The sequence below is a fragment of the Streptomyces scabiei 87.22 genome, assembly GCF_000091305.1.
GTDB lineage: Bacteria > Actinomycetota > Actinomycetes > Streptomycetales > Streptomycetaceae > Streptomyces > Streptomyces scabiei.
This window is the reverse complement of sequence record NC_013929.1, coordinates 8,701,947-8,932,632: the sequence shown is the minus strand read 5'-3', so window position 1 is coordinate 8,932,632 and position 230,686 is coordinate 8,701,947. Positions and strand designations below refer to the sequence as shown.

The window sequence follows — 230,686 nt, the reverse complement described above, 5'->3', positions numbered from 1 at the left end:
TGAGGTCCACCGATGCGCGCGGCCGCTGGTCGACGTAGACGTCCACGCGGTCGACGTTCGTCGCCTTCACCTTGAGTTGCAGAGAGCCGTTGACGGAGACGGCGTCCGTGATGGACACGGCGTGCGACTCCCGGTCCTTGAGGATCCGACCCGCCCGGTCGAAAAGATCGGCGTTGTCCTCCAGGAGGTCCCGGCGGGTCGTCCGGTGCGGCTGGTCGGGGACGACGCCCAGATCCTCCACCGGGGTGCCGGACAGTGCGCCGACCCGGAGAGTGCGGCGGATGGACACCCGCATGCCGCTTCCCTTCGGCAGCGGTACGTACGGCGTGGCCCGGTCGCCTTCGAGGAGGTCGGAGAGCAGCTGGTGGGTCCAGACGTTGGCCCCGCCGGCTCCGGTGTTCTCGTCGGTGCCGAGCACGGGACCGATCGCGTGGTCCTGGAAACCGGCGGCGAAGATGTCGGTGGCCGAGTAGCAGCGGGCGTTGGTGATGAGGACCACGGGTCCGAAGTACTGCTGCCCGATCACGTTGGCACCCTCCACGGGGGTGATGGGGAAGGCGCTGGAGAAGGTGGCGCCGATCTCGACGGCCTGCTCCATGGAAGGGACCCAGGCGCCGAGGTCGATGCCCGAGGAACCGTCCTGGTGCCTACGGCAGATACGCAGGTTGAGCAGGGTGTTGAGGAACTGCACCGGTTCGGGGATGATCCGGCGGGGGGTGAGGGCCTGCAGGGCGAACTCGGCGGCGTGGATGTGGCCGCCGCCGTTGTCCCGGACGTCCACGACGAGGCCGTTCTGCGGGAGCTGTCCGATGAGGCGGACGAACTCCCGGACGAAGGCCATCGGGTTCTCCACGCTGAACGTGAAGATGCGGATGTGACCGAACGTCCCGGACGACGTCGTCACCTGCTGGGCCTTGAACACCTGGGGCATCGTCGTGGCGACCTCGCCCCGGCGCAGTTCGGGCACGGCTTCGTCGGCCTGGACGGCTTGCTCCTGGGCGACGACCCGAGGGGCGAACAGCAGTACCTTGGCCCGGCCTGCCTCGTCCGCGTCGAGGTCCAGCCCTTGGGCCAGGGCGGCGGTGCTGATCGCGTCCGTGTCCACCATGGGAGGCAGGTTCTGCACGATCCGCCAGTTCTCGCGCAGCTCACGCTGCGTGCCGCTCTCGTCGATGTAGCTGACGGTCACCCACTCCTCGAAGGGAGGCAGGTGGATGCGCAGCGGCCGCACGGTCAGCGACTGGACGCCTCGGCTGCGCCGGGCAGCGGCGTTGCTGCCGGCGAACCGGGCCGCGTTCAGGTCGACGGCCGACGCAATGGGGATGCCGCTCCAGTGGGTGATCTCGACGCCGGGCCTGAAGCCGGGTGCGGAGAAGCCCTCGGCCATGTGTGTGACCAGGAAGTGAGGGCCCTGTTCATCCGTGTACTGCTCGATGAGGAACGGCAGGAAGGCGATCTTGCCGTTGAAGGGGTCGGGAAGCAGATAGTTGGTGTGCAGGTCCCGGACGGAGTGGAAGATCTCCGACACCTCGGCGTGGAAGATCCACTCCCGAGGCATGGTCTGCTCCGTCTGCCGTTCCAGACGCCGCCGCATCACTCGCAGCCGCTGGACCGGATTCACGGCGTGCATCGCGGCCTTGAGCGGCAGGTGGACGTAGTTCTGCTCCAGCAGGACGAGTGCCTGATCGACGATGAGGCGGCGCTCCTCCAGCGTCAGGGTGCCGGCGCCTTCGAGGAAGCTGCTCAAGGGGGTCGAGGTGGCCAGATGGGCGCGGACCGGTGGCGCGGCCCGCTGGATGAACGAGGGTGTCGTGTCGTCAGCCGCGTACGTCATGGTGACCTTCAAGGGAGTTGGGAGTCTCGACGCCGGGCCGCCGACGGCGTGCATGAGGGGCGTACCCGACGTGCGCATCTGAGGGGGAGGGAAGGACGCGGTGACCGCGCCGGAAGCGCGCGTGCGGAGCGGGTCCTGGCGCCGCCCCGCGCCCTTGTCGCGGCAAGTCCTTATACGGTGAAGGGCCGTTGCCGCAGGAACGAGTCGTCGGCCTTGCCGGTGACGAACAGGCCGGGGCTCTGGTTGGGCGGCATCCTGCGGAGGATTTCGCGGTGGAACGACTTGTGTCCGCCGGTGAACTTCCCCTCGGCCCATACTTCGCGGAGCGTGCCGGTGAAGAGGCCGTTCTCCCAGCCGTCGGCGGCCAGTTGGTTGTCGGCGCAGGCGGAGAGGAGCAGGACGCTGGCCGGCAGGTCGAGGGTGTCCTTCGGCTGCAGGTCGCGCTGGATCGTGTCGTAGAGGGTCCTGTCCCTCTCGTACGCCTCGTGCTGTGTGTCCGGCGGCATGACCCGGGAGGTGACCTCGATGTGGTCCGGGTCGCGGGTCTGGTACTGCTCCTCCATGGCGTCCGAGGTGAGGAGATTGCGCACCGCTCTGACGGCGGTCTCGCTGTGGCAGCAGTCGAAGCAGGCGGAGATGCGGACCCCTTCGGCGAACGCTTCGAATTCCTTGTACAGCTCGTCGTCGATGAACTCGCGGTCGTAGAGGACCAGGGTCTCGTCGAGGCGGTCGGGCTCGTCCTCGGGCCCGTTCCTGTCGGGCACCTGGCCGCCGTGGCCCGAGTAGGTGAGGAGCAGGATGTCGCCGGGGGTCAGGATCCTGGCCGCCTTGCGCAGCTCGGCGGTCACGTTGTCGACCGTCGCCTCTGCCGAGAGCAGCATCGTGCGATCGTCGAAGCCGGCGTTCCTGGCGATCTCCTCCATGTCGCGGGCGTCGTTCTCGCAGGCGTTGAGCTTGCCGTCCCACCCGCCGTACCCGGCGGGGTCGACCCGGTTGAGTCCGATGTGGAGTGACACGCCGAGGGCCATGGGATGGTCTCCTTCCAAGCGGAGCGGATCCCCGAGCCTGAACCAATCACCCATTTCACCTAATAGTATCCAGAAATGCCCCACATGGCGTCTCCTCGCGCCGTCACTGTGCGCCCGGCTGCGCGGCATGGATCATGCCCGGCCGTCCCGCCTCTCCCTGCCGGGAGCTTCCCTCACCTTCGGCCGTACAAGCCGCACACCGCTGGACGGCTGAAGGCGGATCAGGTCTTCCGTGCGAAGTCCCTGCCGGCGGCCACGCTCGGACTCCACCCTGCCCGTCCCGGTCGACCCGGCGCCGCCGACCTCGACAGCGGAGTGCGCGGCCCACCACGCCGTCCGTGACTCCCTACGCCGGTTCGGTGAACTGGTCGAACACCATCACCGCGGACCGGGTCGCGAGGGACCAGTGGTCCTGCCCTTCAGGGTCCTCCAGGTGGGGAAGCCCGGCCATCCAGCGCATGTGGAAGCCGTCGAGCAGGGCGGCGATGGTGGTGGCGAGGTGTTCGATCCTGTAGGGCGCGCGCAGGCGCAGCCCATAGGCGTCCAGCAGCGCCTGGTACGCCTCGCAGGCGACCTCGGTGAACGACTCGCCGTAGTGTCCCAGGGCATCGCGGACGCGCGGGTTGGCGGCACTGGCGTAGAAGCCGAGCAGTACACGATAGACCGGGTCCACGCGATGGTTCTCGTGGTTGTCCGTCAGGACGTCGTTGAGGGCCTCCTGCCAGGTCGTACCGCTGTCGACCGCCTCCTTGAAACGGCGGATGCTCTCCGGCAGCCCCGGGACCAGTTCGGCCTGCCGGCTGGTGAGGTGGAAGAGGAGATCCGCCTGGAAGTCGGCCTGGGCGGGCCAGATCTGGTAGATGGATCCGGTCGTGATCGCCGGTGCCGTGTCGTCGCCCAGCCTCTCCCGCATGATGCGGGTGGCTTCCTCGGTGACCCGCTTGACGCGGATGTGAGCAAGGGCCGCGGAGACGGCCTCCTCGCTGGTGTCGGAGGTGCCGGCGCAGACGAGCCGGGTGGCCGCTTCCAGCATGAGGGCCCGGGTCTCTTCGGGTGAGCGCCGGGGGAGTCTGCGTCTCACGGCGGGCTCCGTCATGTCCGTCCCTCCCATTGCATGATCGTTAATTCGGTGTGAACCGGGGCGTTGACAGGGCGCCAGCGTACACCTAGATTCCCGATCCGTAAGAAAGTTACGGAACTCGGAAGCGCCGGTCACCTGGCCTTTCGAAGGTCCTCGGGCTGGTCCGAGGCACCGGTCACCCCGGTGCGCCCGCCTGCCTTCCTCGCTCTCCCTGCCTTCCTCGCTCTCCCTGCCTTCCTCGCTTTCCCTGCCTTCCTCGCTTTCCCTGCCTTCCTCGGTCTCCCTGCCTTCCTCGCTTTCCCTGCCTTCCTCGGTCTCCCTGCTTTCCCTGCCTTCCCTGCCTTCCCTGCTCCCACTGCCTTCCGTGCTCTCCCGCATGCCGCGCCGGGCACCGCCCTGCCGTTTTCCGATCCTGGAGGATCCCGCATGCCCTCGATCTCACGCCCCGTAAGACTCGGCCTCGTCTCCGCCGCTCTGGCGCCCCTGCTGGGGGTCGCCGCATGCAGCGGATCGGGCACCGGCACGTCCTCGTCGTCCGGCGCCTCCGCCGGCGATTCCTCCGCGACCGCCGACTCCCGCTCGGCGAGTGACGTCGTGACCGACTACCTCGCCTACGTCGGCGGAAGGGCGGGCAAGGCCGACGCCGCCCTCGACCCGGTCACCCTGGGCTGGGTGAACGTCGAAGGCGGCCCCGGCGGCAACCCCGAAGCCACCCTCGGTGCCCGTGCCGCGGTGCGTTACGTCAACGACAAGCTGGGCGGCATCGGCGGGCACCCGTTGAAGCTGAACGTCTGCACGGTGGTGTCCGCCGAGGAGGAGGGACAGAAGTGCGGCCAGCAACTGCTGGGCGACAAGGAGGTCTCCGCCATCGGCGTCGGCAATCTCTACCTCGGTGACGCCTCCTTCAACTCGGTGATCGCGGGGAAGAAGCCCGTACTGGTCGGCGTGGCAACGGGCCCGACCATGCCCACCGCGAAGAACACCTTCAGCACGTTCGGCGACCTGCCGCACATCTTCGGCACCTGGGGCACCTACGCCCGTGACGTGCTGAAAGCGAAGACCGCGGCGGTGATCCACACGAACACACCCGGCGACAAGATCGCCTCCGGGGCGGCGGTGAAGGGCCTGAAAGCCGCCGGACTGAAGGTGAAGTCCGTCGGGTTCGACGCGCAGTCCACCGATCTGATCGGCCCGGTCACCGCGGCCGGGACGAACACCGCGGACGTCGTGGTCCCCATCTCCATCGGTGGCGGATGCGTCGGGATCGCCAAAGCACTGAAGCAGCTCAATGTCACCAAGCCGGTGGTCTCCACGCCGCTGTGCATGTCCCCCGATGTCGCCCAGGGGCTCGGAGGGGACCTGCCCACCTGGACGTACGGCGTCGCCCAGACGCTGCCGATGGACTCCTCGGCCGCCGACTCCAAGGCGTTCCTGACGGCCTCGGCACAGGCCGGGCTGGGCAAGGAGGACCAGTCCAAGGTCTTCGCGCCGCTGGGCTGGAGCACGATCCTGACGTACGCGAAGGTGCTCGATGCCATCGGCCCGGACAAGATCACGCCCGCGTCCGTGAGCGAGCGGCTCAAGAAGTTCCCCGGGCCGGTCGTCATGGGCGCCGCCGAGGTCGAGTGCGGCAAGTACCCGGACGCCCCCGCCGTCTGCAACGACCAGGCCAGGTTCTACCAGTACGAGGGCAAGGGCCGCTTCAAGCCCCTGACCGACTGGATCCGCCCGCCCCAGTGAGCCCTCGCCCGACCCGCGGCCGCTGAGGTCGCCGCCCTCACAGGACGCGGCCTCAGCAGCGCGGACCCGCGCATGTGCGGGCTCATGACAGGAGTCATGCATTGGAACAGATCCTGCTCTTCGCCTTGCTCGGCCTCGGCCAGGGGGCACTGATCGCCGGCATCGCGCTCGGCGTGGTGACCACCTACCGGGGCTCGGGCATCATCAATCTGTCCACCGGCGCGGTCGCCATGGTCTCGGCCTATGCCTTCTGGGCCCTGACCACCGGTTTCTTCGGGCTGACGCTGCCCATGGGGGCCGCCCTCGCCGGTGCCCTCACCGTCGCGCTCGCCGTCGGAGTGCTGACAGAGGTGGCGGTCTTCAAGCCGCTGCGCACCGTCTCACCCCTGGCCAAACTCGCGGCCTCCCTCGGCGTCCTGCTCACCCTGCAGGCCACCGTGCTCCTGGTCTTCGGGGTGCAGCCGCAGCAGGCACCGAGCATCCTTCCGGCCGGGACCGTCACTCTGCTGGGCATCACCACACCCTCCGACCGCTTCGTCCTGGCCGGACTGGTCGTCGTGATCGCCCTGACCCTCGGGGCCCTGTACCGGTGGAGCCGCTTCGGCCTGGCCACCCGCGCGGCCTCGGAGAACGAACAGGCCGCTCTGCTGGCAGGACTGTCCCCCAACAGCGTCTCGATGGCCAACACCCTCCTGGCCGCCCTGGTCGCCGGGCTCCTCGGTGTCCTGGCCGCGCCCATCGTCCAGGTCGACTCCATGACGCTCCCGCTGCAGGTGGTCCCGGCCCTGGCCGCCGCCCTCTTCGCCGGGTTCACCTCGCTGTGGATCGCCTGCACCGCGGGCATCCTCATCGGAGTGCTCCAGTCGGTCGTCTACTACCTGTCCACGCAGAGCTGGTTCCCGACCGACAACGGCAACGCCATGCCCGGTCTCCAGCAGCTCCTCGTCTTCGCCCTGATGGTCGTCGCCCTGTACGTGCGGGGTGCCGGTCTGCCGCGCCGCGGTGAACTCGTCGAACAGCGACTGCCCGCGGTGCCCTTGCCGGAGCGGCTGCTGCGTCCCGCTCTGATCTCCGCCACGGTCGCCGCCGCCGCACTGATCGTGCTCCCGTTCGACTTCCGCCAGGCACTCACGAACTCGTTGATCGGCATGGTCATCGTGCTGTCCTACGTCGTCATCACCGGCTACGTCGGACAGATCTCCGTGATGCAGCTCGCGCTCTCCGGAACCGCGGGATTCGTCCTCTCCCACCTCTCGGTCGGGTGGGGAATCCCGTTCCCGTTCTCCGCCCTCGGCGCGATGGTGCTGGCCACCCTGCTGGGAGTGGCCGCGGGCGTCTCCGCCCTGCGGGTGCGGGGAGTGAGCCTGGCCGTCGTCACCCTGGCCGCGGCCCTGGCCATGGAACAGGCCCTGTTCAACAACACCTCGTTCGGCGGAACAGCCGGGGTGTCCGTACCCCCGCCGCGCCTGTTCGGAATCGACCTCGGACCGAAAGCGGACTTCCGCGGCCTGGACGGCAACGAACCCAGCCCCATGTTCGGCTTCCTCGTCCTGGCCGTCACCGTGGCCCTCGGGCTGTACGTCGCCCATCTCAGGCGCACCGGACTCGGCCGACGGATGCTCGCCGTCCGCTCCAACGAGCGCGCCGCCGCGGCAGCCGGTGTCGACGTCCGGGCCGTGAAGATCGCCGCGTTCACCATCAGCTCCTTCATCGCCAGCGCCGCCGGCACCCTCTACGGCTACAACTTCGGCTCGGTCAGCGCCGCCCGGTTCACCGCCCTGGCCGCCCTCGGCCTGATCGGATTCGCCTACATCGGCGGCATCACCATGGTCTCCGGAGCCGTGATCGCGGGGCTGATGTCCACCGAGGCGCTGCTGCCGCACGCGCTGGACAAGTGGTTCGGAATCAAGGGAACTTGGGCCCTGCTCTTCGGCGGCGTCTCCCTGATCGTGACGCTGATCGCCAACCCCGACGGCATCGCGGGCGCCGCCCACCGCCGGAGGACGGCGAAGAGGATGAGACGCGCGGCAGCCACGACCGGACCACCGACGGACCACGCATCCGCCGTCGGCTCCCCGGAGATCCACCTCGGTCGCACCGCCGCCGAAGCCAAGGAGGTCGCACCGTGAACGTGCTCTCTGTCCAGCAGTTGGGCGTCAGCTACGGCGGCGTCCACGCCCTCAGCGATGTCTCCCTGGAGGTCGGCGAGGGCCAACTCGTCGGCCTCATCGGCCCCAACGGGGCCGGCAAGACCACCTTCGTGGACGCGGTCACCGGTCTCGTCGCCGCCCGGGGACGGGTGGAACTGGACGGCAAGGACCTGACCGGACGGCCGCCCCATGTACGGGCCCGCCGAGGACTCGCCCGCACCTTCCAGAGCAGCGAACTCTTCGAAGACCTCACGGTCGCGGAGAACCTCCAGGTCACGGCGGACCCTTCGACGTGGTGGACCACACTCGGCGAGACCTTCGGGCGCCGCCCGGCCGCGAACCCCGCTGTCCCCCGGGCCCTCGCGGCCCTGGGGCTCGAGGACCTGGGCGACGCCTCGGCGCACGAGCTGTCCCAGGGCAGACGCAAACTCGTCGGTGTGGCACGGGCCTTGGCAGCCCGCCCCCGCATCATCTGTCTCGACGAACCCGCGGCCGGCCTGGACACGACGGAGAGCGCCGAACTCGGACGCAGACTGCGCGCGGTCGCCGAGGCCGGCACCGCGCTGCTCCTCATCGACCACGACATGAGCCTCGTGATGGGCATCTGCGACCACGTCGTCGTCCTGGAGTTCGGCAAGGTGATCGCATCCGGGACGCCGGCACAGATCCGGACCGACCCGGCCGTCATCGCCGCCTACCTCGGGGCTTCCGCCGCCCAGCCAGCCACCGCGTCCGCCACTTCGGGCGACGGCTCCGCCAAGGCCCTCACCAGCACACCGGAGACACCATGAGCACCCCAGTCCTGAAGGTGGCCGGGCTCACCGCCGGATACGACGGAGCCGCCGTCATCCGCGGGATCGACCTCGAGGTGGGCGCGGGAGAGGTCGTCGCCCTCCTCGGGGCCAACGGAGCGGGGAAGACCACCACGCTCAAGACCGTCTCCGCGCTGCTGCGCCCCCTCGCCGGCACGATCACCTTCAACGGGACGGACCTCGCCAGGATCCCGGCAGCGACCCGCGCCCGCCTCGGCATCGCCCACGTTCCGGAAGGACGAGGCATCTTCTCCGGCCTCACGGTGGCGGAGCACCTGCGCCTCGGCCACCGGGGCGAGCGCCTCGACCAGGCGGCCGCCCAGCGTTACTTCCCCGCCCTGGCCCGCCTCCAGGACCGCAAGGCAGGGCTGCTCTCCGGCGGCGAGCAACAGATGCTCGCCATGGGAAGAGCCCTGGCCCGCAGCCCCAAGCTGCTCCTGCTCGACGAGCTCAGCCTCGGCCTGGCACCCATCATCGTCGAGGAACTGCTGCCCATCGTCAGGCGCTATGCCGACGACACCGGCTGCGGGGTGCTGCTCGTCGAACAGCACGTCGGCCTCGCCCTCGACATCGCCGACCGCGGCTACGTCCTCTCCCACGGCGAGATCACCACGCACGCCGCGGCCCGGGAACTCCGGGCCGACCAGACCCGGATCATCGCCGGCTACCTCGGCGAGCAGTACGCCTGACCCGGCCGGCGGTCACCACCGCCGTACCCCACGACCGCCGTGAGCCTGCACCGCTCGGGCCGGCCCACCCCCTGCGACTCGGCCGGGCCAGCAGGGCTGCCCGCGTACCCAAGACAAGGAACCCGATGTTCACCTTCGAGAGCGAAGACGGCGTCCAGATCCACGTGCACGAATGGAAGCCGGAGACGCCCCCGCGAGCCGTCGTCCAGATCGCCCACGGCATGGGCGAGCACGCCGGCCGTTACGCCCCACTCGCGGCAGCGCTGACTGCTCAGGGCTACGCCGTCTATGCCAACGATCACCGCGGACACGGGCTGAGCAGGCACGCCGAGCCCGGTCATCTCGGGGACGACGGCTGGAACCGACTCGTCGGTGACATGGTCACCCTGTCGGAGAAAGTCCGCGAACAGCACCCCGGCCTGCCCCTGGTCCTGCTCGGACACAGCCTCGGTTCCTTCGCCACGCAGCAGTACGTCCTGGAACACGCCCACCTGCTCGACGCCGTCGCCCTCGCCGGTACCACTGCGGTCGACGTGATGCTCGCGGCACAGGCACAGGCACAGGAGGCAGCCGAGGGAGGAGACCCGTTGCTCGCGCTCAACAGGGCGTTCCAACCCGGCCGCACGCCGTTCGACTGGCTCAGCCGGGACGAGCCGGCCGTCGACGCCTACCTCGCCGACCCCCTGTGCGGCTTCAGCCTCGACGCCCAGGGCATGGCCGACATCGCCGTCGCCTCGGCGTCACTGGCCCGGCCCAAGGGCATCCCGGCGGATCTGCCCCTCTGCGTCCTGGTCGGGGACCACGACCCGCTGAACGCCGCTCTCTCACTCAGCAACCTGCTGGTCGAACGCTACGGCGAGGCCGGCCTCGTCGACGTGACCTACCTCCGTTATCCCGAGGCCCGGCACGAACTGTTCCACGAGACCAACAGACAGGAGATCGTCAACGACCTGCTGACCTGGCTGAACCGCGCCCTCACCCGCTGACCCCGGCGCCGGACGACAGCGGCCCGCTCTCTGTCCCTTCGTTCTGCCGGTCTTTCCCGCTGCGGTCCCGCCAGCACACTCAACCGAGGAAGCTCGACCGGACCTGACGGTTCGGGTTGTCGCGGTCGGTGTCCGCCAACCTCCGCAAAGACAACCCGCAGCATGGCCAGGGGTCTCCAGGTCCAGCCCTGGCCGACGGCTCAGCGCACCAGGACGCGGGAGCCTGTGGGCGCCGACGAGTGCTCGACCTGTGGCGGATCGGTTCGGATCGCGTTCCCGCCGCGATTCACGCCCTCCTCGTGTTCGCACAGGAGCGATCTTCACTCGCGAGAGGGCAGGTCGGAGACACTCGGCACAAGGGCCGCGGTGAGGATCTGCGGTGGCTTCGTGGACGTGAACGGCTGCCTGTCGAGCAGTGCGAGACGCTTTCGGAGCCGTACATCGAGCGCGGCAGCCTTGCGGTGGAGGCTCGCGGAGGACTCCTTGGGCTTCTCACCTCTCTGTTCCTTCTCGCAGGCCGCCGCAGCGTCGAGTAGCGGCTACCAACCTGGTGGGGCACCAGCAAGTCGATCTCCCATCGCCGCCTCGGACGTAGTTGCGCAGGGCGTCCAGATCGGCGGCGGGAAGCTGGGGCCGGTACTGGACGATGACGTATCCGTCGCCGATGACATGGCCGAACCCGGACTCCGGAGCGCGCTCGCCGGGTTCGGTGAAGCCCTTGGGGTGTCCGGTATTGCCGGTGATCGTCTCGATGCGGTCGCGGACCTGGCAGCTGCCCTGAGCCTGCGCCGTCTCGGACTGGTCGCCGAGGACGACCAGCGTTGCGGCGGCCACCACGCCGCATGCCACGAGAGCGGCCTCGCGACCCGGATCACGCACCCTTCAGGGCGCGATTGCGGTGGGAGCCTGTGAATGCCGGCGGTGACGGCGACGGCGGCGATGTGCCCGATCTCCACGCCGACGTTGAACGCCAGCACCCGTGCGGGCTTCCCGTCGTCGGCCAGGTTGAGGTCCTGCGGCGGGTGGCCAGACCCAGGCCGTGGACGAGGCCGAAGCAGGCGACAGCGGGCGCGTCAGCGGCGCTCGCCCACGCCGAGCAGTCCGACGGCGCCGACGAAGACGAGGCTCAGCGCGACGACGTCCACGGCCACCGGGTTCACGCGCCGGCCCGCGAGGGCCGCGATCAGCAGTGTGGTGCTGTGGCCCAGGGCGAAGAGGCTGCTCTGACCAGCAGCACGGCGGGCGGAGCCCGCCAGGTGGCGGACGGCGGCGGCGAAAAGCAGGTGGTCCCAGCCCAGGAGCATGTGCTCGACGCCGGGCCACAGGCAATCCGGTGCGCTCTCGCCGGCCGCTGGGCCGGTGCCGTGTGCGGAGGCCTACGATGCGCCCGCCACCACAAGCAACGCGGTAGGGCCTATGAGAGCGGCACCTTGGCGTCGCAGGTCGAGCATGCGTGAGCCTTTCGAACAGGAGGGGATGCGCTCGCCGACCGCGACCGCGGCACCCGCCGCAACCCTGTTCCCATGAGGCTACGGCGATCGGACATGTGCGCCGAGAAACTACCTGGGACTGCGGTCGCGCCGCTGAAGAGCGGTGAAGTCGGCCCGGGCCGGTGGTACGCCTGCCGCTCGTGGTGCTCAGCGAGCGCCCGGCAGGTGCTCGCCAGGCTCGAGTTGTGGCCCTCGCGTTTGCCGGTGGGGATGATCAGGTCGGGCTGGATCTGATCGGCCGTCTCGCCGTTCGCCCGGCGGCGCAGAAAGGTGTGGAACTCGTGGTCGGTGACAACCGGCGGCCCACCACCGTGCTTGCCCTCGCGGGCTACGGTATCGAGCCCTTACAGCGGCGACTCCCAAATGTTCTCTCGTCAGTCAGGCATGTCCACCGGAACAGCAGGCGACGCCACCGGTCGCAGACGGACCTGACTGCCGGTGGCAGAGAACAAGCCGACTACCGGGCACGCCCAGCCGACCGGGAGTGATGCGGCATGCCCCCGGCCGGCTCTCGACGTCACCGCGCCCGTCGAAGGGACGCCGGCCCTCTCGTCGCCCGTGCGGTGCGTTCTTCCGAAAACGCCCTCAGGAGCGCTCACCTGCGTAAATGATCAAAGGAGTGCGGCCGCTGGGCCTGGCCGGATGACCCATCTGTCCGTATGCGTGTTGCAGCCCTGACGGTCTGTCGGTTTCCTCATGAGCGGAGCACAACAAGGCGCCGCGCACTCCGGCCGGCCACTGCTTCTCGGAGGAACTTCATGCGTATCAAGTGGGCAGGCGCCGGCATCGGCATCGGTTTCCTTATCGGTGCCGTCGGCCTCTCGAGCCCGGCCGCCGCAGCCGCGGACGGCCCCACCGGTGATCCAGGCATGCACATCAGCCCGCGCCATGCCGCCCCAGGTTCCACCGTCACGGTCAGCACCAGGGCCTGTGGCTCGGAGGTCTACGGGAAGGGCGAGTCCGAGGCAGGAGGCAAGTTCCATCTCCTGCCAGGCGACAGGGAGGGTGTACTGACCGGCGAATTCAAGGTGCCGGGCGACACCGCGGCCGGCGGTTACACCATCACTCTGAAGTGCCCGCCACGAGTCAAGGTCACGGGCACATACTGGGTCGGCACCGGCAACCCCAGCGGCGCGATCGACGCTGGTTTCGGGGCAGCGAACGACAAGGGCACGCAACTTTCCGTCGGGGCGGTGCTGCTCGCCGGAGCCGCCGCCGGCGGCGCGATCAAGATGCGCCGCCCCAGGGCCGGTGCCCGCCTTTGACGCTCTGCCCTGCCGGCCCAGCCCCCAGGCCCGTGTCCGGGGGCTGGGGGATCATCGCGAAGCGGAGGCTCCACAGCGATGGAACCGAGGTACGAGCCCTGCGGCCCTTCGCCCCCGTCCACCCCGTCCACCCCGTCCACCCCGTCCACCAAATATCTCGCCTACGCTCTACTGGCGGGCATGGTGCTGGTGATCACGGCGCTCCGGGGCGAAGGGCCTCCGCAACCTTCGACCGCGCAGTCCTTCTCCCCCGTGGCACCCGGGCCCAGCAGCACCGCCTCGACCCGGTATCCCTTTGTGTCGCCCCTGCCCGCGTCGGCTCCGGTCCGGCTGCGAATCCCCGCCATCGGCGTGAATGCCCCCATGACGAAACTGGGCCTCGACGACACAGGAGCACTGCGCCCGCCATCGTTCAATATGCCCCATTTTGCCGGGTGGTATGGCGCCGGTACACCTCCTGGCTCGGTCGGCACAGCCGTCGCTACGGGGCATGTCGACACGCCGCAAGGCCCCGGAGTCTTCCACCGCCTCGGAGCACTGGCCAAGGGCGACACCATCGAGATCATCAGGTCAGACCGGCGGACAGCCGTCTTCACGGTCGACGCTGTGGAACTCTACGACAAGAAGGCGTTTCCGGATGAGAAGGTCTACGGCAGCTCCCACCGGCCCGAACTACGCGTGATCACCTGTGGGGGCCCCTACGCCGAAGAAACCGGCTACCAGGGAAATGTCGTGGTCTTTGCGACGCTGACCGCGGCGTAGAACGATGGCAGTGCCGCCGAGCAGGCCGACGTTCGTCCTCGCCCCGCCTCCGGCTCCGGGAACACCTGCGCGTCGAGCTCACGCATCGCGCGGATCTGCCGCCGCACCGCTTGGGCGTCCTCGGTATCGCACGGGTGCAGGATGCGCACGTCAGCGGTCATCATGCGGCCGTCCGCCGGGCGGGTGCAGTCGTCGACGACCGTCGTGCCCGAAGGCGAGGGCGGGCACACTCTGTTCTGGACCCGACGCCACTGATGTCCCTTCCCGGCCGCGGTCGAAGACGACTGGCCGACAACATCAAGTGCGACAACTCCGTGGAAGTGCGGCTGGCAGACAACACCAGTTGAGACTCCGCCGAGGATCCGTCTCACCTGTCTTTACATCACCCCTGGTCACAGCCCCGGCCGCGGGCAAGATCAAACGAGCCGGGACAGAAGCGCAAGGTGTCCGGTCTCTGTGATGTCCCTGAGGTTTCGGAGATCTCCGGGCAAGTGGGCTGATGTCTCTGTCATGTCCGGGCAGTGCTCCAAGAGGAGATAGGCAAGTACGTCTTGACAATTTGAAATTGTCAAGACGTACTTGCCTCATGGCTTTACCAGACCTGGACGATCTCATCGCGGAAGTTGACCAGCGCTGCGACACCGCACACCGCAGCTCCGGCGGACAAGAACAGCCCGACTGGCTCGCCCTGCTCACCGTCGCCGCCGAAATCGCAGGCCAGATGCAGGCGCTGGCGGACGATCTGGTCGAGGACTACGTCGAGCACTGTCGGATGCACGGCTCCTCATGGACCGACATCGGCACCGCCTTGGGCGTGACCCGACAGGCGGTCCAGCAACGCTTCCATGCGCCGCACAAGCGCTACAGCCCCGACACAATGACCGACGACCTCCGACAGGCGATGGGCCACGTCAAGCAAGCAGCGGTGCAGCACCGCAACAACTACATCGGCACCGAGCACCTGCTCTGGGGACTGACCACTGAGGACAACAGCGCCACCCGGCTTCTGCAGGCCGCCGGGATCTTGCCGGAGACGGTCCACCGATCCGTCGGCACCAGGCTGAGCATGGGAGCCTCCCAGGCGGCCGAGCGCATCGCCTGGACGCCCTACTCCCGCAAGGCCATCGCCATCGCCGAGGCACACTCCCTGCAGAACGGCTCCGACCACATTGACTGCGACGACCTGCTGATCGGCCTCGCCGAGGTCGGCCGCGGAGTCGCCGCAGATGTCCTGACCACGGCCGGCTTCGACCTGGCCGCTCTCGAAGCCTGAGCCCACCGCAGCCCCGGCGAGCGCAACCCGCCGGACTGTGAGCGGAACGGGTCACCGCGCTCGGCGGCCGTCTCCAGGCCCGGCCGCGCGAGCACGGTCTTGGCTGCGGTTCTCTGCCCGGACTCATTCGAGCGAGGACATGAGGCATGTTGACCGAACTAACTCAAGACGGGCGGCGGGCCAGCAAGTGAGTGTCGAGGAAGCCCCGCTCGGACGCTGGGTCGTGGAGCAACCGAGCCACCGTGACGAGCCCGGCCCCGGCCAGCAATTCGGCGAACTGCTCCGCCGGCCAGCTGTAGGCGGGCGCCACCTTGTGATCGAAGCGGACCGGCGCCGGCCCCTCGGTTCCGAAGAAGGACACCAGGAGCAGACCCCCTGGTGCCAGAACACGCACCTGCTCAGCGAGTAGCGCGGGCAGTTCTTCAGGTGGGGTATGGATCATCGAGTAGTGGGCCAGCACTCCACCCAGCGCTCCGTCCTCGACCGGCAGGGCCTCCATTCGCGCTTCGTCGAACCACAGCGCCGGCTGGGCGCGCCGAGCGTGATCGACCATGGCCGTGGAGAGGTCGATCCCGAAGGCGTCCAGCCCCAAGTCGTGCAACATGGCCGTCAGATGACCGGGTCCGCACCCGACGTCGGCCACCCGCAAGTTCCCCGTGTCACGCACGAGCTCGGCGAAGGTGCCGATCATGTTCCGGGCGAACGGCCGCGTCTCCAACCCGTCAGCGAACATCGACGCATAAAGCTCGACGACCCCGTCGTAGGCCGCCCTGGTCTCATCCTGGTGTTCTAACACGGGCAGGAAGCTAACACCCCGGCCGTTCACCGCCACGACCCATACCCGGCCCTTCCCCTCGGGACTGATCGTCCCGTCACCTGAATCCTCGTTTATCCGGGGCGGTGAGGTCCTGGAAGTCGTGGAACTCGGTCATCGTGTCTCCGTGACGGGTCGGGCGGCGGTGTCCGCCGGGGTGCGAGGGCGGGGCATGGTGACGGCCGACGCCAGGTCGAGCCGCTTGTTCATGTCCAGCCCGCCGTGGATCTCGCGGCGCAGATCGGGGCTGGCGAGGTAGTCGCACGCGAAGATCGTGCGCACGGCGCGGCCCAGTTCTTCGAGGGCCTGGTAAGTGGGGTGCTTGGGGCCGCCGCGGGTGAAGCGCCGCAGCACCTGTTCCGCCTCGGCCGTCCCCAGCCGGAGCGCGGTGGCGTACTTGACCATCTGGTCGCACTGCTGCTCGATCAGGTCCCAGCGGATCGGCCGGGTCAGCGAGCCGCCGAGCGCCGGCCGGCGGGGCGGGGCATCGTCCAGCCGGTACAGGCGGATGCTGCCGATGTTCTTCGACCGGGGCAGCAGCCGGAAGTTGAGCAGCTCGGTGAAGGCGAACCCGACCACGCTCGCGCCGTGGGTGTCGATGTAGTTGGACTCGATCTCGGCGTCCGTGCAGTGCGCCGGTAGGCCCTCGATCATCGCCGCGACCTCGGACGACGAACGGCTCTTGAACTGGGAGTAGATGCAGACGTTCTTCTTCTCGACGTGCCAGTAGATCATCACGCCGTTGCCGCCGTAGCGGGCGTGGTACTCGGTCATGAAGTTCGAGAACCAGGACCCGAACTTCTACGAGTCCGACGCGCACGCGTTGCCCTGCCCCCGCCACGCGATGTCGCGGGCGGCGAAGGATGCGTTGACCAGCTTCGTCACGGTGGCCCGGGGCTTGTCGACGGTGATGAAGTGCCGTCGCACGTGCCGCAGGGCGGCCTCGCTCTCGCCGTGCTCGCCGTACTCGCCGGTCGCCACGATGGCACGGATGCCCGTGTTGGTGCCCAGGGCGAACAGCACCAGCAGCAGTTATCGTTGGAGAGTGACGCGGTCGATACGGTCGTACGCGGCGATGGAGGAGACCTCGTCGGTGAAGCGGTCAGTAAGACCGTGTCCTATGTGGTGAGGCGGACGAGTCGCTTGTAGCAGCAGAGGGCGGCGGCGAGTCCGAGAAAGACCAGGTAGTTACGGGGATCGCGCTCGTAGCGGGGGCTGAGTCTGTGGTAGCCGGACAGCCAGGACATCGTCCGCTCGATCACCCACCTCCTGCGGCCCGATCGTTCGCTGGACTCGATGCCTTTGCGTGCGATCCGTACTCCGATGCGTTTGCCGCGTAACCATTTCCGCAGGTCGGTGCGGTCGTAGGCTTTGTCCGCGTGGAGACGCTGGGGTTTGAAGTGGCGGCCGCGGTGGGGGTCGTGTCTCGTTTGGTGACCCTCGACCATGGGCTTCAGCCCTTCGCTGTCGTGGGTGTTGCGTTCGACGCCGCCGGCCTGCTCGACCACGTCCGCCGCGCCCGCGCCGACAGCAACTCGGAGCGGCTGCGCGAGCAGGCCCTCCGCTTCGTTGTTCCGACTCCATCGGTCGAGGGGCAGTCCGCACAATCCCTGGAACAGCGGCCGCTGGGGCTGTACGTTCCCTCTGCCGAGGGCCCTGCCATCAAAGCGGCCGCCCCACTTCGGCGCGCAAGGAACCGCACGGCGGACCCACCATCCACCGGCCCGAAGAGGATGGATGACGCCACTGTGACAGCGATGACCTGCCGCATCCAGGCAGGAAGAGGCGAGCGAGCCCAGCCAGGGGGCACAAACTCAATGCCGAGGGGCTGTGACTCATGTGAGGTCCCGGCCGGGGCAGTCGCCCATAGGCTCGCCGTGGCGCGGACCGGCCACCCCCGCGGGAGTGCTGTTCACGAGTTCAGGGGCGGCAGGTCCGCGTGGAAGCGGCGTTCACCCATCAAGTAGGCCGCGTGCGGGGCCAGATACGCGTGGCGTCGGCGGCCGTGCACGATGTCGTCCGCGGTAGCGACCAGCACACCGTGGTCCGCGGAGTCGGCGGCCAGCGCCGTCAAAGCGTCCCGCAGCCGCACGGCTTCGGCGGTGTCGAGGCTCAGGTCCCAGACATCGAAGAGGCGGACTACGCGGTAGGGCCGTCCGGGCACCTTCAACGGACCGTCCACAACGTGCCGCACATGGGTGAAGTGGAGGCGGTCGATGCCGGCGGCCAGCTCTTGATGGCCGATCTCGGCGAGTTCCTCGGCAAGTTCGCGGCGCACGCACTCGATCGCCGACTCTCGGTCCTCCTGACGGTCGAGCCAGCGGACGAAGCCGGGCAGCGCACGACCCGGCAGGAAACCGCGCAGATCGCTGCGCATGCGCTGGTCCACCCGCAGTTCCTCGCGGAACCCGAGCCGGTCCAGGGCCGGGCGCGCCGCCGGGTGGTACTTGACCACGCCGCCGGGCGGACCGTAGGAGTCGGGCCGGTAGGGCGAGTGCACCAGGAGGTACCGGTCGTCGTCCTGGACACGCAGCAACGACGCGACGGAGACCCGCACTTCGCCGAAGAGACGCCAGGAGGCCACCAGTACGGGCAGTCTGCGGCGGTTGTTCCACAGCACCGATGCGATCCAGCACAGCAGCGCGACCAGTAGGCCGGTCCAGATGGCTTCCAGCACTCGCGTCCCCGTCCCCCCGTGCCCGCCCGGATGCCAAACTACAGTGAACCGACTGGGATGGGGGCGGACAAGGTGGAAGTGCGATTCCCGCCCGGTTGCCAGATCCCGGACGAGGAGCGGCCGGAGATCGATTGGGTACTGCACGGCATCAGCGAGGGCGAGGGTGACGGCCGCCTGCCGGGGCCGGTGCACGGTATGGAGGTAGTCCGGCAGATCTCCGGTGGGCTCAGCGGGGCACAGGTTCTGGAGATCAAGGCCCTCTGCGGCTCTCCGGGATCCGAGGTCTGGTACGTGGTGAAGCTCCAGGACGCCGAGACCTCCCGGACCGAGTGGCAGGCCTTCCGCGACCACATGTCCGAGCTGAAAGCCGCCTACCTCACGGCGATCGCCGCGGTGAGCGAGTCCCTGCTGGAGCCCGGCGGACCCCCGGCCGGGGAGCGTGCGGCGGTCGTGTATGTGCACGTCAGCGAGCGGATGGGGGAACCGGGGTTTCCGGTGGTCACCCTGGAGCAGCTAGCGCAGTCGGCCATGGAGGGTTCCGAGGAGGCTGCACGCCGCGCGGTGCTGCTCGTGGACCGGCTGGTACGGCGACTGCGGGCAACGCTGTCCCGCGCGGCACGCCCCCACCCCACCAGCGAACGGCTTCAGCGGCTCAACCCACGGCTCGGCGCCGACCTGGTCGTGGAGCTGGACGACGACGCACAGCCCGGTGACGCGGTGCGACACGTGTATCCGGCGGACCTGTTCGCGGCCTCGTGCTCAACCGGTACGGGCGACGGCGATCCCCGCTTCGCCGTCGGGTCCTGGATCTCCGTACCGGTGCAGAAGGGACGGCTGAAGAGCGGGGTGCTGACGGTCCACCCGTCGGACGACACTCGGATCGAGGTGCGGCCGGCAAAGGAGGCCACCAGACAGCTGAAGGTCTCCGACGTGCGGGCCGACGGCACCTGCACGGTGCAAGGGCCCTTGCGGGCCCGGGTGGTGAGCACCCGCGTCCTCGGCTACTGGAGTCTCGTACACGAACTGCTGGGCGAAGAAGCGGTACTGGAGACTCACGGGCTGCGCATCGGCGAGCACCTCGTGGGTCATCCGTTTGCCCGGCTGCGGTCCATCCTCTGCGGTGTCACGGACGGCTGGGTGACCGCCACCGTCCACGACGACCTCAATCCACGCAATGTGCTCACCGCCGACTACCGGTACACCCCCCGCAAGGTGCTTCAGGTCGACGATCAGCCGTACCTCATCGACCACGCGCGGGTCGACGAGGATCTTCCCCTGCTGGGCGATCCCGCCTGGCTGGAGATCAATCTCCTGCGGAACGTGGTGGCGCCGGCGCTGAGCCGACCGGAACTAATCCGGCTGAACCGCCGCCTCGCCGTCGCCTGCCGCCACGGCGCCGACGGCGAGGAGGACGGCGGCCGGGAGGCAGACAGCGGCGGTGCCGAGTCTCCGGGGTGGGCCATCGCCGGGGAGTCACAGGCCTTCCGCGTGGCGTTTCGCCTTCTCTGGCACGTGCGCGCCGCTGCCCGCGACGGCTATCCGGCCGAGGGTAGGCAGCCGTGGTGGCGTGAGTACCTGGCGCAGCTCACGCTCGCGGCCTGCCGGACCCTGAAATGGCCCCGCCAGGCGCAGAAACCCCACACCGTCGCGGCGGCGCTCATCGCCGCCGGTGTGGCGGGCGAGTTCCTGGAGGGCGAGGAGGCCGGCGTGCCGGGTTGCTTCGCCTACTGGCCGTCGACGGAACTGCACGAGCTGGCCGCCAGGGTGCTCCCGGGGCTGGATCTGGGACACGACGACGAACTGCGGCTGCTTCTGGAGCTCGTCTCCGAACTGGACCGGCGGCCGGGCGGTCGCGCACACCCCCCGGTGCGGGAGGCGGTGCGGGCGGCCTGCGACCGGGCCGTGCGTGTGATGTGCGCCGACGCCGCGGAGCAGCGGCTGAACAAACTGCTGCGCGCCGGGACGAGGTTCATCTCCCTGCGCGGATCCCTGTCCGGCGAGGCGCTCGCGCCGTCCTCCGGCGCACCGGGCGGGACGCCCCCCGAACGGCCCCAGGATGCCCTGCGCCTCGCAGCCGGCTACGGGTCGGTGACCCTCGTCGGCCAGGCGGGCGCCGGGAAGTCGACGCTTCTCGAAGTACTGGAGCGTCTGTATGCCTCGGCCGTGACCGGGGAAGCCACGGACCCCGCGCTGCCCCCGCGGATGCCGCTGTCCATGCACGCCGCGGACCTCGCGACGGCACTGACGCCACCCGGTGACCACGGCGAGGTCCTGGCCCGTGCCTGCACCGCCGGTGCCCTGCTCGGTGGCGCCGCCTGCGACCGGCTCCTGACGCTGCGGGGGCTGCAGCTGCTGGTCGACGGCCTGGACGAAGTGCCCCCGCCCCAGCGCGCCGATGTGCTGAGGTGGTTGCGGGACCTGCGCGCGCGGCACCGGGACACGCCGGTGGTCCTGTGTCAGCGCACATCGGCCTACCCCACGGCTCCGGCGGCCGAACCGCTCAACGCGCCGGTGATCACCCTGCACCCCGTCACGACGGAACAGGCCCGTCGCTATGCGGCCGAACTCCTCTCCGACCGGAGCAGCACGCCATGGTTCACGCCGCTCTTCGGTGAAGGGCTCCCGCCGTCCGGGCGCCGGGAGAGCGAGCCGGGTGAGGGGCTGGTCTCCGCCGGGCTGCTGGAGCTGTTGCACACGCCGCTGTTTCTGTGGATGGCTGTCGAGTCCCACGGCTCCACCGCGACGCCGCCGCGCACGGCCGGTGAGCTGTTCGCCGTGTTCTCCACGTGGTATCTGACCGAGCGGCACCACCGGCACCGGGCGGACGGGCATCCGGAGCTGCGGTTCGCTCCTGAGGAGAAGCTCGATGTGCTGGAATCGGTTGCCGAACTGCTCGTCGAGCACGGCCCGATGCCGCTGAAGCGGATGGAGCCCCGGCTGGCCGAAGTACGCGAGGACTGGCGGGCCGTGGTGGACGAGGTCATCGCCTCCCAGTTCCTCGATGTGGCGCACGGACTGGTGCGGTTCCGGCACGAGCTGTTCCAGGCCTACTGCGCCGGGCGTCTCCTGGCCCGGCTGGCGACGCAGGACGAGGCGGAACTGCTGCGGCGCGTCCTGCGGTTCGAGTGGCAGGAGCCGGCCCGCATGCTCGTAGGGCTTCCGGGCGTCGACCGGGCGGTCCTGGAACGGGTGTGGCAGCGCGCCGCCGACGCCGACGCCCGGTACGCGGCGTGGTTGATGCGTGAAGCGCCCTGGGTGCCGGCCGAATTGACGCGGACGTTCGTCGAGCGGCAGCAGCGCGTCCTGGCGTCGGGTCCGGCGGCGGGGCGGGACTGGAACCGCGCGGCCGTAGCCCTCACCCTGCTGCGTGCCGAAACCGCCTGGTCGGCGCTCGAAGACGTGGTGTCATCCGACGACGCTCCCGCCGAAGCCGTGGTGGCCTGCCTGCGGGCCATGGGCGCCACCGTACCCGGCGCCGGCGCCACGGGTGAGGACGCAGCGCGGAGGTCGCTGCGGTGCGCGGTCGTCTCCGTGTTGCGCCGTACGGTGTCCGTCGAGGTGGAGGCCGCCGCCCTGCGGGCCATAGGCCAGGGGCAGTTGCTCACCCTGTCCAGCTATGCGGCCGAACGCTGCCTCGACGCCGGGCGGCCCTGGCCGATCGTCCGGGAGGCCGCCGCCGCGCTCACCGCGCTCCATGTGGAACTCACTCCCGACGCCTGGAAGGCGCGGAACACGGCATGCCGCCGACGGCTCGCCGCCGCGGACCGGGAAGCCCAGGAAGCCGCGCGCCTGGCCGACAGCGCCGCCCTGGCGCGGGAACGCGGCGAGCTGCTGTCCGTCGTGGCGCAGTCGCAGGACCCGGACTCCCTGGAAGTGCTGCTGGACCATCGCTTCGATCCCGGGTTGAGCGAGCTGCCGGACTGGTCGGAGCTGCTGTCCACCGCGGCCCGGCACCGCCGCGCCGCCTCCCCCGGCGATCCGCTCGCGGGCCTGCTGCTGACCGACGCCGGAGGCGACGGCCGCCGACAGGCTATGGATGCCTTCGCCGAGGGGTCCGACCGGGAGGCGGTCGCCGCCGCCCACCGGTTGCTGTCCGACGGTGAGGTTCCGCCCCGGCAGTTGCTCGACCTGGTCACCCCCGGATCCTCCGGGCCGCGGTTGCTCGCCGCCTCCTCCGTGGTGGAGAGTCTCGCCCTCGCGGAAATGCCCCTGGCCGAGCGGCTGGTCAGAGATCTGATCGCGCGCCCCCGGGCCGAGGATCCGCTGTGGCTGAACGGGCTGGCCGCCCTGATCGGGGCGGTGGGGCAGCAGTCGCGCGTGCTGCACGTCCAACTGCTGCACGAGGCCTCCCCCGTAGTGCGGGCCCTGGACGCGCAGCACGCGATGAGAGGGACATGGGCCCAGACGTACTACGCCGCGGACATCGGTCACGAGGTGCTCGCCGCCCTCCTGGAGCGCGACGACGAGGAGAGCCATCGGCTCGCGATGGACCACATGAGCGGCATGGACTTCCTGCTCACAGCGGTCGGCCGTCCGGAACGCCTGATGCTGTCGCAGGAGGCCCTCGCCCGTGTCCTCGCACACGGCCCGGTGGACTGGGACAGTTCGGCGGCCACCGGAGGCGCCGCGTCCAACTCCCCGGCCGAAGTGCTGCGGTTCGTCCAGGCCGTCGCCTATGCGGGGGTCGTGGAGGCGGGGCCGTTCGTCGAGACTGTGGCCCGCTCCAAGTCGGCCGCCCGGACCATGGTGACGTTCGGCCACTCGCACCACGGGATCGTCGAGCTGGCCCTGGCCGCCCATGCCGTCACCGCCGTGGGCTGGTTCGGGCGGCTGGCCGGCGAGCGGCAGCAGCTGAAAGCCATGCGGAAAGCACGCTCCTGGCTGCAACAGCTGGATACCCGGGGCGACCACCCCAGCCTGGAGCGGGCACGGCTGGTGGGGCTGGGACTGCTGGGCGACTGGCTGCCGATCCTGCACGGCCTGACACCCGCGGACCCGATCCTGCACGAAGCCGCCACGGAGGTGGTGCTGCACTGGCTGCCCGTCCCCTGGGACACCAGCCCACCGGGCGACGCACGGACCACCGCGGCCTGGATCACCGACCGCCTCGCCTCCGGTGAGGTGACCAGCACCGAAGTCAGGGATGTCCTGACGGGTATGGCCACGGCGCTCAGCCGGCGACTGGGCCGGTACATCGAGGCTCCGTCGGGGCACAGGCCGGCGACGGACGGTGGTCGTGATGCGTGACCACACGGACGTGCGGGCGGACGGCCCCGAGCCGGGGCAGGCCGCCAACCGTGCGCGGCTGCGGGTGGCATCCGACGTGGTCGACGTGCTGCTGAGTGATCCCGTGCTGTTCGACGCGGGGCTCGCGCGCTTCGACGAACTGAGCCGTCACCTCGGACAGCACCCGGCCGTGGACGCCCGCCAGCCGGCCACGGGCGCCCGCAATCGCGTCACAGCGCTCGTCAGGGCCTGCATGAGGGAGCCGTTCGGACTCGCTGGCCTCGCGGGAACGCTGCATCTCATGGGCGCCCTGCCCGAGACGACGAAGACCGTGGAGCAGCTCGCCGAGGAGTGGCAGGCCCTGTCGTTCCACCCCGACACCGACTGGGACGCTCTGCGGGCTCTCCTCTCGGTTCTGGCGCCGGCCGACCTGCCGCGACTGGTGAACCGGGCGACGGAGGGCAGGCTCCCACCGGGTGAGGGCCCCGCCGGCGGCACGGCCTGGCTCGCCCTGGTGCATCTGACGACGTGGAACGCACCGCCGTCCGGTCTGCCACCGGCTCTGGCCTTCCTGCTCCTGCTGGTCCACTCCCCCGAGGTCCGATCGGAGCTGGGTCAGGAGCGCCACCGGCAACTGGAGACCCGAGCCCGCGCCTGGGCCCGGCACAGCGCGCTGGAGGACGAGTACGACCGTCAAGCGGAGGAATGCCGCTCCGAGTTCGCCGGGCAGTCGGCCGGTCCGCTAACCCGGTCGGTGGTCGTGCAGGTCGTCCCCGACACCCTGGACCCCGATCGCTACCACCTCACCTGCTGGGCACAGACCGACCCGGACCGCTGGTCACCCCACCGTCTGGCGGAGAGCGTGGCGACCCGTGCCGACCTGGAGCAGGCAGTGGTCCGGACCCTGACGGACGCGGAGGAAAGGACACATTGGCAGCAAGTGTCGGGCCTCGCGGTGGAGTTCATCCTGCCATTAGAGCTGCTCAACTCGCCGGTGCAACGATGGGGCGTTCCGGAGACGTTCGAGCCGCGGGGACCGGTCCCCGGCACCCCGGTGCCGAGCCGCCCGGTCGTCGTCCGCAGTCTGGACAGGATGCGGGCCCGTGACACGCACCGCCACTGGCACACCCGATGGCAGCGTCTGCTGCACAGCGAGGGCCGCGTCCTGTGGAGTTCGTCGAACGGGCGGGGAGCCGTCGAGCGGATGTCCGACGCGCTCGACGACGACCCGGGCCTGGTCGCGTGCGTCCTGAGCAGACCACCGGGCTCCTACGACGGCGACGGATACGCCGAAGTCCGCGCGGCCCTCTGGCACGGACTGCCGATCGTGGTGTGGGACCGTCTCGACTGTCAGCGGCCCGGGTTCCGCGCGGCCGCCGAGGAACTGTTGTCGGGCGGGCGGCTGGCCGAACTGCCGCAGCGCCTCGGGCGGTTGCGGCGGGACGGACAGCTGGACCGGCATGTCGTCGTGCTGTGGGACGACCCGACGCAACAGCCCGACGCAGGTGGAGCCCTCGGTACGCCCTGGAGCAGTTCGTGAACACGCAGTCGGCTCAGCCCGAGGGCCCGGGAGGCGCCCGGGAAGCCGCCGGCCAGTGGGTGATGGGCCGGTCGCTGCGCCGCCCGGCCTGGGTCGCACCGAACACGTCGCCGGCGGCGGCACTGCTCGTGGAGCGCCGGATCGCCCCGGCACTCCAGCCGCTGCTGCCCACACCGTCCGCCGCCGGCGCGGCACTGCGCGACCTCGCCTGGCCACCCGCACCGGGCCCGGCCTGGCAGTCGGAGGGACCCCATCCCGCGGACGCGGCCGGCTGGGAGATCACCGTGGTGGCCGACGGAAGCCTGGCGATGGAGTTCTGGCGTCCCGTCGTGGAAGAACTCGTCGCGCTGCTGGTCCGCATGGGGCTGTGCCGCCAGGAGTCCCTGGTCACGCTCGACACGGAGGCGGTGCCGGGGCCCCTCGACATCCCAACACCGGACGGCGCGGACCCGCCCGGTGCGGGACGGACGGCGCGCCCCGTGCTCCTGCTCACCGACGGGCTGGCCATGGCCTGGCGTACGAGTGCGGTCGTCCCCCGACTCCACTCCTGGGCTCTGCGGTCCCCGGTCGCCGTCGTTCATCTGCTGCCGGAGACGCTGTGGCCCAGCACCGCGATCACGCCCCAGCCCCGAGCGGTGCGCTCACCGTTGCGGGGAGCGCCCGCAGCCCAGGTCGACTGCGAGGGCGCGGCTCCGGGGACGATCGCAGTGCCGGTGCTGGCAATGCACGAGCACCACCTGCACCGCTGGGCGAAGTTCCTCGCCCGGGGCCCCGAGGGCTGGAGCAATCTGCCGACCATCCTGGTGTCGGCGGATGCCCCCGGGCCCGCCGCAGCCGCACCCGCGCCGCAGCCATCCGGCCGCACGGTCACCGCCACGGCACAGGACCTGCTGCGGGACTTCGGTGCGGCCTCGAAGGACGCCAAAAAGCTGGCCACCCGATTGTCCGGAGTACCGCTCAACCTGCCGGTGATGCACCGTGTGCAGTCCCGGCTGCTGCCGGGGACGGCTCCGGACCTGCTGTCGGAGATCTTCATCGCGGGCCTCCTGGTACCCGTCGTGGACCGCGCCGAGATACGCAGTCACGACCGCGTGACGTTCGAGTTCCGCAGCGGTGTACGGGAGTTACTGCTCGCGTCCTTGCACAAGTCGACGACCGCCGACGCATTCCAGGACGCCGCCCACTTCCTTGAGCACGAGCTGGGGGTCTCGGAGGTCCAGGGCTGGGACCGGCTTCTGAGGAACCCCCAGGAACCGGTCACCAGCGTGGTCACGAGGCGCTCCGAGCCGTTCCTGCGCGTGCAGCTCGCCGTGCTCAAAGCGCTTTCCGGCCCCTACAACGCGCACGCCCGCCGCCTGGAAGAGGAGTTGGCGCATTTCGCCCGTACCGAAGGGGCCGAACGGCCCGAACAGACGCAATCCTCCGGCATCGGTGGTCCATGACCGGTCTGTTCGGGAAGGATGAAGGTCCGTGAACCTCCGCCGGGACGGCGGAAGCGGACGCGCCACCATGCCACCGGCAGGGGGAGGAACCCGTGAGCGTGCCCACCTCAGACAGCAGCGCCACCCGTGAGTGGCGTGTCTTCCGCGGCGACGGCGTCCCCCGCCCGGACGGAGCGGCAGAGCTGCCCCCCGCGCCGCCGTGGCGCACCTTCCACGGCGGGCCGCCGCTGCCGCCGCCGTTCCAGGAGGGGCGCGAGACGGACCGCAGGCTGGGCGCGTTCGCCCACACCGCGCCCCTGGGCGAAGCGGCGCTGAACGTGGTCAACGCGGCGCTGTGTCTGCGTCGGCCTCTCCTGGTCACGGGTCCGCCCGGCTCCGGCAAGTCGACCCTGGCCTACCACATCGCCCATGAACTGCAGCTCGGCCCCGTGCTGTACTGGCCGGTCAGCAGCCGCACCACTCTCCAGCAGGGCCTGTACGCCTACGACGCCATCGGCCGCGTACAGGACACCGCCGTACTGCGGGAGTCCACGAGGTCGGCCACCGCAGCGGCGCCGGCCGCTGATCCCCGTCACCTCGCCGGGCCCCACTCCATCGGCGACTACCTCGTCCTCGGCCCCTTGGGCACCGCGCTCCTGCCTCATACGCGGCCCCGTGTCCTCCTCGTCGACGAGTTGGACAAGAGCGACATGGACCTGCCCAACGACCTGCTGAGCGTGTTCGAGGAGGGCGCGTACGTCGTCCCCGAGCTGGTCCGGTCACGCGAGAGGGAGGTGTCGGTGCTGACCGAGGACGCCCTTGGCAGGGCACCGATCACGGAAGGCAGGGTGCAGTGCCGGGAGTTCCCCGTCGTGGTCGTCACCAGCAACGGCGAGCGGGAGTTCCCCCCGGCGTTCCTGCGGCGCTGTCTGCGGCTGGAGCTGCCCATCCCTGGTCTCGACGCGCTCGCCACTATGGTGGCGGCCCACTTCTCCACCCGGGTCGCCGAGGAGGCCCGGGACGTCATCGCGGCCTTCCATGAGCGCAGCGTCGCCCACGGGAGTCTGGCCATCGACCAGTTGCTCAACGCCGTCCATCTCCTGACTCAGGGGAGTCCGCCCCCGCGGGACGGTCGCTGGGACGAGTTGATGGCCTCGGTCTGGCGGCGGCTGAACGACTACTGACCGATACCGTCCGCGCCGGCGCCGACCGCCCGGCAGTCGCGGAGCGCCCTTGATCAACGGATCCATGCAGCCCGGGAGGCACACGGTGGACGAACAGCAATCCGTGCACCCGGACGGTCTGACGGCCACGGAGATCGCCGACCTCCTGTGGCTGGCCTCGCTGGCGGGACCCCGGGGAGGCGCGGCACCCGACGGTTCGGAGGCGGACACCCCCGTTCTCCCCGACACCGAACGACCGCCGCCGGCCGAACCCACGGCGCAGGAGCACCTCCGGGACGGCGTACCCGAGCCTCCGCTCCCCGGGCGGGACGACCAGGCATGGAGGTCTTCCGCCGCCGCCCCTCAACCGGCGCCCCAGAGCGGCACACCCGCTGACCGGGCCGAGGTCCGGCACCGACAGCAGCTCGCCGGGCCGCTCCCACTGCCACCGCAGCGGGCTCTCGCCGACCCTCTCCTAGTGGAGCGCGCGTTGCGCCCTCTGCGCAGGCGGGGCATCTCCGCCGCGACGACGGAGATGCTGGACGAGGAGGCAACCGCCGAGCGCGCCGTCGAGGGGGGCCTGTGGCTGCCGGTGTTCCGTCCCGCGTACGACCGCGCTTGGACCGAGGTGGTGCTGCTCGTGGACGACAGCCCGACCATGGTCCTGTGGCGGGACAAGGTCCGGGAGTTCACCGAACTACTCTCCCGCGTCGGCGCCTTCCGGTCCGTGCGCACCGTTCAGCTGATCACCGGCCCCGGCGACGGATCCGGCCCGGACGGCGCGCCCGCCGTGCCCATGCTTCGCTCACGCTCCCGTGATGTGGACCCCCGTGCCCTCGGTTTCCCGGCCAGCAGCAGGCTCATGCTGGTTCTGACCGACGGGCTCGGTCCCGCCTGGCTCAGGGGCACCGTGACGCCCTTGCTGCACCACCTCGGCCGGCGGCAGGCGCTGGCCGTCCTGCAGGTGATGCCGTCCAAGCTCTGGCCTCTCACCGGGGTGTCCACCGCTCTGGTGCACCTGCGCGCCCCTGCCGCACTTACGAGCAACGCCGCCCTGTACTGGTCCGATGACGGGCGGCGACTCCCCGACCTGCGGGAGCCCGGTGAACGGGAGGCCATCCCGGTGCCGGTGCTGGAGATCGACGGCGGCGGGCTGCACAGCTGGGCCCGGCTGATGGCGGGCATGAATGTCAGTGCCACGGAGCTGCTGCCGGTGATGGCGGCCACCCGTGAGGCGCCCCTGGACCCGCCCGCGGCGCCCGCCCTTCTCGAGGTCACGGGCGCTGACATCGTGCGGCGCGCCCGGGCCGCCCTGTCACCGACCGCGTTCCGGCTGGCTGTCCGTCTCGCCCCGGTGCCGCTGACCCTCCATACCGTGCGGCGGGTACTGCCGGGCTCCGGGCCGGAGGAGCTGGGCGAACTTCTCGCCTGTGGCCTGCTGCGGTACGTACCGGAGCCGGTCGAGCGTACGGCTGAAGCAGACACCGCCCACTTCCCGTTCGACTTCAAGCCGGGTGTACGGGAGGAACTGCTCGCCCACGGCACCCTCCGGGACACCACTCAAGTCGTGCGCGAGGTGAGCCGCTCGATGCCCGTCGAGCTGTGGAGCGACGGGCAGCGCTTCCTGATCGACACGCTCGACGGACGACAGCCGCCGGTGCCCGAGATCACCGACGGCAACCGGGAGTCGGTCACACTCGCGGCAACAGTGCTGACGGCACTGTCGGGCCCGTATGGCGCCACCGTACGGCGCACCCGGGCGGCGCTTCAGAGGGAGCAGGGCTCCGCTGTCCCCGACGGGGGGCCACAGACGACGATCTCCCGACCGGGCCGCCCAGCCGCGGAATCGGTCACCCCCAGCCTGGACGCGCCGGAGCCGTCACCCGCGTCCCTCCCCCGGCCCGAGCACCGTCTCGCGTCCACGATCTGGGGTGAAGTGCCTCCCCGCAACGTGCATTTCACCGGCAGGCAGGACCTGCTGGACACCTTGCACGGCCTGCTGGCCCCCGGCCGGTCGATGGAGGCGGCCCATGTGCTGACGGGCCTGGGCGGCGTGGGCAAGACCCAGCTCGCCGTCGAATACGTCTACCGGCACAGCTCCGAATACGACCTCGTCTGGTGGATCCGCGCCGATCGGCCCTCGACGATTCCCTCAGGCTTCCACGACCTGGCCAGGGCGCTGGGCCTGCCGCTCACCCCCGAGACCGCCCGCCACGAAGCAGTGTCCGTCGTACGGGAAGCGCTGCGCGCCGGTGACCTGCGGCGGAGGTGGCTGTTGGTGTTCGACAACGCCGATTCCGTCGAGGAGGTCAGGCCCTTCCTCCCTCTAGGCGGCCCGGGGGCCGTGCTGGTCACCGCGCGTTCGCCGCAGTGGGCGCATGTCGCCCGGACGCTGGAGGTCGACGTGTTCAGCCGAGACGAGAGCACGACATTGGTACGCCGCCGCAATCCCCGCCTCGACGAGCACGAGGCCGACGCGCTGGCCGAGACGTTGGGCGACCTCCCTCTCGCCCTGGCGCTGGCAGTGGCCTGGTTGCTGGACACCGGGATGCCGGTGAGCGAATATCTCGCGCTGTTCCAACGGCAGCTCGCGGCGCTCCTCGACGAGACACCTCCGTACGACTACCAGCACAGCGTCAGCGCGGCATGGAACCTCTCCCTGGACCGGCTGCGGGAGGAGAACCTCACAGCCGTAGAACTGCTCCACGCCCTCGCTTGGCTGGCTCCCGAGCCCGTGCCGACGTCGGTGTTCCGCCACCTCGACGGCGACCACGCGCCGGCGGGCGGTTTCCTTGCGGTCTCCCGGGCCGTACGCGAGATCAACCGCCATTCCCTGGCCCGTATCGACCACCGCACCGGAACCATGCAACTGCACCGTCTGCTGCGTATGGTGTTGCGCTCGTCCATGTCGGACGGCGAGCGCGAAACCTCGCTGCGGACGGCCCGCTCACTCGCTGCATCGCTCCCGCCCAGCCCGTCCCGCACCGCCCATCTGTTCGCCTGCCGGGCCTTGGAGTCCCAGGACTCCAAGGTGCGGTCCGCGCTCCTGGATCAGTTGCGGTGGCTGGCGGCGGAGGGCCTGACGCGTGACGAGCACCGCTTGGCCGACGCGGTGCACGAGGAATGGTCGCGCACGGACACGACGACTCCAGCCGAACTGACCGAGCTGGCACGCCACCTTCCATTCCCACCGTGACCGACAACTGGCCCACGACGGGGCGTCCAGTCGCCCGCCCCACATGTGCCCGCACTCATCCTACTGATCTTTTCGTAAGTTCGATGGGTGTGCCGACCTTGCGAGTGGGAGGCTTTCGGGGTGGCTTATCAACCCTCGCCTTCGGCTGCCGGCTCGTCTCTTCCTCCCTTGTCGCGGCCTCAGTTGACAGAGGCACGGCGCGTTCGGGCGGTCGAGTTGTTCGAGGAGGGCGCCTCGAATGCGGCGATCGCGCGGGCGGTGGCTGTGTGTGCCGAGAGTGTGCGACGGTGGCGTCGAGTATGGGAGGAGGGCGGCGTTTCGGCCCTGCGGCGGCGTGCGGCCACCGGTCGCCCGCCCAAACTGGACGACGCCCAGGTCGAGACGGTCCGGGCCGCGTTGGCGCGAGGAGCTCAGGCTCATGGTTTCGAGGCCGACCTGTGGACCCTGGAGCGAGTCGGCCTGGTCGTCGAGCGGGTGACGGGGGTGTCGTTGTCGAGGGCGTCGGTGTGGCGTCTGCTGACCGGTCGGCTGGGGTGGAGTCCGCAACGTCCCGAGCGGAGGGCGGTCGAGCGGGACGAGTCCGAGATTGCCCGCTGGATCGCGCACGAGTGGCCGCGCGTCAAAAGGGGGCGATGAACACACGTGCCTGGATCGTGTTCCTCGACGTATCGGGCGTTTCCTTGCTCCCCCAGATCCGCCGAACCTACGCACCCCGCGGCCGGACCCCACTGCTGCGGCACCGCCTGAACTGGAAGCGGGCGTCGATGGCCGGGGCCCTGGGCTACCACTCCACCGACCCGAACGCGGGGCCCGCCTGTGCTTCCACCTCAGGCCCGGCAGCTACGACACGCCCTCATCGAAGCCCTCGAGCAGATGAAGGCGTTCTACCGGGGCGAGCAAGTGGTGCTGGTCTGGGACGGCCTGTCCGCCCACTGGAGCCGGGCGATGCGCGCCTGGGTCGCCGAGCAGGACTGGCTCACTCTGGAGCGATTACCCGCCTACGCCCCCGAGCTGAACCCGGTGGAACTGCTGTGGTCCTCGCTCAAGTAACGCGAACTCGCCAACGTCGCCGACGCCACCGAGCAAGGCATCCACCGCATCAACCACAACCCACAACTGCCATGGTCCTTCCTCGCTCACATCGGCCTGACCATCCATCCAGCACACCCACCGAACTTACGAAAAGATCAGTAAGACGCCGGAAAGCGAGCGGCGGCCGCATCGAGAACGTCGATGCGGCCGCCGCTGCCGTGGCGAGGTTCCGTCGCCCGACTGTGATGCCGGGATGACGAGGATCAGACGCCGTAGGGGTTGTCGATGATGTAAACCCAGTCCCCCTCGCTCGTCCTCCTCATCACCTCGACCGCCTTTCCTTCCACGGTGCCGCTCTCGCTCGTGATCCGCCAGGACGGCTGGACCATCGCCAGGTCGCCGTTCTGATGGACCGACGTGGCCACCACCTGCATGGTGCTGGGCGAGGCGAGGTAGACCTTGAGCGCTTCCTTGATGCTTTCCCTGCCATAGACCGGCTGCTGTCCCGGTCCAGGTACGAACATGGCGTCTTCGTCGAACAGGGAACCCAGTCCGTCGAGGTCCCGGTCCTTGAGGTACTGGGCGAAGCGCTCGTGCACGACTTCCGGCTTCATGTTCTTTCCTTTCTTTCCTTCGTTGCGGACGGGCGGTCCGGCTACAGGCCGATCCAGGTAAGCCATTGACCCGTGGTTTGCGACGTCAGCCCCAGAAGCTGCCGGGCGCTGTGGTGCGAGCTGATGGCGTCGTCCGGCACGGTGGCGAGGCCCTCGTGCAGTGCGGTGATCGCAACGCCCCCGCGTCTCCGGCGGCGCAGAAGGGGCGGGCCGGTGTGCCCGCGGCGGCCCTGGGTGAGGTGTCAGAGGGTGCGCGGGTACGGCAGGGTGATGGGCTCGCCCGGGGTGGGCCAGTTCAGCGGGACGCCGACGGCGTCGAAGGTCTGCTGGACGTGGCCGCGGTCTTCGGTGTAGTGCGCCCAGCCCTCGGCGTGCACAGCCACCACGAGGGGGTCGCCGAGCAGGCGGCGGGCCTCGACGGCCTGGACCGCGGTCAACGACAGCCGTACGTCACCGAATGCCTCGAAGCCGGCCGCGCCCAGGTGCAGCAGCGCCACGTCGATGCGGTACCGGTCGGCCAGGGCTCTCATCGCGTCCAGGTCGACGGTGTCACCGGAGACGTACACGCTCGGTGTGGAGCCGTCGTCGGTGTGCAGGAGGAAGCCGGTGACCGGACCGGTGAGTTCCTCGGTGCCGACGGGACCGTGGCGGGCGGGGACCGCGGTGATGTTCAGCGGCGTGCGGCCCGGCATCGACAGAGTCCGGGTCTGCCAGGTCTCCAGGCCGACGGCCGCACCCCCGAGATCGGTGGCGCCGGCGACGGTGGTGAACACCTGCGAGGCGCCGGAGGCCACCGCACGCCCGGCGGTGTCGAGGTTGTCCAGATGCCCGGTGTGGCTGACCACGACGGCGTCGAGAGCGGGCAGTTCCCCGGGCTTCAGTGCCGGGTCGGCGGTCTTGCGCACCGGGACCGGGCCGTCCTGGTACTCGGTGCCGGCGGCGTCGAAGGTCGGGTCTGTCAGCAGCGTCCAGCCGGCCAGGCGGATCAGCGCGGTGGGGCCGCCGAGCACCGTCACGGTGTTCGCGTCACGGGTCACGGCGTCGTCGGTTGCCACGGGTTACTCCTTGACGATCAGGGGTTGGTCCTCTCACTCTGACCGAGTTACTTTCTCCTGGGAAGTACATACCTTTAGGTGAGGTGAGCACGTGCAGGAAAGCACGCGAGGCAACGTCCGTAATCCCGCCTGCCCCGGCAGGGAGCTGTTCGACCTGGTCACCGCCCGGTGGGCCGCCCTGGTCCTGGTCGACCTCATGGACGGCCCGCAACGCTGGTCCGAGCTGCGCCGGAGTGCCGGCGGCGTCAGCGACAAAATGCTCGCGCAGACCCTGCGCGACCTCGAAGCCGGTGGCCTGATCACCCGCACCGTGCACACCAGCCGCCCACCGACGGTGCAATACGCCCTGACCGACCTCGCCCGCGACGCCACCCCCGCACTGCAACACCTGCAGAACTGGGCCGAAGAACACACCCACGACTACGACCACCACCGACGCACCCACACCACCCACCCGAAGCCCTGAAAAGGCAGGCCCGGTGTGCGCACGTCACCGTGCTTCCACCGTAGGAGCGAGAGCCCCGACCGGTATGAACGGCATGCACAGCTCAGGGCGCGACTCGCCGTCGCTGACGGTAGATGCGCAACGGCTTCCGAGTTGGTTCTTCAACGTCTGAGTGGGTTTCGTTCGATGATGCTCCCGGGTCGTTTCACGGTCTTGCCCATGTCGTAACGGGTGGCGGGCCGCCGGTTCTTCGAGCAGTGGGCTTCCTGGTCCGGGTGTTGAGGATTTCGGTGCACGGGCCGGACGAGTGAAGTGCGGGCGGAGTTCTCTGAACCCCCGGCGCACTCGGGCCGGGTGAGCCCGCCGGGCTCGGCGGGCTTCTCCCACGGCCGTCGCAAGTCGGCGGCGGCCCTCCGTAGGAGCCGGATCCGGGTGTGCGCGGCGATGATCAGCCGGGTCCAGCGTTCGCCGACCTCGGGGGTCCGCAGCCTCGGTTGGGTCCACCCGGTCTGTTTGATCTGTCTGAGGTGCTCGAAGCGAATCACCTCAGGAACGCCTGCCAGCGCACGTCGGCGCCCTCGCCAATCAGGCCAGTGGCGGACGACCACAGCCGGAGCGGGAAATGAACTGCGAACGGCCCATCCGGTATGCGTACGCAGCTCTGAGAGTAGCCATGGCGCTGACCCGGGACTTCGAAAGCTGGGTGATCCCGAGGGACTCGGCGAGTTTCTCGAGCCTGCGGTTGCTGACGCCCAGCAGGTAGGCGGTCGCCACCACCGAGATCAGGGCCTGCTCCGCCCGCCGCCTGCGTTCGAGAAGCCAGTGCGGGAAGTAACTGCCCTGGCGCAACTTGGGGACGGCGAGTTCGACCGTTCCCGCCCGGGTGTCCCACTCGCGCGGGCGGTAGCCGTTGCGGTGGTGACGCGGTCGTTGCTGACCTGCCCGTGTTCCGCGTTGCAGAGGGCGTCGGCATCCGCGGACATGAGCGCGTCGGCGAACGTTATGACCACCGCGCGCAGCAGATCGGACTCGCCGCGGCGAGGTCGTCCTCGACGAGGGCGTGCAGGGGCAGACTGTCTGGTGCGGTCATCGTGCTGATCTCCTTCGAACTTCGACATCTCGAAGGAGATCAGCCGGTGGCCGTTCTCATATCCGCCAGGCCGAACACCCGGATCAGGTGGGAGCCCCTGCACCACTTCCCGGAGGGCAACCGAACGTGTCGTCGTGTCCCGCGTCGTGGCGTAGCCGATCTCGGTCCGTTGCCTCCGCTTCGGAGCTGTCCGGTACATCCCGCCGCGGTCCGGCGTGCGATTGCTGCTGATCCCGGCTCGGCGAGCCCCAACAGGGCCTCCGACGAGGGCGATTCGTGTCGCGACCTGCGGATTCCGTCAACATGATCGGCTACTCCACTCGGCAGGACGCCATCGTTTCGAACCGCAGGTCACGAAGATTCAGCGTCCCGCCCAGCGCGTTTCTGCTCAGCCCAAGAAGCTCAGCCGAACCTGACGGTCGGGATTGTCCTTGTTGGTGTGCACCAAACTCCGTTAGGGCAACCGCAAAGTAGCGAACAAGTCGCCGCGGCGCGGCTTTGCCCTTGTCTGTGTGCAGAGATGGTGCGGGGAGAAGCGTTGGTCTGGGGCGGGTTGAGGTCGGGCTTCTCCCTGCTGCGCAGAGCGGTACCCCTGTCCGTCTCCCACGGGGGCAGGGGCCACAGTCCGGCGGTAACACCACCGTAGGTGATGCAGGGAACCCCGGAGGTACACGCGGCTGTCGAACCGATCCCACGCCCGAAAGGTCCCGTGAACACGACTTGCACCATCGATGCTGCCGCAGTCGCCCTACAGTGCGGCGTCTTTGACGGTGGTCTCCCGATCTCGTCCTCGTCGGGGTCACTCACGATCACGCGCCCTTCGGCCACTAGTCGTTCGACGAGTTCAGTCGCCTTCGCGCGTCGCGCACGCGCGAAGGGGCGCTCGCTGTACGAAGTCGGCCCAGTCGATGGCTTGCCGCCTGTCGCGTCCGCAGCCGCACGCTTTGCGTGGACGCGATGCTCGGGGTGGTGGCCGTTCCGCAGATAGAATGTCCCTGCCTCGGCGACCTGAAGCTTCCCCTTGATGTTGGACACCTGGAGACTGGGACATGAGGTTCCAGAGGAAGTAGTGCCAGGTGGGAAGTAAGAGCAACCGCAGCAGGCGGTACTCGGAGGAGTTCAAGCGCGACGCGGTCGCGCTGGTCCGGTCCTCCGGCAAGACCGTCACCGAGGTGGCTCGGGAGATCGGGGTCAGCTCCGAGGGGCTGCGGAACTGGGTCAAGCAGGACACGATCGACCGCGGGCAGGGGTCGCCGGGTGAGCTGACGAGCGCGGAGCGGGAAGAGCTGCGTCGGCTGCGGAGGCAGAACCGTGAGCAGGCCGAGACGATCGAGGTGCTGCGAAAAGCGGCGGTCTTCTTCGCGAAGGAGAGCGATCGATGAGCGAGGTGTACGCGTTCATCGAGGCGGAGAAGACCACCCACAACGTTGCTCTGCTGTGCCGGCTGCTGAAGGTGGCCCGGTCCTCCTTCTACGCCTGGCTGGCCGGCGAGCCGGCCCGCGCCGCCCGCCGGGCCGCCGACGACGCCCTGGCCCACGAGATCACCGTGTTGCACATAGCCTCCCGGTGCACCTACGGAGTGCCGCGTATCCATGCCGAGTTGCGCAGGATGGACCGGCGGGTCAACCGCAAGCGAGTGGAGCGGATCATGCGTGAGTGCGACATCACCGGGGTCACCCGGCGCAAGCGCCGGTCGCTGACCCGTCCAGCGAGGAAGGCGGTGCCCGCTCACGACCTGATCGGCCGTGACTTCACGGCCGCCGACCCGGGGCGGAAACTGGTCGGTGACATCACCTACATCCCCACCGACGAGGGCTGGCTCTATCTCGCGACCTGGCTGGACCTGGCCACCCGCGAGATCGTCGGCTACTCGATGGCCGACCACCACCGCGCCTCTCTGGTGGTCGACGCACTGACGATGGCCGCCGGACGTGGTCGGCTACAGACCGGCTGCATCGTGCACTCGGACCGCGGAGCCGAGTACACCTCTGACGAACTCCGCCGGGAAATAAGCAGGTTGGGCCTGCGGCAGAGCATGGGCCGAACCGGCTCGTGCTACGACAATGCCGCCGCCGAGAGCTTCTTCGCGCTGCTGAAAGCGGAGATCGGCACCCGCCGCTGGCCCGACCGGACCACTGCCCGCGCTGAGATCTTCGCCTTCATCGAGACCTTCTACAACCGCAAGCGGCTGCGAAGGCATCCAGTCTGGGGCTACCTCACCCCGCTGGAGACCCGTCAGCGACACGAGCAAGAGCATGCCCTCGCAGCGTAAGCCTCGAGTGTCCAGCATCACGGGGAAACTTCAACCTGTAAATGCGCTCCGTCTTCGCCACGCTGGATCGCCAACAACCCTCGATCACGCAGCCCATAGGCCGACCGCCACTCACCCGGCTCCCAGTCTCCGAAGTCCCCTCCGTCGGCAAGTCGACGAAGATGTGCGTGCTGCCGTTCGTTCAAGGGGGACCAGCGGCTCCGCCAGAGAGACCTGTCGGCTATTCCGCGACATCGACACCGTAGCCGCGAGCGAGGTCCGCGAGGCCGTGGTCGTACCCCTGTCCGATGGCACGCAGCCGCCAGCCCTCTCCTCGCCGGTAAAGCTCGGCGAGGATCATGGTGCGCTCCGTGGTGGCGGCATCCAGGGTGGCCCGCGCGGTCGGGGCCGCGCCGATCCCGCGGGCGGCGGTGATCTCTACGGCCCCGACATCGGCGAAGGTCGCGGCGCCGTCGATCGCGGCGGCGATAACAACCCGGTGGACCTCCAAGGCCAGCCGCTCCAGGTCGGCGGTGACGGCCTGCTCCGTCGGACCGTCTGTGGCGAGCCGTACGGTGCCATCGGGATGCTCGGGCGCGCCGTAGAAGACGAAGTCCTCGTCTCCAGCCACCTGTTCGCCCGCGTCGACCGCGAAGGCGACGACATCCACGTCACACGAGGTCTGCTGACGCCACGCGGCGGACACCGTCCAGGCCGTGCCGGTGTCAGGCAGATCGAGGACGGCGCCTCGCACGAGGACCGCCGCCGTGTCCGGCCGGTTTCCTGCCGCGTCCCGGGCGGGCGAGGGAATCGCCGTGGTGGTGGGCGCGAACAGCCAGTCGGCGTCGTACACGCGCAGGCCGAGAGCGGCGATACGACTCATGCGCCGGTCCGCCTCCCCGCCGGGCAGCACGACGACGTCGGACACGCTGGCGGAGAGGTTGACCGCCACGGAAGCTCCCAGGGCGACAGCACGCGCGCGTGCCTTCGCGGCCTCATCGTGCGTGCCGCCCAGGACCAGGACCCTGCGGCCCGTGAGCGGCTGATCCGCAGTGATCGCGGATTCGGTCGGTGCGGCAGTCCGCTGGACCGGGACAGCAGGCGTCGGCGCGGGCGGTGCGGTGGGCGCGCCCGCGGACGTCTGCGCAGCGGAGCGCTGCCGGGCAACGCTTTTGGCCTGGCCGGGCTGCAGGATCTTCAGCAGCCGCAGATAAGTCGGCTCGTCCACGAGGGGGACCCCCTCGTCCGCGGCTCGCTTCAGCTTGGCAGATCCAGTGCCGGGGGCGTTGGTCACGACGACGCTGGTCTGGCCGCTGACCGAGGTCATCATGTTGAGCCCGGCCGCCACCGAGCGGGCGACGAGTTCCTCACGCGAGACCCTGGTGTCGCCGGTGATGGCGACCTTCATGCCCTGCACCAGCGGCCCGCCAGGTGCCATTCGGCCCGGATTGCGGTACGCACAGGGTGTCTTCGGCACGTACGGCCGGTAGTCCTGGCGAGGCGGACACCCCAGGACGGGCAAGGCCAGGCCCAGTTGCTCGGCAGCGCTCAAGGAACCGCGCAGGATGCCCGAGAGCACCCGTACATCGTCCTGCGCGTCGTGGGCCTTCTCCTGACGCACACCGTAGTGCGCGGCGAGCGTGCCCAGCTTCAGATCGGGCGTCGCGGGCCCGACCAGACGGTTGAGGGCCAGCGTGCACAACCGCCTGCTCACCGGCGCCCAGGAGCGGACCTGGGCGAACTCGTGAGCCAGGAAGTCATAGTCGAACTGCGCGTTGTGGGCAACCAGGACGCGGCTGCTGAGAAGTGCCCCCACTTGCGGGGCTATCTCCTCAAAAGCGGGCGCGCCGGCGAGACGGTCCGCAGTGAGGCCGTGGACGTGCACCGGGCCCGGATCGCAGTCTGGGTTGAGAAGGGTCGAGAACTCCCCTGTCTGATTGCCCTGTGCGTCCAGGGTGAGGATCGAGAGCGAGAGGACACGGTCCCGGCCCGGTCTCAGCCCGGAAGTCTCCACGTCCACCAGCGCCCAGTCATGGAGGTAGTCGGGCAGGGTGGGCCACTTCGGACTCGACAACAGGACCATGCGGGGCTCCCCCTCCCCTGGCGCGGCGGGTGGTACGCCCCCTCCACGGTGATGATCGATCTGTGGGATTTTCGCATGCAGCGAGCGCCGTTCGTGATGGTTCCGTTGCGGAGAGCAAGTCTGGTTCAGTGCCTTGCCCGCTGACGGTCATGGCCGAACCCGTTCCGACGTCGGCGACGCCAAGGTCAGGGAGTCGTCACCTACCTGCCGGGAGGGGTTGAACTCGTCGACTTGGCAGAGCAGCCGGACGCCGAACGCGGCGTGGGTGATCGCACGGCGGGCCGACCCTTCACCACCGGCAAACTCCGGTCATTGAGTTAGCCGTTCTTATCCGGCTACCGCCGAACTCCACCTCCGGCGCCCATTTGGACACCGTCTTCACCGAAAGGGGGATCCGGACCGGCTCGGACACAAGTGTCGCCGACTGGGACACGGCCCTGCTCCTTGCCGAACTCGGCCTGGGCCACGCCGTCGTCCCAGCCGTACCGGGTCTATCGAAGCCTGGTGATGCCAGCTCCCTGCGTCTGATGCCCATCCCATGCCCAAGGTCTCGGCGGAGTCGTCGTCGGTGGACGCGCCTGCGCGGCCGCAGGCCACGGCAAGGGCGCCTCTGCCGACGGCTGGGTTTCGCACAGCCCCGGGGCCACGTGTCGGGGCCCTTCCCCGGCCCATGAGTTCGACGTACTTCTCGCCCCGCTCCTCGCGTGCCCTACCAGGGGCACCACGGGTTCGCCGAACTCGTACCACCGCGTTTCATGACCCGGGATACCGCGCCTACGGGTGTGGGACGCTACGGATCGGCACCACCGGGCTCCTCGTCGTGGAAGACAGCCAGGCCGTGGTGAGCCGCGGTGGCGGCGATGCGAGGTCCACCGGTGGCATGTCGGGCAGGCGCGGAACCGCGCCGGCCCCCTCTGCCGCAGTGTGCGGCGTGTCACGCATCGCTAAACGTCCTGAGTTGCCCAGATCACAGCGCAAACGCCCCGAATACATCCATGCTCGAAACGGACGCCGAGTCCTGAACCGGTGCGCACTGTCGTGGAATCGAATGAATCTTCTCCAAGTGGCCCATGACACAGCGCTCGTGGCAATCAACCTCGTTCTCTGTAGAAAGGGGCCAATCATGGCCGCTTACCTGTGCCCGCCTTCCGTGATACACGGCAAGCACGCCGTGCGGACCAGCCAGATCGTGGACGAAGTGCGCGGTCGGCACCCGAACGCGGCGTGGGCGCCGCGCATCGACGGCATCGCGGACAGTGCGGGCATCGAAACCCGTGGCTGGATGCTGCCGTTGGAGGCCGCCGTCGCGCCCGGCAGCGGAAGCGGCCTGCTGGCCGTCGGCATCGGGCCGGCCCGAGAGGCGCTGGCCGGTGACGGGTTCACCGAACAGGACGTGGATCGCGTGATCGCCGCCCTTGAGGCGATACCCGCACCGCAGACCGTCCAGGAGCGCACCGCTCCGGCCTGGTCGGCAGTGCAGTCCTACGGTGAGCGTGCGGCGCGCGGGGCCCTGCAGATCGCCGGACTGGACGCCGCGCACGTCGACTGTCTGATCACCAGTCACTCCACCACCCCGGCACTGCCAGGGCTGGACGTCTCCCTCGCCAACAGACTCCCGCTCCGGCGCGACGTGCTGCTGCTGCCGGCCACGCAATGGGCGTGCATAGCCGGGACCCGCTCCCTGGCGCTGGCGGCGGATCTCGTGGCCGCGGACCCCGACCGGGTGGTCCTGGTCGTGATCGCGGAGGCACTGAGCACGACCTACCAGCCCGCGGACGACACTCTGGAATCCCTGATCGTCCGGTTGCTGTTCGCGGACACCGCGGTCGCCGTGGTGGTCACGGGCCGCCCGAGGCCCGAGTCGACACTACGGCTGGATGCCGCCTGGCACCACACTCTGCCCGGCACCCAGGACCTGCACCGCCTGGACACACGGGAGGACGGCACACACTTCGTGATGGACCGGCGCGGGCCGCGCGCCGTGCAGGAGACGGTCACCGCGATGTGGGAGTGGTTGCGCCTCCGATACCAGGATGCCCCTGGCTCCTGGCACCCCGACGTTCTGCTCGCCCACCCCGGCGGGACGCGTGTGCTGGAGTACATGGAGCAGACCATGCCCGACGGGTGGCCGTCGGGGCTCCTGCGCTACAGCCGGGACAGCTACACCAGCGGCAACCGCGGAGGCGCCGCCGTGTTCGACATCATGCGGAGGGCATACGACGACGGGCAGAAGGCGGGCAGCCGTGCTGTCCTGTACGCGGCTGCCCCGGGCCTCACCGCCACCGCCCTGGAAGGGGAGTGGCTGTAGGGCGGACTCGCGCCCCTCGTAACGCCGGTGCCGCCGCCCGACGAACAACTCCCGCGCCGCCCGGCCGGCGCCCCGTCACCACGCGGCCGAAGCAACGCCACCACCCGGCCGGAGCCTCGCCACCAGCCCGCTGACGCCTCATCACCGCCCAGCCGAAACCCCGACACCACCCGGCCGACACCCCGTCACCGCTCGACCGAAGCCCACACCACCTTCCCGGTGTCCGTCCACCGCACCCCCCAACGGGTGGTGAGCCCATGCACTACGTGCAGGCCACGGCCGGCGTCGTCGAGGAGCCCGCCCGGGCCCAGTCGCGGCCGGCCGTTGCCGGTGTCACCCACCTCGCACAGCAGCCCGTGACCGGTCCTGATCAGCCGTACCGTGATGGGTCCGCCGGCGAAGCGGACCGCGTTGGCGACCAGTTCGTCGACCACCAGCAGCACGCTGTCCCTGGTGTGCTCTCTGGTACCCCACTGCCCCAGCAGCTCGGAGACCAGTGCGCGGGCCCGGGCGGCCGCGTCGCCGCGGGCGGGCAGACGCCACGTCGCGGTGTCCCCCTTGCGGTAGCCGATCATGCGGGCGATCAGCAGAGTCACGTCGTCGCGCCGACGCCTCGGCGCCACCGCCGAGACCACGCGCCGCGCGGCCTGCTCCAGGGCGTCCCACGGGTGCACCGAGGACACGGCGTCCGTCAGCCTGTCGATGCCTTCGTCGATCGACAGGGCGGGATCCTCCACCAGGCCGTCGGTGTAGAGGGCGAGCAGCGAGCCCGGGGGCGCACAGAACGCGTACACGTCGTACGGCTCCCGCAGCGCGAACTCGGCGCCCAGCCCGGGGTGGGGGCGTATCGCGACCGGGCCGGCGGGGCCGCCCGGGGGTACCAGGACCGGGGGAAGGTGGCCGGCGCTGGCCACCGCCACGTGGTGGCTGACCGGGTCGTACACGGCGATGCAGCAGGTCGACCCGAGGGCGCTGTAACCGGCAGCCAACCCGGACTCCGCGTCGTCCAGCAGCGACACGGTCTCGTCCAGGTGCTCCAGGACCTCGTCGGGCGCAAGCCCTGCTGACAGCAGCGCGCGGGCCTCCATGCTCAGCTGTCCCATGGTCGCCGCGGCGCCCAGCCCGTGCCCGACGACGTCTCCGACCACCAGCGCGGTACGGCCGTCCGGCAGCGGAAAGCTGTTCACCCAGTCGCCGCCGACGCCCGCGCTGTCGGGGGTGGCGGGCTGGTAGACGCTGGCCGTCTGGACGGTGTCGCCGCCGGACCGTGGCAGCAGTCGGCGCTGCAAGGCCAGTACCTGTGTGTGCTCGCGCTGGTGCTGACGGGCCAGGTCCACGTGGTGGGAGGTCCTGGCCACCAATTCCTGCAGGTCGAGCAGCTCGCTGTCCACGAAGGGGCGGTCCGCCCGCCGCCAGACCTCCGCGACACCCAGGACGACGGGCGGCGTGCCGTCCAGGACCAGCGGTATGCACACCACGGCCATCGCCTCGTCGCCGGGCACCAGGGCGCGTACCAGCCGAGGACTGCCGAGCACCCGTTCGATCGTTTCCCGGTCGGGTACGACGACGGCCTGCGCGGCATCGTCACGCCGTATGGCCTGCGACAACAGCCGACTCGCGTCGCCGGGAAGATCGTCGCCCGGGGTCACATAGCCGTCGGGCCACGCCCGGTCCGGCACCAGGGCCGCCCGCCGCAGCCGGAGGCGCCCCTGCGGCTGATCGGTGACCGCCTCACCCGTCCACACGGCGAAGTCGAGGTCGATGGCGGTCACGTCACCCCAGGCCAGCAGGGACTCCGCCAGCGACTGCGCGGTCTCGCCGATGTCCAACGAGGTGCCGATCGCTGTCTCGGCGGCGTACAGGTGCAGCCTCCTGGCCATGGCGATCAGGGAGACGGTCAGCCCCTCCTGAGGCGCCGCGGCGGCCAGGATGCTCATCGACACCACCAGCTCCGAACCGTCGCCGCGTCGCAGGCGCTGGACACGGGCGACGTGCGGCTCACGTGTCTCGAGGACCTGCCGCAGCCGCCGGGTGACCGTCGGTACGTCCGAGGGAGGCAGGAGATCGACGAAAGGGCTCCCGGCCACGGCCTCCACCCCCGCGAAGACCGGGGCGCCCAGATTGCAGCGGGTGATTCTCAGGTCCCGGTCCAGATTGACCGCGCCGAGGATTTGCTCCTGACCGACGGGCGTCGGGTTGTCGGATACGGCTCGGCGGGCGCCGTTGTCCCCCTGAGGGTCGGCGGAACCGGCGGCCGCTGCCGCTCCGTCGACTGGCATGTACTGGCCCAAAGCACTGCTGACCATGTCGAACGGTGACGCAGACGAGGGGGATGGGGTGGAGTCCATACGACTCTCTCAGCTCGCTCGCAGACCCCGGCACCACGTCGGAGCCGTACCAGAACCCGGGCGACAGAGTCCCGGGATTCCTGACCGCAAACCTCATTCAATAACACCCGGGGCCGCTTCGCCTACACCAGCGGGCCCCGCCGCTCTGTACCGGCACGCCGTCGAGGCCGAGTGGTATGGAGGCTGCGCACCCTCGGTGCGGGGCGGGCGGACGTCGAGCGACAGCGCGGCCCCGCGACAGTGCGGGAGAAGAGCGGAAGGTCTCAGGAGGGCGCCTGCGGTCGGCGCCCCGCACGCGAGTGCTGCGGTTGACCGCCCGTCCCGTTCGAGGTGTGCCCGGTGGCGGACCGCGTTGACACGGATGATCGCCGGGCGTTGACTGACAACACGGCGCAGGACCGTGAACAGCAGGGGCGACCGGGCTTCCGGCGGCCCTGAGCAGCCGTCGAGAAGGCGAAGGGCGACCTCGGACGGTGACGCCATCGCGACGGAAACGGTGCAGACGACGATGTACGACCAGACACGCGCCCAGCAGCCCGACGACCGGTCCTCGGGCTCTGCGGCGCGCCGCACCCCGGGTCCCGAACCGCTGATCCCGTCCGACGAGCGGGACAAGATCGTCCGGCACCTCGGGCAGGCCGTCAACCACTTCCCGGACACCCCGCGCGAGGCGCTGGAGGAGGCCGAGGTCGCCTTCGACGCAGCGGCCGACGCGCTGGTGAAGGCCCTCGCGGAACGGCGGCGGGGCCTGCGCGAGGGCTGGCAGGATCAGGATGCCGAGGGGCAGTCCACCGAGCTCCGGTTCGCGCTGCGGGAGTACCGGGAGATCACCGGGCGGCTGCTCCGCGTGTAAGCGGCCACGGGACCTCCACCCGCGGCGGCCGTCACCCGCGCGTCCTCGCCGTCGGCGCGCAGCGGGTTGCGCCCGGACTTCGCCGGGTCGGCGACCGCCGTCTTCTTCTGATGGTGGCGGGGTACGACGTCCTGGGGGAAAGGGCCGGGTCTGCGGACAGCCGCGCTCACCGTGCCTACTCTCGGCCACCAGGACGGAGACCTCGGGGACGGGCAGGTGCTCCATCACCGGCCTGTTCCACGGCTCGTCGGCTGCCACCAAAAAGAGATCCTGCGTCGCCGGAGCCGCGGCCATCCCGGCCCGGATCCCTTAGCTCGTCATAGTCGAGGACGCCGTGGCCCGGCGGCGGCGAGGCGGCTGTTCACCGCGAGCTGGTCCCAGGCCCTGCTCTGCCTCGCCAGACGCCGAGACGTCCTCTTCGCCATGCTCCGCGACGGCACCTTGAACGGACCAAGCCCCACGCTCCGCACAGGATACCGAGCCAGAAACCGGGATGACAGACGAGCCGGGCTGTACATCGGGCGTACCTGGAGCATCTCGCGTCTGGCCGAGGGGGCCGCTCAGCCGTGTGGTCCTGCGCCGTGCAGGAGTGTGTCGATGACGAGGGTGGCCAGCATGTCCGGATCCTGGTCGGCCGGCTCCTCGTCGGTGCCGGGCCTGTCGAGGGCTTCGCTGGGCAGGGCGTAGTACACCTGTCGCGCCCAGTCCAGATCCGCCTCCGGGGCGAGCAGCCCTTCACCCTGGGCCCGGGGGAGGAGTCTGCGGGTATGGCAGTCGATCTCGGCCCAGAGGGCAGCTGCGGTCTCGGTGTGGACAGTGGTGTGACTGAGGGTGAAGCGCCAGTTGCTTTTGACCCGTAGAACGTTCGCGGTCACCCGGTGCAGCTCAACGAGCGCGGGAGCGGCGCCGGGGCGAGCCTCCTCGATGGCTTCGAGGAGCTGCTCCTTGGCGGAGATTGCGAGCGCCTCGAGGAGTGCACCGCCGGTTCGCGAACCGGCGGTGCACCGTGATCCTTGTCAGCCCTGCGGCCTCCGCGATCTGCTCCATCGGGCGTTCGATCATGTTCTTCAGGTCCGTACCGCGCAAGGCTTCTCCGTTTCGAACACGCAAGGTACGGAGATTTGGCGGCCACACCCAGGACGATCTTACTCAGCCCAGGAAGCTCAGCCGAACCTGACGGTCGGGATTGTCCTTGTTGGTGTCCACCAGGCACACCGACTGCCAGGTCCCCAGTTCCAGCCTGCCGTCGACGACCGGCAGGGTGGCGTGGGGTGGCACGAAGGCGGGCAGGACGTGGTCGCGGCCGTGGCCGGGGCTGCCGTGGCGGTGCTGCCAGCGGTCGTCGGCGGGGAGGAGGGTGCGGAGGGCGGCGAGGAGGTCGTCGTCGCTGCCGGCGCCCGTCTCGATGACGGCGATGCCGGCCGTGGCGTGCGGGACGAAGACGTTGAGCAGGCCGTTCCGCCCGGCTGCCGCCTCGCGGAGGAACGCCTCACAGTCGCGGGTCAGGTCGACGACCCGCTCGCGGGATCCGGAGGCGATGTTCAGGACTCGGGTGGTGAAGGCGTCGGACATGCCTCCATCCTCGCGCACCCCGTGGACGCGGCGCGGGAACGGCCGACCCGGGCCTGTGTGTGGGGTACTCGTGCCAGTGGGTGTGCCTGATCGCACCCGCACCGAGGGAAGATCCGCGCTCTGGCCACTGTTCGTAGAAACGTGAACAACACGCGCGAGGTCGAGGTAGTCGTCATCGGCGCCGGCCAGGCAGGTCTGGCCGGGGCCTACCACCTGCGCCGGACCGGCTTCGAGCCGGAGCGGGACTTCGTGGTGCTGGACCACTCCCCCGGTCCGGGCGGCGCCTGGCAGTTCCGCTGGCCCTCGCTGACGTACGGCAAGGTGCACGGGATGCACGCGCTGCCCGGCATGGAGCTGACGGGGGCCGACCCGGCACGGCCGTCCGCCGAGGTCGTCAGCGCGTACTTCCATTCGTACGAGCAGACCTTCGACCTGCGGGTACGGCGTCCCGTGGACGTGCGCGCGGTGCGCGAGGGCGAGGGCGGCCGGCTGCTGGTGGAGACCTCGGACGGTACGTGGTCGACGCGGGCGCTGATCAACGCGACGGGCACCTGGGACCGGCCGTTCTGGCCGCGCTATCCCGGCCAGGAGACCTTCCGGGGGCGGCAGTTGCACACCGCCCAGTACCCGGGGCCCGAGGAGTTCGCGGGGCTGCGGGTGGTCGTGGTGGGCGGGGGTGCCTCGGGCACGCAGCACCTGCTGGAGATCGCCACGTACGCCGCCGCGACGACCTGGGTGACGCGGCGCCCGCCCGTCTTCCGCGAGGGACCGTTCGACGAGGGTGCGGGACGGGCGGCCGTGGCCATGGTGGAGGAGCGGGTGCGGCAGGGGCTGCCGCCCAGGAGCGTGGTGTCGGTGACGGGTCTTCCGCTCAACGACGCCGTCCGGCAGGGCCTCGCGGACGGCGTCCTGGACCGGCTGCCGATGTTCGACCGGATCACGCCCGACGGCGTGGAGTGGGACGACGGCCGCCGTGTGGACGCCGACGTCATCCTCTGGGCGACCGGCTTCCGCGCCGCCGTCGACCATCTGGCGCCGCTGCGGCTGCGCGAGCCGGGCGGCGGTATCCGCGTCGACGGCACCCGCGCGCTCGCCGACCCCCGGGTCCATCTGGTCGGCTACGGCCCCTCGGCGAGCACCATCGGCGCCAACCGTGCCGGACGGGCGGCGGTACGGGACATCAGGCGGCTGCTGGCGGGCGAGCCGGTGGCCGCCGTCTGACGTCCCGAGTCGGCGGGGCGGGAGTCAGCCGGCCGCCCGCGAAGGAGGCGGGGTCGACGCGAGGGACGGCGACGGCTTCCGCCGGTTCTGGTTGAACTCGGCGACGTTGCGCAGGTGTTCCTGGTAGTTCGCCGTGAAACGGGTGTCGCCCGGCTTGACCGTGACGAAGTACAGCCAGTCGCCCGACGTAGGACTGACCGCCGCGCGCATCGCGGCCACGCCCGGGTTGGCGATCGGCGTGGGGGGCAGGCCCATGCGCCGGTAGGAGTTGTACGGGCTGTCGATCTTCGTGTCGTTCACGCTGGTGTCCAGCGTGGAGCGGTTCAGCGCGTAGTTGATGGTGGAGTCCATCTGCAGCGGCATCCCGCGCTCCAGCCGGTTGAAGATGACCCGGGCCACCCGGCCCATGTCCTTCTCGGTGGCCGCCTCGGCCTGGACGATGCTCGCGATCGTGACCGCCTGGTAGACGTTCATCGCGTTGCGCTGGGCCCCGGCGGTGACCTGGCCGCCGTTGAACCTCTTGTTCGCGGTCTCGACCATGGAGGCCAGCAGGGACTCGGGGGTCGCCTTCTCCCGCACGGGATAGGTCGCCGGGAAGAGGTAGCCCTCGGGGTTGCCCTCGGCGTCGTCCGGAAGTGTCAGCCTCGCCTTCGGCAGGGACTTCCTGGTCGATCCCGCGGGCAGGGCGAGGGCCTTGTCGACGGCTTCGTAGACCTGGCCGGAGCGCCAGCCCTCCGGGATGACCAGTGACGTCGGGCGCTCGTCCGCGCCGCCACCGCTCTCCACGCTCAGCAGCGGCACCGCCACGGCGGTGGCCGCCACGACGGCCCCGGCCGCGATGAGGGCGGCCCGGCCCCGACGCGTCAGTCGAATCGTGCTCCGTGGCGGAGTGTTCATCTGCATGCGGGCACGGTAACCCGCATATCACCTCAAATCCGGCATAACCTCGCATATCTTCATCTTGTCGGCTCCAGTTTCGGCACCTCGACCACCTCACGCCCCGGCGTCAGCCGCGCGTCCCGCCGCACCAGGGCCGCGTACCGACCGCCCCGCCGCATCAGCTCCTCGTGCGTACCGCGCTCCACCGCGCGGCCGGCGTCCAGGACGACGATCTGGTCGGCGTCCCGGACCGTGGAGAGGCGGTGGGCGATGGTGACGGTGGTGCGGTCGGCGGAGAGCGCGTCGATGGCCTGCTGTACGGCGTGTTCGGTGCGGGTGTCGAGGGCGCTGGTCGCCTCGTCGAGGATGAGGACCGGCGGGTCGCGCAGGATGGTGCGGGCGATGGCGAGGCGCTGCTTCTCCCCGCCGGAGAAGCGGTGTCCGCGTTCGCCGACGACGGTGTCGTAGCCGTCGGGCAGTGCCGCGATGTGGTCGTGGATCTGGGCCGCCCGCGCCGCCGCGTGCAGTTCCTCGTCAGTGGCGTCCGGTTTGGCGAAGCGCAGGTTGTCGGCGACCGAGGCGTGGAAGAGGTACGTCTCCTGGGAGACGACTCCGACGCCACGGGCCAGCGTGTCGAAGTCCAGGTCCCGCACGTCGACCCCGTCGAGGGTGACCCGGCCGCCCGTGACGTCGTACAGCCTCGGCACCAGAGCGCCGAGCGTGGACTTGCCGGCGCCGGTCGGCCCCACGACGGCGAGGCTGCCGCCGGCCGGGACGATGAGGTCGATGCCGTCGAGGATCGGGCGGCGACGGCCTTCGCCACCGCGTTCGCCGCTCTCGCCCCGCCCGGCGTCATCGCCGTGGTCGCCGTGGTCGGCGTCGTAGCGGAACTCGACGTTCTCGAAGCGGACCTCCCCCTTGACCCGGTCGAGGTGGACGGGGTTCTCGGACTCGGTGATGTCGATGGGCAGGTCGAGGTACTCGAAGATGCGCTGGAAGAGGGCGAGCGAGGCCTGGATCTGGACGCCGGTGGACAGCAGGCTCACGGTCGGCCGGAACAGGTTCTGCTGGAGCGAGACGAAGGCCACGAGCGTGCCTACCGACACGGACGGGCCGCCCAACTGCAGGGCGACACCGGCACTCCAGTAGATGACGGCGGGCATCGCGGACATGACGACGGTGATGACGGCCATCCGCCAGCGTCCGGCCATGTTGGACCTGACCTCCAGGTCGACGAGCCCCTCGGACTCCTCGGCGAAGGACTTGGTGAGCGAGTCGGCGCGGCCCATCGTGCGTCCGAGCAGGATGCCGCTGACGGACAGCGACTCGGTGACCGTCGCGGCCATGGCGGCCATCTGGTTCTGGCGCTGCGTGGTGATCTTCTTGCGTTCGTTGCCGACCCGGCGGCTTATCCACACGAAGAGCGGCAGCAGGAGCAGGGTGACCACGGTGAGCCGCCAGTCCAGGGCGACCATCGCGACGACGGTGGCGACCACGCTGGTGGTGTTGGAGACCAGCGAGGTCGCGGTGGAGGTGACGGTCGCCTGCATGCCGCCGATGTCGTTGGCGATGCGGGACTGGACCTCGCCGGTCCGGGTCCGGGTGAAGAAGGCGAGCGACATGCGCTGCAGCCGGCCGTAGACGGCGGTGCGCAGATCGTGCATGACACGCTGGCCGACGGTCGTGGAGATCAGGGTCTGCAGGACGCCGAAGATACTGGTGAGGACCGCGCTCAGGATCATGCCCAGCGCGAGCAGGCTCAGCAGACCGGTGCGGCCCTCGGGGATCGCGGTGTCGAGTATCTCCTTGAGGAGAAAGGGTGTGGCGACCGACGCGAGCGAGGCGGCCCCGACGAGCAGGCCGACGATCGCGAGCCGGCCGCGGTAGGGGCGGAAGAGTTTCAGGATGCGGCGTACCTGTCGTGGCTGTTCCGGCGCGGGGCCGGAGGGCACCCAGGTGGGTTCGTGGTCGGGACGCATGGGCTCCTACGGGAGGTGAGGGAGGCGGGACGGATGGAGCTGTGGACCGGCTCACGGAGCCTAGCTCATTGTTACCTATACTCACAATGAACATGGTCCTGATATTGTTCCCGTATGACCACCCCCGACGCCGACGGGCCGCTGGCCGAGCAGTTGCTGCGGCTCACCCGCCGCGTGCACCGCATCCAGAAGCGCCACCTCCAGCAGAGCGGGTTGGAGATCACCCCGGCACAGTCACGGCTGCTGCGCACCCTGGCGCACTACGACACACCACCGCGCATGGCCGATCTGGCCGAGCGGCTGGAGGTCGTGCCCCGGGCCGTGACCTCCCTGGTCGACGCCCTGGAGGAGAGCGGCCGAGTGCGGCGGGTACCGGATCCCACCAACCGCCGGGTGATCCGGATAGAGGTCACGGACGAGGGCCGCAAGGTGCTGCGGGAGCTGCACCACGCGCGGCGGTCGGCGGCGGAGGAGATCCTGGCACCGCTGTCCGACGACCAGCGGGGGGTGCTCGGCGGGCTGCTCGACACCTTGATCGACGGGGCGCCGGTGGCGGAGCGGCGCTGCTGACTCGCCGGGCGCGCGAAAAGGCCCGGCGCGAGGTGCAGCACCGGGCCTTTCGTATGAGCGAGTCGCATCCGCCCGCGTGAGGCGCATCGGCCGGTCGTACGCGCGGGTGGCACGCGCACGGTCGCGGGACGGGCGGCGGGGCCGCGGGACGGGCGGCGGCGAGCCTGACGGCCGCGGGACGGGGGTCAGCTCACCTCGGGTGCGGGCTCCCTCGCCTCGGTCTTGGTGAGCGCGGGTGCCCCTGCCCTCACGGGAGCGTCGGCACCCTCGGCGTGGGCGGCGGCGGGTGTCTCGGCGGCTTCGGAGAGGGGCCGGGCCGGCGCGTTCGCGGTCGCGTCCGCGGTGGGCTCGTCGTCCTCCTCCACGAACTGGAGCTCCCCGTCGAGCATCCTCTTCGCCCGGTCGGTGTCCAGCGCCCCTTCCCACTTCGACACCGCGAAGACGGCGACGCAGTTGCCGAGGAGGTTGGTGACGACACGCATCGAGTCCATGATGCGGTCGACACCGAGCAGGAGCGCGACGGCTCCGGCGGGGATGGCGCCGAGCGAGGACGCCGTGGCCGACAGGGCGAGGAAGGCCGAACCGGGGATGCCGGCCATGCCCTTGCTGGTCAGCATCAGCACCAGGACGACCGTGATCTGCTGGCTCAGGCTGAGGTCCACGCCCACGGCCTGCGCGATGAAGAGCGTGCCGATGGAGAGATAGATGGACGCGCCGTCGAGGTTGAAGGAGTACCCGGTGGGCAGCACGAGACCCACGGCGTCGTCGCGGGCGCCGGCCTGCCGCAGTTTCTGCATCATGCGCGGCATGACGCTCTCGCTGGAGGCGGTGCCCAGCGCCAGCAGCATCTCCGCCCGGGTGTAGCGGACGAACTTCCACAGGCTCAGCCCGGTCATCAGCTTCAGCGCGACACCCAGCAGCGCGAGGAAGACGAGCGCGACGGCGTAGCAGAGGACGATCAGCTTGGCGTAGGTCTTCATCACCCCGAGGCCGTACTCGCCGACCAGGTGGACCATCGCGCCGAACACGGCGAGCGGGGCCAGCTTCATGACGAAGCCGACGATCGCGAAGATGACCTCCTGGGCCTGCTCGACGGCGGGCAGGATCTTGGGCACCTTGGTGTGGCCGAGGTGCAGCAGCGCGGCGCCGACGAGGCAGGCGAGCACGAGCACCTGGAGCAGCGAGTTCTCCGCGAACGCGCCGATCGCGCTCTGCGGCAGCGCGTTCAGGATGAACTCGCCCGTCGTCGGCAGATCGCCGCCCGCGGTCTTCGCGTCGACCGCCGAGGCGTCGAGCTTCGAGGGGTCGACGTTCATGCCCGAACCGGGGCCGACGAGGTTGGCGGCGATCAGGCCGATGAGCAGCGCCGCCGTCGAGGCCACCTCGAACCAGATCAGGGCCTTGAGCCCGATCCGTCCGAAGGCCCTGAGATTGCCGGCCTTGGCGATGCCGACGACGACCACACAGAACACCAGCGGTGAGATGACCGTCTTGATCAGACGGATGAAACCGTCGCCGAGCGGCTGGAAGGTCGTGGCCGTGTCCGGCCACAGTCTTCCGACGACGATTCCGAGCACAAGCGCCACTCCGACTTGTGCGAAGAGCGAGGTACGCAGCATGCGTGCGACGCGACGCGGCAGGGACGGTACGGACTGCGGCACGGGCACTCCTCCGAAGGAACTTTCTGTCATGCGGAAAATCTCTTCCGCGTTGATCACTATCGGGGAGTCGCCGCACGCGAGGAAGACCGCCGTGTTTCGCCGCGGTAAATCATCGAACAGACGTCACATCGCACGCATTCGGCGTCAACAGCTCATTCGGTCCTCCGTCAGTACTCCCTGTACGGAGACCAGCGACCGGTCGTAGCAGCCGTCCGATCCGTACCTCCGGTAGCGCTCGCCGGTCGTGCCGACCGCATGCCGCTGGTCGCGCGGCACGTTCGCCGTGTACGTGGCGTCCCCCGTGTAGCTGTCGTCCAGCCGGGACCACGCCGTGCGCCGCCCGCCCCACAGCTCGGTGGTCCTCACCCGGTCACCGAGCGTGAGTACGGTCCGCAGTCGGTCACCCGCGCCGAGCGTCGTCGTTCCGTCCATCGTGTACGACCGCTGGACACGCGTCGTCCGGGCCGGACCGCGCCCGTCGACGGTGACCGTCTCGTCGTCGCTCCACCGCGCATCGAGCGCGTCGGGGTTCTCACCGTCGGCCCAGGTGTGCGTGGAGGTGTGGGCGAGACTCCGCCGCACGGTCGTCGTCACCCGGCCGTGCGAGGTGTCCACGTACCCGGCGACGGTCAGCCGGTCGCCGCCGCGGGTGTCGACACGGTGCTCCGCGCCGGGGGTGTACGTGGACGAGGTGGTGAGGTCGCCCGTCTCCGCCTTCGTCAGGGCGCCGGTGACGCGCTCGCTCCCCTCGTCCTGCCAGACCAGGACGTTCACCGGGGTGCTCCAGCCGGGCCGCCCCTCGGGCACGCCGACGACGGACACCTCGATCCGGTGCGGGCGGCCGTCGTTGAGCAGGCCCGCGAAGGGAGTCAGGTCGTAGCGCAGGGGCTGGACGTCGAAGGCCCGGGGCCCGGGGACGACGTACCAGAGGAAGGGGTTGGACCAGCCACCCGTCCACACGTTCGGGAAGGGCGCGGCGATTCCGGCCGGCTGCCCGTCCACCGCGATCCGCACCTCGCGGTAGGGACCCTCGTCCGCCGTGCAGGAGTACGGTGCCCGCGCGGGCACCGTCAGGTACCAGTACTCCTCGCAACCGCCCCCGGACCCGGTCGCGTGGACCTCGGCGACGACGCGCTCGCTGTTGCGCGGGGTGGTGAGAGTGTGGTCGTCCCGGAGGGTGAGGACACGGTCGGGGATCGACGCCGCCGTCCTCGCGTCGGGCCGGCCCCCGTAGAAGGTCAGCGTGGCCCTCACATCGAGGATGCCGGTGTAGGTGTCGTCGACGACATTGCCGATGAGCATCTCCACGGGCTGCGTGGCGCGCAGGGTCTCGGCGTAGCGCGTGACGTCCTTCTCCACGGACCACTCGATGCCGTCGGGCGAGGGCTGCGGCGTGGACGTCCGCAGCACCTCGACGCCGCCGATGCGCAGATGGCCGAGGCGGTCGAACTGACGTCCCTTCACCTTGCCATCCAGCCGAAGGACGACCTTGCTCCATCTCTTCCCGCAGGCCGCGGGCGGTGTGTAGGTCCCGCGGTACGGGGTGAAGTCCTTGAACCGGGCTTCGGCGACCGTCACCTCGCACGACCTGCCGTGCGCGGGCACGGTGACGGGCGGGGCAGCGGTGACCGGGTCGTGCCAGTCGGTGCCGAACTCGGCGGGGACGTCGGCGGACCGGGCCGTCCCGGCTCCGAGGAGGGTGCCCACCAGAAGGGTCGCTCCGGTGAACATGGACATGAAGATCCGGCTTCTCATGGCCGGAGTTCTACGGCGCCGGGCTGTCCCGCCACAACGCGATCTCCGGCCACAAGCGGGCGCCGCTCCTCATGCCTTCAGGGCCGTCCTGTCACCCATGACGATCACCGGGTGCCGGGCCGGGTCGAGCGTGCGCAACAGGTACTCCATCCCCGACTTGGAGAGGCTGACGCAGGCCGAGGTGCCGCTGCCGTGATCCATGTGCAGCCAGATGCTGCCGCCCTTCGACTGGCCCTCGGGACGGGTCGGGTCGATCGGCGAGGTGCCCTTGACGCGGTTGTAGTCGATGGCGATCACATAGTCGAAGTCGTGCCAGTGCGACTTGGCCCAGTAGTGCGGTGCCTGGAAGGACGCCGACCGGCTGTACGGGAGCTTCGCGCCCGGATCGGCGAGGACGCCGCCCGCGTCGCTGAGCGTGAACACACCGACGGGGCTGCGCTTGTCGCCCTCCCGGTGGTCGGTGGTCCACCCCTTCTTGCCGTTGTGCCCCTCCCAGCTGCGGGTCTTCTTCCAGGCGGAGCCGGTCTTCGTGTACAGCACGACCGTCGCGTCGGCGTCGTCCTCGCCCTTCCCGTACACCGCCACGACCTGACGGGACTCGGCGGGGATCTGCTTCTGGAGACGGTCGCCGACGTCCGGGATCCGGGTCGGATCCACTGTCCGCGCCTCGGAACGCCCGGTCCCGCGGGACTTCCGGGCGCCCGTGTCCGACGTCGTCGCGCCGTTCGTGCCGCCCGAACCGCCGCACGCCGTCAGCGACATCACCAGCGCACCACAGACCACCACCGCGCACCGGACACGACTCGCGCCCCTCGCGCCCCTCGTGGCACGCGCGTTGCGCACCCGGTGCCCGTCCGCGCTGTGCGCCCCGTACTCGCCTGCGCCGTGTGCCCGGTATGTGTCCGCGTCACTCGCCTCGCCGGTTCGGCCCCGCATCGTCCCGCCTATTCGCATGCCGTCCATCGTCGCACCGCTCACCGGACGGAGGCGTCCGCCGGGCCGCAGGCCGGGCCCCACCCGGGTGGTCCAGGCCGAAACTTTGCCCGGGGCCGGAAAACCGTTTGCTTCCGACCGTGCCGCGACGCGAACCTTTCACGGCCGGTCGTCGGACCGACGGCCCCTTCAACGGCCGGCCGTCGGACTCGACGGCCTCTTTCTCCCCACGTCGCCTCACCCTCCCCCACCCTGACACGAGCCTCTGGGACCTCATGCAGATTCAAGACCTTCCGTATGCAGACCCGGGCGTGCCGGACGCACGCTCGGGTCCACGATTCTTGTGGTGGCTCGGCCGCAATCAGCTCGGCGGACAGTTCAAGGCGCTGGCATGGGGGTTGCTGCACTTCACCTCCGTGGCCGCCCTGCCCTTCTGCGTCGGCCTCGCCATCCAGGCCGTGGTCGACCGCTCCGGTGCCCGGCTCGCCCTCGCCGGCGTGGTGCTGGTGCTGTGCGGGTTCACCATCGCCCTGGGCGACACCTTCCTGCACCGCTCCGCCGTCACCAACTGGATCACCGCGGCCGCGCGCGTCCAGCAGCTGCTGGCCCGCAAGACCGCCCGGCTCGGCTCGGCGCTGACACGGCGGGTGGCCGCCGGTGAGATCGTCGCCGTCTCGACCGGTGACGTCGAGAGGATCGGCTGGTTCGTCGAGGCCGTCTCCCGGTTCACGGCCGCGGCCCTCACCGTGGTGCTCGTCTGTGTCGGCCTGGTGGTCTATCAGCCCGCGCTCGGCATCGTCGTCGCCGTCGGCGTGCCGGTCCTGGCCCTGTCCGTACTTCCGTTGCTGCCCCGCGCGACCCGGCGGGCCGACTTCCAGCGCGAGAAAGCGGGCCGTGCCACCGAACTGGCCTCCGACACCGTGGCGGGCCTGCGCGTCCTGCGCGGCATCGGCGGCGAGGACCTGTTCCTCGACCGCTACCGCCGGGCCTCCCAGGAGGTCCGGCACGCCGCCGTACGCAGCGCCCGTATGTGGGCCCTCATCTCCGGGCTGCAGGTGCTGCTGCCCGGGCTGCTGATGATCGCCGTCGTCTGGCACGGCGTGGGCCTCGCCCGCGAGGGCCGGATCACGATCGGCGAACTGGTCACCGTGTACAGCGCGGTCATGCTGCTCGCGTATCCGCTCCGGCACTTCGAGGAGATCGCGATGGCGTACTCCTTCTCCCGTCCGTCCGCCAAGAGGGCCGCCCGGGTGCTGTCGCTTGAGCGGGCCACGGACACCGAAGGGGCCCGCGAGGCCGCCGTCCCCACCGGTGACCTGTACGACCCGGCGACCGGTCTGCTCGCACCCGCCGGGTGTCTCACCGCGGTGGTGTGCGGCGACCCGGACGCGGCCGGCCGACTGGCGGAACGGCTGGGCGGCCACGGCAGCGAGGAAGGCGCCGCCTCCGCGCTGCTCGACGGCGTACCGCTCGACGAACTGCCCCTCGACTCCGCGCGCACCGCCGTCCTCGTCCAGGACAAGGACCCGGTGCTGCTCTCCGGCACGCTGCGCGAACTCCTCGACGTCCCCGCCTCGGGCCAGGTCAGCGCCCGGGATGCGCTGGCCGCCGCCCAGTGCGGTGACGTACTGGAGGCCCTGATCCAGGGCTCGCTCGACGCCGAGGACCCGATGGACGCGCGGATCACCGAGCGCGGCCGGTCCCTGTCCGGCGGCCAGCGCCAACGCCTCGCACTGGCCAGGTCCCTGATCACGGACCCGGGCGTGCTGGTCCTGGACGAACCGACCTCAGCCGTCGACTCGCACACCGAGGCCCGGGTCGCCGACGGCATCCGCTCGCTGCGGGCGGGGAGCACGACGGTCGTGTTCACCTCCTCGCCGCTCCTGCTCGATCTCGCCGAACGCGTCGTCCTCGTGCACGAGGGCAAGGCCGAGGCGGTCGGACTCCACCGGGACCTGGTGCGCGACGAACCCCGGTACCGGGCCGTCGTCACCCGCGAGACCGACGAGGAGACAACCTCGGCCGGCAGGCCCGAGGCGAAGACGGTGCGGGCCGCCGGGGCCGCCTTCGCGGGTCGGCCGCCGGACCGCGGGACCGCCCTCAGCGACGTGCTGGACGAACTGGAAGAAATCGAGGAGACCGCATGATCGGCGTGGCGCCCCCGGCCTACGACCCGGCCGCCCCGACGACGGCGAGCACCCTGCCCGTCGGCGCCCCCGCGACCGTACGCGCCTACGTGGCCGAACTGTTCCGCCGGCACCGCCGGGCCTTCGCCGTGCTCATCACCGTCAACACGATCGCCGTGGTCGCCTCGATGGCGGGCCCCTACCTGCTCGGCGGCCTCGTCGAACGCGTCTCCGACGGCACGCGCGAACTCCATCTGGAACTCACGGTGACGGTCTTCGTCGTCGCCCTCCTCGTCCAGGCCGTCTTCGTACGGGAGGTGCGGCTGCGCGGCGCCATGCTCGGTGAGCGGATGCTGGCCGACCTGCGCGAGGACTTCCTCGTCCGGTCGGTCGGACTGCCGCCGGGCGTCCTGGAACGCGCCGGTACGGGCGACCTGCTCTCCCGCATCACCACCGACATCGACCGCCTCGGCAACGCCATGCGCGAGGCCGTGCCCCAGCTGGCCATCGGCGCGGTGTGGGTGGCCCTCCTCCTCGGCGGACTCGCCGTCACCGCGCCCCCGCTGGCACTCACCGTGCTGCTGGCCCTGCCCCTGCTGGTGCTCGGCTGCCGCTGGTACTTCCGGCGTGCGCCCTCCGCCTACCGGTCGGAGTCCGCCGGGTACGCCGCCGTCGCCGCCGTGCTCGCGGAGACCGTGGACGCCGGCCGGACGGTCGAGGCCCACCGGCTCGGTACGCGCCGTATCGAGCTGTCGAACCAGCGCATCCGGGAATGGACCGCGTGGGAGCGGTACACCCTGTGGCTGCGGTCGGTGCTCTTCCCCGTCATCAACGTCACGCACACCACCGTCCTCGGCTCGGTACTGATCGTCGGCGGGGTGTTCGTGCTGCAGGGCTGGATCGGGCTCGGCCAACTGACCACCGGCGCGCTCATCGCCCAGATGCTCGTCGACCCGCTCAACCTGATCCTCCGCTGGTACGACGAGTTGCAGGTCGCCGAGGTGTCGCTGGCCCGTCTGGTCGGCGTGCGGGACATCGAGCCGGACGCGGGCGACCCGGCCGTGGCCCCCGACGGACGCCATGTCCACGCCGACCAGGTGCGCTTCGGGTACCGCGAGGGCGTCGACGTGTTGCGCAAGGTTTCCCTGGAGGTCGCGCCGGGCACCCGGCTCGCCCTCGTCGGCCCCTCCGGCGCGGGCAAGTCGACCCTGGGCAGGCTCCTCGCCGGGATCTACGCACCCCGCGACGGCAGTGTCACCCTGGGCGGCGCCGAGCTGTCCCGGATGCCCGCCGAGGACGTCCGCTCCCATGTGGCGCTGGTCAACCAGGAGCACCACGTGTTCGTGGGCTCGCTGCGCGACAACCTGCTCCTCGCCCGCACGGGCGCACAGGACGCCGAACTGTGGGCGGCGCTGGGCGCGGTCGACGCCGACGCCTGGGCACGGGCGCTGGAGGAGGGGCTGGACACCGAGGTCGGCTCCGGCGGGTTCGCGCTCACCCCCGCGCAGGCCCAGCAGATCGCGCTGGCCCGGCTGGTCCTCGCCGACCCGCACACGCTGGTCCTGGACGAGGCGACCTCGCTCCTCGACCCTCGCGCGGCCCGCCATCTGGAACGCTCCCTGGCCCGTGTCCTCGACGGCCGCACCGTCGTCGCCATCGCCCACCGCCTGCACACCGCCCATGACGCCGACGTCATCGCCGTCGTCGAGAACGGCCGGGTGAGCGAGCTGGGCAGCCACGACCAGCTGGTCGAGGCGGACGGCGCATACGCGGCCCTGTGGAGGTCGTGGCACGGCTGACGGCCGCGTGATCGGCCCGAGCACGGCAGACGGCCGCACGCTCGCGTCGGACGCGGCCGACGGTCGCGCACTCGGACCGGACACGGCTGACGGCCGCACGCTCGGGACCGGCACGGCCGACGGTCGCCCGCGTGGGCCCGGTCCGGTCGACGGTCGCACGGGCATGCCTGGCACGGGTGCGGTGGGCAGCGGCGGGGAGAAGCCTCCGCCCTGGTCCGCGCCCGCGGACGCCCGCGGGGCCGGGTGAACCCCCGTGGCGCCCCTGTCGGCCCGCGAGGCGGGCGTCGGGTGCGGGCAGCGGCCCGCTGCTCCGGCGGCCGCCGGACCCCTGCCGTTGCGCTTTGCCGAACGCGAGTGGAAGGCTGGTGGTGGGCACTGATTCGGGGGACGCCCGTGAACCGCCCGGTTCACGGGGTCCGGGCCGTCGCCCAGCGGTCCGCGCGCCCACCGTCGCCGAACGGTGGCACCGGGCCCGTCCCACCACTGGAGGTACCCGTGGACAGAGTCGGCGGCTGGGGAGACGACGTCTACCAGCCAGACGGATCCGAGGTCCAGGACGACGCGGGGCTGCTGGACGCCGAGGACACCCTGCTCGCCGACGGTGTGCCCGACCCGCTCGACCGGGGCTGGTCCCCGCCGGAGCGCCCCTGGGCAGTGGAGCACACCGGTGTGACCGCCGCGGAGCGGCTGCGCGGCGAGAGCCTGGAGCAGCGCCTCGCCGAGGAGCTCCCGGACATCGCCTACCCCGACGGGGACGGTATCGGCGACTCCCAGGACACTGACGGTGAACCCCTGGACAACGAGGTGGGCGCCCTGCGCTCCGGTCGCCTCGTCGCTCCCGACGAGGGCGCGCACGAGGACGAGGAGAGCGGGCTGATCGCCAGCGACGTGGGCATCGACGGGGCCGCCGCGTCCGCCGAGGAGGCGGCGATGCACATCGTGGACGAGGACACCCTGTCCGGCTGACTCGGCAGACCCGGCCCCCCAGGGCTCGGCCGGTGCCGGGCGGCGCCTCAGATGACGTTCAGCGCCGCCGCCGCGCCCACGCCCCCGAGCACCATGAACACCGGCATCAGCACCCGCAGCTCCACCCAGCTGCCGGCCCGGAACCGCATCGCCTTCGGCGGGCCCAGGGGGTACCAGCGCTTGCGTCCGATCGGTATGGGCCACAGGACCGGGCAGCCCGACACGGTCAGCGAGTCCCCGATGTCGTGCACCAGCGCGCCGAGCACGATCGGCAGCCCCAGCCACAGGTACTCCTGGCCCGGCTGGGTGAACAGCCAGTCCGCCCCGTTGCCCGGCTTGTCCAGGACGCCCGCGATGATCCAGGCGCTGGTCGCGGCCAGCAGCCACACCAGCACATCGCTGCTCGAACCCCGTGCCGCCCGCCACAGCAGACCTTCGATGGCGAGCACCATGTGGACGAACAGGATGGCCAGCACCGCCCAGCGTCCCCCCGTGATGGCGAGGCCGGAGGCGCCGGCTCCGAGCAGTGCGGCCCACAGCCAGGTGTGCGTGAGCGTGCGGTGCCCGCCGGAGCGACGCGGGTCGCCCTGTTTCTTCGTCGCCTTGTAGACCGCGTAGGAGAGCTTGTCGACGATCTCGCACACCCACCGGGACAGCGGCCCGAAGGAGCGGGAGATCGTGGCCGCCTTGTGGTCCAGGTCCGGGGCGAGTGCGGCACCCGCGCAGATCAGCGCACCGGCCAGGAGGACCGGCCAGGGCATGGTGTGGCCGGTGGCGGCCGCCGCGGCGCCTACGCCGAGCCAGGCCGCGGCTCCCGACAGTGAGTGTGCTGGTCCCATCATGGCCGTGCCCCGTCCCATTCCGTTCGTGCCGCTGTCCAGGTGCGTTGTGCCGCTGTCCAGTTGTCCAGGTGCGCTGACGTTCCGTCGGCGCCACAGCGTAGCGTTCACGATCTTCGGTCCGGCATCCGATTCCCCCATCCGCCGTGCGGGCAGGCAAGATGGGGGCGTGACCCTCATCGATCAGCTGCCGCGGACCGCCGACCCCGACGCCCTCTACGAAGCCTTCGAGGCGTGGGCCCAGGAACGCGGTCTCACCCTCTATCCGCATCAGGAGGAGGCGCTCATCGAGGTGGTCTCCGGCGCGAACGTGATCGTGTCGACGCCCACCGGCTCGGGCAAGAGCATGATCGCGACGGGCGCGCACTTCGCGGCCCTCGCCCGGGACGAGGTCACCTTCTACACGGCCCCGATCAAGGCGCTCGTGTCGGAGAAGTTCTTCGAGCTGTGCAAGATCTTCGGCACCGAGAACGTCGGCATGCTCACCGGCGACGCCTCCGTGAACGCCGACGCCCCCGTCATCTGCTGTACCGCGGAGGTGCTCGCGTCCATCGCCCTGCGCGACGGCAAGCACGCCGACGTCGGCCAGGTCGTCATGGACGAGTTCCACTTCTACGCGGAGGCCGACCGCGGCTGGGCGTGGCAGATCCCGATCCTGGAGCTGCCGCAGGCCCAGTTCATCCTGATGTCGGCGACGCTCGGCGACGTCTCGATGTTCGAGAAGGATCTGACCCGGCGCACCGGCCGCCCCACCTCGGTGGTCCGCTCGGCGACCCGCCCGGTCCCGCTGTCCTACGAGTACGTCCTGACGCCGCTGACGGAGACACTGACGGAGCTGCTCGCCACGAAGCAGGCCCCCGTCTACATCGTGCACTTCACCCAGGCCCAAGCCGTGGAGCGCGCGCAGGCGCTGATGAGCATCAACATGTGCACGCGTGAGGAGAAGGACCGGATCGCGGAGCTGATCGGCAGTTTCCGCTTCACCACCAAGTTCGGCCGCAACCTCTCCCGTTACGTGCGGCACGGTATCGGTGTGCACCACGCCGGCATGCTGCCCAAGTACCGGCGGCTGGTGGAGAAGCTGGCCCAGGCCGGTCTGCTGAAGGTCATCTGCGGGACGGACACGCTGGGCGTCGGTGTCAACGTGCCCATTCGCACCGTGCTGTTCACCGCGCTCACCAAGTACGACGGCAACCGGGTGCGCACGCTCCGGGCCCGCGAGTTCCACCAGATCGCGGGCCGTGCCGGGCGGGCCGGCTTCGACACCGCGGGCTACGTGGTGGGGCAGGCGCCCGAGCACATCATCGAGAACGAGAAGGCGCTGGCCAAGGCCGGCGACGACCCGAAGAAGCGCCGCAAGGTGGTCCGCAAGAAGGCCCCCGAGGGGTTCGTCGCCTGGTCGGACAGCACCTTCGAGAAGCTGATCGCCTCGGACCCGGAGCCGCTCACCTCCCGCTTCCGCGTCACCCACACGATGCTTCTGTCGGTGATCGCCCGCCCGGGCAACGCCTTCGACGCGATGCGTCATCTGCTGGAGGACAACCACGAGCCGCGCAAGCAGCAGCTGCGGCACATCCGCCGGGCGATCGCGATCTACCGCTCGCTGCTGGACGGCGGCATCGTCGAGAAGCTCGACGAGCCGGACGCCGAGGGCCGCATCGTCCGGCTGACGGTCGATCTCCAGCAGGACTTCGCGCTCAACCAGCCGCTGTCCACCTTCGCGCTGGCTTCGTTCGAGCTGCTGGACCCGGAGTCCCCGTCGTACGCCCTCGACATGGTCTCCGTCGTGGAGTCGACGCTGGACGATCCGCGCCAGATCCTGGCCGCCCAGCAGAACAAGGCGCGCGGTGAGGCCGTGGCCGCGATGAAGGCGGACGGTGTCGAGTACGAGGAGCGCATGGAGCGGCTCCAGGACGTCAGCTACCCCAAGCCGCTGGAGGAGCTGCTCTTCCACGCGTACAACGTCTACCGCAAGAGCCACCCCTGGGTGGGCGACCATCCGCTGTCGCCGAAGTCGGTGATCCGGGACATGTACGAACGAGCCATGTCCTTCACGGAGTTGGTGTCCCACTACGAGCTGGCCCGCACCGAGGGCATCGTGCTGCGGTACCTCGCCGGCGCCTACAAGGCCCTCGACCACACCGTCCCCGACGATCTGAAGTCGGACGACCTGGAGGACCTGATCGCCTGGCTCGGTGAGATGGTGCGCCAGGTCGACTCCAGCCTCCTCGACGAGTGGGAGAAGCTCGCCAACCCCGAGGAGATGACGGCCGAGGAGGCCCAGGAGAAGGCCGACCAGGTCAAGCCGGTCACCGCCAACGCGCGCGCCTTCCGTGTCCTCGTCCGCAACGCCCTGTTCCGCCGTGTCGAACTGGCCGCCCTCGACCATGTGGGCGAACTGGGCGAGATGGACGCCGAGTCCGGCTGGGACGCCGAGCGTTGGGGCGAGGCGATGGACAAGTACTGGGACGAGTACGAGGAGCTGGGCACGGGCCCCGACGCTCGTGGCCCCCGGCTGCTGATGATCGAGGAGGAGCCGCAGAACGGGCTGTGGCGCGTCCGGCAGACCTTCGCCGACCCGAACGGCGATCATGACTGGGGCATCAGCGCGGAGATCGACCTCGCGGCCTCCGACGCCGAGGGACGCGCGGTCGTCAAGGTCACCGACGTCGGTCAGCTGTGAGCACAGGAGAGGCACGTACATGACGACCAACCCCGCCGAGCGGCTTGTCGACCTGCTCGACCTGGAGCAGATCGAGGTCAACATCTTCCGCGGGCGCAGCCCGCAGGAGTCCCTGCAGAGGGTCTTCGGCGGCCAGGTCGCCGGGCAGGCGCTGGTGGCCGCCGGCCGCACCACGGAGGGCGACCGGCCGGTGCACTCGCTGCACGCGTACTTCCTGCGCCCGGGCCGGCCGGGGGTGCCGATCGTGTACCAGGTCGAGCGGGTCCGCGACGGGCGGTCGTTCACCACGCGCCGGGTCACCGCCGTGCAGCAGGGCCGCACGATCTTCAATCTGACCGCCTCCTTCCACAAGCCTGAAGAGGGGAGCTTCGAGCACCAGCTGCCGCCCGCCCGGAAGGTGCCGGACCCCGAGTCGCTGCCGACGGTGACGCAGGAGATCACCGAGCACCTGGGCGAGCTGCCGGAGCAGTTGGAGCGCATGGCCCGGCGTCAGCCCTTCGACATCCGCTATGTCGACCGGCTGCGCTGGACCCCCGAGGAGGTCGAGAACGCCGAACCGCGCAGCGCGGTGTGGATGCGGGCCGTGGGGCCGCTGGGGGACGACCCGCTCGTGCACACCTGCGCGCTGACCTACGCCAGCGACATGACGCTCCTGGACGCCGTCCGGATCCCGGTCGAACCTCTGTGGGGGCCACGCGGCTTCGACATGGCGTCGCTGGACCACGCCATGTGGTTCCACCGGCCGTTCCGCGCGGACGAGTGGTTCCTGTACGACCAGGAGTCACCGATCGCGGTGGGCGGCCGGGGACTGGCCCGCGGCCGTATCTACGACCTGGAGGGCCGCCTGCTGGTGTCGGTCGTCCAGGAAGGGCTGTTCCGCAAGCTCGGCGCCTGACCGGCCGGCCGACGCGCGGGGCCCGCGCCGGAGCCGGCCCAGCAGGCCGCGCAGTCCCTCGGGTGCCGTGCCCGCCGTCGGCCGTGGAACCCCGGGACGCCGCCCGGTCCCGGCCCGGCTCGGCGACGGGCCCGGTGTTGCGCTCCGGGCGGCGGTGGGCGCGGGCACTTTCCGACGCGACCGCGGCGCCAGGCGGTGGGCGCGTGCCTCGGCGAGGGCCTGCAGGAGGTCGGTGCGCAGCCACGCGATCTCATCGGGATCGTCCGCCGTCATGATCCCCGCGATGATCCGTGCGGCGGGCGAGTCGGGTGGGGACTGGGCGGCCCGGAAGGGCCGGTGGTGGTTCAGTTCGGCGCGCTCGTAGGGGTCCTGGACGATCTGCGCGACCTGGATCGGATCGAGCAGGGAGGCCGGGGCCGCGGCGCGCCTCCACGGGTCGTCGGACTGGCGCAGCAGGAATCCGAGTTGGCGGCCTCGCCAGTTCCGGGGCCGCAGGTCCAGTCCCGCTCCCAGCTGACGCCTCGCGTCCTGCGGCATGCGGCCCGTCAGCCAGCGGGCGTTCTTCTCGTCGGCCGCGAACTGCCGCAGTTCGGCCGCCGGATAGAGCCAGACCACGGTCCGGTACCGGTTGAGGGAGAACGTGACCGGTGTGACCAGCCCCAGTCGTGCGAGGCGGGTGAACCGCGAGACGGCCACGCCCAGGATCTGAGCCGCCGGAAGGGAACTCACGGCTTCGACGCGTTCCCGCAGCGTTTCCGGGAAGCCCTCGGCTGCCCGGAGCCGGTCGATCTCCGACTGTGCGATCCGGCGGGCTCCGCCTTCGTCGACGGTGCGCAGGCATCCCAGATGTACGGCGAGGTCGAGTTCACTTCGTTTCAGGCCCAGTTCGCGGGCGGCTCGGCCTGGTGCGAGGGTGCGGCCGTTCGCCCGGGCCGGTGTGGGTGCCGGGGTCTGCGCCGTGGTCTGTGCCGGGGCCGCGCCCGGTGACGTGGTCGTTGCGGTTGTGCCGTGCGTGGTGGATCGGGTGACGGTGTCGCCGGGCATGACGGTTCTCCCCCGTGTGGTGCGGTGCTCGCGCCGGTCCTGCGCTCGCCTCGGGAAAAACCGTAGCCCGTTCACGGAAAGTCGTGTTCGGCCTGTGGATAACTCGGCCCGCATCGACGAGAACAGCAGGTCAGCGGTCCAGCGCGGCGGAGCGTTCGGGCTGGCGGGCGTCCACGCGGAGGTGTTCGCCGACGCGGTTCACCAGCAGTGTCATCTCGTAGCCGATCAGGCCGATGTCGGCTTCCGCGGCGCTGAGCACACACAGGCAGCTGCCCGGTCCGGCCGCGGTGACGAAGAGCACCGCGTCGTCGAACTCGATCATGGTCTGTCGGACGTCGCCGGCACCGAAGTGACGCCCCGAGCCCTTGGCGAGGCTCTGCAGTCCCGAGGAGACCGCGGCCAGGTGCTCGGAGTCCTCGCGCCGCAGACCGGTGCTGGCAGCGGTGACGAGTCCGTCGTTGGACAGCACCAACGCATGCCGTATGGGTTCGACGCGCTCGGTCAGGTCGTCCAGCAGCCAACCGAGTCCCGCGTTCCGCACCATCGTCCCTACTCCCCGTGTCGTCGCTCCCCCCTGGCAAGGAGGATCCGACGATTCAGCCTTCCCCACCGCCGTCGCCGGAGCAAGCAGGACGGGGACATGGCAGAGAAGATGACCGACAAGGCATGCCGGGACTTCCGGGCGAACTGCGACAACGGGCGCTTCCCCGCCCGAATCAGCGGTGTCAAGGGCCCGAAACAGGCCAGGGCGGGGCACGTCGCCGCCGGTTCAGCCCACGGAGTCGAGCAGCCGGGCGGTGTGCATCCGACCGGCGTATTCGACAAGCCGTACGAGTACTTCCTTGCCGGAGTCGCGGTCCCGGGCGTCGCAGAGGACGACGGGGGTCCCCTCGTCGAGATCGAGGGCGCGCGAGACATCGGGGACGCCGTACGCGCGGGATCCCGAGAAGCAGTTGACGGCGACCACGAACGGGATGTGCCGGTGCTCGAAGTAGTCGACGGCCGGAAAGCAGTCCTGCAGCCGCCGCGTGTCCGCGAGGACGACGGCGCCCAGAGCCCCTTGCGCCAGCTCGTCCCAGAGGAACCAGAACCGGTCCTGGCCAGGTGTGCCGAACAGGTACAGCGAGAGTCCGGACCTGATGGTGATGCGCCCGAAGTCCATGGCCACGGTGGTGGTGACCTTCTGGTCCACCCCGTCGGTGTCGTCCACCGACTGACCCACCTCGCTCAGGAGCTCCTCGGTGCGCAGGGGTCTGATCTCGCTGACCGCGCCGACCAGGGTGGTCTTGCCCACGCCGAATCCACCGGCGACGAGGATCTTCAGTGCCAGGGCGCCCGTGTCGCCCTCTGTCTCATCGGAGTGCTCGGAGACCATCGATCACTTCTCTCGGGAGTGTCGGCCGTGGTCGACATCGGTAGGGCTGTGAAGAGTCAGCATCATGGCAACTGCCACCCGTCCGTGTGGCGTTGTACCGGTTTTTCATTTCACCGACCGCTTCGTGCGTGTTCGATGCCTGGTTCGTGGCGCAAGTCGGCGCGGGTGCGACGCATGTGTCTGTTCGTCTACAGAGCCCTGAGCCCCTCGATCACCTCGCGCAGGATCCGCTCGTCCGGCAGCCGCGCGGGAGGCACGGGACGGCTGACGGTGATCCGGCCCATCTCCAGGAGGTCGCCGAGGAGGACCCGCACGACACCGACGGGCAGGTTGGTGTCCGCGGCGAGTTCGGCGACGGACTGCTTCTCCGTACGGCACAGCTCGACGAGGGCGCGGTGCTCGGGGCCGAGCAGGGCGTCGTCGGTACCGGGTGCCTCCGCGCAGAGCGCGACCAGGGCGATCAGGTCGAAACGGGTCCCGCCCGGGCCGGACTTGGTGCGGCCGCCCGTCATCGCGTAGGGCCGGACGAGCGGCCCGGCCTCGCTGTCGTACCACCGGCTGTCCGACGGCTCCTGCGCGGCGCCTGTGCTGCCCTCGGTCATGAGCAGGGCCCGTTCCTGGTTCATCCGGCCGCGGGTGGGCGCGCGCCGGCGCGTGTGGGTGTGCGGAGGTGCTCTCCGACGCGCTTCACCAGCCGGGCCATCTCGTACGCCACCAGCCCGATGTCGGCCGTGACCGCGGTGAGGACGGCGAGACAGGATCCGTCGCCGGCGGCGGCCACGAAGAGGAAGCCCTCGTCCATCTCCACCATGGTCTGGCGCACTCCGCCGGCCCCGAAGTGGCGGCCCGTGCCCTTGGCGAGGCTGTGGAAGCCGGAGGCGACGGCGGCGAGGTGTTCGGCGTCCGCTCGTCCGAGGTCGCCGGAGGCGCCGACGGCGAGGCCGTCGTTGGACAGGACCACGGCGTGCCGCACCTCTTGCACGCGCAGCACCAAGTCGTCCAGCAGCCAGTCGAGTTCACCGGACCGCTCGGTGGCCCTGGCTCTCGGGTCCTGGATCATGCGGGGTCTCCTTCGTCGCTGTCGCTGCCCGCCTGGGGGCCTTGGGTGATGCCCTTGCCGGGTGTCCTGCCGCCGCCTCGCACCCAGCCGTCGCGGTAGGCCGTCATGCGGTCCCTGACGAGTTCCGGGGTGCGGGTGTCGTCGGGTGGGGAGGGCGCTGTCCGCGTGGTCTGTCCGGCGCGCTGTTCACGGAGCTGGGGTGCGAGATGTGCCTGGCGTACCCGGCGCGGCAGTTCGCCGTCGTCGTCCCGTTCCGGCACGTGGCGTGGGGGCCGCAGTGCGGTGACGCCGGGCGGGGGCTCGGGCGGGCCGTCCGCCGGGAAGGGTCCCGCGGAGGCGGCGGGCGCCATGAGGGCGCGCCGGTCCTCGGCCGGTTCGACGGGTTCCTGGTGCGGGGCGGCCGCCACGCGCGCGTACTCGCGTTGCTCGGCCGGTGGCTGTGCTTCGGCGACGGTGTGGGCGGACCGTGCCGGCGTCCCGCTGTGGAGCAGAGTGGTCGGCAGAAGGACCACCGCGGTGGTGCCGCCGTAGGGCGAGGTCCGCAGGTGGACCTTGATCTCGTGGCGGGCGGAGAGGCGGCTCACCACGAACAGTCCGAGCCGGTCGCTGTCGAACAGGTCCAGGGCTTCGGACTGTTCGATGCGACGGTTGGCCTCGACGAGGGTCTCCTTGCCCATGCCGAGGCCCCGGTCCTCGATCTCGACGGCGTATCCGTTGCCGACCGGTTCGCCGGTGATCCGCACCCGCGTGTGGGGCGGTGAGAACTGGGCGGCGTTCTCGACGAGTTCCGCCAGGAGATGGGTGAGGTCGGCCACGGCGGCGCCGGAGATCTTCGCCTCGGGCAGTTGCCGCACCTCCACGCGCGCGTAGTCCTCGATCTCGGAGACGGCGGCGCGGACCACGTTCGTCAGGGAGACGGGCAGCCGCCAGGCGCGCCCGGGGGCGGCCCCGGAAAGGATGATCAGACTTTCCGCGTGGCGTCGCATGCGGGTGGTGAGGTGGTCGAGGCGGAAGAGGTCGCTGAGTTCGTCGGGGTCGTCGGACCGGCGTTCCATGCTGTCGAGCAGGCTCAGTTGGCGGTGGACGAGGATCTGGCTGCGCCGGGCGAGGTTGACGAAGACTCCGGAGATGCCGCCGGCGAGTTCGGCACGCTCGACGGCGGCGTGCAGGGCCGCTCGGTGTACCGTGCCGAGGGCTTCGGCGACCTGACCGGCCTCGTCCTCCGCGGGCGGTCCGGGCGGCGCCTCGGTGTCGACGTCGATCTCCTCCCCGGCGCGCAGTCTCCGCATGGCGTACGGCAGTTTCCGGCGAGCGATCTCCAGGGCGTCGTTGCGCAGCTTCACCAGTTCGACGACCAAGCCCCGTCCGATGCGCACGGAGATGACGAGGGAGGCGGCGACGGCGGCGAGGCCGAGGAGTACCGCGGCCCCCGCCGGAGTGAGCAGGGCGCGGGTGAACGGGCCGGAGGAGTCGGCGGCGCGTCCGGCGTCGGACTCGATGCCGCGCATGTCGTCCTGCACGCGCGTGTGGGCGGCCTGCCAGGAGGCCTCGGGGGCGGCGTGGAGCGCCCGGGTTCCGGGCCCGCCGGTGAGCACCGCGTCCTCGACGCCCCGCAGATCGGCGTAGGCGCGTTCACCGGCGAGTTCCTGCCAGGCGGTTCGTTCGCGGCCGCGCAGGTCGGCACCGGCGGCCTCGGTCAGGGTGCGGCGGGTGTCGACGGCGCCGGTGAACAGGCGCAGCCGCTCACGGTCGAGGGTTCCGGCCAGGCGAGCGCCGGCCAGGACCGTGTCCTCCTGGGCCAGGGCCTCGCCCGCGCGGGAGAACTCCAGCAGTACGCGCGCGTCGGAGCCGCGTTCGGCGTCCTGGACGCCGGTGAGCGCGCCGCCCACGCCGAAGGCGGCGGCGATGGTCGAGGTGTACCGCTCGTACGCCTCGGTCCAGCCGGTACGGCGGTCGAGCACCGAGGTGCGCAGCGCGCTCAGCCGGTCGGCACCGGTCACGAACCCGGCGAGTCGTTCGGCCACGCCGGCGGGCAGGTCCGCGCCGTCGGCGACGGTGTGCCGGTCCCCCAGACGCAGCGCGTCGACCGCCCGGCCGGTGCGCTGCGCCGTCGTCCGCAGTTCGCGCTCCCCTCGGGTGGAGGGCCTGGTCGCGTAGCGCACGGCGGCCACGCGCTCGGCCTGGAGCGCGGCGACGGCGTCGGCGACGGGGCCGCGTACGGAGGCGTCGACGCGCTGCGCCTGCCGAATGCCGGCGATGTCCTGGGCGGTGGTGACGGTGGCGTACGCCCACAGGGCGAGCAGGGAGACGACCGGCACCATGAGCAGGCAGACGATCTTGGCCCGGACGGTGCGGGGGCGTATGTGCCATCGGCCGGCGCGTGCGGGCGGCCCGGTCGTCGGGGCGCCGGTCTCGTCGGGGTCGTGGCGGCCGCCGGGGTCGAGGCGCTCGTCGGCGGGGGGTCCGGCGTGGGCGCGGCGGCCGCGTACGGCGGGCCGGAGCGGCGTCTCTGCGTCGGCTGTCGGGGTTCTGCGGGGTGTACGCATGGCCTCCTCCATCGGGGTGGCTCGGGGGCGGGTCTCGAAAGCCGCCGCGCGGCTAGTGGGCGGCGGCGTTCTCGACCGGTCGCTGGGCCGACGCGGACGCCTCGCGCTCCCCGGCCGTCGGTGACAGCGCGACGAACGCCGAGGTGAGGAAGAGGTAGGACCCGAGGCCGACGGCGAGGGGGAAGATGAACTGCATCGCCGTGGCCCCGGGCAGGGCCGCCCCGGACGGAGTGACCTCCACACGCACCGCCCACATAGCGGTGTAGTGCATGCTGCTCACCGCCGCCCCCATGACCAGGGACGCGACGGTGACCGCGAGGGGCGACTCGATGTTGAGCGCCGCCCAGAGCGCGGCGGTCGCGGCCACCACGGCGATCACGACGGAGAGCGCCACGAGCGGCGGATCGTAGGTCACGTCGCCGTGCAGCCGGACGGCGGCCATGCCCAGGTAGTGCATGCTCGCGACGCCCAGGCCGGTGGTGAGCCCGCCCAGCAGGAGGGCCCGACGCCGGTCCCGGCTGTAGCCGATCGCGAAGACTCCGCCGCAGACCACCGTCATCGCGACCAGGAGGCTGAGGATGGTCAGGGGCACGTCGTAGCGGATCTCGGTGCCGCCGACGCCGAAGCCGAGCATCGCCACGAAGTGCATGGTCCAGATGCCGGTGCCGATCGCGGACGCCGCCGTGACGAGCCAGTTGCGACGGGACCTGCCGGTGGTGGCGAGCGCGCGGACCGTGCAGCGCAGCCCGAGCGCGGCGCCGATGGAGGCCATGGCGTACGAGAGTGCGGGGGTCAGCCAGCCGAAGGTGGCGTGGTCCAGGTGTCCCATGGGTCCGGGACGCTAGTGGGGGCACGGGAGCACAAAGGGGGCGCATTTCGAAAGGTGCTGGAATGTGGCGCATATATGCACCGCGACGATCGCCTGCCGCCCGAACCTGCGCGTCGCCTTCCGGGCCGTTCCGGTGAGGGATCATGCGGAACATGAGTGACGACCACACACATGTCCAGGAGTTCTTCACGGCACGGGCGGCGCACTGGGACACCCGCTTCCCCGACGACGGACCCGCCTACGCGGCGGCGGTCGCCGACCTCGGCCTGCGGGCGGGCGAGCGGGTGCTGGACGCGGGATGCGGCACGGGACGCGCGCTGATGCCGTTGCGCGCCGCCGTCGGGCCTGCCGGCGTGGTGCTCGGGGCGGACCTGACGCCCGCCATGCTGGAGGCCGCCGCACGGGCCGGACGGGACCGCGACGGGCAGTTGCTGCTGGCCGACGTCGCCGCGCTGCCGCTGCGCGGCGAGTCGCTGGACGCGGTGTTCGCCGCCGGCCTCGTCGCGCACCTGCCGCACCCGGCCGAGAACCTGCGGGAACTGGCGAGGGTGGTCCGGCCGGGCGGCACGCTGGCGCTCTTCCACCCCATCGGCCGGGCGGCGCTCGCGGCACGCCAGGGGCGACGGATCACCCCGGAGGACCTGCGCGCCGAGGGAAATCTGCGACCGCTGCTGGCCGCCGCGGGCTGGCGCATGACGTCGTACGCCGACGAGGACACCCGCTTCCTCGCGCTCGCCACCCGCGACAGCTGAGCCACGATTCGGGCCGCGGGAGTCCGGAGAGGCAGGGCGGCGTCGTGCCGGGCGGGGAGAACCATGAGGGCCTGGGGAGAAGTCGTGAGGGCCGGAACGCCCGCGTCCTGAATGCATCGCTCGCACGCACCCCGGCCCGTCCTCCCTCTTATGCAGCGCCGGCTCCGTCTTTACGTTGATGAGGACGCTTTACGTTGATGAGGACGGCTGTGAACCCGACGCGGAGGGTAGGTAGTCCGTATGTTCGAGAGTGTTCGCAAGTCCATCGGCAGATTCTTCGACTCGTCGTCGCGCACCGAGAACACCGCGCGGGAGACGAAGCGCACACACAACCTGTTCGAGGCGGCCGCCGTCTACATCTCCGCGTGCGCCGACGACGACCAGGACCAGGTCGACGAGGCCGTGACATGGGTGTCGCCCGAGGCCCTGTCGTTCGGGGTCAGCGAGCTGGCGTGCCGGGCGGTCATCGCGCTCGCGAGGGAACGGGACGAGTCTCCCCAGACGGTCGCGCGGTCGCTTCTGGGGCTGCCCGCCGCCTGAACCGGCGCGGTCCCGGTCGATTCCGCCCCGCCCGTCCGGACACCTGCGCCCGCGTACCGGGTTCCTGCTCGTGACAAGGGCCCGCCGGGCGCATTAGGGTGCGCCGACGGACGAGCGAGAGCAATGGGAGGCCGGCATGGCCGGGACGGACGAAGACGCCGTCACCGCCGGGGACGACGACGCACTGTATGTGCTGACGGCGGTACTGCTCACGCCCGCGAACTTCCCCAGCGTGCTGGGCGACGACTATCCGGAGGCCTGCGCGGCCCTCGGCCTGGCGCCGCTCGCCGACGGGTACGGGATCGTCCTGGGCCAGGACGGCGACGGCGCCCGGTGGACGGTGGCGGTGGACGACGTGTCGCTGGTCGCGGTGGCCATCGCGTCGTGGGACTGCGGCATGGAGTACGACCTGTCACCGGACGAGCATTCGGTCGTGGCCGCGCTGCCGGGTTGGCCCCTGGCGGTGGCGGTGGCGGCCCCGGGCGTGCCCGCCCCGCACGACCCCGACCCGGAGGTGTCGGACCTGCCGCCGCTGAGCCCTCCGGACACCGGCACGTGGGGTCCCGCCCAGCGGCGCCTCGGAGCCGACGAGATCGCTCTGCAGTGGTCCAGATGGCGGGAGCAGATCGACGACGCCGCGTTCGCCGGGCAGGACGGCCCGGACCCGGCGGTGCCGGACGGCGCGGTGCCGGCAGGGGCGGCGACCGATGCCGACACCGGCCAGGCCGTCCCTCGCACGGGCATCCGCCGCGTCCTCGCCGAGGCACGCGCGTACGTGGAGTCGCCGCCGCCCCTGGGGCGCGTCCGCTCCTCCTTCGCGCCGGGCGACGCCCGCACGCTCCGGGCCGACGGTCCCGGCTGGTCGATGGTGGCCAGGACCGACGACATCGCCTTCGTCCTGCTGGACGAGGAGCCCGGCGAGGTCCTGCCGGTGGGCCGGGGACCGGAACTGCCCGGCCTCCTGGAATCCCTCGACAAGATCGCCGTACGCCCCAACTGATCTTCGGCGTTCCGCCGGCCCGCACGCCCTCGCGCACCGGGCCGGCGGTGACTCACCGGCCGAGTTCCTTGCGGCCGACCCGACGCAGCCTGCGCCGCTGTGAGGGGTCCAGCGCGAGGTACGCGGCCGTGGGAATCCCCAGGACTATCAGGAGATTGGCCCAGAAGGGGAAGGGCAGAAGGATCAGCAGGACGATCCCGATTGCCGCACCCCCCGCGACGATCTTCGTACTCTTCGACATCTGCGTCGCCTCCTTCGCGGCCACTGCCGCTCTCTGTCCTGAAAACGGGAGCGGAGTCCCGGCGGTTCCGGACCACGACCCTGACGCGTCCCTGAGTCGAACCCCCGTACAACCCTGAGATGCCCCCGACACAGCGCGGGAAAAGTGACCCACATCACTCTCTCTCGAGGGCGGTCTGGAGTGTGAGGCGATGTACCCTCGGCAATTCTGGCTGCGGTAGTCAAATTTGAGGAGTCTCGAATCCCTGTGCCGACGAAGCTCATGGCAACCCCCTCCGCGATTTCGGTCCCGGCCCACTGTCACGCCGTCTTCGTGGCGGCGGACCCGGCCCGCACCGGCCGGGTGGTCTTCTGGCGGGCGGACGGCTCGGCGCCGCCCCCGCTGCCGCACGGCTCTCCCGACGAGCTGACCGTCGTGCTGCCCGGCGACGACGGCGTCGGGCAGGTCACGGTGCCCGCTGTGTCGTTGCCGGTGCGCGCCGCACTCCCGCTGCTGACCCGCGCGCGTGCCTCGGCGGACGCCGACCGGACGACGGCGTTCTGGGGCGCGGCCTGCTTGCTGGCGCTCCAGTTCGCCGCGCGCGGACTGCTGTTGCCCGGTGTCACCCAAGGCGGCCATGACGCCTGGCGGGCGGGCCCCCTGCGGGCGGAGGATCTGGACCGGGTGAGGGAAATGGCCGCCGCGATGCCGCCCGAGGCACACGCGGTACCCGTCGGCGACGGCGAACCGTGGCGACTGCCCGATCCGGAGCGGCTGCTGCGCGCCTTCCTCGACGCCGTCGTGGACACGCTCCCCCGCTCCCCCGCGGCCGCCATCGCGGCGGGCGGCCCCGCCTTCGCCGCGCAGGAGCCCCGGCACATCCCCGAGCAACGAGACTGGGCCGCGGATGTCGCCGCCGGACACGACGCGGGCGTCCGCGTCTCGCTGCGCGTCGAGGTCTCCGGCCTCACCTCGGCCGGGGCCGACGATCCGGGCGATGCGCCACCTACGTTCCGCGCCGTCCCGCAGGTGCACAGCGTGGACGACCCGGCACTCGTCGCCGACGCCTCCGTCGTGTGGGCCGCCGCCGGGCCCTTCGGGCCCCGTGCGCGGACGGACGCCCTGCTGGCGCTGCGCCGTGCGGCCCGCGCCTGGGCGCCGCTCGCGCCGCTGCTGGCCGCAGCCGTGCCGGACGCCGTGGAACTCGCCGACGAGGAGGTCGTCGAGCTGCTCGGGGAGGGCGCCCGCCTGCTGGCGGCGGCCGGTGTCGATGTGCACTGGCCGAAGCAGGTGGCACGCGGCCTGACCGCCCGGGCGGTCGTCGGCCCGCCGGACGAGGAGCAGGGCTCCGCGCGAGGCAGGTCGGCCGCACCGGCGTATCTGTCCTCCGACGCGCTCCTCGCCTTCGACTGGCGGTTCGCCCTCGGCGACCAGCGGCTCACCCGGCAGGAGCTGGACCGACTCGCGGAGGCGAACCGGCCCATGGTGCGGCTGCGCGACCGGTGGGTGCTGGTGGACCCGGAGGAGATCCTCCGCGCGCGTGCTCAGCGGGACCGCAAGGTGTCGCCCGTCGACGCCCTCGGCGCGGCGCTGACGGGCTCCGCGGAGGTCGACGGCCGGATGGTCGAGGTGCAGGCCACGGGGTGGCTGGCGACGCTCGGGGAACAGCTGTCGGATCCCGAGGGGCACGAGCCGGTCGGGCAGCCGTCCGCTCTGGCGGCCGTCCTGCGGGACTACCAGCTGCGCGGTCTCGACTGGCTGGCCCGGACGACCTCCGTGGGCCTCGGCGGCTGTCTCGCCGACGACATGGGCCTCGGCAAGACCATCACGCTGATCGCCCTGCATCTGCACCGTCAGGCGGACGCGGCGTCCGCGGGACCCACCCTCGTGGTCTGTCCGGCCTCGCTGATGGGCAACTGGCAGCGCGAGATCGAGAAGTTCGCCCCCGATGTGCCGGTGCGCCGCTTCCACGGACCCTCGCGCCGCCTGGACGGTCTCGGCGACGGGGAGTTCGTCCTCACCACGTACGGCACGATGCGGCTCGACGCGCCGCACCTCGCCGGCGTGACCTGGGGCATGGTCGTGGCGGACGAGGCCCAGCACGTGAAGAACCCCGGCTCGGCCACGGCGAAGGAACTGCGCACGATCGGGGCACGCGCGCGCGTGGCACTCACCGGCACTCCGGTGGAGAACAACCTGTCCGAACTGTGGGCGATCCTCGACTGGACCACTCCGGGCCTCCTCGGCACGCTCGGCACCTTCCGTTCCCGCTACGCGGATGCCGTGGAGGGCGGCCGGGACCCCGTCGCCGCCGAACGGCTCACCCGTCTCGTTCGGCCGTTCCTGCTGCGCCGCCGCAAGTCGGACCCGGGCATCGCGCCGGAACTCCCGCCGAAGACCGAGACGGACCTGGCCGTGTCCCTCACCAGGGAACAGGCGGGGCTCTACGAGGCGTTGGTCCGCGAGACCATGGCGGAGATCGCCCGCGCCGACGGCATGGAACGGCGCGGCCTGATCATGAAGCTGCTGACCGGGCTGAAGCAGATCTGCAACCACCCCGCCCAGTACCTCAAGGAGGAACGGCCGCGCGTCCCGGGCAGATCCGGGAAGACGGAACTGCTGGACGAACTGCTGGACACCATCCTCTCCGAGGGGGCCGGCGTCCTGGTCTTCACGCAGTACGTGCGCATGGCGCGACTTCTGGAACGTCATCTGGCGGCGCGCGGCGTACCCACGTTGTTCCTGCACGGCGGGACGCCGGTGACCGAGCGCGAGTCGATGGTCGAACGGTTCCAGGCCGGCGAGGTACCGGTCTTCCTGCTGTCGTTGAAGGCCGCGGGCACGGGGCTGAACCTGACCCGCGCCGAACATGTCGTGCACTACGACCGCTGGTGGAATCCGGCCGTCGAGGCGCAGGCCACCGACCGGGCGTACCGCATCGGGCAGACCCGTCCGGTGCAGGTGCACCGGCTGATCGCGGAGGGGACGATCGAGGACCGCATCGCGGACATGCTGCTGAGCAAGCGGAAGCTGGCCGACGCGGTGCTGGGCGGCGGCGACACTGCGCTCACCGAGCTGTCCGACGCCGAACTGGCCGACCTGGTGGAACTTCGGGGGGACACACGATGACGCGACGCCGGGGACACGACGACGAGCGCACGTTCACCTTGCCCGCCCCCGCGCCCGGACGGGCTCTGGCGCGGACGTGGTGGGGACGGACCTGGTTGACGGCGCTCGAGGACGCCGCTCTGGACGGGCAGCAGCTGAAGGCGGGGCGCAGACTGGCGCGCGCGGGGGCGGTGGGCGCGGTCTCGGTGCGCCCCGGGCGGGTCACCGCCGTCGTCCAGGACCTCGACGGCACCGCTCACCGCGCCGATGTGCTGCTGCAGGAGCTGACCGACGATCAGTGGAATCGCTTCGTGGGCATGGCGGTGGAGCGGGCCGGGCACGTCGCGGCCCTGCTCGACCGTGAGATGCCACCGCACCTGGTCGAGGACGCCGCGACCGCCGGAGTCGAACTTCTGCCCGGCCTCGGTGATCTGGAGGCGGAGTGCGCCTGCGGGGCCTGGGACCACTGCGGTCACACCGCGGCCCTCTGCTACCAGGTGGCCCGGCTGCTGGACCGGGACCCGTTCGTCCTGCTGCTGATGCGGGGGCGCGCCGAGCGTGCGCTCCTGGACGAGCTGCAGGTGCGCGGCAGCAGCCCGGTGGCGGACGGGCGGACGGCGGCCGGGCAGGTGGCCGCGGAACACCTTCGGGGAGGTCGCCGGGACGGGCTGGACGCCGCCGAGGCGTTCGCGGCGGGCGCGATCCTTCCGCCGTTGCCGGAGCCGCCGGTGCTGCCGGTCGGTCCGGGCCTGCCGGCCTCCCTGGACACCGAGGTCCCGCCCGCCCCCGGGGTGGACCCGGCCGCGCTGCAGTTCCTGGCGGCGCAGACGGCCCGTCAGGCCCGCACGATGCTGGCCGAGGCCCTCCGGCCCGGTCATGAGTGGCAGCCCCTGGAGGAGGAGTCGACCGTCCGTCAGGACGTGGTGCGGCTGGCCTCCGGCGATCCAAGCCCGGGTGTCACCGCGCGGCTCGGCGCAGAATTCGGGCGGGGCCGGGACGGGCTGGACATCGCGGTGCGCGCCTGGCGGTCCGGCGGCGCCGCCGGACTCGCCGTCCTGGAGGAGGAGTGGCACGTACCGGCGGAATCGCTCGCACGCGCGCGTGGCGCTCTGGCGGCGGCCTGGGACGAGGACGAGCGGCCCGCGTTGCGGTCCGTGCACAACCGCTGGACCGTGATCGGCGGCTCGGCCCAGCTACGGCTGAGCCGGGACGGCCGCTGGTGGCCCTACGGCAAGGAGCGGGGGCGGTGGGTGCCAGCGGGACCGGCGTCGCACGATCCGGCGACGGCGCTGGCAGCCGTACGGACCTCGGCCGGAGCCGGGACCGACGGCTGACGGTCCCGGGCGGTCGAGCGGCCCGGGCGTCGTCCACGCGCGTACCCAACTGTCGGCGGGCGCGCGCCCTGGGTGGCACCCGGCGCCCGAGGGGGCCCTGGCTGCGAGCGCGGCGAAGTCTCTGCGAGTCGGGCGAAGTCCGGCTCGCGGCCCGGCGGTTCCCGCTCACCCGATGTCGCCGACCTGGTCGGGAAGGAGCGAGCCGAGGTCGCCGGGAAGCTCGCTCGGGAACTCGCTGGGCAGGTCGCTCGGGAAGCCGGAGGGAAGCGTCGGTAGGTCGCTGGGCAGTTGCGAGGGGAGGCTCAGCGACGGAGTCGGGGTGGGCGAACGGCCCGTACGGCCGACGGTTCCGCCCTGCTCCCCATCGTCCGGTGATCCCTCGCCACCGGAGACCGCGAGAACGGCGGCGACGATCGCGCCCAAGGCGATGATCACGGCCGCCACGACGAGGGTCACCGTGCGTCGGCGAAGAGGAGGAGGTCCGCCGGGCGGACCGGGTGGCTGCCAGCCCCCGCCCTGACTCGGGGGCTGGCAGCCACCACCCTGCCCCCAGGGAGGCAGGGCACCGCCCTGTGCAGGGGGCCCGAAGGCCCCGGGCGGTGGTGTGTGTCCCCCGGTCGGATGGCCCGGCGGTGGTCCGAAGCCCCCTGCAGGGGGTCCGGCACCGTGGTCGGGGGGTGTGGTGTTCTCCGGCGGCTGCGACGGTGTCGGCGGCATGCCCATACCGACCAGAGTCGCCGTCGGACGGCCAAGTCGCGCCCCATATCGGGAAGTTGCTGCCAATTCATGCCGTGAAGCGCATGGTTCCGGAGAATTCCGTGCGGGAAGCGACCGAACAGGACCCGAAAGGACACTGCTGCGAAGGCCGGCCGGAGCGGCGGGAGGCGGCTGTCACGCGGCGGCGGACAGGGCCTCCCACGCGCGTGCTCAGCCCCGGGCACCCAGCAGGTGGTCCATGGCCAGCTGGTCGAGCTGCTCGAAGGCCATGCCGCGCGCGGCGGCGGCCTCGGCGTCGAACTCCTCGAAGGCCGTACGGTCGGCGAGCAGGGCCTGCAGGCCGTCGGCGGCCGTCGCCTGGGCCAGCTGGTCCAGGCGCGCGGCGCGCAGTGCCTCCTGGACCGCCGGGTCCGCACGGAAGGCGGCCGCACGCTCCTTGAGGATCAGGTAGTTGCGCATGCAGCCCGCGGCCGACGCCCAGACACCGTCGAAGTCCTCGGTACGCGGCGGCTTGAAGTCGAAGTGCTTGGGGCCCGCGTACCCGGCGGACTCCAGCAGGTCGACCAGCCAGAAGGCGGAGCGCAGGTCGCCCGCGCCGAAGCGGAGGTCCTGGTCGTACTTGATGCCGGACTGGCCGTTGAGGTCGATGTGGAAGAGCTTGCCCGCCCAGAGCGCCTGGGCGATGCCGTGCGGGAAGTTCAGACCGGCCATCTGCTCGTGGCCGACCTCGGGGTTCACGCCGTACAGCTCCGGGCGCTCCAGGCGCTCGATGAAGGCGAGAGCGTGGCCGACCGTGGGGAGCAGGATGTCGCCACGCGGCTCGTTGGGCTTGGGCTCGATCGCGAACTTCAGGTCGTAGCCCTGGGAGGTCACGTACTCGCCGAGGAGGTCGAAGGCCTCCTTCATGCGGTCGAGCGCGTCCCGCACGTCCTTGGCGGCGCCGGACTCGGCGCCCTCACGGCCGCCCCAGGCGACGTAGATCTTGGCACCCAGCTCGACCGCCAGGTCGATGTTGCGGATGGTCTTGCGCAGCGCGTAACGGCGCACGTCGCGGTCGTTGGCGGTGAACGCGCCGTCCTTGAAGACGGGGTGCGTGAAGAGGTTGGTGGTCGCCATCGGCACGGTCATACCGGTGGCGTCCAGGGCGGCGCGGAAGCGCTTGACGTGCTCCTCGCGTTCGCCGTCCGAGGATCCGAAGGGGATCAGGTCGTCGTCGTGGAAGGTGACTCCGTAGGCGCCGAGGTCGGCCAGGCGCTGCACCGTCTCGACCGGGTCGAGGGCGCGCCGGGTGGCGTCGCCGAACGGGTCCCTTCCCTGCCAGCCGACGGTCCACAGGCCGAAGGTGAACCTGTCGTCGGGGGTGGGCTGGTAGTTCATGCCGCGGCTCCTTGCGCTCCGACTATTTCGTCATGGCGATTTACAAATTAGTATGCGGACGTGTCTCCGGGAAGGCAAGATGTCGCCCGGCAGAGGCGCCGGCCGCGTCAGCGGCCCATCACGAGCCGTGTGAGAGGGAGAGCCCGATGTCAGCAGCCGAGGGTCCGCTCGTCGTCGGAGTGGACTCGTCCACACAGTCCACCAAGGCCCTGGTCGTCGACGCGTCGACGGGACGCGTGGTGGCGAGCGGGCAGGCACCGCACACCGTGTCCTCCGGCGCGGGCCGGGAGAGCGATCCCCGCCAGTGGTGGGACGCCCTGCACGAGGCGCTGCACCAGTGCGGGGAGGCGGCGCGGGAGGCTGCGGCGGTGTCCGTCGGCGGCCAGCAGCACGGCCTCGTCACCCTCGACGCCCGGGGCGAGCCGGTCAGGCCCGCGCTGCTGTGGAACGACGTGCGCTCGGCGCCCCAGGCCGCCGGCCTGCTGGAGGAACTGGGCGGCGCGAAGGCCTGGGCGGAACGCGCCGGAAGCGTTCCGGGACCGTCCTTCACCGTCACCAAGTGGGCCTGGCTGGCCGAGAACGAGCCCGAGGCGGTCCGCGCGACCGCCGCCGTGCGCCTGCCGCACGACTATCTCACCGAGCGCCTCACCGGCCAGGGCACGACCGACCGCGGCGACGCCTCCGGCACCGGCTGGTGGGCGTCGGCGACCGAGGCGTACGACCCGGAGGTCCTCGACCGTGTGGGGCTGGACCCGGCGCTGCTGCCCCGTGTGGTCCGGCCCGGCGAGGTCGCCGGGACCGTGCGGGACACGCACGATCTGCCGTTCGCCAAGGGCACCCTGGTCGCCGCCGGTACGGGCGACAACGCGGCCGCCGCGCTGGGGCTCGGGCTGCGCCCCGGCACCCCGGTGCTGAGCCTCGGCACCTCAGGCACGGTGTACGCCGTCTCCCGGCACCGCCCCGCGGACCCGACCGGCACGGTGGCGGGCTTCGCCGACGCGCGCGGGGACTGGCTGCCCCTGGCCTGCACCCTGAACTGCACCCAGGCCGTCGACCGGATCGCCGCCCTGCTGCACCTGGACCGCGAGGCCGTGGAGCCCGGTACGACCGCCACCCTCCTGCCCTACCTGGACGGCGAACGCACCCCGGCCCTGCCGCACGCCGCGGGACTGCTGCACGGACTGCGCCACGACACCACCGGCGGCCAGCTGCTGCAGGCCGCCTACGACGGGGCCGTCCATTCGCTGCTGGGCGCCCTCGACCTGGTCCTCGACGCCGACGCGGACACCTCCGTGCCGTTGCTGCTCATCGGCGGCGGCGCGCGGGGCACGGCCTGGCAGCAGACCGTGCGTCGCCTGTCGGGGCGTGCCGTTCAGGTCCCCGAGGCGAGGGAACTGGTCGCCCTGGGCGCCGCCGCGCAGGCGGCCGGGCTGCTCACCGGCGAGGACCCGGCCGCGGTCGCCCGCCGCTGGGACACGGCGAGGGGGCCGGTGCTGGAGGCCGTGGAGCGGGACGAGGAGACGCTGGCCAGGATCTCCGGGGTACTGTCCGACGCGGCGCCGCTGCTGGAGCGCGGGACGGGCGGCCGCTGAGCGCAGCGCGCGTGTCCGACGTGGGAAAATACGATTCCGTCATGATCTGCAGAACGCCCACCAGGACACACCGACGGGATCCGGGGGAGGCATGACCGCACCACTGCACGACACCCACGCGGGCGGCTCCGGGCGCCGCCTGCCCGACAACCAGCAGGGCATGCGCCGCCGCAACCTCGCCCGGGTGCTGCATGCGGTCAACGCCGAGGGACCGCTGTCCCGCGCCGCGGTCGCCTCCCGCATCGGTCTGACCCGGGCCGCCGTGTCCACCCTCGTGGACGAGCTGATCCGCTCGGGACTGCTGGAGGAACTGGGCCCGGAGCGCCCCGGCCGGGTCGGGCGACCCGGTTCGGCACTCGCGCTCAGCGGGCGCGGCCCCGCCGGGATCGGCGCGGAGATCGGGGTCGACCACCTGGCGGTCTGCGCCGTGGACCTGCGCGGGGAGGTGCGGGCCCGCGCGGTGCGCCAGGGCACCAACCGGGGCCGGTCCCCGGAGCCGGTCGTCGACGACCTCACCCGGCTGGTCCGGCAGGTCGTCGCCGAGGCGGAGAGCGAGGGCCTGTGGCCCGCCGGACTCGCGGTCGCCGTGCCCGGGCTGGTGGCGAGCGACGCCCGGACGGTGGTCCGCGCCCCCAACCTCGACTGGCACGACACGGACCTGGGCGCCCTGTTGCCCGGCGGCCTGCCCGGCGGTCTGCCGGTGACCGTGGACAACGAGGCGAACTTCGGCGGCCTCGCGGAACTCTGGCTCGGCGACGGCACCCCGCCGGACTTCCTGCACGTCTCCGCGGAGATCGGCATCGGCGGCGCGGTCGTCGTGGACGGCCGGCTGCTCCGCGGCACGCGCGGTTTCGCGGGCGAGCTGGGACATGTTCCGGTCCGCCCGGAGGGCCCCGCCTGCGCTTGCGGCGGACGCGGCTGCCTGGAGCAGTACGCCGGTGAGGAGGCCGTACTGCGTGCGGCGGGCCTGGAACCGGCGGAGCACCGTGTGGAGTTCCTCGCGGAACGGGCCGCGGCCGGTGACAAGGAGGTGCACCGGGCCCTGCGCGGCGCCGGTACGGCACTCGGCATCGCGCTGACCGGCGCGGTCAACCTCCTGGACCCCGAGACCGTGGTGCTCGGCGGCGCCCTGGCCGCGCTCGCTCCCTGGCTGCTGCCCTCGCTGGAGCGGGAGTTGGCACGCCGGACGGCGGGTCCGGCATGCGCCGTGACCGTGTCCCGGCTGGGGTCCGACGGACCGCTGCTGGGCGCGGCCCACTCGGTGGTGCGGGCCGTGCTGGACGATCCGGCGACGGCCGGGGTTCGGCCGTGACACGGGCCGGCACCGGCAGCGCTCGGACGTGAGCGGGCACATCACCCTTCCGGGTGGCGCAGTTGTCCACAATCGGCCGTCTGTCCACCGATTTCCCCCCGCCCGGACGGCCCGACCCGCGATCGCCGTACCGTGATTCACGCGAGGCGCAGCCGTCCGGCCCATGGACGCGTCCTCACCTGCGATGACCGAGCGGAATCACACCCCGAGAGGCGGACCGATGCAGCCAGTCAGGCCGTTGCCGAGCAGACGCCGGCTCCTGCGAGGCACCACCCTCGCCGCGATCCCCTACGTTCTGCTCCCGAGCCCCCGGGCCGACAACCGGCCGCCGCCCGTCGACCGCAGACCGGCCCTGTGGGAACCGGCGAGCTCGGCCAACTACACCGCGGCCGACCGCCCGGCTGGCCAACCGATCGACCTCGTGATCATCCACGTGACGCAGACGACGTACAAGAACACCCTGCCCGTCTTCTGGAACCCGGCGAAGCAGGTCTCCGCGCACTATCTGCTCCGCTCCGGCGACGGGCGGGTCACCCAGTGCGTCCGTGAGCACGACATCGCCTGGCACGCGGGCGACTGGACGTACAACGCCCGCAGCATAGGCATCGAGCACGAGGGCTGGGTCGACCGGCCCGAGTGGTTCACCGGCGCCATGTACGAGCAGTCGGCGAAGCTCACCTCGGCGATCTGCGACAGCTACGGCATACCGAAGGACCGCGCCCACATCATCGGTCACCACGAGGTACCGGGCACCGACCACACCGATCCGGGACCGCACTGGGACTGGGACCGCTACATACGCCTGGTCAACTCCGCCTGACACCGTCAGAGCCGCAGCGGCCCCCGGAGTCCGGCCCGGCGTCGGGGTCGCGTGGCTTGTCGGGCGTGCCTTCGGCGGTGACGATGGTCCCGGCGGTGTGTGCTCTCCGGGGAGGCCGAGTTGAGCGATCCATGGGTGGCCCTGGAGCAGGGTGCCGATCCCGTCGAGCGAGTGCGGGTACTTCGCCGTGCGCACGAGGCGTTCACACAGCAGGGCACGGTGGCGCGGCCGGTGCGTGCGGTGGTCGCGGATTCCTGGCGCCGGTCGGCGAGAGCGGGCGTCGGGCCGGAGGGCACCGCACGGGTGGAACTGACGGACGGGGACCTCGGTTCGTACCGCGCGGAGCATCCGCTGGCCCGGGTCATGCCGTTGATCCGGGAGCTGCTGGGCACGTTCGCGTCGGACGGCGAGCATCTGCTGGCCGTGTGCGACGCCCAGGGCAGGCTGCTGTGGGTGGAGGGGGATGCCGCGACCAGGCGGCGGGCGGACCGGATGAACTTCGTGCCGGGCGCGCGCTGGGCGGAGTCCGTGGTCGGGACGAACGCGCCGGGTACCGCGGTCGCCCTGGACCGGCCGGTGCAGGTGTTCGCGGCCGAGCACTTCATCCGGCGGGTTCAGCCGTGGACGTGCGCGGCGGCCCCGGTGCACGATCCGCGCACGGGGCGGGTGCTCGGCGCGGTCGACATCACCGGTGGTGACGGCCTGGCCCATCCGCACAGCCTGGGCTTCGTCCAGGCTGTGGCGAGGGCGGCCGAGTCCCAGCTCGCCCTGCTGGCCCCGCCCGCAGCGGCGGCCGACGCGATCGAACTGGCCGCTCTGGGACGCGACGAGGCCCAACTCGTCGGCGGAAGGAAGATCAGACTCAGCCGTCGGCACAGCGAGATCCTGGTGCTGCTGGCGCGGCACCCGGAGGGACTGTCCGGGGACGAGTTGCTCTGTGCGCTGTACGAGGACGAGTCGGTGACGCCGGTGACACTGCGGGCCGAGCTGGCGCGGCTGCGGCGCCTGCTCGGACCGGGCCTGCTGGGGTCACGGCCGTACCGGATCACGGTCCCGGTCGAGTCCGATGTGGCGGTGGTGGAACGGAGGCTGGAGACGGGCGCGGTGACGGCGGCCGCCGCTGCGTACGGGGGCCCGTTGCTGCCGGGTTCGCAGGCTCCGGCCGTCGTACGGCTGCGGCACCGACTCGCCGACGGATTGCGTACCGCGCTGATAGCCCGCCGCGATCCCGACCTCCTGGCGGACTGGACACATGCACCCTGGGGCGAGGACGACCTGGAGGTGTGGCGGGCGCTGGCAGTCGTACGGCCGACCTCAGCGGTGCGGTCCCGACTGCGCGAGCTGGAGTCGGAACTGTCGGCGCCACCGGGGTGGGGACGGCTTCGACGTTCCTGAGGGTGCGTTCGGGGCGGGGCGGGGCGGGGCGGGGCGGGGCGGGGCGGGGCGGGGCGGGGCGGGGTGCAACGTCGTTGCAACATTGTGGTTTCTAGCCTCCTCGCGAGAGCCGCCCAACGGCGGGTGGCGCTTCTCAGGAGGCAGGTACTCATGACCCGTTTCGCAGCGCCCGGTACGGACGGCGCGGTCGTCTCCTTCGAGGCGCGGTACGACCATTTCATCGGGGGCGAGTACGTGCCGCCGGCGCGTGGGCAGTACTTCGAGAACCCGAGTCCGGTGAACGGGCTGCCGTTCACGGAGATCGCGCGCGGTACGAGTGAGGACGTGGAGCGCGCGCTGGACGCGGCGCACGCGGCCGCGCCCGGCTGGGGGCGGTCGTCCGTGACGGAGCGTTCGGACGTGCTGCGGAAGATCGCCGACCGGATGGAGGCGAACCTGGAGCTGCTGGCGGTCGCGGAGAGCTGGGAGAACGGAAAGCCGGTGCGGGAGACGCTGGCCGCCGACATTCCTCTCGCGATCGACCACTTCCGGTATTTCGCGGGGGCGATCCGCGCGCAGGAGGGTTCGCTCGCGGAGCTGGACGACGACACGGTGGCGTACCACTTCCATGAGCCGCTGGGTGTGGTCGCTCAGATCATCCCGTGGAACTTCCCGATCCTGATGGCGACCTGGAAGCTGGCTCCCGCGTTGGCGGCAGGCAACGCGGTCGTACTGAAGCCGGCCGAGCAGACCCCGGCCTCCATCCATGTCTGGCTGAGCGTGGTGGCGGATCTGCTGCCGCCGGGTGTGCTGAACATCGTCAACGGGTTCGGGGTCGAGGCGGGCAAGCCGCTGGCGTCGAGTCCCCGGGTGGCGAAGGTGGCGTTCACGGGCGAGACGACCACCGGGAGGCTGATCATGCAGTACGCCTCGGAGAACATCACGCCGGTGACGCTCGAACTCGGGGGCAAGTCGCCGAACATCTTCTTCGACGACGTGTGGTCCGCGAACGACGACTTCCGGGACAAGGCCCTCGAAGGCTTCACGATGTTCGCGCTCAACCAGGGCGAGGTGTGCACCTGTCCGTCGCGGGCGCTGGTGCAGCGCGGCAACTACGCGGAGTTCATGGAGGCGGCGGTCGCCCGCACCGAGCAGATCGTGACGGGGCATCCGCTGGACACCGACACCATGATCGGCGCCCAGGCGTCCAACGACCAGTTGGAGAAGATCCTCTCCTATCTGGACATCGGCCGGCAGGAAGGCGCGAAGATCCTGACCGGTGGTGAACGTATCGAGCACGACGGCGAGTTGAAGGGCGGCTACTACGTCCAGCCGACGATCTTCGAGGGCCACAACCGTATGCGGATCTTCCAGGAGGAGATCTTCGGCCCGGTCGTCTCCGTGACCCCGTTCGACGACTTCGACGACGCCATCAAGATCGCGAACGACACCTTGTACGGTCTGGGGGCGGGCGTCTGGACTCGGGACGCCAACACGGCCTACCGCGCGGGCCGTTCCATCCAGGCGGGCCGTGTCTGGACCAACTGCTACCACGCGTACCCGGCCCACGCCGCGTTCGGTGGCTACAAGGGTTCGGGCATCGGCCGCGAGACCCACAAGATGATGCTGGACCACTACCAGCAGACGAAGAACCTCCTGGTGAGCTACTCGCCGAAGAAGCTGGGCTTCTTCTAGAGACACGAAAGAAGGCGTCTGACCTGGGACTTTTACCGTCAGACGCCTTCCTCTCAACCCGCCCAGAGCAAGGACCGACTTACGTCATAACTTCCGCCCAAGCGCTGTCGGCACTTGGACCTGAGCTCGCCGCGGCCCTCGCCCCTGTCTGGGCCTCCACCGCCGGCGCACGCAGGCACGTCGGACTTCCTGGCAGCGAAGCGACCGGGCTCGTGCCTCGAGTTCCTGATCCGCGTGCCATACGGCACAGGCGGCGACGTGGGTTGGATCCCGGATTCAAGGACATCTGAAGGAAGCCAGAAGCGTTCATGGGCCTGCGGAGAACACTGCTGCGGGTTGTGATGGCGCACCGGGAACCCCTGGCTATCCGTGAGCTGGCTGGGGTTCCCGCCACGTGTCCCTGTACGAGTCTCTCCGGCGCGGTCCGCAGCACGGCGGAGGCCGAGGCGGATCCGGGGGATGACGCCGCTCGCGGCTGTTCGCAGGGGCTGGTCTGCCGTGCAAGGTCGGGAGAGGTCCGGCTTGGAGTGGGGTGGTGGGTGATGCCGTAGTCGCGGGCGAAGTGGTTGGCTTCCATCGCCGATCCGGTCATCCGGTGCAGCCAGAACCCGTACGCCACCGCTCCATCTGTTTGGTGCGGGCCGCCGGGCGCCTGGTTGCAGGAGGTGCCGCGTTGGTAGGGGATGCGGAACAGGTGGAGCCGTCCGGGAGCGGTGGGGTGCTGGAATCCGGATACGAGGGCGTCGACGAACCACACTGTCGATCACCTCGATCGGCTGCTCGCCCTGCGCGGACAGGACTCGGCCGCGGCCGTCGATGCGGTCGTAACCGCCGGGGCGGGTCAGGTGGGTGATGATCGTCTGGAGCCGCTCGCGGCTGAGAAGGAGGCTGCCCGGGGAGAGGTAGCGGTAGGGGTTCACCGGTTCGGTGCGACCGTCCTTGGTGCCGTCGAGGGTGGTGATCGTGAAGCTGGCGCGGCAGAACATTTTCCAGCGCAGCCACCTGCCGGGCAGGCTCGTGAACCCGGTGAGCATCCAGCCGAAGAGGGCGGCGGTGACGGCGAGTTGGACAGCGGACGGCACGGATGAAATGCATGCATGGGAAAGGGGCCTCCGTGGTGGGGAGGGTGACGTGGTGGGGGCGCCGCCGCGTGTGTGGTGGGGCGCCGGGGGTCAGTGTTCGGGTTTGGGGGGCCGTTGCATGAGTGCGGCGGCGGCCTGGTCGAGCGTGACCTTCTGGTGCAGGAGCGCGGAGACGATGTCCGTGATCGGCATCTCGACGCCGTGAGCGCGGGCGAGTTCGAGGACGGCCGCTGCGGACTTGACGCCTTCGGTGGTCTGCCGGGTGGCGGCTGTGGCCTCGTCGACGCTCATGCCCTGGCCCAGGTGGGTGCCGAAGGTGCGGTTGCGTGAGCGCGGTGAGGAACAGGTGGCGACGAGGTCGCCAAGTCCGGCCAGGCCTGCGAGCGTGACCGGGCTGGCGCCCATGGCCACGGCCAGGCGGGTGGTCTCCGCGAGTCCGCGGGTGATGAGCATGGCGGTCGCGTTGTGGCCCATGCCCATGCCGGTGGCGATGCCCACGGCGAGCGCGATGACGTTCTTGACCGCGCCGCCCATCTCGCATCCGACGACGTCGCTGCTGGTGTAGGGCCGGAAGTAGGGGGTGAGGCAGGCCGTCTGAACGCGTCGGGCGACATGGTCGTCCGGGCAGGCGACCGTAGCGGCGGCCGGCTGCCCTTGCATGATCTCGCCTGCCAGGTTCGGCCCCGACAACACCGCGATCCGCTCCGCGCCGATGCCGGCCACCTCGGCGATGATCTCGCTGGCCCGCTTGCCGCTCGCGGTCTCGATGCCCTTCATCAACGACACCACCACCGTGTCCGGTCCGATGAGCGGCGCCCACGCGGTCAGGTTCTCGCGCAGGGCCTGGGCAGGGATGGACAGGACCAGGAAGTCCGCGCCGTCCAAGGCAGCCGCCGGCTCGGTCGTGGCCGTGAGCAGGGCGGGAAGCTCGGTCTCGGGGAAGTAGGCCGGGTTGCGGTGCCGGATGTTGATCGCGTCGGCGATCTCGGGGCGGCGGGCGTGCACGGTGACCCGGCTGCCGGCGTCCGCCATGATCTTGGCGACGGCCGTTCCCCAGGACCCTGCCGAGAACACCGCCGTGCGGCTGTGCTGGCTCAACTCGGGGTCCTCTCGCCGGTCACAGCGCCCTCCGCGAGGCGGCCGGGCTCGGGTACCCTATCGGCCCCCTCGTCCCCCGCGGGTGGTGTCGGGGGCGTCGCAGGGTCAGCAGAACGGCTCGGCGGCCGGGCAGAGCGGGCAGCATTCGGTGCGCCTCGTACAGCATTCGGTGCGCCTCGTACAGCATGAACCGTGCCTGGCCGCCGAGTTCGCGGTGCAGGTCGTCGGCGCGCGCGAGCCACAGCCGGGAGAGCCGCTCCCACACGGCCGGCTCACCGGGACGCTCGCCGACGTGCTCGCAGGTCGGACTAGGGCGCCAGATGGTGGAACGGCCGGGCGAGTTCCGCGCGGGCAGCGGCAATGAAGGCTGTTCGTGCGTCCTCCTGCCCATTCAGGATGTCTCGTAGGACGAGTTCGCTCGGAGTGTGGCCGCCGTCGCCGGGGACCTGGAACTCGGTCGACCGCAGACCTGTCTGATAGAGGATTCGGGCGTGCTGGTGAACTGGATCGCTGTTCGGGAGCGCATGTACTGCCGCGTAGAACCTTCCGTAAGCCGACCTCACATCCTCACCGCAGGGCCTGAACGTGGCAGAGCTGTCCCGCTCGACCTGGTCCGGGTGGTACTTGGCGGCCATCATCAGCAGCTGGAAGGCTTTCCAGACCTCGTAGCCCGGAAGTGACTCCAGAGGCGGGCCGTCTCCGTTGTTGTCCGCCTCGAAGGCTTCGGTCGCGTCAAGGCGATGTTTCTCCAGACAGGCCAGCGCGCGGATGCGCCGGACTTCCTTCTTTGTCCAGTCGCCCCTTGTGGTCGTGTCCGTGGAGTAGCGCGCGGCTTCGAGATAGACCGGCTGGGGGCCCTCCAGCTCTACTGCGAAGGTCGCGGATCGCAGCGCGTGCATAGCGTCGGCAAGTTCGATCTCGCCTTGGGCATGGGACGGCGAATGCGGATCCACACGAGCTGCCTCTTTGAGTCGTTCTCCGGCAGCGTCGACCTGGTCACAGGCCAAGAGGAGAGCATGAGCTGCCTCCCGCTGCATACCGCGCCGCCATTGGTGGAACGCAGCCGAGGACTCGGCGTGTACAGCGTCCAGCGCCGCGCGATAGGTGGCTTCGGCTTGCTTGAGGCCCGCTCTGGCGGTCTCCTCGGCCTGCCTGACCGCGCCCCGCATCTGCCACCGACCGACGAGAAGCGCACCCCCGATGCCCAGCAGCGCGACGACTGCGGCGCTCACGGCGCCGATACCCTCCAGGTCCATGCCCTTGATCTTGCCGCAGTGCCAACATGTTGGACGCCCAGATCCAGAAGATCCAACCAGCACGGCCAGGACCTCTACACCGGGCTCGGCTACGAGCACGCGGGCATCGATCGCACGGGTGATACGACATCGGCGGCGCCGGACGCCTCCGCTGGGGGCGCGGCGCTGCTTTGTGTGCGAACACTGAGTGTCAGGTCCTTACGCCTCGCTCTCCGGCATCCCCGGTCACCGGCGGCATCCCCCTCACATGCACGCACCAGATCGGAGTTCCGATGGGGCAGCAGTCGCAGGCCCTCGCTCGAATCAGCACCGTCGAGACGTCGGCCGGGTGGACGTCGGCGCCACCGGCGGCAGGCTCCGTTCTGGAGCGAGAGGGCAACTCGGCTGTACGCCGCACTACTGACTGTTCGACGGTATGTCGGCACAGACAGGGTTGTCTGCGGGGAGGCTGACGACCAGCTGGTTCACGGTGATGCGGGCCATTTCGCTGAGCCGGGCCAGGGGCAGAGCCGATGCGTCGTCGTAGACAAGGAGTCTCAAGGCGTCAACGCGGAGCTGATCTTCGCTGTTCAGATGGGGCAGGCCTGCGAGCAGTTCATGCGGAGGGCGCATGGCGGCTGTGTGTGCTATCTGCGCAAGGGGTATTTGCTCGACGGCACCGGAGGCGTTGGGATGCCCGTGGGCGATGGAGTCCGTGAGGAGGGCATGGATGCTCAGGGCGAGCAGCGTCGCCATCAGAGGGTCGGCCGACTGCGGGCTCAGGGACCATGCTCTGTACCGCTTGTGACGGTCAGCGCGGACTCCGTGGATCCGATCGGAAGCGTCCAGGATGCGACTGCTCCACAGGGTGCACATAGACCAGCCATGCATGCTTGCTGCCTCGCATTCATATCGCACAGGGCGGCGCGCAGATGCGCCCGCACGTCGCCGGTCCATGGGCGGATTTACAGGCAGCGGACCTTCAGGACCTGCCCGCTCACGTCAGCGTGCGCGGTCTCGCCGTAAAGAGACCGAGCCGATCACGCGCGGGCGGTAACTGTAGAGAGGATCCGTACTCCGGCTAGGCATTCCGCTGCGTGTCCTGATCGGTAGCGGGCAGCAGTGCCTTCACGTGCCGCCACGCCTGTTCGACGGTGAGCGTGCTGTCGCCCGTCAGCAATGCCACGCTCAGCCCCTCCATGAGGGCGACCACTCGCTGCGTGAGCGTGTCGACTTCGTCGGTCAGTTCGCCGAGGATTTGGGCGATATCAGCGCGCCAGGCGGCGTCGAACTCGAGCTGAGCCTCGCGCAGTGCGGGCTCGTGCATCACCCGCGGCCACAGCTCGACCCAGAGCAGCCAGCGGGGGTCACCGGCGGCACGAGGGAAGTTGAGCATGCACAGGCTGTGCAGCCGCTCCTCGGCCGAGCTGTCGGACTCCAGCAGAAGTTCCCGCTGCTCGGCCAGTTCGCCCTCGCTCCAGCGGAGCAGCTCCAGGAGCAGGCCGCTCTTGCTGCCGAAGTAGTAGGAGAGGTGACCGGCGCTTGTGTCCAGGCGCCGCCCGAGCTCGGAGAGGCTCAGGTCGGCCAAGCCGCGCTCGACGAGCAGCGCCCACGCCTCCTCCATGACCCGCTCGCGCGGACGCTCGAGTCGGCGGTGTCGCCTGAGATTTTGTTTGGTCACCTCTTGACTCTAGCCACGGGGAGCCCCACATTGGCGCGAGGTCCATTTTGAAAGCCTTTCAATCTGAGGAGTCGCCATGGCATCGCCCTCCGGCGAGATCACCGCCGAGCCTCCCGTCGATCCTCCCGACCGGGCGTCGAGACGGCTGAAGCCGGTGCTCGGCGTGACGGCGGTGATCCTGCTGACCGTCTCGTGCATCACGCCGGCCTCCAGCCTCTTCATCATCGTTCCGGAGCTGCTGGCCACGCAGGGCTCGGGCGTCGTCATCGCGTTGCTCCTCGGTGTCGTGGTCTCGATCGCCGTAGGCGCCTGCTACGCCGAACTGGGCACGCGCACCCCGAGCTCGGGCGGTGAGTACGCGATGATCACCCACACGGTCGGGCGCACGCTCGGCTGGCTGACCTTCGTGCTGACGGCCGCCCTGCTCGTGATCATCCCGCCGGTCATCGCGCTCGGCACGGCGGACTACCTGAGCTCCGTCGCCGACCTCGACCGGGCCACCACCGGTGCGGTGGTGATGCTGCTGGCCGCCTGCACGGCCATCCTCGACGTCCGCGCGAACGCCTTCGTCACCAGCTGTTTCCTCGCCCTGGAAGTCCTCGCGGCCGGGGTGGTCGCCTACCTCGGCTTCGCGCACGCCGAGCGCCCGGTGAGCACGCTGGTGCGGCCCGAGGCGCTGACCGACGGGACGCTTTCCCCGTTCACGCTCGGCGTGGTGATGTCCGGGCTCGTCGTCGCGATGCTCATCGTCAACGGCTTCGGCACCGCGTCGTACCTGGCCGAGGAGATGGTCGAGCCGCGCCATGACGTGGCGCGCGCCGTCTTCGGCTCGATCTTCATCGCTGCGACGGTCATCATCGTGCCGACAGCCGCCGTCGTCGTGGGCGCCGGATCACTCAAGGACCTGGGGGTGCTGGGCTTCCCCGACTTCGTCAAGGCATGGGCGGGTCCCGGGGTCGCCGCCGCCGTGAGCACCGTCATCGCGCTGGCGATCCTCAACGCCGTCATCGTGATGGTGCTGCAGAACGGCCGCGTGATGTACGCGTCGGGGCGTGACCAGGCGTGGCCTGCTCCGGTCAACGCCGCGCTCACCCGGCTGCATCCGCGCTTCAACACGCCGGTCGTGGCGACGCTGGCGGTAGCACTGCCCGGCGCCGTGTTCGCCTACTTCTTCGACATCGAATCCCTGCTCGGGATCACCGGCGTCATCGTCGCCGCCGTCTACCTGCTGCTGGCCGTCGGGGCGCTCGCCGCGCGTCGTAGACCGCATGCCGGTTGGAAGATGCCGCTGTGGCCGCTGGCTCCAGTGGTGGTGATCATCGCCCTGGCCTACGCCTTGTCCCAGTCGGCTCCGGTGGACCTGGCCGTCACCGTCGGAATCGTCGCCGCCGCGCTCGGCTACGAGGTGCTGTACCTGCGCCCTCGTCGCGACACCCGCTTCCTGGTGGACGCCAGGGAGGACCGATGAACCACAGGGAGTCGTCACCAGTCCTGGTGCTCGGCGGGATGTGTACACCCTCGACCCGGCCATGCCGCACGCCGACGAAGTCGCGGTGCGCGACGACCGGATCGCGCGGGTCGGCGACGCCGCTGACGTGCCCGCGCGGGTCGTCAACGCCATGTCGGCCGCCGTTGACCGCGAGGGCACGAATGTCCATGGAGACTTGCGCAACCGACAGGGGGCCGCAGTGAAGGTCAGTCAGCACGACAGCCTCGATCCTGAGCTACGAGCACCGCTGGAAGCGCTCCTCGAGAACTTCCCCGGTGGGGTGTGTGCCATCGAGGACCTGGCGGAGCGTAGGCGCATCGATGCCATGCATGGGGCTGAGACGGCCGAGGCGGTCAAGGCAGTCCAGACTTGCTCCACCGAGGACGTGTGGGTGCCCGGTCCGGTGGGGTGCGCAGACGTACCTGTACGCGTCTACCGGCCCAGGCGGCTACAGCCGGCCCCGCCCGCCGTGTTCTTCATCCACGGCGGCGGGATGTGCCTCGGTGACATCGACTACGAGCACGGAGCGGCCGTAAAGATCTGCGAGGAACTCGGGGCACTCGTCGTCTCCACCGGCTACCGCAAGGCGCCTGAACATCCGCACCCGGCACAGGTCGACGACTGCTACGCCGCCCTCAGGTGGATGAGCGACAACGCGACATCCCTGGACTTCGACCCAGGACGGTTGGCGGTCTTCGGGGGAAGCGCGGGTGGCAACCTGGCCCTTGCCACTGCCCTCAAGGCGAGAGACCTTGCAGGACCCGCACTCTCCTATGTCATGGCCCTCTATCCGATGGTCGACCACCGCAACACCACACCGTCGGCTCACGAGGTCACGGAGATCGGGGCGTGGGACCGAAAGACCAACGTCGAGGCCTGGGAGTGGTTCCTCGCCGGGCAGGAGCCTGACGGATATGCCGCTCCGCTGCACGCGGAGGACCTGTCCGGCTTGCCGCCGACGTTCATCGACGTCGGAACCGCCGATGTCTTCCGGGACGAGGACCTCGCCTTGGCGCAGCGGCTCCTCGCCGCAGGTGTCACCACAGAGCTACACGTCTATCCCGGCGTCTACCACGCTGCGGAGCACTACGCGCCCGACGCGGAAGCGGCCCGCCACATGTGGGCGGTCCGGTTCCGGGCGCTTCGCAGGGCTCTCGGCATTCAGCCCGTTCGGATCGACGCCGACGGGAGCACTCATGACCATTGATCACCGGCGTCGGCCCTGAGAGGGCGTTTGATCCAGCGTCCGTGCCGTAATCATTCGGGATCCTCCGATGCGTGAGCGTTGTTGTCGTAGGGCCAGGCTGCGCGAGGCATGTCGTCCTCCATGGAATGGCGTACAGCGGCCGCTCCTCGATACCGAGCGTGCGCAGCAGGTAAGCGGTGGGGACGCGGTGGCGTCCGCCGACCCACAGCGCCAGGCATGGGAAAGAACCGAGGCGGATCAGCTGTACGCCGTCGCGGGGCAGATCCCGAAAGCGCGGGCAGCGGTGCGCAGACCGACGCTCAGGGGCGGGTCAAGGACCTCCGCAAAGCTGAGCGGCGGGCCGGAACGCCCGATCACCGCCGGACTCCCACGGGGTCCCGGAGCAGTGTGCCGATGAGGTCGGCCTCCTCGTGGCGGCGGGCCCGGAACACCGGGTCGGCGGGCGAGTACCGGTCCGCCACGAGCCGCTTCCCGCCGCAGCCCTCAAATGACACCGGCGCCCTGAGCCGGGCCGCGGGCCCGCGGCGGCCGCCCCGTCGCCCTCAGGCCCGCTCGGAGCGGCCACCGTCGATCGTCACCACCGTGGCGTTGATGTACGACGCCTCGTCGGACAGGAGGAAGGCGGCCAGGGCGGCGACCTCGTCGGGGTGGCCGAACCGCCCCGCCGGGATTCTGTCGAGGGCCTTGTCGATCGCCTCCGGGGCCTGTTGGCGAAGCGCGCCGAGGTGGTTCTCCACCATCGGGGTCAGGATGGTGCCGGGGGCCATGGCGTTGACGGTGATGCCGTACCGGCCGTACTCCACGCCGGCGTTACGCGTCAGGCCGACCACGCCGTGCTTGGAGGCGTGGTAGTCGGAGCCCAGGCCATTGGCGCGGATACCGAAAAGCGACGAGGTGTTGAGCACTCGTCCGTGCCCCTGTTCACGCATGACTTTCAGCACGTGTTTCAGGCCGAGGAACAAGCCGGTGAGGTTGATCGCGACGGTCCGCGCGAAGTCCTCGTGGCCGATGTCCTCGGTGCGCCGTTGCGTCGGCTCGACGCCCGCGTTGTTGAAGAAGCAGTCGATCCGGCCGTGGTGCTCGACGGACCGGGCCACGTACCGCGCCACGTCCGCCTCCTGGCTGACGTCCGCCACGACCGTCCGTACCTCCGTGCCGGGCGCGGCCTTCCCCAGCTCCACCACGGAGTCGGCCAGGCCCTGCTCGTTGATGTCGACCAGGACCAGCCGGGCGCCCTCGCTCGCGAGCCGGACCGCGGTGGCGCGGCCGAGTCCTGAGCCGCCGCCGGTTATCAGGGCGACCTTGTCGGTGAACCTGTCTTGCATGCCGCTCTCCCTCACACCGTCCGGACGGGCAGCGACCGCGGCCCGTGATGGAGCTGGTGGAGCACGCCGAGGAGTTTCACTGCGATCTCAGTCCCTTCCGGTTCTTGCGTCCCAACCAGCCGGCCGCCACGAGTTGTCCGAGCACGGGCGACGGCATGAAGTCCGGCTCCCCGAACGCCTTGTACAACTCGCCCTGGATGGCCAGCGAGACGTCCAGTCCGATGGTGTCCAGCAGGGTGAACGGGCCCATGGGATGGCCGAAACCCCGCTCGATCGCCGTGTCGATCCCCTCGATGTCCGTGTCGTGCCGGTCCAGCAGGTTCAGGGCGCGCCCCAGGTAGGGGAACAGCAGGTAGTTGACGATGAAGCCGACGCGGTCCCGGCAGTGCACCGCCGTCCGGCCGAGCCGCTCGCACACGGCCTGCGCGGTGGCGGCGGCCTCGTCGCTCGTGGCGTCGGTGCGGACGAGTTCCACCAGCCGCATCGCCGGGGCGGGGTTGAAGAAGTGCATCCCCAGCACATGGGAGGGGCGTCCGGATGCCTCGGCACACGCGGTGACCGAGAGGCTGGACGTCGTGGTCGCCAGCAGCGCGCCGGGCCGGCACACCGCGCCGAGCCGGGCGAACAGGGCGCGTTTGACGTCGAGGTCCTCCGTCACCGCCTCGATCACCAGGTCGCAGTCGCCCAGCGCACCCATGTCGTCGGCGACGACCAGCAGATCCAGCGCGGCGGCTTTCGTCTGCGGCCCGATCCTGCCCCGGCGGACGGCCCGCACGAGTGACTCGCCGATCCGCGCCAGGGCCTGGGATGCCTTGTCCGCGTCGCGTGCGACCAGAACCGTCGGGAAGCCCGCCGTGGCCGCGACCTCGGCGATACCGCAGGCCATGGTCCCCGAGCCCACCACGCCGACGCGACGGACCTCGGCCGGTGCGGCGGGGAGACCGGCGAGGCGGTGGGGCTCGGCCGGCTCGGCGACGTCGTACGCGTAGAAGCCCTGTCCGCTCTTGCGGCCGAGCTTCCCTTCGCTCACCAACCGGGGCAGCACTGGCGCGGGTGCGAAGGAGTCGTCATCGGTGCGGGTCCACAGGCCGGTGAGGACGGTCAGCGCGGTGTCGAGACCGATGCGGTCGAGCAGTTCCAGTGGCCCGAACGGCAAGCCGCAGCCCAGGCGCATGGCGGTGTCGATGTCGTGCCGGTCCACCTCGCCCCGCTCGTACAGGGTCATGGCCCGGTTGAGGTAGGCGTACACCAGGGCGGTGGCGTCGGCCGCGCACCGGGAGTCCACGGCCACCGGCGTCAGGCCGAGCCGGGCGATCAGCTCGTCGACGGCGACGGCGGTTTCCGGTGAGGTCATGGGTGTGCGCAGGGCCTGGACCGGGCCCTGCGGCCCGGGCGGGATCAGGAAGCGCAGCCCCATCGTGTCCGCGGGGCGGCCGGAGGCGATCGCCAGCCGGGGCAGGGGCAGCGAGGACGTGGTGGTGACCACGGGGGTGCCGTCGGCGCAGAGGGTGTGCAGACGGTGCAGCATCTCGCTCTTCACGGCCTCGTCCTCGCTCACCGCCTCGATGACCAGGTCGGCCCTGCCCAGCTGGGCGATCTCCGCGACGAGGTGAACAGGGGCGGGGCCGTCGGCCGTGGGGCGTCCGTTCAGCCGGGCGAGGGCAGCGGGGTCGGAGTCGAATCCGATCACCTCGTGCCCGGTGTCCCGCAGCATGTCCAGCAGCGCCCGGCCGACAGTGCCGAGGCCGACGATCCCGACCACGGGCTTGTGCGGTGTCATGACGAAGGTGTCCCCTTCTCCGGCAGGGAAGCGGCAGGCGTCTCCCGGAAGCGGTCGATGGCGTCGATGTGCCGGGCGCGCTTGGCGTGGTCGCGGACTCCGAGGCCTTCCTCGGGGGCCAGGCACAGGACGCCGACCTTGCCCTGGTGGACGTTGCGGTGGACGTCGTGGGCGGCCTGCCCGGTCTCCTCCAGGGAGTACACCTTGGAGAGCGTCGGGTGGATCCTGCCCTTGGCGACCAGCCGGTTGGCCTCCCACGCCTCACGGTAGTTGGCGAAGTGCGAGCCGATGATCCGCTTCAGCGACATCCACAGATACCGGTTGTCGTACTCGTGGGTGAAGCCCGAGGTGGACGCGCAGGTGACGATCGTCCCGCCCTTGCGCGTGACGTAGACGGACGCGCCGAAGGTCTCGCGGCCCGGGTGCTCGAAGACGATGTCGACGTCCTCACCGCCGGTCAGCTCACGGATGCGCTTGCCGAACCGCTTCCACTCGCGCGGGTCCTGGTGGTGCTCGTCCGCCCAGAACCGGTAGCCCTCGGCGGTGCGGTCGATGACCGCGTCGGCGCCCATCGAGCGGCAGATGTCCGCCTTCTGCTCGCTGGAGACGACACAGATGGGGTTGGCGCCGCCGGCCAGCGCGAACTGGGTGGCGTACGAGCCCAGGCCGCCGCTCGCGCCCCAGATGAGGATGTTGTCGCCCTGCTTCATCCCGGCACCGTTGCGCGACACCAGCTGCCGGTACGCCGTGGAGTTGACCAGTCCGGGTGCGGCGGCCTCCTCCCACGACAGGTGGTCCGGCTTGGGCATCAGCTGGTTGGACTTGACGAGCGCGATCTCGGCGAGGCCGCCGAAGTTGGTCTCGAAGCCCCAGATCCGCTGCTCGGGGTCGAGCATCGTGTCGTTGTGGCCGTCGGACGACTCCATCTCCACGGAGAGGCAGTGCGCGACGACCTCGTCCCCGGGCTTCCAGGCGTTGACGCCGGGGCCGGTGCGCAGGACGACGCCCGCGAGGTCGGAACCGATGATGTGGTACGGCAGGTCGTGGCGCTTGGCCAGCTCGCTGAGCCTGCCGTAGCGCTCCAGAAAAGCGAACGTCGGCAGTGGCTCGAAGATGGCCGACCAGACGGTGTTGTAGTTCACGGACGACGCCATGACGGCCACCAGGGCCTCGCCCGGACCGAGTTCGGGCACCGGCACCTCGTCCACGTGCAGCGACTTGCGTGGGTCCTTGTCCGCCGAGGCCATTCCCTCGAAGAGGCCGACCTCTTCCTTGCGGAGGACCACGGCGCGACAGGACTCGGGGATCGCCAGACCGGCGACATCGGCGCTGGTCGCTTCGCCGGAGAGGACGGCGCCGACGATGTCCTTCATCGGGTTTCCCCGCGCCGCCGACGGGTCGCCCGCGGTCATCGCTGTGCCGTCCGGACGGGCAGGGACCGCAGCCCGTGGTGGAGCATGCTGGGGCGCCATTCCAGTTCCTCGGGGTCGACCGTGAGTTCCAGTGAGGGAAAGCGCGCGAGGAGGCGCCGGAACGCGATCTCCCCCTCGGCCCTGGCCAAGGGTGCGCCGATGCAGTGGTGGATGCCGTGGCCGAACGCCAGGTGCCCCTGTGCGGAGCGGGTGACGTCCAGGCGGTCGGGCTCGGGGAAGCGGGCGGGATCACGGTTGGCCGAGCCCAGCGCGATGAACACGAACTCACCGGCGGGAATGGTCACTTCACCGACGGTCACCGGTTCGACGGTGCGCCGCCAGTGGCTGATGTTGGCCGAGCCGTCGTAGCGCAGGAACTCCTCGACAGCGCCCGCCAGCAACGCCGGATCGTCCCGTACGGCAGCCAGTTGGTCCGGGTTGCGCAGCAGCGCCAGCATGCCGTTGCCCAAGAGGTTGACGGTGGTGTCGAAGCCGCCGACGAACAGCAGCACGGTGAAGGAGATGATCTCGTCGTCGGACAGCCGGTCCGAGCCGTCGGCCGCCAGGATCAGCGAGCTGAGGAGGTCCTCCCCGAGGTCGGCACGCTTGGCCGTGACGATCCTGCTGACCAGTTCGGCCAGGGCGTTCGACGCCTCTGCCGCGGACTCCCGGTCGCCGTCGGAGGTCAGCACCGCGGCGTGGGCGCAGAACTCGGCCCGGTCGGCGACCGGCACTCCCAGGAACTCGGAAATGACCGTCCTGACCATGGGGACCGCGAAGTCGGCGATCACGTCGAACTCGACACGGCCCTCCAGCGACCCCAGCACCTCGTCCGCGATCTTCTCGATCCACGGACGCAACCCGGTCACCTGCCGCATCGTGAACGCCTTCGCCACCAGCCCCCGAAGCCGTGTGTGATCCGGCGGATCCATGTTCACCATCGACCGGTTGATCACATGCGAGTAGTCCCGCTGCCGGCTCATGTCACTCTGATGGCGCTCGAACAACTTCCCCGCGTCCGCCACGTTCTTGCTCAGCCGCGCGTCCGCCAGCAACGCGCGCCCCTCCTCCCAACGGGTCACCCACCACACCTTCAACCCCGTCGGCATCACCACCTCGTGCACCGCGCCCTGCTCCCGCAACCGCGCGTTGACCTCATGCGGATTCCGCACGAACTCCGCGCCCAGCACCACGGGCTCACTCGTTGTGGAACTCATCGGCTCCGCACTCCTTGTCCCTGTCCCTGTCCCTGTCGGTGGACTCTCGTTGTCTTGCCGGTCTGCCGGTCTGCCGGTCTGCCGTCGGCGGTCCGGCGGTCCGGCGGTCCGGTCAGCGCAGGCGGTCGCCGAGTTGCAGGGCGATCCGGTCGACGGTCCTGGTCATACGGGCCGTGTCGAGGGGTCTGACCCAGAACAGGACGCGGTCGACGCCGACGGCCGCGTAGCTGTCGGCGTCACGGAGTTCGCCGCCGAAGAGGGTCACCGGGAGGGGCTGGTCGCTGCCCGGCCTGCGGACGGTCTTCTTGAACTCGGCGATGTGGTCGAGGACTCCGGGGCGGAGCATCGGGATCCACTCGTCGCCGTAGGCGAGGACGCGTTCGGCGACCCGAGGGCCGTTGCCTGCGACCAGGATCGGCGGGTGGGGCCGTTGGACGGGCTTGGGCCAGGAGGTGACGTGGTCGAAGTCGACGAAGTCGCCGTGGTAGGAGGCGACGTCATGGGTCCAGATCTGTCGCATGGCCTCGACCCGCTCCCGCATGACGCGCCAGCGGTCGTCGGGGTCGGTGCCGTGGTTGCGCAGTTCCTGTTTGATCCAGCCGGGTCCCACCCCCAGGTGCATTCGGCCTCCGGAGAGGACGTCCAAGGACGCCACCTCCTTCGCGGTGATGATGGGGTCGCGTTCCGGGACCAGCAGGATGCCGGTGCCGATGCGCAGGGTCGTGGTGGCCTGCGCCACCGCGCCCAGGGCGACCAGCGCGTCCATGCCCCTGCTGAACTCCGGCGCGAGAGCGGCGACGTCGTCCCCTTCGGGCGTGACGGCCGGGATATGGGTGTGGTCGGGCAGGAACAGGGACTCGAAGCCCCGGTCCTCCAGCAGGGCGCCGAACTCTCCGGGTGAAATGGCGTCCTGGGTGGGGAACATGACGAAGCCGAACTTCACGACGCGCTCTCCTCGGCCGCCGCGCGGGACGCGTCCTCCCGGGCCGCCAGGTAGTCCGCCGTGAGCCGCTGACGGCCCAGCTTCCCTGTGGGCAGGACGGGGAGCCTGTCCACGGGGATGATCTCGCTGGGGTGCTTGTACGCGCCGATACGGCCGGTCAGGTGCTCCAACAGCTTGGCAGGGTCGATGTCCCGTCCCGGCTCGGGTTCGACCAGGGCGACGACGCGTTCGCCGGTGGCGTCGTCGGGCACGCCGAAGGCGATGGCTGCCGCCACGTCCGGGTGCGCGGACAGTTCCCGCTCGATCTCCAACGGGGCGATCGGATAGCCCTCGACCATGATCAGGTCCTTCTTCCGGCCGACGAACAACAGGCAGCCGTCCGGTCGCCTGCGGACGATGTCCCCGCTGGCGAGCCACTGGCTGCGGTCGAAGGGGTCCACTCCCGTCCCGTTCCAGGAACCGACGGGCCGGGAGGGGGTACGGATCATCAGCTCACCGGCTTCGTCCGGCTCGCCGTCGACCCTGATCTCCACGCCGGGCAGCGGCCATCCGATGGACGGCTCGTCGACCGCGTCGATCCGGGGCTGCTCGATCACGGGAGCGGCCGTCTCGGTCATGCCGTAGACGCCCGTCAGAGAGGACTTGAAGGTCTCGGCGAACTCCCGGCTGAGCTCGATCGGGCATGCGTCGCCCCCGGTGACGCAGCGCGTGTCCGTGAGATCGGGTGCCGGTTCGGCGGCGGCGCGGGCCTCGGCGAGGAGCGCGCGGTAGGTGGTCGGCGCACCGCCGATCCAGCCGAACCGGTGGGCGCGCAGCATCCGCAGGACGACGTCCGGCTCGTTGGTCTCGGCCAGGGCCACCGGGGAGCCGCGGCGCAACGAGGTGAGCAGGACGAGGACGCCCCACGGGTTGACCAGGTTGATCATGTAGTAGGTGGCGTCGGCGCGACCCACGCCCTGGGCCTGCGTCAGACCGAGACCGGCGTCGAGCGTCCGGTGGGAGAGCACCAGGCTCTTGGGGCGTCCCGTCGTACCCGAGGTGTAGAAGATGGCCGCGAGGTCGTCCACGTCGACCTCGCGGATGGCGGCCGGGGCATCGGCGAGGATGTCGTTCCACGGGCGCGTCGTCGCGGTCGTGGCGGTGGCGGTGGCGGTGGCGTCCAGGATCCACGCCCGCTCGACGGCGGCGCTCTTCTCGGTGACGTCGGAGCACGGCCCGTGCACCGCCGCCTCGCCGAAGTAGAACCGGGGCGCGCTGTCGGTGATCAGCTGCTCCACCTCGCCGGCCGACATCTTGTGGCTGACCGGCACGATCACGGCTCCCACGCGCAGGCAGGCGTAGTAGACCGCGACCAGCTCGTACCGGTTGGTCAGGTGCACCGCGGCCCGGTCCCCCGTACGCACCCCCGCCGCCAGCAGGCCACCGGCGATCCGGTCGGCGAGGCCGAGGACGGTCCCGTAGGACACCGCGCCGTCGAGCGTGACCAGCGCGGGCGCGTCCGGCTGTCGTTGCGCGACCTGCTGGAAGACCGAGAAGACGGACATGAATACCTCCGGTGGTACGCCTTGCGGGGCAGTCGGGGGGCGTCGTCGGCGCTGGTGGTCGCGACGGCGGTCGGTGTGTGCGGCGGGGGGTAGGTCGGCGTCGGTGTGCGGCGGGGGCGCCCAGCTGTGGTGCGGGCGGGTGGGGGTCAGCTGATCGCGTCGGCCGTGGTGTGCAGGTCGAGCAGACCGGTGAGGGTGTCGGCGGTCCGTGTGACGTACTCGGTCAGCAGGGTGAAGTGGCTGCCCGGTGTGGTGGTGCGGGCCGTGAGGCCCGGCCAGTCCCCGGCCCAGCCCTGCTCGGGGGCGGACGGCACCTGTTCGGCGGCCTCGACGAGCAGGACGGGGGCGGTGAGTCCGGTCGGCCGCCATCCTCGGCCGAAGAGGTCGAGATACCAGCCCAAGGCGGTGAGGCCGGTGTCGTCGTGGGTCCAGAACTCGCCCTGCGACGCCAGCCACTCCTGGAGGATGTCGGCCGACGCCGCCTCGGGGATGGCGCCGGGCGAGAGGCTGTCGAGCAGCACCACGGCCTCGGGACGGATGCCACCGGCCTCGAGGTGCCGGGCTGTCGCGTGGGCGGCGAAGCCCCCGGTGGAGAACCCGACCAGGGTGAACGGCTCACCCTCGGCGCAGTTCTCGACGGCGGCGGCCAGCGCCTCGGCCACGGCGTCGACGGACGCGGGCAGTCGCTCTCCGTCGCGGTACCCCGGCAGCGGTACGGCCGCCACGTCGTACCGCCCGTCGAGCGCGCCCGCGAGCCGCTGGTAGGTGAGGTTCGCGGCGCCCGGGATGAACGGCTCCACACAGATCAGGGCCGGCCGTCCCGCCCGGCGCAGCCAGGTCGCGGCGGGTGTGTGTTCCGGCTTCGTGGGGCGGGAGAAGGTGGGGCGCAGCCGTGCGGCGGCCGTCAGTATCGCGATGCCGTCGTGGGTACGGCCCAGGGAGACCGCCTGCCTCAGCAGCGCGCCGAGGCCTGCGGCCGTACCGTTGTGGTGGGCGGCCGGTGGCGCCCCGGCGGCGCTGGATTCGGTGGCGCTGGATTCGTTGGCGCGGGACGCGGTGGCGTCGGCCAGCCGGTCGTGGAGGTGGGCCGCGAGAGCGGCGGGGGACGGGTGGTCGAAGACGACGGTCGCCGAGAGCGGGAGCGCGGTCGACGCGGCGAGCCGGTTACGTGCCTCCACGGCGGTCACGGAATCGAAGCCCAGGTCCCTGAAGGCCGTGTCGGCCGGGATGGCCGTGGGGTCCGGGTGGCTCAGGACGGCGCCGGTGTGGCGGGTGACGAGGTCGAGCAGGAACCGTCGGCGTTCCGGCTCCGGCAGTGCCGCGAACCGGTCGGCCACCCCGGCGGTCGCCGATGGCCGGGCAGGGGCGGGTGCGAGGCCCGACAGCAGCGGCGCTGAGGGCTGCGCACGCAGCGAGTTCAGGTCCAGGCGGGCCGGTATGAGCAGCGGATGGTGGCTGTCGGGCCCGGTGCCGAGGGCGGCGTCGAGCCGCGCCAGTCCTTCCGCGGCGGGCATCGGCACGATCCCGGAGCCCAGGAGCTGCCGTATCCCTTCGGCGCCGAGCTCCTCCCCCATCGCCGACCTCTCCTCCCACATGCCCCAGACCAGGGCGGTCGCCGGCAGTCCCTGACGGCGGCGGTGGTGGGCGAGGGCGTCGACGAAGGTGTGGGCGGCGGCGTAGTTGCCCTGCCCGGCGAGCCCGAGCACGCCCGCCGCCGAGGAGTACAGAACGAACTCGGCGAGATCGAGGTGCTCGGTGAGCCGGTGCAGATGCCAGGCCGCGTCGGCCTTGGGCCCGAGGACTCCGTCCATCTGCTCGGGGGTCAGTTCGCTGACGGCTCCGGGGTCCACCGTTCCGGCGGCGTGGACGACGGCCGTGAGGGGGTGGTCGGCGGGGACGGTGTCCAGGAGGGCTGCCAGGGCGTCGGGGTCGGCGACGTCGCAGGCGGCGAGGGTGACGTGCGCGCCTAGTCCGGTGAGTTCGGCGCGCAGGCTCTCGGCCCCGGGGGCGTCCGGTCCGCGCCTGCCGACGAGCAGCAGATGCCGGACGTGGTGCCGGGTGACGAGGTGGCGGGCGGCGAGGGAGCCGAGGGTTCCGGTGCCTCCGGTGACGAGGACGGTGCCGTGGGGGTCGAGGGGACGGGGGACGGTGAGGACGATCTTTCCGGTGTGGGCCGCGTCCCGCATGAGCCGGATCGCCCGGGGAGCGTCGCGGACGTCCAGGGCGGTGACGGGCAGGGGCTGGAGGGTGCCGTCGCCGAAGAGTTCGCCGAGGCGGGCGAAGGTGCGCGCGACACGGTCGGGACGCGTGTCGAGTCCGTACGGCAGGTAGCGCGTGCCGGGGTGGTCCAGGGCGGTCCGCCGGGGGTCGCGCGGGTCGGTCCTGCCGATGTCGACGAGACGTCCGCCGGGGGCGAGCAGGCGCAGCGAGGCGTCGGTCTGCTCGCCACTGAGGCTGTGCAGCACGACGTCGATCCCCCGGCCCGCCGTCATGGTGCGGAACCGCTGCTCGAAGTCCGAGTCCCGGGAGGAGGCGATACGGGAGTCGTCGAGGCCGAGGGCACGCAGGGTGGCGTGTTTCGTGGGGTGGGCGGTGGCGTAGACGTCCGCGCCGAGGTGGCGGGCGATCTGGAGGGCGGCCATGCCGACCCCGCCGGCCGCCGCGTGCACCAGGACCGTCTCGCCGGGGCGCAGATCGGCGACGTCGACGAGGCTCTGCCAGGCGGTGAGGAACGCGGTGGGCACCGTCGCGGCCTGCGGATACGTCCATCCGTGCGGCACGCGGACGAGGTTGCGGTGGTCGGTGACCGCCAGCGGGCCCATCGCTCCCCGCCAGGCGAGCCCCAGCACCCGGTCTCCGGGCCGCAACCCCTCGACGCCGGGGCCGCATTCGGCCACCACTGCCGCCAACTCGCTGCCGAGCCGCCCGGGTTCGGGATACATGCCGAGTGTGAGGAGCACGTCGCGGAAGCTGACTCCGGCGGCGCGGACGGCGACGCGGACCTGTCCCTCCGTGAGGGGGGCCTCGGCCTCGGGGCAGGCGGCGAGGACGAGGTCGTCCGGGCTGCCGGTGGCCGGTTCGCGCAAGGTCAGCCGCCAGGCCGCCGGCCCGTCCGGCACGGTCAGGGTGGTGTCGGTGGCGGTCCTGGTCAGCCGGGGCACGAGCAACCGGCCCTGTCGCAGGGCCAGTTGCGGTTCACCGTCGGCGAGTGCGGTGGCGAGTGCCGTGGGCAGGTGCTGCCAGGATGCCTCGTGGTCGCCGGTGTCGAGCAGGACGAACCGGCCGGGATGTTCGGACTGGGCGGTCCGCAGCAGCCCCCACGCGGGCGCCAGGGCGAGGTCGCGGACGTCCTCCCCCGCCTCGGCCGCCACCGCGCTTCGAGTGAGCACCACCAGGGGCCGGTCCCGGGTCCGTTCGTCGGCCAGCCATTCCTGTACGGCGGCGAGGAGCCCCCGGGCCGAACGGTGTGCGGAGTCCGGGACGGCCGCGTCGGCCGTGACGGGGTGCCCGACGCACACCAGGACCGCCACGTCACCGTGCGGCCGGGTGGCCAGGGCGTCGACGGCGGGACCGATGCCGATGTGGTGAGGGCCCGCCCGCAGGTCGCGCGGAAGCCGGGCCGTGCCGTCCTCGGGGAGGATCCAGCAGAGGTCGCGGGACGGCTGCTCCGCGGCCGGGGACACCTCGCGCCACTCCAGGAGGTAGGGCGCCTGGCGCCGGGAGGGGGCCCGCCCGACGGTCTCCGCCGTGAAGGGCCGTAGCGTCAGCGAGTCGATCACGGCGACGGGCCGGCCCGTGTCGTCGACCAGCCTGAGCGTGTGTTCGCTGTGCGCGGCCGGGGAGGTGGCGCGTGTCCTGGTCGACAGATGGGCGCGCACGACCGTGGCGCCCGGTGTGAAGATCCGCATGCCCGCGATGGCGAAGGGCATGCGGGCCGGTGCCCCGCCCGTGGTGTCCGCCGCCGCCTCCACGAGGCAGGTCTGAAGGCCCGCGTCCAGCAGTGCGGGGTGCACGGCGAAACCCGGGTCGGCGGCGTCCTCGGGCAGGTGGGCCTCGATGTAGGTGTCGTCGCCCCGCCGCCACGCCCCCGTGAGGAGCCGGAAGGTGGGGCCGAAGTCGACGCCCTGCTCGGCGAGGCGCTCGTACAGCGGGTCGAGGTCGACGGGGAGCGCGCCGGGGGGCGGCCATGCCGTCAGGTCGGGCCATGCGGGCACGGTGTCCTCGTACGGAGCGAGCGTGCCGCCCGCGTAGTGGGTCCAGCCGGTCTCCGTGTCGGGCGCGCCGGTGTCGTAGGAGTCGTCGGTGTCGTCGGTGTCGTCGGTGTCGTCGGAGGGGATACGGAAGTGGAGTTCGACGGGGCGCCGTCCGTCGTCCGTGGCCGCCCTGACCCGCAGTTGGAGGTCGACGGAGGCGTTCTCCGGCAGGACCAACGGGGTGTACAGGGTGAGTTCGTCGAGACGGCCGCAGCCGAGCCGGGACCCGGCGTGCAGGAGCAGTTCGGCGGTGCCCGCGCCGGCCGCGACAGCGGTGCCGCCCACTGCGTGGTCGCGCAGCCAGGGGTGGGTCCGCACGGACATGCCGCCGGTGAACAACCAGCCCTCACCGTCGGCGAGTTCGGCCTTGGTGTCCAGGAACGGGTGTGTCACCGGGCTCAGTCCCCCGCCCGTGCCCATCTGCCGTGAGGGTGGGGTGTGCAGCCAGTAGGGCCGGTGCTGGAACGGATAAATGGGCAGTTCCACGCGGGCGGCGCGGGCGAGCAGCCGCGTCCAGTCGACCGGTGCTCCCCCGACGTGCAGACGGGCCAGCGCCGCGGTCAGGACGCGCGGCTCGTCACGTTTTCTGCGCAGGGTGGGAATCCACGCGGCCGAGGACGTTCCGGTCCCGTCCGTGGTGCCGGGGCCGGTCTGGCCGAGCGCGGTCAGTACGGCGTCCGGGCCGATCTCCAGGAACGTGGTGGCGCCCTCGTCCCGCAGCCGGGCGACGGCGTCGGCGAAGCGCACCGCGCCGCGTGCCTGGCGGGCCCAGTACTCCGGCGAGCAGGCCTCCCGCGCGGACAGGGCGGCACCGGTGAGGGTGGAGACGATGGGCACGGCGGGTGGACGGAGGTCGAGTCCGGCGGCCACGCGCGTGAGTTCGTCGAGGACGGGGTCGATGTGCGGGGAGTGGAACGCGTGGCTGACGCGCAGCCGCTGGATGCGGCGTCCGCGCTCCCGCCACTCCTCGGCGACGCGTACGACGGTGTCGTGGTCGCCCGAGATCACCGTGGCGCCCGGCGCGTTGACGGCGGCGACCGACACCAGGTCCTCGTGGCCGCGGAGCGTGGCCACCACCTCCTCCTCGGAGGCGGCCACGGCGATCATCGCCCCCGTGGCGGGCAGCGACACCATGAGCCGGCCGCGCGCGGCCACCAGCGTGGCCGCGTCCGCGAGGGACAGTACCCCGGCGACATGGGCGGCGGCGATCTCGCCGACGGAGTGTCCGGCCACGAAGTCGGGGCGGGGACCGAGGTGTTCGACGGTCCGGTACAGCGCGACTTCCAGGGCGAAGAGGGCGGCCTGGGTGAAGTCCGTACGGTCCAGCAGATCGGCCTCGTCGGTGTCCGGCCCGGCGAACATCACGTCCTTCAGCGGGCGTGGCAGATGCGGGTCGAGGTGGGTGCACACCTCGTCCAGAGCCTGGGCGAACACCGGGGAGTGCGTGTGCAGGGCGCGGCCCATGCCGGGCCACTGGGAGCCCTGGCCGGAGAACAGGAACGCGGTCCCGCTCGCCGGGCCGCGCACCCCCTGGACGAGGCCCGCCCCGGCGGAGCCGTCGGCGAGGGCGTCGAGGGCGGCGAGCAGTCCGTCGCGGTCCGTGCCGGTGAGTACGGCCCGGTGGGCGAGGTGGGCCCGGGTGGTCGCCAGGGAGTGGCCGACGGCGGCGAGGTCCGTCTCCGGCGCGTCGTGCAGGAGTTGGGCGAGCTGGGCCGCCTGGGCGCGCAGTGCGGCGGGCGCGGCGGCGGAGACCGGCCAGACGAACCCGGGGACGGTCAGCGCCGACGGCCGGTCCGGATCACGCGGTGGGGCAGTCGGCGGCGGGGCCTGCTCCAGGACGAGGTGGGCGTTGGTGCCGGAGACACCGAACGAGGACACCGCCGCGCGGCGGGGCCGCCCGGTGTCGGGCCAGGGGCGCTGTTCGGTGAGCAGCCGCACCGATCCCCTGGACCAGTCCACCTTGGAGGAGCGGGTGTCGGCGTGCAGGGTGCGGGGCATCTCGCCGTGGCGCAGCGCCATGACCGTCTTGATGATCCCGGCGACCCCGGCCGCCGTCTGGGTGTGGCCGATGTTGGACTTCAGCGAGCCCAGCCACAGCGGCCGGTCCTGGGGCCGGTCCTTGCCGTAGGTGTTGATCAGGGCGTGCGCTTCGATGGGGTCGCCCAGTGCGGTGCCGGTGCCGTGCGCCTCCACCAGGTCCACGTCGGACGGGGTCAGGCCCGCGTTGGCCAGCGCCTGGCGGATGACCTGTTCCTGGGCGGGGCCGCTGGGCGCGGTCAGCCCGTTGCTGGCGCCGTCCTGGTTGAGGGCGCTGCCCCGGATGACCGCCAGCACGGGATGACCGGCCCGGAGCGCGTCGGAGAGCCGCTCCAGCAGGAGCAGGCCCACGCCCTCGGAGAACCCGGTGCCGTCCGCGCCGTCGCCGAACGCCTTGCACCGTCCGTCCGCGGCCAGCCCGCCCTGCCTGGTGAACTCGACGAACACCTCCGGGGTGGCCATGACCATCGCACCGCCGGCGATGGCGAGCGAGCTCTCGTCGGCACGCAGCGACTGGCAGGCCAGGTGCACGGCGGACAGTGAGGAGGAGCACGCGGTGTCCACCGTCACCGCCGGGCCGTTCAGGCCGAGCGTGTAGGCGATCCGGCCGGAGGCGACGCTGGGCAGCCCGCCCTGGAGGCGGTATCCGTCCGCGGCGGGGACGTGCCGGTCGAGGGGCGGCAGGTAGGCCTGGTGGGTGACGCCGACGAAGGTGCCCGTCCGGGTGGAGCGCAGGGAGGTCGGGGCGATCCCGGCGCGTTCCGCCAGCTCCCAGGCGGTCTCCAGCAGCAGCCTCTGCTGGGGGTCCATCGCCAGGGCCTCGCGGTCGGATATCCGGAAGAGTCCGGCGTCGAAGCCGGCGGCGTCCTCCAGGAAGCCGGCGCGCCGGGGCAGTTCGGCATCGGCGCCGAGCAGGCCGTCGAGGTCCCAGCCCCGGTCGGTGGGGAACTCCCCGAGTGCCTCCCCGCCGTCGGCGACCAGCTGCCACAACTGCTCGGGGGACCGGACTCCACCGGGCAGCCGGCACCCCATCGCGACCACGGCTATCGGCTCCCGGGCGGCGCCGAGCAGCTTCTGGTTCGTCCGTCTCAACTGCTCGCCTGCCAGCAGGCTGTTCCGCAGGGCCTCGACGATGTTGGCGGGCGGGGTGGCAGGCGGGGTGGTCACGGTCGGCTCCGTCTGCTCGGGGGACGTCGGTCCGTGGGCGGCGTGTGCGGCACCGCCGGGGCGGTGCGTCATCCGGACTCCTCCATGGACAGGGCGAGGGCGACGAGTTCGTCGGCGCTCGCCGACCTGATGTCCTCGTCGCCGGGGTGCCGGGCGGCGGTCGTGCCGTCGTCGGCGAGTTGCAGGAGCGTCTCCAGCAGCCCGAGGTCCCGCAGGCGGGCGACGGGGATCGAGGCAAGGGCCCGCTGGATCGCCGCGTCCGGGTCTGTCGCCGTCCGGTCGTCGCCGTCGCCGTCGACGATGTCGCCGCCGTCGTCGGTGAACAGCTCGCCGACGAGGTGGGCGGCGAGGTCGTCGGGGGTCGGGTGGTCGTAGGTGAGGGTGGCGGGCAGCTGGAGCGCGGTGGCCCTGGTGAGACGGTTGCGCAGTTCCAGGGCCGTCAGGGAGTCGAAGCCGGACGCCTTGAAGGGCTGGTCCGCCGGCAGCGGCGAGGACGCGTCGAGCCCCAGTACGGCGCCGGCGTGGGCGGTGATGAGGGTGCGCAGCCGACGCAGCCGCGCCTCGGGGGCGAGGGCGTCGAGTTCCTGGCGCAGATCGGGGACCGAGTCGGCGGCGCCCGAGGTCCGGCGAGCGGCTGTGGCGGCGGTCAGGCGCTCCAGCAGCGGGTGCAGGGTGCCCAGTTCGCTGTTGGCGCGCAGGGTCCGCTGGTTGAGGGGGCTGGCGGTGAGGACCGGGTACGGCAGTTCCAGCGCCGTGTCGAGGAGGGCGTGCCCGTACTCCGCGGTGATCGGGGCGAGTCCTGTGCCGGCGATCCTCGCGTTGTCGGAGTCGGTCAGCGTGCCGCTGAGTCCGGTGACCGGCTGCCACCAGCCCCAGGCCATGGAGGTGGCGGACAGGCCCTGGCGGCGCCGGTGGTGGGCGAGGGCGTCGAGGAAGGCGTTGGCGGCCACGTAGTTGCCCTGGCCGGGGTTGCCGAAGGTGGCGGCGGTCGAGGAGTACAGGACGAAGGCGGCCAGGTCGAGGTGGCGGGTCAGTTCGTGCAGCTGCCGGGCGGCGTCGGCCTTCGGCGCGAAGGCCGTGGCGAACTGGTCGGGGGTCAGGTTGGCGATGGTGGCGTCCGCCAGCGTGCCCGCCGTGTGGAAGACACCGGTCAGCGGGTGCTCGGCCGGGACGGAGTCGAGGAGTTGCCGCAGCGCGTGCGGGTCGGCGACGTCGCAGGCGGTGATCGTGACGTGCGCTCCCGCGCCTTCGAGGTCGGCGCGCAGCCGGTCGGCTCCGTCGGCCTGGGGTCCGCGCCGGCTCGCCAGCAGCAGGTGGCGGACTCCGTGCGTGGCGACGAGGTGCCGGGCGAGCAGCGTGCCGAGGGTGCCGGTGCCTCCGGTGATCAGTACCGTGCCGTCGGGGTCCGGCGGACGGGGGAAGGTCAGGACGAGCTTCCCCGTGTGACGGGCGTTCTGCATGAGCCTGAAGGCGTCGGCTGCCTGGCGGATGCCGTAGGCGGTGACCGGCAGGGGGGTCAGCGCCCTGGTGCGGAACAGGTCGAGGAGTTCGGCGAGCATGTCCGACAGGCGGTCGGGGCCCGCGCTGGGGTGCAGGTCGAACGCCTGGTAGGTGAGGTGCGGGTGGGTCGTGGCCAGGTGCCCGGTGTCCCGGATGTCGGTCTTGCCGAGTTCGACGAAACGACCGCCGGGCGCCAGGAGGTCCAGGGACGCGTCGACGAAGGAACCGGCCAGGCAGTTCAGGACGACATCCACGCCACGGCCCCCGGTGGCCTCCCGGAAGCGCTCGGCGAACGCGAGGTCGCGGGAACTGGCGATGTGCTGGTCGGGGCAGTCCAGTGCGCGCAGGGTCTCCCACTTGTCGGGGTGGGCGGTCACCAGCGGCGTCGCGCCCAGGTGGCGGACCAGCTGGACGGCGGCCTGCCCGACGCCTCCGGCGGCGGCGTGGATCAGGACCGTCTCGCCGGGCCGGACGTCCGCCAGGTCCACGAGGCCGTGGTAGGCGGTGGCGAACGCCACGGGCACGCCGGCGGCCTGCGCGAACGACCACGCATCCGGGACGTGCGTCAGCAGGCGTTGGTCGGCGACGGCGACCGGCCCGAAAGCCTTGTCGATCAGACCCGTCACGCGGTCCCCCACGGCGAACCGGCGCACCCCAGGCCCGGTCTCGGTGACGACACCGGCGGCCTCCGCCCCGAGACTCCGGGCCGGGATCAGACCGAGTGCGGCGGCGGTGTCGACGAAGTTCATCGCGGCGGCCCGCACCTCGACGCGGACCTCGCCGGGCCGCAGCGGGGCGGTGGCGTCGGGCGCGGGCAGCAGGGCGAGACGGTCGAGACCGCCCGCGCCGGTGGACTCCAGCCGCCAGGCGGGGGTTTCGGCCGGCGGGGTGAGCAGCTCGGCCGTGCTGGTCCGGGCGAGCCGGGGGACGTACGGCTTCCCGGCCCGTAGCGCCGACTGGGGGTGCCCGGCGGCCAGTACGGCGGCCAGCGCGGCCGTGCTGTCGGGGTGGCGGTCGGTGTCGACCAGGACGATCCGGCCGGGGTTCTCGTTCTGGGCGGTGTGCAGCAGACCCCACACCGGGCCGTCGGCCAGTCCGGGCGGGTCGTGGGGCCCGGTGACGACGGCGTGGCGGGTGACGACCGCGAGGACGGTACGGGTCAGCCGGTCGTCGGCGAGCCATTCCTGGAGGAAGCGCAGCACGTGTTCGCACTGGGTCCGGGCGCCCTCGGCATCGGCCTGGTCCCGGGCCGGCGGGGACCAGACGACCAGTTCGGGCGGAGCCGCTCCCCCGTCGACGGTCGCGGTCAGGGCGGCGAGACCGGCGTGGCGGGGGACGGTGTCCAGGGCCTCGGTGAGCAGGGCATCCGTGTCCAGCAGGGCCCATCCGGTGCTGTCGGGGGCGCCCGTGCGGGCGCCGGGCAACGCGCTCCACTTCAGATGCAGCAGGTCGTGCTCGGGGCCGGTGGCGGTCTGGCGGCGCAGATGGTCGCCGGTGGTCGCGCGCAGGGTGAGCGCGTCGATGGTCAGGACCGGGGCGCCCGTGCCGTCCGTGGCCAGCACACGGACGGTGTCCGGCTTGGTGACCTGGAGGTGGACGCGCAGGTGCCGGGCCGGGGTTCCGGTGCGGGTGATGCCGCTGAAGGTGAAGGGCAGCCGGGGCCCGTCGCGTCCGTCGGTGCGCTCCCCCGCGGTGTCGGGCAGGGCGATGGGGTGCAGGGCGGTGTCGAGCAGCGCGGGATGGATGACGTGGCCGGTGGGCGCCAGGCCGTCGGGCAGTTCGGCCTCGGCGTAGAAGTGCTCGTCCCGGTGCCACACGGAGCGCAGGCCGGTGAAGGCCGGGCCGTAGTCGTAGCCCGCCTCGGCGAGGCCGGTGCGCAGGCCGGCCAGGTCGACCGGCCGGGCGTCGGCGGGCGGCCACACGGCCGGTCCGGCCGGTGCCGGGTCCGCCGCCGGCTGGGGGGTCAGCCGCGCGGTGGCGTGCAGGGTCCAGGCGGGCGGATCGGTGTCGGCGGTGTGGACACGCGCGTGCAGGGTGACCGGCCGGTGCCCGTGGTCGTCGGGCGGGCCGACCCTCAGATGCAGGTCGAGGGCCTCCTCGTCGGGCAGCACCATGGGGGCGTGCAGGGTCAGCTCGGCGATGTGCGGGCACCCGGCCAGGTCGGCCGCGTGCAGGACCATGTCCAGGTAGGCGGTGCCGGGGACCAGCGCGACTCCGGTCGCGGCGTGGTCGGCGAGCCAGGGGTGGGTGTCCAGGCCGACACGGCCGGTCAGGAGCAGGCCCTCGTCGTCGGGCAGGTCGACCATCGCGCCCAGCAGCGGGTGCCCCGTCGTGCGCTGCCCCGCGGTCACCGCCTCGGCCGAGGGGGCCTGGGCCAGCCAGTGGCGGCGGTGTTCGAAGGCGTACGTGGGAAGGTCGACGCGGCGGGCCCCGGCGTACAGGGCACTGAAGTCGAGGTCGTGCCCGTGGGTGTGCAGGCGTGCCGCGGCGGACGCGAGGGAGCCGGTCTGGGACTGGGTGCGGTGCAGGGTGCCGACGACGAGCCCGGCGGCGGTGGCGGTCTCCTCGACGGCCGGCACGAGGACCGGGTGCGGGCTGCACTCCAGGAAGGTGCGGTATCCCTGGTCGGCCAGGGAGCGGACGGTGTCGGTGAGGCGGACCGTGTTGCGGAGGTTGTCCCACCAGTAGGCGGCGGTCAGGGTCCTGCCGTCGAGCGGGCCGTCCTGGAGGCGGCCGTCCACCGTGCTGTGGAAGGCGATGGAGGTGGGGTGCGGGGTGATGTCCGCGAGCCGTTCCAGGATGTCGTCGTGGAGCGGCTCGATGTGCGGGGAGTGGCCGGCGACCTCCACGTCGATACGCCGGGCCCGTATGCCCTCCGTGTCGCACCGCCGCAGCAGTTCCGCCACGGCGGTGCCGACGCCGGCGACGACCGTGGAGGCGGGGCTGTTGACCGCGGCCACGCCGATGTCACCGGCGTACTCGTCGACGAGCGCCTGGGCCCGGTCGGCGGGCAGGCCGAGCGTGGCCATGGCGCCGGTGCCGGACAGGACGGCCAGCGACTGGGCGCGCAGGGCGACCAGTTTCGCCGCGTCGGCCAGGGTGAGGGCACCCGCGATGTGGGCGGCGGCAATCTCGCCCTGGGAGTGCCCCACCACGGCGCCCGGGACAAGACCCTGGGACTGCCACAGCCGGGCGAGCGAGGTCATCACCGCGAACAGCGCGGGGTGGACGACGTCGACCCCGTCCAGCGCGGGCGCCCCCGGAGCGCCGCGCAGCACGTCCACCACCGACCAGCCTGTGTGGGGCCGCAGGGCCTCGTCGGCCGCGTCGAGTGCCCGCCGGTAGGCCGGGTGGGCGTCGTACAGCTCCATGCCCATGCCGGGCCACTGCGAGCCCTGCCCGGGGAAGACGAACACCAGCTTCCCCGGCCCCGACACCGGCACGGCCGCCTGGGTGAGGCCGGGGTGGTCCTCCTGCCGTTGCAACGCCCGCAGGCCGTCGAGGAGTTCGTCACGGGTACGGCCCCGCACCACGGCGCGGTGCGCGAAGGCGCTGCGTGCGGTGCCCAGCGTATGAGCCACGTCCACGGGGTCGAGGTGGGGGTGGACGGCGGCGTGCTCGCGCAGCCTGGCGGCCTGGGCCCGCAGCGCGGTCCCGCTCTTCGCCGAGACGGGCCACAGGACCTCCGTCGGCGTCCCGTCGGCGACGGCGGGCGCGGGGACCGCGGGCAGGGGCGACTGCTCCAGGATCAGGTGGCTGTTGGTCCCGGAGACGCCGAAGGAGGACACGGCGGCGCGCCGGGGGCGGCCGTCGATGTCCGGCCACCGCTGTTCCTCGCTCAGCAGTCGTATCGCGCCGGCCGACCAGTTCACGTGCGGGGAAGGGGCGTCGATGTGCAGGCTCCTGGGCAGCAGTCCGTGCCGGAGGGCCATGACCATCTTGATCAGTCCCGCGACCCCGGCGGCGGCCTGTGTGTGACCGAGGTTGGACTTCACCGATCCCAGCCACACCGGCTGTTCGGCGGGGCGCTGACCGTAGGTGGCCAGCAGCGCGTGCGCCTCGATCGGGTCGCCGAGCGGTGTCCCGGTGCCGTGGGCCTCGATCGCGTCGATGTCGTGGGGGCCCAGCCCTGCGTTGACGAGGGCATGGCGGACAACCTGTTGTTGTGCGGAACCGCTGGGCGCGGACAGCCCGTTGGAGGCGCCGTCCTGGTTGACCGCGCTGCCCCGGATCACCGCGAGGACCGGGTGGCCGTTCGCGCGGGCGTCCGACAGCCGTTCCAGCAGCACCATGCCGACGCCCTCGGCGAGGCCGATGCCGTCGGCGGACGCCGAGAACGCCTTGCACCGGCCGTCCGGGGCGAGGACGCGCTGCCGGGAGAAGTCGACGAGCACACCGGGGCCGGACATCACGGTCGCCCCGCCCGCGAGCGCCAGGTCGCAGTCGTGGGCGCGGAGCGCCTGGCAGGCCTGATGGATCGCCACCAGGGAGGAGGAGCAGGCCGTGTCCAGGGTGATCGCCGGTCCCTCCAGCCCCAGGAGGTAGGAGATCCGGCCCGAGGCCACACACAGCGCGGTTCCCAGGAAGGCATGGCCCGCCACCTCCTCTCCCGCCTGGTGGAGACGGGGGCCGTACTCCTGGGAGATCACCCCGGCGAACACCCCGGTGCGGGTGCCGCGCAGGCTCTCGGGGACGATGCCGGCGTGCTCGACCGCCTCCCAGGACACCTCTAGGAGCAGCCGCTGCTGCGGCTCCATCGCGGTCGCCTCGCGTGGCGAGAGCCCGAAGAATCCGGCGTCGAAGTCGGCGGCGTCGTACAGGAACCCGCCGTACCGTGAGGAGATCTTCCCCAGCTCACCCGGGTTCGGGTCGTACAGGTGGTCGGTGTCCCAGCCGCGGTCTCCGGGGTGCTCGCCGATCCCGTCCCGGCCGCCCAGCACCAGGTCCCACAGGGACTCCGCGCTGGTCACCCCGCCGGGGAAGCGGCAGCCGATCCCGACGATCGCGATCGGCTCGTCCGTCGCGGTACGGCGCACGGGGCGCGCCGGGGCTTCGTCCGGCGTGGTGAGGCCGAGTTCGTGGCGCAGACGGTCGGCGAGGGCCAGGGGGGTGGAGTGGTCGTAGACGAGGGTGGCCGGGAGGTCGAGGCCGGTGGCCGCCGAGAGGGCGCCCGCCAGCTCGACCACGGTGAGCGAGGTGAGCCCGCTCTCCAGGAAGGTGAGGGTGTCGAAGGAGCCCGAGGAGGCGACTGACTCGGCGGACTCGGCCTGGCCCCGCGCCCTGTCGGTCTCCCGGGCGATCAGCTCGACCAGGATCGCGCGTTGTTCGGCCGGGGAGGCGTCGCGCAGCTCCGCGGTGTCGCGGAACTCGGCGGCCAGCGGCGGCACCTCGGGCTCCTGCGGACGGACGACCGGGGCCGGGGTCGCGACCGGGGCCGGGGCTGAACCCGGGGCTGAACCGGCGGCCGGGGTGAGGAGTTCTTCGTACGCCGTCCCCCAGTCGACCGGCACTCCGTTGACGTACGCGTGGGTGAGGGCGCGCAGGAGGCTCTCGCGGTCGCTCCTCCTGTGGTCCAGCGTGGGGATCACCACGCCGGTCACGCCCTCCGAGCGCAGCGTCTCACCGATGACGGTGGTGAGGGTGGGATGGGCGCTGACCTCGATGAAGAGCCGGTGGCCCGCGGCGACGAGCGCGCGCACGGCCTGCTCGAAGAGGACCGTGCCGCGCATGGAGCGGTACCAGTGCGCGGCGGTGAGGTCGGCGGCAGCGAGCCGCGAGCCCGTGGCGGTGGAGTAGAAGGCGGCGCGGAGCGGGCCCGGGGCCGCGGGCGGCGCCTGTCCGAGCATCAGCTCGCGCAGGATCTCCGTCTGGCGGGAGTGTCCGGCGACCTCGATCCCGGGCACCTTCCAGGCCCAGAGCCCCTCGCCGGTCAGCTGGGCCAGGAGTTCGTCCACGGCGTCCGGGTCACCGCTGACCGTCACGTTGCGGGCGCTGTTGACGGCGGCGATGTCGAGGCGTCCTCCCCATGTGCCGAGCAGGGGTTCGACGCGGTCGACGGAGGCGGCGACGGATGCCATCGCGCCCCGCCCCTCGATGCGGGTGAGCGCGCTGCCGTACTGGGCCAGGAGCCGGGCGGCGTCCTCGACGGCCACAGCGCCACAGGCGTGGGCGGCGGCGATCTCGCCGACGGAGTGTCCGACGACCGCCGTCTCCTTCAGGCCGTGGGCGCGCCAGGTGTCCGCGAGGGCCGAGGACAGGGCGAACTGGACGGGCTGGACGGTGCCGAGCCGGGTCAGCTCCGCTTCCCCGGCGAGCGCGTCGGCCGGGTCCCAGCCGTCCAGGTGGGCGCTCAGGGTCCGGCCGTAGAACTCGACGCGCTCCTGGAATCCGGGCGAGGACGCGCGCAGTTCCGCCGCCATGCCCGGCCAACTGGCGCCCTGGCCTGGGAAGACCAGGACGGGTTCGCGGGCCACGTCGGCGGTGCCGGTGAGGACGTCGCGCCCGGGCCGGCCCTGGGCCAGGGCGGTGAGGCCGCGCAGCAGTCCGTCCCGGTCCGTGGCGAGTACCGCGCCGCGTCGGTGGGCGTGGACCGTGGTCAGGCTGCGGTGGCGGAGGTCCCGCAGCGTCTCCTCCGGGGCCGACGCGGCCTCCTCGCGCAGCCGGTCGGCCGCCGCCGCGAGCGCGTCCGGGGAGTCGCCCGAGACGAGCAGGGGTGGGGTGGGGTGTTCCATGGTCGACCTCCGCTACTTTCCGGCGGACTTGCGCCAGCCCAGGTGCGTTGCCGGGTGGATCAACAGGCGGGCCGGCTGCTCGCTGCGCAGCAGGACCGTCGCCAGCCGTCGTCGGATTTCCTGTTCGTCGATCGAGGGGTCCGCGCAGTAGACGTCGAGGGTGAACACGACGTCGCCTGCGGTGTTCTCGTGGGTCCAGGCCTCCGCGCCCAGGACGCCGGGGATGGTCTCCGCGAGTGCGCAGACCGATTTCAGGGAGACCTTCTCGCCTCGGCTGATCACATAGCTGGGGCGGCGGCTGCGGAAGTAGAGATAGCCGTCGTCGTCCCTCTCGAAGAGGTCTCCCGTGCTGATCGAGGTCGTGGGGCCGCTGACGGGGAGCTCGGTCTCGTCGCGGCGGCCGACCCTGCGGAGCATGGCCGTGTCCGTCTCGACGATCAGCTCGCCGACCCTGTCGTCGGCGTCCGCCGTGCGCAGCCGGACCTGGACCCCGGGGAGCGGGAGTCCCACCGAGGCATGGCGCGAGGGCGGCTCCAGGTGGGCGGCGAGGGTGGAGACGCGGGGACCGGCTTCGGTGAGCCCGTAGGTGAGGTACAGCTCCAAGCCCGCGTTGTGCTTCAGGAGGTCCGCCACGGACGAGGCGGCGAACGCTTCGCCCCCCACCGTCAAACGGCGCAGCGGTGCCGGGAGTCGCTCTCCCGCGCGGAGCCATGACTCGACCATCGTGGGTGTCAGGGAGGACACGGTGATCCCGTGTTCCTGGATGGTCCGGTGGTAGTGGGCGGGCGTGAACGGCGGTCCCGCGATGACCGCCCTGCCGCCGGTCACGAGGGTGGCGAGCAACTGGGCGACGAAGGCGTAGGAGTAGTGCATGGGCAGGCTGATCAGGACGCTGTCGGCGGCGCTCTGGCCGATCGCCCGGGCGTGCCGGCCGGCGTTGCGCAGGAGCGAGTCGACGCGGTGCAGACAGCCGCTGAACACACCGGAGGTGCCCGAGGTGAGGAGGATGATCTCCCCGGGCCGGTACCGGATGGTGTCCACGCCGCTCAGGCGGGCGAACCGGGCGAACCCGCCGAGGGTGCGCGGTGGTACGCCGGCGTGCGGTGCGGGCGGGACCCTCGCGGCGATCAGGGCGTCCGCGCCGAGGGCCCGCGCCATCCGCTCGACACGGGACGGCGGCGCCGACGGCGGCAGGAGCACCGGGACCGCGCCTCGGACCAGCAGCGCGCACACCACGGTGACGAACGGAGCGCCGTTCGGCATCGCCACCATGACGGGCGTTCCGGGTTCGACACCGAGTTGATGGATCTCCTCCACCACGGTGTCGAACGGCGGAGGCCGGGTTCCCGGTCGGTCCACCTGGACGAGATCACGGAGAAAGTCCCGCACGACGCCGGACTCAAGAGTGCAGGCGGTGTCCACTTCAGCCTTTCTGTGTCCCCGTCAGCAGCGTGCTGGTGACGCGATGGCCCGAGGGGCCGGCTCGATGGGAGGTGACGAGCACATGCGTCGCCGCGCCCTGGCGCAGCCATGCGCGGGCGAGGGCGCCCGCCGGGGGCAGGCCCTTGTCCGGCGGCATCGACAGGGTCATGCTGGGCCCGCTGAAGCCCAGGAACTGCGAGGGGAGGCTGCACACCGAACCCGGGTTCGCCCCGGAGAACCGCAGCGGCGAGATGCGTCCCGCCGCGATCGTCGCGGCGATCGCGCGCATGGTGTACGTGGTGCAGTCGTCGCTGACGACGATGTGCCCCACGCCCTCCCGCGCCGAGTCGATGTCCTCCCGGTGTGCGTCGATCGCGCGTTGCACGGCCTCGAACACCAGCCAGGAGAGCGGGTCCGCGTAGAGGGAGGCTCTCTGTCTCGGGCGTACACCGGACAGGTCGGTCACCTCGGTGACGCCCTCGCCGAGCACCGTCATGCCGTACGTGGTCAAGATGGCCACGTCGCTCATGTCGCCACGCTTTCCGGTCCCTGGAGGACGAGGCAGGTGTTGAAGCCGCCGAATCCGAGCGTCACGCTGATGCCCCGGCCCGGTTCGGCCTTCATGGGTCGCTCCATCGGGATCGGCAGGCCCAGCCTTGACAGCGGGTCCCGTAAGGAGGGGACGGGGGGTACCGTCCCTGTCGCGAGAGCCTGGAGCAGGGCCACCGCCTCGATGGCGCCGGTCGCGCCGAGCGTGTGTCCGAACGCCCCCTTCGTCGCGAACGCGACCGGCGGGCGGGGCACGCCGGCGAAGAGCCGCGCGTAGGCACGTGCCTCCACGTCGTCGTTCACCGGTGTCCCGGAGCCGTGCGCGTTGACGACGGTGACGTCCTCCGGCGTGATGTCCGCGTCGCGCAGCGCGCGTTCGACGGCCAGGACGACGTTCGCGCCGGACGGGTCGGGGGCCACGGCACTGGCGGCGTCGTTCGACGATCCGGCGCCGGCGACGACACCGTACGGGCGGGCGCCGCGGGCGCGGGCGTGTTCGGCCCGCTCCAGGACGAGGAACGCCGCTCCCTCGCCGAGGACGGTGCCGTTGCGGGCGGTGTCGAAGGCCCGGAGGCCGTCGGGGGACATCGTGCCGAGGTGTGAGTGGCCGAGGCGTTTGCCCAGGGTGAGTACGTCGGCCCCGCCGCACACGCAGACGTCCGCGACGCCTTCCTCGAGGAGGGCGAGTCCGGCGAGGACGGCGTCGGAACCCGCGGAGCAGGCGGTGGTGACGGTGACCGGTTCCACCACGCATCCGGCGTCCCGTGCCGCTGTGACGGACCAGTGGGACAGGGAGCCGGTGTCCGGCATCTCCAGGTGGGGGCCGTAGCTGGTGCCGAGGACGGGCAGGACACGCGGGTCGCCGGGGTCGATCCCCGCGTCCCGCAGGGCCTTTGACAGCGTGGCGCGGGTGAGCCGCTGCTGGCGGTCCCACGCGGGCAGGTCGCTGTCGAGGTCGGGCACGGTCGCGGCGAGCGTGCCGCGCAGCGGTACCGGGGAGGACACTTCGGTGATGCCGGAGGCGCCGGCCAGCAGTGCCTCCCACACGGTGTCCACGTCGGAGCCCAGGGCAGTCGACCAGGCCCTTCCCGTCACCCACACCTGGGACCCTGTACTCACCACAACTGCTCGCCCAGATCCGCCACCTTGGTGCGGACCAGCGTGCCTCTGGTCATGGCGACGGGCCTGCCGGAGACCTCCGCCCGGCACGTGAACGTCATGACGTCGCCGCGAAGCTTGTCGCAGGTGGTGTGGAAGACGACCTGGTCACCGGGGACCACGACGCGTACGAACCTGGCCTTGACCGATCCGATCAGGGTGATCTCGTCTTCGGTCAGCGGCGAGGTCGACAACTGAGCGAGGATGATCGCCGACTGGGCGATCGCCTGCATCATATGGCTGGCGGGAAAGACGGCCCGCTCGGGAAAGTGCCCCGCGATCGCGTCGATCTGCCCGGAAACAGCCATGAGGCTTTTCACGTATTTCCCGGGCTCGTAATCCAGAATACGGTCGAGATAAATCATCGGATGACGATGGCGCAACCAGCTCTTGAGTTCCGTGAACCCCATGGCTCGCGGTTCACGCGCTACTTCGGTGTGCGTCGTCTCGGTCACTGGACGCCGGCCTCGTCCGTAAGAGCCGCTTGCCTGAGCGACACCAACTGGGTCAGGGTCCGGACCGAGGAGAAGTGCTCCGGGACGAAGTCCTCGTCCGAGATGGTGATACCGAAGAGGTATTCGCACTGGGTGCGGAGTTCGGTGAATCCGAGTGAATCGAGTCCGAGGACATCTCGGAAGCCGTCGTCCAGCCCGATCTCGGACGGCGGCACAGTGATGAAGAGATCGTCGACCAGGATGTGCTTGATGGTCGATTCGATGTTCGCCAAGAGGGTCTCCTATGGTGCCGAAAGGGGTCGACCTGCGGAGGCAATGCGACCATACAAGGGCTACAGAACGAAGGTCGACTAGGAGAATCCCTAGTCCCCGCATTCGGGTTGGCGTCGGCCACGATTCGTCTGCGGGTCGACCGGTTCCGCAGATGCGGCGTCTCGCCCTGGTTTGTCAGGCCGGCCGGCGCAGGAACCGTCGCACGCGCTGCGGGTGTGTCGGGTCCAAGGGCCCGAGGTGAGGGGTTCTCCTCCTTCCTGTGCCGACGGGGTGACGGCCGGCCGGCAGGTGAGGGCGGGAAGTAGGGCGGCCCGCTGCCGGGCGGTGCTGAACACGGTGGTCGACGGCAGGTGCGTCCCTGGTGGACGGGGGTGTCGATGGCGGGGATGTCGATGGCGGTGATCCGGTGACGCCGGCCGGCGCCCTTCTCGAAGGCGGTCGGCTTCTTCGCATCCCGGCTGGACGGCTCGGCCCGGCGCACGATCAGCCGCGCCCCCGGCGGCCGGCCGTCAGGTCACACGGGCCGGTCGGCCCGACCGGCCGGACCGGCGCAACGCCCCGTCCCGGCCGGCTCGGCCGGCACCCTTCGGGAGTGCGGCAGCCAGGCCGGCGGGAGCCCGGCACGATCGGCGACCTTTCGTGGAGCACCACACCCACGTGGCCGGATCTGTCGGGGCAGCAGATCACGGCCTTGGCCGAGTACATGAGGCAGCGGGAGTTGCGCCGATCGCGTCAGTGACGGTTCCGGGCGGGCGGGCATGACGGCCTCCGGTCACCACCCGCGGAGAAACCCGCCCTTCCCGTCACCCGACGGGATCCGACCCGAAGGGTGCCCACGGTGTCCCGCGAGTGCGCCGACCTGCCTGTTTCACCTGGCCACGGACGCGGTCGGCGGCCGCGCGACAGCCGGCCGCATCGCGGCACAAAGACCGCGGAAGCGAATACATCTCCCCCGGACTTTACGCCAGAATGGAGATGTTGGGTCTTGTGATAATCCGTCACCACAGCAACTATGGAACCGACACGGACGAACGCCCGCACCACCAAGAGACCTTGTACGCCGCACCCCCATGGCAGTCGGACGGTTTTCCCGGACCTCGTCCGATGACGAACACATTTCACTTCGACGTTCGGGGCGGGTCCGTCCCCCGCCGCACGACCGGCTTTCCCACATGGCCCTCTGTACCACCTGACGGAAGAGACCAAGGACGCCCCCGCCCAGGGCAGTCCACCGGCATCGGCCGATCGCGGAACAACCCGAGTCTCTTCCGGCCGCCCCCCGAAAGAGGTACTGCCTTGTCCACCCTGCCCAAAACCACGATTCTGGAGCCACACCCAGAGTCCGTCGTGGCGAAATCAGGAGACCCGTCGGCGCCGGAGCCCTCGTCGGCGCTCACCCCGGCACTCGGCATCGTCCATCTCGACACCGCCCTCCGGGTCGTGGAGGCGAACGACGCGTTCTGCGAGCAGTTCGGGCTCGCACCCGCGGAGGTGACGGGGGAACCTCTGGCACGGTTCTTCCACCCGACGGACGCGGCGAGCCTGGAGGAACACTTCTCCCGACTCGTCGACGGGCGGTGCGGCGACTTAAGCATCCGCCTGACACCCATGGACGCGAACCACACGGACAGGGACTGCCTCGTCACGGGCCTCACGTTCAACACCGTCCTGCATGTCTGCCGCATGGAGTGCGCCGTGATCGCGCTCATCGTCCCGGACACCGTCCACGGCCCCACGCTCACACCGGTCACGACACTCGCCGAGGTGCCCGCCCGCATTCTGGAAGGCGTGGCCGCCGGGCTGTCCACCCAGCAGTTGGCCTCACGGCTCGGCCTCAGCAGCCACGGCGTCGAGTACCACATCAGCGCGATGCTGAAGAAGCTGCAGGCCCCCACCCGGTCCGCGCTCGTCGCCCGCGCCTACGCGCTGAACATCCTCGTCCCGCACTGCTGGCCGCCCCGGGTCAGGCCCCAGCAGATGACGCGGTTCCCGGTCGGCAGGTCCGCCTGCGCCAACTCGGCCCCCGCGCCCGCGGACCACGCCCAGGTGTCGGCGCCCCGCCCGTCCGACAACCTCATCGACGCTCGACGGCCCGCACAGGTGCTCGCCGCAGGCGGCCACCACCCCGAGCTGGAGAGCGCATGAGCCGAACACGCTCATCCCGTCGGCGTAGTACGACACTTCGCTCCGCCGCCGTTGGAGCGCGGGCCGAACACGAGCACCGAGCGAACGGATCCAGCCATGGCCACTGACACCCACCGGGCGGACATCGACATGATGACGGCCGGGGCCGAGGCCGTGAGCCGCAACACCGGCATCATCAGCGAACGGGAACAGGCGGCCCTGCGCGCCGCGACCGTACTCGTGGCGGGATGCGGCGGCGGTGGCGGGGTCGTCGAACCACTGGCCCGGCTCGGTGTGCTGCGCTTCCGGCTCGCCGACCCCGACGTCTTCGACGTCTCGAACCTGAACCGGCAGGCGTGTGTACAGGCCGACCTGGGCCGTTCGAAGCCCGCGGCGATCGCCGACCGGATTCGCACGCTGAACCCCTCGGCCGAAGTGACCGTCTACCCGCAGGGGCTGACCCTGGAGAACCTCGACGAGGCACTCGACGGCGCCCACATCGTCTTCGACGCCATCGACCCGACGATGTCGTCCTGGGTCAAGTACCAGCTGCACGAGCGGGCCGCCCGGCTCGGCATCCCCGTCCTCGCGGGTATGGACTTCGGCGGGAAACCGACCCTGTACGTCTTCGACTACCGGCGCACCCCGGTGCCGTTCTACGGCAGGGCGAGCGCCGAGGCACACCGCGAGAACCGCCTGTGGGAATCGATGCGGTGGGTCGGCAGACTCCAGGTCCCCAGCGACTTCCTGGCCGTGCAGACCGACCGGCGCGTCAACGGGGGCCCCTGGCCGCAGATCGGCTACTGCGTCCTCGGCCTGGCCACACTGACCGCGAGAACCGTCGTGGACGTGCTCATGAACCGCAGGACACGGCACGTCGTCACCATGGACGTGCATGCCGCGGTCCTGCCGCGCCCCGCCGCCCTGCTGCACCGGGCGCGGCTGCCGGTGGAGATCGTACGGTCCCGGCGGGCGCTACGCGCCGCCTCCCGGCGCGATCCCCTCCGGCCCTCGGCCGCGCCACAGCCCGGGCGCCCGCTGCCCGAGCGGCTCGCCACCGTGCTGGACGGCGCCCGGCTCGCCCCTTCCGCCTTCAACGCCCAGCCCTGGGCGTTCGAACTCCTCGACGACCGCACGGTCCGGCTGGCGCACGACCCGCGGCGCTGGCCCGCCGCCGTCCAGGACCCGCTGGGCTGGGCGGAGAGCCTCGGCTGCGCTCTGGGATCCATGGCCTACCTGGCGCACGGCGAGTGGGAGACCTCGACCGCGTCGGATCAGCCGGCCGACGAGGACGGGACGCCCGCGTTCGCCGGCCGGTTCCACTGCGACCGTCTCCGCGACGACGTCCTGGTCCGGCAGGGCGCGCTCGGCCTGCGCTCCACCCACCGGGAGGGCCTGCTGCGCACCCCTCTCGACACGGCGACGGCCAAGCGGATCGAGTTGCTGAGCGCCGAGCGGAACCTCGCCCTGGAGACGGTGACCGGCCCCACCGCCCTGGCCCGGCTCGCCCGGACCGAGCTCGACTCGGCCATGGCCGCCGATCCGGCGTCGGACGGTCAACTCCGGGCCTGGCTGCGGGAACGCGCACGGAACGACAGCGGCCGCCGTTCCTTCGGGGAGCCGCGCGACCTCCTCGACCGCTCGGGCGCGACCGGCGTGCTCGCCCGCGCCGTCGACAGCGAGGCGCTACCGCGGGCGCTGGTCCGCCCACTGGCCTCGGCGACGGCCGGCGTCCGGGCACGGAGGCTGCGCGACTGCGGGGCCGTGCTCGTCCTGCGCGGTCCGCGCCGGACCGTCGCCGACCGCCTCGAAGCGGGAGCCACGCTGATGCACATCTGGCTCGCACTGACCGAGGCCGGATATGCCGCCCAGCCGCTGGGCGGCGAGTTGGGTCGCCCGATGGCCGGATTCGGCCCCGACGGGGACAACGAGGTCCTGGCGGTCCTGCGCACTGGACGGGCCACGACCACGCCGCCCCACCAGGGCGCGCGCTGCCGGATCGAGGACTCCGTCCGGTGGGCCCGATAGCCCCGGGCCCCGGACAGTCGCCGGAGCCGCCTCCCCCGAGGCGACTGCGATTACCGAAGGGCCGGCAGGACCGGGGCGGGGCGCCGGTCCAGCTGACCTGTCCAATCGTGCTCGCGTCTAGACGCGGTGGAGCTGGAAGCGCTGGTTGGGGCTCCCGGTGGCCGTCCACTGGGAGATGCGGGCCCCGTCGGCGGTGGACGCCTGCCACACGTCGAGGGCGAGGCCGCTCTGCCGGTTGACCAGGCTGATCACGCCACCGCCGTGGTCGACGATCCGCCACTGCCGGTCGGCGGCGTCGGTGTCCGCCTGCTGGGTGATGTCGGCGCCGCTGCTGCTGTCGGCGACGTGCAGGACCAGACCGCTCGGCCGAACCCGGATCTTGTAGTGATCGCCGTCGGAGGGCAGGAACTCGAACTGCTGGTTGCGGCCGGCGGCGGTCTGCCACTGGATCAGAGCCGCGCCGGCGGACGCGCCGTTGACGTCGGCGGCCTTGCCGCTGTGCTGGGCCACCAGCCGGTACGCCACGCCGGCCTCCACCGGCCCCGACCTGACCGCGGACGCGCGGTAGGTCCTGCCGGCCCGGCCGGCGAACTCGATCAGATCGGTCTCCAGCCGCTTCGGCTGGACCGGGTCGCCGCTCGCCTCGTCCCGCAGCGTGAAGTCGCCGGCGAAGATCCGGCTGCGCACCCGGACGGCACCGGTTCGGTCGGGTGTGACGACGCACTCGATCCGGCCGCCGCTCCACTCGGCGCCGACGGTGTACCCGCCGCGGCCGCGCAGTCCGCTCACGCGCCCGGTGGGCCAGGCGGCAGGCAGCGCCGGCAGCACGTGCAGTTCGCCGTTGTGGCTGTGCAGCAGCATCTCCGCGATGCCCGAGGTGGCGCCGAAGTTGCCGTCGATCTGGAACGGTGGGTGCAGGTCGAACATGTTGGGCGCGAGCCGGTCCGTGCGCACCAGGTCCCGGAGCAGTTTGTGGGCCCGGGCGCCGTCCTCCAGCCGCGCCCAGAAATTGATCTTCCACGCGAGCGACCAGCCCGTCCCGTCGTCTCCGCGCAGTTCCAGCGTCCGCCGTGCGGCCTCGTGCAACTGGGGTGTCCCGCGCTTGGTGATCTGGTTGCTCGGATGCAGACCGTACAGGTGGGAGACGTGCCGGTGGTTCCGCTCGGTCTCCACCCAGTCGGCCAGCCACTCCTGGACGTTGCCCCGGGAGCCGACCCGTGTCGGGGCCAGCCGGTCCCGGGCCGCCAGTGCCTGGGCGCGGAAGCCGGCGTCCACGCCGAGGGTTTCGCCGGCGCGGGCGACGCTGGTGAAGAGGTCGCGCAGGATCTGGTTGTCCATGGTCGGCCCCGCGCAGACGGTGGCGTTCGTGTGGTGAGGGAGCTCCGGGGAGTTCGACGGGTTGGTGACCAGGTGTCCGAGCGTCGGGTGGGCGACCAGGGTGTCGAGGAAGAACTGGGCGGCGCCCTTCAGCGCCGGGTAGTTCGAGCGGAGGAAGTCGGTGTCACCGGTGAACAGGTAGTGGTCCCAGATCAGGGTGGCCAGCCATGCGCCGCCGGTCTGCCACATCCCCCACTGCGCTCCGTCGACGACCGAGGCGCCGCGCCACGCGTCGGTGTTGTGATGGGTCACCCAGCCACCGGCGCCGTACTGCGCCCTGGCCACCCGGGCGCCGGTCACGGTCAGGTCGTCGATCATGTCGAAGACCGGGAGCAGACATTCGGACAGGTTCGTCGTGTCGGCGGGCCAGTAGTTCATCGGCAGATTGGCGTTGATGGTGAACTTCGAGTCCCAGGACGGGGCCATCTGGTCGTTCCAGATGCCCTGCAGGTTCGCCGGCTGGGTCCCCGGCCGCGAGGACGAGATGAGCAGATACCGGCCGAACTGGAACAGCAGAGCGGCGAACTGGGGGTCGCTCACCTGCGCGTGCTGTGCGATCCGTACGTCGGTCGGCTGGTCGGCCGCCGTCGTACGTCCCAGATCGATCGACACCCGGTCGAACAGCGCCTGGTGGTCGGTGCGATGCCGGCTGCGTAGTGCGTCGATGTCGATGTCGCGGGCAGCGTCGAGGTGTCTCCGTGCGATCCCTCGGTGGTCGCCGTCGGTGTTGCGGAAGTCGACGTAGCTGGAGCCGATCGACACCAGCACCGTCACGCTGGTGGCGCCGGAGACCCGCAGTGTGCCGCCCGAGCTGCTGACCGTGCCCCCCGTCGCGGCGGCGTGGGCCAGGGCGAGGAACCGGACCCGCCCGGTGATGCCCTCCATCGTGCCGGAAGTGCCGTCGAGGGCGATCGTGGCCCCGTCGGGACTGGACAGCGTGGTCCGTTGGGGGCTGTCGAACGTGGCGCTGCAGGTGATGGCGTTGGCCCGGTCGGCCGTCAGCCGGACCACGATCACCTGGTCACGTGCGCCGACGAAGACCTCGCGCTGGTACCGCACGCCGTTCAGCGCGTAGGTCGTGAGGGCCGTGGCGGTGGTGAGGTCGAGCGTCCGCTTGTACTGGGACGCACCGGTGGCGCTGCCGAAGGAGAGCAGAAGGTTTCCGACCGGCTGGTAGGCCAGTTGGCCCGCCGGGCTGCCCAGCATCGTCTGATTGATCAGGTCCTGCGCCGGCCCCCACTGATCCGCGAACACCCGTCGCCGGATCTCCGCGATGTTGGCCGCGCCGCGCGTGTTGGCGGAGTCGTACGGACCGCCGGCCCAGACGGTGTCCTCGTTGAGCTGCAGCCGTTCGGTGTCGACGTTGCCGAACACCATCGCGCCGAGGCGTCCGTTGCCGATCGGCAGTGCCCGCAGCCAGTCCGCGCCGGCCGGCTTGTCGTACCACAGGGCGAGATCGTCGGCGGCCCGGACTTCCGGCGGCGCGGCCGAGCCGGCCCTGGCGACGGCCGTCCATCCACCCGGCACGACCGCCGCTCCAGCCGCCGCCCCGGCGGCGAGGAACCGTCTGCGTGTCACTTCGGACATGTCGTTCTCCCTTCACGACCGGGGCAGGTCACTGACCTTCCGGATCTGCCATGCCTGGTTGTCGCCGCCCCAGCACGCCCACAGCTGCGCCTTGAAGGTGGCCGTGTTCACGTCGAGGCAGAGGCCGGACCGAGCGCTGCGGACGGTGCCGTCACCGCCCACCGTCCAGCGCTGGTTGTCGCCGCCGTTGCACGCCCATGTGCCGACCACGGTTCCGTTCGTCGTCCCGCTGTTGTACGCGTCCATGCACCTGCGGCCGCCCAGTGCGGTGATCTGTCCGTCGGCCGTCACGGTCCACTGCTGGCCGACCGTGTCGTCGCAGGTGGTCACCTGGACCTGGATGTTCGCCGTGGTCCCGCCGGGGATGTCCAGGCAGCGCCCGGTGCCGACGTTGCGCACGGGGCCGGCCGGGGCCGGGGCATCGCCGTCCAGGCCCCAGCCGTGTCTGAGGCGTTCGCGGCCACTGGCGCTGGGGGTGCTGAGTGTGAGGTCGGTACCGGTGCCGTGCAGTTTCTGCATGGCGTACCAGTCGTCACCCTGGCCGGCGCGTATCTTCCCGCCGAGCCCCGGCCAGTAGACGGAGCCGATCCGCAGTTCCCGGAGCACCGTGGTGGTGGCCCGGAAGTAGCGCACGAAGTTGTCGGTGCTGCCGGCATCCCGGTAGTTCAGCCCGGTGTCCATCGGTGCGCCGAACTCGTCGACGATCGTGCGGTCGGCGCAGGAGCCGAGCGCGTTCCGCAGATGGGCCATCCACTGGTCGTAGGTCTTCGCGCCGCTGAAGAACGTGTAGTGGTGCAGCGACAGTAGTGTCCCGTCGAGGCGGCGGTCGGCGCACATGGAGGTGATGTCGGTGTTCAGGCCGGCGCCGCTGACGACGATGCGGTTCCGCGGAATCGACGGACGGCCGGCGATCCAGTCGCTCGCCACGTTCGCCCACTCGGCGGCGCTGTGTCCCGCCGGTTCGTTCATCGGCTCGAAGTGGACGAGGCTGTCGGAGCCGTACCGGGCCACCACGGTGTTCCACATGGCGTCGAAGGCGCTCGGGTTGACGATGCGGCCTCCGCGGGCGGCCACCCCGTCGTCCCAGTACGAGAGGACGACCTTGAATCCCCTCGCGGTGGCCGCGTCGATCGCGCCCGTGTACGCGTTCCACCAACTCGTCCCGACCGTGTAGGTGTTGATCGGGAGCCGCACGGTGTTGGCGCCGAGGTTCTTCTCGAAGCCGGTGTAGACGGCGTCGGCTTTCGCCAGGACCGTCCGGTAGCTGTCGGAGGCGCTCAACCCGTGCAGGACCAGCGGTCCAGCATGGAAGTTGTCACCGAGCCGGGCCCAGTTGACGCCACGAAACTGGGACGTGTCGGCGGGGGTCGGCGCGGCGCTCTCGTGCGCGACGGCCGCCGGCACGCTGGGAACGGTCAGGATGCAGGCGAGCGCCCGGGCGAGGTAGCGCCGGCGGCGGGTGCGGGGCATGGTCGCGCCTTCCCGGTTGGCGGTGTGGTCAGGTCTGTGCTGTGCGGGATCTTGACGTCGGCCGCCTGCCGGCAGCCGGCCGAGCCGGCGCGGAGCTTGCCCTCTCCACGCCGGCCCCCTCCCAGAACGCTCGCGCAGCGAGCAAGTCAGCGTCATGCCGCTGCCGTGACGCCTGGAAAGCCTTGCTCCCCGGCTTCGGCCGGACGGTCGTCACCCGACCCGGATCGGCTCCTCGTGGCTGAAGTCCGGGCCTTCGAATCCCACTCACCGTGTTGGCACCGGCATTCCGCGGATCGATTTCGAAATCCGCCGCTTTGACGGGCCATGAATAGGAAACGGTCGGCGCCGACTTACAGAAGATTGACATATTGTCATGGTCCATTCAAGAGGGGCGTCAATAATGGATGCCCACGCCTCATAACTCTTTTCAGGCAGCGAATTCTGAATGACGGACCCACGTGAATCGCGACAGTTTTCGTTATCCGCCGACAACTTGAACAGTCGCAGTCGCCGAATGCGAGGTGACGGCCCCTGGGGTGCCGACTCGCGCGCCCCTCAGACGAGTTGACCGAGCAGCCCTGGCTCGGTCACCCCGGCACGTGCAGGTCGGTCGAGCACCGTGGCGGGCCGCGACAGCGGGACGGGGAGCAGCGCCAGGGCGACGACCAGCCGGTCGAGGGGCACCAGTTCGTCGGCGGCCCGGCCGCAGTCCGCGCAGGATCGGGTGTGACGGGTGATGCGCTTGCGCCACAGCGCGCCCGGTACGCCGTCCCAGCCTCCGAGCACGGCGGTCAGCTGTGGGCACCGGGGGCCGGCTTCCAGCGCCGCGACGAGTGACCGGCTCAGCTCCAGCTGGTTGCGCATCCGCTGGACGCGCACCGCCGCGTGCGCCACGCTCGTGCCCAGCGCCGTCGCGAGCTCCGGCCTCGTGAGCCGGCCCGCGGTCTCCAGCAACCACAGTGACAGCAGCGCCCGGGCGTCCGGGTCGAGCCATCGACCGGCGCGCACGGTCTTTCGGCGATGAGCGGACAGCTCGACGTGGATCAGGGCGAGGTTCTCGGTGTCGGCGTCCGGCGGGCCGGTCATCTCGTCGAGGGGGACCGTCCGTTCGGCGTCCGCGTGCCGCCGGTGCAGATGGGTGCTGATCTGCCGTGTCGCGATCGTGGCCAGCCAGGGCCGGAAGCACTCCGGGGTGCGCAGGGTGCGCAGCTCGGGAAGCGCCCGCAGCATCGTCTCCTGCACCACGTCGTCGACGTCCGCGGGCTCGCCCAGCGCCCTGCGGACGATCTCGTACACCAGTGGCAGGTACGTCGCGGCCAGATCGTCGAGCGCTCGAGGATCGCCGGCCTGTGCGGCGACGACCAGGCTCGTCTCGTCGGAACGACCGGCTCGACCGGCTGCGCCGGCTCGCTTCATGAGCCCGTGCACGCCGCCTCGGGCAGGGCCGCCGCAGGTGCCGCGTCGCACGTCGCCACCGTCCGGCTCGTGCGCACGATCGACTCGGGTGCGGCCGGCTGCCAACGCTGGGCGGCCCGTCATCGCCCCGGCCGTCCGCCGTCGACGGGAGGAACCATGTCGTTGTCTTTGTCCGACGCCGGTGGGACGAGGGGCACCCTGGCTCCGGCGAGATCGTCGGCGCGGCTCCGGCGACCGGCCGGGATGCGGCCGGGGATCGCCCGGTCGCGCCAGGGGTCCGTGCGTAACGCCTTGGTGGTGCCGGTGGCGACGCGGCCCGGTGCGACGGTGCTGACGCCGCGCCCGCCCCGCTTCTTCGCCAGGGCCGGCGCGCCGGCGACCCGGATCCCGATCTCGTGGGTGCGGGCCCCGCGGTGGACTACCGCGTTCATCGATCCTCCATTCCCATGGTCTCCAACGTCTCTTGCGCGGTGGACCGGCATGGTCCCGGGGTGACCGCGAGCAGCCGTCGGCCGGCATGCTCCGGCCGTATGTGCGGTCCGTCGGGTGCGTGTGCCGTTCGCGGACGGGCCGCGCTCATCGCCGTCTCGTCGATCCGGATGCCGAGGCCCGGCGTGTCGCCGAGCACGAAGGCCCCGTCCTCGACATGCAGGTCCATCGCGACGCCGATCGGCGGCCGCAGGCTCTGCAGTTCGCTGACGAGGTGGTTGGGCACCGACGTCGCGGCGTGCAGCAGCGCGACGGGCGTGTTGCCGATCGGGCTGACCGGCAGGTCGTGGGCGTGCGCCAGCGCGGCGACGCGCAGGAAGTGGGTGACCCCCCAGACGGCGGCGGTCTGGACGATGTCGACGCCTCCCGCCGCGATCAGCGGACTGAACTGTTCGAGGCCGGTGAGGTTCTCGCCACTGGCGACCGCCGTCCGCACGCCGCGGCTGACGGCGGCCAGGCCGTCGGCGTCCCAGCGCCTGACCGGCTCCTCGATCCAGGTCAGGTCGAGTGTGCGTTCCAGTTCACCGACGTGGCGTACCGCCTGTTTGCGGCTCCAGGACTCGTTCGCATCCAGCATGAGCCCCGGCCGGGCGCCGTGCCCGGCCTCGGTCAGTACCTCGCGTACGAGGAGCAGCCGGTGCCGGTCGCGCTCGATGTCCAGGCCGCCCTTGAGCTTCGCCGCCCTCAGCCCGCGTTCGGCGTAGACCTGGTAGGCGGCGACGAGCTCGTCGTCGGTGAGACCGATGTCCAGGCCGGAGGCGTAGGCGTGGACCGTGCGGTCGTTGCCGCCGAGCAACCGCCACAGCGGCTCCCCCGCGGCCTGCGCCTTGATGTCCCACAGGGCCGTGTCGAACGCGCCGATCGTGCCGAACACCACGCCGGCGTGCCCGGCTTTGAAGGTGTGCCGCAGCATGCGGTCGTAGAGGGCGGTCACGGCGCGCGGGTCCTGGCCGTCGATGGCGGCGAAGATCGCCTCGGCCTCCACATGGGGTCCCAGGCCGACGCCGGTGATCCCCTCGTCGGTCTCGACGACGACGACCGGCACGGGCATGACGCCGTCGCCGTAGACGCCGTTGGCGTCGCCCACGGCCCGACCCCATCGCTGCGTCGTCGTCAGGGTTCTGTACCCGGTGATGCGCATGCGTCAGCCCTTCGTCGCGCCGGCCGTCACGCTGTCAGCGATCTGGCGCTGCAGGAACAGGTAGGTCACCAACACGGGCAGCCCGGCGATCAGGACACCGGCTGCGAAAGTGGGGATGTCCGCGGAGTACTGGCCGCGCAGGGACGTGATGCCCACCATCAGGGTGCGATGGTCGGCCGACGGCATCATCAGCAGCGCGATGAGCACGTCGTTCCAGCAGAACAGCGCGTCGAGGATGCCCACCGACAGCAGGGCCGGAGCACCCATCGGCAGCATGACGCGCCGGTACACGCCGTACAGGGTGTTCCCGTCGATCCGTGCGGCGTCGACGAGTTCGCCGGGCACCGCTCGGTAGTAGCTCGTCATGAGGAAGACGGTGAACGGCAGGAACTGCGCGACGTAGGCGAGGATCAGCCCCGGATAGGTGTCGATGAGACCGCCGTCGGCCATGATCCTGGCCAGCGGCACCATGATCACCTGGAACGGGACGAACAGTGCCGTGAGGCAGACCAGGGCCAGCGCGGACGACCCCCGGAACCGCACCTGGGCCAGCGCGAACCCGGCCATGGACCCGATGAGCAGGAGCAGCCCCACGGCGCAGGCGACCACGATGACGGAGTTGAGGAAGTAGCGCCCCATGCCGACGCTGTTCCAGGCGGTGCTGATGTTGTCCAGCCGCAGGGTGCTCGCCAGGGAGAACCGGTCGAGGACGTACTCCCGGCGGGTCTTCATCGCGACGTTGGCGGTGAACAGCAACGGGTAGACCGTCGCCACGGCGAGGAGCGCCATCGGCACGGCCACCAGCCATCTGCTCGGCCCCGGGCGGGACATCAGTCCTCCCTCCCCGCCCGGCGCAGCAGGCCGACCTGCAGCAGCCCCACGGCCAGCATGACGAGGAAGAGGACGGTGGACGCGGCCGACGCGAGCGCCGGACGGCTCATCTGCCCCTGCTGGACCCAGATGTAGTACTCCGGCAGGTAGGTCGACCCTTCCGGGCCACCGCTGGTCATGACGTAGAGCAGCCCGAACATCGAGGTCAGCATGCCGATCATCGTGGTGACGACGACGAACTGGATGGTGCGGGACAGACCCGGGACGATGACGTGCCAGATCATCCGCGCGAGCGAGGCTCCGTCGACCCGGGCGGCGTCCAGCAGTGCGGGGTCCAGGGTCGCGAACCCGGCGAGGAACACCACCAGCGCCATCCCCGCCGTCGCCCAGATGTGCACGCCGACGACGGAGAAGACGGCCACGTCGGGATCGCCGAGCCAGTCGACCGGGCCGATTCCCACGCTGCCGAGCACGGCGTTCAGCGGGCCGTCGAAGGCCAGGAGCAGGTTGAAGATCGCGCCGACGATCACCGGTGAGAGCACGGCCGGGAAGAAGTAGACGCTCCGGAAGAACCGGTGTCCCGGCACCCGCAGGTAGAGGAAGGTGGCGAGGAGACCTGGGATCGCGACCGCGACCGGGAGCAGCAGGACCAGCAGTCCGACGTTGCGCAGCGCGGTGCGGAACAGCGGGTCGTCGATGAGTTCCGCGTAGTTGTCGAGGCCTACCGGGGCGCCGTTGCGTTCGCCGTCACCGGTGAAGGAGAAGCTGACACCGAGTCCCAGGGGCCAGAGCCGGAGCGCCACGATGATCAGGACGGCGGGAGCGACCAGGATGTAGGGGGCGAGGCGTTCGGCGCGCCGGGCGTTCCTGACGTGCGGGGATGCCGGCGCAGGGCCTCGGCCGGCTGCCGTCTCACCTGCTCGCGCCCCCTCGGTCCGTCCGTCCTGAGCGGCGCGGACCGGTGAACCCATGGGTGACATGGCCTCAGCCCGCCTGGTCGGACGCCGCCAGCTGCTTCATCGCCGCGTCGACCGAGACGGATCCGCTGAGCAACTGCTGGGACAGCCGCCCCATCAGGTCCACGGTTGTGGATGGCAGGGCCACGTGCAGGGCGGGCTTGCCTCGGTCGATCTCGGACACGATGGTGGCGACGGCCGGGCCGGCGCTCGACACGTCCACGGCGCGGTCGGCCGCGATGGCGCCGGCGTCGGCGTGGAACGACTTGAGTGCGTCGGTCGAGGTCAGCGAGCGCACCAGGTCGGCGGCGGTCTCGGGGTCCTCGGTCCACTTCGCGACGGCGTAGCCGATGCCGCCGTCGTAGGGCAGGCTCGGCCTGGCGCCGGGCGTGACGACCGGCGGCTTCATGACGCCGATATCGGCGGCGTCGAGGAATTCGGCGAAGTCCTTCCAGTGCCCGACGTCCGACATCAACCCGATGACGTGGGCGGCCTTGCCGGACTGGAACACCGCGAACGCGTCGTTGAACATCGCCGTCGAGTTCGCCCCGTCGTTGTTCAGGCCCTTGTCGTCGACCTCTTTCCAGAGCGAGAAGACGCGTTCGACCGCCGGCGAGGACCAGTCCCGCTCGCCGGCGATCCAGTCGTCGTACTCCTTGGGCGACAGGACGCCCGAGCCGAGCCCGGACAGGAAGAACTGGATACCGATGCCTTCCTTGTTGCCCTGCGCGAAGCACCTTGCGCCCGTCGCCCTGGTGACGGTCCGGCAGTCGGCGACGAACTCGTTCCAGTCGGTGGCCGGATGCTCCGGGTCCAGCCCTGCCTTCCGGTAGAGCGACTTGTTGTAGTAGATCGGGTGACCTTGCAAGGTCACCGGGGCGGCGTAGGTCTTGCCGTCCTGGGTGAAGGCATCCCACCCGGCCAGCCGCTTCCTGTCGTCACGGACGTACGCGTCCAGTGGCAGCAGGGAGTCCGCGCGGTCGCGGATCTGGCCGCCGCCGTTGAAGAGCATGACGTCAGGCCCCTTGCCGGCCTGGATGGCGGCCCCTAACAGGGTGTAGTACTGCTCGAACGGCTGCGCGACGAACTCGACCGTCACGCCGGGATGCCGCTCGGCGAAGTCGGCCTTGGCCTTCTTGACGTAGGAGGACGCCGTGGCGTCACCGGACTTCCAGTCCCAGACGACGAGCCTGTCCTTCGAACCACCGGAGGCCGCATCCGGGTCGGAGGCGCTTCCGCAGCCGGCCAAGACGACGAGCCCGGCGACCACGATCGCCGACCACACTGTTCGGTGCTTCATTGCTGCCCCGCTCTCCTGAGGTGGCCGGCTGCCCGGCAGTTGAGGCTGAGGAGGAACGCAACTCGTATGACGTATGTAACTCGTATGACGTATGACGTCAACCGAATGCCGTATAGTGGCCCGGAATCCGTGGCACGGCCAGGGTCCCGGGGGGTGTCGTGACGGCAGTACCGCAGTCATCCGCAGGGGCCTCCGAGAGCCCTGCCTGGAGTCGGCGCCCGGCGAACCTCGCCGCCGCGGTCACGGCCGAGCTGGTGGACCGGATCGTCCGTGGAGTCCATCCGTCCGGTTCGCCCCTCCCCCCTGAGCCCGTGCTGTGCGCGACCTTCTCGGTCAGCCGCACCGTGGTGCGCGAGGCGGTGAAGATCCTTCAGGAGAAGGGGCTGGTGCAGGTCCGCCAAGGCGCCGGCACCATGGTCACCCCGCCGGCGATGTGGAACATGCTCGACGAACTGGTCCTCGGCGCGTCCATCGCCGAGGACGAGAGCCTGGCCATCCTCGATCACCTCGTCGCGACCCGCCGCGCGCTGGAGTCCGACATGGCCAACGTCGCCGCCCGCCTGGCGAACGCCGAGGTGATCGACCGGCTGTGCGGTCTGGTGGAGCGGATGGACGAGCTCGTCGAGGACCCCGCTGCGTACCACGACGAGGACAGGGCGTTCCACGACACCGTCATGCAGGCGTCGGGGAACCGCATCGGCCGTGCCGTGGTCCGTTCGCTGGAGCGCCAGGTCATCGACTCCGACCGTTACGTGGGCCGGACCGGCCGCGCCCTGTGCGTCGCGTCCAACCAGGGCCATCGGCGCATCTACGAGCGGATCGCCGGGCACGACCCCCAGGGCGCGGCCGAGGCGATGTTCACCCACATCACCGAGGCGTGGGTGGTGCGCCGCAGCGGGCCGGGCGACCCGACCCGGCTGCGGCGTTAGAAGCGGCTGCGGGGTCCTGCCGCGAGCGGGGGCGCTGCGGTCGGGGCGCGGGTCACGGATCCGTGTATCCACCGGGGCGCGGCGGAGGCCGTACCTACTCGGGCCCGGCTGCCGCTCCTCCGCTCCTGGCCCGAAGCAGCGGAGGAGCGTCGACCTCCGCTATCGCAGTGCCCACTGCTGGTTGGTGCCGCCGTTGCAGGACCAGAGGATGGTTCGGGTGCCGTTGGCGGTGCCGCCGGCGTTGGCGTCGAGGCAGAGTCCGGACTGGACGCCGGTGATGGTGCCGTTGGGGTTGACGTTCCACTGTTGGTTGTTCTGGCCGTTGCAGTCCCAGATGATGACCGGGGTGCCGTTGGTGGTGCCGCTTCCGCTGGCGTCGAGGCATTTGTTGCCGGGGACGGTCAGTTGTCTGGCGGTGGTGTAGGTCCAGGTCTGGCCGGCCGTGCCGGTGCAGTCCTGGAGTTGGGTCTGGGTGCCGTTGGTGGTGGAGGCGCCGGGGACGGTCAGACAGCGGCCCGACTGCGCGCCCACGATCTCCCGAGCCGTCGGCGGCGGGGTGGTGTCCTTCGGTCCGGCGGACGCCATCACGTCCTGGGCACCGGAAGGCCAGTTGCCGTTGGTGACCGTGGCATTGCCGGACACCACGTTGCCGCGGTCCCCGTTGGTCACGTTCGTACTGCCGTTGGTCGACCAGTTGTTGGTGAGGGTCCAGTTCCCCATGTTCTCGCCACCCCAGTAGTTGGCTGTCGCCCATGTACCGGTGTTGGAGAAGACGTTGTTGTCGGCCTTGTAGTACTTCGAGCCCTCGTCGAAGTACAGCCCGAAGTGTCCGTTGGTCCGCAGGCAGTGGTTCCGGCTGATCAGCGCGCTCGGGTTCCATCCGAGGGTGTAGATGCAGCCGCCGTCGTTCATCTGCTGCATGACATCGTGGATGTAGTTGCCGACGAGCCGGTTGTTGGACGCGGTGGTCGGCGTCGTGTAGCGCGGCTGGTAGTCGTACAGGCCGCGGTTGGCATAGTGGTTGCTGCCGCCCGCGTCGTTGGCACCCCAGCCGAAACCGATCGACATGCCGGTGTACGGCATGTTGTAGACCTCGTTCTGGGCGACGGTGCTGCCCGTGACGTAGGTGGTCAGGACGGAGACGATGCCCCGGTGGTCCGCCCCGAGGTCGTGGATGCGGTTGTTGCTGATCGTGATGTCCCGGTTGACCATGCGCTGATCACTGGGGTGGTGGGCGTCGGCGCGCACGCCGCCCACGAGGATGCCACCGGCCGAACTCCGGGCTATCTCCGACCGGGTCACCGTGATGTCGGCGGCGCCCAGACCGACGCCGCTGGCGTGCGCGTTGGCGTCGTTGCCGATACCGATGGCCGTCTGGCCCAGGTTGACGAACCGGGAGTCGGTGAAGGTGACGGTGTTGGCGGCGGAGACCTGCACGGCGGCCGGCATCTGCCGCCAGTGCGGCCGGGCGGCCTCGAACTGCGTGCAGCCGTTGTGGCAGGAGTCGAAACCCGGCCGGCTCCAGTCGCCGGCCAGGTACGCGCCGGTCTGCTGGTCCACGTACCCCTGGTCGCTGCTGGGGCCCAGCCAGCTCGTCCCGGTGAAGGTGATCCCGCTGAACGTGAGGTGGTGCGCCGGCTCGCCGTACGTGCCGCCGACGTTCACCAGCGACTGCAGCCTCGGCAGTTCCACACTGGCGGAGCTCATGTTCTGCCCGGCCAGGGGCCTGTAGTACAGGGTTCCGGCCGTGGGGTCGAGGTACCACTCGCCGGGCGAGTCCAGGAACTCGTACGCGTTGGCCAGGTAGAACGGGCCGGCCCGGTGTGGCTTCATGAGGGTGTCGTAGCCGAAGTTGTTGTTGCTCCACGCCGGCTGCTGCATCGTGACGACGTTCCCGCCGATGCTCTGCACCGGCGAGTACCGGTCGGTGAAGGAGTTGACGCTCTCCACCTCGATCCGGCTCTGGTCGGCCAGGTTGTTCAGATAGCTCAGCGCACCGGCCGAGAACCTCATTCCGGCGCTGGTGGCGGTGAAGTCGGCCCTGTTCACCTGTGTGCGGGCCCGGGTGGCGACGGCGCCGTCGACATAGAGCTGCCGGGCGTCGAGACCGGCGGGCACCTCGGCCTTCCAGATGTTCTTGGCCGAATCGGCCACCGACCAGCCGGTGACCGCGCGGGCACCGGTGATCACCGGACGCGCCGACGGGGCGGCCCGCCACACGACCGTGTGACCGCCTGTGCCGGAGTCCTCCGCCGTCAGCCGCAAGGGTCGGTCCAGCCGGTACACACCGTCGGCCAACTGCACCACGATGTCGTCCGACATGGAGTCATTGAGCGAGCGCACCGCCGCCTGCGCGGCCGTCAGCGAACAGGGCTGCGCGCCGGAACAGTCGGTGCCGGTGCCGGAAGGCGAGACGTACACGGTGTGTGCGGCCGCGGACGCGGGCGCGGGGAACGCCACAACGGCGGTCGCGGCGGAACCGAGTGCGGCGGCTACGGCGAGCAGCCGCCTTCGTATCGTGCGGGCTGTGAACACCTTTTCTCCTTAAGGCGGTTCCCGGTGCAGAGGGCGTGGGACGTCTTTCGCGTACCGGAGGCACCCCCTCACCCGGTCGAGGGAGCGTTGTCCAGTCCGTGGAGGACGGTTCGGAGGTAGGACAGCCCGTCACGGGCGAGGGTGTCCTGTGTCGGGGCGAGCGGCCGCCAGATCGAGGCGGCGGTGGCGATGGCCTCGTTCTGCGCGGTGAACGACTCGATGCACACCGCGCCGCCGTAGCCGGTCGTGGCCAGGCCCGCGAGGAAGCGCGGCCAGTCGAAGTGGTCGGCGCCCGGGGCGCCGCGGTCGGTCCCGCTGACCTGGACGTGCTTGAGGTGCGGACCGGCCGTGACGAGCGCCTCGTAGGGGTCGGCCTCCTCGATGTTCATGTGATAGGTGTCGATCATGAGACCGACGTTCGCGGGCAGGCCGTCGATCAGCTCCACCGCCTGCGCGACCGTGTTGACGACGCTCGTCTCATAGCGGTTGAGGGCCTCCACGCCGATGCTCACGCCCCGCTCCCCCGCGTAGTCGGCCACCGGCCCCAGGGCGCGGCGGACGTCCGCGTAGCAGGCCGCGCGCTCCGCCGGTGACATCCGCCAGGTGCGCCCCACCGAGGCGTAGACCGGACCGCCGACGCAGGGCGCGCCGACGGCCGCCGCCTGGTCCGCACACGTCTTCAGGTACGCCACGGTCGAGGCGACGGCCTCCGGCGGGGCGTTGACAAGGTCACGTCCGGGTGAGGTGACGGCGCAGACGCCGGCCGCGCGCAGGCCGTACGCCGCCAGCAGGTCCCGCGTGCGGGCCGGGTCCCAGTCGCCGGGGTGCTCGATCGGCAGCTCGACCGCGTCGAAGCCGAACGCGGCGATCCGCGGCACCAGTTCGGCCAGGGCCTCGTCGTCGACCGGCGATGCCCAGACCCACGGGTTGACACCGATGGTGTACACCGGACTACTTCCAGCGCTTCGGGTAGCCGGGCAGGTCGGTGCAGCCGCACATCGCGTAGTGCAGCGGCGGCATGGTGGGGTCGACGTACTCGTCCAGGTTGTCCTGGGTGATGGTCGGCTGTGGCAGCTTCCACGGGTTCGGCACCTGCTCGCCGTCGAGAATCCTCAGCGCGGCGATCACCGGGGTGCGCCACTGGTAGGTGGGGTAGGTCGGGGCGATCGCCGTGAGTTTCCTGTCCTTCCACAGCTTCAGGAAGTCGAGCTGGTCCTCGCCGTTGATCGGCGGCACGGGCTTGCCCGCGTCCTCGAACGCCTCGACCGCCGCGCCCGCGACGGCCCCGGCGTCCATCCAGACGCCGTCGATCGTGCCGTACCGCTGGATGTAGTCGTTGACGATCTTCTTGGTCCTGGCCGGGTCGCCGTCGGTGAACTCGACGCCGACGACGTCGACGCCCGCCTTGTCGAACGCGACCTTCGCCGCGGACCAGCGGGTCTCCAGCACGTCGACGCCCGGCAGGATGCGCAGCGCGAGGACCCTGCCGCCCCGCTTCATCTTCCGGGTGACGAACTCCGCCGCGACGTGGCCGAATCCGTAGCCGCCGATCGGGTTGATGAACGTCACCGGGCAGGTCGTGTCGACGCCGCGGTCGAAGACGACGACCGGCAGGCCGCTTCGGCAGGCGGCCTCCACGGCCGGGGTGAGCGTCGCGGTGGTGTTCGGCGAGACGATGAGCGCGTCACAGCCCTTGCCGAGCAGGTCGTTGATGTCGGCGATCTGCTTCTGGTCCTTGCCTTCGGCGTCGGTGTGGACGAACGCGGAGATCCGGTCGCGGTGGGTGTCGACCTCGGCCTGCATGGTCTTGAAACCGACCTGGCGCCAGGGGTTGTTCAGCCCGGCGTTGGAGAAGCAGATCTTGTGCGGTCCGGGCTTCCTGTACTTCGCGGTCTTCACCATCGCCGGGTCGAGCGCCTGCTCCCAGGGCTTGCCGGCGGGCCCGGTGGGTGCGGTGTCCAGGAGCGCGAGCTGCTGGTCGTAGTCGGCCCGCACGAAGAACTTCGACTGCTTCCCGGTGCCCGATCCGGTGCCGGATCCCGTGCCCGCGGAGGGGGAACCCGATGCGCCGGTGGTGGGCTCGTCGGTGGCGCAGCCGGCCAGCACCAGTAGGGTGCTCACGGCCAGCACCGTCATGGAATGCCTCACTGGATCCCCTTCATCTGGACGGGACACGGAAGGACGCCGCCGCCACGGCGAGCAGGATGATCGCGCCCTGGACGGCCGGTTCGAGGGCGCCGGAGACGCCGTAGAAGTTCATGAGCGTGAAGAGCGTCTCGAGGGTCAGCGCGCCCAGCATCGCGCCGACGACCGAACCCCGGCCCCCGCCCAGGGCGACACCACCGAGGACCGCCGCGGTGATCGCGCCGAACTCCAGGCCGGCACCGGCCTGGAACGACACTCCGCCGTACCCGCCGATGAGCACCGCGGCGAGCGTGGCGGCGAGTCCGCTGAGGACGAACGCCATGGTCCTGGCGCGCCCCACGCGCACGCCGCTCAGCTCGGCGGTCCGCGGGTTGCCGCCGACGGCGACCAGGGTGCGGCCGAAGTCCGAACGCGCCAGCGCCAGCGCCAGAGCTGCCGCCGCCAGCAGGACGAGAAGGGCGTACGGGATCCGGCCCAGCACGGGCACGTTCTCGTAGCCCGACCGGCCGAGCCGGCGGAACTCCTCGGAGAGGCCGCCCTTCGGGGCACCGTCGGACCACAGGTACACGGCACCGACGAGGATCAGGAACATCCCGAGGGTCGTGATGAACGACGGCACGCGCAGCCACGTGGTGACGAGGCCGTTGACGAGACCGACGACGACGCCGAACGCGAGCAGGAGCACGACGACGGGCCAGCCGGCCGACGGATCGCCGTCGATCAGCCGGGCGGCGACGACCACCTGCGCGGTGACCAGGGAGCCGACGGACAGGTCCAGCTCGCCGGAGACGATCACGAAGTACTGGCCGGCGGCGAGCAGGACGATCGGGGCGGAGCGACCGAGGAACGACATCAGCGACGGTGGCGAGAAGAAGTCCGGTTGGCGGGCGCTCAGCAGCACCAGCAGGACCGCCAGGATCACGACGATCGGTGCGAGACCGCCGGAGCGGAACCCGGGGAGCCGCCGTGGGCGCGCGATCCGCATGCTAGGACGCCTTCCGCATCGCCCGGCGGGCGTAGACGGCGACCGCCGCGATGATGACCACGCCGCGGATCACCTGCTTGAAGAACACGTCGACGTCGAGCTGGTTGAAGACGGCGTCGATGCTCGCGAGCAGCAGCACGCCGCCGACCGTGCCGACGACGCCGCCGCGCCCGCCGGCCAGGGCGGTGCCGCCGAGCACCACAGCGGCGATCGATTCCAGGTCGTACAGTCCCTCGGTGCCCACCCTGGGTGCGCCGGCGCCGAGCCGGCCGGCGAGATAGACGCCGGCGAGGCCGGCGCAGAGGGCGCACAGCACATGGGCGGTGACGAGGACCCGGCCGGTGCGCACGCCGGAGAGCCGGGCGACCTCCGGGTCACCGCCGACGGCGAACAGATGGTGGCCGAAGCGGGTGCGCGCGAGCACGAACCAGGCCGCGGCGGCGACGGCGAGCAGCAGCAGGAACGCCAGCGGCACCGGGCCGACGCGCTGGTACCCCAGGCCCTGCACCAGGGCGGGTGCGGTCTTGCCGGCCGGCCCGTCGTACCCGTTGTCGAGGTATCCCTTCAGCAGCAGTCCGACGCCGACGGTCGCGATGAAGGGGTTGATCCGCGCCAGGGTGACGAGCAGGCCGTTGACGAGGCCGATCGTGGCGCTGACGGCGAGCGTCAACGCCGTCGCCGGCAGCAGCGCGGCGTCGTCACCGGCCATGGTCTCGGCGGCGACGAGGGTACTCAGGCTGACCGTGTACGCCACGGACAGGTCCAGCGAGCCCCCGACGACGACCAGCGTCTGGCCGACCGCGACGAGGCCCAGACCGGCGGCGACGTGCAGCAGGCTCACCGTCGTCGGCAGACTGAACAGCCGGCCGCCGTCGACCGTGACGACGAGCCAGCCGACCGCCAGGGTGAGGGCCAGGGCGACGAACACACCGGGCGGGGTCCACCGGGCCGGCGGGGACAGCGTGCCGCTCATCCGGCCGCCTCCCGCGCGGTGCCGACCGCCAGGGCGACGACATCCTCCTCCGTCGCGCCGGCGGGCAGCTCACCGGCGATGCGGCCGTCGCGCATGACGATGATCCGGTCGCTCATGCCGAGCAGTTCGGGCAGCTCGGAGGAGACCATCAGCACGGCGGCGCCGTCGCGGGCCAGCCGGCGGACGAGCTCGTGGATCGCCGACCTCGCGCCCACGTCGATGCCCCGGGTCGGCTCGTCGAGGAGCAGGATCCTCGGGGCGAGCGCGAGCCACCTGGCCAGCACGACCTTCTGCTGGTTGCCCCCGGACAGGAAACGGATCTCCTGGTCCTCCCGCGCGGCGCGCAGTTCGACGGCCGCGAGCAACTCCCGGACGCGCGCGGTCCGGGCACCGCGGCGGGCGCGGGCACCGCGTCCGACCTTGCCAGGGCGGACGGCTCGGACGGCTCGGACGGCTCGGACGGCCAACAGCGCGTTGTCGAGCACCGACTGCCCGGCGACGATCCCTTCGCCCTTGCGGTCCTCGGAGACGTAGGCGATCCCGGCCCGCACCGCGGCGCGGGGCGAGCGCAGCCGCACCGGGGTTCCGTCGACGGCCACCTCGCCGGTGCCGAACGGGACGGCGCCGAACAGTGCGCGGGCCAACGCCGACCGGCCGGAGCCCTGCAGCCCGCCGACCCCGAGCACCTCGCCGGCGCGCAGCCGCAGGTCGATGCCGCGCAGCTTCCGGTTGCCTCCGCCCCGGACGGTCAGTCGCACCGGGCCCGGCTCCCGCGGCGTCGCCCGGTCGGGACGGTGGCTCGGCAGCTCACGGCCGACCATGTGGCGCACGAGCCGGTCGGCGCTGGTGTCCGCCGTGTCCAGGGTGGCCACCGCCCGGCCGTCCTTGAGCACCGTGATCCGGCCGGACAGGTCGAAGACCTCCTTGAGGCGGTGCGAGACGTACAGCACGCCCATCCCGTGCCCCTGCAGCCGCCGTACGAGCGCGTAGAGCTGGTCGACCTCGTGGTCGGCGAGAGCGGCGGTGGGCTCGTCCATGATGAGCAGCCGTGCGTCGAGGGCGAGCGCCTTGACGATCTCGACCACCTGTCGGTGCGCCACGCCGAGTCGTCCCACGCGTGTGTCGGGCGGTAAGGACTCCTCCCCGATCGAGGCGAGGAGCCCCGCGGTGCGGCTGTGCATGGCTCTGCGGTCGACGAGCCCGCGACGCAGAGGCTCGCGGCCCAGCCAGACGTTCTCCGCCACGGTGCGCTCGGGCAGGAGCGTCAGCTCCTGGTGGACGATGCCGATACCGGCCTGTTGGGCCTCACGCGGGCTGCGGAACGTCCGCCGTGCGCCGGCGAACTCGACCGTTCCCTCGTCGGGCTGGTGGACGCCGGACACCACCTTCATGAGCGTGGACTTGCCGGCGCCGTTCTCGCCGACGACGGCGTGCACCTCGCCCGGCCGGACCTGGAGGTCGACGCCGTCGAGCACCCGCACGCCGAGGAACGACTTGCCGATGCCCCGCAGAGCGAGCAGCGGCGACGGCAGCGGGGCAGACATCGTGGTGGACCTCGACATTCGCGTCGTCAGCGGAAATGAGTCACCGATAGCTGAATCGTTCGGGTACGGCCCGGCGTGGAATGGCAGCTCCCGCCCGCGATCTGTCATCGCATTGCCGGGAGCTGTCATCGCATGGCCGCGTGCTGTCATCGCATGGCCGCGTGCTTGCGCCGGACGCGATGGCGGCATTGCGGCCCCGAGAGTAAATGCCTAGACGAGTGCCTGGCAATACCATCGGAGCCGACCGCTCGATGCGGGCCGGTGATCGGCCCACAGCACATTCATGCGCCTGAATCTGTTATCCGGCGCCCCGTACACAGTCGCGCACCGAACCACGCTTTCTGATGCGCAAATACGTTATGGAATCGGCCCGAAGACGGTCGCGCACCGCACCACGAAGAAGATGTGCGAAATGTGTTATGGAATCGCCGGCACCCGATCCATATTGACTGTTGCGAAACCCCCCTGCATGCTGACCGGCAGACCACGGGAGACGGTCGCATCCAGTGTGACGCCCCCCTCTCTTCCGTAGGGACTTGACTGCCCGTCACGGCGGACGGGACGACGAGCTGACGGCACACGCACGCCTCCGACACGCTTTGGCACTTCGGCGCATCGGAGGTGCGGCCGGCGCGTGCCCGTGGTCATGCCATCGTTGCTCCGCCGAATAGGAGACGGCATGCGTCGCATCACATTAATCTTCGGGGCGATCGTGAGCGTGCTCCTGTCGCTCGTCATCGCCCAACCGGCGTCAGCGGCGCCGGCCTTCCGGGCCCTGGTCTTCACGAAGACGGCCGGCTACCGGCACGATTCCATCCCGGCCGGCCTGGCGATGTTCCGGGAGCAGGCGGCGGCCGACAACTTCGAGTTGGTCCACAGCGAGGACTCAAGCGTTTTCACGGCGGCGAATCTCGCCACTTTCGACGTGCTCATCATGTTCCAGACCTCGGGAATGGTGTGGACCACGGCGTCCCAACGTCAGGCGGTGGAGGGCTACCTCGCCAGTGGCAAGGGCATCGTCTCGATCCACAACGCCACGGACATGGGCATCGAGAACGAGTACCCGTGGTGGGACCAGACCGTCAACGGCGGCGCACACATGCCGGAGCACTCCCCCGGTGTGCTGGCCGGCACGGCAGTCGTCGCGGACAAGAAGCACCCGTCGACGGCCGGCCTGCCGGACCGCTGGAACCGCAGCGAGGAGTGGTACAACTTCGACCGCAACCCCCGCGGCGACGTCCACGTACTGGTCACCGCGGACGAGCGGACGTACAACCCGGGCCCCCGCGCCATGGGGCCAGACCACCCCATCTCCTGGTGCCGCAACACCGGCGGCGGCCGCGTGTGGGCCACCGCCATGGGGCACGCGAGCGCCGCCTACAGCGAGACCCCTTTCCGCAACCACGTCCTCGGCGGCGTCGAGTGGGCGGCGGGCAAGGAGTCCGGCGACTGCGGCGGCACCGTGTGGAGCAACTTCGAGAAGCGCACCCTCGACGACAACACCGCGGACCCGATGGCCCTCGCGGTCGCCCCGGACGGGCGGGTGCTCTACGTCCAGCGGGGCGGGCAGCTGAAGATCTTCAAACCGTCCACCAACAGGACCGTGACAGCCGCCACGCTCAGCGTCTACACCGGCGGCGAGGACGGCCTCACCGGCCTGGCACTCGACCCCGACTTCGCCGACAACGGCTACGTGTACCTGTATCACTCCCCGGCAGGAGTCCCGAACGACATCAACCGGGTCTCCCGCTTCACGCTCACCGGCGACACCCTGAACATGTCGAGCCAGGTGACGGTCATCGACATCCCCGCGACCCGTGACCGCACGTTCGCCGAGCCCGGACACACGGGCGGGTACATCGAGTTCGGCCCCGACAAGAACCTCTACATCGGCACCGGGGACGACGTCCCGCCGAACCTCGACCCCAGCTGGCAGGGCTACGCCCCGCTGGACTGGCGGCAGGGCAAGGCCAACCTCGACGCCGCCCGCACCGCCGGCAACACCAACGACCTGCGGGGCAAGCTCCTGCGCATCCGGCCGTCGGCCGACGGCGGTTACTCCGTCCCGGCCGGCAACCTCTACCCGCAGGGCACGGCGCAGACCAGGCCGGAGATCTACGCGATGGGCTTCCGCAACCCGTTCCGCTTCTCGATCGACCCGGAGAACGGCTGGGTCTACCTCGCCGACTACGGCCCGGACCGGAACCCGCCCACGACCAACCGCGGCCCCGAGGGGCTCGTCGAACTCAACGTCATCAAGACACCGGGCAACTACGGCTGGCCCTTCTGCCACGGCGACAACCAGGCCTACGCGCCCTACAACCCGAGCACCGGCGTTGTCGGCGCCAAGTTCAACTGCAACGCACCGGTCAACAACTCGCCGAACAACACCGGCCTGACCAGCCTCAAGCCGATCGTCGCGCCGAACATGTGGTACGGCTACGGCGTCTCACCGAACTTCCCCGAACTCGGCTCCGGCGGCTCGGGACCGATGGGCGGACCGGTCTATCGCTACGACGCCGCGAACCCGTCCGACACAAAGTTCCCGCCGTACTACGACGGGGTCCACTTCTTCTACGAGTGGTCGCGCCACACCGTCAAGGAGGTCCACTTCGACTCCGCGACCGCGGTCACCCGGACCAACTCCTTCATGCCGTCCGCCAAGTTCCTCAAGCCGATGGACATGGAGTTCGGGCCCGACGGCTCGCTGTACCTGCTCGAATGGGGCAACAACTTCTCCGGCGGCAACAACGACTCCGGGCTCTACCGCATCGACTACAACCACGGCGGGCGGTCGCCGGTCGCCAAGGCCACCGCAACGCCCACCAACGGAGAGGCGCCGCTGAACGTGCAGTTCAGCAGCGCGGGGTCCACGGACCCGGATCCCGGCAGCACGCTCAGCTACCACTGGACGTTCGGCGACGGCACCACGTCCACGGCTGCCGGCCCGTCCCACACCTACACCGCCAACGGCAACTACACCGCCCAGCTCAAGGTCACCGACAACACCGGCAGGACGGCCTTCGCCAACGTGCCGATCACCGTGGGCAACACCGCACCGACCGTCACCCTCACCCTCCCGTCCAACGGCGGCATGCTCGACTTCGGCGACCGCGTCCCGTACAAGGTGTCCGTCTCGGACCCCGGCGGCGGGCCCGTCGACTGCGCCAAGGTGTTCGTCAACCCCGCGCTCGGCCACGACGACCACCAGCACGAGACCACGGACCATCCGGGGTGCTCGGGCACCATCGACACGTCGCTGCTGGGCGGGCACCCCGACGGGGCCAACCTGTACTACGTCCTCAACGCCCGCTACACCGACGACGGCGGCCCCGGTGGCGCGAACCCGCTCACCGGCTACGCCCAGGCGATCCTCCAGCCCAAGCACAAGCAGGCCGAGTTCTACTCCGACCAGTCGGGTGTGCAGATCGTCGAGCAGGCCGGCGCGGAGAGCGGCAAGCGGGTCGGCGACATCTCCGACGGCGACTGGATCTCGTTCAAACCCATGAGCCTGTCGGGCGTCACGAACGTGCGGTACCGCCTGTCGTCGCCGAGCGGCGGCGGATCGATCGAACTGCGCGCCGACTCCCCTACCGGCACACTCCTGGCCACGACACCGGTGCCGGGCACCGGCGGCTGGAACACCTACCAGTCCACGGCGGCGGTGAACACGGCCGATCTCTCCGGCTCGCACCCGCTCTACCTGGTGTTCAAGGGCACCTCGAACAACTGGTTCGACCTCGACGCGCTCACCTTCGGCGGCAACGGGGTCGGCGAACCGGGCAGCGGTGGCGGTGGTGGCGTCGCCGGTCGGACCTGGACGGTCGCGGCGCAGCACAGCGGCAAGTTCATGGACGTCAACGGCGCCTCGACCGCTGACGGCGCCCAGGTCGTCCAGTGGCCGGCCACCGGCGCCGACAACCAGAAGTGGCAGGCCGTCGACGCCGGTGGCGGCGCCGTCTATCTGAAGGCGGCGCACAGCGACAAGTGCCTCGCCGTCACGGGCGGGTCCACCGCCCAGGGCGCGTTCCTGCAGCAGGCCACCTGCACCAACGGCAATCCGCAGAAGTTCCTCGTCACCCCGTCGACCACGGCGGGCGTGTACACGATGAAGAGCGCCCCCAGTGGACTGTGCGTCGACGTCAACGGCGGCTCGACGGCCGACGGCGCACGACTCCTGCAGTGGAGCTGCCACAGCGGCACGAACCAGCAGTGGCGGTTCACCGCCGTATAGCCCGTCCGGTGGATGCCCGGCGCGGTCGCGCGCCGGGCATCCCTTCCCACGACCAGGTGAGGAACCGCCATGGTGTTTCGCATACCTCGGCCCCGCTGGTACGGCCGCCTGTCCGCGCTGGGCACCGCCCTGGTGCTGGTCGCCGTCGGCGCCACCGCGGTGGCGGCACCGATCGAGCCCGGGCAGAGCGCCCCCCTCGTGGGCGCGCAGTCGGGCCGCTGTCTGACCGTCCCCGGCGCCTCCACCACCAACGGCACCCAGACCCAACTCCAGGACTGCACCGGCACGACCGGCCAGACCTGGACCTACACCACCGGCAGACAACTGACCGTCCCCGGCAACAAATGCCTCGACGCCAGCGGAAGCGGCACCACCAACGGCACCCCGGTCATCATCTGGGACTGCAACGGCGGCACCAACCAGCAGTGGAACGTCAACCCCAACGGCACCATCACCGGCGTCCAGTCCGGACTCTGCCTCGACGCCAACGCCGGCGGCACCGCCAACGGCACCCGAACCATCCTCTGGTCCTGTCACGGCGGCACCAACCAGCAGTGGAACTCGCCGCCGGACCCGCCGGAACCGGGCGACGGGGGCACGTGCGACATCTACGCCTCGGGCGGCACCCCCTGCATCGCCGCCCACAGCACCGTACGAGCCCTCTACGGCACCTACAGCGGCAACCTCTACCAGGTCCGGCGCTCGTCCGACAGCACGACCCGGAACATCGGCGTCCGGAGCGCGGGGGGCGCCGCCGACGCGGCGGCGCAGGACTCGTTCTGCGCCGGGACCGCCTGTGTCATCACCGTCGTCTACGACCAGTCCGGCCGCGGGAACGACCTCTGGTACCAGGGATCGAGTGTCGTTCCCGGTTCCCCCCAGAGCCGCCCGGCGACCGCGACGTCGGAGTCGCTGACGGTCGGCGGCAGCAAGGCCTACTCGCTCTACATCAACCCCGGCAACAGCTACTGGCGGGACGGCCACCTGACCGGCGTGCCGACGGGCAGCGCCCCCGAAGGCATGTACATGGTGACGAGCGGCACCCATGTCAACGGCGGCTGCTGCTTCGACTACGGCAACAGTGAGACGACCCGGGCGGCCGACGCGGCCGGGGCGATGGACGCGATCAACTTCAGCACCCAGTGCTGGTTCGGCGGGTGCGTGGGCAGAGGTCCCTGGGTCCAGGCCGACCTCGAATGGGGGCTCTACTCCGGCGGGAGTCAGAGCTGGAACACGAACCAGCGGGCCTTCACCGGCAAGTTCGTGACGGCGATGCTGAAGAACAACGGGACGAGCCGTTTCGCGCTCCGGGGTGCCGACGCCCAGACCGGTGGCCTGACCACGCTGTGGGACGGCGCGCTGCCACCCGGCTACAGCCCCATGAAGAAGCAGGGCGCCATCATCCTCGGCAGCGGTGGTGACTGCTGCAAGCCCGGCGGCGGCGCGAACCTCAGCGCCGGCACCTTCTACGAGGGCGCGATGGTGTCCGGCTACCCGTCCGACGCGACCGACAACGCGGTACAGGCCAATATCGTCGCGGCCGGCTACCGCTGAGTCGCTCATCCATGAAGGGAGAAACGTGATGCGACAAGGCACCAACCGTCACCGATGGCGCACACCGATCGCCGTGGTCATCGCCCTCTTACTCGCCGCGGCCGGCATCAGCGGCATCGGACTGACGTCCGCCGTCGCGGCCGAGGCCCCCTCCGCCGCCCCGAGCGCCGGATGCGGCAAGCCGCCCACGCTGTCGAGTGGTCCGCGCTCGATCCAGAGCAGCGGCAGGACGCGGAACTACATCCTGCGGGTGCCCGCCACCTACGACAACAACCGCCCGTACCGAGTGGTCTTCGGCTTCCACTGGAACGGCGGCACCGCCAATGACGTCGACTCGGGCGGAACCAGCGGATACCCCTGGTCGTACTACGGCCTGCGGGCGATCTCGAACGACAGCGCGATCTTCGTCGCGCCCCAGGGCCTCGGGAACGGCTGGGCCAACTCGGGCGGCGAGGATCTGACCTTCGTCGACGACATGGTCAGGCAGATCGACGCGGGCCTGTGTGTCGACACGAACCAGCGCTTCGCCGGGGGCTTCAGCTACGGCGGCGGCATGAGTTACGCACTCGCGTGCGCCCGGCCGACCGTGTTCCGCGCGGTCGCCGTGTACGCGGGCGGCCAGTTGAGCGGATGCAACGGCGGTACCCAGCCGGTCGCGTACATCGGACTGCACGGTTTGCGGGACCCGGTGCTCCCGATCGCCACGGGACGTTCGCTGCGTGACAGGTTCGTCCGGAACAACGGCTGCACTGCCCAGAACCCGCCGGAGCCGGCACGGGGCAGCCTCACGCATGTCGTCACGACCTACTCGGGATGCCGCGCCGGCTACCCCGTGGCATGGGCCGCGTTCGACGCGGGCCATACTCCGGGTCCCGTCGACGGATCGCCCGGCGACTACGAACCGGGGGAGCGGTCGTGGACCCGGGCGGTGGTGTGGAACTTCTTCACGCAGCTCGACGGCTCGGATCCCACGCCGAACCCGACCACGTTCCGGCTGCGCAACGAGGGTTCGGGCCGGTGTCTGGACGTCAACGGCGCGAACGGGACCAACGGCACACCGATGATCGTCTGGGACTGCCACGGCAACGCCAACCAGCAGTTCACGCAGAACGGTCAGGCGCTGCAGGTCCTGGGCAAGTGCCTGAACGTTCCCGCCGGCGCCGCCGGCACGCGGGTCCAGATCCAGGACTGCAACGGCGGCGCCGGCCAGCAGTGGGCCCTCAACGGCAACGGCACGATCCGCAACGTGCAGAGCGGGTTGTGCCTGGACGTCAACGGAGCGAGCACCGCCAACGGCTCCGCGGTCGTCGTGTGGAGCTGCCACGACGGCGCCAACCAGCGCTGGGCGCGCGCCTGACGCACGAGAGGGCCACCTCCCCTTGGGAGGTGGCCCTTTCGGCGTGCCGCGTCAGCTCAGGGCAGGGTCCATTTCTGGTTGGCGCCGCCGTGGCAGGACCACAGGTTCACGAGGGTGCCGTCCGAGGAGCCCCCGCCCGACACGTCCAGGCACTTGCCCGACCGCGGGTTCCGCAGCGACCCGTCCGCAGACGCCTGCCAGTTCTGGTTGGCACCACCGTTGCAGGACCACAGCACGACTCGCGCCCCGTCCGCCGTACTGCCACCGCTGACGTCCAGACACTTGCCCAACGCCTTGACCGTCGCCCCCGACGCCACCGTCCACTGCTGCCTCGCCGCACCCGTACACGACGAGATCTGCACCGCCGTCCCGTCCGCGGAACTGCCGTCACGGACATCCAGGCACTTGCCCGCGACTCCCACGATCGGACCCGCGCCCGGGGTGGGTGTCGGGCCGCCGCCGAGATCCTTGATCCGGACGTTGCGGAACGACACGTCGTCCCCCGTGCCGTGGTTCTGGATGCCGACGTGGCCGGCGAGCGAACGGGCGGGATCGGTGTTGGTGAAGTCATTGATCTTCACGCCGTTGAGCCAGACCTGGAGCCGTTCGCCCTCCACCAGCACCTCGAAGGTGTTCCACTCGCCCGGTGGGTTGAGCGCCGCGTCCCGGACGGCCGTGTCCGGGGCCTTGACGGCGTAGATCGAGCCGGTCGTGCGGTCGGGCGCGTCCGTGGCGTCGATCTGGACCTCGTAGCCGTTGTCCAGTGCCGACTGCGGGTCGTTCGTCGGCGGGAAGCCCACCACCACGCCGGAGTTGTCGTCACCGGGCATCTTCCAGTCCAGCTTCAGCGAGTAGTTGGTGAACTGCTTCGCGCTGTACCAGAGCATGCCCAGGCCGCCGTACGAGGTGAGGGTGGCGTCGGTATGGGTGAAGCCGCCCGGGCCGGCCTGCGACCAGCCGGTGGTCGAGCCGTTGTAGAGGGCCGTATAGCCGGTCTCGGGGCGGCAGTCGGCCTTGGTCCGGCCTGCCGCGTACCGGATGCCGCCGAGCAGGTGCGCCCGGAACGCCGGCTCCGCGTACGCCGCTTGACTGTGCCCGCCGCCGGTGTAGAAGGCCCGGCCGCCCGAGTGGGTCTTGCACCAGCTGTGCGGGTGGTCGGCACCCATCGAGCCGCCCGAGTACGACGACTCGTCCAGCGTGGTGAGCACGCGCGCGGTGGTGCGGGGGTTGGTCCGGAAGTTGTACCACTCGTCGGTGCGTGTCCAGGTCTGCGGCAGATGGGCGGTCGCCGCGTGCGCCCGCCCCTCCACCTTGACGTCGGCCCGCTGGACGGCGGGGTGCGAGGCGAACCAGGCGCCGACCAGGTCGCCGTAGAACGGCCAGTTGTACTCGGTGTCCGCGGCCGAGTGGACGCCGACGAAGCCGCCGCCCGAGCCGATGTACGACTGGAACGCCGACTGCTGGGTGTCGTTCAGGACGTCGCCGGTGGTGTTGAGGAAGACCACCGCCTCGTAGCGGCTCAGGTCGCCGGTGGTGAACTGGCTGCCGTCCTCCGTGGCCGTCACCGTGAAGTTGTTCGCCGTGCCGAGCTCGCGGATGGCCTGGATCCCCGCCGGGATCGAGTCGTGCCGGAAACCGGCCGTCCTGGAGAACACGAGGACGTCGTAGGCCGTGTCCGCGGCATGGACGGGGTGGGGCTGTCCGAGGAGGACCAGGGTGGCGAGTGCCGTGGCGGCCCCGCCGAGCAGGGTCCGGGGTCGTCTGCGCATGTGCGTCACTCCCTTCTTGGTGACCGGCATCAGGGCAGGGTCCATTTCTGGTTGGCGCCGCCGTGGCAGGTCCACAGGTTCACGAGGGTGCCGTCCGAGGAGTTGGCGCCATTGACGTCCAGGCACTTGCCCGACCGCGGGTTCCGCAGCGACCCGTCCGAGGACGCCTGCCAGTTCTGGTTGGCACCGCCGTTGCAGGACCACAACTGGACCTTCGCCCCGTCCGCCGTGCTGTTGCCGCTGACGTCCAGGCACTTGCCCAGCGCCTTGACCGTCGAGCCCGACGCCACCGTCCACTGCTGCCTCGCCGCACCCGTACACGACGAGATCTGCACGGCCGCCCCGTCCGCGGAGCTGCCGTCACGGACATCCAGGCACTTGCCCGCGACCCCCACGATCGGACCCGCGGACGGGCCTCCCCCGGTGTCGAAGGTGAACGCGTCGACGTCGAAGAGGTATCCGGAGCCGCCGGCGAAGGTCAGATAGAGCGTGGTGGTGCCGGCCGGTGCCCCGGAGACCGAGCCGTTGACCGTGGTGAAGTTCGTCCACGAGCCGGTGACCGGGACGGTGGCGGTGCCGAGGACGGTGCCGGTCGGCGAGCCGGCCCGTACCTGCAGCGTGCCACCCGCGCCGGCAGACGACACCCGGGCACTGAACGACGTGGCGTTGCTCAGCCTGTACGGCTCGAACGCGATCCAGTCGCCGTTCTCGATGTCACCGACGGACTTGCCGCCCTCGGCGGTCGACTTGTCCAGGATGCCGATGCCGGACGACGTCTTGTGGTGTTCGGCCTGCCGGTGCTTGGGCTGCAGGATGTGCTGGGTGTGCGTGGTGAGCCCGGCGTTGTCGGTGTATTCGGCGTCGAAGACCCCGAAGATGTTCGCCGCGTCGTCGTGCTCACCGTCGACCGGGATGGTGATCGTGCCCGAGCACCCGGTCTTCGAGGTGACCGGGTGGCCGTGGCTGTCGTGACCGACGATGTACGTCATCTTCACCTTGGCGCAGTCGACGGTGCCGTCCTCCGGATCCGTCACGGTGACGGCGAACGGCACGGTGTCGCCGAAGGCGAAGATCTCCCCCGCGGCGGGTCTGTCGACGGTCACGGTCGGCGCGGTGTTGCCGACGGTGATCCGCACGTCGGCGGTGCCGGTGGCACCCTGCGGATCACGCACGGTCAGCGTGGCCGTGTAGTTCCCGTTCGTGTCGTACGTCTTCGTCGGGTTGGCGGCGGTGGAACCGGTGCCGTCACCGAAGCTCCATGAATAGGTCAGTGCTCCACCGTCGGGGTCGGACGAGCCGGCCGAGGAGAAGGCCACCGTCAGCGGCGCCGCGCCGGACGTCCGGTTGGCGCCGGCCACCGCCGTGGGCGCCCGGTTGCCGCCGCCGACGTAGTCGAAGCGGTACAGGGCGGAGTACTGGTCGCCCTGGTACAGCCCGGCGCCGTAGTCCAGCACGTAGTAGGAGCCGTCCGGGCCGAACGCCGAGTCGATCACCTGCTTGCCGGTCCAGGGGAAGCTGTCGATGGTCCCCGGGGAGCCGTCGGCGTTGAGGTGGATCGGCTTGATCCAGCCGCGGCCGAACTCCGTGGCGAAGAACTGCCCGTCGAACGACTGCGGGAACTTCGTGGGCGAGCCGAGGTCGGGGTCGTACCGGTACACCGGGCCCGCCATGGGCGACTCCGAGCCGCCGCCGAACGCCGGCGGGCTGCCGGCGTCGCCGCCGTAGCGGATCCAGGCGGCCTTGGCGGGGGGCAGCGTGCTCAGGCCGGTGTTACGGAACGAGTTGTTCGTCGCCCCGCCCGAGCAGTTGTACTTCGCGCCCGCCGTGTTGGTGGCGAAGTCCCACTCGGCGAAGGTCTCGGCGTTCGTGTTCGTGCCGTTGCAGTACGGCCAGCCGTAGAAACCGGGGCCCGTGACGCGGTTGAACTCGACCTGGCCCTGCGGCCCGCGCGCGGAGGTGGAGCCGGCGTCGGGGCCGTAGTCGCCGACGTAGACGACGCCGGTGGCCTTGTCCACGCTCATCCGGAACGGGTTGCGCAGACCCATCGCGTAGATCTCCGGCCGGGTCTTCGCCGTCCCGGGCGGGAACAGGTTGCCTTCCGGGATCGAGTACGACCCGTTGGCGTTCACCTTGATCCGCAGGATCTTGCCGCGCAGGTCGTTGGTGTTGGCGGCGGTGCGTTGCGCGTCGAACGCCGGGTTGCGGTTGGTCCGTTCGTCGAGGGGGGAGTATCCGGCGGACTCGAACGGGTTGGTGTCGTCGCCGGTGGACAGGTACAGGTTGCCTGCCGCGTCGAAGTCGATGTCGCCGCCGGCGTGGCAGCAGATGCCCCGGTCCGCCGACACGTCGAGAATGTCCACCTTGCTGGACTGGTTGATCGTGAAGTCGCCGTTGAGCGTGAACCGGGAGAGCCGGTTGACACCCTGCCACGCCGACCAGTTGCCGCCGGTGGTCGGTGCGTCGCCGCCCGGCGTGGACAGCGGCGGGGCGTAGTAGAGGTAGATGTGCCGGTTGGTGGCGAACCCCGGGTCGATGCCGATGCCCTGGAGGCCGTCCTCGTCGTGCGTGTAGACGGGGACGGTGCCGATGACCGTGGTGGTGCCGTTGGCGTCGGTGCGGCGCACGGTTCCGTTGCGGGCGGTGTGCAGCACCGACCGGTCGGCGAGTACGGCCAACGACATCGGCTCGCCGACCTCCGGCACCCCGCGGGCCAGTTGGACCTGCTGGAAGTCGGCGGCGTTGATCGGGTGCGCCGAGGCCGGCGTCGCGCCGGACAGGTTGGCGGTGAGAGCGGCCGCGACCAGGAGCAGAGCCGAAGCGATGGCGGGCCAGCGTGTGGCCGCGACTCTCCTGATATTCATGGACATGACAATGCCGTCCCCTTCCTGAACAGATGACTGCCAGGCCTGGGGCGCGCGCTGCCGCGCCGATGCCGTAGCGGAATGCCGATGCTTGGCGGAACGTCGCCGCTTCGGCCCGCCAGGGGTGCTTCGGCGGGCCACTGCGCCGAGCGGGGGCAACCGCTCGGAAACACCAGGAGTCGATGGCTACCGCGCTGTCGGGTCACACCGACGATCCTGATGGGTTGTCAGCAAGGCTAGGAGACGTCGGCCCGAGGTGTCCACACCTCCCTCCGGACCAATTTGACACTCAGGTCCCCCAACTCCCCTACTGATACGCTGCTTTGACTTTCAACAAGCGCCACTCGCACGCACTCCAGGCACCCCCTGACAGGAGACAGCAGCACGTGGACACCACCGGACCACGCACGGCCGAGAGCCTTGCCGCACGCTTCCACGACGTCGACTCCTCCGGCGTCCCCGAGGACTTCATCGCCTATCTGCGGAAGATGGAGGAGAGCGAGAGCGGTCGCGCGGTGCGGGAGACCACCTACCGCGCCCTGGAGGCCGCCGGGGGCAGGGGAACCGATGTCGGGTGCGGCGCGGGCCGCGCCGTGGCGGATCTCGTAGGGCTCGGAAAGGACGCGGTCGGCGTCGACAGCAGCCAGGCCATGGTCGACGCCGCTCTGGCCAGGTTCCCGGACTGCCGCTTCGTCCAGGGCAGCGCCTTCGAGCTGCCGTTCGAGGACGGTGAACTGTCGTGGTACCGGTCCGAGCGGACCTTCCTCCACTTCGGCGATCCAGCCGAGGCACTGTCCGAGGCCCGCAGGGTGCTCGAGCCGGGCGGGACCCTCGTGCTCGCGGACCCCGATCTCGGGTCGATGGTGGTGAGTTCACGGATTCCCGGCACGACCGAGGCGGTCAAGCACGCCTTCTGTTCGGCCGTCCCGAACCCCCACTCCGGCACCCGCAGCGCCTCCCATCTCGCCGACGCGGGCTTCACCGGCATCGAGGTCGTCCCCATCATGGCGGCGCTGAACGACCACGCCTCCGCGTTCGGCGTGGTCCTGGAACCGGCCCTCACGGCAGCGCTCACCCAAGGCGTCGTCAGCGAGGAGGAGGCTGCGCGATGGAAGGACGACCTGAGCGATCTCTCGCGCCGGAACGCCTTCACCGCGACGGCGACCTTCTTCGTCACCACGGCCCGCCGGGCGTCCTAGCCCTCCGGCGGTACCGCTCCCGCAGCCTGCGGCCCCCGGTCACGCAGTGATCCGATGCGAGCGGGTCGCCCGGGGATGTTCTCCCGGGCGACCCGGACCTCTCCCGGTCAGTCGGAGCGGAGCCGGAGCCGTTCCCGGAGCAGGTTCTTCCGCACCTTTCCGGTCTCGTTGCGCGGCAGTTGGGGCAGGAGTTCCAGGTGGGAGGGCAGGCACCATTCGCTCATCCCGAGCCCGCCGAGCCAGTCGCGCAGCCCTTCGAGGGTGGGCGTCCGCTCCCCCGGGACGACGACCGCGCAGGCGAGCTCGCCGCCGTGGCCGTCCGGGTAGCCGACCAGGGCGACATCCCGTACGTCGGGATGGTCCAGCAGTGTCGACTCCACGTCACCGACCGGGATCATGATGACGCCGATCCGGTCCTCGGCACGGCCGTGGAGCCGGATGCCGCCGTGGCCGTCCGGCGCCGCGAGGTCGCCGGTGTCGTACCAGCCGTCGTCATGTTCGGCCAGCACGGTCAGACGGCCGTCGTCCCGGCCCCAGGTGGCCAGGCACAGCGAAGGGCTGCGCACGAAGAGACGCCCGGGCCGGTCGTCTCCGATCGGGTGGTCGGCCCGCAGGTCGATCTCGTGGCCGGGCGCGCACCGCCCGACCGTGCGTCCGGCCAGCTCCGGGGGGTCTCCGGCGCGGGTGAAGGTGTTGGCGCCCTCCGTCATGCCCCAGCCGACGTCCAGGGGGATTCCGAAGGTCTCCGTCACGCGCCTGAACAGCGGCTGCGGGACCGTGGTGCCTCCCGCACGGATGATGCGCACGGTGTCCAGTCGCCGCGAGGTGCGTTCCATCGCGTCGATCAGCGCGGACAGATGGACCGGGACGATGACCATCCACGTGACCCGGGCCCGCTCCAGGAAGGGCACGACGGCGTCCGGCGCCCAGCGGCCGGTCATGACCGCGCACCCTCCGCGGTGCAGCGGCATGAAGATCCCCATGGTGAGGCCGACGATGTGCGTCGCCGCGTTCGGTGAGTAGACGCGGCTGTGCGGGCCGATGCCGTCGGCGGCCGCGACGGGGGCGTACCAGGCGTACAAGGTGTTGAGGGTGTGCAGCACGGCCTTCGGCTCACCCGAGGTACCGGAGGTGAACAGCACCAGGGAGACCCGGTCCGGGTCCACCACCGACGGATCCGGCAGGGTGGCGTGCTCCGTGTGCTCGAAGTACGCGCGGAAGTCGAGTTCGCCGTCGTCCGCGTCGGCGGTCCGCTCGCCGAGCACCACGCGGTGGCGCAGTGCGGGCAGCCGGGGTGCCATCTCGGCCAGCGCCGCGGCGTGCTCGAAGTCGTCCCAGCGGTCGACGGTCACGCAGACCACGGCGTCCAGCCGGCGCAGCATCCGCTCCAGCTCACGGGGGCGGAAGGCGCACATGATGGGCGCGGCGACGGCCCCGAGCCGTGCACAGGCCAGGAGCAGCGGTCCCACCTGCCAGACGTTCGGCACCTGCATCGCGACGACCTGACCGCTGCGCACCCCCAGCGCGTGCAACGCGCCGGCGAAGCGGTCCACGTACTCGGCGTACCGGGCGTAGCTCATCTCCACGAGGCCCTGGTTCTCCGTGGCGGTCTCCGGCACGAGAAGGGCAGGGGCGTCGGGGGTCTCGGCACTCCACCGCGCCAGGTCGTCCAGGAGGGTGTCGGCGCGCCAGAGGCCGTCCTTGCGGTACCGCTCCACGGTGTCGGCGGACGGGCGTAACGTGGTGATCGGGTTCACAGGTCCACTTTCATAAGGTGATCGCTTCATTCGAGGGTGCCGCCCGGACCGTGCCGGTCACTCCTGGCCCAGTCCCTCGCGCCAGCTCGGCCGCAGCGGCTTCCAGCCCAGAGCCGTACGGGCCCGGTCGTTGGCCGCGCCGTGGGCGGCGGTGAGTTGATGGGCCGGGTACCAGCCGAGCAGCCGGGGCGCGAGGTCCGCCGGGACCGTGCGAGGGGCCGGGCCGTCCAGCGCCCGGGCGTAGTGCGGCAGCCACTGCGCGGCCGGGGCCGGGTCGTCGTCCGTCACGTGGAACACCCCGGTGGCCTCCGACTCGACGGCGGCCACCGTGGCCCCCACGGCGTCCTCCACGTGCAGGAACGACGTGATCCCGGCGCCGTCCCCGGCCAGCGGGAACTGTCCGGCCCGCACCGCCTGGGCCGCCCCGCCGTCGCGGGCGTACAGGGTGCCGGGGCCGTACAGCGTGCCGTACCGCAGTACCGCGCCGGCGAGCGGCCCGCCGTCCAGAACCAGCCGCTCCAACTCGGCGACGGCCCGTACGGTGGCGGCCCAGCCGGGATCGGGTGCGTCCACGTACAGCGGCGCGTCCTCGTCGAGGACCGGGTCCTCCGCCGGGGCGGCCGCGAAGGCGACGGACTGCGCGACCAGCCGTCCCGCTCCGGCCTCCCGGGCCGCCTCCATCAGGTTGGCGGTGCCCTCGGTACGCAGCCGTGCGGTCAGGCCGAAGGCCGCCACCGGGTCCGCACCCATCAGGCGCAGCGCCGTCATCTGATGGACCACCACCTCGGGGCGGACGGCCGACACCGCCGACAGCAGGGCCTCGCGGTCGAGGGCGTCGGCGTACACGGTGCCGTCCGCCTCCGGAGCCTGCTCCCGCGACTCGGGGCGCACCAGCGCGCTCACCTCGTGGCCCCGCGCCCTCAGCGCTCCCACCAGGGGTTTCCCGATCACTCCGGTGGCCCCGGCGACGAGAATACGCATGATTCATTCCTCCGTATCGGTAGAGTCCGTATCGGTCGAGAAGGGGTGGGCGCACTGCCTCGGCGGACGGCACACCTTGTTCCGGCGGACCTCCTGACACGCCGTTCGCTGACGCGCGGCGTCGTCCGGGGTCGTCGCGTCGGAGTCGCGTGACGCGCGTGTTGGCGCCGGGGAGGGCTTGCCGCAGGACGGCAACTGCCGCACGGCGGGCGTGACGGCGGCGAACGGTGCGGGATCCCTCGCTGTCGATGCCAGGGACCGGGATGCGCACGGCTAAGTGGGACTCCACCTCGGTCACGCGTGGACACCGGCCGACGTCAGCCGACCTGACCGGCATCGCGTGCCCCGTGCTCGCATCCCGCCCGCCACTTCCCCACCCGAAGAGCATTGGTCGTACAACTTTCAAGAACCGCTGCGTTCTCAGCATTCCCCTTGTGATCACACGTTGGCAAGGCGTGGTCGCCGCTGGATTTTTATGCCACCGGGCGCATGGTTGCCGAGAGGGAATCGGCGGCCGTCGACCTCTCGGATCGACGGCGAACGCGCGTCCGGTGGGGCGAAACGAAGACCGCCTCCAGGTCGCTGCGCGTCCTGGAGGCGGTCGCCTTTCGTGTTCCTCGCCCCGCCCGACAGCCGTCTGCCGACGCGGAAGCGGGCGCCGTGCGTCGGCATCACGTGACGAGCACGTCGATCTTCGGCATCACGTGACGAACACGTAGGTCTCCGGCATCACTTCACGATCACGTAGATCTTGCGCACGGTCTCGATGGTCTTCCAGACACCGACGAAGCCCGGCTTCATGACGAAGCTGTCCCCCGCCCCGTAGAGCACCGGTTCGCCGCCTTCCGGCGTGAGTTCGACCAGTCCGGCGAGGATGTGGCAGAACTCGAAGGTCTCGCCCTTGACCGAGCGCGTCTCGCCGGGCGTCGCCTCCCAGACTCCCGTATGGATCATCTCCCCGCGGGCGATGTCCTGGGGCCAGGTCATGAAGGCGGGGTCGCCGGAGACCAGACGTTCCGGAAGCGGGCCGGACCGGTGCGGCGCGAAGGAGGGGTGGGTGTCGATGGTCTTCAGAAGCGTCATGTTCTTCCTTGCCTGGACTGGAGAACCGGTGGCCGCGACCTCGGTGGAGGAGCGGCCATGGCCGAGGAGAGGGGACGGCTGGGGCGAGGGCATGGCCGCCGTCAGCCCACGGGGACCGCGAGGTACTGGTACTCCAGGAACTCGTCGATCCCGACCCGGCCGCCCTCCCGCCCGAGACCGGACTGCTTGACGCCGCCGAAAGGTGCGGCCGGGTTGGAGACGAGGCCCGTGTTGAGCCCGACCATGCCGACCTCCAGCCGCTCGCTGACGCGCAGGGCACGGTCGAGGCGCTCGGTGAAGACGTAACCGACCAGGCCCCAGGGAGTGTCGTTGGCCCGGCGGAGCACCTCGTCCTCGTCGTCGAAGGTGAGGATCGCCGCGACCGGGCCGAAGATCTCCGTGTCCATCAGACGACTGCCGGGATCGACGTCGGCCAGCACGGTCGGCGGGTAGAAGCAGCCCGGCCCCTCGGGCGTACGGCCGCCGACGAGCACCCGCGCCCCGCGCCCCACGGCGTCGGCGACCAGCTCCTCCACCTTGGCCCGCCCGGTCCGGTCGATGAGCGGACCGACGTCGACGCCGTCCCGGGTGCCGGGGCCCACGACGAGCGCCCCCATGCGCTCGGCCAGCCGGCGTCCGAACTCCTCCGCCACGGACCGGTGCACGAAGAAGCGGTTGGCCGCCGTGCACGCCTCTCCCATGTTGCGCATCTTGGCGACCATCGCGCCGTCCACGGCCTTGTCGAGATCCGCGTCCTCGAAGACGACGAACGGCGCGTTCCCGCCCAGCTCCATCGAGGTCCGCACGACCGCCTCCGCGCTCTGGGCCAGGAGCAGCTGCCCCACGGCCGTGGAACCGGTGAACGACAGCTTGCGGATCCGCCCGCCGCGCAGGAGCGGTTCGCACACCTCCCCCGCACGGGAGGTGGTGACGACGTTCAGCACACCGTCCGGCAGCCCGGCCTCCTTCAGGATCGCGGCGAGAGCCAGGCTGGACAGAGGGGTCTGCGGGGCGGGCTTGAGCACCATCGTGCAGCCGGCCGCGACCGCCGGGCCGATCTTGCGGGTGCCCATGGCCAGCGGGAAGTTCCACGGGGTGATCAGCAGGCAGGGGCCGACCGGGCGGCGGGAGAGCAGCATCCGGTTGCGGCCGTCCGGCAGGACACCCGAGCCGCCGTCGATGCGCACGGCCTCCTCGGAGAACCAGCGGAAGAACTCCGCCGCGTACGCCACCTCGCCCCTGGCCTCGGCGAGCGGCTTGCCCATCTCGGCCGTCATCAGGTGGGCCAGTTCGTCGGTGCGCTCGATGATGATCTCGTAGGCGCGGCGCAGGATCTCGCTGCGGGCCCGGGGCGCCGTACGCGCCCACTCCTGCTGGGCGGCGACGGCCGCTTCCTCGGCGAGCATGGCGTCCTTGGCGCCGGCGTCGGCGACGTGGCAGAGGATCTCGCCGGTGGCGGGGTCGTCGACGGGCAGGGTGGCACCGTCCGCGGCGTCCACCCAGGCGCCGCCGATGAACAACTGCGTGGGCGTGTCGGTCATGAGTTCTCTCCTGGTCGTCCGGGTCGGTCGGCAGCGGGGTCGAGCAGTTCCGCGAGGTGCAGGGCACGAACACCCCGGTCACCGGCGAGGTGGTCGATCTGGGTGGCGCAGCTGAAGCCGTCGGCCACGACGACGGCCGGGGTGTCGGGCGTGATGCCGTCGAGGCGCGGCTTCAGGGCCAGATCCGCGACGGCCATCGAGGTGTCGTAGTGCTCTTCCTCGAAGCCGAAGTTCCCGGCGAGCCCGCAACAGCCCTCGGCCTCGTCGACCTTGCGTACACCGAGGCGGCCGAGCAGGTCGCGGGGGTGGCGGCCCTTGAAGGTGGCGTACTCGTGGCAGTGGGTCTGCAGGAGCACGTCGTCCGGCAGTTCCGGGGGCGTCCAGCCCGGTGCGGCGAGATCGGTCAGGGCTCCGGTGAGGGTGTGGACGCGGGCCGCGACGCGGCGGGCGGCCTCGGTGCCGAGCAGTTCGGGCACGTCCCGCTTGAGGGCGGCGGCGCAGCTGGGCTCGGCCACGACGACGGGCCGGTCGTCGCCGTTGTCGAGACGGGCGACCGTACGGGCCATGATGCGGCGAGCCAGGGACAGCTGTCCGGTGCTCACCCAGGTCAGGCCGCAGCACAGGTCGTCCTCGGCCGTGCAGGGGATGCCGGCGTCGGCGAGTACGCGGCTCGCGGCCCCGGCCACCTCGGGGCGGAAGGCGCGGGTGAAGCTGTCCACGAACAGCAGCGTCTTCGCCGGTTCGCCGGTCCTCGACGCCCGCAGGGCCCGGCGCACCGCGCGGCGGGAGGCGAAGGCCGGGATCCGGCGCTTGGTGGTGACCCCGCCGAGGCGCGCGAGCAGCTTCCCGACGGGTCCGCGCAGCAGCGCGTTCACCGGGCGGGCCATGTGGCCGACGAGCCTGGACGTCAGGGGGAGCCAGCCCAGCGAGTAGTGGGAGCGGGGCCGGAGCCTTCCCTTGTAGTGCTGGTGCAGGAACTCCGCCTTGTACGTGGCCATGTCGACGCCGACCGGGCAGTCGCTGGAGCACGCCTTGCAGGACAGGCACAGGTCGAGGGCGTCCCGTACCTCCGTGGAGCGCCAGCCGTCCTGGACGGTTCCGCCCCGCACCATCTCCTGGAGCAGACGGGCCCGGCCCCGCGTCGAGGCGTTCTCCTCCCCCGTGGCCCGGTAGCTCGGGCACATCACGCCGCCGGCGTCGCTGCGGCACCGGCCGACTCCGACACAGCGGCGTACCGCTCCCGCGAAGCCGTCCTCGTCGTGGGGGAAGGAGAAGAGGGTCTCGACGGGCAGCACCGTCGACGGGGTGTGCAGCGCCAGGTCGGCGTCGAGGGCGGCCGGGGCGACGATGACGCCGGGGTTGAGGAGCCCCTCCGGGTCGAAGACCTCCTTGAAGGCGGCGAACGTCCGGATCATCCGGTGGCTGTACATGACCTGCAGCAGTTCGCCGCGCGCCCGTCCGTCGCCGTGCTCACCGGACAGGGTGCCGCCGTGCTCGACGACCAGGGCCGCTGCCTCCGTGAGGAACCCGCGGGTGGCGGCCCGTCCCGCGTCCGTGGCGAGGTCGAAGTCGATGCGGACGTGGACGCAGCCCGCGCCGAAGTGTCCGTACAGCACGCCGGTCAGCTCGTGCGAGGCCAGCAGCTTGCGGAAGTCGCGCAGGTAGGCGGCCAGGTCCTGCGGGGCGACGGCCGCGTCCTCCCAGCCGGGCCAGGACTCGCCGCCGTCAACGAGCCGGGCGGCGAGCCCCGCCCCGTCCTCACGGACCCGCCACAACGAGCGTCGCTCGGCGGGGGACTCCACGACACGGCCACCGGTCGTCCGGCCCCGCGCCTCGAGTGCGGCCAGCAGTTCCGCCGCGCGGCGGCCCACCTCGGCGTGGTCGTCGCCTTCGAGTTCGACGTAGAGCCAGGCACGGCCCTCGGGAAGGCCGGTGACGGAGTCCGGACCGCGCCGGGCGCGCATGGTGGCGACGATCGCCTCGTCCATGCCCTCCACGGCGGAGGGGTTCCAGCGCAGGATCTCGGGGACGTCCTCGGCGGCGTCGACCACGTCGTCATAGCCGAGGGTGAGCAGGGCGCAGGCCTGTGCGGTCGCCACGAGGCGGACCGTCGCCGCGGTGACGACCGCACAGGAGCCTTCGGTGCCCACCAGCGCACGGGCCATGTCGAAGCCGTGCTCGGGCAGCAGGTGCTGCAGCTGGTAGCCGGAGACCTGACGCGGGATACGGCCCAGCTCGGTCCGGATCGGCCCCAGGTTGTCCGCGATCAGCCGGCGTACGTCCGCTTCCAGGCGGGCGACGGGTCCGGCGTCCCGGGGGTCCACCGGGTGCAGTCCGGCGTGGTCGGCGACGGCCCGCACGCCGTCGGCCGTCACGATCTCCAGCGCCTCGACGTGACCGCCGGTACGCCCGTCGCGCACCGACCGGTTGCCGCACGCGTCGTTGCCGATCATGCCGCCGAGGGTGCAGCGGCTGTGCGAGGACGGGTCGGAACCGAAGGTGAGCCCGTGCAGGGCGGCGGCGGACCGCAGCGCGTCCAGGACCACTCCGGCCTCGACGCGCGCGGTACGCGCCTCGGCATCGATGTCCAGGATCCGGTTCATGGACCGCGAGAGGTCCAGCACGACACCGGGTCCGACGGCGTTGCCCGCCATGCTGGTGCCGCCACCCCGCGGGGTGACCGGGACCCCCGCCTCGCGGCAGGCCCGCACGACCGCGACGACGTCCTCGGCGCTGCGGGGGAACACCACGGCCCGCGGCGGGACCCGGTAGTTGGAGGCGTCGTAGGCGTAGGGCCCGGTGGTGCCGGGGCCGGTCTCCACCCGCAGGCCGGGCGCGGTCTCGGCGAGCCGCGCGACCAGAAGCTCCAGGGCCGTGGTGGTGTCGCTCATCGCCGTGCCGCACCCGCTGTGCCGGCCTCGACCGCGGTCGCCCACGCCCGGAGACCCTCGTCCACCGCCGCCTCGTCGATGACGAGCGCCGGGATCATCCGCACGACCTGGTTCCACGCGCCGCACAGCAGCAGGAGCAGGCCCTCGTCGACGGCGGCGCGCTGCACGCGGGCGGCGGTCTCGGGGTCGGGACTGCCGTCCTCGGTGACGAACTCGGTGGCCAGCATCAGCCCGAGCCCCCGCACATCGCCGATCCCCGGCGTCCGGTCGGCGACCGCCTCCAGACCGTGGCGGAGCCGCTTGCCCATCGCCTCGGCGTTCTCCACGAGCCGCTCCTCGCGGACGACGTCGAGGGTGGCGCAGGCAGCGGCGCAGGCGACGGCGTTCGCACCGTACGTGCCGCCCTGCGAGCCGGGCCACGCCTTGGCCATCAGTTCCTCGGAGGCGGCGATGCCCGACAGCGGGAAGCCGCTGGCCAGGCCCTTGGCGGTGACGAGGATGTCCGGGGTGACACCGAAGTGGTCGTGGCCCCAGAAGCGGCCGGTACGGCCGACGCCGGTCTGCACCTCGTCGAGGACGAGCAGGAAGCCGTGCCGGTCGGCGCGCTCCCGCAGGCCCTCCATGAAGGTGCGGTTCGCGGGGACGTAGCCGCCCTCCCCGAGGACCGGCTCGACGATGATCGCGGCCGTGTCGGCGGGCGAGGAGATCGTCTGGAGGATGTAGTCCAGCTCGTTCAGGGCGAAGCGGGTCGCGGTCTCCTCGTCCCAGCCGTAGCGGTGGGCGGCGGGGAAGGGGGTGACGACCACACCGCTCATCAGCGGGGAGAAACCGGAGCGGAAGCGGGTGCCGGAGGTCGTCATGGACGCGGCGGCGACCGTACGCCCGTGGAAGCCGCCGTGACAGACGATGACGTTGGGGCGCCCGGTGGCCTGGCGGGCCAGCCGCAGCGCGGCCTCCACCGCCTCGCTCCCGGAGTTGGTGAAGAACAGGCTGTCCAGACCGGTGGGGAGAACCTCGCCCAGCTTCTCGACGAGGCGGCGCAGCGGCTCGTGCATGACCGTCGTGTACTGGCCGTGGATCAGCGAGCCCACCTGCTCCTGGGCCGCCGCCACGACCTTGGGGTGGCAGTGGCCGGTGCTGGTGACACCGATCCCGGCGGTGAAGTCGAGGTAGCGGCGGCCGTCCTCGGCGAAGAGGTGGACGCCCTCACCCCGGGCCGCCACCACGGGCGTGGCCTGGCGAAGGTGCGGCGACAGTGCGGTCATGTTCGTCTCCCGGGCCTCGGTACTCCGTCTGCTGCGGTCTCCCGAGCATCCCGGCGGGCGCGGGGTGCGCCAACGCGCGATCTGTCCGGCCCGGACGCCACATCCGGACGTTGTGTCAGCCTCGTCGGCACACACGCCGGGGGCCGATCGCTCAGGGACCTCTCTTGCGCAGGTCAGAGAGGCTTGTCACAGTGGCCGGGCACTCCCCCGGGCTCCGGGCCGAGTTCGAGCAGGGACCCTCATGGAGAGACCGTGAACGACAACCACCCGGCCGGTCAGGGGCCCACCCGTCCGCTCACCGTGGCCGATGTCCTGGCGCTTCCCGTGCTGGCCGCGGGACTGCCCCGGGTCGTGACCGGCGTGTCGGGCCTGGACCGACCGGTGCGGTGGGTCCACATCACCGAGCTGACGGACCCCGCGTCGTTCCTCAAGGGCGGCGAACTCGTCCTCACCACCGGAATGCCCCTGCCGCAGGACACGGCCGGCGTGCGCCGGTATGTCGACGAACTCGCCGACGTCGGCGCCGCGGCCCTGGTCATCGAACTCGTACGCCGCTACCACCGGCCGCCGGACGCCCTCGTCGACGCCTGCCGCCGTCGCGGCCTGCCCCTCGTCACCCTGGCCGAGGACGTCAACTTCCTGGAGGTCACCCAGGTCGTGCACGCGCTCCTGCTCGGCAACCAGACGGAGGCGATGCGGCGCACGCAGCGCATCCACGAGGCGTTCACCACCCTGACGCTGCGCGGTGCCGGGCCTGAGGACGTGGTGCGAGCGGCGGCGGAGATGAGCGGGCGGACGGTCGTCCTGGAGAACCTGGTGCACCGGGCCCTGCTCTGCGAGCCGTCCGGGCTCACGGTCGAGGAGGCACTCGCCGACTGGGAACGGCGCTCCCGGGCGACCGGGGCCGGTGACAGCACGGCGGTGAGCGGTCCGGAGGGCTGGCTGACCGCCTCCGTCGCGTACCAGGGCGAGCGCTGGGGCCGCGTGGCCATGCTCCCGGCGCGCACCGAAGGTGCGGCGTTCGGGCCGGAGGAGATCACCCTGCTGGAGAGGACCGCGATGGCCCTGACCGTCGCACGCCTCATCCACCCCGCGCCCTGGGAGCGCACGGCGCACCGGAACGCCCTGCGCGACCTCGTCGAACAGCGCCACCGCTCCGCGGGCGACGCCCGCGCCCGGTGCTCCGCACTGGGTCTGCCTGCCGATCGCAGCCACTTCGTCGCCACCTTGGTGGACGTGCCCGCGGGGGAAGGGGTGACCGGGATCGAGTCCCGTCTGTCGCAGGAGCTGAGCAGGGCGGGCGCGACGGCCCTGGTCGGCGAACTGGCACCCGACCGCCTCGGCATCCTGCTGGCCCTGCGCGCCTCCCGGACCTGGCGCCCCCTGGTCGAGCAGCTGTCCGCCTCGGTGCTGGGCGTGGTCCCGGAAGCGGTCGTGAGCGTGGGCTCCGAGGTCACGGACCTCACCGAGACCGCCCGCTCCTTCCGTGAGGCGGACCGCGTCGCCGAGGCCACCCCGCCGCGTCAGCCCCTGCCGACGGACCGCTCCTTCCACGAGCTGTCCGACATCGGTCTGCGCCGCCTGCTGTACGCCGTCCGTGAGGACGCCCGCATCCAGGAGTACACCGAACGGCAGCTCCGACGTCTCGTCGACCACGACACCCAGCACGGCACCGACCTGCTGACGACCCTGCGCCACTACCTCGACGCGGCCGGCAACAAGACGACCGCCGCCCGTCGGGGCGGCCTCTCCCGCGAGACCATGTACCAGCGGCTGCGCACCATCGAGCGTCTCCTCGGCCGCGACCTCGAATCGGGCGACCAGCGCACGGAGCTGCACGTGGCACTCACGGCCCTCGACGTGCTGCGATCCGGCTGACACGGCGTCCCGGCCCGGCCGACGCCGACGCGCGGAGGTGCGTCTGCCGGTGAAGCGGCCGATCGTCCGCGCCCGTACGGCAGCAGGGCCCGGACCACGTGTCGTGGTCCGGGCCCTGCCTCCGTACGGTGCCGCCCCGGGCGGCGGTGCGTCAGCTCTGTGCGGTGGTGTCGTCCGTCTGCCCGGCGCTCTCGTCCGTGTCCGCCTTCTCGCGCATCTTGCGCACCAGCTCCGCCTTCTGCGCGGCGGCGTTCTGGCGGTCGAGGTTGCGGTGCGGGCCGTTGTTCTGCCGTTCGGCGCGGGACAGCTTCTTGCGCTGGCCGCCGCCCATGCCCACGGGGTTGTTGATGTTCTTGCTCACGGGTTCTCCCTGAAGGGTGTGCGGTGATCCGCGGATTCCTCGGTGGGGACGGGCGCGGCGACGTCGCAGGACGTCAGCAGGGGCCCGTCACGCTCTCACTCGTACATCTGCGTCTGGAAGAACATGAGCAAGACGTTACCTGGTGGTGTCGCCTTCGCACACCACGTTTCCGCGTCCCGGTGTCCGCCCGGTGCTCGCGCACGGCCTCGCCCGTGACGGTCACCGGGGCCGCCCGGCGCTGACCGGATACCCTGCGGGGACAACGGTCCGGGCCGGCAGGGGGAAGCGTGAGTGACACCAGCGACACCCGAGCCGCCGAAGGCGCGGCGCAGGCTCCTCCGCCGAGCCTGCTGCACCGTCTGATGCGGTACCTCCCCCTGGTCGCTCCCGTCCTGCTGTGGGCCGTGCCCTGCTGGGTGCTGCTGCACGCCGGCCAGCGCTGGCCGCTGCCCGTCGCGCTCGTCGGCACCGTCGTGTTCGTCCTCGGTCTCGTCGGTATGCCACTGGCGATGGCACGCAGCCACGGCCGGCGCCCACGGGACCGGACGGAGATCGTGGGTGGCACCCTGCTGGGCGTCAGCTGGGTGCTGTTCACCTGGTCCGTGCTGCTCGGGATCCTGCTGCGGCTCGCGCTGCGCGTGGCCGGCGTCGGGGACGGCCAGGACCGGGCCCGGATCGTCACCTGGGCCGTCGTCGGCTCGGCCGCCGTCCTGCTGGCCTGGGGATACGCCGAGGCCCGCCGCGTGCCACGTGTGCGCCGGCTCGACGTGCCGCTGCCGCGGCTGGGAGCCGGGTTGGACGGGACGCGCGTCGTCCTCATCACCGACACCCACTACGGCCCGCTCGATCGCGCCCGTTGGTCGGCACGGGTGTGCGAGACGGTGAACACCCTGGACGCCGATCTGGTCTGTCACACCGGCGACATCGCGGACGGCACGGCCGAACGCCGCCGTGCCCAGGCCCTCCCGCTCGGTACCGTGCGGGCGACCCGGGCCCGGGTGTACGTCACCGGCAACCACGAGTACTACAGCGAGGCCCAGGGCTGGGTCGATCTGATGGACGAGCTGGGCTGGGAGCCGCTGCGCAACCGTCATCTGCTGCTCGAACGCGGAGGCGACACGCTCGTGGTCGCCGGCGTGGACGACGTCACCGCCGAGTCCTCCGGCCTGGCGGGCCACCGTGCCCACCTCGCCGGAGCCCTGGACGGTGCCGACCCCGGCCTGCCGGTCCTGCTGCTGGCCCACCAGCCCAAGTTCGTCGACCGGGCGGCGGCCGCCGGCGTCGACCTCCAGCTCTCCGGGCACACCCACGGCGGTCAGATCTGGCCCTTCCACCACCTGGTCCGCCTCGACCAGCCCGCCCTCGCCGGACTCAGCCATCACGGAGCCCGCACTCTCCTCTACACCAGCCGCGGCACCGGCTTCTGGGGTCCTCCGTTCCGTGTCTTCGCGCCCAGCGAGATCACCCTGCTCGTGCTTCGCTCCCCGCGGTCGCCCGCCTCGCCGTGACACCGGGCGCCCGGGACGGCATCCGGGCCGTGCGGCAGGCACGCCGACGGGGTGGAGCCGGGATCGTTCCGGCTCCACCCCTTGGTGCGGGCAGGTCATGAGAACTGTGCGAAGAACCTCCAGATCTCTGCCTTGGTCCAGGTGGTGACGCCACTCTCGCCGGAGGAGCCGTCGACCGGGCCCGGGATGTGGCCTCCGTCGAACGCGGCCCATTGGACCGGGTATCCGGCACGGCAGCCCGCGTAGGCGGTGGTGATGTGGGTGCGGCTGCCCGGCGCGGGTTCGCGCGGGCTCTGGGGGGTGCAGCCGTTGTTGCCGACGAACTTGTCGCGCAGGGACCGTCCTTGTCCGATGTTGAGGACGGAGTCGCCGACACCGTGGATGCCGAGGTAGGCGATGGGCTGGGAGCCGCCGTCGCACCCGCTGATCTGGGCGCCCGAGATGACCGCCACGGCCCGGAAGACGTTCGCCCTGCTGCAGGCGAGTGCGTAGCTCATCCCGCCGCCCCAGCTGAATCCCGTGGCGAAGCGCTGTGCCGGGTTGACACAGAGGCCGCCCTCGATGCGCCGGATCATGTCGTCGACGAAGGTGACGTCCTCACCGCCCGCGTTGCCCCAGCCGTTGCCGAGGCCCTGCGGGGCCACGAGGATCGCGCTGTTGCCGGACTGTTCCTGCTGGCCGTAGTAGGACCAGGCGCTTCCGCTGGTCCCGCCCGAGGCGACGTCGCCGGCGGTTCCGCCCCGCCAGTGGAAGGCGAAGATCAGCCGGTAGGGGCGGCTGTTGTCGTAGTTGGCGGGAACTCTGAGGATGAAGCTGCGGCTCTTGCCGCCGCTCTGGATCGTGTGCGTGCCGCTCGCCAGTGTCGGGGCGTTGCCGCATCCGCCCGCGCCGCCGCCGGACGACATCTTGATCATCTGCCATTGCTGGTTGGCGCCGCCCCAGTCGGTGTACTGGACGACGTTGCCGCCGTCGGCGGTGGAGGCACCCTGCACCTCCACCGCCTTGCCGCTGCCGCGGTTGATCAGCCGGACGTGGCCGGCGTCGGAGTCGGCCAGGCGGAACTGCTGGTTGGCCCCGTTGTGGTCGGCCCACTGCTGGATCGCGGCGCCGTCCGCGGTGGAGGCGCCGGCCACGTCGAGGACCTTGTCGGAATGCCGGGCCTTGAGGCGGTAGAAGCCGTCGCCGGAGTCCGTGAAGCGCCACTGCTGGTTGGTGCCGTCGTTGCGGGTGCGCTGGCTGACCCGCGTGCCGTCGGCGGTGGAGGCGCCGGTGACGTCCAGGGCCTTGCCGCTGTTGCGGTTGACCAGGACGTACCAGGCGTTGGTGTCCACCGTCGCCGCCGCGGCGGGCGCCGGGTGCGCCGCGGCGAGCATGCCGATCGCAAGGGTGGCCGCCACCAGCGCGGCGACCCGGGACCACCAGCGGTGTCGTGCTGGAGCGGCGGGATGGGCCGCACCGTGGGTCTTCATCGGTTCACCCTTTCGTCGGTGAGGGATCCCCTCAGGTGCGGGACCAGCGCTGGCTGTTGCCGCCGGAGCAGGAGGAGAGCTGGATCAGGGTGCCGTTGGCGGTGCCGCCCGACGCGGTGTCGAGGCAGAGGCCGGACTGGACTCCGGTGACGGTTCCGTCGGAGTTGAGGCGCCACTTCTGGTTGTCGCCGCCCCAGCAGCCGTAGATCTGGACCTTGGTGCCGTTGCCGGTGCCGGCGGCGTCCAGGCACTTGTTGCCGTAGACCCTCAGCTCGCCGGCGGAGGTGAACGTCCACTGCTGGTTGGTGCCGGTGTGGCAGTCGTACAGCTGGACCTGGGTGCCGTCGGTGGTGCTGCTGCCGGGCACGTCCAGGCAGCGGCCCGAGCCGACGCCCTTGACCGGCCGGGCGTCCGCGGGGGGCGTGGGGGTGCCGCCGTTGAGCGCGTTGAGGACCGAGGTGTAGGCGGGCTTCTTGGCGCCGCCGCCGGTGAACAGCAGCGGTGTCTGCTCCGCCCGCCAGGAGTCGGTGTCGCGCACACCCCAGACGGTGATGCCGAGGCAGCGCGGGACGGCCAGGCAGTCGTTGGTCACGTTGGCGTAGGTCGTGCCCGAGGCGCCCTGGATGTCGAGTTCGGTGATGGCGACATCGACGCCGAGAGCGGCGAAGCTCTGCAGGGTGGTGCGGAAGTTGCTGTTGTAGGGGCTGTCGTTGTTGAAGTGCGACTGGAAGCCGACGCAGTCGATCGGTACGCCGCGCTGCTTGAAGTCGCGGACCATGGAGTACATGGCCTGGGTCTTGGCCCAGGTCCAGTTCTCGACGTTGTAGTCGTTGTAGCAGAGCTTGGCGGCCGGGTCGGCGGCGCGCGCGGTGCGGAAGGCGACCTCGATCCAGTCGTTGCCGGAACGCTGGAGGTTGGAGTCGCGCCGGGCTCCTGAACTGCCGTCGGCGAAGGCCTCGTTCACGACGTCCCACTGGGCGATCTTGCCCTTGTAGTGGGCCATCACGCCGTTGATGTGGCCGATCATGGCCTGGCGCAGGGTGCTGCCGCTGAGGCTCTGCATCCAGCCGGGCTGCTGGGAGTGCCAGGCCAGGGTGTGGCCGCGCACCTGTTTGCCGTTCTGCACCGCCCAGTTGTAGACGCGGTCGCCGGCGGTGAAGTTGAACTGACCGCGCTGCGGTTCGGTGGCGTCGATCTTCATCTCGTTCTCGGCGGTCACCGAGTTGAACTCACGGTTCGCGATCGTCGTGTACGCCGAGTCGCCGAGCCGGCCGGAGGCGATGGCGGTGCCGAAGTAGCGGCCGTTCTGTGCCGCGGCGGCGCCGAGCGTGCTCTCGGCGGCGTGGGCGGCCGGTGGCGTGACCAGCGCGGCGACCGTGCCGAGGACGCTGACGAGCAGCGTCAGCAGCAGACCGCGGATCTTTGGGCGGACGTCGGGTCCGCGAAGGGCGTAGGAGCCCATGACTGTGCCTCCAGACAGGGTGGACATCACGGAAGGATCGAAAGCGCGGGGGGTGGCGCTACGGGCATGGGGGTGCTCCCTCGCGGCTCGCCGGGTCGGCCGCCGCGCAGGGGGTGGCGCCGGTGCTGCGAAGGACGGATCCGCGGATCCGCGTGCGGCGGTGCGGGGTCGGCCGTGCGGCACAGCCGTTCGGGGCGACGTGGTCCGGGATACCGAACCGCGGTCGGTCACTCAGAGAGGGATGATTGAGGGATTGACAGTGAATCGTCAATACTCGTCACAGAGAAAGTTTCCGTCGCGGGATCGAATCTTTCGGAAACACGCCGGGCGACCGAACGCCGCTCACTCGACTCCCCTTCGCTCCATTCCCCTTGAATGGGCGCGCCCTGCCGCAGAACCTCCGCGACGCCACGAGGAGCGGTTTGTAGACAGATCGGCGAGAGCCCTTGACCGAAGGAGTCTCCATTCCTAGCTTGTGGCGTCAAAGGTTCGGTTCACTCTTCGAATGTTTCGAAGCTGTTCCCGCTTCCCGGTACGACCGCTCCGCTGATTCACCGGCGCCGCCTCACCCCGTCCCCCAGGAGGCCCCTGATGTGGTTTCGCCACCTGTCCCCGGTCAGTCCGAGACGCCTGCTCGCGGTCCTCTCGCCCCTGCTGCTCGTGGCCGCGTTCCTCGGCGCCCAGCCCGCCGCCGCGGCGACCGTCGACCCCAACGCCTCGTACGTGCTGGTCAACCGCAACAGCGGCAAGGCCCTGGACGTCCACAACAGGGCGACCGACGACGGAGCCCGCATCACCCAGTGGACCAGGAACGACCAGGCCCAGCAGCAGTGGCAGTTCGTCGACTCCGGCGGCGGCTACTACCGCGTCAAGTCCCGTCACTCGGGCAAGGTGCTGGACGTCCACAATCTGTCCACCGCGAACGGCGGCTCGATCGTCCAGTGGGCCGACCTGAACGGCACCAACCAGCAGTGGAGGCTGGCCGACAGCTCCGACGGCCATGTACGGCTCATCGCGCGCCACAGCGGCAAGGCCCTCGAGGTACAGGGCGCCGGCACCGCCGACAACGCCAACGTCGTCCAGTACGACGACTGGGGCGGCACCAACCAGCAGTGGCAGCTCGTCAAGGTCGGCGGCGACGGTTCCGGTCCGTGCGACCTGCCGTCGTCCTACCGCTGGACGTCGACGGGCGCGCTGGCGCAGCCCAGGGCGGAGTGGGCCTCGCTCAAGGACTTCACCGTCGCCCCCTACAACGGCAGGCAGCTCGTCTATGCGACGACCCACGGCGCCGCGGGAACGGGCAAGGCGTGGGGCTCGATGAACTTCGGCCTGTTCACCAACTGGTCGGAGATGGCCTCGGCAAGCCAGAACACGATGTCGTCCGGCACCGTCGCCCCCTCGCTCTTCTACTTCGCACCGAAGAACATCTGGGTGCTCACCTACCAGTGGGGCGCGACCGCCTTCTCCTACCGGACGTCGACCGACCCGACCAACCCGAACGGCTGGTCAGCACCGCAGCCGCTGTTCTCCGGAAGCATCTCCGACTCCGGAACCGGCCCCATCGACCAGACGATCATCGGTGACGGGACGAACATGTACCTGTTCTTCGCCGGCGACAACGGCAAGATCTACCGGGCCGGCATGCCCATCGGGAACTTCCCGGGCAGCTTCGGCTCCTCGTACACCACGGTCATGAGCGACACGGTGAAGAACCTGTTCGAGGCGCCGCAGGTCTACAAGGTCAAGGACCGCAACCAGTACCTGATGATCGTCGAGGCTCGGGGTGCGGACGAGAAGCGCTACTTCCGCTCGTTCACCGCGACGAGCCTGAACGGCTCCTGGACACCCCAGGCAGCGACCGAGAGCAACCCGTTCGCCGGCAAGGCCAACAGCGGCGCGACCTGGACCAACGACATCAGCCACGGCGAACTGCTCCGCACCAGCGCCGACCAGACCATGACCGTCGACCCCTGCAACCTGCAGTTGCTCTACCAGGGCCGCAGCCCCGGCTCCGGCGGGGACTACGGCCTCCTGCCCTACCGTCCGGGTCTGCTGACCCTGCAGCGCTGACGGTGTGAACGCCGGCCGGACACCTACTCGGTGTCCGGCTGGTGGTCGGCCCAGACGTAGCTGTCCGGCAGCAGATCCCTCACGGGGACGGCGCGGAGGCGGTCGCCGGACCCGACGATGACCCGGAGGGAGGGGAAGTAGTCGAGCAGGACCTGGCGGCAGCGGCCGCAGGGCGGCACCACTCCCCTGTCGCGGTCGCCCACGGCGACGACGGTGTCCAGTTCGTAGGCCCCCTGGGCGGCCGCCGTGCCGATGAGAACCAGTTCGGCGCAGGGGCCTCCGGTGAAGTGGTAGGCGTTCACGGCCGTGATGACGCGGCCGTCCCGGGCACGGGCCGCGGCCGCCATGGTGTGGTTGTCGCCCCGGCACCGGGTGCGTGCGACGTCGGTCGCGGCCCGGACGAGTTCGTGGTCGACGGGGTGGGTTCCGGTGGTCATCGTCTGCGGCCTCGTCCTTGTCCGGTCGACCGGGGCCGGCGCCCCGGCGGAGGGTGGGGTCACTCCGTCGGGGCGTCGCGGTGGAAGGGCGGCCCGTCACCGCGCCCGGCAGCAGGGCCGGTGTCGGTGTCGGGCGCGCCCGAAAGGTGTCTCAGCTGCTCACCGGCTGCAGTTTGGCACGGAAGTGCCGCAGGATCGGGGACTGTTCCACGATGCGGTAGCCGTGCACGGATTCCGCGTTCTTGACGATCTGTTCCAGGGTGCGGCCGACATGGTCGTAGTGGCTGCGGGTGTAGACGCGGCGCGGGAGCGCCAGCCGGACCAGTTCGTAGGGTGCGCTCTTGGTCGGGTTGCCGTCCTCGTCCTCCTCACCGAGGTAGAGGGAGCCGAGTTCGGCCGAGCGGATGCCGCCTTCGAGGTAGAGGCGGCAGGCGAGGGCGTGGCCCGGGTAGTGGTGGGGCGGTATGTGCGGGAGCAGGCGTCCGGCGTTGAGGTAGAGGGCGTGCAGACCGGGGGGTTCGAGGATGTCGACGCCGGCCGAACGGACGCGGTCGGCGAGGTGGGAGGCGACGTCGGCCCGTTCGGCGAGGTAGGCGGGTTCGGTGACCTCCAGCAGGCCGGTGGCCATCATGTCGAGGTCGCGGCCGGCGAGTCCGCCGTAGGTGGCGAAGCCCTCGGTGGCGATGAGGAGGCGTTCGCACTTCTCGGCGAGTTCGGGGTCGTTGAGCCCGATGAAGCCGCCGATGTGGACGATGCCGTCCTTCTTGGCGCTCATGACGCAGCCGTCGGCGAGCCGGAACGCCTCTTCGGCGACCTGGCGGGGGGTGCGGTCGCGGTACCCCTCCTCGTGGCGGGTGACCAGCCAGGCGTTCTCGGCGAACCTGGCGGCGTCCAGGATCATGGGGACGCCGTGGCGGCGGCAGATCTCGGCGGCCTGCTTGAGGTTCTCCATGGAGACGGGCTGGCCGCCGCCTCCGTTGTTGGTGATGGTCATGATCACCACGCGTACGCGGGCGCCGTCCGGTCCTTCGAGGGTGGTGCGGAGCTTGTCGAGGTCGATGTTGCCCTTGAAGGGCCGCTCGCTGTCGAGGTCGCGGGCCTCGGCGCACGGGATGTCATGGGCCTGACATCCCGAAAGCTCCACGTTCGCCCGGGTGGTGTCGAAGTGGGTGTTGGCCAGGACGATGCCGCCCGGTTCGAGGAGCGTGTTGAACAGGATGCGTTCGGCGGCGCGGCCCTGGTGGGCCGGGAGGATGTGCCGGTAGCCGGTCAGCTCGGTCACGGTCTCGTGGAAGCGGTAGAAGGAGCGCGAGCCCGCGTAGGACTCGTCGCCCTCCATGCCCGCAGCGAGCTGGGCGGCGGAGATGGCGCCGGTGCCGGAGTCGCTGAGCAGGTCGATGGTCACCTCCTCGGCGCGCAGGTCGAACAGGTTGTGGTGCACCCGCTCCAGCGCCGCCTCGCGCTGCTGCCGAGTGGTGAGCGCGATGGGCTCGACGACTTTGATGCGGTACGGCTCCATGATGGTCCTTGCTCCTGAAGTACTGCGGAACGGCTGGTCGTTGCTGCGCCGGCGGAGGGGCGCGTGCCCTGCCGTGGACGGTGCGGTGCGGTGCGTCGACGGGATGTTCGGGGGCCGGACCTCATAGGCCTCCGACGAGATGTACGTGGTCACCCGGGGCGGCTGGTGCTGCTCGTGGGCCAGGGCCAGGTACGCGATGAGTCCGGCGCCGTCCTGCGGGGCGCGCGGGGTGAGCGCGGACAGCGACCGGGCGAGCGTCTCGGTGCCCAGCCCGTGGCGGCCGAGGACGGTCCCGGCCCGCCGGAGGGCTTCGGCGTCGTCCCGGACGTAGTCCCTGACCGGGACATGGAGGGTGAAGCCGGTGGGACCGCCGGTCGTCCGGGTGAAGGAGTGACAGGTGAGGACGGGGCGCCGGTCGAACCGCGCCCCCGGGGCCGACGCCTGCCCCGCTCGCGCCCCCGGGGCCGACATCTGCCCCGCTCCGTCGTCGAAACCGCCCGCCGTGCGGAGGAACTCCTCCAGCGTCGCGCCGTCGGGACCGTTCTCCATCCGGCACAGGCCGCCTACGCCGGTCACCGGCAGCCCGTGATGCGTGGCGTAGATCTTCACCCGGGGCGCCGCCCAGTCGCCCAGGTCGAGTGCGAAGAACGGGTGTCCGTCGGCCGGCGGCAGCGCGTCGAAGGCGTGCCGGTGGCCGAGGCGGTCGAGCGCCTCCCGGATCGTTCCGGCGGCCCTCGCCGGGCCCGACGCCGCGGGGTTGAGGTACACCTTCATCCTGGGCACGCCGCCCGGGCGCAGTTCCAAGGCGATCCACAGGGCCAGGGGGCCCTGCGGATCGGGAGGCAGGAACAGGTCCTCCAGGGCGTCGAGCTGCCCGGTGTCGAATCCCCAGCGCCCCGCCATGGACCGGACGACACGCAGGCCGGTGCGGCCGTCCTCGCGGAGGTCGCCGGCGCCGCATCCAGGTTCGAGCAGCACCCGCAGCCTGGGCGACGCGTCGGCGGCGAAGGAGAGCGAGAACTCCACGGGGGTGGAGTCGTCGGACAGGAAGCTCCGGGAGGGGGCCGGCAGGTCCAGGGACCGTTCGGCCGCCGCTCCGAGGGAGTCGGCCAGGACGAGCGCGTAGGTCTCGGCGTCGGACGGGCCGAGCCCCGACACCTGGCACAGGCGCCGCAGTTGGCCGGTCACGAGCTCGCCGAGCGTCCGGTCCGGCCGGGTCGTCCCGGCGCCGGACGTGCGGGCGCTCACCGGTTCTCCCGCCGCTGCTCGCACGGGGCGGGCGGGGTCGCGGACGGGAGTTTCCGCCCGTGGGTCCGCTGGGTAGAGAAGGAGACAGAAAGATACCCGCCGACCTCGGCGGGTATCTCGTGTCGTGGCGACCGGCGGCGGATCTCGCCCCTCGTGCCCTCCACGTGGGTTAAAGCGGTGTGCCGTCGGGAGCGGCGGGAAATGTCCGGATGTCGAGCAGAAGCGGCGCCGGTGGATATGTGGTCCACGACACCTCCCTTTGTTCGTTGGTCACCACGAATTGCCGCCGCGTTACTACCCCGTTGGTTGAAAACTCATGCAGTGCCCTCTGTCACAGGAGGTTGCGTGCATCACCCCTTCAACCAGGACAGGAACGAACCCCACACACCTCGCTCCTGCTTGCGGCCCGCCGGGGCGCTCTCGCCGCGTGCGGCCGTCTCCGCGCGGGGCGGGGTGGGCCGCTGCAGCACCTGAGGGGTGAAGCGGCAGGGAAGCGCGGCGAGCGCACGGTGGAAGGGGCCGGGACGCCAGGTGAGGCTGTCCGCGGGGACCGCGAGTTCGATGTCGTGCAGCCGGTTGAGCAGGTTCTCGATGGACACCATGGTGACCAGCCGGGCGAGCTCCTTGGAGGGGCAGGCGTGCGGTCCGGCGCTCCAGGACAGGTGGGCCCGCCTGCCGCCGGTCTGACGGGCCGTCGCGAGCGCCGGGTCGGTGTTGGCCGCCGTCATGCTGATCAGGACGAGATCTCCGGCCCGCATCTTGGTGCCGCCGAACTCCAGGTCGAGGGCCGGGTAGTGCGGCGCGAAGTTCGCCATGGGCGGGTTCTCCCACAGCGTGTCGTCGATGGCTTCCTCGATGAGGCCGCCGTCGGCGTAGCGGTCGTGCAGGAGCAGGCGGTGCAGGGTGTTGCCGATGAGGTTGCGCAGCGGTTCGGCGCCGGCACCGAGGAGCAGGATCAGCTGGTGGACGAGTTCCTCGTCGGTCAGCCGTGCCTCGTGCCGCATCAGGTAGGAGGTGACGTCGTCGGCGGGCCTGGCCCGCTTGAGGGCGACCAGCTCGAACACGGCCTGGCCCAGCACCGCGTTGGCCTTCTCGGCGTTGACGCCCTCGAAGACCCCGGAGATGCCGAAGACGACCCGGTCGCCGATGTCCGCCGGGCAGCCGAACAGCTCGTTGAAGACGAGCAGCGGCAGCTGCTTGACGTAGTCGTTCATCAGGTCGATGGACCCGCGGGCGGAGACCTGGGCCAGGAGGTAGTCGGAGGCCCGCTTGGTCATGTCGCTGATGCGGCGGGAGTCGACCTTGGCCAGGCTGTCGGTGATGGCCTGGCGGAGCCGGGCGTGCTCGGCTCCGTCGGTGAACATGGCGTTGGGGCGGTACCCCAGCATCGGGACGACCGGGCTCTCCGGGCCGATCTTGCCTTCCGCCACGTCACGCCAACGGCGGGCGTCCTTGCGGAAGTTGCCGGAGTCCTGGAGCAGGCGCAGCGCGGTCGCGTGGTCGGTGACGAGGGTGGCGTCGACGCCGGGCGCGATCTCGACCGGAGCGGTCTGCCCGTAGTGCCGCATGTACGCGTAGTACGCCTGCGGGTCGGCGGCGTACTCCGGCCCGTACAGCGGAACCCGCATGCCGCTGTCGTGGGCGGGGCAGCCGGGCGGGGGTGCCGGGAAAGAGGAGTCGGGGGTCATGTCTGCTCTGCTCCTAACGGGCGCGGTCCATCAAGTAGCGGACGAGCGTGATCAGTGCTTCGGCCGACGAGCGTTCGTCCCGCGCGTCGCAGGTGACGATCGGGGTGTCGTCGAGCAGATCGAGCGCTTCGCGCAGTGCCCTGGCATCACGTATGGATGTGCCGTCGAAGTGATTGACCGCGATCGCGTAGTCGAGCCCGTACTGCTCGATCAGGTCGATCACGGCGAAGGAGTCGGCCAGCCGCTCGGGGTCGACCAGCACGAGCGCCCCGAGGGCGCCGCGTGCCATGTCCTCCCACATCTGTACGAAGCGCTGCTGGCCGGGGGTGCCGAAGAGGTACAGCACGACGCGGTCGCTGACGGTGAGGCGGCCGAAGTCCATGGCGACCGTGGTGGTGGTCTTGCCCTGGACGCCCTTGAGATCGTCGATCGCCTCGCCCGCCTGGGTCATCGTCTCCTCGGTGGAGAGCGGCGAGATCTCGGAGATCGACCCGATGAACGTGGTCTTGCCCACCGCGAAGTGCCCGACGACCAGGATCTTCACGGCGGTCTGCGTCTCTCCGCCGGGAACGTAGGCCCGCTCATCCAAACTTGGACTGGAGACCATGGAGCACCTCCTCGAGAATCTGCAGGTTGGCGACGGGCGCGCGCGCCGCCGCCGGCGGTCGGGTGACGAGGTAGCCGGCCTCGGAGAGGGCGGCGAGCAGGATCTTGACCACTCCCACCGGCAGGTGCAGGTGGCCGGAGATCTCGGCGACGGAGAGGTAGCCCCCGACACACATCCCCAGCAGGTTCTGCTCCTCGGGCGAGAGGCGGGCGGGCCGCTGCTGCTGGTCGACGACCGCGGTGACCAGCGTGATCAGCGAGAACTGGCTCTCGCCGGGCAGGCTGCGGCCGCCGGTGATGACGTACGGACGAACTAATTCGGCGGCTTCGTGCTCGTGCCTGTCGGAATCGGTCATGGCCGTACCACGCTCTCCCGGGGCGGCGCGGTCATGACCTTGCCCAGTTGTCGGACGAGCTGCTGCATGCGGAAGGTGATGTCCGCCATGTCGACGTCGGAGGAGGCCGACACGGCGAGGTAGGCGCCGTCCCCGGCCGAGATCAGGAAGATCCAGCCGCCGTCGAACTCGACGAGGGTCTGCTGCCAGCGCAGGTCGGAGCGGGAGCAGAAGAACGCCAGGGACCGGCTGAGCGACTGCATGCCGCTCATCGCGGCGGCGGCCTTGTCGGCGTCGTCCTTGTCCACGTCCTTCGAGCGTGCCCTCAGCAGCCCGTCGGAGGAGACCAGAACCGCGTGCAGGGCTCCGGGGATCTCCAAGGCGCTGTCAAGCATCCAGGAAAGATCGTTGTTCATGGGACCTCGTGCCCTTCGCTGCTCGCGTCACGGGTTCCGCCCGGCCGCTCCCCCTCCGGATGTGTGGCGCGGCCCGCGTCCGTGCCCTGCTTGAAGGCGGCCATGATCGCTGCCGTCTCCTCGCTGCGGCGCCTCGGGGCCGGGGCCGCGGTCGGGCCGCTGGACACCAGGGCCATCGGCCGCTTGCGCCGCCGCTTGGGCAGACCGTCCTCGGTCGTGCCGACGGGCAGCGCGGGCTCGGGCGTGCTCTCGTACGCCGAGGCGCGTGTCTCGACGGCCGCGGGCTCCTCCCGCGGCGCCACCGACTCCACCGGCGCGGCCGGCTGCGTGGGCACCGGCATGTCGGTGAGCAGTTCGTCGGGCAGCAGCACGACCGCCCGCACACCTCCGTAGGGGGAGGTGGAGTCCACCGAGACCGTGAAGCCGAACCGCTCGCAGAGCACGCCGATCACCGCGAAGCCGAACTGCGGCGGGTTGCCCAGTCCGGAGACGCCCGTGGCACGCTCGCTCGTCAGGAGCTTCTCGGCCCTGGCCTTCTCCTCCTCGTTCATGCCGACACCGGCGTCGTCGACGATGATGCAGACGCCCTTGGGCACGGAGCGCACGTTGATCTCGACCACGGTGTCCGGGCTGGAGTAGCTGGTCGCGTTGTCGAGCAGCTCCGCGAGGGCCAGTGCCACCGGTTCGACGGCCCGGCTGGTGACGCCGAAGTCGACCTTGGACAGGATGTGGGCCCGCTGGAAGTGGCGGATCCTGCCCTGGGCGCTGCGGACCACGTCGTAGACCGAGGCCACGTCGCGGTGCCGGCCGAGCCAGCCCTCGCACAGCACGGCGATGGACTGGGCGCGCCGGCCGAACTGCGCGTTCATGTGGTCGATCTCCAGGAGGTCCTGGAGCATGACGGAGTCTCCGTACTTGCGCTGCAGTCCGGAGATGATGCGCTGCTGTTCGGCGGCAAGGCCCTGCAGGGTCCGCATGGCGGACTTCAGCGCGGTCCTCGTCTCGCCCTCGGCCTCCTGCTGCGCCGAGCGGACGGACTCCGTGTATTGGCTCTCCAGCTCACCGTAGTGGTTCCTGAGCCCTGCGATCTCCTGCCGTAACGTGCGCGCCGCCCGTCGCTGGCGAACGATGAGAGCGGCGGCGACAAGGGTTACGACAAGGAGCGCCCACAGCGCCGGGTTTTGTATGTATTGCGTCATGAGACCCTCTTCAGGCGGCCGATAGCCAGCTACTGAATTCCTGTCAATTCACACATACCGAAGGTCAGCCATTCCAGGGTTGCCACGAGGAATTCACCAAAGACGATGGATGCTCCTTTTGCACCCATCCGTCCACTCGGTAAGTGCCGTGATCGTATCATCACTCAACCTGATGACTGGGTGTCAGCCTCGGTACTTCTGGCGACAGTTGACCCCAACCGGAACGTGCTGAACACGGGCACAAGCCGCATTGCCACGGACGACTGCCGTACATGTGCCGGGTGTTGACTCGTGTAGTCGCCCATCAGCCCGGTATCCGAGCGCAGTTGATGATCCCGAGCGTCGCGCGAAAAGCCTCTCGGAAGTCATGATGGTCGGTAAGCGGAACGTCAGGGGGAGATCGCTGTGCGTGGGGACCGCCGACCCGGCTCCGGGCTCGGGCCGGGACGCTCGTCGCGGTGCGCGGCCGTGCGCCCGCTCGACTCGCTCGGCTGATTCCGCGCCGAGAAGAAACGTTGAACCCGCGGCGGCGTGCCGACGATCCGCCGCGTCGAACATCACGGAGGTTGTCATGTCTCACGCAGAACACAGCGGTGTCGGCAGGCGTCAGTTCCTGGCCCGGTTCGGAGCCGGGGCCGTGGCCGCCGTGGCCGGATTCGACCTGGTTGCCCGGCAGTGGGTGACGGAGGCTGCGGCAGCGGAGAACTCCGCCCTCGCCGGCGTGCCCCCGCTCGACGGCTCCCTGGTCTACGACGCCGCGTCCCTCACGGCGAACGCACACGACCAGGGCAACATCGTGTTCCGGAGACCGTGCGCGGTACTCCGGCCGGGGTCCGTCCAGGACGTCCGGAAGATGGTCGCCTTCTGCGCCGACCACGGCATCAAGGTGGCGCCGGCCGGCGCGCACCACGCGATGTTCGGCCAGCCGCTGGTCAGCGGGGGCCTGGTCATCGAGATGCGGTCGCTGGACACCATCCACTCGATCGGCGCGGACGGCGCCGACGTCGAGGCGGGCGTGCTGTGGCAGGACCTGGTCAGGGCCGCCTTCGCCCAGGGGCTGACCCCGGTCTCGCTCACCAGCTACCTGGGGACGACGATCGGCGGGACCCTGTCCATGGGCGGCATCGGGATGATGTCCGCCTACCGGGCCGGCGCACAGGTCGACCACGCCCGGCGCCTGCAGGTCGTCTCGGGCGACGGCCGGCTGAGGTGGTGCTCCGGCACGCAGAACAGCGACCTGTTCGACGCCGCGCTCGCCGGACTCGGGCAGTGCGGCGTGATCACGCGGGCCACCGTCGACCTCGTCCCCGCCAAGCAGCTGGCCCGCACGTACCGGATCGGCTACCAGGACATCCCCACCTTCTTCCGGGACATCCGCATCCTGGCGAACCGGGGCGAGTTCGACTCCCTCGGCAGCATCCCCCAGCCGGGCACCGCACAGCCCCTGACCCTGTGGGCCACCGTCTTCCACAACCCGGGCGACACCCCCGACACCACGCGTCTGCTGCGCGGACTCAGCCCCGCCGCGGCCTCGGCCGTCTTCGAGGACTCCCCCTACCTCGACTACATCTCCCTGGTCACCACCATGTACGACTCCTTCGCGGCGAACCTGGACTGGGACGCGAAGGTCAAGCCGTGGTCGGACCTGTTCCTGCCGGACGACGCGGTCGAGGACTACGTCGCGTCGGTGTTCCCGTCGCTGAGCGCCGAGGACCTCGGTCCGACCGGGTTCGGGCTGATCTTCCCGATGCTGCGTTCCAGCTACGGCCGGCCGCTGCTGCGGCTGCCCAGCGACGAGGGCGGTCCCTGGGTCTGGCTCGTCAGCGTGCTGACCGACGCCGCGCGCTCCGGCCCCGACCCCGACTTCGCGACGCGGATGACCCAGCGCAACTACCGCTTCTACCAGGAGGCCGCCGCCGTCGGCGGGGTGCGCTACCCGCACGGCGCCTGCGCGTTCACCGCGGCCGACTGGCAGGCCCACTACGGCTCGATGTGGTCGCGGTTCTCCGAGTGGAAGCACCGCTTCGACCCGTCCGGCGTCCTGACCCCGGGCCCGGGCATCTTCTGACCTTCCGATCTTCTGCCCCGGGGCGGCGGGCCCGCCCCGGGGATTCACTCTTTCGGTCCTTTCCTGTGGCCGGACGCGCGCGTCCGGCCACAGGCCGGCGGACGGCCGGAGCGAGGCGGTGCCGGAGTGACGGGGGGAGATCGCGGTGGCGAGCGTGCACGGAGTCCGTCACCGATACCGCGGATCTGCCGCGTCAGGTGGCGCGTTCACGCCTATCGTGGAACGGCACACCGACGCTCGGCGCCAAGGCAGGCTGGACATGAGGGAACCGCATATCGACTATGCGGAGGTCTTCCGGGCACTGCCCGGCATGGTGGCGCTGCTCACGCCCGATCTCGTGTACGTCGACGCCAACGACGACTTCCTGCGGCTGGCCGGACGCTCCCGCGAGCAGCTGCTGAACCGCTACATCTTCGACGTCTTCCCCGAGAACCCGAACGAACCGGCGGCGGCCGGGATGCGGGAGACCCGGGAGTCGATGCTGCGGGCGGTGGCCACCGGCGAACGCGACACGATGGCGCTGCTCCGCTACGACATCGAGGACCCCCAGCTCCCCGGCTCCTGGCAGGAGCACTACTGGAGCCCGGTCAACGCGCCCGTCCTCGGTCCCGACGGGCAGGTGGCCCTGATCGTCCACCGGGTGGAGGAGGTCACCGAACTCATCCGCGCCCGGGGCGGCCCGGGCGGCGACAGCCGCGCCCAGGTGCTGGAGGCCGAGCTGTACACCCGCGCCCGGGAACTGCAGGAGGTCAACGAACGGCTGCGCACGGCCCACGCCCACGAGCGCGAGGTGGCCCTCGCCCTGCAGGCCGCGATGCTGCCTCCGCCCGGCCCGACCGGGCAGCACGACGCGGCCGTACGGTACCGCCCGGCCATCGGCGCGCTGAACGTGTGCGGCGACTGGTACGACCTGGTGGGCCTGCCCGGGGAGGGCCTCGCGGTGGCCGTCGGCGACGTCGTCGGCCACGGCCTGGCGGCCGCCTGCGCCATGGGACAGCTGCGCAGCGCCCTGAGCGGGGCCACCCGCCTCTCCGGCGGTCCGGCCGAGGCACTGGAGGCCCTGGACCTGTACGCCCGTTCCGTCGAGGGCGCCGAGTCGACCACCGTGGTGACGACCTTCATCGACTGGGACAGCAACACCATCACCTACAGCTGCGCGGGCCATCCGCCGCCCGCCCTCGTGCACCCCGACGGCACCGTCACCTTCCTCGACCGGGCCACCGACCCGCCGCTCGCCGCCCGGCCCACCCATGCCGCCCGGCCCCAGGCCCGCACGTCCTTCGTCGAGGACTCCACCCTGGTCCTCTACACGGACGGGCTGATCGAGCGCCGTACCGAAGGCATCGACACCGGTCTGCGGCGCCTCGCCGAATCCCTGGCCCACCACCGCAAGCAGGACCCGGAGACCCTGGCCGACGCCCTGCTGGCGGATCTCCTGCCGCTGACCGGCAACACCGACGACACGGCCCTGATCGTCCTGCGCCTGTGATCCGCACGGGGGCCCCGCCCCGTGCTGCGGCGGCCCGCCGGCGCTCTCACCTGCCCCAGATCTTCCGGTACCCCTCCCGGAAGCCCGACGGGTTCCAGCTCGTGGCGCCCTCGCTGTTGTCCGCCGTACTGATGTGGACCGGGGCCACATAACCGCTCGCCGGGCGGCGGGAGAAGGCGCGGTTGAACTCGTCCACGATCTGCCAGCCCTGGAGGATGAGCGGTTCGGGAACGGTGGCCGCCTGGTACTGGTCGCTGTTGACGCGCTGGAACGCGGAGGGGTCGCCGTCTCCCGCGCCGATGTTGAAGGGCGGACCCGCGCCGTCCTTGCCCGCCGCGCGGAACGCGGGCGCTGCGTCGGCGAAGTACAGGTCGTTGATGGCGACGGAGTGGGTCCAGCGGCCCTGGAAGCGGGAGAGGAGCGAGGAGACCTCACGGGGCGTGCGGCTGCTCGCGTCGGGGATCGGGATGTTGACGTACGACAGGAGCTTCACGCCCGCGCAGGTGGCGAGTTCCTCTCTGATCAGGTCGGACTTGTTCTTGGCGAAGGGGATGGAGGCGTCGGTGAGGATCACGACCCCGGCGTCGCCGTCGGAGGTCGCGACGACCCACTGCGCGCTGATCCTGGCGACGTCCTCGACCTGGGTGGTGACGTTGGTGAACAGGGCGGGGCGCCGGCTGGGGCCGGGAGCGGCGACCGCGTGCCAGCCGATGACGGGGATGCCCGCTCGTTCGGCTCGGGCGAGCTGCTGCGAGGTCGCCCCGGGGTCGAAGCCGCCGACGACGATGCCCGAGGGCCGGAGGGTCACCGCCTCGCTCATGGCCGCCTGGATGCCGGCGGGAGTGCCTCCGCCGTCGATCACCCGGACGTCCCAGCCGACGACCCGCGCGGCCTCCCGGATGCCGTCTGCCGCGCCCGCGACTCCGGGGTTGGTCATGGTCTGGGCGACGTACACGAGGGTGCGGCCGGTCACGGCCTTCGGGCCGGTGGCCGGGCCGTTCCAGGGGACGTCGGTCCGTTCCGCCCGGCCGACGGCGGCCCGGGCCTCGGCATAGGCCCTCGGACAGCCGTTCGGCCCGGATGCGGACTCCGGGGGGTCACCGGACGATCCGCGGTCGCAGCCGGCGAGCAGGGCGGCCGTCACGGTCAGCAGTGCGGCCGCCGCGTAGCGGGTCCCGGGCGCGCCGGAGCCGGTTCTGCGTCGGCGCGGGCCGTGGTGGGAGTGGTGCACGAGTGCTCCTCGCGGAGGGACGAGCGGGAGGGCGCGGCGGCGCCCGGCCGCGGTCATGGGGCGCCGCCCGGTGGCGGCTCCGCGGGGCCGGCGGGTGCGTCGCGGGCCGCGAAGGCGCCGGTGCGCATCCGGCGGCGGGCGGCGTATCCGGCCAGGCCGACGGCGAGGAGCAGGGTGCCGCCGTGGAAGAGGGGCACCGTCCAGAAGTCGGCGCCCATCTGCGCGATGCCGGTGAGGCCGACGGCGAGGACGGTGACCGCGACGAGGGTGCCCAGGGCGTTGGGGCGGCCGGGTCTGATCGCCGTGGAGCCGAGGAGTGCGCCGACGAAGGCGGGCAGCAGATAGTCCAGGCCGACACTCGGATTGCCGATCTGCTGCTGGGCGGCGAGCAGCACCCCGGCGAGGCCGACGATGAGTCCGGAGGCGGCGAAGGCGCAGACGGTGTACCTGCGGACGGGGATGCCGACGAGCTCGGCGGCGCGCGGGTTGGATCCGACGACGTACAGACAGCGGCCGATCGGCAGCCGTTCCAGCACCAGCCAGAGGACGAGGGTGAGCGCCAGTACGTAGAAGGCGGGGACCGGGAGGCCGAGGAAGGTGGAGGTGTAGAGGTCGGTGAAGGCGGGCGGGAGTCCCTGGGGGCCGGGGACGATCCGGCCGCCGTCGGTGACCCAGCCGGTCACGGCGTACATCATGCTGCCGGTTCCGAGGGTGGCGATGAAGGAGTCGATACGGCCGAACTCGACGATGACGCCGTTGACGACGCCCACGACCGTCCCGCCGACGGTCACGGCGAGGCAGGCGAGCGGCCAGGGCCAGCCGGCGTCGACGATCAGGTACAGCACCATGACGTGCGCCAGGCCGAGTCCGTAGCCGATGGACAGGTCGAAGGCGCCGGTCACGATGGGGACCATGGCGGCCAGGGCGAGGACGGCCGGGATCGACTGGGTGGACAGGATCGAGTCGACGGTGTCCAGGGTGGGGAAGGTCCGCGGGAGGGCCAGGGAGAAGACCAGGACGAGCAGGAGGGTCAGACCGAGGAGGCCGTAGGCGCCGATGAGGTGCCCGCCCGTGCGGGTGCCGGGGGCTGTGGCTCTCGACGGGCGCGGGCGGCGCGGACGCGGGGAGGGCGGGGCGGTCATGGGGCCGTCGCGGTCGCGCCGGGGGGCAGGGCCGAGGCCGCCCGGGTCAGGGCCGCGACGGTCAGGGCCGGCCCCGCCGGTTCGGCCGTCACGGTCCCGCGGACGAGGACCAGGGCCCGCCCGCACACGCCCGCGACCTCCTCGAAGTCGGTGGAGACGAGGAGGATCGCGAGGCCGTCGGCCAGTGCCTCCCCGAGCAGCCGGTGGACGGCCGCCTTGGCCCCGATGTCCACGCTCGCCGTGGGCTCCTCCAGGATCAGCAGCCGCACACCGGTCCGCAGCCGGCGGCCGAGCATCACCTTCTGCTGGTTCCCGCCGGACAGGACGGCGACGGGTACCTCGCCGTCGCGCGGCCGCACCGAGAACCGGTCGATCAGGGCGGCGGCCTCGGCGCGCTCGCGGCGGGGTCCCAGCCAGCGCGGCGCCGGTCCGTCCCCCGCGCGAGGGTTGGCCAACAGGTTCTCCCGCACGGTCAGTTCGGGGAGGCAGCCCTCCCGCAGCCGGTCGCCGGGCACCAGGGCGACCCCGCGCCGGACGGCCTCGGCGACGTCGCGAGGCCGGTACGGGACGCCGTCGAGGAGGACCCGTCCGCCGAGGAGGGGCCGGGCACCGGCGAGGGCCCTGCCCAGCTCCCTGTGCCCGGCGCCGGGCAGACCGACCAGTCCGAGGGCCTCCCCGGCTCTCAGCTCCAGGTCGACCGGGCCCGCGCCGGGGGTCCGTACGCCGTCCAGGGCCAGGAGGGGCGGGGCACCGGCCGCCATGGGCGCGGGACCGGGGGCGGCCGGGGCGGGGCGGAGTCCGGCCGGGTCCTCGCCGGTGATGTCGCGCACCAGGCGCAGCGGGCTGTGGCCCGCGGTCGAGCCGTGGCTGACGAGTCGGCCGTCCCGCAGGACGGCGAAGGTGTCGGCGACCTCGTACACCTCGTCGAGGCGGTGGCTGACGTAGAGGATGCCGTGGCCCCGGTCGCGCAGGGTGTGCAGGACACGGAAGAGGCGGGCGCAGTCCGCGGCGGGCAGCCGGGCGGTCGGTTCGTCGAGGACGACGAGCCCCGCCCGGGTGGCCAGGGCGCGGGCGATGGCGACCAGGGACCGCTCGGCGGGGGTGAGGCGGGCGATCGGCGTGTCGGGGTCGAGGTGGCCGCCGACGAGTGCGAGGGCCTCGGTGCAGCGGTCGCGGGTGCGTCGCCAGGAGATCAGTCCGGCGCGGCGGGCGTATCCCGTGCTCAGGGCGATGTTCTCGGCGACCGTCATCCATTCGACGAGACCGAGGTCCTGGTGGATGAAGGACATGCGGGACGTCGCGGTGCGGCTCGCGAGCGGGTGTCCCTCGACGGTGATCCGGCCCGCGTCGGCGTGGTGGACGCCGGCGAGGATCTTGATGAGGGTGGACTTCCCGGCTCCGTTGGGACCGAGGAGTGCGAGGACGCTGCCCGCGTGGACGTCGAGGTCGACGCCGGCCAGGGCGAGGGTGCCGCCGAAGCGCTTGGTCAGGCCCCGCACACGGACCAGCGGCTCCGGCCCGCCGGGCGGGGCCGGCTGCGCAGAGGTGTCGTGAGCGTCGTGCACGGACAGCTCCGGGGGTCGGCCTGGCGAGTTCTTCCGGCTTCTGCTTCCGGCAGCGATATTAACCACCCCTATCGCCCCCTCTACGGCATTTGGCCATCGGTCGGCGTCGGTCGCGTCAGCCGCCGTCGAGTCCGCACTGGGCCCAGATGACCTTGCCCTCGGGCGTGTAGCGCGTGCCCCAGCTCTGGGAGAGCTGGGCGACGAGGAACAGGCCGCGCCCGCCCTCGTCGGTGGTGGCGGCCCGGCGCAGATGCGGGGCGGTGCTGCTGGTGTCGGCGACCTCGCAGATCAGGGAGCGGTCGTGGAGCAGCCGTACCCGGATGGGCCCGGCGCCGTGGCGGACGGCGTTGGTGACCAGTTCGCTGAGCATCAGTTCGACGGCGAACGCGGCCTCGTCGAGGCCCCAGTCGGCCATCTGCCGCTGGGCGGCGGCGCGTACCTCGCTGACGCGGGCGGGGTCGGCCGGCAGCTCCCAGGTGGCGATCCGCCGCGGGTCGAAGGCGTGGGTGCGGGCGACGAGCAGGGCGATGTCGTCGCCCGGGTGGGCGGGCGCCACGGTGTCCAGGACGACCCGGCAGGTCTCCTCCGGGCTGCGCTCGGGGTGGGCCAGCGCACCGCGCAGCTGGTCGAGGACCACGTCGACGTCACGGTCACGGTCCTCGATGAGTCCGTCGGTGTAGAGGACCAGCTGACTGCCTTCCGGCAGGTGGATGTCGACGGCCTCGAAGGGCAGTCCGCCGAGGCCGAGGGGAGGTCCGGCGGGCAGTTCGGGGAACGACACGTCGCCGTCGGGACCGACCAGGGCGGGCGGCGGATGGCCGGCGCGGGCCAGGGTGCACTGCTGCGAGGTCGGGTCGTAGACGGCGTAGAGACAGGTCGCGCCGATGATGCCGCCGCCGTCGGAGACCGGGTCCTCCCGGTCCAGCCGGCCCACGAGGTTGTCGAGGTGGGTGAGGACCTCGTCCGGCGGGAAGTCGAGTTCGGCGAAGCTGCGGGCGGCCGTGCGGACCCGGCCCATGGTCGCGGCGGAGAGCAACCCGTGGCCGACGACGTCGCCGACGAAGAGTCCGACACGGGCGCCGGAGAGCGGGATGACGTCGTACCAGTCGCCGCCGACGTCGGATTCGGCGGGCAGATAGCGGTGGGCGACCTCGACGGTGTCCTGATCGGGGAGCCCCTGCGGGAGCAGGCTGCGCTGCAGGGCGAGGACCATGGTGCGTTCGCGGGTGTAGCGCCGGGCGTTGTCGATGGACAGGGCGGCGCGGGTGGCGAGTTCCTGGGCCAGCGAGCGGTCGTCGTCGCCGAAGGGGGCGGGGTCCTGGGCACGGTAGAAGGCGGCGACGCCCAGGACCACACCACGGGCGACCAGGGGGACGGCGATGAGGGAGTGGACGTGGCTCAGCAGCCGGTCGGTGTGCTCGGGGTCCTGCGCGAGCCAGCCGGCGGCCGCCCTCAGGTCGGGCTCCAGCACCGCTTCCCCCCTGGTCAGGGAGCGCAGCTGCGGAACGGTCGGGCCGTAGTCGACCTGCTTGCCCACCGGGCTGAAGGGGAGGTCGTCACGGATGCCGTGGACGACCGTGCGGCGCAGGTCGTCGCGCGGGTCCGCCGCCTCCTCGCCGCGCAGCACGGGTTCGGCGAGGTCGATGGTGACGTAGTCGGCCAGGCGCGGGACCGCCGTCTCGGCGAGTTCCCGGGCGGTGCGGCGCACGTCCAGGGTGGTGCCGATCCGGGCGCTGGCCTCGGACAGCAGTTCCAGCCGACGGCGGGCCGCGAGGGCATAGGTGCCGACGTGGGGCTCGCCCACCATGAGCAGACCGCGGTCGGGGGCCGGGGGGCGGCCGGCGCTACCGCCGTCGACGGCCGCGGCGGCTACCGCGGTCCCGTCGGGTGATGCGGGGACGGACGCGGGTGATGCGGGGGCGTGGTCGAGGGGTGCGGGGCCGTGCTGATGGCCGGGGGCGGGGACGACGGTGAGCGGGCCCGGCGTCAGATTGAGGAGGCCCTCGTGGCGGGGCCGAGTCGTCGGAGTGGCGGCGGCGCCGACGCCCCGCGCGGGGTCGACGGCGAGGGCCGGCAGCGGCGCGGCGGGGCGGAACGCGGTGAGGACGTCCTGCCCCGGGACACCGGGCAGGACGGCCTCGACGGCGATGCCCTCCACGCCGGAGGCGCTGGTCACGGGGCGGCTGACGAGCGTGACCCGCCGGCCGTCGGTCAGGGGGACGTCGACGGCGGCCCGCTGGGCGCGGGAGATCAGTTCAGCGGCCTTCTCCAGGAGGCCGGCCCGGTCGGCGGGGCGCAGCCCGTGGACCAGCTCGCCGACGCCGACGCCGACGCCGTGGTGAAGGCCCGTGCCGGCCTCGGCCCCGGACCCGGCGCCGGCTCCGGCGTCCAGGTAGGCCCGCAGCAGGGACCGTTCCCGCACGGAACTCTGCCCCAGCAGCCGCCGTTCGATGGCCGCGCCCGCCTTGCGGATCACGCCGTCCAGCGCCGGATGTTCGAAGCCGCGTGGATATCCGAAGCACAGGACGCCCTCGATCCGGCCGCTGAGCGGGTCGCGCACGGGGAGCGCGCGGCAGGCGCTGGCCTGGGAGCGTTCGGCGAAGTGCTCGGCGCCGTAGACCCGGATGAGCCGCCGTTCGGCCAGGGCGAGGCCGATGCCGTTGGTTCCGGCGAACTGCTCGGCGAACACGAACCCGGGGACGGTCTGGATGTCCGGGAGTCCTCTGGCCAGCGACGCCTCCCCGAAGCGGCGGAGCAGAACCGTGCCGTTCGCGTCGGCTACCGAGATGTTCATCGCGCTGCCGGCGAATCGGGACTCCAGCCGGTCGAGCACGGGTACGGCCGCGCGGGCGATCCGGTCGTCCCGGTCGAAGTCGTCCCGGAAGGGCAGGTCGGACCGGTCGGGGGACAGTCCCAGGGACCGGCACCGCTGCCAGGAGCTGAGGATCGACGTGCGGACGCCCGTCTCCGGCGACTCTCCCTGCAGGAACCGTTCGCGCAGGACGGCGGGGCCCCGGTCACGAAAAAGGTCGGGGCTCGTGCCGTCTGTCGCACGTCCCGTGAGGATCGGCTCGCCGTCGGACCGCACCACGCTGGCCTCACTCGCGCCCTGGACAATCCGCTTATCGGAAATATCTGGCATTGACGAGGATACGGGCATACGCAACACGAGTCACGATTCGGGACGCGCTCACCCTTGGTGACGGACGGAAGGAGGAGGTGGCGCGACCTCGCGGAGTGTCGGCCCGGAGGCGCCCCTCGGCCGGGCACGGACGTCGGCGGACGAGCGCCTCTCCAGGAGCCCGGCGGCCGTCCGCAGGGTCACACCCCTGCCGTCGGCCCGCTCGACGACCCCACACGGCCAAGGAGGGCAGCCCGCGAGCCACCAGGTGCCACCCCGCACTCCCCGGCACCGACCCCCTCCACCACCCCCTCAATTCAAGCACACTGCAAATTTTACCTAGAGCAATGATTCATTCGCCGCCCCCGCCCGTACCCCTGGGTGACCCAGTCCCGCTGCCAGGAGGTACCCCTTCCATGCGTCGCACCAGGAGCATCGGCACGATCTTCGTGAGCGGCGGTCTGCTGATGACCGTCGCCGCGCTCGCCTACCCCGCCCTGGTGGGCGTCGGGAAGACGACCGCCACCCCGGACCGGATCATCGCCAGCACCCGGTACGGGCCGCTCACGGAGGCCGACCGGGACTTCGTCATCAAGGTGCGCTCCGCCGGGCTGTGGGAGTACCCGCTCGGCGAGATGGCCATGCAGCGCGGTACGACCGCGGAGATGAAGGAGGCGGGCGCGCATCTCGTCGTCGGACACGCGGGGCTCGACGAGCTGTGCCGCAAGATCGCGCCCGAGCTGGGCATCACCCTCAACAACCAGGCCAGCCCGCAACAGCAGCAGTTCGTGGCGACCGCGGACGCGGCCACCGGCAAGGAGTTCGACTCCACCGCCGTCACCATCATGCGGGTCACACACGGCCAGATCTTCCCGGCCATCGCCAAGATCCGCGCCAGCACCAGGAACACGATGGTGCGCCAGCTCGCCGACCTGGCCAACGACACCGTGCTCGACCACATCACCGTGCTGGAGAAGACCGGACTGGTCAACCACGACCAGGTGAACTACCAGCAGACCAACCCGCCGAAGCTCCCGAAGGACCAGGTCACGCCGCCCGTGCCCCAGCCGGGCGCCCCGATGGTCGTCCTGACCCCCCGTCCGGATCTGAACGTACGGACCGCCGCGCCGACGGCCACCCCCACGGACGGGCCGGCGGCCGACTCCGCGGGCGGTGGTACGGCGGGCTGAGGCACCCGCCCGCGGGGGCGGGGCGCGGCTGGGCCGGAGCGCTCAGGCGCCCCGGCCCACCCAGGTGTCGACCCAGCCGAGCGGGTACGTCTCCGAGTCGTCCGCCGCGGGCGCCGCGGGCTCCCCGCCCGCGGTGTTGAACGCGGTCAACGCGGCGACGAGCGCCTCCCGTTGGGCCGGGGCGAGGCGCTCGACGACCGTGGCGAGTTCGGTACGCCGGCGGGCCATCACGTCCTCGACGGCGCGGCGCCCTTCGTCGGTGAGCTGCAGCAGGGTCTCGCGACGGTTGTCGGGGTTGGTCCGGCGGTCGGCGAGTCCGGCCGCGATCAGCCGGTCGACCATGCGCATGGCGGTGGACGGGGCGACCTGGAGCTGGTCGGCGAGGACGACGAGTTTCGTGGCGCCCCGCATGGACAGCACCACCAGCATCCGGAACTGCGGCAGGGTCACCCGCTCCTCGACGGCGGCGAGCGACCGCGCGGAGATCGCGACCAGCAGCCGCGACGCGGTGAGCACCGCGCGCGTCACCTCGTCGACGTCGTCCACGTCACCCGCAGGGCCCTCACGTTCAGTCATGTTCCCTTTCTATCCCGCCGCTCCGCCCGGGCCGTCGGCGGATCCGCGCAGATTTTCCCTCCGCATGACCGAACGGTGTCTTCCAGCGGATCTTCGGGGCGGGGAGGGCGGGGCCGCTTCAGACCAGGGCGGCGACCAGCGCGGTGAGCGCGGCGACGATGACGCCGACACGGACGTGGTGGAGACGGTCCCAGCGGTTGGCCTGCTGCTTCCAGTCGGCGGGCCGGTTCTCCGGGGTCCAGGTCTTGCTCCGGTCGTTGATCGGGACGAGCAGCAGGACCGACATGATCACACTGAGCAGCAGCAGCGCGCCCGCCGTGACGACGAGGCCGGTGCCGCGGTCCTGCCGTCCGGCCACGGCCCAGACCGCGACGAGGACGAGCGAGGAGACGTACCAGACCGGCATCACCGCGCCGAGCATCCGGCCCCCGTGGGCGCGGCCGAGTTGTCCGCCGTCCCCCGGCAGCGCGTCGAAGATCCGGTTCATGACGAAGGCGACGGAGAACTCCACCCCCACCATCACGCCGACGGACACGGTGGTGAAGACCTGCAGAGCTTCGAGCATGACGACCCCTCCAGATTTCTAGCATTGACAGGCAGTGTGTCAACGCTAGACCTACTGCCGCTCGATTGTCTAGCGATGCTAGGATCGGGTCATGTCGGTACAGGAACGCAAGGAACGCGAACGGGCGGACCGAGAACGTCTCATCGTGACGACGGCCCGCGAACTCGCCGAGCGGCAGGGCTGGGAGGCGGTCACCACCCGCCGGCTCGCCGAGCGCATCGAATACAGCCAGCCCGTCCTCTACAGCCACTTCCGCGGCAAACGCGAGATCATCGGCGCCGTCGCCCTCCAGGGCGCCACCGAGATGGCCGTGGCACTGCGGGCGGCGTCCTCCGCGGCGGACGGGCCTCGCGCGCGGGTCACCGCCCTCGCCCGCGCCTACCTCGACTTCGCCGAGCGCAACCCGGCGGTCTACGACGCGATGTTCCGGCTCGACGGCGGCCTGGCCTTCGCGCGGGAGGACACCCCGGAGCCGCTGAAGGACGCCTTCGCCGCTCTGCTGGAGAGCCTGGGGGAGGTCGCCGGAGAGGGTGTCCACCCGGGGCTGTTCACCGAGGTGTTCTGGGCGTCCCTGCACGGCCTGGCGACCCTGACCCGGGCGGGACGGCTGCCGCCGGAGGAGTCCGAGCGGAGGGCGGAGCTGCTGGTGGACCGCCTCGCCGTGCTCTGACGCACCGCCGCGGAGGGCGCACGGCCGCAGCACGGCGGGCACGCCGCGGTTCGCGTCCTCGGCCCGGAGATGCCCCCGCCGCGCTGCGCGGCCGACACCGGTCAATCCCCCCGCGCACGCTCCCTTCGCCCCGAGGCCGGACGCCGGGACGGCGGCGAGGACGGCCGGGGGCGGGAGCGCACCCAGGCGAGGAGGAGCACCGAGCACAGGGCGGCGAACGCGCACCACGTGGAGACGAACTGCAGCCGCCACAGCGTCCAGCAGGCCACGGCACCGACGGCGGCCACGATGCCCAGGGCCGTGAGCCACCGGTCACCGGAGAGGAGCAGCGAGCCCACCGTCGCGAGGAGGTAGCCCGCGACGAGGAGAACGGGATGGGAGAGGGCGACCGTGTAGCCGATGGTGTGGCCGCGGATCTCGGCCGTCACCGGCCCGTCGACGAGGCCGCGGGTGAGCGGCACGGCGGTCACGACACCGAGGGCGAGGAGTACGGCGAGCCGGTTGCGGGCGGAGGGCGGGGCCGCGCACCACACGTCGGCGGGCACCCAGACGGCCAGCAGCGGAAGCGCGACGACGGCCCAGGCGACGGTGGCCGCCCCGCCTCCCCCGCCCGAGGACCAGACAGCCGCCTCCACGATCTGGTGCGCCCCCAGCAGCAACGGCAGCGCGGCGAGCGGCAGGTCCCGCACATCGCGCACCAGCGCCACACAGGCCGCCCCGACGGCCGCGACCCCGGTACCGGCCGTCGCACTCCAGCACATCGCGCCACCATCGGGTCGACCGTCATCAGCGCGGCCACGGTACGTCGCACGCCGCGCGGGGGCGCGGGACGACACGGAGGCCAGGACGACACGGAGGTCAGGAGGGTCACGGGCGGTCCGCATCACTGCCGGGACGACCCTCGTCGTCCCACCCGCACGCGCTCCCGTGATGTGTTTTTGATGGGTTTCCGCGCAGTGAACGACATTGAACGACCAGGTGCGGCTCCGCAGACTGGCAGGGACACCAGGCTGCGAAAGGAACCTCGATGCTCCCCATCACCGCGGCGCACCGGGTCCGGCCGACCGAGGCGGACTGTGATCTCGGCGCGTTCCGCACGCTCGTCGAGCAGCGCACCGACCCCGCCGAGCACCCCTCGGCCGACCGGGTCGAGCACGATGTGCCGCTCTACGACAGCGCCCGGCTCCGCGTCCTCACCGCCACACCGGAGGGCCGTCGGGACGTCCGGGCCGAGCTGGCCCGGACCCTGCTGGACGGCCCCGGAATCGTCGTGTTCAAGGGCGCGTTCACGGATCCGGCCGTCGTGGACCGGGCGTCCGCCGTCTTCCGGGACCTGATCGAGGAGGAGCGCGGCGCGGGCACCGCGCGGGGCGACCACTTCGCGAAGCCCGGCGCCAACGACCGCGTCTGGCGCGCGCTGGACAAGATGGCCGTGCGCGCGCCGGACGTCTTCGCCGACTACTACTCCAACGACATGCTGGCCCTGATCGCCGAAGCCTGGCTCGGCCCCGCCTACCAGATCACCTCACAGATCAACGTGGTCAACCCGGGCGGCGCCGCCCAGAGCCCGCACCGCGACTACCACCTCGGGTTCCTCTCCCAGCAGCAGGCGGCCGCCTACCCCGCGCACGTCCACCGCCTCTCCCCCGTCCTCACCCTCCAGGGCGCTGTCGCCCACTGCGACATGCCCGTCGAGTCCGGGCCCACGCTCTACCTGCCGCACTCCCAGAAGTACGAGCCGGGCTACCTCGCCTGGCGACTGCCGGAGTTCGTCGCGTACTTCGACGCCCATCACGTCCAACTGCCCCTCGACAAGGGGGACGCGGCGTTCTTCAACCCGGCGCTGTTCCACGCCGCCGGGCACAACCGCTCGTCGGACGTCCGCCGCATGGCCAACCTGCTCCAGATCTCGTCGGCCTTCGGTCGCGCCATGGAGACCGTGGACCGGGACGCGATGGCCGAGGCCGTCTTCCCCGTCCTGGCGCACCGCAGATCCGAGGGCGCCGCCGAGGACTGGCTGCGCCGCGTCGTCGCCGCCACCGCCGAGGGCTACCCCTTCCCCACCGACCTGGACCTCGACCCGCCCCTCGGCGGCCTCGCCCCGGCGTCCCAGGCCGACGTGCTCTGGCAGGCCGTCAGCGAGAACTGGACCCCGGACCGGCTGCACCGCGCACTCACGGCCGCCCGCCACCGCCGAGGACACTGAAGGAGCCCACGCCCGACGGCGCGCTGATGCTGCCGCTGTGGCTATGACAGCAGCGGCAGCGGCAGCGGCAGCGCATGAACCCGCGCACCGCACGGTGCGGATGCCGTCGCGAGGGGTTGACGGCGACGGGTGTGACGGTCACCTTCGATAAGGCACCCTCGCGGGAGCGCTCCCACGCTGCACGCCCCCACGCACCCCCACCGCTGCGTCGAAGGGACGACCATGCGCACACCTCGCCACATGTCCCGGCGGACCTTGGTGGCGGCCGGCGCCGCCGGCCTCGCCGCCACCGTCGTGTCCCCCGCATCAGCCACCGTACGCACCGCCGGAACAGGGTCGCCGTCGGCCGGGTTCCACACCGTCGGCCGGGTGGAGAGGACCGCGGACGGGTCCGTGCGGTACAGCTGGCCCGGCATCTCCTTCGAGGGAAGATTCCGCGGGACCGGCGTCGGAGTGGTCCTCGACGACGCCGACAACGACTACGACGTCCAGGTGGACGGGGAGACGGTGGCCACCCTCGTCACCCCGGGCCGGACCGTCTCCTGGATCCACGGCCTGGCCGACACCCGGCACCGCGTGCGGGTCGTGAAGCGGACGGAGAGCCCCTGGGCGGCCGGCCGCTTCGGCGGCTTCGTCGCGGCCTCCGGCGGCGCGATTCTCGCGAGGCCACGGGCGCGCGAGCGACAGATCGAATTCATCGGTGATTCGTACACCGCCGGTTACGGAAACATGTCCACCACCCAGGACTGCTCCGGAAACGGTGGTGTCAACCGGAACAGCAACGCCGATCTTTCCTTCGGCGCGCTGACGGCCCGGAAACTCGACGCCGATGTCCAGATCAACGCCTTCTCCGGCCGGGGAATGGTCCGGAATTACAACGGCGGTGAACCGGGCACCGATTTCCGCACCTTCTACGACCGGGCCCTGCTGAACGTCGAGGGTGATGTCTGGCGGAAGCCGGAGAGCTGGCGTCCGCGGGTCGTCGTGATCGGACTCGGGATCAACGACTTCTCGACGCCCCTCAATCCCGGGGAACGCTGGAGTACGACGGCCGACCTGGTGGCCGCCTACGAGAGCGCCTATCACGGGTTCCTCGACAAGCTGCGTACCCGCTACGGGCGCGGCACGTTCCTGGTGGTCGCCGCCGCCCGCATCTGGAACACGACCGTGTTCGAGGAGGCCACCCGGCGGATCGTCGAGGAGCGCCGCCGTCGGGGGGACCGCCGGACCAGCCACTGGTACTACGACGATCCCGGCCTCGATCACCTGGGCTGCGACTGGCATCCCTCGCTGAACGACCACCGGATCGTCTCCGGACTGCTGGACGGCCATCTCGCGGGGCTGCCGCTGCGCTGGTAGCGGGAGGCCGGGCGGTGTGCCGCGCGGGCTCAGGCCGTCAGGGCCCGCCCGGGCCTCAACGTGTGGACCAGGTCGGCGTGGTGCAACGTCACCACGGGGGCCAGGAGGTCCGGGTGGCGCAGCAGCGCGGCGGCCCGTCGGTCGAGTTCGTCGGGGGTGAGGAGGCGGCGGAAAGCGGCGGGTGAGCCGGTGGTGTGCGGGGAGCCGGCGAGGGCGGCCACGGCGGCGTGGGCCAGGCCGGGGTCGGCGAGCAGACAGGCCGCCCAGCTGGCGACGACCTCGTCGACCCAGGTCCGCCAGGCGTACTCGTCCGGGGTGAGGTGTTCGTCGAAGCCGGTGATCCAGTCGAGCCGGGCGGTGCCGCCCGGTCCGGCCATCCCGACGAGCGCGGCGTCCGTCGGCGTGGGGTAGCGCAGCCACGCGGCCACGGTGACGGCCTGGCGGGCCTGTGCCTCGCAGAGGGCGCCGTCCAGGGCGCCGCCGCCGGCCGGGTAGGCACGCGTCAGCCATTGGGTGGTCGCCGCTATGAGCGGGGAGAGGTCTGCGAGCAATCTGGGCCGTCCGTGGGAGCTGGGGAACGCGTGGCACAACGTAGTCGTGTGCCGTCGGGCCGGAAATGGCGCAGGCCACGGAACGGGCGTGTCCTGGGCCACATCCCCCCGGCGCACTGACTCACCGGGTCGTCAATACGACGCATTCGGGGCCGCGAGGGTTTCACTGACCTCCACAGAGATCCGGTCCGGTACGGCCGGCCGGGGCGTGCGGGTGAGGAGCGACGGAAATGGCACACGGTGGAGATGTCGTCGAGGAACTGAAGACCGACCACCGGGAGGTGGAGGAACTCTTCGGCAAGATCGAGGAATTGCCTTCCGGCGACTCGCGGCGCAAGGAGTACGCCGATCTCGTGACCATCGAGCTGGTACGTCATTCCGTGGCGGAGGAGGCGTATCTCTATCCGGCGGTACGCCGGCACGTACGCAACGGTGACGCGGTCGCCGACCGGGAGCTGGCGGATCACACGGCGGCCGAGCGCACCATGAAGGACCTGGAGCGGTGTGCCGCCGACGACCCGGAGTTCGACCGGCTGATCGCCCGGTTGGCGGCCGAGATCAGGCACCACGTCCGGGACGAGGAGAGCAATCTCTTCCCGCAGCTGGTGAAGTCGTGTTCGGCCGAGGTGCTGAACGACCTCGGCGACAAGGTCCGCCGGGCCAAGAAGCTGGCACCGACCCGCCCCCACCCGTCGGCCCCCACCAAGCCCCCGGCCAACAAGATCCTCGCACCGGGCCTCGGCCTCGTCGACCGGATGCGCGACGCACTGACCGGCCGCGGCAAGGAGTCCTGACCGGGCGGGCCGAGCGGGCGCCCGCGCCGCCGGCGGAACCCGCCTCCCTTGTCACCCACGGACGAACAACGGCCTCTCTTGACTCATCTCCCGCACACAGAACGGTGAGGGACCCGGTCCGGCTCTCCTGCGCTGCCATATTCGGAAGCCACTTCGGAGGTGGCTGTGACGCTAGAGGTGACGACGTCCCGGGACAGGCGGGCGCTGGAGCGGGCCGACGGCCGGGACACCGACCCGGTCGCCGGCCGTACGGTCGACCGGACCGCCGACCGCATCGCCGACCTGGAGGGCCGCCGCATCCGGGCGGTCGCACCGGCCGGGGCGCGGAGACGCGGGGAGTACGGCGCCCGGGAGCGCGTCGACCTGCTGCTGGACACCGGTTCGTTCACGGAGACGGGCCAGTTCGTGCGGGCCCGCCCCGCCGAGGGCGCCGGCCCGCGGCCGTACGGCGACGGCGTGGTCACCGGGCACGGCACGATCGACGGCAGGCCCGTCTGTGTCTTCGCCCAGGACTCCACGGTGTTCGGCGGCAGCATGGGCGAGGCGTTCGGCGAGAAGACGATCGCGCTGATGGACCTCGCCCTGAAGACGGGCTGCCCCGTCGTCGGACTCAACGACGGCGGCGGCGCCCGGATCCAGGAGGGCGTCACCTCGCTCGCCCTCTACGCCGAGCTGGTGCGCCGCAACGTCCGGGCGTCCGGCGTGATCCCGCAGATCTCGGTCGTCCTCGGCCCGTGCGCCGGCGGGGCCGCGTACTCGCCCGCCATCACCGACTTCACCGTGATGGTGGACGGCACCTCGCACATGTTCGTCACCGGGCCCGACGTCATCGAGACGGTCACCGGCGAACGCACCGGCGCCGAGGAACTGGGCGGCGCCCGCACCAGCAACACCGTCAACGGCAACGCCCACTTCCTCGCCGCCGACGAGGTGGACGCCCTCGACACCGTGCGGGACCTGCTGTCGTACCTGCCCGCCAACAACGCGGAGCGGCCCCCGCAGTACACACCGGGGGCCGCGCCCGCCGGTCTCGGGCTGGACGCGGTGGTGCCGGACCGGCTCGCCGAGGTCTACGACATGCGGGACGTCCTGCGCGCGGTCGTCGACGACGGTGAACTCCTGGAGATCCACGAGCTGTTCGCGCCGAACATCATCTGCGCGCTGGCCCTGGTCGAGGGCGCCACGGTCGGCATCGTCGCCAACCAGCCCCTGCACACGGCCGGTGTCCTCGACATCGACGCCTCCGAGAAGGCCGCCCGGTTCGTGCGGTTCTGCGACGCGTTCGGCATCCCCCTGCTGACCTTCGCCGACGTCCCCGGCTATCTCTCCGGCGTCCGCCAGGAACAGGCCGGCATCATCCGCCGCGGCGCGAAACTCCTGTACGCGTACGCCGAGGCGACCGTCCCCAAGGTCACGGTGGTGGTGCGCAAGGCGTACGGCGGCGGCTACGCGGTGATGGGGTCCAAGCATCTCGGCGCCGACATCAACCTGGCCTGGCCCACCGCCCGGATCGCGGTCATGGGCGCCGAGGGCGCGGTGGGTGTCCTGCACCGCCGCGAACTCGCCGCCGCGGCCGACCCGGAGGCCCTGCGCGCCCGCCTCGTCACCGCGTACGAGAGCACCTACGGGACCCCGTACCTGGCCGCCGAGCGCGGTTACGTCGACGCGGTCATCGCCCCGCGCGACACCCGCGCCCACATCTGCCGGGCCCTGCGCGCCCTGCGGGGCAAGCGCGCCCCCATGCCGGAGCGCCGCCACGGCAACATCCCGCTCTGAGCGGGCCCTCGACCCGGTGTGCCGCGCCGTCGACGGCCACCGGCGACGCCGCCCGTGACGCGTCCCCGTGAACCACCCGCAAGCCGTCCCCGCGACGTGAGGAGCCATGCCCGATGGACAGCCGACGCCCCCCGCTCGCGCCCGTGTTCCGCAGTCTGCCGGAGTACGTGCGGCACTGGGCCGAGACCACCCCCGACCGCCGGGCGTTCACCTTCGTCGACCATCCGGCTCCGCATTCGCGGGGCGTCCACCGCACCCTGACCTGGCGCAGGCTGGATCTGCGGATGCGGGCCGTGGCCGCCCGGCTCGCGGCGGAGGCCAAGCCGGGGGCGCGGGTCGCGGTGCTGTGCCCGCAGGGCACGGACTACGTCACCGCCTTCCTCGGGGCGCTCGCCGCCGGCCTGGTCGCCGTACCGCTGCACCCGCCCGGTCTGCCCGGCCAGGGCGACCGGCTGTCGGCGGTCCTGACGGACGCGTCCCCGGCGGTCGTCGTCACGACCGGCCAAGCCCTCGCCGAGGTGCGCGCGGCGTGCGCGGGACGGGACATGAAGGTTGTCGCCGTCGACCAGGTGCCCGACGCCGCGGCCGGCGAAGCGCGGGCCCCGGTGCCCGACGCCGACGCCCTCGCCTACCTCCAGTACACCTCCGGCTCGACCCGCACCCCGGCCGGCGTGGAGATCACCCATGGCAATGTCGTCGCCAACGCCCGCCAGGCGCTGGCCGCCTACGGTGCCGACGCGCATCCGGTGACGTTCGTGGGCTGGCTGCCGCTCTACCACGACATGGGCCTGGTGCTGAGTGTCGCGGCCCCGGTGGTGCGCGGGCTGCTGTCGGTGCTCATGGACCCCGTGGCGTTCCTGCACGAGCCGGCGCGCTGGCTGCGGCTGCTGGCCGCGCACCCGCGCGCGTTGAGCGCGGCGCCCAACTTCGCCTACGACTACTGCGCCGCGACGGTCACCGAGGCACAGAAGGCCGGACTGCGGCTGGGCGGGGTCCACGCGCTGATCAACGGCAGCGAGCCGGTGCGCCCCGGCACGGCGGACCGTTTCCACGCCGCGTTCGCCGCGCAGGGGCTCCCCGCGGGGACGCACTGTCCGTCGTACGGGCTGGCGGAGGCGACCGTCTTCGTCAGTGCCGCCCGGCCCGGGGGCCCGGTGCGCGCGTTCGCGCTCGACCGTGACGCCCTGGCGGCGGGCAGGGCCCTGCCCGCACGGCCCGACGACCCGAGGGCGGTGCTGCTGGCCGGCTGCGGCACGCCGGCGGGCCAGCGGATACGCATCACGGACCCGGTGTCCCGGGCCGCGACGGCGGACGGCGAGGTCGGCGAGATCTGGGTGCGCGGGCCCAACGTGGGGCGGGGGTACCGGGGCCAGGAGGGGCTGACGCGGCGCGTCTTCGGCGCCGAACCGGCCGGGGTCACGGCGGAGCCGGGCGCGTGGCTGCGGACCGGTGACCTGGGGACGGTGCTGGACGGGCAGTTGCTCGTCACCGGGCGGCTGAAGGACCTCATCGTCGTCGACGGACGCAACCACTACCCGCAGGACGTGGAGGCCACGGCCCAGGAGACGCATCCGGCCGTGCGGCGGGACCGGCTCGCCGCGTTCGGGGTGCCGGACGGCTCCGGGGAACGGGTGGTCGTGGTCGCGGAGCACGCGCGCGGCGTGCCGGTCGCCGACCTCGACGTACCGGCCCTCGTACGGACCGTGCGCGCGGCCGTCTCCGCCCGGCACGGGCTGCGGCTCGCCGACGTCGTCCTCGTCCCGCCGGGGACGGTGCCCCGTACGTCCAGCGGGAAGGTCTCGCGGACGCTGACCCGGGAACGCTATCTGGCCGGTGCCTATGCGGCGGGGGTCGCGGGATGAGGGCCGTCGGGGACGGCGCGGCGGGCGGGCTGCGGCGGCTGATCGCCGAGCGGGTGGCCCTCTGGGGCGGCACGGCCGCCGCGGACGTGCCGATGGACCGGCCGCTCGCGGATCTCGGCATGTCCTCGCGGGAGGCGGTCGCCCTCGCCGGGGAGCTGTCCCGGGCGACGGGCCGGGAGCTGCCGGCGACGCTGCTGTGGGAGGCGACCACCGGGGACGCGCTGGTGGCGCTGCTGTGCGGTACGCGGACGGACCCCGCCTCCGCTCCGGGCCCGCCCCCGGGGGCTCCCGTGTCGCCCGGCGAACCGGTCGCGGTGGTCGGGGTCGGCTGCCGGCTGCCCGGAGGTGTGCGCGGGCCGGCGGAGTACTGGCGGGCGCTCCTCGACGGCGTCGACGCGATCCGGCGGGTCCCGGAGGACCGCTGGCGGGACTTCACGCCGTACCCGCCCGCCGACGCGCTCCCCTTCGGCGGCTACCTGGACGACATCGCCGGGTTCGACGCGGACTTCTTCCGGATCACCCCGCGCGAGGCCGCGGTGATGGACCCGCAGCAGCGGATCCTGCTGGAGGTGGTCCACGAGACGCTCGATCATGCCGCCGTCCCGGCCGCGTCCCTCTCGGGCAGCGCCACCGGTGTCTTCGTCGGGGTCTCCGCGTCCGACTACGGGCAGCTCACCGGCGCCGATCCGGCCGCCGTCGACCCCTGGGCGCCGGCCGGCGGGGCGCTGAGCGTGACGGCGGGGCGGCTGGCGTACGTCCTGGACACGCGCGGGCCGAGCATGGCCGTCGACACCGCCTGTTCGTCGTCGCTGGTGGCCGTGCACCACGCCTGTGTCAGCCTGCGCACGGGCGAGAGCGACCTCGCGATCGCCGCCGGGGTCAACCTGGTGCTCTCCCCGGCCGTCACGGTCGCGTTCCGGCGGGCGGGCGCCCTCGCACCCGACGGGCGGTGCAAGCCGTTCTCGGCGGCCGCCGACGGGATCGGCCGGGGCGAGGGGTGCGCGGCCGTCCTGCTGAAACGGCTCTGCGACGCCGAGCGGGACGGCGACCGGATCCTCGCCGTCGTGCGGGCCACCGCCGTCAACTCCGACGGCCGTTCGGGCGGCCTCCTGGCCCCCAACCCGGCCGCCCAACGGGCCCTGCTGACCACCGCCTGCGCCCGGGCCGGCCTCTCCCCCGCGCACATGGACCACGTCGAGGCCCACGGCACCGGCACCCCGCTCGGCGACCCGATCGAGGCGGGCGCGCTCGGTGCCGTCCTCGGCCGCGGCCGTGACCCCGACCAGCCCCTGCTGCTCGGCTCCGTCAAGGGCAACCTGGGCCACCTGGAGTCCGCCGCGGGCATGGCCGGACTGGTGAAGACGGTGCTCGCGCTCCACCACGACCTGATCCCGCCCACGCTGCACTGCGCCGGGGGCAGCTCCCTGGAGGACGGCACACCGCTGCGGGTGGTGACGGAGGCCGAGCCGTGGCCCCGGTACGGCGGCACCGCCACGGCCGGGGTCTCCGGGTTCGGGTTCGGCGGCACCAACGCCCACGCGGTGCTGGAGGAGTGGCCGCCCGACGCCGCTCTCCCGCCCCCGGCACAGGAACCCGCCGCCCGCCTGCACCTCCTCTCCGACGCCGGTCCCGCCCGGGTCCGCGACACCGCCGCCCGGCTGGCCGACTGGCTGGACACGCCCGAGGGGCGCGCCGCACACCCGGGCGACGTGGCACGCACCCTCGCCGGACGCGCGGGCCGGGGAAGGGTGCGGGCCGCGGTCGTGGCCGGCGCTCCGGCCGAACTGGCCGACGGGTTGCGCGCGTTGGCCGGTGGGCAGCCGCACGCGCAGGTCGTCGTGGGCGACGGGGACCGCCTCGGGCCCGGCCCGGTGTGGGTGTTCTCCGGGTACGGCAGTCAGTGGCCCGGCATGGGGCGCCGGCTCCTCGCCGAGGAGCCGGCCTTCGCCGCCGCCGTGGAGAAGCTGGACGCGCAGCTGGCCCCTGAGTGCGGGTTCTCCCTCTACGACCAGCTGGCCACCGGCGGCGGCCTCGACCGCCTGGAGATCGCCCAACCCGTGCTCTTCGGGCTGCAGTTGGCGCTGGCGGAGCTGTGGCGGGCGCACGGCGCCGAGCCCGCCGCCGTCATCGGGCACTCCCTGGGCGAGGTGGCCGCCGCGGTGTGCGCGGGCGCGCTGGAGGTGGCGGACGGGGCTCGTGTGGTCGCCGTACGGGCCCGGCTGCTCGGCCGGCTGCGGGGCGGGGCCATGGCGGTGGTGGACCTCGCCGACGACGAACTCGACGCCCTGGCACGGGATTTCCCGGATGTTCATGTCGCCGTGCACTCCTCGCCCGGCCAGAAGGTCGTGACCGGCCGGGAGGAGCAGGTGGCCCGGCTGGTGAGCCGGCTGGAGGCCGAGGGGCGGGCCGCGCGGGCGATGCGGGTGGTCGGGGCGGGTCACTCGCCGCAGGTGGAGCCGCTGCTGCCGGAGCTGACGGCGGAGCTGGCGGACGTCCGGGGCGGACCCGCCCACGTCCCCGTGTACTCCACCGTGCTGGACGACCCGCGCGGCCACGGCGTGTTCGACGCGGCGCACTGGGCCGCCAATCTGCGCAGACCGGTACGTCTGGACCGGGCGGTCGCGGCAGCCGCCGCCGACGGCCACACCGCGTTCGTCGAACTCTCGCCCCACCCGGTCCTGACCCGGGCGATCACGGACACCGCGCCCGGGTCCCTCGCCCTCGGCACCCTCCGCCGCGATGCCGACTCCGCCGCGGGCTTCCTCACCCAGGTGGGCGTCCTGCACACCGCCGGGCTGCGGCTCCCCGTGCCCCCGGGCCGCGTCATCGACCTGCCCGGACCCCGCTGGCGGCACACGCGGCACTGGTGGACCGACCGGACGGCGGGCGGTGCGGCGCCGGAGCCGTCCGCCGCCGGGGCCGTGGACGCCGGGGCCGCCGCCCGGGATCACCTGGCGGCGCGGCCGGAGGAGGGGCGGACGGAGGACCGTACCTCGGTCACCGACCGGCTCCGCCACCGCATCGCCGCCGTCACCGGACACCCCGCGGCGCGCGTCACCCCGGCCACCGGCCTCGCCGAACTGGGCCTGGACTCCCTGATGGCCGTCCGTATCCGCACCGCCCTGGAACGCGAGTTCGGGATCCAGCTCCCCCTGCGCGACCTGCTGGGCGCGGGCACCGTCGAGGTCACGGCGGCCCGCATCCAGCGCGCACTGCCGGCCGGGGCGACGGCCACCGAGGAAACCACTCTCACCGGACTCCCCGGCCCCCACCCGCTGCTCCACCCCCTGCACGCCTCGGGCCCCTCCTCCCCGCTCTTCCTCGTCCACGCGGCGGGCGGCACCACCGACGTGTACCGGTCGCTCGTGGAACGGCTCGGCGGGGAACGGCCGGTGTACGGGCTGGAGCGGGCCGACGAGGCCCGTACGGTCGTCGAGAAGGCCCGCCGGTACGCCGACGCGGTGGCCGCCGCCCATCCCGAGGGGCCCTGCCTGCTGGGCGGTTGGTCGTTCGGCGGCTTCGTCGCCCAGGAGGCGGCGCGTCTGCTGACGGCCGCGGGGCGTGACGTACGGCTGGTGCTGCTCCTCGACTCCGTACGGCCGCTCCCCCGTCCCGAGGGCACCGGGGCCGAACGGATCCGCGCGCACTTCACCGGTTTCGCCCGCCACGTCGCCGACACGTACGGGGTCGCACTGGACCTGCCGTACGACGAGCTGGCCGCGACCGAGGACGACGCCGAGCGCATCGATGCCGTGCTGCGGGCTCTGAGCGGGGCGGCCGACGTCCCGTCGGCGGTCCTCGACCACCAACGGGCCTCCTATCTGGACCTGCGGATCGGCGAGGCGCACCGGCCGGGCCGGTACGACGGGCAGGTCGTGCTCTACCGGGCCACCGAGCCCGCCCCGCACACCGTGCGCGACCCCGCGTACGAGCGGGAGGACGAGGCGCTCGGGTGGGACGAGGTGTGCCCGCGCCTGACCGTCGTCCGGGTCGCGGGCCACCATCTCTCGCTGCTCGACCCGCCGTACGTCGACGAGATCGCCGCCGATCTGCGGTGGCGGCTCGCCGGGGAGACCCGCTGAACCGATCCGAGGAGAGCCGCCATGACCGACCCCGTGAACCACAGCCCCCGCACCGGCCGACGGAACGGCACCACCGGGTCGTCCCGGCGCTCCGTCACGAGAGCGGCCGCCGCCACCGCCCTGGCCGCCCTCGTCGGGGCCAGCACCGCGAGGACCGCCGCCGCGGCCACCCCCGGGACCGCACCCCGCGCCCGGACCGCGCCGGTACCCGGCGGCCGGTCCGTCACCCGCCTCGGCGCCCGGACCCTCGACGTCTCCCTCCCGTCCGCCGCCCTCGGCCGGAACGCCCCGGTCCGGCTGATCCTCCCCTCCTCCTTCGACGCGCGGCCCGCGCGGACCTACCCCGTGCTGTATCTGCTCCACGGCGCCCACGACGACCACACGTCGTGGACCCGTGAGACGGACATCGAGGCGTTCACGGCGGGCCGGGAACTGATCGTGGCGATGCCGGACGCGGGACCCACCGGCATCCCGACCGCCTGGCGCGACGGCCCGGACTACGAGACGTTCCAGGTCTCCGAGGTCCCGGCGCTGCTCGCCCGCGACTACCGCGCCTCCGGCGTCCGGGTGGTCGCCGGGGTCTCCACCGGCGGCTACGGCGCGATGGCGCACGCGGCGCGGCACCCGGGGACGTACGCGGCGGCGGCCTCGTACAGCGGCATCCTGGACACCATGGCACCCGGGGTGCCGAGCCTGATGGACGCCATCGTCGACCGCGAGAACCTGGCCCCCCGGTCGCTGTGGGGCAACCCGATCCTCGACCTTCTCACCTGGCGGGACTTCAACCCGCGTTCCCGGGCGGCGGGACTGCGCGGCACCGCCCTGTACGTGTCGAGCGGCAGCGGAGTGGTCGGCGGTCTCGGCGACTGGCTCCCGGAGGCGCTGGAGAGCCTGCTCTGGCCGTCCGCCCATGCCTTCACGGACACGCTCGCCCTGCTCCGCGTGCCGGTCACCACGCACTTCTACGCCGGCGGCGGGCACGGCTGGGCCTACTGGAAGCGGGAGTTCGGCGCCTCGTGGCCGATGCTCGCCGGTGCGTTGGGAGTGCCGGCGTGAGGCCGGTGCCGTCGGGGCACGGAACGGAGCGCGGGGGGCGTGCGTCCTACTCGGGAGTTGCCGCTCGCCCCACGGGCAACGGCCCGCGGGTGAGCCGCTTCCGGGTGAAAGGAGGGTCCGCCGTGGCGTCCCCCACTCCGCCGTACGGCGTACCGAACGGTCCCGGCGCCACCCCTGTGCCGCCCGAACTGGCCAGGCTGCTGCGCGACGAACTGGAGTCCGTCGCCGACGAGGTGGAGGAGGAGGTGTGCCGGCAGGTCCCGGAGTACGCCGCCCGGGCGGCCGACGAGGCGAGCCGCGCGCTCCTCAGGTCGGGGGTGGTGCAGGCGCTCACCCTGTTCGTCGACCACATCGCCGATCCGCGCGCCCGGGGGGACTCCATCGCCGCGATCTACCACGAGCTGGGACGCGGCGAGGCGCTGCTGGGCCACAGCCTCGAAACGCTGCAGTCCGCGCTGCGGGTCGGAGGGCTGCACGCCTGGCGGCTGCTGGGCCGTACCACGGAGGAACTCGGGCTGGACTCCTCGGTCATGGCCGGACTGGGCGAACTGGCGTTCCGGACCGTGCACGAGGTGGCCGAGGCCGCGGCGGCGGGGTATGCGGAGGGGCAGCTGCGCCGCACGGACGAACTGGAGCGGCGCCGGGGGCGGCTGCTCGCCCTGCTGCTGGGCGAGGGGCCGGTGTCCCCGGAGGCGGTGCGCGACCTGGCGCACGGCGCCCGCTGGTCGGTGCCGGCGCAGGTCGCGGTCGTCGTCCTCGCGGCCTCGCCCGACCAGCGGGAGGAGCGGCCGTTGGCGGCCGCCGGGGCGCTGGTGGACATGGAGTCCCGGCCGCCACGGATGCTCGTGCCCGACCCGGACGGCTCGGGCGGCTTCGGCGGCCGGGCGTTCACGCTCGCGCTGCGGGGGCGGCCGGCGGCGATCGGCCCCTCGGTTCCGCTCACGGAGGCCGCCCGTTCCCTGCGGTGGGCCACCCGCGCGCTCGGGCTGATGGGGCGCGGCATCCTGCCCCGGCAGGGCGTGGTGCGCTGCGCCGACCATCTGTCGACCCTGCTGCTGCACAGCGACGAACCGCTGCTCGCCCGGCTCCGGTCGCAGGTGCTGGCGCCGCTGGACACGGTCGCGGAGGGGCCGCGCGGCCGGCTCGCCGAGACCCTGCTGGCGTGGCTCCTCGGCGGCGGCAACGTGCCCGACGTCGCCGCCCGCCTCCACGTCCACCCGCAGACGGTTCGCTATCGCCTGCGGCAGCTGGAGAAGCTGTTCGGCGACGCCCTGCACGACCCGGTCACCCGTCTGGACCTCATCCTCGCCCTGCGGGCGGAGGCACTGCGGGACGACGACGCGTCCCCCGCATAGAAGAACCGACTCACCGGGGCCGACCCACTCTGCGTCGGCCCATATCTGGCTGCCCATTTCCGGCTGCCCAATTTCTGACTGCCCCTTTCGGGCCGCCCGCCTCCGGCTGCCTTTCTCGGGGAGACTCAACTCGGCACAAAAAAGGAGGTGAATACTGAATTCCCGTCCATAACACCGCGGCCGACCAGGCGAATACCTTCGGGACGTCCTTTTCCACAGGCGCTTCCACGCGCCCGACCCTCAAAGGATCCCCATGCGTATCCGCTTGTACCTCGCCGCCATCCCGTTGGTCGGCGGGGCCGGTCTGGCCGCCGTCGCGACCCCCACCGCCACGGCCGCCGCCTGCACGGACATCGACGTCGTCTCGGCTCGCGGCACCTTCGAGCCGGGCACGCTCGGCTTCATCGTCGGCGACCCCGTGTACGCGGCGCTGCAGAAGAAAGTCGCGGGCAAGTCACTGTCCAGCTACAAGGTGAACTATCCCGCCGACCTTTCGCCCACGTCGGCCGCGCAGGGCAACGCGGATCTGGTGAACCATGTCCGGAGCCAGGCCGCCTCCTGCCCGAACCAGCGTTTCGTTCTCGTCGGTTATTCGCAGGGCGCGAACGTCGTCGACAACTCCATCGGTATCAGCAGCGCCGGCGCGGTCGTCGGCAGTCCCATCGTGGCCACCCTTCCGGCGGCGCTGGAACCGAGGGTCTCCGCGGTGCTGCTGTTCGGCAACCCGATCCGCGCGATCGGCAAGAGCGTCACCGGCACCTACCAGAGCCGCACCATCGACTTCTGCGCCGCCGGTGACCCGGTCTGCGAGAACGGCGGCGGCGACGTGGGCGCCCACCTCGGCTACCGCGCGAACGCCGACGCGGCGGCGGCCTTCGCCGCGACCAAGATCTGACCCCGCGGACCCCACGAACCCAACGGCACGGCGAAGGGCCCGGGAGGAGATCCTCCCGGGCCCCTTCTGCCACGAGGCTGACGACGGCGCCGGTTACGCGGGGTCCCGCGCGAACTCCGTCAGGCTCGTGGAGACGGGCTCGGGACGGCCGTCGTTCTGGGTGGGCGCGGCGGTCAGCACGTCCAGGTGCTGGTAGCCGTCGGCGATCACGGGATCCAGACCGGCCGGGACCCGGCCCGCCAGCAGTCCGTCGCCCGCGAGCACGGTGAGCGTCGGGTGGGCGGTGAGCCCGTCCGGGTGGACGACGAGCCGCTTCACCTGGGGCGAGTCCGCCAGTTGGAGATCGGTGACCAGCTTGGTCGGGAAGTACTGCTCGGTGAAGTCCAGCGGCTGCCGGGCCATGCTGCGGGCCAGCTCCTGGATGTCGGTGACCTCCTTGCCCGCGTCGGTGAAGGGTGTCCCGTCGGCGGACCGGTACCCGGGGTCGTCGGCGTCGCCGACGCGGTCGTAGTTCCGCCAGGTGTACAGCGGGCCGCCCGGCCGGTCGGGGATGGCCTTGTACTCGCGGCCGAGCAGGGCCGGTTGTGCCCCGCTGCCGTTGGCGGCGGGGAAGTTCTTGTCGACGACCGGCCCGCCGTCGAAGAAGCCCACGCTGCTCTGCAGGAAGGCCAGCGGTACGGAGTGGTCGTCCATCAGGGCGCCGAGGACGGCCTCGTTGGAGAGCCGGAAGTCCCGCACCGCCGGGGTGCCGGAGAGAAAGGTGGGGGTGTCCTCGGAGAACAGGAACCGGTTGGTGAGGTCGATGTTGGCGGTGCGGGGCAGCTGGTCCGGCAGGGTCGCCTCGCCGTCCGGGTCCTGCAGCGCGCCCATGGCGGCGATGGCGAGCAGTGTCATCGTCTCCGGGTTGAGGAGCACCGGCGCGGACAGCGAGCGCGGCAGCAGTCCGCTGTCGAGGCCGGCCTGCACGGCGCCGTGGCCGAGGCCGACGTTGGGCAGACCGGTGTCGTCCGGGATGCTGCCGCTCAGGTCCCCGAGGGAGGTGGAGACGGTGGTGTCGAGGGCGAAGTAGCCGGCGCACTGGCGGTGTCCGGCGTCCGCCGTGGTGGTCGGGTCGCCGTCGAAGTCGGCGGTCGCGAAGTACCCGGTGACGACACCGCCCAGGGAGTGGCCGCCGCACAGCACCTTCCGCGCGCGCACCTCCTGGTCGGGCAGTTCGGCGGTGAGCAGGTCGTACTGGTCGCGGACGGTCCGCTCGACGCCTAGCCGCGCCATCCAGCCGAGGACGCCGTTGCCGAGGAACCCGTCGAAGGTGCGGCCCGCGACCGGCTTGTCCCGGTAGTAGTAGTCGACGGCCGTGCGCTGGTCGTCGGAGGCCACCCCGGTGCGGTCCTCCAGGCAGTTGGAGCGGCGGTCCAGGGCCCAGAACTCGATGTGCCGGCCCTGGGCGGCGGCGCGTGCCACGGTGTTGCGGGCGACGCTGTCGAAGGCGCCGGCGCCTTCCAGGATGCCCGGCTGGGCGACGAGGATCCGGTCGGCGTCGGCCGAGGCGGCCGGTCCGCCGGAGGAGCGGTAGCGCAGGTACGACAGCCAGTCGCACGCCGCCGGCCGGGCCCCGAAGGACGCCGGGAGCGGCGCCCGCACCCGCACCATCGTCTCTGTCACACCCCGGACCGGGCCGGCCGACGCCACGGCCGTCTCGGTCCGCGTCTGCGCACCCCGCGCGTCGGGGGCGGCTGCGGTGAGCGCCCCGACGGCCAGCAGCACCGCCGGCGCGACGCCCCGCAGCGCCCTGAAGGTCTTTCCTCTCCTGCGACTCGTGTTCATGCTGGGACGGTAGGACCGCCGCGCGGACCCCACCGCCCCGTGCTCACAACAACGCAAGCCCGGCGAGCGCCTTTGTCATCAGGCACCAACTGCCGCTGCCGCGCCCGCGGTTCACAGTCCGTCGGTCACCATCGCGGCGACGATCCGGACGTGCCGGTCGGCCGCGGTCGTGGAGTACTCGTTGTCGTAGTTGAGTCCGTAGGGCCAGAAGTGGCCGCCGCCGGTGGAGATCTTCGCGCTCGCCCCGTCGTACTGCCTCACCAGCGCCGTGGCCCGCGCGCCGGTCCAGGTGCCGCTGCCGCCCAGCCGGGACCAGCCGGAGCTGGTGCCCACGCCGATGGTGTGCGCGATCTCGTGCAGCGCGGTCCGCTCGTTCATGTAACTGCGGTTGCTGCCGAAGCGGATGGTCCCGTTGAGGTTCCCGTCGGCCGTGGGGACGCCGGGCTCGTAGCGGACGGTGATGTTCTTGCCGAGGTCGCTGAGGTTGTTGTAGCGGGCGACCGCCGCGTTCATGGCCGAGGTGATCAGGGTGTACGCCGTGCGCTGGTCCTGTGTCGGGTTGGCCGCCCGGACGAGGGTCCAGCTGACGGTGGCCGCGGCGGCCTGCGTCCGGGGAACGGGTGCGGACTGGGGCGCCGCCTGGGCGACACCGGGTCCGGCGAGCAGCGCGGCCGTCAGCGCGGCCATGACCACCTTCGTGCGCGGTGAGTTCATCGGGCTCTCTCCTGTGCTTCGTGGGGGAGGAGGACTTGCTCAGGCACCCGGCGTTCCGGTGCGCGGCCCGGCCACCGTGCCGTCGGGGAACGGGCCCGCCGTGCCGGCGTACAGCGGGAACCGATCGGCGGTGGTGGCGGTCATGGCGGGGCGGTCGGTCCCTCCGGCGGTGCCGGTCCGTCCGAGCGTACGGACGGTACGTGACGACCTCGTACGGTTTCTCCCGGGGCGGGTGGAGGACGTTCTCGGGCCGTGCGACCGGTCGGGCGAATCCATGAACAACGAGGACTAGAAAGCGCTTTCAGTTTCCTGAATGCTAAGCACGTGTTTTGGCCATGTCAACGAAACGGCGTTCGCCCCGTGTTGTGGAAGGGAGTGTCGTGACCCCACGACATCGCATCGTCAGGGCCTTGGCGCCCGTGGTCCCCCTCGTGCTGGGTGCCGGTCTGACGGCGGCCCCGCCGGCCGCCGCGGACACGACGGCCCCGGCGCGGAACTCCGTCACCGTCCGGATCGACCCCTCGTACCAGCAGCAGGAGTTCGAGGGATGGGGCACCAGCCTCGTCTGGTTCGCCAACGCCACGGGCGGCTACCCCGAGCCCGTCCGAAGACGGCTCGTCGACATGCTGTTCGGTGAGGACGGCCTCCGCCTCAACATCGCGCGCTACAACATCGGCGGCGGCAACGCCCCGGACGTCCGCAAGGACTACATGAAGACCGGCGCGACGATGGACGGCTTCTGGAAGGCCCCGCCGGGCACCACCCGCCAGGACATGGAGTGGTGGGATCCGGAGAACCCCGGCCACTGGGACTGGAACGCCGACCAGGGCCAGCGCTGGTGGGTGGACCAGGTCAAGGACAAGATCACCAAGTGGGAGGCGTTCAGCAACTCGCCGCCCTGGTTCCAGACCGTCAGCGGGTACGTCTCCGGCGGCTTCGACGCGAACACGGACCAGATCCGCGCGGACCGCGTCGACGAGTTCGCCGCCTACCTGGTGCGGGTCACCGAGGAGATGGAGAAGCGGCACGGTATCGACTTCGACACCATCGCCCCGCTGAACGAGCCCAACACCAACTACTGGGGCACCCAGATCGGCGCGAACGGCCAGCCCACCGGCGGCCGTCAGGAAGGCGCGCACGCGGGTCCCGCCCTCCAGCAGAAGGTGCTCCTCGCCCTGCAGAATGCACTGCGCGGGGCGAGGACCGACGCCCGGATCTCGGCGATGGACGAGACCAACCCGACGATCTTCACCCAGAACTGGAACGCCTACGACGCCTCCGCACGGGCGGCCGTCCCCCAGCTCAACGTGCACACCTACGGCACCGGCATGCGCACCAGCGCGCGCGACATCGCCAAGGGCGCGGACAAAAAGCTCTGGATGAGCGAGGTCGAGGGCACCTGGGGCACCGGCAGCGACTTCACCGGCATGGAGCCCGGCCTCGGCATCGCCGGCCGCATGGTCGACGACATGCGCGAACTGGAGCCGTCCGCCTGGGTGTTCTGGCAGCCGGTCGAGGACGCGCTGCCGCAGGCCGCGGCGGGCAAGAACTGGGGCAGCATCCACGTCCCGTTCAACTGCACGGCCACGGACACGCTGGAGACCTGCCCGATCCGGGCCAACTCCAAGTTCGACACCATCCGGAACTTCACCCACCACATCCGGCCCGGCGACCACTTCGTGAAGGTCGACGACCCGTCCAGCGTCGCCGCCGTCAGGAAGTCGGGCCGTTCGGCCACCGTGGTCCACGTGAACGGCGGCACCACCGCCCGTTCCGTCACCCTGGACCTCTCCCGCTTCCGCAAGATCGACGCGGGCGCCACCGTCACCCCGGTCGTGACGAGCGCGGGCGGCGCCCTCGTGAAGGGCACCCCGGTCGCGGTGACCGGCGGCTCGGCCACCCTCGACGTCCCCGCCAAGTCCGTCACCACGTTCCTGGTCGAGGGCGTCCGGGGCGCGGACAAGGACGCCGCCCTCGTCCAGCCCGGTCATGTCTACCGCCTCCAGGGCACGCAGAGCGGCAAGTCCTTCGCCCCGTCGCCGGACGGCACCGGGGTCGTCCTGCGCACGACCGACGCCGCGAGCGCCCGGCAGCTGTGGTCGGTGGAGCAGCTGACCTCCGGCACCGGCAACCGTGAGCGCTACACCCTGACCAACGCGGACACCGGCGGGCGGCTCGCCGTGCGCGACAACCAGGCCGTCCTCGAGGAAGCGGGGGCAGGTGAGGTTCCCGCCGCCGCGCAGTGGCTCATGTCGACCACCGGGGACGGCAGTTGGACGCTGGTGAACGCCGCCACCGGCCGGCTCCTCGACGTCATCGGGCAGTCGTCCGCCGACGGCGCCAAGGTGTCGACGTACACCCCGACCTCGGCGGCCAACCAGCTGTGGGCCGTGAGCGACGAGACCGTGCTGAGCACCGAGCGGGCCGAGGCGTTCACCGTCCCGGGGCTGCGGCCGAAGCTGCCGGAGACGGTGACCCCGGTGGTCCGCGACGGAGCCCGGGGCTCCCTGCCGGTGGTGTGGGAGCTGCCGGCGGACCGCAAGTGGCGCAAGTCCGGGACCGTACGCGTCCAGGGCGAGGCCACCGACGTCCTCGGCCGGAGGATCCCGGCGGAGGCCCGGGTCACCGTGGACACGATCGCCTCGACCGTCCCCGGCCGCGCGAAGACCTACGAGGGGGGCGAGCCGGAGCTCCCGGCCACGGTCACCGGCGTCGGCCGGGACGGCGGACGCACCGCCCTCCCGGTGACCTGGGACCGGGCCGCCGACGGGGCGTTCGACGAGAAGGGCGTCGTGACCCTGACCGGCAGGGCGGAGGTCGTCGACGGCTCCACGGTCGACGCGGCCGTCCGCGTCCAGGTGACCAGGGCCTCGGAGACCAACATCGCACCCGACCCGGGTGTCGGCGTCGCCGCCACCTACACCGAGAGCGGCTACTCCGCCGAGCGGCTGCGCAACGGCAACACCGCCGAGAAGGCCTGGTCCAACTGGAGGTCGGGCACCAAGAACCCGTCCGACACCATCACCTTCGGTCTGCCGAAGGCCCGCGACCTGAGCCGGGTCGTCGCCCACTTCCACCGGGACGGCACCAACGTCTCCTTCCCGCAGAGCCTGAAGATCCAGGTCAGGAAGACGGCGGACGGCCCGTGGACCGACGCGGGCGGCCCGGTCACGGTCGGCACCGAGGGCACCCCGGTGATCGACGTCCCCCTCGACGCGGGCCCGGTGACCGGCGTGCGGGTGGTCATGACCGCACGGCAGGGCGGCTACATCACCATGGGCGAGATCGAGGTGTACGCCAAAGCTCCCGGTGTCTCCTCCGACGCCGCCGCCTCCTCCGTCGAGGTGGACGGGAAGCCGGTCGGCTCCTTCGACCCCGGTACCACCGACTACCGGGTCGTCACCGACGACCCGGGCCGGGCGGAGGTCACGGCGACGGCGCGCGACCCGTACGCGGCCGTCACCGTGGACCGGAGCGACGCCTCCGGCGGGGCCTCGGCCGTGGTCACCGTGCGCGGCGAGGACGGTTCCCAGACCCGGAAGTACCGGATCGAGCTGGTGCGGGGCTGATGACCCGACCGGCGGGGGCCGTGAGCGTCCCCCGCCGGTCGTCCCGGCCGGGCCGGCCGACTCGTCGGACCATTCAACTGCCGGTGCAGGAAGCCCCGTTGAGCGTGAAGGCCGTCGGCGCGGTGTTCCTGGCGCCCTTGGTGCCGATGAACCCGACCGTCACCGAGCCCGCGGCCGGGATGGTGGAGGTGTAGGAAACGGGCTTCACGCTCACGGATCCGGCGCTCTGCGTGGGAGTGCCGCCCCACATGGTGCCGATGGTCTGGCCGTCGGCGAAGGCGAAGGCGAGGGTCCAGCCGCTGACGGCGGTGGTGCCGGTGTTGCGGATGACGATCTCGCCCTGGAAGCCGCCCGGCCACTCGTTGGTGGCCCGGTACGTCACCGAGCAGTCCCCGGCGGGGGTGCCGCCGCCCTGGTCCGTGGTGACGTTCACGGTGCCCGAACGGTTCGACCGGTTCCCCGCGGCGTCACGGGCGTAGACCGCGAAGGTGTACGTCGTGCCGGCCGTGAGGCCGGTCAGGGTCGCCGAGTCGGTGGTGGAGGAGGCGAGCCTGCTCTCGGTGGAGCCGCTCACCCGGACGATGTCGTAGGCGGTGACACCGGTGTCGTCCGTGGCCGCCGTCCAGGTCAGCGTGGCGGAGGTCGCCGTCACCGCGGAGGCGGTCGGGGTGCCGGGGGCGGTGGGCGCCTTGGTGTCGTCCGGGGTGCCGCCGAAGACCGTGGCCTCCTTCGCCGTCCGCGCGATGCCGTCGGCGCCGTTGAAGATGCGCTCGCCCCAGGCGCTGAGCCGGTTGGGATCGAAGCCGATCGACAGGTCGAGGACCGGATCGGTGTTGCCGCTCCAGGACCAGGCCAGGTAGCCGAGGTCCAGCCGTTCGGCGGCGGCCATCATGGTGTCCTCGTCCGGATCGCCCCACTGGTCGGCGGGTCCGCCGAACTCGCCGATGAGCAGGGGCAGTCGGGCGTCCACGAAGGCGTTCAGGTAGTCGTTGATCTCGGCGGCGGTGTCGAAGACGCTGTACATGTGGATCGAGAAGACGAGGTTGCCGGTGGTGTCGGCCTCGTACACGGACCGGGCGTCGGCGCGCATGACGCCCTGCCAGTCCTGACCCCAGTTGGGGGCGTCCACCATGATGGTGTGCTCGAGGCCGGCGGCCCGCAGTTTCCGCACGGCGGCCTTGGTCGGCGCGGTCCAGCCCGCGGGGTCGGTGTTGCCCCAGGGCTCGTTGCCGATGTTGACGACGACGTAGTCCTCCTCGCCGGCGAGGACGTCCTTGAGGCTGATCCAGTAGTCGGCAGCGTGGTCGAGCGTCCCGGCGGCGGCCTCCTCGCCGTAGCCGGTGGTGTCGTGCACCTCCAGGACGCAGATGAGCCGGTTGGCCTTGCACTGCGCGACGACGTTCGCCACGTCGGCGGCGCTGTTCTTCGTCCAGCGGTGGCCGTCGGAGAGGACGACGCGGACGGTGTTGGCGCCGAGCGCCTTGATGTCGGCCAGCGACTGTGTCTCGCCCGGGTACCAGGTGTGGGCGTGGTTGACGCCGCGCATCACGAAGTCGTTGCCGTTGCCCTCCACGAGACGGCCGTCGCTGATGTGCAGGCCGGCGGCCCGGGCGTCGGGCGCCGACTGGGCCAGCGCCACGGCCGGCGCCAGGACGCCCAGGAGTGCGAGTCCGATCAGGCCGGCGAGCCCTGCCAGCAGGGTGCCGAGGGGGTTTCTTCGCTGCGTGCTTCGTCCAGTTCTCATTGCGACTCCAGGTGGGGGTGGGCGCCGAGAAGCTCAGGCATCAACGAGAGGTGGGGGGTGGCGATGGTTCATGGGAGCGCTCCCATGAACCCATCTGGCTCGGCGCACGTCAACCCTGCGCGCGTTTGTCACGCACGTTGACACGCGTGTTGGCACGCGCAGTGGCACGCGCGTAGTCAGCACCGAAGGCCCGCCCGGACCGCCGCGGCGACTGGCAGCTCAGGTGCACGGCCACCGCCGACCAGCGTCGACAACCTCGAACAGGTCGGCCGCCTGGCCGCCCACGCCCAGTTCGCCGCGATCACCGACGTCCCGAGCACCGGCATCGGCACGCTCCCCTGTCGGGTGATGATCAAGGGCTCGACGGCACCGCTGTCCCGAGAGTCACCGTCCGGGTGCCCGGGCACCCGGGCACCCGGGGGATCACGGACCCGCCTCCGAGACTCGCCTATCGGGACTCGTCCAGATACCCCCGGGCCAGTTCCTCCGCGCGCCCGAACCAGTCGGTGAGCAGGGCGAGTTCATCGGGCGAGTAGCGGGCGAACAGCTCGGCGAGGCGGGCGTAGAACGGGCCGTAGACCGCCACCACCCGCTCGACGACGTCCGGGACCGCGACCACGCGGACGCGGCGGCGGTCGGCGGGGTCCGGCTGCCGGGTCACGAACCCGCCGCGTTCCAGACGGTTGAGGATGCCGGTGACCGCCCCCGTGGTGACATGCGCGCGCTGCGCCAGGTCACCGGCGGTGACCGGGGTGTCCCCGGCCTCCATGACGTACGCGAAGCACACGAGGTCGGTGACGCTCAGGCCGAATCTCCGGGCGAACTCCTGCTGGCCGACGATCATCGTGGCGATCAGGCCGTCCATGGCGCTGATCGCCTCCGGGACGGTGGGGCGGCGTTCGGGCTCCATTGAAGTTGCCTCCGGGGCAAGCTATATTCCTTACTTACTAAGACATCATAGTCCGGCGCCGTGGGCGTGGCCGCGGCATGCCGTGGCACGACGCGGCGCACGTCAAGGGAGCACACACGTGAGTCTTCACGACGAGGGCCACACCATCGCCGGCTGGACCGGCACCGCCATCGGCACCACGGGGTCCGCGCTCCTCGGTCTGGGCGTCTGCGGCTGGGCCCCCGGGTTCGTCCTGGGCACCGCGGTCTCGGTGCTGGCCCTCCTGGTCACCTGGGGCCTGCACCTCGCCGGCTGGGGCAAGCCGCCGGGCCCCCGCCCCCGTGACCAGTGGAGCCTGCGCGTCCGCGACCTCTCCGTGCGCGGCGGCCACGCGGAGTGCCTCGGCTGCCGGCTGGCCGGCCGGCGCCGGACCCCCGCCCCGCTGCCCGCCGTACCCGGGCCCGCCCACAGCCCGGAGGGCGCCGCCGCCGTCCCGGCGGCCGACTCCCCCGCCTGATCCAGGTTCGGGTTTCGGGCGGGGTGAAGCAGGCCACGGGCCGGCCGGGAAAGCTCCCGGCCGGCCCGGGCGCGCCACCCACCGCCGACCTCTCCCCCGTGCCGACCGCGGCGCGAGGGCCGCAGGAGGGTCAGGGGCCCACGAAGGTCCGGCCGGCGTCGGAACGCGAGGAGCACCCCGGGGGCGACGACCAGGGCCCTGACGCCGCGGAGATCCGTCAGAAGGGTCCTGGCGGCGCCGGTCACGCCGCCTGCGGTCCGGCGATCCGGCGGTCCGGCCCAACCCCCGCGAACACCACAGAAGTTGACGAAGTGTTCACGCTCTCTAGGGCAACGAGTGGCATCAGGTCAAGCGTCCCGGACTATTGACTCGGATCACCGCAGTGGCGATTCTCGTCACATCGCTTGTGCCAGCCATGACAAACGGACTACGGCGTCGTGGGTGTTCACCGCGTCCCGGAACGGTCTGGCCGATCGACCGTGCATCCCCCTGACCGAGGACGTGAGTGATGACCAGGACTCCACGCGCCCATGACAGACGCAGACCCCTCATGGTGCTGGCGCTGTTCCTCACGACGATGGGCATGCTGCTCAGTCCGTCGTCCAGTGCGGCCGCGGCCGGCGACTGGTGGCTGCCCACCTCACGGCCGGCGCCCGACTCGCAGATCAACGTGACGGGCGAGCCGTTCAAGGGGACCGACTCGGCCGGTGACGTACGCGGGTTCGTCGACGCCCACAACCACCTGTTCTCCAACGAGGCGTTCGGCGGCCGGCTCATCTGCGGCAAGGTCTTCTCCCCGTCCGGCATCGCCGACGCGCTGAAGGACTGTCCCGAGCACTACCCCGACGGCAGCCTCGCGATCTTCGACTACATCACCCACGGCGGCGACGGCAAGCACGACCCGGTCGGCTACCCGACGTTCAAGGACTGGCCGGCGTACGACTCGATGACGCACCAGGCCAACTACTACGCCTGGATCGAGCGCGCCTGGCGGGGCGGCCAGCGGGTGCTGGTCAACGACCTGGTGACCAACGGGATGATCTGCTCGATCTACCCGTTCAAGGAACGCAGCTGCGACGAGATGACCTCGATCCGGCTGCAGGCGAAGCTGACGTACGACCTTCAGGACTACATCGACAAGCAGTACGGCGGCGCCGGCAAGGGCTGGTTCCGGATCGTCACCGACAGCGCGCAGGCCCGTGAGGTGATCAAGCAGGGCAAGCTCGCCGTCGTCCTCGGTGTGGAGACCTCGGAGCCGTTCGGCTGCAAGCAGATCCTCGACATCGCGCAGTGCAGCAAGGCGGACATCGACAAGGGCCTCGACGAGCTGTACGGCCTGGGCGTGCGCAGCATGTTCCTGTGCCACAAGTTCGACAACGCGCTGTGCGGCGTCCGCTTCGACGAGGGCGGTCTCGGTACGGCGATCAACGTCGGCCAGTTCCTGTCGACCGGCACCTTCTGGCAGACGGAGAAGTGCAAGGGCCCGCAGAAGGACAACCCGATCGGCGGGGCGGCCACGAAGGCCGAGAAGGACCTGCCGGACGGCACCGAGGTGCCGGAGTACGACGACAACGCCCAGTGCAACGTGCGCGGGCTGACCGATCTCGGCGAGTACGCCGTGCAGGGCATGATGAAGCGCAAGATGATGCTCGAGATCGACCACATGAGCGTCAAGGCCACCGGCCAGGTCCTGGACATGTTCGAGGCCGCGTCCTACCCGGGCATCCTGTCCTCGCACAGCTGGATGGACCTGAACTGGACCGAGCGGGTCTACTCCCTCGGCGGTTTCGTCGCCCAGTACATGCACGGCTCCGAGGCGTTCGCCAAGGAGGCCGCGCGCACCGACGCGCTGCGGACCAAGTACGACGTGGGCTACGGCTACGGCACCGACTTCAACGGCATCGGCGACCACCCCGCCCCGCGCGGCGCGAACACCTCCAACCCGGTGAAGTACCCCTTCAAGAGCGTCGACGGCGGCTCGACGATCGACAAGCAGACCACCGGTCAGCGCACCTTCGACTACAACACCGACGGCGCCGCCCATGTCGGCATGATCCCGGACTGGATCGAGGACATCCGGCAGGTCGGCGGCCAGGGCGCGGTGGACGACCTCTTCAAGGGCGCCGAGTCCTACCTCGACACCTGGGGCTCCTCCGAGGGCCACCAGGCGGGCGTCAACCTGGCCAAGGGCAGGACGGCGACGGCCAGCGCGTCCGAGTCGAACCCCGTCACCAGCTACCAGCCCGGCCGGGCCGTGGACGGCGACGGCGGCACCCGCTGGGCGAGCGACTGGAACGACTCCCAGTGGTGGAAGGTGGACCTCGGCACCTCGCACACGGTCCGGAAGGTCACCCTGGACTGGGAGCGGGCCTACGGCAAGGCGTACCAGATCGACGTCTCCACCGACGGCTCGACCTGGAAGACGGTGTGGTCCACCACTTCCGGTGACGGCGGTCTCGACACGGCCAAGTTCTCCGGGGTGACGGCCCGGTATGTTCGGATGCTGGGGACCGACCGCGGTACGGACTGGGGTTACTCCCTCTACGAGGTCGGCGTCTACAGCAGCTGACCGCATTCCACGGGGGAAAGGGATCCACATGGCACGCCTGCCGTCGGCCGAGCGACGCAGACAGCTCACCGAGGCCGCGATCCGCGCGATGACCCGGGACGGAGTCCCCAGGACGACGACCCGGTCCATCGCGGCCGAGGCGGGCGTGTCGCTGAGCGTCTTCCACTACTGCTTCGAGTCGAAGCAGGAGCTGATCGAGTCCGTCATCACCACCATCAGCGGGCACTACGTGGCCCTGGTGCGGGAGGCGATCCGGCCGAGGGAGACGCTCAGGGAGACCGTCCGGGCCGGTTTCCAGGCGTACTGGGACCATGTGTCCGCCCACCCGGGCGAGCACATGCTCACCTACGAGCTGACCCAGTACGCCCTGCGGGAGCCCGGGTTCGAGCACCTGGCGCGGCGGCAGTACGAGATGTACCGCGTCACCTACGCCGATCTGATCGAGCAGTTGCGCCGGACGATGGGGTTCGAACTGACGGTGCCCGTCCCGGTGCTGGCCCGCTATCTGGCCGCCATGACGGACGGTCTCACCCTCAACTTCCTGGTCCTGGGCGACGACGCGGCCTGGGCGGACATCCTCGACACCATCACCGACCATGTGGCCGGTCTGGTCCGCGAGGAGGTCCGCCCGTAGGGCCACCGGCGTCAGCGGGCCGACGTGGCGATCAGCTGGTCCAGGAGGGCGATCAGGACGTCGCGGCAGGAGGCGCGTTCACGGGCGTCGAAGAGCAGGACGGGGGTGTTCTCCGGCAGCGCCAGGGACTCCCGGATCACCTCGGGTTCGTAGGGGTGCTCGCCGTGGAAGCCGTTGACGCCGATGACGAACGGGATCTTGCGGCGCTCGAAGAAGTCGATGGCGGCGAAGCTGGACTCCGGCCGGCGCACGTCGACCAGGACGACGGCGCCCAGGGCGCCGATCGCGAGGTCGTTCCACATGAACCAGAACCGCTGCTGTCCGGGTGTGCCGAACAGATAGAGCACGAGGTCCTGGCCGATGCTGATCCGGCCGAAGTCGAGGGCCACCGTGGTGGCGTGCTTCTCGGGAATACCGTCGAGGTCGTCGACGTCGAGACCGGCCGTCGTGAGGGGTTCCTCGGTGCGCAGCGGGACGATCTCGCTGACCGAGCCGACCATGGTCGTCTTCCCGACGCCGAACCCGCCGGCGATGAGGATCTTCACCGTGTCGGGAGCCGAGATCCCCTGGGGGTCAGAGCCGGCCAAGACCGTCCCTCACTTTCTTCAGCAGGTCCAGGTCGGGGTTGCGGGAGATCAGGCGCGGCTGGCGCACACTGATCCGGCCCGCTTCCAGCAGGTCGCAGAGCATGATGGCGACCACGCTGACCGGCAGGTCGAGGCCGGTCGCCAGCTCCGCCACCACGATCGGTCTCGCGCACAGTCTGAGGATGCGGGCGTGCTCCGGCTGGGGCCGGGTGCCGCCGGCCGGCTGCGGGTCCACGGCCACCACCATCGTGATGAGGGTGAAGTCGCCACGGGCGGGCCGGGTCCGGCCGCCCGTCAGGGTGAACGGGCGAACCAGCCGGCCCGCCGCATCGCCTCCGTTCACCTCACTCGCCGCTGTCGGCCGCGACGGCACCGGTGCGTGGGGCCGCGCTGAGGTGCTCGCCGATCTTCTTCACCAGCATGTTCATCTGGTACGCGACCACGCCGACGTCGGCGCCCTGACGGGTCAGCACGGCGAGGTTGGCGCCGGGGCCGGCGTTGGTGAGGATGAGGAAGGCGTTGCCCATCTCGATGAGCAACTGGCGCACGGGACCGCCGCGGAAGTCCATGCTGACGCCCTTGCTGAGGCTCATCAGGCCGGACGCGGTCGCCGCGAGCCGCTCGGCGTCGTCGCGCAGGAAAGCGGTGGACTTGCTGACGACCAGTCCGTCCTCGGAGAGCACGACGGCGTGGTCGACCTCGGCGACCCGGTCCACCAGTCCGGTGAGCAGCTGGTCGAGCTGACTGTGCGTGGCGGGGATGGGGCGTGTCATCTGTGTGTCCTTCAAAGAGCGGTCTGCGTGGGGAGTCGATGGGCCGTCAGGTGCCGGAGGCGGGGACGCGGTCCCCCGGTTCTTCGGATACGGATTCCTCCCCCGGGGCGTACTCGGATTCCGCGTCGTCGTCACGGGCCCGGAGGGTTCCGCGCTGGAAGCCGGCGAGCGAGGACGCCGCCCGCTCGGCCGTGAAGTCGTCGTCGTCACCGTCGGGGCAGGGTCCGGACTCCTCCTTCAGCTCGGCCGCCAGACTGGTCTGCGGAATCCGGCGCGGCAACGGCATCGGGCCGCCCTTCTTGCCGGCCCTGGGCTTCCTCTCGGCGGCCGGCCGCGTCCCGTTCGCACCCGGGGAGGGGTCGGAGCTCACGAGGGAGGGGTCGCCCGCCTCATCCGCCACGGTCTCCGGCGCCGTACCGTCCGGTTCCCGGCGTACGGACGTGGCGTCCGGGCCGGGGCCCGGCGCGGCGGCGACCCGGGCGGCCACCAGAGAGCTGCGCGCGGGCGGTTCGGCGGTCTCGGGGCCGTCCTCGTCGTCGGCGGGTGCCTCGCGGACCACCGTCTCGTCGGGGATCAGGACGATCGCGGTGGTGCCGCCGTACGGCGAGGCGCGCAGGGTGACGGTGATGCCGTGCCGGGTGGCGAGCCGGGCGATGACGAACATGCCGAGCCGGAGGTCGTCGGCGAGCGCGACCACGTCGAACTGCGGGGGCACCGCCAGCTGGGCGTTGAACGCGGCGTAGTCCTCCTCGGACATGCCGAGGCCCCGGTCCTCGACCTCCAGGGCGAGCCCCTTGGCGACGGTCGCGGCGCGGACGCTGACGGGACTCGGGGCGGGCGAGTACGAGGTCGCGTTGTCGATGAGTTCGGCGAGGAGGTGGATGATGTCGGCCACGGCGGGCGGGGCGATCCACACGTCGTCGTCGGCGTGCACCTCCACCCGCTGGTACTGGGCGACCTCGCCGACGGCGCTGCGCAGGATGTCGATGAGCGCGACCGGTTCGGTCCAGCTGCGGCCGGGGCGCTCACCGCTGATGATGACCAGGTTCTCCTCGTAGCGGCGCAACTGGCTCGCGGTGGAGTCCAGTTCGTAGAGGCCCTTGAGGATCTCGGGGTCCTGGTGACGGCGTTCGAGCTGGTCCAGCTTGGTGAGCTGGAGGTTGACCAGGTTCTGGCTCTGCCGGGCGATGCCGAGGATGACGCGCTGGAAGCCGCGCCGGGTGTCGGCGAGTTCCACGGCGGTGTGGACGGCGGTGCGCTGGGCGGCGTTGAACGCCTTGGCGACCTGGCCGAGCTCGTCGGTGCCGTAGTCCAGCGGGGCCGAGGCGGCGTCGGCGTCGACCTTCTCGCCCCGGTCGAGGCGGGCGACGATGTCGGGCAGCCGTTCCTCGGCGAGGCTGAGGGTGGCCGTGCGCAGTCCGGTGAGCCGGCGGGACAG

Annotated in this window: 161 protein-coding genes and 5 pseudogenes (2 of these 166 only partly in view); 67 read left to right on the top strand and 99 right to left on the bottom strand. The window is 71.4% G+C overall.

All coding sequences use genetic code 11. The features are described 5' to 3' along the window. From SCAB_RS38545 to SCAB_RS38535, 3 genes are all read right to left on the bottom strand, one after another. Window positions 1-1,834, bottom strand: the 5' portion of a protein-coding gene (locus SCAB_RS38545) for a S41 family peptidase (protein WP_013005459.1). It extends 113 nt beyond the left edge of the window; only the first 1,834 of its 1,947 coding nucleotides appear in the window; the start codon lies at window positions 1,832-1,834; the stop codon falls past the left edge of the window. A gap of 170 nt (window positions 1,835-2,004) precedes the next feature. Beyond that, on the bottom strand, window positions 2,005-2,862 hold the full coding sequence (locus tag SCAB_RS38540) for a caspase family protein (RefSeq protein WP_041670117.1): 858 nt from the start codon (window positions 2,860-2,862) through the stop codon (window positions 2,005-2,007). A gap of 346 nt (window positions 2,863-3,208) precedes the next feature. Further along, on the bottom strand, window positions 3,209-3,943 hold the full coding sequence (locus SCAB_RS38535) for a hypothetical protein (RefSeq protein WP_231885177.1): 735 nt from the start codon (window positions 3,941-3,943) through the stop codon (window positions 3,209-3,211). 426 nt (window positions 3,944-4,369) lie between these two features. Here SCAB_RS38535 and SCAB_RS38530 point away from each other — a divergent pair, with 426 nt between their 5' ends. The 5 genes from SCAB_RS38530 to SCAB_RS38510 all read left to right on the top strand — a co-directional run bounded on the left by SCAB_RS38530 (window position 4,370) and on the right by SCAB_RS38510 (window position 10,320). Further along, window positions 4,370-5,683 (top strand): ABC transporter substrate-binding protein, encoded by a 1,314-nt coding sequence (locus SCAB_RS38530; protein WP_013005456.1) that lies wholly within the window; start codon window positions 4,370-4,372, stop codon window positions 5,681-5,683. A 101-nt stretch (window positions 5,684-5,784) separates the two neighbouring features. After that, window positions 5,785-7,812 carry a branched-chain amino acid ABC transporter permease gene (locus SCAB_RS38525; RefSeq protein ID WP_013005455.1) on the top strand — a complete coding sequence of 676 codons (2,028 nt, stop codon included), beginning with the start codon at window positions 5,785-5,787 and terminating at the stop codon, window positions 7,810-7,812. Continuing rightward, window positions 7,809-8,624, top strand: a complete 816-nt coding sequence (locus SCAB_RS38520; protein ID WP_013005454.1) for an ABC transporter ATP-binding protein — start codon at window positions 7,809-7,811, stop codon at window positions 8,622-8,624. The genes SCAB_RS38525 and SCAB_RS38520 overlap by 4 nt, the downstream gene beginning before the upstream one ends. Next, window positions 8,621-9,334 (top strand): ABC transporter ATP-binding protein, encoded by a 714-nt coding sequence (locus SCAB_RS38515; protein ID WP_013005453.1) that lies wholly within the window; start codon window positions 8,621-8,623, stop codon window positions 9,332-9,334. Before SCAB_RS38520 ends, SCAB_RS38515 begins: the two co-directional genes overlap by 4 nt. A gap of 125 nt (window positions 9,335-9,459) precedes the next feature. After that, window positions 9,460-10,320 (top strand): alpha/beta hydrolase, encoded by an 861-nt coding sequence (locus tag SCAB_RS38510; RefSeq protein WP_013005452.1) that lies wholly within the window; start codon window positions 9,460-9,462, stop codon window positions 10,318-10,320. A gap of 492 nt (window positions 10,321-10,812) precedes the next feature. On the opposite strand, the gene SCAB_RS43925 is transcribed toward SCAB_RS38510, so the two are convergent. Further along, window positions 10,813-11,154 (bottom strand): DUF3105 domain-containing protein, encoded by a 342-nt coding sequence (locus SCAB_RS43925; protein ID WP_148274246.1) that lies wholly within the window; start codon window positions 11,152-11,154, stop codon window positions 10,813-10,815. A gap of 239 nt (window positions 11,155-11,393) precedes the next feature. Next, window positions 11,394-11,624: a HupE/UreJ family protein gene (locus tag SCAB_RS43920; protein ID WP_013005449.1), complete on the bottom strand. Its 231-nt coding sequence runs from the start codon at window positions 11,622-11,624 to the stop codon at window positions 11,394-11,396. A gap of 944 nt (window positions 11,625-12,568) precedes the next feature. Here SCAB_RS43920 and SCAB_RS38495 point away from each other — a divergent pair. The 3 genes from SCAB_RS38495 (at window position 12,569) to SCAB_RS38485 (ending at window position 15,110) form a co-directional block, all read left to right on the top strand. Further along, entirely contained in the window at window positions 12,569-13,075 is a 507-nt protein-coding gene (locus SCAB_RS38495) for a hypothetical protein (protein ID WP_013005448.1), read from the top strand. 180 nt (window positions 13,076-13,255) lie between these two features. After that, window positions 13,256-13,837: a class F sortase gene (locus tag SCAB_RS38490; protein ID WP_013005447.1), complete on the top strand. Its 582-nt coding sequence runs from the start codon at window positions 13,256-13,258 to the stop codon at window positions 13,835-13,837. Between the two features lie 586 nt (window positions 13,838-14,423). Beyond that, window positions 14,424-15,110 carry a Clp protease N-terminal domain-containing protein gene (locus tag SCAB_RS38485; protein ID WP_013005445.1) on the top strand — a complete coding sequence of 229 codons (687 nt, stop codon included), beginning with the start codon at window positions 14,424-14,426 and terminating at the stop codon, window positions 15,108-15,110. A gap of 163 nt (window positions 15,111-15,273) precedes the next feature. Here the strand turns inward: SCAB_RS38485 and SCAB_RS38480 are convergent, their stop codons facing one another. From SCAB_RS38480 to SCAB_RS38465, 4 genes and pseudogenes are all read right to left on the bottom strand, one after another. After that, on the bottom strand, window positions 15,274-15,906 hold the full coding sequence (locus SCAB_RS38480) for a class I SAM-dependent methyltransferase (RefSeq protein ID WP_041671200.1): 633 nt from the start codon (window positions 15,904-15,906) through the stop codon (window positions 15,274-15,276). A 132-nt stretch (window positions 15,907-16,038) separates the two neighbouring features. Further along, window positions 16,039-16,947, bottom strand: a pseudogene (locus SCAB_RS38475) (Tn3 family transposase). Between the two features lie 95 nt (window positions 16,948-17,042). Further along, window positions 17,043-17,489: pseudogene (locus SCAB_RS38470) on the bottom strand (transposase); the annotation flags it as partial. Window positions 17,490-17,836: 347 nt separating this feature from the next. Further along, the gene (locus SCAB_RS38465; RefSeq protein WP_013005440.1) at window positions 17,837-18,601 is read right to left on the bottom strand and encodes an SMODS-associated NUDIX domain-containing protein; all 765 of its coding nucleotides are present in this window, start codon (window positions 18,599-18,601) and stop codon (window positions 17,837-17,839) included. 78 nt (window positions 18,602-18,679) lie between these two features. Between SCAB_RS38465 and SCAB_RS38460 the strand changes: the two genes are divergently transcribed. From SCAB_RS38460 to SCAB_RS48815, 7 genes are all read left to right on the top strand, one after another. After that, window positions 18,680-23,848 carry a hypothetical protein gene (locus tag SCAB_RS38460; RefSeq protein ID WP_148274245.1) on the top strand — a complete coding sequence of 1,723 codons (5,169 nt, stop codon included), beginning with the start codon at window positions 18,680-18,682 and terminating at the stop codon, window positions 23,846-23,848. After that, the gene (locus SCAB_RS38455; RefSeq protein WP_060907572.1) at window positions 23,841-25,367 is read left to right on the top strand and encodes a VMAP-C domain-containing protein; all 1,527 of its coding nucleotides are present in this window, start codon (window positions 23,841-23,843) and stop codon (window positions 25,365-25,367) included. Before SCAB_RS38460 ends, SCAB_RS38455 begins: the two co-directional genes overlap by 8 nt. Then, window positions 25,364-26,809 carry an SAV_2336 N-terminal domain-related protein gene (locus SCAB_RS38450; RefSeq protein WP_037722884.1) on the top strand — a complete coding sequence of 482 codons (1,446 nt, stop codon included), beginning with the start codon at window positions 25,364-25,366 and terminating at the stop codon, window positions 26,807-26,809. The genes SCAB_RS38455 and SCAB_RS38450 overlap by 4 nt, the downstream gene beginning before the upstream one ends. 98 nt (window positions 26,810-26,907) lie before the next feature. Then, window positions 26,908-27,972, top strand: a complete 1,065-nt coding sequence (locus SCAB_RS38445) for an AAA family ATPase (RefSeq protein WP_013005436.1) — start codon at window positions 26,908-26,910, stop codon at window positions 27,970-27,972. An 85-nt stretch (window positions 27,973-28,057) separates the two neighbouring features. Then, a complete protein-coding gene (fxsT, locus tag SCAB_RS38440; protein WP_013005435.1) occupies window positions 28,058-31,147 on the top strand; it encodes an FxSxx-COOH system tetratricopeptide repeat protein in 3,090 nt (1,029 codons plus the stop codon). An 87-nt stretch (window positions 31,148-31,234) separates the two neighbouring features. Next, window positions 31,235-31,783 (top strand): winged helix-turn-helix domain-containing protein, encoded by a 549-nt coding sequence (locus tag SCAB_RS49480; protein ID WP_106437339.1) that lies wholly within the window; start codon window positions 31,235-31,237, stop codon window positions 31,781-31,783. Between the two features lie 180 nt (window positions 31,784-31,963). Beyond that, window positions 31,964-32,197, top strand: coding sequence for a transposase (locus SCAB_RS48815; RefSeq protein WP_013005433.1), 234 nt, complete (start codon window positions 31,964-31,966; stop codon window positions 32,195-32,197). A gap of 245 nt (window positions 32,198-32,442) precedes the next feature. Here the strand turns inward: SCAB_RS48815 and SCAB_RS38425 are convergent, their stop codons facing one another. Together SCAB_RS38425 and SCAB_RS38420 are read right to left on the bottom strand one after the other, a co-directional pair. Then, window positions 32,443-32,793, bottom strand: a complete 351-nt coding sequence (locus tag SCAB_RS38425) for a YybH family protein (RefSeq protein WP_037722863.1) — start codon at window positions 32,791-32,793, stop codon at window positions 32,443-32,445. A gap of 242 nt (window positions 32,794-33,035) precedes the next feature. Then, window positions 33,036-33,848 (bottom strand): MBL fold metallo-hydrolase, encoded by an 813-nt coding sequence (locus SCAB_RS38420; protein ID WP_049875807.1) that lies wholly within the window; start codon window positions 33,846-33,848, stop codon window positions 33,036-33,038. Between the two features lie 91 nt (window positions 33,849-33,939). On the opposite strand from SCAB_RS38420, the gene SCAB_RS38415 reads away from it, so the two are divergent. Then, window positions 33,940-34,314 (top strand): winged helix-turn-helix transcriptional regulator, encoded by a 375-nt coding sequence (locus SCAB_RS38415; protein ID WP_013005430.1) that lies wholly within the window; start codon window positions 33,940-33,942, stop codon window positions 34,312-34,314. A gap of 140 nt (window positions 34,315-34,454) precedes the next feature. On the opposite strand, the pseudogene SCAB_RS48810 reads toward SCAB_RS38415, so the two are convergent. Both SCAB_RS48810 and SCAB_RS45650 read right to left on the bottom strand, forming a co-directional pair. Further along, window positions 34,455-34,912, bottom strand: a pseudogene (locus tag SCAB_RS48810) (NF041680 family putative transposase); the annotation flags it as partial. A 50-nt stretch (window positions 34,913-34,962) separates the two neighbouring features. Then, a pseudogene (locus tag SCAB_RS45650) lies at window positions 34,963-35,383 on the bottom strand (transposase); the annotation flags it as partial. Window positions 35,384-36,459: 1,076 nt separating this feature from the next. Here SCAB_RS45650 and SCAB_RS38405 point away from each other — a divergent pair. Both SCAB_RS38405 and SCAB_RS38400 read left to right on the top strand, forming a co-directional pair. Beyond that, a complete protein-coding gene (locus SCAB_RS38405; RefSeq protein ID WP_013001075.1) occupies window positions 36,460-36,765 on the top strand; it encodes a transposase in 306 nt (101 codons plus the stop codon). Continuing rightward, window positions 36,762-37,655: an IS3 family transposase gene (locus tag SCAB_RS38400; protein WP_012998008.1), complete on the top strand. Its 894-nt coding sequence runs from the start codon at window positions 36,762-36,764 to the stop codon at window positions 37,653-37,655. Before SCAB_RS38405 ends, SCAB_RS38400 begins: the two co-directional genes overlap by 4 nt. A 220-nt stretch (window positions 37,656-37,875) precedes the next feature. Here SCAB_RS38400 and SCAB_RS38395 read toward each other — a convergent pair whose 3' ends face one another. Beyond that, window positions 37,876-39,717 (bottom strand): TerD family protein, encoded by a 1,842-nt coding sequence (locus SCAB_RS38395; RefSeq protein ID WP_013005428.1) that lies wholly within the window; start codon window positions 39,715-39,717, stop codon window positions 37,876-37,878. 326 nt (window positions 39,718-40,043) lie between these two features. Between SCAB_RS38395 and SCAB_RS49475 the strand changes: the two are divergent. Together SCAB_RS49475 and SCAB_RS38390 are read left to right on the top strand one after the other, a co-directional pair. Continuing rightward, a pseudogene (locus SCAB_RS49475) lies at window positions 40,044-40,391 on the top strand (LysR family transcriptional regulator); the annotation flags it as partial. Window positions 40,392-40,840: 449 nt separating this feature from the next. Further along, a complete protein-coding gene (locus tag SCAB_RS38390; RefSeq protein WP_013005427.1) occupies window positions 40,841-42,025 on the top strand; it encodes a beta-ketoacyl-[acyl-carrier-protein] synthase family protein in 1,185 nt (394 codons plus the stop codon). A gap of 185 nt (window positions 42,026-42,210) precedes the next feature. Here SCAB_RS38390 and SCAB_RS38385 read toward each other — a convergent pair whose 3' ends face one another. After that, complete coding sequence (locus tag SCAB_RS38385; protein ID WP_041670112.1) at window positions 42,211-44,373, bottom strand: ATP-binding SpoIIE family protein phosphatase; 2,163 nt, start codon at window positions 44,371-44,373, stop codon at window positions 42,211-42,213. A 508-nt stretch (window positions 44,374-44,881) separates the two neighbouring features. On the opposite strand from SCAB_RS38385, the gene SCAB_RS38380 reads away from it, so the two are divergent. Then, window positions 44,882-45,226 carry a hypothetical protein gene (locus SCAB_RS38380; protein ID WP_037722925.1) on the top strand — a complete coding sequence of 115 codons (345 nt, stop codon included), beginning with the start codon at window positions 44,882-44,884 and terminating at the stop codon, window positions 45,224-45,226. A gap of 560 nt (window positions 45,227-45,786) precedes the next feature. On the opposite strand, the gene SCAB_RS48800 is transcribed toward SCAB_RS38380, so the two are convergent. Together SCAB_RS48800 and SCAB_RS38370 are read right to left on the bottom strand one after the other, a co-directional pair. After that, window positions 45,787-46,101 (bottom strand): hypothetical protein, encoded by a 315-nt coding sequence (locus SCAB_RS48800; protein WP_013005424.1) that lies wholly within the window; start codon window positions 46,099-46,101, stop codon window positions 45,787-45,789. A gap of 274 nt (window positions 46,102-46,375) precedes the next feature. After that, a complete protein-coding gene (locus SCAB_RS38370) occupies window positions 46,376-46,798 on the bottom strand; it encodes a secondary thiamine-phosphate synthase enzyme YjbQ (RefSeq protein WP_013005423.1) in 423 nt (140 codons plus the stop codon). A 141-nt stretch (window positions 46,799-46,939) separates the two neighbouring features. Here SCAB_RS38370 and SCAB_RS38365 point away from each other — a divergent pair, with 141 nt between their 5' ends. Then, on the top strand, window positions 46,940-48,019 hold the full coding sequence (locus SCAB_RS38365; RefSeq protein WP_013005422.1) for an NAD(P)-binding domain-containing protein: 1,080 nt from the start codon (window positions 46,940-46,942) through the stop codon (window positions 48,017-48,019). A 24-nt stretch (window positions 48,020-48,043) separates the two neighbouring features. On the opposite strand, the gene mltG is transcribed toward SCAB_RS38365, so the two are convergent. Next, window positions 48,044-48,922, bottom strand: coding sequence for an endolytic transglycosylase MltG (gene mltG / locus SCAB_RS38360; protein WP_013005421.1), 879 nt, complete (start codon window positions 48,920-48,922; stop codon window positions 48,044-48,046). Between the two features lie 53 nt (window positions 48,923-48,975). Further along, window positions 48,976-50,877 (bottom strand): ABC transporter ATP-binding protein, encoded by a 1,902-nt coding sequence (locus SCAB_RS38355; RefSeq protein WP_013005420.1) that lies wholly within the window; start codon window positions 50,875-50,877, stop codon window positions 48,976-48,978. 114 nt (window positions 50,878-50,991) lie between these two features. On the opposite strand from SCAB_RS38355, the gene SCAB_RS38350 reads away from it, so the two are divergent. Then, complete coding sequence (locus SCAB_RS38350) at window positions 50,992-51,447, top strand: MarR family winged helix-turn-helix transcriptional regulator (RefSeq protein WP_013005419.1); 456 nt, start codon at window positions 50,992-50,994, stop codon at window positions 51,445-51,447. A 185-nt stretch (window positions 51,448-51,632) separates the two neighbouring features. Here SCAB_RS38350 and SCAB_RS38345 read toward each other — a convergent pair whose 3' ends face one another. The 3 genes from SCAB_RS38345 to SCAB_RS38335 form a co-directional block, all read right to left on the bottom strand. Then, window positions 51,633-53,108 (bottom strand): cation:dicarboxylate symporter family transporter, encoded by a 1,476-nt coding sequence (locus tag SCAB_RS38345; protein ID WP_037722857.1) that lies wholly within the window; start codon window positions 53,106-53,108, stop codon window positions 51,633-51,635. Between the two features lie 144 nt (window positions 53,109-53,252). Next, window positions 53,253-54,863, bottom strand: a complete 1,611-nt coding sequence (locus SCAB_RS38340; protein ID WP_013005417.1) for a peptide-N4-asparagine amidase — start codon at window positions 54,861-54,863, stop codon at window positions 53,253-53,255. A gap of 69 nt (window positions 54,864-54,932) precedes the next feature. Next, window positions 54,933-55,625 carry a hypothetical protein gene (locus SCAB_RS38335; protein ID WP_173402944.1) on the bottom strand — a complete coding sequence of 231 codons (693 nt, stop codon included), beginning with the start codon at window positions 55,623-55,625 and terminating at the stop codon, window positions 54,933-54,935. A gap of 446 nt (window positions 55,626-56,071) precedes the next feature. On the opposite strand from SCAB_RS38335, the gene SCAB_RS38330 reads away from it, so the two are divergent. The 3 genes from SCAB_RS38330 (at window position 56,072) to SCAB_RS38315 (ending at window position 60,687) form a co-directional block, all read left to right on the top strand. Then, the gene (locus SCAB_RS38330) at window positions 56,072-57,943 is read left to right on the top strand and encodes an ABC transporter transmembrane domain-containing protein (RefSeq protein WP_037722856.1); all 1,872 of its coding nucleotides are present in this window, start codon (window positions 56,072-56,074) and stop codon (window positions 57,941-57,943) included. Then, window positions 57,940-59,721 carry an ABC transporter ATP-binding protein gene (locus tag SCAB_RS38325; RefSeq protein WP_013005414.1) on the top strand — a complete coding sequence of 594 codons (1,782 nt, stop codon included), beginning with the start codon at window positions 57,940-57,942 and terminating at the stop codon, window positions 59,719-59,721. Before SCAB_RS38330 ends, SCAB_RS38325 begins: the two co-directional genes overlap by 4 nt. Before the next feature lie 495 nt (window positions 59,722-60,216). Next, window positions 60,217-60,687 carry a DUF5709 domain-containing protein gene (locus SCAB_RS38315; protein WP_013005413.1) on the top strand — a complete coding sequence of 157 codons (471 nt, stop codon included), beginning with the start codon at window positions 60,217-60,219 and terminating at the stop codon, window positions 60,685-60,687. Between the two features lie 47 nt (window positions 60,688-60,734). Here the strand turns inward: SCAB_RS38315 and SCAB_RS38310 are convergent, their stop codons facing one another. Further along, a complete protein-coding gene (locus tag SCAB_RS38310) occupies window positions 60,735-61,529 on the bottom strand; it encodes a metal-dependent hydrolase (protein ID WP_013005412.1) in 795 nt (264 codons plus the stop codon). A gap of 166 nt (window positions 61,530-61,695) precedes the next feature. On the opposite strand from SCAB_RS38310, the gene SCAB_RS38305 reads away from it, so the two are divergent. Next, window positions 61,696-64,209, top strand: a complete 2,514-nt coding sequence (locus SCAB_RS38305; RefSeq protein WP_013005411.1) for a DEAD/DEAH box helicase — start codon at window positions 61,696-61,698, stop codon at window positions 64,207-64,209. Between the two features lie 19 nt (window positions 64,210-64,228). Next, window positions 64,229-65,104 (top strand): acyl-CoA thioesterase, encoded by an 876-nt coding sequence (locus SCAB_RS38300; RefSeq protein WP_013005410.1) that lies wholly within the window; start codon window positions 64,229-64,231, stop codon window positions 65,102-65,104. Here the strand turns inward: SCAB_RS38300 and SCAB_RS45640 are convergent. The 7 genes from SCAB_RS45640 to SCAB_RS38270 form a co-directional block, all read right to left on the bottom strand. Further along, window positions 64,991-66,148 (bottom strand): DUF6397 family protein, encoded by a 1,158-nt coding sequence (locus SCAB_RS45640; protein WP_193789221.1) that lies wholly within the window; start codon window positions 66,146-66,148, stop codon window positions 64,991-64,993. The two genes, SCAB_RS38300 and SCAB_RS45640, sit on opposite strands and share 114 nt — an antisense overlap. Before the next feature lie 130 nt (window positions 66,149-66,278). Next, window positions 66,279-66,692 (bottom strand): roadblock/LC7 domain-containing protein, encoded by a 414-nt coding sequence (locus SCAB_RS38295; RefSeq protein ID WP_013005409.1) that lies wholly within the window; start codon window positions 66,690-66,692, stop codon window positions 66,279-66,281. Window positions 66,693-66,917: 225 nt separating this feature from the next. Continuing rightward, a complete protein-coding gene (locus tag SCAB_RS38290; protein ID WP_013005408.1) occupies window positions 66,918-67,523 on the bottom strand; it encodes a GTP-binding protein in 606 nt (201 codons plus the stop codon). Between the two features lie 188 nt (window positions 67,524-67,711). Then, a complete protein-coding gene (locus SCAB_RS38285) occupies window positions 67,712-68,125 on the bottom strand; it encodes a DUF742 domain-containing protein (protein ID WP_037722854.1) in 414 nt (137 codons plus the stop codon). A 20-nt stretch (window positions 68,126-68,145) separates the two neighbouring features. Then, window positions 68,146-68,583 carry a roadblock/LC7 domain-containing protein gene (locus SCAB_RS38280; protein WP_013005406.1) on the bottom strand — a complete coding sequence of 146 codons (438 nt, stop codon included), beginning with the start codon at window positions 68,581-68,583 and terminating at the stop codon, window positions 68,146-68,148. After that, on the bottom strand, window positions 68,580-71,129 hold the full coding sequence (locus SCAB_RS38275; protein ID WP_037722920.1) for a sensor histidine kinase: 2,550 nt from the start codon (window positions 71,127-71,129) through the stop codon (window positions 68,580-68,582). Before SCAB_RS38275 ends, SCAB_RS38280 begins: the two co-directional genes overlap by 4 nt. 52 nt (window positions 71,130-71,181) lie before the next feature. Next, window positions 71,182-71,958: an MHYT domain-containing protein gene (locus SCAB_RS38270; protein WP_013005404.1), complete on the bottom strand. Its 777-nt coding sequence runs from the start codon at window positions 71,956-71,958 to the stop codon at window positions 71,182-71,184. Between the two features lie 152 nt (window positions 71,959-72,110). On the opposite strand from SCAB_RS38270, the gene SCAB_RS38265 reads away from it, so the two are divergent. The 3 genes from SCAB_RS38265 to SCAB_RS38255 all read left to right on the top strand — a co-directional run bounded on the left by SCAB_RS38265 (window position 72,111) and on the right by SCAB_RS38255 (window position 74,250). Continuing rightward, the gene (locus SCAB_RS38265; protein ID WP_037722853.1) at window positions 72,111-72,710 is read left to right on the top strand and encodes a class I SAM-dependent methyltransferase; all 600 of its coding nucleotides are present in this window, start codon (window positions 72,111-72,113) and stop codon (window positions 72,708-72,710) included. Between the two features lie 240 nt (window positions 72,711-72,950). After that, on the top strand, window positions 72,951-73,250 hold the full coding sequence (locus SCAB_RS38260) for a hypothetical protein (protein WP_013005402.1): 300 nt from the start codon (window positions 72,951-72,953) through the stop codon (window positions 73,248-73,250). 136 nt (window positions 73,251-73,386) lie between these two features. Beyond that, window positions 73,387-74,250, top strand: a complete 864-nt coding sequence (locus SCAB_RS38255) for a hypothetical protein (protein WP_013005401.1) — start codon at window positions 73,387-73,389, stop codon at window positions 74,248-74,250. A gap of 52 nt (window positions 74,251-74,302) precedes the next feature. Here SCAB_RS38255 and SCAB_RS38250 read toward each other — a convergent pair whose 3' ends face one another. Next, complete coding sequence (locus SCAB_RS38250) at window positions 74,303-74,491, bottom strand: hypothetical protein (RefSeq protein ID WP_037705135.1); 189 nt, start codon at window positions 74,489-74,491, stop codon at window positions 74,303-74,305. 261 nt (window positions 74,492-74,752) lie between these two features. Here SCAB_RS38250 and SCAB_RS38245 point away from each other — a divergent pair, with 261 nt between their 5' ends. Together SCAB_RS38245 and SCAB_RS38240 are read left to right on the top strand one after the other, a co-directional pair. Next, window positions 74,753-77,599 (top strand): DEAD/DEAH box helicase, encoded by a 2,847-nt coding sequence (locus tag SCAB_RS38245; protein WP_041671196.1) that lies wholly within the window; start codon window positions 74,753-74,755, stop codon window positions 77,597-77,599. Beyond that, window positions 77,596-78,912 (top strand): SWIM zinc finger family protein, encoded by a 1,317-nt coding sequence (locus SCAB_RS38240; protein ID WP_013005398.1) that lies wholly within the window; start codon window positions 77,596-77,598, stop codon window positions 78,910-78,912. Before SCAB_RS38245 ends, SCAB_RS38240 begins: the two co-directional genes overlap by 4 nt. Window positions 78,913-79,077: 165 nt before the next feature. Here SCAB_RS38240 and SCAB_RS38235 read toward each other — a convergent pair whose 3' ends face one another. Beyond that, complete coding sequence (locus SCAB_RS38235; RefSeq protein WP_013005397.1) at window positions 79,078-79,368, bottom strand: hypothetical protein; 291 nt, start codon at window positions 79,366-79,368, stop codon at window positions 79,078-79,080. Window positions 79,369-79,839: 471 nt separating this feature from the next. Continuing rightward, window positions 79,840-81,006: a xylose isomerase gene (xylA, locus tag SCAB_RS38230; RefSeq protein WP_013005396.1), complete on the bottom strand. Its 1,167-nt coding sequence runs from the start codon at window positions 81,004-81,006 to the stop codon at window positions 79,840-79,842. A gap of 146 nt (window positions 81,007-81,152) precedes the next feature. Between xylA and xylB the strand changes: the two genes are divergently transcribed. The 5 genes from xylB to adh all read left to right on the top strand — a co-directional run bounded on the left by xylB (window position 81,153) and on the right by adh (window position 87,799). Next, window positions 81,153-82,598 (top strand): xylulokinase, encoded by a 1,446-nt coding sequence (gene xylB / locus SCAB_RS38225; RefSeq protein WP_013005395.1) that lies wholly within the window; start codon window positions 81,153-81,155, stop codon window positions 82,596-82,598. Window positions 82,599-82,689: 91 nt separating this feature from the next. Then, window positions 82,690-83,910, top strand: a complete 1,221-nt coding sequence (locus SCAB_RS38220) for an ROK family transcriptional regulator (protein ID WP_013005394.1) — start codon at window positions 82,690-82,692, stop codon at window positions 83,908-83,910. Between the two features lie 220 nt (window positions 83,911-84,130). Then, the gene (locus SCAB_RS38215) at window positions 84,131-84,730 is read left to right on the top strand and encodes an N-acetylmuramoyl-L-alanine amidase (RefSeq protein WP_041670108.1); all 600 of its coding nucleotides are present in this window, start codon (window positions 84,131-84,133) and stop codon (window positions 84,728-84,730) included. Between the two features lie 120 nt (window positions 84,731-84,850). Beyond that, window positions 84,851-86,125: a helix-turn-helix domain-containing protein gene (locus SCAB_RS38210; RefSeq protein WP_041671195.1), complete on the top strand. Its 1,275-nt coding sequence runs from the start codon at window positions 84,851-84,853 to the stop codon at window positions 86,123-86,125. Between the two features lie 150 nt (window positions 86,126-86,275). Further along, window positions 86,276-87,799, top strand: coding sequence for an aldehyde dehydrogenase (gene adh / locus SCAB_RS38205; RefSeq protein ID WP_013005391.1), 1,524 nt, complete (start codon window positions 86,276-86,278; stop codon window positions 87,797-87,799). A 79-nt stretch (window positions 87,800-87,878) separates the two neighbouring features. On the opposite strand, the gene SCAB_RS48795 is transcribed toward adh, so the two are convergent. The 5 genes from SCAB_RS48795 to SCAB_RS38180 form a co-directional block, all read right to left on the bottom strand. Then, on the bottom strand, window positions 87,879-88,418 hold the full coding sequence (locus SCAB_RS48795) for a DUF6417 family protein (RefSeq protein WP_267892681.1): 540 nt from the start codon (window positions 88,416-88,418) through the stop codon (window positions 87,879-87,881). Window positions 88,419-88,971: 553 nt separating this feature from the next. Continuing rightward, window positions 88,972-89,979 (bottom strand): NAD(P)H-dependent glycerol-3-phosphate dehydrogenase, encoded by a 1,008-nt coding sequence (locus SCAB_RS38200; protein ID WP_037727643.1) that lies wholly within the window; start codon window positions 89,977-89,979, stop codon window positions 88,972-88,974. 308 nt (window positions 89,980-90,287) lie between these two features. Beyond that, entirely contained in the window at window positions 90,288-91,235 is a 948-nt protein-coding gene (locus SCAB_RS38190) for a hypothetical protein (RefSeq protein WP_037727641.1), read from the bottom strand. Between the two features lie 396 nt (window positions 91,236-91,631). Next, window positions 91,632-91,970, bottom strand: a complete 339-nt coding sequence (locus SCAB_RS38185) for a hypothetical protein (RefSeq protein ID WP_148274244.1) — start codon at window positions 91,968-91,970, stop codon at window positions 91,632-91,634. Window positions 91,971-92,295: 325 nt separating this feature from the next. Beyond that, on the bottom strand, window positions 92,296-92,895 hold the full coding sequence (locus SCAB_RS38180; protein WP_106437337.1) for a TetR/AcrR family transcriptional regulator: 600 nt from the start codon (window positions 92,893-92,895) through the stop codon (window positions 92,296-92,298). Window positions 92,896-92,971: 76 nt separating this feature from the next. Between SCAB_RS38180 and SCAB_RS38175 the strand changes: the two genes are divergently transcribed. Then, a complete protein-coding gene (locus SCAB_RS38175) occupies window positions 92,972-94,363 on the top strand; it encodes an APC family permease (protein WP_013005385.1) in 1,392 nt (463 codons plus the stop codon). A gap of 61 nt (window positions 94,364-94,424) precedes the next feature. Beyond that, on the top strand, window positions 94,425-95,591 hold the full coding sequence (locus SCAB_RS38170) for an alpha/beta hydrolase (protein WP_197696213.1): 1,167 nt from the start codon (window positions 94,425-94,427) through the stop codon (window positions 95,589-95,591). 542 nt (window positions 95,592-96,133) lie between these two features. Here the strand turns inward: SCAB_RS38170 and SCAB_RS38165 are convergent. From SCAB_RS38165 to SCAB_RS38105, 13 genes are all read right to left on the bottom strand, one after another. Continuing rightward, complete coding sequence (locus tag SCAB_RS38165; RefSeq protein ID WP_013005382.1) at window positions 96,134-96,916, bottom strand: glucose 1-dehydrogenase; 783 nt, start codon at window positions 96,914-96,916, stop codon at window positions 96,134-96,136. A gap of 76 nt (window positions 96,917-96,992) precedes the next feature. After that, a complete protein-coding gene (locus tag SCAB_RS38160; RefSeq protein ID WP_037727637.1) occupies window positions 96,993-98,696 on the bottom strand; it encodes a 3-hydroxyacyl-CoA dehydrogenase family protein in 1,704 nt (567 codons plus the stop codon). Beyond that, window positions 98,693-100,069, bottom strand: a complete 1,377-nt coding sequence (ccrA, locus tag SCAB_RS38155; protein ID WP_049875805.1) for a crotonyl-CoA carboxylase/reductase — start codon at window positions 100,067-100,069, stop codon at window positions 98,693-98,695. Before ccrA ends, SCAB_RS38160 begins: the two co-directional genes overlap by 4 nt. 35 nt (window positions 100,070-100,104) lie before the next feature. Then, window positions 100,105-101,325 carry a cytochrome P450 family protein gene (locus SCAB_RS38150; RefSeq protein WP_037727635.1) on the bottom strand — a complete coding sequence of 407 codons (1,221 nt, stop codon included), beginning with the start codon at window positions 101,323-101,325 and terminating at the stop codon, window positions 100,105-100,107. A 112-nt stretch (window positions 101,326-101,437) separates the two neighbouring features. Beyond that, the gene (locus SCAB_RS38145; protein ID WP_013005378.1) at window positions 101,438-102,268 is read right to left on the bottom strand and encodes an LLM class F420-dependent oxidoreductase; all 831 of its coding nucleotides are present in this window, start codon (window positions 102,266-102,268) and stop codon (window positions 101,438-101,440) included. After that, window positions 102,265-103,812 (bottom strand): class I adenylate-forming enzyme family protein, encoded by a 1,548-nt coding sequence (locus SCAB_RS47140; protein ID WP_013005377.1) that lies wholly within the window; start codon window positions 103,810-103,812, stop codon window positions 102,265-102,267. Before SCAB_RS47140 ends, SCAB_RS38145 begins: the two co-directional genes overlap by 4 nt. A gap of 146 nt (window positions 103,813-103,958) precedes the next feature. Next, entirely contained in the window at window positions 103,959-111,341 is a 7,383-nt protein-coding gene (locus SCAB_RS38135; RefSeq protein ID WP_013005376.1) for a type I polyketide synthase, read from the bottom strand. Next, window positions 111,338-119,500 carry a type I polyketide synthase gene (locus SCAB_RS38130; protein ID WP_013005375.1) on the bottom strand — a complete coding sequence of 2,721 codons (8,163 nt, stop codon included), beginning with the start codon at window positions 119,498-119,500 and terminating at the stop codon, window positions 111,338-111,340. Before SCAB_RS38130 ends, SCAB_RS38135 begins: the two co-directional genes overlap by 4 nt. Window positions 119,501-119,512: 12 nt before the next feature. Further along, window positions 119,513-120,859: a class I adenylate-forming enzyme family protein gene (locus SCAB_RS38125; RefSeq protein WP_158512273.1), complete on the bottom strand. Its 1,347-nt coding sequence runs from the start codon at window positions 120,857-120,859 to the stop codon at window positions 119,513-119,515. Window positions 120,860-120,923: 64 nt separating this feature from the next. Further along, entirely contained in the window at window positions 120,924-121,451 is a 528-nt protein-coding gene (locus SCAB_RS38120) for a hypothetical protein (RefSeq protein WP_013005373.1), read from the bottom strand. Further along, complete coding sequence (locus SCAB_RS38115) at window positions 121,448-122,590, bottom strand: beta-ketoacyl-[acyl-carrier-protein] synthase family protein (protein WP_013005372.1); 1,143 nt, start codon at window positions 122,588-122,590, stop codon at window positions 121,448-121,450. The genes SCAB_RS38120 and SCAB_RS38115 overlap by 4 nt, the downstream gene beginning before the upstream one ends. Further along, a complete protein-coding gene (locus tag SCAB_RS38110) occupies window positions 122,587-123,084 on the bottom strand; it encodes a 3-hydroxyacyl-ACP dehydratase FabZ family protein (RefSeq protein ID WP_013005371.1) in 498 nt (165 codons plus the stop codon). The genes SCAB_RS38115 and SCAB_RS38110 overlap by 4 nt, the downstream gene beginning before the upstream one ends. Further along, window positions 123,081-123,356: an acyl carrier protein gene (locus SCAB_RS38105; protein WP_013005370.1), complete on the bottom strand. Its 276-nt coding sequence runs from the start codon at window positions 123,354-123,356 to the stop codon at window positions 123,081-123,083. The genes SCAB_RS38110 and SCAB_RS38105 overlap by 4 nt, the downstream gene beginning before the upstream one ends. A gap of 1,348 nt (window positions 123,357-124,704) precedes the next feature. Here SCAB_RS38105 and SCAB_RS46085 point away from each other — a divergent pair. Together SCAB_RS46085 and SCAB_RS38095 are read left to right on the top strand one after the other, a co-directional pair. Further along, the gene (locus tag SCAB_RS46085) at window positions 124,705-125,502 is read left to right on the top strand and encodes a LuxR C-terminal-related transcriptional regulator (protein WP_013005369.1); all 798 of its coding nucleotides are present in this window, start codon (window positions 124,705-124,707) and stop codon (window positions 125,500-125,502) included. A 96-nt stretch (window positions 125,503-125,598) separates the two neighbouring features. Next, the gene (locus SCAB_RS38095) at window positions 125,599-127,509 is read left to right on the top strand and encodes a ThiF family adenylyltransferase (RefSeq protein WP_013005368.1); all 1,911 of its coding nucleotides are present in this window, start codon (window positions 125,599-125,601) and stop codon (window positions 127,507-127,509) included. A gap of 117 nt (window positions 127,510-127,626) precedes the next feature. Here the strand turns inward: SCAB_RS38095 and SCAB_RS38090 are convergent, their stop codons facing one another. The 8 genes from SCAB_RS38090 to SCAB_RS38055 form a co-directional block, all read right to left on the bottom strand. Continuing rightward, the gene (locus tag SCAB_RS38090; RefSeq protein WP_037727629.1) at window positions 127,627-130,473 is read right to left on the bottom strand and encodes a glycosyl hydrolase family 95 catalytic domain-containing protein; all 2,847 of its coding nucleotides are present in this window, start codon (window positions 130,471-130,473) and stop codon (window positions 127,627-127,629) included. Between the two features lie 12 nt (window positions 130,474-130,485). After that, window positions 130,486-131,943 (bottom strand): ricin-type beta-trefoil lectin domain protein, encoded by a 1,458-nt coding sequence (locus tag SCAB_RS38085; RefSeq protein WP_013005366.1) that lies wholly within the window; start codon window positions 131,941-131,943, stop codon window positions 130,486-130,488. A 555-nt stretch (window positions 131,944-132,498) separates the two neighbouring features. Beyond that, a complete protein-coding gene (locus SCAB_RS38080) occupies window positions 132,499-133,359 on the bottom strand; it encodes an RNA polymerase sigma factor (RefSeq protein ID WP_231885176.1) in 861 nt (286 codons plus the stop codon). 119 nt (window positions 133,360-133,478) lie between these two features. Continuing rightward, complete coding sequence (locus SCAB_RS38075) at window positions 133,479-133,790, bottom strand: Rossmann-fold NAD(P)-binding domain-containing protein (protein WP_013005364.1); 312 nt, start codon at window positions 133,788-133,790, stop codon at window positions 133,479-133,481. After that, the gene (locus tag SCAB_RS38070; RefSeq protein ID WP_013005363.1) at window positions 133,787-134,989 is read right to left on the bottom strand and encodes a mandelate racemase/muconate lactonizing enzyme family protein; all 1,203 of its coding nucleotides are present in this window, start codon (window positions 134,987-134,989) and stop codon (window positions 133,787-133,789) included. The genes SCAB_RS38075 and SCAB_RS38070 overlap by 4 nt, the downstream gene beginning before the upstream one ends. A 3-nt stretch (window positions 134,990-134,992) precedes the next feature. Beyond that, the gene (locus SCAB_RS38065; protein ID WP_037727625.1) at window positions 134,993-135,820 is read right to left on the bottom strand and encodes a carbohydrate ABC transporter permease; all 828 of its coding nucleotides are present in this window, start codon (window positions 135,818-135,820) and stop codon (window positions 134,993-134,995) included. Next, window positions 135,820-136,791 carry a carbohydrate ABC transporter permease gene (locus SCAB_RS38060; protein WP_013005361.1) on the bottom strand — a complete coding sequence of 324 codons (972 nt, stop codon included), beginning with the start codon at window positions 136,789-136,791 and terminating at the stop codon, window positions 135,820-135,822. Before SCAB_RS38060 ends, SCAB_RS38065 begins: the two co-directional genes overlap by 1 nt. 13 nt (window positions 136,792-136,804) lie before the next feature. Then, complete coding sequence (locus SCAB_RS38055; RefSeq protein ID WP_037727621.1) at window positions 136,805-138,076, bottom strand: ABC transporter substrate-binding protein; 1,272 nt, start codon at window positions 138,074-138,076, stop codon at window positions 136,805-136,807. A 158-nt stretch (window positions 138,077-138,234) separates the two neighbouring features. Here SCAB_RS38055 and SCAB_RS38050 point away from each other — a divergent pair, with 158 nt between their 5' ends. Further along, window positions 138,235-139,005, top strand: coding sequence for a FadR/GntR family transcriptional regulator (locus SCAB_RS38050; protein WP_013005359.1), 771 nt, complete (start codon window positions 138,235-138,237; stop codon window positions 139,003-139,005). Between the two features lie 159 nt (window positions 139,006-139,164). Here SCAB_RS38050 and SCAB_RS38045 read toward each other — a convergent pair whose 3' ends face one another. From SCAB_RS38045 to SCAB_RS38020, 6 genes are all read right to left on the bottom strand, one after another. Next, complete coding sequence (locus SCAB_RS38045; RefSeq protein WP_078580368.1) at window positions 139,165-141,465, bottom strand: ricin-type beta-trefoil lectin domain protein; 2,301 nt, start codon at window positions 141,463-141,465, stop codon at window positions 139,165-139,167. Window positions 141,466-141,608: 143 nt separating this feature from the next. After that, a complete protein-coding gene (locus SCAB_RS38040; protein ID WP_013005357.1) occupies window positions 141,609-142,487 on the bottom strand; it encodes a sugar phosphate isomerase/epimerase family protein in 879 nt (292 codons plus the stop codon). 4 nt (window positions 142,488-142,491) lie between these two features. After that, entirely contained in the window at window positions 142,492-143,676 is a 1,185-nt protein-coding gene (locus SCAB_RS38035; protein ID WP_037727615.1) for an ABC transporter substrate-binding protein, read from the bottom strand. Between the two features lie 22 nt (window positions 143,677-143,698). Then, a complete protein-coding gene (locus SCAB_RS38030; RefSeq protein WP_013005355.1) occupies window positions 143,699-144,670 on the bottom strand; it encodes an ABC transporter permease in 972 nt (323 codons plus the stop codon). A gap of 1 nt (window position 144,671) precedes the next feature. Beyond that, the gene (locus SCAB_RS38025; RefSeq protein ID WP_013005354.1) at window positions 144,672-145,643 is read right to left on the bottom strand and encodes an ABC transporter permease; all 972 of its coding nucleotides are present in this window, start codon (window positions 145,641-145,643) and stop codon (window positions 144,672-144,674) included. Further along, a complete protein-coding gene (locus SCAB_RS38020; RefSeq protein WP_037727779.1) occupies window positions 145,640-147,187 on the bottom strand; it encodes a sugar ABC transporter ATP-binding protein in 1,548 nt (515 codons plus the stop codon). The genes SCAB_RS38025 and SCAB_RS38020 overlap by 4 nt, the downstream gene beginning before the upstream one ends. Before the next feature lie 679 nt (window positions 147,188-147,866). On the opposite strand from SCAB_RS38020, the gene SCAB_RS38015 reads away from it, so the two are divergent. The 3 genes from SCAB_RS38015 to SCAB_RS38005 all read left to right on the top strand — a co-directional run bounded on the left by SCAB_RS38015 (window position 147,867) and on the right by SCAB_RS38005 (window position 154,332). Further along, window positions 147,867-151,421, top strand: a complete 3,555-nt coding sequence (locus SCAB_RS38015) for a ThuA domain-containing protein (RefSeq protein WP_041670106.1) — start codon at window positions 147,867-147,869, stop codon at window positions 151,419-151,421. A 69-nt stretch (window positions 151,422-151,490) separates the two neighbouring features. After that, window positions 151,491-152,975 carry an arabinofuranosidase catalytic domain-containing protein gene (locus SCAB_RS38010; protein WP_013005351.1) on the top strand — a complete coding sequence of 495 codons (1,485 nt, stop codon included), beginning with the start codon at window positions 151,491-151,493 and terminating at the stop codon, window positions 152,973-152,975. Between the two features lie 28 nt (window positions 152,976-153,003). Next, on the top strand, window positions 153,004-154,332 hold the full coding sequence (locus tag SCAB_RS38005; protein WP_013005350.1) for a ricin-type beta-trefoil lectin domain protein: 1,329 nt from the start codon (window positions 153,004-153,006) through the stop codon (window positions 154,330-154,332). A 56-nt stretch (window positions 154,333-154,388) separates the two neighbouring features. Here SCAB_RS38005 and SCAB_RS38000 read toward each other — a convergent pair whose 3' ends face one another. Both SCAB_RS38000 and SCAB_RS37995 read right to left on the bottom strand, forming a co-directional pair. After that, complete coding sequence (locus SCAB_RS38000; RefSeq protein WP_041671185.1) at window positions 154,389-156,101, bottom strand: lectin; 1,713 nt, start codon at window positions 156,099-156,101, stop codon at window positions 154,389-154,391. A gap of 29 nt (window positions 156,102-156,130) precedes the next feature. Further along, a complete protein-coding gene (locus tag SCAB_RS37995) occupies window positions 156,131-158,968 on the bottom strand; it encodes an RICIN domain-containing protein (protein ID WP_013005348.1) in 2,838 nt (945 codons plus the stop codon). A gap of 380 nt (window positions 158,969-159,348) precedes the next feature. Here SCAB_RS37995 and SCAB_RS43905 point away from each other — a divergent pair, with 380 nt between their 5' ends. Beyond that, the gene (locus SCAB_RS43905; protein WP_013005347.1) at window positions 159,349-160,161 is read left to right on the top strand and encodes a methyltransferase domain-containing protein; all 813 of its coding nucleotides are present in this window, start codon (window positions 159,349-159,351) and stop codon (window positions 160,159-160,161) included. A gap of 107 nt (window positions 160,162-160,268) precedes the next feature. Here the strand turns inward: SCAB_RS43905 and SCAB_RS37985 are convergent, their stop codons facing one another. The 6 genes from SCAB_RS37985 to SCAB_RS37960 form a co-directional block, all read right to left on the bottom strand. Beyond that, the gene (locus SCAB_RS37985; RefSeq protein ID WP_013005346.1) at window positions 160,269-161,918 is read right to left on the bottom strand and encodes an AMP-binding protein; all 1,650 of its coding nucleotides are present in this window, start codon (window positions 161,916-161,918) and stop codon (window positions 160,269-160,271) included. Between the two features lie 57 nt (window positions 161,919-161,975). Further along, window positions 161,976-162,899: an NAD-dependent epimerase/dehydratase family protein gene (locus tag SCAB_RS37980; RefSeq protein ID WP_013005345.1), complete on the bottom strand. Its 924-nt coding sequence runs from the start codon at window positions 162,897-162,899 to the stop codon at window positions 161,976-161,978. A gap of 729 nt (window positions 162,900-163,628) precedes the next feature. Next, entirely contained in the window at window positions 163,629-163,982 is a 354-nt protein-coding gene (locus tag SCAB_RS37975) for a cupin domain-containing protein (protein ID WP_041670104.1), read from the bottom strand. 101 nt (window positions 163,983-164,083) lie between these two features. Continuing rightward, window positions 164,084-165,523, bottom strand: coding sequence for an NAD-dependent succinate-semialdehyde dehydrogenase (locus SCAB_RS37970; protein WP_013005343.1), 1,440 nt, complete (start codon window positions 165,521-165,523; stop codon window positions 164,084-164,086). Then, window positions 165,520-168,414 carry an FAD-binding and (Fe-S)-binding domain-containing protein gene (locus SCAB_RS37965; RefSeq protein WP_013005342.1) on the bottom strand — a complete coding sequence of 965 codons (2,895 nt, stop codon included), beginning with the start codon at window positions 168,412-168,414 and terminating at the stop codon, window positions 165,520-165,522. The genes SCAB_RS37970 and SCAB_RS37965 overlap by 4 nt, the downstream gene beginning before the upstream one ends. Next, window positions 168,411-169,679, bottom strand: coding sequence for an aspartate aminotransferase family protein (locus SCAB_RS37960; protein ID WP_013005341.1), 1,269 nt, complete (start codon window positions 169,677-169,679; stop codon window positions 168,411-168,413). The genes SCAB_RS37965 and SCAB_RS37960 overlap by 4 nt, the downstream gene beginning before the upstream one ends. A 252-nt stretch (window positions 169,680-169,931) precedes the next feature. On the opposite strand from SCAB_RS37960, the gene SCAB_RS37955 reads away from it, so the two are divergent. After that, the gene (locus tag SCAB_RS37955; protein WP_013005340.1) at window positions 169,932-171,557 is read left to right on the top strand and encodes a PucR family transcriptional regulator; all 1,626 of its coding nucleotides are present in this window, start codon (window positions 169,932-169,934) and stop codon (window positions 171,555-171,557) included. A gap of 151 nt (window positions 171,558-171,708) precedes the next feature. Here SCAB_RS37955 and SCAB_RS37950 read toward each other — a convergent pair whose 3' ends face one another. Further along, window positions 171,709-171,918: a DUF6243 family protein gene (locus SCAB_RS37950; RefSeq protein WP_013005339.1), complete on the bottom strand. Its 210-nt coding sequence runs from the start codon at window positions 171,916-171,918 to the stop codon at window positions 171,709-171,711. A 287-nt stretch (window positions 171,919-172,205) separates the two neighbouring features. Between SCAB_RS37950 and SCAB_RS37945 the strand changes: the two genes are divergently transcribed. Beyond that, window positions 172,206-173,426, top strand: coding sequence for a metallophosphoesterase (locus SCAB_RS37945; protein WP_041670102.1), 1,221 nt, complete (start codon window positions 172,206-172,208; stop codon window positions 173,424-173,426). Between the two features lie 95 nt (window positions 173,427-173,521). Here SCAB_RS37945 and SCAB_RS37940 read toward each other — a convergent pair whose 3' ends face one another. Together SCAB_RS37940 and SCAB_RS37935 are read right to left on the bottom strand one after the other, a co-directional pair. After that, the gene (locus SCAB_RS37940) at window positions 173,522-174,826 is read right to left on the bottom strand and encodes an RICIN domain-containing protein (RefSeq protein WP_037727773.1); all 1,305 of its coding nucleotides are present in this window, start codon (window positions 174,824-174,826) and stop codon (window positions 173,522-173,524) included. A 100-nt stretch (window positions 174,827-174,926) separates the two neighbouring features. Continuing rightward, entirely contained in the window at window positions 174,927-176,357 is a 1,431-nt protein-coding gene (locus SCAB_RS37935) for an endo-1,4-beta-xylanase (RefSeq protein WP_041670100.1), read from the bottom strand. 591 nt (window positions 176,358-176,948) lie between these two features. On the opposite strand from SCAB_RS37935, the gene SCAB_RS37930 reads away from it, so the two are divergent. After that, a complete protein-coding gene (locus SCAB_RS37930; protein WP_013005335.1) occupies window positions 176,949-178,427 on the top strand; it encodes a non-reducing end alpha-L-arabinofuranosidase family hydrolase in 1,479 nt (492 codons plus the stop codon). A 23-nt stretch (window positions 178,428-178,450) separates the two neighbouring features. Here SCAB_RS37930 and SCAB_RS37925 read toward each other — a convergent pair whose 3' ends face one another. The 7 genes from SCAB_RS37925 to SCAB_RS37895 form a co-directional block, all read right to left on the bottom strand. Further along, window positions 178,451-178,864, bottom strand: a complete 414-nt coding sequence (locus tag SCAB_RS37925; RefSeq protein WP_013005334.1) for a cytidine/deoxycytidylate deaminase family protein — start codon at window positions 178,862-178,864, stop codon at window positions 178,451-178,453. A gap of 151 nt (window positions 178,865-179,015) precedes the next feature. Further along, on the bottom strand, window positions 179,016-181,631 hold the full coding sequence (locus SCAB_RS37920; RefSeq protein WP_013005333.1) for a tryptophanase: 2,616 nt from the start codon (window positions 181,629-181,631) through the stop codon (window positions 179,016-179,018). Window positions 181,632-181,981: 350 nt separating this feature from the next. Next, window positions 181,982-183,319: a cytochrome P450 gene (locus SCAB_RS37915; RefSeq protein WP_013005332.1), complete on the bottom strand. Its 1,338-nt coding sequence runs from the start codon at window positions 183,317-183,319 to the stop codon at window positions 181,982-181,984. Window positions 183,320-183,332: 13 nt separating this feature from the next. Then, window positions 183,333-183,926, bottom strand: coding sequence for a GTP-binding protein (locus SCAB_RS37910; RefSeq protein ID WP_013005331.1), 594 nt, complete (start codon window positions 183,924-183,926; stop codon window positions 183,333-183,335). Continuing rightward, window positions 183,901-184,281, bottom strand: a complete 381-nt coding sequence (locus SCAB_RS37905) for a DUF742 domain-containing protein (RefSeq protein ID WP_013005330.1) — start codon at window positions 184,279-184,281, stop codon at window positions 183,901-183,903. The genes SCAB_RS37910 and SCAB_RS37905 overlap by 26 nt, the downstream gene beginning before the upstream one ends. Then, window positions 184,278-184,676 carry a roadblock/LC7 domain-containing protein gene (locus SCAB_RS37900; protein WP_037727590.1) on the bottom strand — a complete coding sequence of 133 codons (399 nt, stop codon included), beginning with the start codon at window positions 184,674-184,676 and terminating at the stop codon, window positions 184,278-184,280. The genes SCAB_RS37905 and SCAB_RS37900 overlap by 4 nt, the downstream gene beginning before the upstream one ends. After that, window positions 184,673-185,875 carry a sensor histidine kinase gene (locus SCAB_RS37895; protein ID WP_013005328.1) on the bottom strand — a complete coding sequence of 401 codons (1,203 nt, stop codon included), beginning with the start codon at window positions 185,873-185,875 and terminating at the stop codon, window positions 184,673-184,675. Before SCAB_RS37895 ends, SCAB_RS37900 begins: the two co-directional genes overlap by 4 nt. Before the next feature lie 571 nt (window positions 185,876-186,446). Here SCAB_RS37895 and SCAB_RS37890 point away from each other — a divergent pair. Next, window positions 186,447-187,943 carry an FAD-binding protein gene (locus SCAB_RS37890; protein ID WP_013005327.1) on the top strand — a complete coding sequence of 499 codons (1,497 nt, stop codon included), beginning with the start codon at window positions 186,447-186,449 and terminating at the stop codon, window positions 187,941-187,943. A gap of 259 nt (window positions 187,944-188,202) precedes the next feature. Then, window positions 188,203-189,432, top strand: coding sequence for a PP2C family protein-serine/threonine phosphatase (locus SCAB_RS37885; protein WP_041670098.1), 1,230 nt, complete (start codon window positions 188,203-188,205; stop codon window positions 189,430-189,432). A 46-nt stretch (window positions 189,433-189,478) separates the two neighbouring features. On the opposite strand, the gene SCAB_RS37880 is transcribed toward SCAB_RS37885, so the two are convergent. The 4 genes from SCAB_RS37880 to SCAB_RS37865 form a co-directional block, all read right to left on the bottom strand. Next, the gene (locus tag SCAB_RS37880) at window positions 189,479-190,663 is read right to left on the bottom strand and encodes a substrate-binding domain-containing protein (protein ID WP_013005325.1); all 1,185 of its coding nucleotides are present in this window, start codon (window positions 190,661-190,663) and stop codon (window positions 189,479-189,481) included. A gap of 53 nt (window positions 190,664-190,716) precedes the next feature. Beyond that, window positions 190,717-191,805 (bottom strand): ABC transporter permease, encoded by a 1,089-nt coding sequence (locus SCAB_RS37875; RefSeq protein WP_013005324.1) that lies wholly within the window; start codon window positions 191,803-191,805, stop codon window positions 190,717-190,719. Further along, window positions 191,802-193,370, bottom strand: coding sequence for a sugar ABC transporter ATP-binding protein (locus SCAB_RS37870; RefSeq protein WP_013005323.1), 1,569 nt, complete (start codon window positions 193,368-193,370; stop codon window positions 191,802-191,804). Before SCAB_RS37870 ends, SCAB_RS37875 begins: the two co-directional genes overlap by 4 nt. Before the next feature lie 115 nt (window positions 193,371-193,485). Next, the gene (locus SCAB_RS37865) at window positions 193,486-196,461 is read right to left on the bottom strand and encodes a SpoIIE family protein phosphatase (protein ID WP_013005322.1); all 2,976 of its coding nucleotides are present in this window, start codon (window positions 196,459-196,461) and stop codon (window positions 193,486-193,488) included. Window positions 196,462-196,907: 446 nt separating this feature from the next. On the opposite strand from SCAB_RS37865, the gene SCAB_RS37860 reads away from it, so the two are divergent. Continuing rightward, complete coding sequence (locus SCAB_RS37860) at window positions 196,908-197,681, top strand: DUF4142 domain-containing protein (protein WP_013005321.1); 774 nt, start codon at window positions 196,908-196,910, stop codon at window positions 197,679-197,681. Window positions 197,682-197,723: 42 nt separating this feature from the next. Here the strand turns inward: SCAB_RS37860 and SCAB_RS37855 are convergent, their stop codons facing one another. Both SCAB_RS37855 and SCAB_RS37850 read right to left on the bottom strand, forming a co-directional pair. Then, entirely contained in the window at window positions 197,724-198,257 is a 534-nt protein-coding gene (locus SCAB_RS37855) for a MarR family winged helix-turn-helix transcriptional regulator (RefSeq protein WP_013005320.1), read from the bottom strand. A gap of 118 nt (window positions 198,258-198,375) precedes the next feature. Then, complete coding sequence (locus tag SCAB_RS37850) at window positions 198,376-198,822, bottom strand: DUF1772 domain-containing protein (RefSeq protein ID WP_013005319.1); 447 nt, start codon at window positions 198,820-198,822, stop codon at window positions 198,376-198,378. Window positions 198,823-198,913: 91 nt separating this feature from the next. Between SCAB_RS37850 and SCAB_RS37845 the strand changes: the two genes are divergently transcribed. Continuing rightward, on the top strand, window positions 198,914-199,492 hold the full coding sequence (locus SCAB_RS37845) for a TetR/AcrR family transcriptional regulator (protein WP_013005318.1): 579 nt from the start codon (window positions 198,914-198,916) through the stop codon (window positions 199,490-199,492). Between the two features lie 101 nt (window positions 199,493-199,593). Here the strand turns inward: SCAB_RS37845 and SCAB_RS37840 are convergent, their stop codons facing one another. Further along, window positions 199,594-200,253 carry a DUF6629 family protein gene (locus SCAB_RS37840; protein WP_013005317.1) on the bottom strand — a complete coding sequence of 220 codons (660 nt, stop codon included), beginning with the start codon at window positions 200,251-200,253 and terminating at the stop codon, window positions 199,594-199,596. A gap of 266 nt (window positions 200,254-200,519) precedes the next feature. On the opposite strand from SCAB_RS37840, the gene SCAB_RS37835 reads away from it, so the two are divergent. Beyond that, complete coding sequence (locus tag SCAB_RS37835; protein ID WP_013005316.1) at window positions 200,520-201,698, top strand: phytanoyl-CoA dioxygenase family protein; 1,179 nt, start codon at window positions 200,520-200,522, stop codon at window positions 201,696-201,698. A 222-nt stretch (window positions 201,699-201,920) separates the two neighbouring features. Further along, window positions 201,921-203,057, top strand: a complete 1,137-nt coding sequence (locus tag SCAB_RS37830; RefSeq protein ID WP_013005315.1) for an SGNH/GDSL hydrolase family protein — start codon at window positions 201,921-201,923, stop codon at window positions 203,055-203,057. 29 nt (window positions 203,058-203,086) lie between these two features. Here SCAB_RS37830 and SCAB_RS37825 read toward each other — a convergent pair whose 3' ends face one another. Continuing rightward, the gene (locus tag SCAB_RS37825; RefSeq protein ID WP_037727579.1) at window positions 203,087-203,608 is read right to left on the bottom strand and encodes a hypothetical protein; all 522 of its coding nucleotides are present in this window, start codon (window positions 203,606-203,608) and stop codon (window positions 203,087-203,089) included. Between the two features lie 230 nt (window positions 203,609-203,838). Between SCAB_RS37825 and SCAB_RS37820 the strand changes: the two genes are divergently transcribed. The 7 genes from SCAB_RS37820 (at window position 203,839) to SCAB_RS37790 (ending at window position 215,428) form a co-directional block, all read left to right on the top strand. Continuing rightward, window positions 203,839-204,402 (top strand): hemerythrin domain-containing protein, encoded by a 564-nt coding sequence (locus tag SCAB_RS37820; protein ID WP_013005313.1) that lies wholly within the window; start codon window positions 203,839-203,841, stop codon window positions 204,400-204,402. Between the two features lie 204 nt (window positions 204,403-204,606). Further along, complete coding sequence (locus tag SCAB_RS37815; RefSeq protein ID WP_046773806.1) at window positions 204,607-206,178, top strand: acyl-CoA carboxylase subunit beta; 1,572 nt, start codon at window positions 204,607-204,609, stop codon at window positions 206,176-206,178. A 113-nt stretch (window positions 206,179-206,291) separates the two neighbouring features. Next, window positions 206,292-208,040: a fatty acyl-AMP ligase gene (locus SCAB_RS37810; protein WP_037727578.1), complete on the top strand. Its 1,749-nt coding sequence runs from the start codon at window positions 206,292-206,294 to the stop codon at window positions 208,038-208,040. Next, entirely contained in the window at window positions 208,037-212,122 is a 4,086-nt protein-coding gene (locus tag SCAB_RS37805; RefSeq protein ID WP_013005310.1) for a type I polyketide synthase, read from the top strand. The genes SCAB_RS37810 and SCAB_RS37805 overlap by 4 nt, the downstream gene beginning before the upstream one ends. Before the next feature lie 21 nt (window positions 212,123-212,143). Continuing rightward, window positions 212,144-213,178 carry an alpha/beta hydrolase gene (locus SCAB_RS37800; RefSeq protein WP_013005309.1) on the top strand — a complete coding sequence of 345 codons (1,035 nt, stop codon included), beginning with the start codon at window positions 212,144-212,146 and terminating at the stop codon, window positions 213,176-213,178. 122 nt (window positions 213,179-213,300) lie between these two features. Next, window positions 213,301-214,533 carry a PucR family transcriptional regulator gene (locus SCAB_RS37795; protein ID WP_046773225.1) on the top strand — a complete coding sequence of 411 codons (1,233 nt, stop codon included), beginning with the start codon at window positions 213,301-213,303 and terminating at the stop codon, window positions 214,531-214,533. A gap of 253 nt (window positions 214,534-214,786) precedes the next feature. Further along, window positions 214,787-215,428 carry a cutinase family protein gene (locus tag SCAB_RS37790; RefSeq protein ID WP_013005307.1) on the top strand — a complete coding sequence of 214 codons (642 nt, stop codon included), beginning with the start codon at window positions 214,787-214,789 and terminating at the stop codon, window positions 215,426-215,428. Between the two features lie 93 nt (window positions 215,429-215,521). Here SCAB_RS37790 and SCAB_RS37785 read toward each other — a convergent pair whose 3' ends face one another. After that, window positions 215,522-217,252, bottom strand: coding sequence for a hypothetical protein (locus SCAB_RS37785; RefSeq protein WP_013005306.1), 1,731 nt, complete (start codon window positions 217,250-217,252; stop codon window positions 215,522-215,524). A 111-nt stretch (window positions 217,253-217,363) separates the two neighbouring features. Next, complete coding sequence (locus tag SCAB_RS37780) at window positions 217,364-217,966, bottom strand: hypothetical protein (RefSeq protein WP_013005305.1); 603 nt, start codon at window positions 217,964-217,966, stop codon at window positions 217,364-217,366. A gap of 419 nt (window positions 217,967-218,385) precedes the next feature. Between SCAB_RS37780 and SCAB_RS37775 the strand changes: the two genes are divergently transcribed. Continuing rightward, a complete protein-coding gene (locus SCAB_RS37775; RefSeq protein ID WP_013005304.1) occupies window positions 218,386-221,535 on the top strand; it encodes a glycoside hydrolase in 3,150 nt (1,049 codons plus the stop codon). Window positions 221,536-221,608: 73 nt separating this feature from the next. On the opposite strand, the gene SCAB_RS37770 is transcribed toward SCAB_RS37775, so the two are convergent. Continuing rightward, window positions 221,609-223,279, bottom strand: a complete 1,671-nt coding sequence (locus tag SCAB_RS37770; RefSeq protein ID WP_013005303.1) for a cellulase family glycosylhydrolase — start codon at window positions 223,277-223,279, stop codon at window positions 221,609-221,611. 448 nt (window positions 223,280-223,727) lie between these two features. Beyond that, complete coding sequence (locus tag SCAB_RS37765) at window positions 223,728-224,189, bottom strand: MarR family winged helix-turn-helix transcriptional regulator (protein ID WP_013005302.1); 462 nt, start codon at window positions 224,187-224,189, stop codon at window positions 223,728-223,730. A gap of 118 nt (window positions 224,190-224,307) precedes the next feature. Between SCAB_RS37765 and SCAB_RS37760 the strand changes: the two genes are divergently transcribed. From SCAB_RS37760 to SCAB_RS37750, 3 genes are all read left to right on the top strand, one after another. After that, on the top strand, window positions 224,308-224,685 hold the full coding sequence (locus SCAB_RS37760; protein WP_013005301.1) for an HGxxPAAW family protein: 378 nt from the start codon (window positions 224,308-224,310) through the stop codon (window positions 224,683-224,685). A gap of 550 nt (window positions 224,686-225,235) precedes the next feature. Continuing rightward, on the top strand, window positions 225,236-227,254 hold the full coding sequence (locus SCAB_RS37755; protein ID WP_041670095.1) for a galactose-binding domain-containing protein: 2,019 nt from the start codon (window positions 225,236-225,238) through the stop codon (window positions 227,252-227,254). Between the two features lie 28 nt (window positions 227,255-227,282). Continuing rightward, window positions 227,283-227,888 (top strand): TetR/AcrR family transcriptional regulator, encoded by a 606-nt coding sequence (locus SCAB_RS37750; RefSeq protein WP_013005299.1) that lies wholly within the window; start codon window positions 227,283-227,285, stop codon window positions 227,886-227,888. An 11-nt stretch (window positions 227,889-227,899) separates the two neighbouring features. Here SCAB_RS37750 and SCAB_RS37745 read toward each other — a convergent pair whose 3' ends face one another. The 4 genes in view from SCAB_RS37745 to SCAB_RS37730 are tightly spaced (at most 46 nt apart) and all read right to left on the bottom strand, a layout consistent with a single transcriptional unit that may run on beyond the window. Beyond that, a complete protein-coding gene (locus tag SCAB_RS37745) occupies window positions 227,900-228,475 on the bottom strand; it encodes a GTP-binding protein (RefSeq protein ID WP_037727572.1) in 576 nt (191 codons plus the stop codon). Next, window positions 228,462-228,818, bottom strand: coding sequence for a DUF742 domain-containing protein (locus SCAB_RS37740; RefSeq protein ID WP_013005297.1), 357 nt, complete (start codon window positions 228,816-228,818; stop codon window positions 228,462-228,464). Before SCAB_RS37740 ends, SCAB_RS37745 begins: the two co-directional genes overlap by 14 nt. Window position 228,819: 1 nt before the next feature. After that, window positions 228,820-229,248: a roadblock/LC7 domain-containing protein gene (locus SCAB_RS37735; protein WP_013005296.1), complete on the bottom strand. Its 429-nt coding sequence runs from the start codon at window positions 229,246-229,248 to the stop codon at window positions 228,820-228,822. Window positions 229,249-229,294: 46 nt separating this feature from the next. Then, window positions 229,295-230,686, bottom strand: partial view of a sensor histidine kinase gene (locus SCAB_RS37730; RefSeq protein ID WP_013005295.1) — the 3' portion only. The gene runs 1,038 nt beyond the window's last position; the window shows 1,392 of its 2,430 coding nt (coding positions 1,039-2,430); its start codon lies beyond the right edge, outside the window; it ends in the stop codon at window positions 229,295-229,297.

Excerpts from the sequence above, each read along its gene's own strand:
- SCAB_RS38540 (WP_041670117.1), bottom strand. The coding sequence starts at position 2,862 with ATGGCCCTCGGCGTGTCACTCCACATCGGACTCAACCGGGTCGACCCC.
- SCAB_RS38530 (WP_013005456.1), top strand. The coding sequence starts at position 4,370 with ATGCCCTCGATCTCACGCCCCGTAAGACTCGGCCTCGTCTCCGCCGCT.
- SCAB_RS38515 (WP_013005453.1), top strand. The coding sequence starts at position 8,621 with ATGAGCACCCCAGTCCTGAAGGTGGCCGGGCTCACCGCCGGATACGAC.
- SCAB_RS38510 (WP_013005452.1), top strand. The coding sequence starts at position 9,460 with ATGTTCACCTTCGAGAGCGAAGACGGCGTCCAGATCCACGTGCACGAA.
- SCAB_RS43920 (WP_013005449.1), bottom strand. The coding sequence starts at position 11,624 with ATGCTCCTGGGCTGGGACCACCTGCTTTTCGCCGCCGCCGTCCGCCAC.
- SCAB_RS38495 (WP_013005448.1), top strand. The coding sequence starts at position 12,569 with ATGCGTATCAAGTGGGCAGGCGCCGGCATCGGCATCGGTTTCCTTATC.
- SCAB_RS38490 (WP_013005447.1), top strand. The coding sequence starts at position 13,256 with ATGGTGCTGGTGATCACGGCGCTCCGGGGCGAAGGGCCTCCGCAACCT.
- SCAB_RS38485 (WP_013005445.1), top strand. The coding sequence starts at position 14,424 with ATGGCTTTACCAGACCTGGACGATCTCATCGCGGAAGTTGACCAGCGC.
- SCAB_RS38455 (WP_060907572.1), top strand. The coding sequence starts at position 23,841 with ATGCGTGACCACACGGACGTGCGGGCGGACGGCCCCGAGCCGGGGCAG.
- SCAB_RS38425 (WP_037722863.1), bottom strand. The coding sequence starts at position 32,793 with ATGAAGCCGGAAGTCGTGCACGAGCGCTTCGCCCAGTACCTCAAGGAC.
- SCAB_RS38400 (WP_012998008.1), top strand. The coding sequence starts at position 36,762 with ATGAGCGAGGTGTACGCGTTCATCGAGGCGGAGAAGACCACCCACAAC.
- SCAB_RS38395 (WP_013005428.1), bottom strand. The coding sequence starts at position 39,717 with ATGGTCCTGTTGTCGAGTCCGAAGTGGCCCACCCTGCCCGACTACCTC.
- SCAB_RS38390 (WP_013005427.1), top strand. The coding sequence starts at position 40,841 with ATGGCCGCTTACCTGTGCCCGCCTTCCGTGATACACGGCAAGCACGCC.
- SCAB_RS38385 (WP_041670112.1), bottom strand. The coding sequence starts at position 44,373 with ATGGACTCCACCCCATCCCCCTCGTCTGCGTCACCGTTCGACATGGTC.
- SCAB_RS38380 (WP_037722925.1), top strand. The coding sequence starts at position 44,882 with ATGTACGACCAGACACGCGCCCAGCAGCCCGACGACCGGTCCTCGGGC.
- SCAB_RS38370 (WP_013005423.1), bottom strand. The coding sequence starts at position 46,798 with ATGTCCGACGCCTTCACCACCCGAGTCCTGAACATCGCCTCCGGATCC.
- mltG (WP_013005421.1), bottom strand. The coding sequence starts at position 48,922 with ATGCAGATGAACACTCCGCCACGGAGCACGATTCGACTGACGCGTCGG.
- SCAB_RS38355 (WP_013005420.1), bottom strand. The coding sequence starts at position 50,877 with ATGCGTCCCGACCACGAACCCACCTGGGTGCCCTCCGGCCCCGCGCCG.
- SCAB_RS38350 (WP_013005419.1), top strand. The coding sequence starts at position 50,992 with ATGACCACCCCCGACGCCGACGGGCCGCTGGCCGAGCAGTTGCTGCGG.
- SCAB_RS38340 (WP_013005417.1), bottom strand. The coding sequence starts at position 54,863 with ATGAGAAGCCGGATCTTCATGTCCATGTTCACCGGAGCGACCCTTCTG.
- SCAB_RS38335 (WP_173402944.1), bottom strand. The coding sequence starts at position 55,625 with ATGTCGCTGACGGCGTGCGGCGGTTCGGGCGGCACGAACGGCGCGACG.
- SCAB_RS38330 (WP_037722856.1), top strand. The coding sequence starts at position 56,072 with ATGCAGATTCAAGACCTTCCGTATGCAGACCCGGGCGTGCCGGACGCA.
- SCAB_RS38325 (WP_013005414.1), top strand. The coding sequence starts at position 57,940 with ATGATCGGCGTGGCGCCCCCGGCCTACGACCCGGCCGCCCCGACGACG.
- SCAB_RS38310 (WP_013005412.1), bottom strand. The coding sequence starts at position 61,529 with ATGATGGGACCAGCACACTCACTGTCGGGAGCCGCGGCCTGGCTCGGC.
- SCAB_RS38300 (WP_013005410.1), top strand. The coding sequence starts at position 64,229 with ATGACGACCAACCCCGCCGAGCGGCTTGTCGACCTGCTCGACCTGGAG.
- SCAB_RS45640 (WP_193789221.1), bottom strand. The coding sequence starts at position 66,148 with ATGCCCGGCGACACCGTCACCCGATCCACCACGCACGGCACAACCGCA.
- SCAB_RS38295 (WP_013005409.1), bottom strand. The coding sequence starts at position 66,692 with ATGGTGCGGAACGCGGGACTCGGTTGGCTGCTGGACGACCTGACCGAG.
- SCAB_RS38290 (WP_013005408.1), bottom strand. The coding sequence starts at position 67,523 with ATGGTCTCCGAGCACTCCGATGAGACAGAGGGCGACACGGGCGCCCTG.
- SCAB_RS38285 (WP_037722854.1), bottom strand. The coding sequence starts at position 68,125 with ATGACCGAGGGCAGCACAGGCGCCGCGCAGGAGCCGTCGGACAGCCGG.
- SCAB_RS38280 (WP_013005406.1), bottom strand. The coding sequence starts at position 68,583 with ATGATCCAGGACCCGAGAGCCAGGGCCACCGAGCGGTCCGGTGAACTC.
- SCAB_RS38275 (WP_037722920.1), bottom strand. The coding sequence starts at position 71,129 with ATGCGTACACCCCGCAGAACCCCGACAGCCGACGCAGAGACGCCGCTC.
- SCAB_RS38270 (WP_013005404.1), bottom strand. The coding sequence starts at position 71,958 with ATGGGACACCTGGACCACGCCACCTTCGGCTGGCTGACCCCCGCACTC.
- SCAB_RS38265 (WP_037722853.1), top strand. The coding sequence starts at position 72,111 with ATGAGTGACGACCACACACATGTCCAGGAGTTCTTCACGGCACGGGCG.
- SCAB_RS38260 (WP_013005402.1), top strand. The coding sequence starts at position 72,951 with ATGTTCGAGAGTGTTCGCAAGTCCATCGGCAGATTCTTCGACTCGTCG.
- SCAB_RS38255 (WP_013005401.1), top strand. The coding sequence starts at position 73,387 with ATGGCCGGGACGGACGAAGACGCCGTCACCGCCGGGGACGACGACGCA.
- SCAB_RS38250 (WP_037705135.1), bottom strand. The coding sequence starts at position 74,491 with ATGTCGAAGAGTACGAAGATCGTCGCGGGGGGTGCGGCAATCGGGATC.
- SCAB_RS38245 (WP_041671196.1), top strand. The coding sequence starts at position 74,753 with ATGGCAACCCCCTCCGCGATTTCGGTCCCGGCCCACTGTCACGCCGTC.
- SCAB_RS38240 (WP_013005398.1), top strand. The coding sequence starts at position 77,596 with ATGACGCGACGCCGGGGACACGACGACGAGCGCACGTTCACCTTGCCC.
- xylA (WP_013005396.1), bottom strand. The coding sequence starts at position 81,006 with ATGAACTACCAGCCCACCCCCGACGACAGGTTCACCTTCGGCCTGTGG.
- xylB (WP_013005395.1), top strand. The coding sequence starts at position 81,153 with ATGTCAGCAGCCGAGGGTCCGCTCGTCGTCGGAGTGGACTCGTCCACA.
- SCAB_RS38220 (WP_013005394.1), top strand. The coding sequence starts at position 82,690 with ATGACCGCACCACTGCACGACACCCACGCGGGCGGCTCCGGGCGCCGC.
- SCAB_RS38215 (WP_041670108.1), top strand. The coding sequence starts at position 84,131 with ATGCAGCCAGTCAGGCCGTTGCCGAGCAGACGCCGGCTCCTGCGAGGC.
- adh (WP_013005391.1), top strand. The coding sequence starts at position 86,276 with ATGACCCGTTTCGCAGCGCCCGGTACGGACGGCGCGGTCGTCTCCTTC.
- SCAB_RS38190 (WP_037727641.1), bottom strand. The coding sequence starts at position 91,235 with ATGGACCTGGAGGGTATCGGCGCCGTGAGCGCCGCAGTCGTCGCGCTG.
- SCAB_RS38185 (WP_148274244.1), bottom strand. The coding sequence starts at position 91,970 with ATGGCGACGCTGCTCGCCCTGAGCATCCATGCCCTCCTCACGGACTCC.
- SCAB_RS38175 (WP_013005385.1), top strand. The coding sequence starts at position 92,972 with ATGGCATCGCCCTCCGGCGAGATCACCGCCGAGCCTCCCGTCGATCCT.
- SCAB_RS38170 (WP_197696213.1), top strand. The coding sequence starts at position 94,425 with ATGCCGCACGCCGACGAAGTCGCGGTGCGCGACGACCGGATCGCGCGG.
- SCAB_RS38165 (WP_013005382.1), bottom strand. The coding sequence starts at position 96,916 with ATGCAAGACAGGTTCACCGACAAGGTCGCCCTGATAACCGGCGGCGGC.
- SCAB_RS38160 (WP_037727637.1), bottom strand. The coding sequence starts at position 98,696 with ATGACACCGCACAAGCCCGTGGTCGGGATCGTCGGCCTCGGCACTGTC.
- ccrA (WP_049875805.1), bottom strand. The coding sequence starts at position 100,069 with ATGAAGGACATCGTCGGCGCCGTCCTCTCCGGCGAAGCGACCAGCGCC.
- SCAB_RS38150 (WP_037727635.1), bottom strand. The coding sequence starts at position 101,325 with ATGAGTTCCACAACGAGTGAGCCCGTGGTGCTGGGCGCGGAGTTCGTG.
- SCAB_RS47140 (WP_013005377.1), bottom strand. The coding sequence starts at position 103,812 with ATGTCCGTCTTCTCGGTCTTCCAGCAGGTCGCGCAACGACAGCCGGAC.
- SCAB_RS38135 (WP_013005376.1), bottom strand. The coding sequence starts at position 111,341 with ATGACGCACCGCCCCGGCGGTGCCGCACACGCCGCCCACGGACCGACG.
- SCAB_RS38130 (WP_013005375.1), bottom strand. The coding sequence starts at position 119,500 with ATGGAACACCCCACCCCACCCCTGCTCGTCTCGGGCGACTCCCCGGAC.
- SCAB_RS38120 (WP_013005373.1), bottom strand. The coding sequence starts at position 121,451 with ATGAGCGACGTGGCCATCTTGACCACGTACGGCATGACGGTGCTCGGC.
- SCAB_RS38095 (WP_013005368.1), top strand. The coding sequence starts at position 125,599 with ATGGCCACTGACACCCACCGGGCGGACATCGACATGATGACGGCCGGG.
- SCAB_RS38090 (WP_037727629.1), bottom strand. The coding sequence starts at position 130,473 with ATGTCCGAAGTGACACGCAGACGGTTCCTCGCCGCCGGGGCGGCGGCT.
- SCAB_RS38085 (WP_013005366.1), bottom strand. The coding sequence starts at position 131,943 with ATGCCCCGCACCCGCCGCCGGCGCTACCTCGCCCGGGCGCTCGCCTGC.
- SCAB_RS38080 (WP_231885176.1), bottom strand. The coding sequence starts at position 133,359 with ATGAAGCGAGCCGGCGCAGCCGGTCGAGCCGGTCGTTCCGACGAGACG.
- SCAB_RS38075 (WP_013005364.1), bottom strand. The coding sequence starts at position 133,790 with ATGAACGCGGTAGTCCACCGCGGGGCCCGCACCCACGAGATCGGGATC.
- SCAB_RS38070 (WP_013005363.1), bottom strand. The coding sequence starts at position 134,989 with ATGCGCATCACCGGGTACAGAACCCTGACGACGACGCAGCGATGGGGT.
- SCAB_RS38065 (WP_037727625.1), bottom strand. The coding sequence starts at position 135,820 with ATGTCCCGCCCGGGGCCGAGCAGATGGCTGGTGGCCGTGCCGATGGCG.
- SCAB_RS38060 (WP_013005361.1), bottom strand. The coding sequence starts at position 136,791 with ATGGGTTCACCGGTCCGCGCCGCTCAGGACGGACGGACCGAGGGGGCG.
- SCAB_RS38055 (WP_037727621.1), bottom strand. The coding sequence starts at position 138,076 with ATGAAGCACCGAACAGTGTGGTCGGCGATCGTGGTCGCCGGGCTCGTC.
- SCAB_RS38035 (WP_037727615.1), bottom strand. The coding sequence starts at position 143,676 with ATGACGGTGCTGGCCGTGAGCACCCTACTGGTGCTGGCCGGCTGCGCC.
- SCAB_RS38030 (WP_013005355.1), bottom strand. The coding sequence starts at position 144,670 with ATGCGGATCGCGCGCCCACGGCGGCTCCCCGGGTTCCGCTCCGGCGGT.
- SCAB_RS38025 (WP_013005354.1), bottom strand. The coding sequence starts at position 145,643 with ATGAGCGGCACGCTGTCCCCGCCGGCCCGGTGGACCCCGCCCGGTGTG.
- SCAB_RS38020 (WP_037727779.1), bottom strand. The coding sequence starts at position 147,187 with ATGTCTGCCCCGCTGCCGTCGCCGCTGCTCGCTCTGCGGGGCATCGGC.
- SCAB_RS38015 (WP_041670106.1), top strand. The coding sequence starts at position 147,867 with ATGCGTCGCATCACATTAATCTTCGGGGCGATCGTGAGCGTGCTCCTG.
- SCAB_RS38010 (WP_013005351.1), top strand. The coding sequence starts at position 151,491 with ATGGTGTTTCGCATACCTCGGCCCCGCTGGTACGGCCGCCTGTCCGCG.
- SCAB_RS38005 (WP_013005350.1), top strand. The coding sequence starts at position 153,004 with ATGCGACAAGGCACCAACCGTCACCGATGGCGCACACCGATCGCCGTG.
- SCAB_RS38000 (WP_041671185.1), bottom strand. The coding sequence starts at position 156,101 with ATGCGCAGACGACCCCGGACCCTGCTCGGCGGGGCCGCCACGGCACTC.
- SCAB_RS37995 (WP_013005348.1), bottom strand. The coding sequence starts at position 158,968 with ATGTCCATGAATATCAGGAGAGTCGCGGCCACACGCTGGCCCGCCATC.
- SCAB_RS37980 (WP_013005345.1), bottom strand. The coding sequence starts at position 162,899 with ATGCGTATTCTCGTCGCCGGGGCCACCGGAGTGATCGGGAAACCCCTG.
- SCAB_RS37975 (WP_041670104.1), bottom strand. The coding sequence starts at position 163,982 with ATGACGCTTCTGAAGACCATCGACACCCACCCCTCCTTCGCGCCGCAC.
- SCAB_RS37970 (WP_013005343.1), bottom strand. The coding sequence starts at position 165,523 with ATGACCGACACGCCCACGCAGTTGTTCATCGGCGGCGCCTGGGTGGAC.
- SCAB_RS37965 (WP_013005342.1), bottom strand. The coding sequence starts at position 168,414 with ATGAGCGACACCACCACGGCCCTGGAGCTTCTGGTCGCGCGGCTCGCC.
- SCAB_RS37960 (WP_013005341.1), bottom strand. The coding sequence starts at position 169,679 with ATGACCGCACTGTCGCCGCACCTTCGCCAGGCCACGCCCGTGGTGGCG.
- SCAB_RS37935 (WP_041670100.1), bottom strand. The coding sequence starts at position 176,357 with ATGGGCTCCTACGCCCTTCGCGGACCCGACGTCCGCCCAAAGATCCGC.
- SCAB_RS37930 (WP_013005335.1), top strand. The coding sequence starts at position 176,949 with ATGTGGTTTCGCCACCTGTCCCCGGTCAGTCCGAGACGCCTGCTCGCG.
- SCAB_RS37925 (WP_013005334.1), bottom strand. The coding sequence starts at position 178,864 with ATGACCACCGGAACCCACCCCGTCGACCACGAACTCGTCCGGGCCGCG.
- SCAB_RS37915 (WP_013005332.1), bottom strand. The coding sequence starts at position 183,319 with ATGACCCCCGACTCCTCTTTCCCGGCACCCCCGCCCGGCTGCCCCGCC.
- SCAB_RS37910 (WP_013005331.1), bottom strand. The coding sequence starts at position 183,926 with ATGGTCTCCAGTCCAAGTTTGGATGAGCGGGCCTACGTTCCCGGCGGA.
- SCAB_RS37905 (WP_013005330.1), bottom strand. The coding sequence starts at position 184,281 with ATGACCGATTCCGACAGGCACGAGCACGAAGCCGCCGAATTAGTTCGT.
- SCAB_RS37900 (WP_037727590.1), bottom strand. The coding sequence starts at position 184,676 with ATGAACAACGATCTTTCCTGGATGCTTGACAGCGCCTTGGAGATCCCC.
- SCAB_RS37895 (WP_013005328.1), bottom strand. The coding sequence starts at position 185,875 with ATGACGCAATACATACAAAACCCGGCGCTGTGGGCGCTCCTTGTCGTA.
- SCAB_RS37890 (WP_013005327.1), top strand. The coding sequence starts at position 186,447 with ATGTCTCACGCAGAACACAGCGGTGTCGGCAGGCGTCAGTTCCTGGCC.
- SCAB_RS37885 (WP_041670098.1), top strand. The coding sequence starts at position 188,203 with ATGAGGGAACCGCATATCGACTATGCGGAGGTCTTCCGGGCACTGCCC.
- SCAB_RS37875 (WP_013005324.1), bottom strand. The coding sequence starts at position 191,805 with ATGACCGCCCCGCCCTCCCCGCGTCCGCGCCGCCCGCGCCCGTCGAGA.
- SCAB_RS37860 (WP_013005321.1), top strand. The coding sequence starts at position 196,908 with ATGCGTCGCACCAGGAGCATCGGCACGATCTTCGTGAGCGGCGGTCTG.
- SCAB_RS37855 (WP_013005320.1), bottom strand. The coding sequence starts at position 198,257 with ATGACTGAACGTGAGGGCCCTGCGGGTGACGTGGACGACGTCGACGAG.
- SCAB_RS37850 (WP_013005319.1), bottom strand. The coding sequence starts at position 198,822 with ATGCTCGAAGCTCTGCAGGTCTTCACCACCGTGTCCGTCGGCGTGATG.
- SCAB_RS37845 (WP_013005318.1), top strand. The coding sequence starts at position 198,914 with ATGTCGGTACAGGAACGCAAGGAACGCGAACGGGCGGACCGAGAACGT.
- SCAB_RS37840 (WP_013005317.1), bottom strand. The coding sequence starts at position 200,253 with ATGTGCTGGAGTGCGACGGCCGGTACCGGGGTCGCGGCCGTCGGGGCG.
- SCAB_RS37835 (WP_013005316.1), top strand. The coding sequence starts at position 200,520 with ATGCTCCCCATCACCGCGGCGCACCGGGTCCGGCCGACCGAGGCGGAC.
- SCAB_RS37830 (WP_013005315.1), top strand. The coding sequence starts at position 201,921 with ATGCGCACACCTCGCCACATGTCCCGGCGGACCTTGGTGGCGGCCGGC.
- SCAB_RS37820 (WP_013005313.1), top strand. The coding sequence starts at position 203,839 with ATGGCACACGGTGGAGATGTCGTCGAGGAACTGAAGACCGACCACCGG.
- SCAB_RS37810 (WP_037727578.1), top strand. The coding sequence starts at position 206,292 with ATGGACAGCCGACGCCCCCCGCTCGCGCCCGTGTTCCGCAGTCTGCCG.
- SCAB_RS37805 (WP_013005310.1), top strand. The coding sequence starts at position 208,037 with ATGAGGGCCGTCGGGGACGGCGCGGCGGGCGGGCTGCGGCGGCTGATC.
- SCAB_RS37800 (WP_013005309.1), top strand. The coding sequence starts at position 212,144 with ATGACCGACCCCGTGAACCACAGCCCCCGCACCGGCCGACGGAACGGC.
- SCAB_RS37790 (WP_013005307.1), top strand. The coding sequence starts at position 214,787 with ATGCGTATCCGCTTGTACCTCGCCGCCATCCCGTTGGTCGGCGGGGCC.
- SCAB_RS37785 (WP_013005306.1), bottom strand. The coding sequence starts at position 217,252 with ATGAACACGAGTCGCAGGAGAGGAAAGACCTTCAGGGCGCTGCGGGGC.
- SCAB_RS37780 (WP_013005305.1), bottom strand. The coding sequence starts at position 217,966 with ATGAACTCACCGCGCACGAAGGTGGTCATGGCCGCGCTGACGGCCGCG.
- SCAB_RS37770 (WP_013005303.1), bottom strand. The coding sequence starts at position 223,279 with ATGAGAACTGGACGAAGCACGCAGCGAAGAAACCCCCTCGGCACCCTG.
- SCAB_RS37765 (WP_013005302.1), bottom strand. The coding sequence starts at position 224,189 with ATGGAGCCCGAACGCCGCCCCACCGTCCCGGAGGCGATCAGCGCCATG.
- SCAB_RS37755 (WP_041670095.1), top strand. The coding sequence starts at position 225,236 with ATGGTGCTGGCGCTGTTCCTCACGACGATGGGCATGCTGCTCAGTCCG.
- SCAB_RS37750 (WP_013005299.1), top strand. The coding sequence starts at position 227,283 with ATGGCACGCCTGCCGTCGGCCGAGCGACGCAGACAGCTCACCGAGGCC.
- SCAB_RS37735 (WP_013005296.1), bottom strand. The coding sequence starts at position 229,248 with ATGACACGCCCCATCCCCGCCACGCACAGTCAGCTCGACCAGCTGCTC.